The following is a 230,686-nucleotide window of genomic DNA, read 5'->3' as shown; positions in this document are numbered from 1 at the left end:
CAAACCGGATATTCGGACTAGCCGTTGATGTTGGCAAAGACAAGTCAGAGCCGATCAATCCGTTGTGATCAACACCGGATAATCGGCTCTATGACAGGTATTTATAACCCTTATGCAAATAGGGGTGGGTTTAGTCGGGCGAAGCCTTCCTGAATGTAATAGGGGTAATGCGGGTAGGGCGGCTGCCTTTTGCTGACGGCATCAAGGCGGGTGATTTGATCACTGGATAGGGACCAGCCAACCGCACCCAGATTGTCGCGCAATTGCTGCTCATTGCGGGCCCCGATAATCACCGACGCCACGGTGGGGCGCTGCAGCAGCCAGTTGATGGCAATCTGTGGGACGGTTTTGCCGGTTTCGGCACTCAGTTCATCAAGCAAATCGACAATGTCATATAGATGATCTTCTTCGACCGGCGGGCCGAATTGTGCGGTTTCATGCAGGCGGCTGCCATCCGGTATCGGTGTGCCGCGGCGGATTTTGCCAGTCAACCGGCCCCATCCCAAGGGGCTCCAGACCAGTGCGCCCAGTCCCTGATCCTGTGCCAGCGGCATCAGATCCCATTCGTAATCGCGCCCGACCAGTGAATAGTAAACCTGATGGGCGACATAGCGGCTGTAACCAAGGCGATCAGACACGGCGAGCGACTTCATGATCTGCCACCCGGCAAAGTTCGATGCGCCGATATAGCGCAGCTTCCCGGAACGTACGAGGTCATCAAGTGTTGATAAGACTTCCTCGATCGGGGTGAAGGCATCAAAGGCGTGAAGTTGCAGCAGGTCGATATAATCGGTTCCCAGCCGCTTCAGGGCGGCATCGGTTGCCGTGATCAGGCGGTGGCGCGAGGTGCCAAAGTCATTCGGGCCATCGCCAACAGGCAGGGCAAGCTTCGTCGACAGAATAATCCTGTCGCGGCGTCCCTTGATGGCTTCGCCCAGAACCTGTTCGGATGCACCATCGGAATAGACGTCGGCACTGTCGAACATGTTCAGGCCTGCTTCAAGGCTGATATCGATCATGCGGCTGGCTTCACGGGCGTCAATTGTACCCCACGCGCCGAACAGGGGACCCTGACCGCCAAAGGTGCCGGCGCCAAAGCTAAGTGCGGGAACGCGCAAACCGGAATTCCCCAATTGTCTGTATTCCATTGTCTTCTCCGTCGCTGGAAATGGTTCATGGACGGAATATGGACAAAGAGCGCATTTTCAACTACGGATATTCTAAGAAGAAGATTTGTGAGTTGAATTCACTATGGCGCGACTTGAAACCAATCGATCCGGCGAGATGGAAGTTTTTGTGCGTGTCGTTGAGCGCGGCGGTTTTTCGGCTGCGTCGGGCGATTTCAACATGACACCATCCGCCGTCAGCAAGCTTGTCGGCCGTTTGGAAGATCGGCTGGGCACGCGATTGTTCAATCGATCAACCCGTAAGTTGCACCTGACATCCGAAGGGCAGCGTTTTTATGAGCGGGCACTTGATATCATTGCCGATCTGAATGAGGCAGAACAGGAAGCCGCAACTGCAATGACACCGCGCGGACGGTTGCGCGTGACGGCCAACGTGCCGGTTGGTCTGCACCGTCTTTTGCCGCTGGTACCGCTATTTCGGGAACGGTATCCCGATATCACGCTGGATGTGACGGTCAGCGATAAGGTGATGGATCTGTATGAGGAACGCGCTGATGTCGCGATCCGAAGTGGTCCATTACAGTCATCCGGACTGATTGCCCGCAAGCTTGGCCAATGCCGGATGGTGATTGCCGCGTCCCCGGCATACCTTGAAAAACACGGGCGACCAACGATCGTAGATGCACTGCAAGGTCATACATTGATCGGGTACAACTTTCAGCGTGTAATTCCGGACTGGCCGTTTCGGGTAAACGGGCAGGAGGTGTCTGTAATGCCGGGCGGCGTATTTGATGTTGGGGATGCCGAAAGCGCGCGTCAATTGGCCGTTGCCGGCGGCGGCATCGTTCGGCTTGCCCGGTTTCACGTCGAAAACGATCTGGCAAATGGCGGGCTTGAGCCCTTGCTGGACGAATTTTATCCCGGTGGCGGTGTCGATATTAACGCCGTTTATATTGGCGGGCGCGGGCATTTACCGGCCCGTGTTCGGGCGTTTCTGGATTTCTGTGCCGAAAACATCCGCCTGAATTGAAAAAGGCCGGACAATCAACCTGTCCGGCCTTCGCAATCTCGATCACTGCCGTATCAGTAGGCGTCGACGACTTCTGCATGACGTGTACAATCAGCCGCAGCCAGATCGACAAACACGTCAGTGATGCTTTCAGCAGTCGGGAGCGTTTCGGGATTTTCACCCGGATAGGCTTCGGCGCGCATCTTGGTGCGGATGCGGCCCGGATTGATCAGATTAACGCGTACAGGCGTTTCTTCGAGTTCCTGGGCATAGGACAGCACCAGACTTTCAAGGGCTGCCTTGGTCGAAGCATAAAGGCCCCAGAAGGCACGCCCCTTGGACGATGCATTCGAGGTCACGAAAATTGCACGCCCGGCATCGGAAAGACGCAGGAGTTTATCAACACTGCGGATCAGACGGAAGTTCGCCGTGACGTTGGTCGCATACGTGTTTTCAAACACCTGTGTATCGATATGACCGACCGGGGCAAGTTCACCCAGAAGTCCGGCATTGCCAACGACGATATCAAGCTTGCCAAAGCGTTCATAAATCGATGCACCCATGGCATCGATCTTTTCATACATGGTCAAGTCCATCGGCAGCAGTACAAGTTTCCCGCCGTCAGCCCGGATTTCGTCATCAAGTTCTTCAAGCGCACCGACATTGCGACCCAGCGCAATGACAGTGGCACCTTCGGCGGCAAAACGTTTTGCAACCGCGCGACCGATCCCGTGCGAGGCCCCTGTGATCAGGGCGACGCGGCCTTCAAGGCGCTTTGCGTCACTCATGCGGACTGCCTTTCGACAAGCTGGCTGAGTTTACGGTCCTTGTTCTCGGCCTGATGATCGACCAGACGGATCGGGTAATCACCAGTGAAGCAGGCATCGCAGAAGGCCGGACTGTTATTGTCGCGTCCCGGAAGACCGGCTGCGCGATAAAGGCCATCAATGGTGACAAAGGCAAGGCTGTCGACACCAATGATCTTTGCCATGCTTTCAATGTCGTGATTGGCCGCCATCAGTTTTTCCTTCGACGGTGTATCAACACCATAGAAGCACGGATTGGTGGTCGGCGGGCTTGCGATGCGCATATGGACTTCCGCAGCACCGGCTTGACGGACCAGATCGACAATCTTGGTCGAGGTCGTGCCGCGAACAATGGAATCGTCGACCAGAATAACGCGTTTGCCCTTAAGCTTGCCGGGGTTGGCGTTGTGTTTCAGCTTCACGCCAAGGTGGCGGATCTGATCTGTCGGCTCGATAAAGGTCCGGCCAACATAATGGTTGCGGATAATGCCCAGTTCAAACGGAACACCGCTGGCCTCGGCATAGCCAAGGGCGGACGGAACGCCGGAATCGGGGATCGGCACGACCACATCGGCTTCAACACCGGATTCCAGTGCCAGTTCGCGACCGATATTTTTGCGCACGTCATAGACGCTTGTGCCTTCGACAATGCTGTCGGGGCGGGCGAAATAGACATGTTCGAAAATGCAGAAACGCGATTTCACCGGTTTGAACGGTTTGATCGATTTGAGGCCATCATCGGTGATTTCAACGATCTCGCCCGGTTCGACGTCGCGAATGAATTCCGCGCCAACGATATCAAGGCCAACCGTTTCTGAAGACAGGATGTAGCTGTCATTCAGCTTGCCCAGAACCAGCGGACGGACACCCAGGGGATCACGTACACCGATCAGTTTCTTCTGGGTCATGACCACAAGGCTGTATGCGCCTTCGACCTGACGGACAGCATCAATCAGACGATCAACGATCTTCTCGTACAGGCTGGTTGCGATCAGGTGAATGAAGGTTTCGGTATCGGAGGTCGACTGGAAAATCGAACCACGTTTGACCAGACGTTCACGCACGGCAAGCGCGTTGGTCAGGTTACCGTTATGCGCAATTGCAAGCCCGCCGAATTCGAAATCGGCAAATAGCGGCTGCACGTTGCGAAGGCCTTTACCCCCGGCTGTGGAATAGCGCACATGGCCGATCGCACGATGGCCCTGCAGGCTTTTGATTACGTCTTGAGAACCGAAGATGTCCCCGACCTGACCGGACGCCCGGTGTGCCGGAAAATCTTCGCCGTCATAGGAAACGATGCCAGCGGCTTCCTGTCCGCGATGCTGAAGCGCATGCAGGCCAAGGGCCGTCAGGGCCGCCGCATCGGGCGATCCGAAAACACCGAAAACACCGCATTCTTCACGCAGCTTGTCGTCGTCAAATGGATTGGTGGTCAGCATGAGTGGGTTCCGCTCTCTCGCCGGTGGCGCAGGATGCCGCACCCATGCGAAACCCTGTCGCCTCACTCGTTGGTGGTCGCCTCTATCAGACGATCCAAATCATCGCGCGAGGGCCTTGTATACCCGTTTAGGGGCTTGGGTCCAGCACCTTTTGGCTCGGGACCCAGAAGTTGACGGTATGTCTGATCGTTGATTTCTGCATCACGTTGCGCACGGGCCATTTCTTCGGCCGTTGTGTCAAAGATTTCATCGGGCATTGCACGCATCAGCAGGAACGCGCCTTCTTCCAGAACCGGGCGTGTGCGGGCATCGCGAACCCAGTCTGGCTGCGAGGTTGCTGGCAAAAGCCATGACAGGGCCAGAAAGCCGATACAGACGATAAGACCGCCACGCAAAAGACCAAAGACAAAGCCAAGGGTGCTGTCGAGGCTATCAAGTCCGGAATTCTGAACTGCACGGCCAATCCGGCCGCTGATGAAGGAAAAGATCAGGAAGGTGATCAGAAACAGACCAACCCCGGTTGCCAGATCGGCAATCAGTTCAGACGGGATCAGATCGCGGACATAGGGACGCGCAATAGGGTACCCGTACAAGGCACAGACACCAGCCCCGACCCAGCCCATCATCGACAGGGTTTCATGGATAAAGCCCCGGAAAAATGCAAACAGACCCGAGATCAGGACAATGCCCACAATCACCAGATCGAATACGTCCCGTGCACCAAGATCGGGCAGGCTGGAGAAATCCATAATTCAGTAAATCCTGTTGGTCAGTCTGTTCGCAAGCGCGCGCACATAAAGGCAGGCAATGATCAATACATGCCTTCGCGTGGACGCACCTTGTCGCGGACATCGTCGCCGAAGAGATTTACCAAATCCTGAAGATGGCCGATTTCGCGCTGGTTCAGGCCCTTTATCGTGATCTTCTTCTTGCCGTTTGCGCCGGTACGCGGCGAATAGGCATTGGCAAAGCCGAGTTTGGCGGCTTCTTTCAGGCGCGATTCGATTTGACCGACGGGGCGGACTTCGCCTGAAAGGCCGATTTCCCCAACAATAACGGTTTCGGCGGGAACAGGTGCATCTGCGACGGCAGATATCAGGGCGGCAGCCACCGCAAGGTCGGCCGCGGGCTCACCGACGCGCATGCCGCCCGCAACGTTCAGGTAAACGTCAAACTGGCTAAGCGGTAATCCGCAACGGGCATCAAGAACCGCAAGGATCATGTTCATACGGGCCGAATCCCAGCCAACAACCGCGCGACGCGGTGTGGCAAGTGCTGATTGCGCGACGAGTGCCTGTATCTCGACCAGCATCGGGCGGGTGCCTTCAAGCCCGGCAAACACGGCAGTACCCGATACCGGCGCTTCGCGGTCAGCAAGGAAAAGGGCCGACGGGTTCGGGACTTCAACAAGACCCGCATCACCCATTTCAAATACACCGATTTCATCGGTGGCACCGAAACGGTTTTTAACCGCGCGCAGAATACGGAACTGATGGCCGCGTTCGCCTTCGAAATAAAGGACCGTATCGACCATATGTTCCAGAACACGTGGGCCCGCAATCTGCCCTTCCTTGGTGACATGACCAACAAGGATCACGGCAAATCCCTTGCGCTTGGCAAGGCGGATCAGTTCAAGCGCACACGCGCGGACCTGTGAAACGGTACCCGGGGCGCTATCAAGGGTATCGGCATACATGGTCTGAATGGAATCGATGACCACGACTTCATGCGCGCTTTGATCCAGTGTGGCGATAATATCGCGCAGGCTGGTGGCGGCGGCGAAATCGACCTTGGATTTTTCAAGTCCAAGACGGGCGGCACGCATGCGCACCTGATCAACCGCTTCCTCGCCCGAGATATAGGCACATTTATGTCTGGCTGACAGGACGCCGACGGCCTGCAACAGGATCGTCGATTTACCAATCCCCGGATCACCGCCTACCAGAAGGGCGGAACCGGGTACCAGCCCACCACCAACAGCGCGATCAAGTTCGGCAATACCGGTAATGATACGCGGCGGGCTTGCGCTTTCACCCTCAAGGGCTACAAAATCAAGCTGCTTTCCCTTGGACCCTGTCGCGATGCCACCGGTTGCTTTTGGTCCGGCTTCGATGCGTTCTTCCTCGATCGAATTCCATTCACCGCACGCATCACAACGACCGGTCCATTTTCGGTATTCGGCACCGCAATTCTGGCAAATGAAACGACTTTGGGTCTTGGCCACTGGTGGCTCCGCGCATGAGGATGGAACGAAACGGGTGAGGGGCTTGATCGGTAATCAGAGATGCTTCAGATCAAGATCCAGTGGACCTTCGATATCACCCGAAACGAACTGTTGCAAATAGGGGTTATCGGCCTTGTCGATTTCAGAAACCGGACCATCCCAGATGATTTTTCCCTGATAGAGCATGGCAACGCGATCAGCTATCTTGCGGGCACTTGCCATGTCATGGGTGATGGTCATGGCGCAGGCACCAAGTTCACGGGTGCATTTGACAATCAGGTCATTGATCACATCACCCATGATGGGATCGATACCGGTGGTCGGTTCGTCAAAAAACAGGATTTCCGGCTCGGTCGCAATGGCACGTGCCAGACCGACACGTTTTTGCATACCCCCTGAAAGGGACGCGGGGGACATGTTGGCGACTTCGGAGCCAAGGCCGACATCGGCAAGGCGTGCAATCGCAATATCACGGGCCTGTTTGCGTTTCATACCGCGGCCTTCGATCAGCCCAAAGGCGACATTTTCCCAAACCGGCAGGGAGTCAAACAATGCTGCCCCCTGAAACAGCATGCCGGTATGGGAGAGCATGTCTTCGCGGGTTGAACGCGATGCGCCAACCATTTCCGTCCCATTGACCTTGATGGATCCCTGTTCGGGAAGAAGCAGGCCCAGAACGCATTTCAACGTGACAGATTTGCCGGTGCCCGAACCGCCGATAATGGCAACAGATTCGCCGGGCCCGACATCCAGATTGACACCCTGCAGCACCTTTTTCGGGCCAAAGGACTTGTGCACATCACGAAGCGAGATTTTGGCTGTGTCGCTCATATCCCGCCCTTAGCGTGTGAAGAAGAGTTCGGTGACGATATAGTTCGAAATCAGGATCAGGATGGAGCTTGAAACCACGGCATTGGTCGTTGCCTGGCCCACACCCTGTGCACCGCCACGTGAATGATAGCCGTGATAGCAGCCCATCAGCGTGATCAGGAACCCGAATACAGAGGCCTTCACCAGACCCGAAATCACGTCAAGCTGTTCAAGATACTGGAACGTATTGCGGATATAGGACCCGTCGTTGAAGCCAAGCTTGTTGACTCCGACAAGATACCCGCCCAGCACCCCGATGATATCACCGATCAGAACAAGCACCGGCAGGGTTACCAGCCCGGCAATGACGCGCGGCACAACCAGATATTTGAACGGATTGGTCGAGAGCGTCACCAGCGCATCGATCTGTTCGGTAACGCGCATCGTGCCGATTTCAGCAGCAATGGCCGCACCGACACGTCCGGCAACCATGAGCCCCGCCAAAACCGGGCCCAGTTCACGTGTCATCGAAATGACAACAACCGTGGCAACCGCACTTTCGGCAGAAAAGCGTGAGAATCCTGAATAGGATTGCAGGGCCAAAACCATCCCGGCAAACAGGGTCGTCATGGCGACGACCGGCAACGAGAAATAGCCGATCTCGCACATCTGTTTGAATATAAGGCGGAAATAGAATGGCGGTGTTACCATATGGCCAACGGTACGCCCGGCAAAGACCGTGACGCGACCGACAAGGGCCAAAAAGGCAAGGAACATACGGCCAACCGGCGCAAAGATCGGCATTGGAATTATTATTTCCCCTGTTGCAGGCCAGTTCGTGGCGTTGGCCGATTTATTCAAGTCAGCTTTCTGTATAGACCCGCCGGTAGCGATGTCCAAGAGAAGTCAGTACCTCATAACCGATTGTACCCGCAGCACTTGCGATGTCGTCAACTGTCATTTTGTCATCAATCAGCGGAATCATGTCGCCGGGTTGCAACGGCTTGCCCGGAAGATCGGTGATGTCGATGCTGATGGCATCCATCGAAACCCGCCCGACGTAAGGCACTTCATGCCCCTTGATGCGGACTTTACCCGCATTTGAAAGCGAACGTAGCCAGCCATCGGCATAGCCAACCGCAATCGTCGCGATGCGACTTGCACGTTCGGCGCGCCAGGTATTGCCATAACCAACCGCTTCGCCAGCGTCTATCTGACGAGTCTGAAGCACCTTGGCCGTCAGTTTGACTACTGGTCGCATCGGGTTGGTGGTTTCCGGGGTCGGATTTCCGCCCCAAAGCGCAAATCCCGGGCGGCAGAATTCAAGATGGTAATCGTTATTGCGGAAAATCGCCGAAGAATTACAGAAACCGCGCGGGGCTGGCGGCAGGCGGCGATACCATTTCATGAACAGTTCGTACTGCTCGGCCGTGACCGGATTTTCGGCCTCGTCGGCGGCCGCAGGATGGGTCATGTAACCCGCCTTTTCAAAGCCGTACAAAAGAGACGAATAGCGATCAACCAGCTCACCGATCTCACGCGGAGCAAGACCCAGACGGTTCATACCGGTATCAAGATGGATGAAGGCTGGTGCCGGGCGTTCATGTTCGCGGCACAGATTTGACCAGCGTTCGATCTGGCCAAGGTCATTGAGAACCGGAATGACGTCGTTCTCGATAAAGAATTCTTCGTCGCCGGGAAGAACACCGTTCAGGACCGCAATGCGACCGCCGCCTCGCAACAACGGAAACAGATCTGCTGCCTCGTTTGCCTGCGCGACAAAGAAAAGACGGCAACCCTGCTTTTTCAGAACCGGCACAATGGTCTGTGCGCCAAGGCCATAGGCATCTGCTTTGACAACCGCACCACAAGTCCGCCCTTTATAGCGTTTCTTGATGATCTGGTAGTTATCTGCAATCGCCCTCAGATTGATCTGAAGTTCGGCACACTCAGCAGCACGGCCGGCGGCGGGAAGAACGCTCATTCGCAATACCCCGTGGAGTCCGTTTCGGTTCAGGCCCAAGGCCTATTCATATTCTTCTTCGATATGGTCAAGGTCGCCAAACTTGGTGTAGTTCCCGTCAAAGAACAGGCGCACGTTGCCCACCGGGCCGTGACGCTGTTTGGCAACAATGACTTCTGCGGTGTTGTAGACGTGGTTCAGACGTTCCTGCCACTGGGAGTAGCGCTCGCCGAACTTGTCAGTTGCTTCTTCCGGGCGTTGTGCCGGTTCCGCACGTTCGAGGTAATATTGTTCACGATAAATGAACATGACGACGTCGGCGTCCTGCTCGATCGAGCCCGATTCACGCAAGTCGGAAAGCTGCGGACGTTTGTCTTCGCGCTGTTCGACGGCACGTGAGAGCTGCGACAGGGCAAGGACCGGAACTTCGAGTTCCTTGGCGATTGCCTTGAGCATACGGGTGATTTCGGAAACTTCCTGCACACGACCGTCACCGCGGAAGTTGGTTGGCGGTGCCAGAAGCTGAAGGTAATCGACGACGATCATCGCAAGGCCGTGCTGACGTTTCAGTCGACGGCAACGTGTCCGCAGGGTCGAAACCGGAAGAGCAGGTGTATCGTCGATGTAAAGCGGAACGGTGTTGAGTTCCTGGGTGGCAACGACAAGTCGCTGGAAATCGTCTTCGTTCAAATCACCGCGGCGCATATTGTCGCCGGAAACTTCGGCCGCCTGGGACAGAAGTCGCCCGGCAAGCTGTTCCGCCGCCATCTCGAGCGAGAAGACTGCAACTGCACCGGTTTTTAGTTCGTCACCCGTGTCTGTACCGGCACGGCGGTTCTGATGCGATGCAATCGCTGCATTAAACGCCACGTTCATTGCAAGGGCGGTTTTACCCATTGACGGGCGTCCGGCAAGGATCAAAAGGTCGGACGGATGCAGACCACCAAGCTTGCGGTCGATATCGCGCAGGCCGGTAGTAACCCCGACAACCTTGCCAGCGTTTTTATAGGCATGTTCGATATTCTCGTATGCCTTGGTCAGGGCAGGGCCGAACGCAACGAAACCGGATTCTGCCGCACCCGCTGTTGCCAGAGAGAAAAGCTTCTGTTCGGCTTTCTCGATCTGGTTGGCAGCGTCAGTTTCAATTTCGTAGCGATAGGCTTCGTTGACGGTGTCTTCACCGATTTCGATCAGTTCGCGGCGCAGATACAGGTCATAGACGAGTTTACCGTAGTCGCCGGCGTTAATCACCGAGACAAGGTTGTTGGACAATTCGGCCAGATACTGCGCACCACCGATTTCGGCGAGATGTTCGTCCTGACGGAAGAACGCCGAAAGGGTCACCGGGTTGGCAAGCTGTCCGCGTTCGATCAGTTTGCCGCACGCCTCAAAGATACGACCGTGGCGGGCGTCCGCGAAATGTTCGGGGCGCAGGATATCTGAAACGCGCTCGTAGGCAGCGTTATTATTGAGGATAGCCCCAAGCAAAGCAGCCTCGGCCTCGAAGTTATGAGGCGGAGTCCGTTCGAGCACCATTCCGGTGTTGCCACCGTGGTTTTCTTCGAGGGGTGCGAACAGGGCATCTAGCTGGGGATCAGTCATGACGTAAAAAGGTATCAGTCATCTTGTTGGGCCGAAAGGGCTAATCGGTATAACTCATAGCCGGTATACCGCAAGCGCAGAGGTGACTTTAGGGATAAAAAGCTGAAATATATTACAAAACCATAAGAAAACGGCGCATCCTTGCGGATACGCCGTTTCCAAAATGGCTTCGAATGAAAGGCAACGATTAAACGTTGGCTTCTTCTTCGCCTTCAACTTCATCAGCAATGTCAGCCGGAACGTCTTCTTCGAAGAGTTCTTCAGCAGCTTCCAGAGCTTCTTCAGCTTCCATTTCGTCGATGGTGCCCAGAACGGCGCCGCCCTTACGAAGCTGCTCGGCGGCATCTTCTTCGGAACGTGCGACGTTGGCGGTCACTTCAACGGAAACTTCCGGGTGAAGGTTGATTTTGACCTGGTGCAGACCAAGGGTCTTGATCGGCTGATCAAGAACGACCTGGGTACGGGCAACAGTGAAACCTGCTTCGGTAACCGCGTTCGAGATATCACGAGCGGTAACCGACCCGTAAAGCTGACCGACGTCAGATGCCTGACGAACGAGGGTAACAGCAAGTTCACCCATGTTCTCGGCAACCGCTTCGGCTTCTTTGCGGCGTTCCATGTTGTCAGCTTCCAGCTGTACTTTCTTTGCTTCGAAAGCAGCAAGGTTCGCTTTGTTTGCGCGAAGGGCCATGCCCTGCGGCAGCAAACGGTTGCGGGCGTGGCCCGGCTTGACAGTGACTACGTCACCCATCTGACCGAGTTTTTCTACCCGCTGGAGCAGAATAACTTCCATCACCGATCCTCCTCATTGCTACGGGTCATCGGTTGTTTCCCCCGCAGCCTGATTAAATGCTCTACAATTCCAAGTCCGGTGATCGCGACAAACGACCACGTGGACAGAACCACGACGATATAGAATACCGTCAGTATCATACGTTTTTGCGGCCAACGGGCTGCCTGCCCATGCACCAGCGCCAATCCCTGCAAAAGGAACGGCACTGCCAGCACCACCGCGACGTTTCGCGCCACATAGGCCAGAGAACCATCGGCAAAACCGACAAGAAACCCGGCCAGGGCAAACGCAAACAGTGACCAGCCAGGCAAGGCCATCGAGGCCAGATCGGGCGACGGGCGCAAATTGCGACCGGAGCGCACCAGAATTGCCTGTGCGATCGCAGCATTGGCAAACAGCATAAGAAGCCAGCTTACCGCTACAATCGCCGGGAAGTATGTCTGGAACATACCGATGACATTCTGGACTTCCGGCGTCATTGGGACGCCCATTTCCGAATACATCTGGCCCAGGAACTGCGAAATGAATTCCTGAATGTCCAAACCTTCCGCCGTTACGCTGCCGGTGATGATAATCATCACCATTGCAATCATCACGGCCATGGCACTGACCAGTATTCCGGTCGGAACAAAACCCGGTTTCCCGTTTTCGTCCTTGCGGATGACCAGCGCCATGCGGGTCAACAACATCGCCGGTCCGGCAAACACGACCATAAAGACCGTGAAAGGCAGCAGTCCCCCCAGCAGAACCAGGGCACTGCATGCGGCAATCGCCGCAACCAGCAGGCGTTTTGGACCTTGCCAAAATCCAATAAGGAAAAGTGGCAGATGCCCGAAATAGGAGAGCAGCAGCGCCAACGGATTCCCCGACAACACCAGCAGAAACAGGACAGAACTGCCCAGACCTGCACCGACCGCCATTAGGGTATTACGCGACATCAGCTACTCCTGGCCCGAGACCGCAAAAGGATCTCTTGCCGACTGCCTCAGATCTGGTCTGCGTAAGGCAGCAGCGCCAGGAAGCGTGCACGTTTGATGGCTTTCGCCAGCTCGCGCTGCTTCTTGGCCGAAACCGCAGTGATACGGCTCGGAACGATTTTGCCGCGTTCGGAAACGAAACGCTGCAGCAGTTTGACATCTTTGTAGTCAATCTTCGGCGCATCCGCACCCGAGAACGGGCAGGTTTTGCGGCGACGGAAAAACAGACGACGTCCAGCCATAATATATTCTCCTCGCTATCTGTTAGCCGTGCTGACGGGGACCGCCGCGACGATTACCGCCACGACCACCGCGCTCGTCGCGATTACGCAGAATGGCTGACTGTTCTTCTTCGAACTCTTCAACCTTGACAGTCATCTGACGCAGAACGTCTTCGTTCAGGCGCATCTGACGCTCGTATTCCGCAATCGTTGCGTTGTCGGCTTCGATCTGGAAGAGGGTATAGTGGCCTTTGCGGTTCTTCTTGACACGGTATGCCAGGGAACGCAGACCCCAATATTCGGTTTTGGCAACTTTACCACCGAGACCTTCGACGGTCTGGGTGAGTTTTTCATTCAGGGCTTCGACCTGTGCGGTCGAGAAGTCCTGACGTGCGATAAACACGCTCTCGTACTTGCTCATAATACTCCTATTACTCCTTGTGGCTTATCTCTTCCTTACATGACCTCGTGCCATGCAGGCATAGCCGGGCAATCCCGGCAAGGAGCCGTGAGACGGCGGAATATACACTTTTCCACAGGGCATGCAACCGTAAATGCCCGCCGGAACTTCTGGTGAAATCTGACTTAAATCGCCGGTGCCAAAACGGGTGCCGTTGTCATGGACGTATTTTTCTGAATCGACAGAAACCGGTGCTTTTTGCGGCCGGTTGCAGGATGCGACCGACATTATATATATGGTGACACATGCCAATCGCCAAAGCCGTTACATTGCACCGCGCAACAAGGTTTTGTTTTCGACGTTTGGCAAGTCTGTTACTTTGCGGGCAACAAAGCGACGGAAAGTCGCATGACATTGTCGTCTGTTCTTGACACAGGGCTTGCGGGCAGTATCAAGGGTAGCTCGAAAAGGGGGCCTGACAGAAGCGGGTCCTTACGAAAGCAGACAAGGGTAAATTATATATAATGACACGCGCATTTGTTTTCCCCGGTCAGGGGTCGCAAGCGGTAGGTATGGGCAAGGAACTGGCTGACGCATTTCCGGTCGCCCGCGAAGTTTTCCAGGAAGTTGATGATGCGCTGTCGCAGAAACTCAGCACCCTGATGTTCGAAGGCCCTGAAAACGAATTGACGCTGACTGAAAATGCGCAGCCAGCCCTAATGGCGGTCAGCCTTGCGGTTACACGCGTTCTGGAGGCCGAAGGCGGTTTCAAACTGACAGACAAATGCGATCTGGTTGCCGGGCATTCGCTAGGTGAATATTCCGCCCTTGCTGCTGCCGGTACCTTTGCGATTGCTGATGCGGCCCGCCTTCTTAAAATCCGCGGGCAGGCAATGCAGGCAGCCGTTCCGGTCGGGGTTGGCGCGATGGCAGCCCTTCTGGGGCTTAACTATGTCGACGCAGTTGCCGTTGCCGAAGAAGCCGCCCAAGGCGATGTTTGTACCGCTGCAAATGACAATGCCGACGGACAGGTCGTTGTGTCGGGTCATAAAGCGGCTGTTGAACGCGCGATCGAGATCGCCAAGGAAAAGGGTGCAAAGCGTGCCGTTTTGCTGCCGGTATCGGCGCCCTTCCATTGCCCGCTGATGCAACCGGCTGCGGATCGTATGGCCGAAGCACTGGCTTCGGTAACGATGAATGCTCCGGGTAAACCGGTTGTCGCAAACGTGATTGCGGAAAAAACTGCTGATCCGGAAACCATTCGTAAACTCCTTGTGGAGCAGGTTTGCGGAACCGTGCGTTGGCGTGAGTCTGTCCTTTATATGAAAGAGCAGGGTATCACCGATCTGGTGGAGCTGGGCGCAGGTAAAGTTTTGAGTGGTATGGTTCGCCGTATTGACCGTGACCTGACCGGTTCGGCTGTTAACGGTCCGGCCGATATTGAAAGCTTCCTCCGCACGCTTTAAGTGTTGCGCGAAACAGACGAACCCAAAGGGATGGATTGATGTTTGATCTTGCAGGCAAAACCGCACTCGTAACCGGTGCGACCGGTGGTATCGGCGGTGATATTGCCAAACTTCTGGCTTCGGCTGGTGCAAAGGTTGCTCTTTCAGGTACGCGTGCTGAACGTCTTCAGGCGGTTGCTGCGGAAATCGGCGAAAATGCTGTCGTTGTTCCGGGGAACCTGTCTGATCCGGAATCGGTCGCCGGTTTGATCAAGGAAGCAGAAGAGGCCCTTGGCGGGCAGCTTGATATTCTGGTCAATAATGCCGGGATCACCCGTGATCAGCTGGCGATGCGGTTGAAAGACGAAGACTGGCAGGCGGTCCTTGATGTCAACCTGACTGCGGCATTCAAACTTGCGCGCAACTCGTTGCGCGGCATGATGAAGCGCCGCCATGGCCGCATTATCAATATTACCTCGATCGTTGGTGTGACCGGGAATCCAGGGCAAACCAACTATTCTGCAGCGAAGGCTGGCATGATCGGCTGGTCAAAATCGCTTGCACAAGAAGTTGCATCTCGCGGAATTACTGTTAACTGTGTTGCACCGGGGTTCATTACCACGGCGATGACCGACGAGCTTGATGATGGGCAGAAAGAAAAGCTTCTGGCCAACATTCCGGCGGGGCGTATGGGGGAAAGCAAGGAGATCGCAGCAGCGGTTCTGTATCTGGCAAGCGACGAAGCCGCTTATGTTACCGGGCAGACCTTGCATGTGAATGGCGGAATGGCGATGATTTAACCCGTTGCGGGTTGCTTGCTTTTCTGTTTAAAAGAGGCCGCTATACAAAATCACGAAACCGGCAATTGCGGTTGTCGGATTCCGGTCCTCGCAAGTTCCTTCAATAGGGGGAAGGCGCGAAGAACCAACCAAAACCAACTGACAGAAAACCTATTGAAGGATTTGAGCTATGAGTGATGTCGCAGATCGCGTGAAGAAGATCGTTGTCGAGCACCTCGGTGTCGAGGAAGACAAGGTCACCGAAAACGCAAGCTTCATCGACGATCTGGGCGCCGACAGCCTGGACACTGTCGAACTGGTCATGGCGTTTGAAGAAGAATTCGGTTGCGAAATTCCTGATGACGCAGCAGAAAAAATTCTGACCGTTAAAGACGCGATCGACTTCATCGAAAAGGCGAACGGCTAATCTTGCCGTGAGACATGGGCGCCAGAGGGCATCCTCAGGCGCCCTTTTCGTCTTTGCTGTATTCATAAAATAAAGGCGTAGTGCGGGATGAGACGCGTAGTTGTTACCGGTATTGGTGCTGTTACTCCGCTTGCCAGCGGTGCACAGAACACCTGGCAGAAATTGCTGGACAGCCAATCCGGAATCAAAAGCATCGACACCTTCGATGTGTCCGATATCCCGGCCAAGATCGCAGGCCTTGTGCCGCGTGGTGTGGGTGACGGACTTTTCAACGCGGAAGATCATGTCTCGGTTAAAGACATGAAGAAAATGGACGATTTTATCGTCTATGGTGTTGCCGCTGCCGATCAGGCATTGGCCGATTCCGGATGGAAACCCGAAACCGACGAAGACCAGGAAAATACCGGTGTTCTGATTGGTTCGGGTATTGGTGGTCTGCCTAAGATCTCCGAAGCCACGGAACTGGTGAATAACGGCAAGACCCGCCGTGTCAGCCCATTCTTCATTCCGTCCTGCCTGATCAATCTGGTTTCTGGCCAGGTTTCGATCAAACATGGTCTTAAAGGTCCGAACCATGCCGTCGTGACCGCATGTTCAACCGGTGCACACGCCATTGGCGATGCATCGCGCATGATCATGCTTGGTGATGCCGACGTCATGGTTGCTGGTGGTGCCGAAGCCGCTGTTTGCCGTTTGGGTATGGCTGGCTTTGCCGCAGCACGTGCGCTGTCGACCGGTTACAATGATACCCCGACCGAGGCATCGCGCCCCTGGGATCAGGGCCGTGACGGTTTCGTCATGGGTGAGGGTGCCGGTTGCGTGGTGCTTGAAGAATATGAACATGCCAAAGCACGTGGTGCGAAAATCTATGCCGAAGTTGCCGGTTATGGCATGTCGGGCGACGCTTATCACATCACGGCTCCGGCCGAAGATGGCAACGGTGGTTTCCGTTCGATGCGCAATGCCCTTCGCAATGCCGGCATCAACCCGGAAGACGTCGATTATGTGAACGCACATGGCACGTCGACTCCGCTGGGTGATGAAATCGAACTGGGTGCGGTAAAACGTTTGTTCGGGGACGCGGTATCGAAACTTTCGATGTCCTCGACCAAATCGGCAACGGGTCATCTTCTTGGTGCCGCAGGTGCAATCGAGGCCGTGTTCTCGATCCTTGCTATCCATGAAGGTGTGGTTCCGCCAACCCTTAACCTTCGCAATCCGTCCGAAGCTTGCCTCGGGATTGATCTGGTTCCGCTCGAAGCAAAGAAACGCAAAGTCAATGTCGCATTGTCGAACTCGTTTGGCTTTGGCGGTACCAATGCTTCGCTGGTCTTCAAAGGCGTTTAAGACAGCAGATTCAACCTGACAGAGGGAAACCCCTTGAAGCGTTTTCTGCTTGTTCTTGGCTTTTTATGCATCACCGCCGCTCTCACCATTGGTGGGGCGGCGGTGTATGTTTATGTGCAATATACATCGCCCAGCAAACTGGTGCAGGGCAGTGATATTGTCATCCCGCAGGGTACAGGTGTTCGCGGGATTGCGGACATATTCCGTCGTGAAAACATCATTCAGGAACCTCTTGTATTTCTGCTTGGGGTACGTATTGCCGGACTGGATCGTTCGTTGCGTGCCGGTGAATATCATTTCCCCGCACGGGTCAGTCCAAAGCAGGCGGCTGAAATTCTTGCCGCCGGTGATACCGTCAAACGGTTTGTGACCATCCCCGAAGGACTGCGGTCTAGCGAAATCGTTGCTCGTATCAATCTTGTCGATGGTCTGACAGGTGAAATTTCCGACATCCCGCCCGACGGTATGCTGTTACCCGAAACCTATCAATTCTCGTTTGGTGGTACGAAACAGAGCATTATTGATCGTATGGCGGCGGCTCATGATGCGCTGGTGGCGCAATTATGGCCGGGGCGAGAGGCCAATCTACCGTTTGATACCATCGACGAAGCCATTGTTCTGGCGTCTATCGTAGAGCGGGAAACCGGTATTGCCGCCGAACGCCCGCGTGTTGCAGGTGTATTCGTCAATCGGCTCAGGATGAACATGCGTTTGCAGTCCGATCCGACGGTTGCCTATGCCATCAGCCCGAATGAACCGCTTGATCGAGCATTGACCCGGGCTGATCTGAAATTCGACAGCCCCTATAATACCTATGTTTCGGCGGGATTGCCTCCCGGACCAATAACCAATCCGGGCCGGGACGCGATATTTGCGGTTCTGCATCCTGCAGAAACTGACGAGATCTACTTTGTTGCTGATGGCACCGGTGGTCATGCGTTTGCCCGGACACTGGACGAACACAACCGCAATGTCGCACGCTGGCGTCGTATCCGGGACGGCCAATAGGTAACGGGTTATGCTCCCTGTTATTGACGGGGCTGTGCATGTTCGGGGGGGGACTCCAGTCTTTGACGGGCCTCATTTTTCGAAACCTTGCGCGGGATGCGTGATGCTGCCAGGTCGAGTAACGATTGCGGCACAATCTTCAAAACACCGATCAGGATATTCATCTGCCAGGGGAATGCGATCATCCCTCTATTCTTCGTGAGTCCTTTGTCGATCTTAATTGCGGCTTTGTCCGCCTGCATGAAGAATGGCATGGGGAAGTCGTTGGCATCGGTGATGCGACTTTTTACAAAGCCCGGGCAAATCACATTAACCTTGATCCCGAACGGGGCAAGGGCACCGCGCAGTCCTTCGCCATAGGTCCTTACCGCCGCCTTGCTGGCACAGTAGGCCGGTGCGGATGGTAGCCCTCGCCATGATGCCTGCGACGAAACCAGTGCGATCTGTCCGTGTCCGCGTGCAGACATGAAAGTGATCGCAGGATCAATTGTGTTCAGAACACCCGCGACATTTGTTGCAAAGATATCGCGTACCTGATCGGGGTCCTCGCCTTCGCTGCCGGTTCCTGCAGAAATACCTGCATTGGCGACAATCAGGCTCAGCGGTGTGATCTGATCACATTTGGTGACATATTCCGCCATTGTTTCGCGCTCAGTTACGTCAAGTACGTCGGCAAAAACGTTCGCGCCTGCCGCCCGGCATTCATTTTCGACCAGTTTCAGACGTGTTTGATCGCGGCCGCTGATGAAAAGAGTAACCCCGGTTCTGGCATAATGACGGGCAAGTGCGGCCCCGATGCCCGAGCTGGCACCGGTAATCAGGATGGCGTGGTATTGCAGTGACATGGTTGCTCGTGATCCCGTTGGACGATGTTCCGGATTGTTTGGGCGGACCATGGGACAGCATTAGGGCAGCATTATGAAATGCGGGCAATAACAGCTTGTCTTCATGATCTGCCATCAAACGACAATCCCTTGGCGCGTCGGGGCACAACCGTTATAAACGGGCAACCGACAATTCAGACTGGATCAAGAATATGACCGTATCAAGCATGACCGGGTTCGCACGTATCGATGGCGGCGCTGAAGGTTTTGGCTGGACCTGGGAGCTGCGCAGTGTCAATGGCAAGGGGCTGGATGTTCGCACACGCCTTAATGGCGGTTTTGAACGGCTGGAGCCAACGGTTCGAGAGGCAATCTCCAAGCGGTACAAACGGGGAAATATGGGCGTAACATTAAATGTTGTCCGTCCCGGGGAAAGCAGTGCCTATCGTATCAATCGGGACCTGCTTGCCGAACTGGTTGCTCTGGCCGAGGAATTTGACCGTGCCAGCAGTCTTTCGGCTGGCACCATAGCTGATCTTATGAATGTGCGCGGTGTGCTTGAAGCCGTTGAACAGCAGGAAGACGACGACAGTCGCGAAACACTTGATGCCGCAATCCTCAAAAGTTTCGGTGAGGCGCTTGATCAGATGGAAGCCCATCGCGCCGAAGAAGGTGCTAAGCTTGATGAAATGCTGCGCGGACATATCGATCGTATCGAGGAAACTGTTTTGCGGGCGGAAAGCTGTGCATCGGTTCGAAGCGACGCGATCAAGACAAAGCTCAAACGCCAGATCGACGAGTTGATGGAAGCCGGTAAATTCGACCCCGAACGGCTTCATCAGGAAGCGGCGCTGCTTGCGACCAAGGCTGATGTCCGCGAGGAAATTGATCGGTTGAAGGCTCATATCATTGCTGCACGTGACATGATCAAAAAGGGCGGAGCAATTGGCCGCAAGCTTGATTTCCAGTGTCAGGAGTTCAATCGCGAGGCCAATACATTGTGTTCCAAGGCGAACGATATCGAACTGACCAATTGCGGTATGGAATTAAAGGTGATTATCGATCAGCTGCGCGAGCAGGTTCAGAACGTTGAATAAGGATACTCCGATGACGGATCAGGTAAAACGTCGTGGTGTAATGCTGGTGTTCTGTGCACCCTCCGGGGCCGGGAAAACCACAATCACGCGTCAGCTTCTGGAAAAGGATAGCCAGATTTCACTTTCGGTTTCTGCAACAACACGTGCGGCACGTCCGGGCGAGGAGGAGGGCATCCATTACTTCTTCAAATCCGTTGACGCGTTCAAGCATATGATTGCCGATGACGAATTGCTGGAATGGGCCGAAGTGTTTGGCAATTATTACGGTACGCCAAGCGGCCCGGTCGAAAAGGCGCTTTCGGAAGGGCATGACGTTCTGTTTGATATCGATTGGCAGGGGGCACGGCAAATACGCGAGAAGGGCGGTGATGATGTTGTGTCTGTCTTCATTTTGCCGCCCTCATCGGCCGAACTGGAACGTCGTCTTCGAGACCGAGGGCAGGATGCTGACGATGTGATCATGAAGCGTATGGCGAAGGCCGGTGCCGAAATCAGCCATTGGGAAGAATTTGATTATGTGCTGATCAACGATGACCTAGATCGTTGTCTTGCCGATGTTCAGCATATTATCGGGGCAGAGCGCGTAAAGCGTGAACGCCAATCCCAATTGCCGGGGTTCGTTAAAAAGCTTTTGACAGATTGATGATCTGAAATGGCCGCCTGTTCAGGCGGCCATTTCATCATGAATACGTGTCAACCGGACGAAATCGGCCACGCTTAATTCTTCGGCACGTGCAGTCTCTGTAATTTGTGCACGTTCCAATAAAATCCCGACATCCATGTTCAATGTCTTCAGACTGGCGCGCAACATTTTGCGTCTTTGGCCGAAGGCTGCCTGTGTGACCTTGCCCAGACTGACAAGATTTACAGCTTCTCCGCGATCTGTTTTCGGTCGTAGTTGAACGACGGCAGAGGTTACCTTGGGCGGTGGAGTAAATGCACTGCGGTGGACATCGAACAGTATCTGACAGTCACATAGATACTGGCACAGGACTGAAAGACGGCCATAGGCTTTGCTTTTCGGGGCAGCAACAACACGTTCTGCAACTTCTTTCTGGAACATCAAAGTCAGACTGGCAAACTGGTCAATCTGCATCAGCCAGCCCAGCAACAGTTGGGTGCCCACATTGTAGGGAAGGTTGGCGACAATCTTTCGTGGGGCCGGACCAAGTGAGGTGACGTCAACTTCCAGTGCATCACCGTCAATCACATGAAGTGCGCCGGGGTAATGATTGCTGATTTGTTCAAGGACAGGCTGGCAGCGGGGATCACGCTCGATAACTGTTAGGCTTTTGGCTCCATTATAAAGCAAGGCACGTGTCAGGCCGCCCGGACCCGGACCAATTTCGATTACAGTGGCATCCTCAAGTGGTGCCGCCGCACGTGCGATCCGTCCCGTCAGGTTGAGATCAAAAAGAAAATTTTGGCCGAACTTCTTTTGAGCCGACAGACCATGTGTTGCAATTACTTCGCGCAAGGGCGGGAGCCCGTCATTGGCAAGGTTGGCGGTTTCATTTTTCTGGTCTGACACGATGTCAGGCTCCTTGTGAGGCGGCTTTACCGGCTGCTCGTTTTCGTGCCATGGCCGCCGCCATTTTGATCGCAGCGATCAGGCTGTCCGGTCGTGCGATGCCCTTACCTGCAATATCAAGAGCCGTTCCATGATCTGGGGACGTTCTGATGAAAGGCAATCCGAGCGTGACATTCACACCACCATGGAAATCAAGCGTTTTGACGGGGATCAGGGCCTGATCGTGATAGGGGCATAGAGCGACATCGTAGTTTGCACGTGCTTCGGCATGGAACATGGTATCGGCGGGCAGGGGACCAACAACATCGAAGCCCTCATCCCGCAATGCGATGATAGCGGGGCTCATGACCTTGATTTCTTCATCCCCCATCGATCCGTCTTCACCGGCATGCGGGTTTAATCCGGCAATGGCGAGCCTCGGTTTTTTTAACCCAAAATCACGTTGCAACGACTTTGCTGTGATGCGGACCAACTTTTTGATCATCTCACCTGTCAGTTGTTTGGGAACTTCGGACAGGGCGATGTGGATTGTCATCGGTACGACGCGCAACTTGCTGTTTGCCAGCATCATGACCGGAACTGCATCTGAACCGGAAAGTTCTGCCAGAAATTCGGTATGACCGGGATGTTTAAAGCCCGCCTGATAAAGTGCACTCTTCTGGATCGGGTTGGTCACTACAGCACTTGCGGTTCCTGATCGTGTCAGGTTAACGGCATGGGTAATGCTATCTATGACAACGGACGCGGTTTTACTGGATGCCGTCCCGGGCTTGATATCCTCAGCGTTACCGGGAATCTCCAAAACGGGAAGGGCATCCTCGAAGAACTGGCCTGTCTGGCTGGCTTCGTCTATCACCTTGGTTTTTACCCGTAGTCCCAGACTTTCGATGGTTTGATCCATGATTGTCTTGGGGCTCAGAATAAAAAACGGCGGCAGATTATGGTCGGCGCGCGCAAGCCATGCCTTGATAGCAAGCTCCGGGCCAATGCCGCCCGGTTCGCCCAGTGTCATTGCGATCGGCTTGATATCGCTCATAGGCTTGCGTCCTTTCCGGATCACATCCGGATATCGATAAACGCATTGCGGCGCAATTCGCGCAGTTTGCGGCGTGCAAGAATTTCAAGGCGTTCCATTTCAAGGCGTTCCCGAATGTTTTCCCTGTCCGGAAGCGTACTTTCTTCGGTTTTGTCACAGACCATAACAAGGAGCGCGCCACCATCTACCTTGATCAGGTCGGAAATGCCGCCTTTGTCCAGGTTTGCAACTGCATTTCTTACCGGACCGGCGAGGTCATTTGGAGAAATGCCTTCGGTCTTGCCACTCATTTCCGATCCGAGATCAACTGCAACATTGGCCAGTGATTGACAGCTATCGGCGTTCTCTTTGGCATTTTGCAGGATACCGAGTTTGGTATTTACCTCATCCTGCGGGGTGTTGGCCGCTATCGGGACAAACAACTGGTAAAGATCAAGTCGGACATCTGTCAGAGCATTAGCATCGCCTCGGCGACGATCAAGTAATTTCAGGATGTAATATCCGCGAATGGTTCTGATAGGATCGCTTACATCACCGGGCTGCATCTGATTGACGGCTTGCTGCAGTTCTCCGGCCATTTCGCCGGAATAAAGCCAGCCAAGATTGCCACCGTTTGCCGCACTGGAACTTGCCGAAAACTGCCGCGCAAGGCCACCAAAGTTGGCACCTTGTTCCAGAGCCCGGATCACCTCGCGGGCATTTTGATAAACTTTCGTCTCGTCCTGGGGATTGTCGACAGGCAGGAAAATTTCCTGAACATTGTTTCGCGGTTTTCCCTGATTGCTGCGAATACGTTCAAGATTGTCATCAATCTCGGTATCGGAAATCTGGATTTCGCGTCGCATTGATCCTAGAAGTTTCTGCCATGCAATTTGCGGACGGATTTGATTTCGGATAGTTTCTGTTGCGATGCCATTTTGAGCCAGAAACTGGTCCAATCCTCCGGGGGGTAATCCCGAATTTTGCTCAATCAGGTTTTTGGCCCGATCAATGTCCGCGTCGGTTACCTCAAAACCACGACGTTCTGCTTCCTGCAACTGCAGCTTCTCGTTGATCAGCTGCTGTAAGATTTGCGGTGCCATTTCCTGGCTGCGCTGCGGGCTCATTGGGATGTTTGAGGAGGCGGCTACAAGCTTGATACGTTCGACCAGATCCACCACCGAAACCGGAGCATCGTTGACGACGGCTGCGACGCCTATGGTGCTTTGAGCTCGCGCTGTCGAAATTGAAACAACGGTAAATAGTACAACAGCAATTGCTGCGACGAGATGGGAAAGTCTGGTGATATGCAAAGCTGTACTGCCTTATAATCCGGCTGCTGACGCAAATTCGCCAAGTGTTTTGAATACCAGTCGGAAAAGAATCTCATCCGACTGACCAAGATCCTGATCTTCGTAGAACGTTCTTCTGACCTGACCGTCAAACACGAAGCATTCGTCTTCGTAAACAAAGCCGAAACCGTATTCAAGAGGGTCGTTCTGATCAAGATCATAACGACTATAAGCCATTCCCGACCAGAATTCACCGAACTGGCGTTCAGCACGGAAGTAAACCTCTTCACGCTGCCCGAATTCATCCGTACCGGCGTCCTCGGAAAAATGAACATAGTCAAGATTGAGGCGTAAAGTTTCCTTTTCACCTAATCCCGCTGATACCTGGTTCCGACGTGTCGAGAAATCCTCGTTATCGAGACGGTAACGGTAGGTTAAATCGACATATTTGTTGGGGGCAACAGTTACCCTACCAACATAGTCCGATAGATGATCCTCAAGGCCGGATCCTTCGGCAAAGGTGTCACCTTTGTTAGCACGATAGCTTTGCCCGAACATTGCACTGGTATAACCACCTTCTTCCCCGTATATGCCCCATTCAAGGCCATAACTGGTCCTGAAGCCATCTTCGGCGCGGTCAAGGCCACTATACCTGTCATGCGAGAAAATATTGATGTCATCAAATTCAAATGACTGGGAATCCTCGTTTGGAATCTCGTCCGGATTACCACCATTGGGGGACCATGCGGCCATAACCATCGGCTTGACGATATGGTGATAGCTGCCTTGGTTGTTTACAAACGGCATGTTCCAGTCAACAGCCGCCAAAGGAAGAATACGACCCGCATATCCTTCATAATTTTGCTGACCATCCCGGGATACATCAGAAACCATGTAATTATCTGTGCGGATAGACATCGAGAGTTTCGTTACGTCTCCCAGTGTTCCTATATATGGCAGCGCCCAGCCGGCCTTGGCCGACAGGCGGTGGGAATCTGTTCCCTCTTCTCGTGTCAGCGAAAGAGCGTCTAGGTCAAGGGTTGTGTAGCTGCCATATTTTGCGGGGGCCGTTTGACCATGGAATTGTGCGTGAGGCAAAATAATGGGAGTCGTATCCCGGTCATCTTCGGCTTTTAGCCCCTGGAAATAATAACCATCGACACGGCTATAACTGGAGCCTCTGAAGCCTTCGGTAAACAGGTTGGACGTCAATACGGATGGCGATCCAAAACCGTAACGGTTCATGTAGGTCTTTTCAGAAGCCTGCTCAGCATCAAAGCCCCAGCGCCAGGTCTCGTCTATGTCGAAGCGCCCCTCTGCATCAATATGGCCTTGCCAGTCGTCATTACTGTCGCTGGTAACGCTGCTGACGACGTCCATTTCTCCGCTATCAAAGCGTTGCCGGTATTCGCTTGCAAGAACCGGACCCTCGTCAGTTGTGTAAATCGGACGAAGTGTCAGATCTTTGCTTGGATCAATTGCCCAGTAATAGGGTAACTCGAAGAACGAGCCGACATAACTCGTACTGCCAAAGGATGGTGCCAAAAGGCCTGATTGGCGTTTTACTGTCGGATCGGGATGCTGGAAATAGGGCGAATAAAGAACCGGAACTCCTGCAAATTCCAGTCGCGCATCTTTGTATTCGACCGTTTTGGCGTTGGCGTCATGAAGAACGCGTGCAGCTTTGATCCGCCATAGAGGAGGCGTTTCCGGATTGTCTTCGCAAACCTTGCAGGGAGAATAAACGGCTTTGGCTATTTCAGTGAAATTTCCCCCACTGCGCCGCGCACCGGTTCCGGCAATGCGCGTGTTTTCATCAAGAAGAACATAGATGTCTTCGACTATGCCTTCTTTGAAGTCACCCGTGAGTTCAACATAGCTTGCAAATGTAACTTCACCAGTGGGTTCCGTTATACTGACATTGCCAGATGCAGTGAGCACGTCCTGCGATCTGTCATAGCTGACGGTATCGGCAAGTAAAATCCGCCCATCCCGGGAAATTTCAACATTTCCGCGTGCAGTTACAGTTTGCAGTTCGCGGTTATAGTCAACCTCGTCTGCGCTGAACAGGATCTTGGATTGTTCTTCGTTTCCGGTTGTGATTTCATCTGATTGCTGGGCTTTGGCGGCAATCGAATAAGTCCCGGCCAGCGCAAATGCGCAGCCAAGTATCGTCCCCGTTGCCAGTCTTTTTATCATTCCCCCTGTACACGCCATTCAGCTAGCCATCCTCCAGATGCAGCAAGGTTGAAACTCCCAATAGCAACGATATACCTGCAGGTGCCCACGCAGACAGAACAGGCGGGATGCCGCCCGAAACGCCAAGCGCTGAAATGACATCGGTACAGAAGTAAAGAATGAAACCGGTCACGACACCACCACCGATAACAAGAGATGCACGGCGTCGTCGAGAAAATTTAAGACAGAATGCTGCGGCAATCAAAACCATCGCGCAAAGAAGCAAAGGACGCGACAGCAAGCTATGAAAATGTATTCGATGGCGAGTTGCGTTAAAACCTGCACGTTCAAGAAGATTGATGAACGGTTTCAAGTCCCAGAAAGACATCGTTTCGGGAGATGCAAAGCTGTCCTGTATTTTGCGGGCAGTAAGGTTCGTGGGTAACATTAACTCGGGCGAAAATTCACTGACCAGTCCGGGATGGAAAGTCCAGGCATCGAAGAAATGCCATGTGCCGGGTTCCAGGACGGCTCGTTCTGCATCAATTCGTGTGGTGAAATCATCTGCGTTCTGAAACCGAAAGACTGTCACATACCGCAAGTCTACACGATCTGTAGCCTGACCACGCACTTCTCGGGCATAGATTACGGCCTGTCCGTCCTGCGTGCCCTGGCGCAGCCACAGCCCACTGGAGGAAAGGTTCATGATACTGCTATTGCCTTGAAGATAACGGGCTTCAAGTGTTTCATAGCGTTGCAGCAAAATTGAAGATAGTGGATTAAGTGCCATTACCTGAATGGAGCCGAGCAAAATCGCGCACATGATAGGCGGTAGCAAAAACTGCCATGCGGAGACACCGGCCGCGCGTGTCACAACAAGTTCCTGATTGCCAGTCAGCTTCCAGAACGAAAACATTGATCCGAACAGGACTGCAAACGGCAGGACCTTTTCTGTCATGAACGGGATTCTGCTGGTAGCCATCTGAAAAACGATGCTCACCGTCGCATCAGGTTTGCCACCTGCGCGTCTTAGCAGCTCAATGGTATCACCAATCAGTATTAACCCGATGAGAAGGGCGAGAATCCCCAAAATCGAGATCAGGACATGTTTACCAAAATACCAAGTCAGGGTCGGGGAGATTCTCATACCGTAACCTCGTTACGGTTTGCGGCTTTTGCCTGAATTTGTGGTCCCCGGAATGTCCAGTATAGGCCACCGACGATTGGAATAAATGCGTTAAGATACATAAGAGGCAAAAGGTCGGGATTCTTTGCGGACAGGTTTTTCATTGCGATTCCGATTGCCTGAAAAACAATCATGGCGGCAATAGCAAGCAATAGCCGGCCTGTTTGTCCCCTGCGGGAGAAACTGCTGGAAACCAGGACAGCCAATGCAATGCTGGCGAAACCAATTGAATAAAGTGGTGAAATCAGACGATCATGCCCTTCTGCACGAAATGCGCCAACATCGTTAGGCAATACATCCGGGGGGATTGCGGTTAACAGATTGGAGACACTTCGTTCACGTGCTTCACGATAACGAAGGGCAGGGTCTTCTGTACTATGCGCAATATCAACGGCGTAACGGTCAAAATAAAGGATCGACATCGTGCCGTCCTTTGTATTGACTTCCTGCCGGTTTCCGTCAAGCAACACGATCCTCGGGCCGTTTTCGGTGCGGACAAGAGCCCCGTTTTTGGCCATCATTGTCGCTTGCGCAGCAGGATTTCTTGAATCGTGCACCAGAATTCCAAGCAACTCGTTATCCTGCCCGACTTCCCGAATGTAAACAGTCAAACCGTCCAGATCGGTAAAGCTGCCTTCCTGCAAAAGCACTGAGGAGAAATCATTCCGGATCGAGTATTGGAGTTCTTTGAACTGCTGATAGCTGTAAGGCAGATAAAACAGCGTGAGAAAATAACCGAATGCCGCAGTCAGGCATGCAAGGATGAGTGTTGGTTTTGCAAGAGCCCACTGACTGAGGCCCGCAGATCGCATGACGATAAGCTCTCGGTCCTGAATCAGCTTGTTGTATGTGAAAACAACAACAAAAAAGAGTGATATTGGCAAAATAATTGCCAGAAAGCTGGGAAGCAGCAGCGATGTCAGTTGTAAAAAGACCGAGACGGAAAGGCCCCGGTTTACAATCATTTCAATGAAACGCAGGCTCTGCGACAGCCATATGACACAAAGCAAGCCAAGTGTCACAAACACCATCATAATAAACTGCTGTTTCAGCATATATCGGGTTAAACGATTCATTGGCCGGATTATAGAGAAGCGTTCAGAAACCGAAACAGGAAATTAGGGGCGAAGCCCGGCAATTGTACTGTTGCGCGGTGAGGCAGGGTGGTCACGGTGGAGCAGGTGGCAACCGATTGTCGTTAAAGGCGAAAACTGATACCTCGCGATGCACTATGCCCAGCGAGGTATCAAGGGATTACAACGCCACAGCTGTGTCAGAATAATGGCGCTGTTTCATGTAGCAGGTCGTTTTCTGTATTGGCAATCTGACGTGCCAAAAAGTCGCTTTCCGGGAGCACTTGTCCGAAAAAGAAATCGCAACTCAAATGCTTTGCATCGGTGAAGCCCCGTTCGACATCGCCGTCAAACAACTTCTTCTGTGAGCGATACATTAGCCAGCCTGCGACACAAATCGACGCTTGTCGGAGATAAGGGGAGGCGACAGCTTGTGCCAAGGTCGGGGAAGCTTCGCATCTGGCAAGGATGTCTATCGTTGTTTTTTCAAGTTGATCAATTGCATTGCCCAGCATCTTTGCCGGTTTTTCCATTTCATCAGCATCGGCTGTTTGAACGAAGGTTTCACGCATTTCGGCCATAAGCCTCTGCATGGCTGATCCATTGTCGCGCAAGAGTTTTCGACCAATGAGATCCAGCGCCTGAATACCATTTGTTCCTTCGTAAATTGGCGCAATGCGCGCATCACGCAGATGTTGGGCTGCGCCGGTTTCTTCAATAAAGCCCATTCCGCCGTGAACCTGAATTCCAAGGGAAGCATTTTCTACCCCCAAATCTGTTGACCAGCCCTTGACCATCGGGATCAGGAGGTCGGCTCGTACCTGTGCTGCCGCGCGGGCATCCGGGTCTTCATGATGATGGGCGATATCAAGCTGAACGGCTGCATAAAGCGATAGCGCGCGTGCTGCCTCGGTTGTTGACCGCATTCGGATCAGCATGCGTTGAATATCACCGTGATGAATAATGGTATCATCCTGCCCCGTAGTCGGGGACTTACCCTGTTTGCGGTCACGTGCATAAGACACTGCCTGCTGATAGGCACGTTCAGAGATCGCAACACCCTGCTGACCAACCGAAAGACGCGCATTGTTCATCATGGTAAACATGCAGGCGAGGCCTTGTCCCTCCGCGCCGACCAGATATCCGGTGGCCCCCCCCTGATCCCCAAATGAAAGCACAGCAGTCGGGCTGCCATGAATACCAAGCTTGTGTTCGAGCGATACGCATTTCACGTCGTTGCGTTCACCTGTCGTGCCGTCCGCGTGAACAAGGAACTTGGGTACAATAAACAGTGAAATCCCTTTGACGCCCTCAGGTGCATTGGGAGTTCGGGCAAGAACAAGATGGACAATATTATCTGTCATCTCGTGATCGCCATAGGTGATGAAAATCTTTTGTCCCGTTAAGCGATAGCTACCGTCATCGGCTGGAATTGCCAAGCTGCGAACTTTTGAAAGATCCGAACCTGCCTGGGGTTCTGTCAGGTTCATGGTGCCGGTCCATTCCCCAGAGATCATTCGTGACAGATAAAGTTTGCGCTGCTGCTCAGACCCGTGTGCCGATAGAAGTTCGATGGCACCAGCAGTCAGCATCGGGCAAAGAGCAAATGCCATATTTGCCGAATGCCAAAGCTCGCCAACCGCGGCTCCGACAAGCAGGGGAAGGCCCATACCTCCATCAGCTTCAGAGGCGCTGATGCCTTGCCATCCACCGTCGCAGAATTTTCCATAGGCGTCGTTCCAGCCAGTCGGGGTGCGGACACTGCCATCGTCCTGAAGAACGGAACCTTCCTTATCCCCAACGCGGTTTAACGGTGCCAGCACACCTGCTGCCAGTTTACCTGCTTCCTCAAGGATCGCATCGACAAGGTCAGGAGTGGTTTCCGCAAAGGCCGGAATATCCGAAACGGTTTTCAAACCGATCACATCTTGGATCAGAAACCGCAGATCATGGATTGGTGGCGTGTAATCGCTCATGGAAAAGACGTCTCCCTGAATTGTGAGGCGCCCGCTCGGTATCGCCCTCATTACGGGACGTTGTTCTTGCCGCACAGCATAATCAGATGCGTGCGCAAGATCGAGTCCGTTTCCGTCATGATGTGACAAATTCTTCTCAGACATTCGTCGTGTATTATTGCTTTCAATCCGCAAACGTTGCACTGCAGTACTGGCAATAATACATACTGGTTCCGATATAAATCGGATCGAGAGGTGGTTGCGGGGTCGCCATTCATGGTTTGGCAGGCTAAACTGCCCTACCGGTAATCGGGACACGATATAAAAGAATGAGAAAACACAGGAGTATGGCCGTGCTGCGCAAAGGAATATTGCCAATCTTACTTGCAGTGGTGATTTCATTTGCCGGGACCAGGTTGGTGGCATGTGCCGGTCCGGTTTGGCCAAGCGATGATGAACAGCTATTTCTGGATGCCTATCGCGATTATGTCGCAGATAGTGCAACCAGTGATCAGTATGACCGTGCAGACAAGCTGTTTGTCGAAGCCGTACAGGTTCTCTCTGACACTTATGTCGAAAACATTGATCGCCCAGCTTTTGTCGAGCGGGCGATTGCAAGTTTGCCGGAACTCGAAGCAGAAGATACCACGCCATCCGCTATCGTCGGGGCGGCGCTCGATGAAAGTCTGCACGACCTTGATCCGCATAGTGCGTATATGACAGACGAGATGTTCCGCCGTTTACAGGAAAGCACCGAAGGAAGTTTTGCCGGTGTCGGGATCGTTATTTCTCAGGACGAAGACAAACTGATCCGTATCGTATCGCCGATTGACGATACGCCTGCCGCACGGGCCGGGTTGCAGCCCAACGACCGGATTACTCATATCGATGGTCATGATATGAAGGGCGAGCCGATTGCAGAGGCCGTTCGTCTGATGCGCGGGCGGATTGGTGACCCCGTGACACTGACAATCCAGCGCAAGCAGGAAAATTTTGATGTTACCGTCAAACGTGCCCGGATCGAGGTCCCGTCTGTGACAGCGTCAATCATTGATAATGATCTCGCCTATGTTCGAGTGTCGCGTTTTGATGCAAGCACACTTGATCAGACACGCGAATATCTTGAAATGCTGGAAGACCAGATCGGGAACCCGCGTGGGATCATTGTCGATTTGCGCCGCAACCCGGGCGGTTTACTTGACAGTGCCGCAGACATTGCCGATCAGTTCCTGAGTGACGGTCTGATTGTCGCGACCGAAGGACGGGGTGAGCGCAAGCTGCGCAGTTATGAAGCTGACAGCAGTGATTATTTCGATGGTGTGCCCATGGCGATCCTGCTGGATCGCGGGTCGGCATCCGGGGCTGAACTGATGGCAGCGGCTCTTCGTGAAAACGGACGGGGCGTTATCATTGGTGAACAGTCATTCGGCAAAGGGTCAATGCAGCGCATCATGCCGTTAACGTCGGGTGGTGGGCTTAAAATCACGACCGGGTATTACACAACGCCGGAAAACCATATCGTTCAGGGTAACGGCGTCATTCCGGATATCGAGGTCAAACTTCAGGATGCCGAGCCGTTCGAACGCGAAGTCGATCTGGAGCACGCATTGCCGCCGCGCCGTCGTGACCCGCGTAAAGTTTTGGCATCTATGGATGCGGCAAGTTGCGAACGCGATATCAATGTTGCGCGGATCGGGAAATCCGCGACCAGTGAGGCCCCGGTTGAGGCCGAAGGCGACGGAAAGGCCAAGGAACTGCAGCGCGACACGGTTCTGGAATGTGCTGTTGGCTATTTCAGTGATGGTCAGCTTGCCGTTTACCGTGATCAGGTGGAACCGCTTCTGCGGGCCGGTCTGTAAGGTTTCACCTAATTATTGAAAACAAAAACGCGGCCAGAGCAACTGGCCGCGTTTTTGTTTCTCGGAACCGGATAACAGGTTATCCGCGTGCCAGAAGATCAATCAGGCTGGAGGTATCCCAGCGATTGCCACCACGTTCCTGTACCTGGGCATAGAACTGGTCAACGAGTGCTGTCACCGGAAGGCGGGCACCATTACGCTTGGATTCTTCAAGACAGATGCCAAGATCCTTGCGCATCCAGTCAACCGCAAACCCGAAATCAAACTTGTTTTCGACCATGGTCTTGCCGCGGTTTTCCATTTGCCAGCTACCGGCGGCACCCTTGGAAATCACGTCAAGGACCTTTGCCATATCAAGTCCGGCCTTGCGCCCGAAATTGACACCTTCGGAAAGCCCCTGAACCAGACCGGCAATGCAAATCTGGTTCACCATCTTGGTCAGTTGACCGGATCCGCTTTCACCCATCAATTGGCAGGAGCGGGCAAAAGCATCAATTACCGGGGCCGCGCGATCAAACGCTGCCTGATCACCACCGCACATGACGGTAAGAACGCCGTTTTCGGCCCCTGCCTGCCCACCGGAAACCGGGGCGTCGATAAAGGAAACACCCGCCGCTTTGGCCGCAGTATAAAGTTCGCGCGCAACATCGGCCGAGGCGGTCGTATTGTCGATGACAACAACACCCTTTTCCGTGCCGGCCAGTGCCCCGGTATCGCCCAGGACAACACTGCGCAGGTCTTCGTCATTGCCAACGCAGATGAAAACAAACTCTGCCCCCTTTGCGGCGTCAGCCGGGGTAGGGGCGGATTTTCCGCCGTATTCACCCGCCCATTTGTCTGCCTTTGTGGCGGTGCGGTTGAAAACGGTAACGTCGTGACCTGCCTTTTGCAGGTGACCGGCCATGGGATATCCCATGACTCCCAGCCCGATAAATGCACATTTTGCCATTTCGTGCCTCCCGTGAATTGGTCGTACCAGTAAAGGAGGCAGCCTTCGGAATGTCAATGCAGGGGAATGTCACGGATACAATGTTTCCACGATCCGGAATACATCCAAAGCGGAACGGTCAGTCTTCAAGTGAGAGTTCTTCGCTGACGGTATGAATAACTCTGCGATCATAAGTCAGAAGTTCGGTGCGTTTTCCCGGATATTCGAACTGAGACAGATAATATCGGATCGCATTCACACGGGCACGTTTCTTGTCATCGGATTTGACAATGATCCACGGGCTGTCGGCCGTCGAGGTATGGAAGAACATCTCAGTCTTCGCTTCGGTATAGGCATCCCAAAGATTCTGGGATGCCAGATCAACCGGGCTCAGCTTCCATTGTTTGAGCGGATCCTGCTTGCGCTGGTCAAACCGGCGTGCCTGTTCTTTTTTGCTGACCGAAAAATAGAATTTGGTCATGTGGATTTCGGAACGGATCAGCATGCGTTCCAAAGCTGGAACCGATTGCAGGAACTCGCTGACTTCGAACATGTTGCAGAAGCCCATGACCCGTTCAACCATCGCCCTGTTATACCAGGACCGGTCAAACAGGACGATTTCCCCGCCGGACGGCAGATGTTCGACATAACGCTGGAAATACCATTGGGTCACTTCCCGGTCGTTCGGTTTGCCCAGTGCGACGACACGTGCACCGCGCGGATTAAGATGTTCGGTAAAGCGTTTGATCGTGCCGCCTTTGCCTGCTGCATCGCGGCCTTCGAAGATGACCAGGGATTTGATATTTTCGGATTTGATCCAGTTTTGCAGTTTGAGAAGTTCGATATGCAGGGGCGCAATCAGCTCAAGATACTGTTTGCCATGCATCTTTTTGGCATGTGAATTGGGATCAAGATCAACATCCGGAGGAAGATCGTCGCCGGAAGGTGTTCTTTCAGAAGCATTGTGTTTTCTTGAAGGAAGGTCATCAAGGCGATCCATCGTCATGTTTTCGGCATCCAGCAAAAAACGGTCGCGGGCTTCGCTATCAAGACTGGAAAGATCGGGATGCTGTTTTGAGGCCTTGCGGCTGCGTGCAGTATGTTTCACTGCATTGCGGATCGTATTGTCGCTGCTTCCTGTCTTCTTTGTCGGGGTGCCTTGCTTTTTCACGGCCATTCTGCTGATGCCTCTGCAACCTTGATGGGAAATTACAGTGGCATAAATGCGCCATGATCGAAAGGGGGCGCAAGGAGGTATGTCAAATCCGTGGGGGCGGATCGGGTTTTCGATCATGGCGCAGTCGACGGTCTCGTCTGATCAGATCGGATAGGATTTCCGATATTCGGCTTCGGCATCGGTGCGTGACAGGCCGATATCGGCAAGCTGGCTGTCGCTCAACCGCATAAGGGCACGGCGTTGCGACCTTTTGGCCATGGTGGCGGCAATAATGTTCAGTGCCGTGTTTAGTCCCTGCTGCAGGTTTCCGGAGAATTGCTGAAAGCCGCTGATATGGTTGTGGCGTGTCGTGTGCTGGCCAGAAGTCGTCTGGCAGATTGAATGTGCCATGTTCGTTCTCCTGAATTAAGTTCCTCTAATGAGAGGTTTCTATGGTTGAAACCCATATTCACGCCAAACGTCTTGCGTGACAAACGAGTATTTCTGGGGTTAAGTATTAGTTGACCTAATGACTGGCTGGCTTGAGGCAAAAAATGCGTTTACCCCCGTTACAGTCCCTGCGTGCGTTTGATGCGGCTGCCCGGCATCTTAATTTTACCCGTGCAGCCGAGGAACTTTTCGTGACCCAGGGGGCTATTAGCCAGCAGATCCGCCAGCTCGAGGAATATTTGGGTTTTCGGCTGTTCTTTCGGTTGCCGCGGCGATTGCAATTGACTGACGAAGGTGACCGTCTGGCGCGGGCAACGTATGAAGGCTTTTCACGCATTGCCGGGGAAATCGAGAGTCTCCGGGCGGTGGAGGAGGCCGGGGTCGTCACGGTCAGCGTATTGCAATCCTTTGCCGTTAAATGGCTGGTGCCGCGTCTGGGGCATTTTCGCGAGGCGCATCCTGATATCGATGTACGCATTCACGCTGATGACCGTTTGGTTGATTTCCGTAACGAAGGCATTGATCTGGCGGTACGCTTTGGGCGAGGGCGCTATCCCAATCTCTATACCGAACTGTTGATGCGTGACGAGGTTTTCCCGGTTTGCAGTCCGGATTATCTGGCATCAAGCCCTCCTTTGAATAAACCGGCCGACATAGCAGGGCACCAACTGTTGCATGATGCGACTTCACATATAGAACAGCCCCGTGCTGCGGATTGGCAGTTCTGGTTGGAAGGGGTTGGCGTCAAGGGTATTGATCTGCGTCGCGGGCTACGCTTCAATTCTGGCGACATGGTTATTCAGGCGGCCCTGATGGGGCATGGTGTTGGTATGGCACGCACCAGTCTGGCTGCGCAGGACCTGAAGGCCGGTTTGCTTGTCCGGCCGTTCCCGCAAACCGTCGCGTCAAGCTATGCCTATTATCTGACCTGTCCCGAGGAAAACCTGAACCGGCCGCGTGTGCAGGCCTTTATCCGCTGGTTAAAGGATGAAGTTGCCGCAACGCTTACGGATATCGAGGAAAGTCAGCCAGCATTGACAATCATTACGCCCAATCCCGATGCCTGAATTCAGATCAGGCCAAGTTCGCGCAATTCGTCTGCCAGGTCTTCGGGAAGTGCTTCTGCGCCACCGGCCTGCTTTTCATCCGGTGGGCATTTGTCTTCGGTAAGGTATCGCCAGCCCTGAAATGCGCGGTGGGGCCATGTGCGGGTTTCGACCAGTTCGGGATCAAGGACGATGCGGCAATGTTTGATGCCTTCCTCGTCAATAAATTCTTCCAGATCGACAACGCGTTGGCGGGCACGAATGGCCCCCTTAATCACCCAATAGATCGAACCACCCTCTAGAATCTCCGTCTTGCGTTTTGGAGTCATTCGTGTGGTGTGGTAAATCCGGCCATGAAGCCCGCCAAAATAGGCCTGCCATTGACGCAGGGTTTCAGGGCTTTCTGTGCCGACGCTGAGTTTGATCAGGTGAAGGGGCATGGTTTGTTCGTATTCTTTCGGGCGATATAGGATGTTATCTGACCTAGAAGTCATGCGTGGTTTGGTCAAGGGGGGATTAATAATTACAAATAAAAATTGTAATTATATGTATTTCACAAAAAAACTTGACCAATAGTGTATAATCATCCAAATTCTGATGCAGAAAATGTCCACAGACAGGGCATCACCCAGAGAGATTTACAGGCTGAGAGAACCGAATGTCCCTGCAAGTTGTCACGGCAAACCGTCTTGATGACGGGTTGGTCGTTTTCCTGACCGCAGATGGCGGTTGGAGTGAAAATATCGACCAGTCGCGTATTGCCGATGGAAAAGAGGCGGGTGACGCCTTGCTGGCCGAGGCCAGTGTGCCCGAGCTCGATACTGTCATCGTCGGCCCGTATCTGATCGAGGTCGAGCAACAGGACGGCGGACTGGTTCCGACGAAATACCGTGAAGTCTTGCGCACCAAGGGTCCCAGCGTGCGGCAGGATCTCGGCTATCAGGCCGGGTAAGGAGGATACACCATGTATCGCTATGATGATTTCGACCGCCAGCTGGTGCTGGAACGTACCGAGCAGTTCCGCGAGCAGGTCAAACGTCGCCTGTCCGGCGACATTACCGAGGATCAGTTCCGCCCGCTTCGTCTGATGAACGGTGTTTATCTTCAGCTTCACGCCTACATGCTGCGTGTCGCCGTTCCTTATGGTACGCTGCGCGCTGATCAGTTGCGCCAGCTTGGCTATATCGCGCGCCGCTATGACAAGGGTTATGGCCATTTCACGACCCGACAAAATATCCAGTATAACTGGCCGAAGCTTGCCGAAATCCCTGATGCGCTGCTTGACCTTGCCAAGGTTGAAATGCACGCGATTCAGACATCAGGCAACTGTATTCGCAACACGACCACCGATCAGTATGCCGGTGCCGCCGCCGACGAGATCGAAGACCCGCGTCCCTATTGCGAATTGATCCGCCAGTGGTCGACCTTCCATCCGGAATTCACCTATCTGCCGCGTAAGTTCAAGATCGCGGTGACCGGATCGCCAAACGACCGTGCTGCGGTCAAGGTGCATGATATCGGGCTTCGGATGCATCAGAACAATGCGGGCGAGGTCGGGTTTGAAGTCATCGTCGGTGGTGGACTTGGCCGCACGCCGTTCGTTGGCAAGACCGTGCGTGACTTTATCGGCAAGAACGATCTGTTCTCGTATCTTGAGGCGATCCTGCGCGTTTACAACCGCTTTGGCCGTCGCGACAACAAGTACAAGGCGCGCATCAAAATCCTCGTCCATGAAATCGGGGTCGAGGAAATGCAGCGTCTGGTCGAAGAAGAATGGGCGCAGATCAAGGACGGATCACTGCGCGTCGATGATGCCGAAATTGCGCATTACATTGAACAGTTCGCGCCGCCAGCATTTGAAACCCTTTCCGACGATGATTCCGAGTTTGAACGCCGCAAGGCCGAAAACCGGGAATTTTCCAACTGGGTGCGTTCGAACGTGATCGCACACAAGCAGCCGGGCTACGCGATTGCCAACGTATCGCTAAAACCGATTGGCGGTATTCCGGGTGACGCAACTGATACCCAGATGGAGCTGGTTGCTGATCTGTCCGAGCAATACAGCTTTGGCGATGTTCGTGTGACCCACGAACAGAATCTGGTTTTGCCGCACGTGAAAAAGGCTGATCTGTTCTCGCTTTGGGCGGAACTGAAGAATGCCAATCTGGCGACGGCAAACCTTGGCTATGTTACCGACATCATTTCCTGCCCTGGGCTGGATTACTGCGCACTGGCAACAGCGCGTTCGATCCCGCTTTCACAGCGCATTTCGGAACGTTTTTCCGATCTGGATCGTCAGCATGATATCGGCGAACTCAAGATAAAGATTTCCGGCTGCATCAATGCCTGCGGGCATCACCATGTCGGTCATATCGGCATTCTGGGCCTCGATAAACGTGGCAAGGAATTCTATCAGATTACCCTTGGCGGCGATGCCAGCGAGAATGCCGAAATCGGCAAAATCGCCGGTGCCGGTTTCTCCGAAGCCGAAGTTGTCGATGCCATTGAAAGTCTGGTGACCAAATATCTTGGCATTCGCGAAACTGGCGAACGCTTTATCGATACTTATCGCCGTGTCGGCATGGACCCGTTCAAGGAGGTGCTTTATGGCGATCGTTAAGAATGACAGTGTGATCGATCAGGAATGGGTCACGCTTGATGCCGAAGCGGACCTGCCGTCGGGCGAGGAAAACATCATTGTGCCACTTGCGCGTTTTAAGGAAGAACGCGAAACGCTGATCGGGCGTAATGGCGGACTTGGTGTCCAGCTCAATCCGGGCGACGCCCCCGAAGATCTGGCTAATGATCTTGATCGTCTTTCGATCATCACGGTCAATTTCCCGGCCTATACGGACGGGCGCGGATATTCCTACGCCCGTGTTTTGCGAGAACGTCTGGGTTTCAAGGGCGAACTTCGCGCAATCGGTGACGTGCTGCGTGACCAGATTCTGTATATGCATCGTTGCGGTTTTGATGCGTATGAGCTGAAAAATGATGATGATGTTTCACTGACAAAAGTTCGCGCAGCATTGAAGGAAATGACAGTTTACTACCAGCCGACAGGAGACGGGCGTGCCACGGCCGCATCGCTTCGTGAACGGCGTCGGGCAGCTCTTAAATCTGCGTCCTGATTTATCTTTTTCGTCAGATCGAGCTTTGAATAGCTCTGCCTTGGAGGCGCCCGTTTCGGGCGCCTTTTCTTTTGCCCTTATAATGCCGGCATTTTCTGTCAGGGATTGCGCTGCCCCGGTTTTCATTCTTGGCGGAGTATGGATATTAGTTGGGCAAAGATTATTCTTTTGTATATGGAAATCGGACCAGAATTCACCTTTAGGGTGGTGTTGTGACCGGTTTCAAGCTATACACTTATTAGCTGTTTAAATGGCGCTATGTGGCAACCTTTATAAAACAATGGGTTGTTACTTTGGCTCAAAAAGGAGAGCCTGAAAACATTAATCCCAACAGCAGGATGCATCCTGCCAAGCGGATTGGGGAATTCACGCATTGCCTGACAGTTGGCATCGGTAACGCTCCGATGCAAGGAAGCAGGTTCGCATTTCTGGGACTAGCAGGAAAAGGCAACCAATGTCGATTGAGCAAAGCCTTACAGGAATTGGAGACAGTTGTGTGATTACGCGGGATTTTACGCGTTACGATCACGGCTATCAGGACAAGGCGCTCAAATATATCGATTATCTGGGGGCTTTATCGCTCGCGCTGCGTAAATTTTCCGAATACAGCCGGACAATGCTGGCGTCCCAGCAATTGTATATCTATGCCAAATGGTTGGCGCGATACACGGCATACTGGCCGGAACTTGACCAACTTGTCGACAGACTGGAAAACAGCTTTGATGAAGTCGATCAAAGCTATGTCGCAAGTCAGTCTGCCGTCGATGGCTCGTGGGGCTGGCAATATAACGAATTCCACCACAAATTTGATGCGACCATCGTGCGTTTGCATGAATTGGCCAATGAGGGCCGCGCGCCGCGTTATCCGCTGCACTTTCTTGAGCCGATCGCAACCGCATCGGCGATGCGCGGTTATCTGGAAAAGCTACTGGTTTCCGATATCGCAGCGACCGGACGCAATCAGCGGGATGAATTTGGCAGTGTGATCTGCTGTCTGGCACAGCTTTGCTTCAAACCGTCCTTGCGGCGCTATGCGCAGGAACATGTGCGTGGCATCGATCTTGACCAAAGCTATGTCGATGCATTCCGTGAATTCCTTGATGAAATCCAGAACCCCGAAACCGGTTATTGGGGGCCATGGTATGTGTCGGATGGCAAGACGCATCGTTACGATGATCTTAGCTATACATTCCATATCGTATCCTATCGCAAGGGGCGGGTCGGGCATTGGTCCGATATCATCCGCACCACGCTTGAAAGCCGGCAATTGGAATATCCGCAAGGATGGCTCAGCCGAGGTGAATTCAACAATCATAACAACTATGACGTTGCGAAAATCTTTCGCTATGGGTGGCCGCATATGCAGTCGGCAGAACGTGCTTTAGCGCGCGAACAGATTGCCGAAATGCTGGACTGGTGTGTCGGTCATTCGCTCAGACGCGATGGCAGCTTTGTTCCGGACAGTCATTTCTATAACTCGCTGGAGTCATGCTACTATTTCGGTGTCTCGTTCCTGGACGAAGTTGGATATTTTCAACCTTCGAAACGTTTCTGGACCCAGCAGAAATTCCCCTATGCGCCGGTTCTGCAGTCTCGTATCTGGCGCAAACTTGACGAATTTGATGCCGAGAACCCCAGTGTCATCGCTGCGAAATGGAAAATCGGCCCGGATGCCGCCCGGATATCGGCATCGCCAGTCAACCGGGAGGGGCTTTCGCGCATGCCGCTGCTTTCCGGGGATGATTGTGCAACAACCGAAGAACGCGAATTCGAATTTATCCTGCGACCAAATAACGATGGTTGATCCTGCCGTCCCGTTCTCTTCTGTGTGAAATCCGATGGCCATGCAGTCGCAATATTTTGTGTCAGGTTCAATCCTGCGTCACATATTTTCAATGGCGCATACCAGCATGCTTGCGCTTGTGGCGATGGTGCTGGTTGATGCGCTTGATCTGTTTTTCCTGAGCCTTCTGGGCGATGTTGAAATCATCGCCGGTCTTGGCTTTGCGTGGCCGATTATCTTTTTTACCCTTGCGGTTTCGTTGGGTATCTCGACCGCGATGACGGCACTTGTTTCCCGTGCCGAGGGGCTTGGTGATCGGAACCGGGCAAAAATTTATGCCACGCATATTCTGGTATTCGGTCTTGTGCTATCTGGTGTGATGACAGTTGTTTTGTGGCTGTCGGCACCTTGGATGCTTGATATGTTCGGGGCGGTCGGCAAGGCGCGTGACGTTGGTGTCACATATGTGCAGATCGTGATCCTGTGTTTGCCGGTTTTGGTTCTGAGCATGTCATCAGGGGCATTATTGCGTGCGATCGGGGCGAAGCAACGTGCCATGTGGTCGAAAATGACCGGTGCCGCAGTCAATGCAGTCCTCGATCCGATTTTCATCTTTGGTTTTGATTGGGGTGTCGAAGGGGCGGCATGGGCAACGGTCGTGTCACGGATCGCGATCATGGCGGTGGCCTTTTATGGTGTTCGTAACGTTCATCACATGCTTGGCCGGTTTGATGCGACGCTGTTTCGGAAGGACATCCGTGATATTGCGCGTGTAACCGTACCGGTCGGATTGGCAAAGATCGGCCCGCCAATCGCCAGCGCCTTTATCATGTCCAGCATGGCAAAGTTTGGGCCCGATGCGGTGGCGGCTATGGCGATCATTGAACGTATCGGGCCGTTCGTATTTGTTGGTTACATGGCGTTGCCCCAGGCAATCGGCCCGATCATTGGCCAGAACTTTGCCGCAGCAAAGGTCAGGCGGGTCCGCAGAATCTGGCACAATGTATGGGGGCTGGTGGTGGTTTACGGGGCGATAGTCTGCACTGCCCTGTTCCTGTTTCAGGGGCAGATTGCATCGCTTTTCAGCGCAACCTATCAAACCGCAGCGTATCTTTCGATCTTTTGCAGTTTTACGGCACCCTTTTATGTGTTCCTTGGTCTGCAGTTTTCATCGCATACGTTCTTTAACGTCACCGGGCGCCCCAATCTTGCAATGACATTTGATCTTGCGAAGGAACTTTTGGGGGTAATCCCCCTAGTCTGGCTGGGGAGCTACTATATGGGCGCCCCCGGGGTTCTGGTGGGGCAGGCTGCGGGCATTGTCTTGTTCGGTACGATCACAGCTGTTGTCAGTTATCGTCTCGCGTGCGGGAGGTGGTCGGCTGAGGCGTGTAATCTTTCCGGATCAACTTAAGGTAAGTGAAGTTTAAAGCGGATTTCTGGTGAGATGTCCGGATTTGTTTGGTGTGAATAAGGTCACATTATTCACAATGAAATCATTTTTCTGTATCCCATATAACGCGAAGGGTGGCGAAACATTATGGGGTACGGAAAATGACAAATATTCTAAAACGATTTAAAATTGCACCGAAGGTCTTTGGTGGATTTGGTATTGTTCTCCTTTTACTTGTATTGATGTCGGTGTTGGCGGTCGCATCCTTAAGCAGTGCAGATGACGATTTTACGCGTTATCGGGCGACAGCGCTGCAATCCAATCAAGCCGGGCGGGTTCAGGCCAATTTGCTGGAAGCACGTGTGGCGGTGAAAGATTTTCTGCTTAGCGGAAAGCAAGCGTCAAAAGACACGGTATCGAGCCGGTTGCAGTCGGCAATTGATTTGAATAACGAACTTGCAACCATGATTGACGAACCTGCCCGCCGCGAAGTTGCGGTTTAAGCAGATGCTGCTTTAAAAGAATATCTTGAAACCTTTAACAAAGTCGCCGCCATGGACGCATCGGATGCTGGGCGTGATGCTCTTGTGTCTGGTGCGCTTGACCGTATCGGGCCTGTCATTGCCCAAAATCTGGAAAAGCTCAAGCTCGAGATCAAGGCGGAACAGGACCAGCTTGGTCCTAATGCTGCCAAGGCTCTTGAGGATGCTGTTATTACAGCCGAAGTTCTCGCGGCAATTGCTGTCTTGATCGGGATACTCGCAGCGTGGCTCATTGGTGCTGGCATTTCAAGGCCTGTGCGTGCCATCACGGATGCAATGAATAAGTTGGCAAGTGGTGACAAAACAATAGGCATTCCCGGTCAGGATCACCGTGACGAGATTGGTGATATGGCAAAAGCAGTTCTGGTCTTTAAAGAAAACATGATCCGGGCAGAACAGCTTGCAGGGCAGGAAGCAGAAGCTCAGAGACAGCGGGAAGCCCGTGCAAAAACAATTGAGAAGCTGACCAACGATTTTGATGCGGATGTTTCTGCTGTACTGAATAGTGTTTCTTCGGCCGCGACAGAAATGCAGGCGACAGCAACGTCAATGACGGCGACGGCTGAGGAAACCAGCCGACAGGCGACGGTAGTTTCGGCTGCAGCCGAGCAGGCGTCAAACAACGTTCAAACCGTTGCCAGTGCGTCCGAGGAGCTCAGCGCCTCGATTTCCGAAATCAGTCATCAGGTCAATCAGTCTGCACAAGTGGCAAGCAAGGCTGTGTCCGAGGCGGAGAATACCAACGCGCAGGTACGCGGGCTTGCAGAAGCTGCCCAGAAGATCGGTGATGTGGTTGGATTGATCAGCGACATTGCCGCACAAACCAACCTTCTGGCGTTGAATGCGACGATTGAAGCCGCGCGGGCAGGCGAGGCGGGCAAAGGTTTTGCTGTGGTTGCGGCCGAGGTCAAGAATCTTGCCAATGCGACATCAAAGGCAACTGAGCAAATTACCGCCCAGATTACCGGAATTCAGACAGAAACAGAAGGGGCGGTGGTTGCGATTGATTCCATCGGCAGTACGATCGCTGAAATCAGCGAGATTGCAGCGACGATTGCAAGCGCGGTCGAGCAGCAGGGTGCTGCGACCGAGGAGATCACTCGAAATGTTCAGCAGGCATCAGCCGGAACAAGCGAGGTAACTGAAAATATTCACGGTGTTAATGAAGCTGCAACATCAACCGGTGCCGCTGCTGAGCAAGTTTTGAATGCGTCGGGTGAGCTGTCCGAACAGGCTGAAACCCTGCGGCTAAAGGTTGAAACTTTCCTGACTGCAGTCAAGGCGGCCTAGTCTGTCTATGGCTTGAACTGCATTAAAACACAGGGGCCATCGCCGGTTTCGTATTCGGTGTCACCAATGAAACCGGCGGCCTCATAGCTTTTGCGGGCTCGTACATTTTCCGGGTCGGGATCAATCGCAACCAACGGTGCACCGCGATCAATCAGCATTTGCGCCAACAATCGCAGGAACATCTTCCCATGCCCACATCCCATCATGTCGGGGGCGCCAATGAACGCGTCGATGCAGCGCGTGCCTTTTGGCAAATGGGATAAATGGGGTTGGGGCCATTGATGCGCGTCATAATGCTGCGCAAAGGCAAAGGGGCGGTTGCGGTAGGATACAATCAGGGTTGCCATTTCCGGCAGTTCGATGTCTTCGGTGATCAGTTCGATTTGCTCAGCAGGGGCCCCCCACCAACGCGCGACTTCCGGCACACGCAGCCAGCGCCGTATCATGGGTAAATCACTGGGGAGGGCCCGCCGGAAACGATATGTCTCGGCGCTGGCCATGTCGATCAGGCCCCGACAGTGTCGCGTTTGGCGGCTAGCGCCAGATTGGCCTTTGATCCGGATGCCCTACCGATCTTTGCCGTGATCCAGCTACCGGTTTCGGCAAGCTTTTCCAAATCGACACCGGTTTCAATACCAAGACCGTTAAGCATATAGACGACATCCTCGGTCGCGACATTGCCGCTTGCGCCCTTGGCATAAGGGCATCCGCCAAGCCCGGCGACCGAGCTGTCAATCGTTGCAATCCCCATCTGCAGAACGGCAAGAAGGTTTGCCAATGCCTGACCATAAGTGTCGTGGAAATGAGCGGCGAGGTTTTCGATGGCGACATGGGGTGCGACGGCTTCGATCATCGCCTGCGCCTTGCCCGGTGTGCCGGTGCCGATGGTATCGCCAAGACTGATTTCATATGCCCCCATGTCAAACAGGGCCTTTGCGACATCGGCGACCTTCTGCGGGGCAATCTCGCCCTCGTACGGGCAGCCAAGAACGCAGGAAACATACCCGCGCACGGCGATGTTGGCATCGCGTGCGGCGCTCACAACCGGACGGAACCGATCAAGGCTTTCGGCAATGGAGCAATTGATGTTCTTCTGCGAAAAGCTTTCCGATGCCGCACCAAAAACCGCAACTTCGGTCGCGCCCGCCTCTATGGCGGATTCTAGGCCTTTCAGGTTGGGGACCAGAACCGGATAGGTGACGCCCGGTTTGCGCGAAATGCGGGCCATGACGTCCGATGCGTCGGCCATTTGCGGGACCCATTTCGGGCTGACGAAGGCGGTGGCTTCGATGACCGAAAGACCTGCATCGCAAAGGCGATGGATCAGTTCGACCTTGACGTCGGTCGATACCATGGTCTTTTCGTTCTGCAATCCGTCACGCGGACCGACTTCGACGATCTTGACCTGTTCTGGCAGACCGGAAAGGCGAGGCATACTACTCTGCCTCCTCGATGGCGATCAACTCGGCGCCGTCATCAACCTGATCGCCAACAGCAAAGAATATCTCGCGAACCTTGCCCGAAACCGGTGCTGAAATGGTGTGTTCCATTTTCATTGCTTCCATCACAACAAGCTTGTCGCCTGCCACAACAGATTGCCCCGGTTCGGCCAGCACGGCAATGATTTTACCGGGCATCGGTGCGGTTAATCCGCCGCCGGTGCCTTCATGGCCGCCCGCGGCGGAAACCGGATCAAAAATCTCCAGCCGGTCAGAACGCCCGTCGCGGAAAATCGTCAGGCGGTTACCATCACGAAGGACGCTGGCGCGTTTTCGGACCTTGTCAAAGGTAGCTTGAATGGTGCCATCAACGGCAATCTCGGCGTGGGCTGTGATCGAACTGCCGTCGGGCATATCAATCACATAACCGGCTGCGCGATAATGCACCTTGATCTTCAGGTCCGCCCCGTCATGACGCAGGATCAAATCATGGTGATTATCATCGTTCAGACGCCATCCCGATGTGCTGTGCCATGGGGAAAAAGGGTCGCTGCTTTGTGCGGCATGGCTTTTGGCCTCGGCATCACGAAGCATCAGGATATCAAGTGCGGCAAAGGCAAGCGCATCATTGTCAGGCGCCGCCGGGGCGGGGATCAGATCGTCGAGATACTGACCGATGAAACCGGTTTCGACCTCACCGCGCACGAAGGCCGGGTGGCGGGCAATATTGGCAAGGAAGCCGGTATTGGTCGTTACGCCGACAATCTGCACATCATTAAGGGCCGTTGCCATCCGGCGCAGTGCCGATGTGCGATCCGTATCCCAGGTGATCAGCTTTGCGATCATCGGGTCATAATGAATGGATACCTCGCCACCTTCGTAAACGCCCGTATCGATCCGCATGTGATCATTGGCCGCAGGCATACGCATGTGCACAAGCCTGCCCGTAGCGGGCAGGAAATCATTATGCGGGTCTTCGGCATACAGGCGGACTTCGAAGGCATGCCCGTTAATGGTCAGTTCTTCCTGTGCCTTGGGCAGCTTTTCACCGTCAGCAACACGCAATTGCCATTCGACAAGATCCTCGCCGGTGATCTTCTCGGTCACCGGATGTTCGACCTGCAGGCGCGTGTTCATTTCCATGAAATAAAACGCACCCGACGCATCAAGCAGGAATTCAACCGTGCCAGCCCCCTGATAGCCAATCGCCTTGGCGGCATCGACGGCGGCCTTGCCCATCTGTGCGCGAAGATCTTCGGGCATATTCGGGGCAGGGGCTTCCTCAATAACTTTCTGATGGCGGCGTTGCAGGGAACAGTCGCGTTCAAACAGATAAACCGCATTGCCATGGCTATCGGCAAAGACCTGAATTTCAACATGGCGCGGTTTGACGATCAGCTTTTCAATCAGGCAATGATCATCTCCAAAGCTGCTTGCAGCCTCGCGCTTGCAACTGATCAGCGCGTCCCTGAAATCGGCGGGTTTTTCAACTGCACGCATGCCTTTGCCGCCGCCACCTGCCGACGCCTTGATCAGAACCGGATAACCGATCTTGTCCGCCTCGGCCGCCAAAAGGTCAGGGTCCTGATCTTCGCCGTGATACCCGGGCACCAGCGGAACACCGGCCTTGCCCATGATTTTCTTGGCTTCGGATTTTGAACCCATCGCACGGATCGCACTTGCCGGCGGGCCGACAAATACGCAGCCGGCTTTTTCCAACGCATCGGCAAAAACGGCATTTTCCGACAGGAAGCCATAACCAGGATGAACCGCATCGGCACCCGATTGCGCAATGACTTCAAGTAAACGATCAACGCGCAGATAGCTGTCTTTCGGGGCCGGACCGCCGATGTGATAGGCTTCGTCGGCACGTTTGACATGCAGGGCATTGGCATCCGCGTCGGAATAAACTGCGACGGTCTGGATGCCCATGCGGCGTGCGGTTTCAATCACGCGGCAGGCAATTTCACCACGGTTGGCGATCAGTATTTTGCGCGGCATGATTAATTCTCACTCCACTTCGCGGGGCGTTTTTCAAGAAATGCACTGACACCTTCACGGCCTTCGGCACTTGCCCGCTGATCGGCAATGCGTCGTGCGGTATCGTCAATGACATCATCGTCAATCGGTTTGTTGGCAACCGCATAAATCAGTGATTTCGCCGCATCCATGGCACCCGGCCCATTGGCCAGCAACAGCTTTGCTATGGCATCACCCCGTGCGGTCAGATCGTCACCTGAAACAATTTCATGTACCAATCCGATGGCATGGGCGGTCGCTGCATCAAAGCGTTCCGCCGTCAGAAAATAGCGACGGGCCTGCGACACGCCGATCGCCTCGACCACATAGGGCGAAATAACCGCCGGAATCAGGCCGAGCTTGACCTCTGACAGGCAGAAACTGGCCCGATCAGATGCAATCACGATGTCACAGCACGCGGCCAACCCAACCCCGCCGCCAAATGCGGCCCCGTTGATCAGCCCGATGGTCGGTTTGCTGCAGAAATTAAGCGTCTTCATCAAGCGCGCCAATGCACGAGAATCGGCAAGGTTTTCCGCATGGCTGTAACCGGCCATGCGTTTCATCCAGTTAAGGTCGGCACCAGCAGAAAAGCTTTTGCCGGCACCTGTCAGGATCATCACGCGCACCGCCGGATCGGCATCCAGCGCATCCAGCTTGGCTGTCAGATCGCCGATCAGGACATCGTCAAACGCGTTGTGGATTTCCGGACGGTTCAGCGTGATGCGGGCAACACCTGATGCGCTGATCTGGCATATCACGGCATCGGCTGATGGATTGGTGTTATCGGTGTTTACATTGTTCATGCCAGCCTCACATCCGGAACACGCCAAAGCGTGTTTCCTCGACCGGTTTGTTGAGTGCCGCCGAAAGGCCAAGCCCAAGAACCATGCGGGTATCGGCCGGGTCAATTACCCCGTCATCCCAAAGTCGCGCAGACGCGTAATAGGGGTGCCCCTGTTCTTCATACTGGTCGCGGATCGGGCCTTTGAAGGCTTCCTGTTCTTCTATGGGCCATGTTTCACCGCGCTTTTCCTGTGCATCGGCGCGGATTTGGGTCAAAACATTTGCCGCCTGTTCCCCGCCCATGACTGAAATGCGGGCATTGGGCCACATCCACAGGAAGCGGGGGCTATAGGCGCGACCACACATGCCATAGTTGCCTGCGCCAAATGATCCGCCTATCAGGACCGTGAATTTGGGAACCTTGGCTGTTGCAACGGCGGTAACCAGCTTCGCGCCATCCTTGGCAATTCCGCCGCTTTCATATTTGCGGCCAATCATGAAGCCGGTGATGTTTTGCAGAAACACCAATGGAATACCGCGCTGGCAGCAAAGTTCGATGAAATGCGCGCCTTTAAGCGCACTTTCGGAAAACAGGATGCCGTTATTGGCAATGATCCCGACCGGATAGCCGAAAATGCGGGCAAAGCCGGTAACCAGTGTCGTGCCATACTGAGCCTTGAACTCGTCAAAGTCCGATCCGTCAACGATGCGGGCAATGACTTCACGCACGTCATAGGGTTTTTTGGAATCGCTTGGAATGACGCCATAAATCTCGCGTGGGTCATATGCCGGGTCGCGCGGAGCAGTCAGGGTCAGGCCGGGATTTTTCGTCCAGTTAAGGTTCTTGACGATATCACGTGCAATGGACAATGCATGCGCGTCATCCTGTGCATAATGATCGGTGACGCCGGATGTTTTACAGTGAACATCCGCACCGCCAAGGTCTTCGGCCGAGACAACTTCGCCGGTTGCGGCCTTCACCAAGGGCGGTCCCCCCAGAAAGATCGTGCCCTGTTTGCGGACGATAATGCTCTCATCCGACATGGCGGGGACATAGGCACCGCCCGCCGTACAGGACCCCATGACAACCGCGATCTGCGGAATGCCTTTGGATGACATGGTTGCCTGATTGAAAAAGATGCGGCCAAAATGGTCACGATCCGGGAAAACATCGTCCTGACGGGGCAGGTTCGCCCCGCCACTATCCACCAGATAAATGCAGGGCAGATTGTTTTCGAGTGCGATTTCCTGTGCGCGCAGATGCTTTTTGACCGTCATCGGGTAATAGGAACCACCCTTGACCGTCGCATCATTGGCAACGATGACGCATTCAACGCCGGAAACCCTACCAATGCCGGTGATGATGCCCGCCGCAGGAACGTCTTCATCGTCATACATGCCATAGGCGGCAAGCTGGGAAAGCTCAAGGAACGGGGATCCGATATCGAGCAATTGACGGATACGTTCGCGGGGCAAAAGTTTGCCGCGGCCAGTGTGGCGATCACGTGCGCGCTCGCCGCCACCAAGCTTGATCTGCGTGATCTGATTACGAAGATCGGCAACCAGTTGTTCCATCTGTTGGGCATTGTTGCGGAAATCTTCCGAGCGGGAATTTACCGCAGATTTCAGAACCGTCATCGTCAATCGACACCGTCTGTTGCAGGGATCGATTTCATAAGGAATCGATCCCGAAGTGAATGGCGTTTATGACTGCTGTTATGGTGGAAGTTTACGTAAACGTCAAGATTAAATAGGTAATCCAGTACCGAATTTACTTATATCAAAAAAACAGCGTGAATTCGGGGCGGCAGACGGTATTCCGAATATGTGATTTTATCGAAAAAGTCGTAGATGTTTCAATTGACTAGGTGGCCGTGATTGCGATGGTTTTCTGGCGCAATCAGTCGCTGATCTGTTTGCGCAGCTTGATCCAGCGTTCAAGATGTTCAAGCCGGTCATTCCCGAAAAAGGCTTCTTCTTCATAGAAGAAGAACGGTGACCCGAACGCGCCTCGCGCAATGGCTTCGTCGGTAACTTCGCGGACGTGCTGCTTCCATTTCGGGTTTTCGACAGCCGCGCGGATTTCCCCGGCATCAATGGAATGTCGGGTGGCTGTGGCAAAGACAACTTCCGGGTCGGACATATCCAGTCCGTCTGCGAAATATCCGCGATAGACGTCCTTGGCAAACTTGATCGCCAATGCCGGTTTTGTTGACGCAATCCAGTAATAGGCACGGGTCGGTACCAGTGCGGAATAGGGGAATTTTTCCGGGACCTGGAACGGCGTATTTTGCATTTTTGCGCAGCGTTCCATGTCGCGTTTGAAATAATCGCCGCGAATGGGTTGGCTCAATAACGGGCTTTGTCCGGTCTGTTTGAAGGCCGCACCGATCATGAACGGGTACCAGTTGACCGTAACGCCGGTTCTGGCCTCAAAGGCATCAATGCGTTCAGCCGCGAGATAACCGTAAGGTGACGAGAAATCGAAATAGAAAGAGACTTCCGACATGCTGTGGGGCCCGTAATTAATGACGCAAAGCAGAGTGCCATGTGGCGATACCGGCAAAGCCATCAGAACGATGGCTTGGTGATAGTGCGCTACTAAGCAATTGTATTGCAACAAAATTGATCGAATTTACGGGATCGTGATACCGGGGCGTACTTTTACTTCTTCCATCACGACATATGTATGAGTCTGGCTGACACCCTGAACAGAGGACAGGCGTTCAAGGAATTCGCGATAGGCATACATATCGGCAACCCGAAGTTTCATCAGGTAATCAAAGCCGCCTGCGACCATGTGACATTCTTCGATTTCCGGCAGTTTGCGGATCGCTGTGGCAAACACGTCAAATACGTCCGGGGTCGTCCGATCCAGCGTTATTTCGACAAAAACCACCAGCGACTGATTGAGTTTGCGGGGGTCAAGTAGCGCCATATAACCGGTGATGAAGCCGTGTTGTTCAAGGCGGCGAACACGTTCGAGGCACGGTGTCGGGCTAAGATTGACGCGACGTGATAGTTCAACGTTCGACATGCGTCCGTCGTTTTGAAGTTCGCGCAGGATCTGTTTGTCAATCTTGTCTAGGCTTTTATGATTCTTCTGCATTTTAATCTAATAACCAGTGTTTATAACTGCACTAAAAGTTTTTCAATGGATGATATATCGTATTTTTGGGGAAAATGGCAGCACATTTTTTGAGTGCATATATATTGTCTGTGGCCACATGAGGAGAAAACTCTGCGTTCCCCATAAGGAACCGGAGAATTGCATTTGCAGGGAGAAGCCATCGCCATGTTCCGCATCGATATGCCCCAAGCCAACGAAATCCGCGCAAAAATCCGCGAAACATATCGGACTGACGAAGAAGTTGTTGTTGAACGCATGATTGAGGCTGCCCGACTGGCTCCCGAACAATCGGCGCGCGTTCAGGATCGGGCTTATCAGCTTGTAGCGCGGGTTCGCAAAGCCGATAATGGCAAAAGCGGCATCGATGCGCTGCTTCATGAGTATGAGCTTTCAAGCAAGGAAGGCGTCATCCTGATGTGCCTTGCTGAAGCACTTTTGCGCGTTCCTGATGCGGTCACCGCCGACAAGCTGATCCAGGACAAGCTGTTTGATGCCAACTGGCAAAGCCACCTTGGCCATTCCGACAGCTTCTTTGTCAATGCATCGACCTGGGGACTGATGCTAACGGGGAAGGTGATCAAGTTCGGCAAGGCGGAAAAGGCCGATCCGGGCGCGTTGCTTAAACGCATGATTGCACGCTCGGGCGAGCCGGTTATCCGTAAGGCATTCAACCATGCCATGCGCATTATGGGGCGTCAGTTCGTTATGGGCCGCACGATTGCGGAGGCCGCCGAACGGGCGAAGGCGAACGAGGAAAAAGGCTATCGCTATTCCTATGACATGCTGGGCGAGGCCGCGCGTACCATGGAAGACGCGGATCGCTATTTCAAATCCTATGTCGATGCGATCAACGATATCGGCAAGGTCGCGAATAATCGCGGCCCGATCAACAGCCCTGGCATCTCGGTAAAGCTCTCGGCGATCCATCCGCGTTATGATTTCGCCAATTATGATCGCGTCATGAATGAACTTGTGCCGCGCCTCAAACAGCTTGCGCTGCTGGCCAAGAAATATGACATCGGTTTTACCGTTGATGCCGAAGAAGCCAATCGTCTGGACCTGTCGCTTGATGTGATCGGGGCAGTGTTTGCCGATCCCGATCTTGATGGATGGGAAGGATACGGTCTTGCGGTGCAGGCCTATCAGAAACGTGCCTATCACGTGCTGGAATGGCTTGCCGACCTGTCGGTCAAGGTCGGGCGCAAAATGATGGTGCGCCTCGTAAAAGGTGCCTACTGGGATACCGAGGTCAAGAACAGTCAGGAAAACGGGTTTGAAGGGTATCCGGTCTTCACCCGCAAGGCCGCAACCGATGTTTCCTATCTGGCGTGTGCACGTTTCATGCTGTCGCGTCGCGACGCATTCTATTGCCAGTTCGCCAGCCACAATGCCCACACCGTGGCATCGGTTCTGGAAATGGCTGGCAATGACCGGACGTTTGAATTCCAGCGTCTTCATGGCATGGGCGAAGCCCTGTATGAACAGATTGTCGATAAAAATGGTGAAAACGTGCCGTGCCGTGTTTACGCACCTGTTGGCACCCACGAGGATTTGCTGGCCTATCTCGTCCGACGTCTGCTTGAAAACGGGGCGAATACCAGCTTTGTGAACCGTATTCAGGACGAACAGCTACCGATCGAGGAAATGATCGCCGATCCGGTGGAAAAGATGGCTGCCCTGCCACGCAAGGCCCATCCGAAAATTCCGGCACCGGTTGATCTTTATGGTGCTGGTCGCGTCAATTCCAAGGGCATTGATCTGACCGATACGACCAAGCTTCTGCCATTGGCCGAAAAGCTGGCATCGATACAGGGGAAAATCTGGCATGCTGCGCCGCTGATTGATGGCCAGCCTGTTTCGGGCGAAGCGATTGATGTTTTAAACCCGTCAAACCGCAATGAGAAAGTCGGCGAACTGGTTCAGGCCGGTGAAGCGGATGTCGAGGCCGCGATTGTTGCCGCCGCCAAAGGCTATGAAATCTGGAACAAGACCCCGGCTGCGGAACGTGCGGCGTGCCTGCGTCGTCTTGGCGATCTTCTTGAAGACAACATGGACGAGTTCATTGCTCTTTGCCAACGCGAAGCAGGCAAACTGTATTCCGATGGTGTTGCCGAAGTGCGCGAAGCTGTCGATTTCTGCCGTTATTACGCGAACCGGGCAGAAGAAAGCTTCCGCGCGGGTAGTATCCTTGAAGGGCGCGGCATTTTCGTCTGCATCAGCCCGTGGAACTTCCCGCTTGCGATTTTCCTGGGCCAGGTCAGCGCGGCACTGGCGGCTGGTAACGCCGTTATCGCCAAACCGGCCGAACAGACGTCGCTTGTCGCGGCCAAGGCGGCCGAACTTATCCTTGCTGCAGGCGTGCCGGGGGCTGCATTTACGCTGCTGCCGGGGCCGGGCCGTGTGATCGGCAATATCCTGATCAATGATCCGCGTATTGCAGGGGTGGCGTTTACCGGTTCAACAGAAACCGCACAGGTCATCAATCAGGCGCTGGCAAAACGCCCGGGTGTTCCGCTGCCGCTGATTGCCGAAACCGGTGGCCAGAACGCGATGATTGTCGATTCAACTGCACTGCCCGAACAGGTGGTACAGGATGCAATCATTTCCGGCTTCCAGTCCGCCGGGCAGCGTTGTTCGGCCCTGCGTGTTCTGTTCGTTCAGGAAGATATCGCAGACAAGCTGTGCCACATGCTCGTCGGCGCGATGAAGGAACTGCGTGTCGGTGATCCGAAATTCCTTGATATCGATGTCGGACCGGTGATTGACGAAAAATCTCGCAAAACCCTTGTCGCCCATGCAGAACGCATGACCAAAGAAGCAAAGCTGCTTCATGCCTGTGATATCCTGCCAGAATGCGAAAACGGGACGTTCTTTGCGCCGCATTGCTTCGAAATTCCGTCGCTGGATGTTCTGGAACGCGAAGTATTTGGGCCGGTTGTCCATGTGGTGCGTTACAAGGCACGTGATCTGGACAAGGTTCTCGATCAGATCAATGCGTCGGGCTATGGCCTGACGATGGGCATCCATTCGCGTATCGACAGCACCGTGCGCCAGATTTCGCAAAAGCTGCGTGTCGGCAACTGCTATGTGAACCGGAACATGATTGGGGCCGTTGTCGGCGTGCAGCCATTCGGTGGGCAGGGCAAATCTGGCACCGGCCCGAAAGCAGGCGGCCCGCACTATGTCGAACGTTTTGCCAAACCCGCGACCGAGGCCGGAAAAAAGGCAGCAGGCAGTGCCGCGATTGCCGATGATCGTTCGCCAATCGTGATCAAGGCGTCGCTGGCGGATGATGAATATCGTACCCTGCAGGCCGCACAGGTCAAATGGCAGGCGACAGACGGCAATGAACGCGTCCGTGTTCTGGAAAATCTTGCGGCCAAGCTGGCTGGATCGTCGAAAGGTGATCTTTCGGCAAACGCCGAACTGATCGCAAACTTTGCCGCGATTTCGGAAAACGGCTTTGTGGCTCCGACCCGGATGCCCGGGCCGACCGGTGAAACCAACGACCTTTATATGCTCGGCCGTGGTGTTTATCTGGTTCAGGCAGAAAAGGATGCCGAAGCAGCACGTGTCATCCGCCACATCGCTGCGGCACTTGCTGCGGGCAATGCGGTGATCGTTGCTGGGGATCAAAAATGGCTGGTTGAATTTGCAAGCCTAGCGACCGATGCCGGACTGTCGGCAGGGCTGATCCGTGTTGTGGCATCCAAGATCGGTATTGCCGTGATGTATGACGGCGATGTGGCTGGTGTTTCCTGTGTCGCACCGCTTGATCGCGTTACTGCCTTCAAACAGCTTCTGGCGAAGCGTGACGGTGCGATCCTGTCGCTGATTTCCGATAGCGGGGCAGACGATGACGGGGCGCTGCCTGATGAAGCTTTCCTGCATCGTTTTGCGACCGAGAAAACCGTCACAATCAATACGACGGCTGCGGGCGGTAACGCATCGCTGATGTCTATGGAAGAAAATTGATCCGGTTTATGGAAACCGGATTATCAGGCGTCCGGCAAGCCGGATGATGAGCCAGCGGATAGCTATATCCGCCACTTGCGACCGGGGTGAATAACCCCGGTCTTTTTCTTTTCTGGCCGGGGTGTGAATTGCTTCTTGCGTGAAGCAGGCTGATGCAATCGTGTTCGGGCTTTTTTTTGTCATAATCGCCTGCGACAAGATGTGCCGGAACCACTGGCGGTTCAGGGCGTTAAAGCTTTATTGCGATCTGCTGTATTAGTGGTTCAGAAGAATTGGAATATGCCGATCCACCGGCATGAGAAGGAGCACAAAGATGATCACGATTTCCCGAGGCTGGCGCAACGCGATGAAGGCTGTTTCGGTATGTGCCTTGCTGGCCACACCGCTTGCGGCCTGTGGACCGTTACAGATGCCGCTGGAAGACCGGACGGGGAATGACCAGTGGCTTGATACCCAGATCAAGTCCGGCATCCTTGGCGAATTCTCCAAGGTCGACCATACCTACCTTATCGATGTGAATGTCGATATCTGGAAGCAGCAGGTGATGGTCACCGGCATGGTCGATTCCAAAGGCAAATATTATGATGTGATGTCGCTGGTCAAACAGGACAGCCGCATCAAGACTGTCTATGACCATCTTGAAGTTGCCGATGCCGCAACCATCGAGGCATATCACAAGGCTGAAGACGAATATGGCAAAAATGCCGTACCCGCGGATTCGGCGACCCAGACCGGCTCAGACGTGTGGATCGAAAGTCAGATCAAGGCCTTGTTATTGGCTGAAAAAGGGGTGAGTTCGGTGAACTACCGCTGGCAGTCTGTAAACAGCATCGTCTACATCATGGGGGACGCCCAAAGCACTGAGGAACTCGACAAGGTGTTGTCGATCGTTCGCCGCATCAAGGGTGTCAAACGCGTAGTGAGTCACATCGCGACGGTCTGATCAGCTTGTGATTAAATGACTTTTTCAAAATCCCGCACCAATCTGCCGGTTTGTGCGGGATTTTTTTTCAAGCTCTGTTGCAAAAGTGTTTGAAAACTATTCGCATGTAGATTACAGGTGAGGTGCCGTAATTAATAACTGATTGCAATTACGCTGATGTATGTTTGCATTTGTAACGCGATAAAAGAACGTGACGTACGCCGTGCCGCCGAAGAAGGTGGTGCCACCCGTCCCGCAGATGTTTTCCGTTTTCATGGTTGTGCCCCGCAATGCGGGAAATGCGCCTGCCATATGCGTGCTGAATTGCTTCAGGCGAAAACCTGCGGCAATTGCGATTGCGATGATGCAGCCGCTGTCACCGCAAATGCCGCACCGATTGCTGCCGAATAGGCAGGCACAGCAATTTCATCAGTCTGATAAAAGCCTCCGTAAACGGGGGCTTTTTTGTTTTGCGGTGATGGAACTATTCGCGGTGCCGTGATGTTGTTTTTTACGAAGTAGCGCTCACAGCCCTCACCCGAATGTTACTTCGGTTGGCTTGTTGTTTTAGTGGCGTGATCAGGATGCAGGCCAACTTGTTCAAATAGTCGTCAAGCGGTCATGATCTGCGCTTGCACCGACTGTTTATACTGCCCCTTTGGACATCTGCATGTGATGGCCAATGCAAAATTCTTCGGGTTGCGAACAGACTGATCCGTCTGATCCCACGCACCGGCGCAACATTACATGTCCTACCTTTGCCCCGATGTTGCACCGGATACCTGAAAAGCCGAACCTTGTTTCGGCTTTTCTTTTTCTTTGAGGAAGAGCGCAAAAAAGAACCCTCGCCCAAAAGGGAGAGGGTCAAGAGCTTCGGTTCAGGGAGGAAACTCTGAGGGAGGCTCCGAAGCTATTCGACAAAGCTGTTGATGCGTTCGCTTAGTTCCGGGTTCTGAAGGGCAGCCTGGGTGATTTCGTTATATTCCTTGATCGACAATCCTTCATCCCGAATGGCTTGAACCATTTCGGCACTGGCCTGCTGACGGATTTTCTGGACCTCGGCGGGGTTGGCGCTTTTCTGGGCGCGCTTTTGCCATTTGACGTTCAGATCGCGTACCTCGACAGCCGCCGCGGCATACTCTTCCAGTTGTGTATCGCTGTAACTTGTTGCCGGTGCCGTTTGTTCGCTCTGCTGTGGCTGCGTACTTTGGGCTTGGACTGCCGAAATTCCGATCACGGGGCTGGCTGTCCACAAGGCAAATGCGACAGAGGCCAGTAATTTGCGCTTCATGGGAATACCTCTTTGCCGGTTCATGCATGTCGATGCCGGGCTTGATGCCGACCTTCATCTGACGGACATCGCCTGAAGGCAAATGGTTCCATAAAAAATGCATTTTTCCGGAACTTAATGCCGCAACAGGCTGTTGTTGAGGCGTCATGACAAAAGCAAACGACGCAACCGATATCAAATGGCGTATTTCGCGTGAAATACCTCATTTACGCAGGTTTGCGCGTTCTCTGGTCTCTGACCGGGATCGTGCGGATGATCTTGTGCAGGACTGTCTGGAACGGGCAATTCGCAAACACCATCTTTGGCGCCGAACGGGTTCCGTTCGAAGCTGGCTGTTTAAAATTCTCTATAATGTGTTCGTAAATCAGTACCGCAAAAAGATGGTCGAGGTACCGATGGATGACGCGGTGCCGGAACTCTCCGTACCTGCGCGTCAGGAAAAGCGAATGGTCTGCATGGATATCGGACAGGCCCTGGAGAAACTGCCGCCCAATCAGAAAGCCGTCATCCTTTTGATCGCTCTTGAAGGCGTCACCTATGACGAAGCAGCCGAGGTGCTCGATATATCGGTTGGCACGGTCCGATCCAGACTATCCCGGGGGCGCGACAGTTTACGCAGCCTTTACTCCGGGAAAACAAACGTGAAGCTCAGGAGGGTGAAATGATCAAGCCACATGAGCCGGTAAATGAAATAGACCTTCTTGCCTACGCCGATGGGACTCTTGATGGCGATCCCGCGCGCCGTGCAGAGGTCGAAGAATATCTGAAACAACATCCGGAACAGGCCGAACGCATCATCGCCTTCATGCATCAGGATGACGACATTCATCGTTTGTACGACCCTGTACTTGATGAACCGGTTCCCGACAGGTTGCGTGCCGTCCTTGAACAGCCGCAACCAGGCCGTTATGCACAGATGCTTATGCGAACCGGGTTCGCAGCCAGCATTCTGCTTGCGGCCTCCGGGGGCTGGTATCTTGGCCGGACGGTCCCGTCAGACGACTTGCCGCAACGCGATAGTATCGCCGCAAGCGCACTTGACGGTTATCGCAACGGCATTGCTTTGTCGGATACCAAAATTTCGTCATCGCAGGCACCTGTTGCGACCGCTCACGCATCGGGGCCGGAATGGTCAAAAACCATATCGTCAATGGCAGGCCACATCATGTTGCAAATGCGGGTGCCGGATCTTTCAGCGCAAGGATATCACTTGCAGGAAAACCGTGAAATCGACACAGACGGCGGAAATGCTGTGCAAATCGGTTATGTCAACGACACGGGGGATAAACTTGTCCTGCTGCTTCAGCCACGCTGGAACACGGGCGTTTACGATCTTCGGGTCGATGAACGTGATGGCTTTTCCGTTGCGACCTGGGCTGATGGGCCGATCACGTTCGGACTGGCTTCGGGCATCAAGGCGGGGCAGGCTTATGAGCTGGCCACGTTTATCCGAAAATCAACGCAGTCTGTCGAATTTTCGGATCCTGCACGCTTGCCCGATATACAGGCCCCCAGACAGGCATCAGAACCCGAGGTCGCCCAAAGCGATCCGGTTATCGGTTCCGAAATATCAGGCGGCGTGATTGAGGCACCTGTATTCCGTCAAAACTGACTTGCATGGGGTGTATCGTTCCTGCCCGCCTGTCGTAACAGGCGGGCAGGGTGACAATCAGGACTTCCCGAACCGTTCTTCGGCCAGCCGATCCGCGACAAAGCCGGTCGACAGGTTTTGACTGTCTGCACGTTCAAAGATTTCCCGCACGGTGTCGGCGATGCCTTCGATATGCTTGTTGGTTTCGGCTACCGGCTTGCCTTCGCGGCAATAGTAAACTTCAACCACGCCCCCGGCATTGATCACATAATCCGGTGCATAAAGAATGCCTGCCTCGCGCAGCATCTCGCCGTGGCGATCTGCTTCAAGCTGATTGTTGGCTGCTCCGGCGATGATACGGGCGCGGATTTTATCAATGCTGCGATCATTGACGACCCCGCCCAGCGCGCAAGGGGCCAGAACATCCGCATCGGTATAAAGGATTTCGTCAACGGAAACGGTGGTGGCACCGAATTCGTCAACCGCCCTGTTAACGCTGTCCGTATTCAGGTCTGAAACGACCAGACACGCTCCCGCCGCATGCAGCATCCGGCAAAGGTGATATCCGACATTGCCAAGTCCCTGAACCGCAACGCGCAGACCCGCCAGATCTTCATGACCGTTTTTGAACCGGACTGCTTCCTTCAGGCCGATGAACACGCCATAGGCGGTAAAGGGTGACGGATCGCCAGTTCGCGCCGGGTCTTTGCCGTCATTGATCCCGCCGACATGCTGGGTCTGGCTTGCAATCTGTTCCATGTCTGCGGGGCTGGTGCCGACATCTTCGGCGACGATGTATCGCCCACCGACCCGTTCCACGGCACGGCCCATGGCACGAAACAGTTCCGGGGTTTTTTGGCTGCGCGGGTCACCTATGATGACCGACTTCCCGCCGCCAAGCGGCAGATTGGCAAGGGCTGACTTATAGGTCATGCCGCGTGACAGTCGCAGCACATCGTGAATGGCTTCCTGTTCCGATGCATAAGGCCACATGCGACATCCGCCCAGCGACGGGCCAAGATTGGTATTGTGCACGGCAATAATGGTTTTTAGACCGGTGTCGGGATCACTGGCAAAAACAACCTGTTCATGGCCGTCAAATGCAGTGTCGGAAAAAACGTTCATCCTGGTGTCGCCTCCTGGCGCAAGCTCGTTATTCTGCAAGGGTGGGTCCCTTGTTATCCCTTTATGTTTGACGCCGCGGCCATTTGATCAATTTCAAAATCGCGTCTGGGTTAAAAAAGACCGTTTCCATAAAACGGGGGACAAAAGATGGAATTTTGTGATCGTGGGGGCGGTGCTTTGAAATAATCTTTCGCGTACGGAAATGCGAATTTAAGGGGTAATCGCCATTTCATCTATCGACTGTTTCGCGTCGGGTGCCCTTTTATCGATATGAACGGCACCCGAAAAACCTGCATTTCTGATAAGAAATGCCGCGAAATCGGTAAAATTGCACTGCCGCAAAAATCCATGCTGCATCGCAGAATTGCGCGGTTTTGGCCTCTGCCATGCAAAACCGGCACACTTCAATCCGGATCAATTCAATTAAATATGGAATCCAGCCGGACGATTTACGGCTCGTTAAGCCACTTGTTCCACACTCGTGGTTGGGCGTTTCATTTTTATGAAATTCCCGGTTCAGGACAAAGCGACGTCTGGGCGGACGTCGCAGGCAAAAGTAAGGAGACCGGGCGGACATGTCTGCTTTTACAGACCCACGCCAGACCGTTTATCAGGTTGAATTGCACAACCAGGCCGTTCGTGAATGCGTCAAAGAAAATCGTTCCCACGAGGTTTTTGACGATCGCTGGGCGGATGTGCAGACCCACGAAGTTGCTGCCAAGGACGAATACAAGGCACTTGCCATGATCGAAAACACCTATCCGTCGTGTGACGGTTTTGTTGTCGATCACGTCAAACGCCGTGACTAACCGGCACAACGGGATTTCCGGCCAGCAGCCAGAACAACAAGGGCGGGTTTTTACCCGCCCTTGTTGTTTGATACGATGAAGTCAGGTCTTATCTGGCAAGTGCCCGATCAAGGAAATCAAGCCGGTCCTGTCCCCAGAACATCTCGCCATTGGCAAAATATGTCGGAACGCCAAAGATATTGTCGGCCTTTGCCGCCTCGCAATTGGCGTCATAGATTTTGGCGACGGACGGATAATCGGCATGTTCAAGATATTCGCCGGATAGACCATTCTTGATCAGGGCCTCGCGAACGACTTGTGGCTCTGCAATATTGCGATCTCTAAGCCAGATATCCCCCATCAGCGTTTCAATCAGTCCCGTTGGGTCCTTGCCTTCGTCCTGAACTGCGATAATGGTGCGGGCCGCCAATGTTTCATCCACCGGGAACGAGGCGGGCTGCAAATTGATCGGAATATTCAGAAAGTCTGCCCAGCGCTTCATCTCGACCATGCGATATTCCTGACGCGGTTTTGGACGCTGTGCCAGCGGAACACCGCCGCCATGCTGCCATACATCCGCAGCCCGACAGGGTTTGTGGATTATCGGGGTGTTATGTTTGCGCGCGATTTCGACAACGCGACCAAAACCGAAAAACGACCAGGGCGACTGAACAAAGAAATAATGGATGATCGGGGTCGACATTCAAAGCCTCCGGAGGCTGCGTGTCAGCAGCACATTGTTTTTACAATAATGCCAGAGTGCCCGATCTGCTCTGTCACCGTCAAATGATCAGACGGCACATCCCGGATTTGTGATGAAGCCGCGGATTAATAATCCAGCCACCAGCTGTATTCACCCAATCCACCCAGAACAACCCCGTCAAATCCAAGTTTCATGATACCGCCAAGATAACTGTTCTCGCTGCCGAACAGAATGTTCTGCCACGCCTGTGACCAGTAATAGACATGGTGTTCCTGACCCCAGCGCGCATCAAGGTTGCCCTCGCTAATAAATTCGGGGCTACCTGCACGCCAGTTGTTCTGCCAGTAATAGCGATAGGTTTCTGCCGTTCCGATATTCAGATAGGCCAGAATGGTGCGCGGCGTGCCAACCTTTTTGTAGCGCAGCCGTTTCATGTCCTCGTAAGTCAGCGGGATCGTACCGCGATGGAACGGGTCAATGATCAAGACATCGTAATTGGTGTCGATCATCGCGTTGATAAATGCTTCCTTGGTTCCGTACGGCGAACTGTCGAGCACAATCCCGTAATTCTTCGCATCACGAATATTGTCAATGACATGCGGATTGGCGCCGATTGGCGTGCGCGGCACCTTTGCCAATGTTGAAAGCTGCTTATCAGGCGGTGGGGCTGCGTAATAAAGGGCATCCAGACCGCTTAACTTTTGGCGCGCCGCCTGTTGTGCATCGCTCTTATCGGTATAGTCGAGCGCAAAATATTCAAGCCCTGCCGTCTTCAGACGTTCCAGATAGCCTAGGATATATTTGGTTTCCTCGCTATCGGTGGGTTCACCATATGTGTCGTAACCATAAAATGGTGCTTCGATCATGATACCGTCAAGTGCACGCAAATAGTTGCGCGCCGGTTCTGCAGTACCGCGCGATGCAAACAATGTGGTTTCAAGATATTCGGTCAGCTCCAGTCCGTTTAACGCAATGATTGAAAAGTCACTGCGATAGGACTTTGCCCATCGGCTGAGCTGGATGACAAGATTGCGCATTTCATCGGCGAACTGAACATCCGGCTTTTCGGTTCCGGTTGCCTCATTCCGGTTGCCCGGTGCACTCAGGCTATTCGGGGGCGGTACAAAGGGCTCAAGCTGCTGGGCACTGGCGCTGTTTGCAATCGGCATGGCGCTGGCAAACAGGACGGAGCAGGTCGCAAGGACGAATTTCCAACGAGAGCCGAACAGTAATCTCTTGGGCTCTCTGGAACGATCATCCCTGATCGAATTCCACTCTTTTCGCCAGCCTGCTTCTGCCATTATGACCTTGCCTTTACCTGCTGTCGTGACAGGATGCCCTCGACATGGTCTGCTATTGCAAGGCATGCCGTCAATCCCGGTGATTCAATGCCATAGAGTATTACCAAGCCATCAATGCCGTGTTTATCGCGATCAGAAATCAGAAAATCGCGTGCGGCTTCGCCCGGTGCCTGAATTTTCGGTCGGACACCGGCATAGCCGGTTTGAAGGGCATTTTCGTCTAGTGCCGGATAATATTTACGAATGGCTGTCGCAAACCCGGCGCGTTTTTCTTCGGGCACGTCATAGTTCGGTTCTTCAACCCAGGTAACGTCCGGGCCAAAACGTGCCTGTCCGCTCAGATCAAGGGTCAGATGAATTCCAAGCCCGGCCTGTTCTGGTGCTGGATAAATCAGGGTGGAGAAGGGTGCCTTGCCCGAAAGCGTGAAATAGCATCCGCGTGCGTAATGCTGTGGCGGAATACTTGGTTCTGGCAGGCCGGAAAAATTATGTGCCAGCGTCTGGCTGTGCAGGCCCCCCGCGATCAGAAGTTCTGCACAGGTCAGGCTCATTTCCTGACCGTCGCGATCACGCGTGTCGATGGTGAAAATGCCATTTTCAAATTTCGCGGCCACGACATCGGTATTAAGCGCCAATGTCGCCCCGCCTGCTTCGGCTTCCCCCAGCAGGGTGACCATCAGCTGATGGGAATCGACAATTCCAGTCGACGGGCTTTCAAGTGCGGCCACACAATGGAGTGCCGGTTCGCGCCTTGTTGCTTCATCCCCGTCCAGCCACACAAGGTCATTCACCCCGTTTTCGCGTGCCCGTTTCTCGATATCACGCAAGGCGGGGATTTGATCCTTGTGGGTGGCAACAATCAGTTTGCCGGTGCGTTTGTGATCAATGCCGTTTTCTGCGCAATAACGATACAGCATATCCCGCCCGGCAACGCAGAATTTCGCCTTCAGACTGTCTTTCGGATAGTAGATGCCCGCATGAATGACTTCGCTGTTACGTGCACTGGTTTCGGTTCCGATTGCATCGTGGCGTTCAATGATCAGAACTTCCCGGCCGGTTTTGGCCAAGGCACGCGCACAGGCAAGGCCAACAACGCCAGCGCCGATGATGACGGTTTGAATATCGGTGGTCATATTGGAAAAACTGTCCGGGACTTATGAGTTGAGTTGACGGAAATAAACGGCCTGGCCCTGATTGTCCTGACCTTCGCCGGTAACGCTACCTGGATCTTCGCTGGTATAATGGCCACGCGCGGATGCCCCGTCATCGCAGAACACATACCAACTGCCAAATGGCAACGTGCCGCTTTGATAGGCCCCGCCATCATGACGCCAGATGCCTTCACAATGGCGAAGGTCGCTGTCAATAATCATCGTGCCTTCGCCCGAAGGCTGATCAAATTTAAGCATCCCCTGACCGCGCGACCCTTGCCAGTTGCTGCTGATCGGCAGACCTTCGGGCGGGGTGTTTACGGCATTGCTGTCGGGAAGAGGCGTTGCGGATGGGGTTTCCACAATTTCTGGGACAGCCTGCACGGGAGGGCGCGCAACCCCCTCTGGAAGCTGTATATCAAACCGGACAAAGAAGTTGGCACCATAAAGCTGGGCGTCTACCGCATCAAGTTTCTGGGGCGGTGGTGTAAAGTCTGTCATGGTCTGGCGCGACAATGGGTCACAATAATATCCAAGCAGGCGACTGCCGCGTGTTGTCGGCGTATCGGGATTCCATTGCCCAACAAACGATACACACTGTGATCCTTCGCGAATAAACGGCGTCATTGCAATTGGGCCGTATCGGGTATCCTGTGTGAAATTGTCACCGTTAGCAGTGCTGCGACCACGTAACCCGTCGAACATTTCCAAAAGCTGCTCGGACGGCATTTCATTGTTGAATGCAAAACCCGGGGCAGATGTCGAAAAAACGCTTTCGAGAAACAGATCGCCAGCAGCACCTTTCAGGCTGCCTTCTGCCGCCGGGGACAGCCAGCGACCAACGAATACGGTACTATTTTCACGATATTGTCTCAGAAAGACGGCGTTAACCGGCATGTCCGATTTAAATGAAAGTGGACTTTGATCGGCTGGGATTTGTTCGAATCCGCCGGTATCCTGCGCATTTGCAGGCACCATACCAATCATCATCAAAGTGCCGGCCACTACGCCGCCCAACAGGGCCCCCCGATTGGTCACTTTGCGTCCTTCCTTCATGTTATTGCTGGGGAAATCACTTTTCCCTACTCCTATCTTTACCTGTACGGTGATAGATTGGCTAGGGTCCAGTAGACAACTCGCTGTCGATGAAATTCTTTGTTCTTGATTTTTACGGGCAAAGACGGTCATTGGGGTGAGGGTTTTTTTGACCCTGGGGACAGAAAATTGCCTGAATAACGGAGCAAACTGCAATGACGGTGCAAGAGACCGGCGCAACCGGGGAAAGCGCAGGCCAACAAACCGCTACCGCCAAACAACCAGGTGCGAAGCGCGCCCATGTGATCGTGATTGGCAACGAAAAGGGCGGATCAGGAAAGTCGACCACGGCGATGCACTTGATTGTATCGCTGATGAAAATGGGTTTTTCCGTTGGATCGCTTGATATCGATGCCCGTCAGGGAACGCTGACCCGCTATGTTGAAAACCGCATCTCATTTAATGCGCAGAAAAAGCTGAAGCTGCCCGTTCCGGATCATCGTCCGATTTACCGTAGCGAACTTGAAGACGGCAATGCCGCCAAGCTTGACGAGCGTGACCGCTTTACCAGGGCGCTGGGCGAATTGGTCATGAGCTGCAATTTCGTGGTCATGGATTGCCCTGGCAGTGACAACTACCTGTCGCGTCTTGCGCATTCCTGTGCCGATACGCTGGTCACCCCGATCAATGACAGTTACATTGATCTTGATATGCTGGCGCGTATTGATCCCGATACCCTTGATATCAAGGGACCCAGCATCTATGCCGAAATGGTTTGGGATGCCCGTAAACGTCGTGCCGCGGTCGATGGCGGCACAATTGACTGGATCGTTATGCGCAATCGTCTGTCGCATCTTGATGCGCGTAACAAACGTGATATCGCCGAAATCGTCGACAAGCTGGCGGCCCGCATACGCTTCCGTGTTGCGCCGGGCTTTGGCGAACGCGTGATCTACAGGGAATTGTTCCTGAAAGGTCTGACGTTGCTGGACCTTCGCGAGAAGGGGGTTGGCATTCCGCTTAGCATGTCGCATATGGCAGCCCGGCAGGAAGTCCGTGCCCTGCTGGAAATAATCGGCTTCACACCGGCGGACGGTGAAGAGTTGCCGATCTGATATAAGCGCCCCTATATCAGGATGATCGTACACTTGCGTACCCTGAAAACTGGTTGGTGCCCGTGCCTGAAAACAAAGCAACACCCGAAACACAAGCCAAGCAGCAAAGCCGTGTTGCGTCTGATACGTCAAGCCCTACGGACGTAACCGCCTTTGTGAGGCAGGCCCGTACATTGGCGACGGTTGCCCCGGCTTCCGGTCCGGCGCAGGGACGGTTGATCTTTGCTATGGATGCAACGGCCAGCCGTCAACCAAGCTGGGATAGTGCTGCGGTTCTGCAGGCTGAAATGTTCGATGCTGTTGCCGGAATTGGCAGCACACTGGACATTCAGCTTGTTTTTTTTCGCGGTATTTCGGAATGCAAGGCCAGTGCCTGGTATCGGGATGCGGCACGGTTGCGTGACTCCATGACAAAAGTTACCTGTCGGGCCGGGCATACGCAGCTTGCGCGTGTTCTTGGTCATGTCGAAGGGCAGGCGCGCGATAAAAAGATCAATGCCTTGATTTATGTCGGTGATTGTCTTGAGGAAGATATCGATAATCTTGCTGGTTTGGCAGGGCAACTGGCGTTGAAAGGCATCAAGGCATTCATGTTTCAGGAAGGCTATGACCCCACGGCCGAGAGAGCCTTCCGCGAGATTGCCAGGATCACCGGTGGTGCGTTTGCCCGTTTTGATGCCAGTGCGGCGGATCGTTTACGAGATCTGCTTGGCGCCGTAGCGAGTTACGCGGTTGGCGGCATTAACGCGCTTGAAGAATACGGCAATAAAACATCATCGCAGGACGTCAAACTGCTGGGCTCTCAGTTACGGAAATCCCGATAATGCAATGGTTCTTGTTGGGGATAGGGCTTTTCGTCGCTGCCGGATTTATCATCAGATGGTTATCGTCAGCCGAGCCAAAGGACGTCAGAAAGATCGGGTTGTGGGTCGTTGTCCTGCTGCTGGGCGGGCTGGCAGCATGGTTGCTTCTGACCGGAAAGCTCGCCGCCATGGTTGCCGCCCTTGTTGCTGCCATACCCTTCCTCGCTAGAATCCTCAAAATCGGCTTAATGTGGCCATTATTGCGCAGGATGTTCGGTTTTGCCCGGTCATGGGGCGGCAGTGGAGGTCGATCAGGACCCTCGTCTGCCGGTTCGGGCCGGGTATCTGAAATAAAAACGGGTTATCTGCATATGTATCTTGATCATGATAGTGGCCAGTTGGGCGGCACGGTGGTGCAGGGCACAATGGCCGGGCGTGATCTGGATACACTCGGGCTTGACGAGCTGCAGGCACTTTATGGTGACTGTTGCGGTGCACAAGATCAAAGCCAGACAGTTCTGGAAACCTATCTGGAACGTCGTCCGGATTGTTCGGGATGGCAGAACTGGCAGGCATCCCGGGATGCGAACGATAATGGAAACGGCAGGGCCGGAAACGATAGCGAGCAAGCTGGCAGCGGATTTCGCAGCGGAGAAATGAATGCAGGCGAGGCCCGAAAAATCCTGGGTGTTTCGGAAGAAGCAACCCGCGAGGATATCAATCGGGCTTATCAGGTCTTGATCAAGGCGGTCCACCCGGATCATGGCGGATCAGATTATCTTGCATCAAAAATCAATGCAGCCCGAAGCCTCCTGTTACAGCTTTGTAAAGATTGAACTGAACAAACAGCGCGTTCGCTTGATCCGCGTTCTTGAAATGTGGCAGAAGCATAAGATTGACCGAATGCGGATGAGGCGGATATGACGCGGTCAAAACAGAGGAAAAAAGGCATGTCGAAGCGAATCAAGAAGGCTGTATTCCCCGTGGCGGGTATGGGGACCCGTTTTTTGCCAGCAACCAAGGCAATGCCCAAGGAAATGTTGCCGGTGGTGGACAAGCCGCTGATTCAGTATGCCGTTGAAGAGGCGATCGCGGCGGGCATTGAAGAATTCATTTTCGTAACCGGTCGCGGCAAAACCGCGATTGAAGACCATTTTGACCGTTCCGCAGAACTTGAAGCAATCCTGATGGAGCGCGGCAAGCATGATGCGCTGGAAACCGCGCTTGCGATGATCCCGGAAAACGGTCGTGTGACCTATACCCGTCAGGGCAATCCGCTGGGGCTTGGTCACGCCGTTCTGTGTGCGAAATCTCTTGTCGGTGACGAGCCTTTCGTCGTCTTGCTGGCAGATGACCTGATCCAGTCAAACGTGCCCTGCATGAAGCAAATGGTCGAAAGCTATGGCCGCACGGGTGGCAACATGGTTGCTGTTATGGACGTCCCGCGCGAGGAAACCCAGCGTTACGGTGTGCTTGAAGTCGAAGGTACCAACGGTCGTCTGGTCAGCGCATGTGGCATGGTCGAAAAACCGAAACCCGAAGACGCACCATCAACCCTGTCGGCCATTGGCCGCTATATTCTTGATCCGGGCATCTTTGACACCCTTGAAAATATTCCGCGCGGGGCTGGTAACGAAATCCAGTTGACCGACGCACTGGCCGCCATGATCGGAAAAGTACCGTTCTATGGCTATCGCTTCGAAGGCCGTCGTTTTGACTGCGGTAACAAAATCGGCTTCCTCAAGGCGACCATGTCCTTTGCGCTCGCACGCGAAGACATGCGCGACGACGTTCGCAATCTCATTCACGAGTTCGCCGAAGGCGAAGCCGCAGAATAACAGATATCAATTTCAAATATGCTGGCAGGAGCCGGGACAGACTCCTGCCAGCTATCATCACTACCAGGGTAAAAATTAATGCGCGTAGCAATGATCGGTACCGGATATGTGGGGCTCGTTTCCGGTGCCTGTTTCTCGGAGTTCGGCACAGAAGTCATTTGTGTGGACAAGGACGAAAACAAGATAGCCCGTCTCGAAGACGGCATCATGCCGATCTACGAACCGGGGCTGGATGTTCTTGTCGAAAACAACGTGAAAGCCGGGCGCCTGAAATTCACTACCGATCTTAAGGAAGGGGTGAAAGGTGCGGAGGCAATCTTCATTGCAGTGGGAACACCGACCCGCCGTGGTGATGGTCACGCCGATCTCAGCTACGTTTATGCTGCTGCCGAAGAAATTGCCGACGCTATCGAAGGCTTCACCGTCATCGTGACCAAATCGACAGTACCTGTGGGCACGGGTCGTGAAGTCGAACGTATTATTCGTGAACGCCGTCCGGATGCAGAGTTCGCCGTGGTTTCCAACCCTGAATTCCTGCGCGAAGGATCGGCAATCGGTGATTTTATGCGCCCGGACCGCGTGGTCATCGGGACAAGTGATGAACGCGCACGCGACGTCATGCGTGACTTGTATCGCCCGCTTTATCTGATCGAAACACCGATTGTTTTCACCACGCGTGAAACGTCGGAAATGATCAAATACGCAGCCAACACTTTCTTGGCCGCCAAAATCACGTTCATCAATGAAATTGCCGACCTTTGCGAGAAAGTTGGTGCCGATGTCCATGATGTGGCGCGCGGGATTGGCCTTGATGGCCGCATCGGAAAGAAATTCCTGCATCCTGGGCCGGGTTACGGCGGGTCATGCTTCCCGAAAGATACCCTGGCATTGGTTCGCACCGCGCAGGAACATAATAGCCCGTTGCGCATTATTGAAACTGTGGTCGATGTGAATGCGCGGCGCAAAAAAGCCATGGCCGATCGCGTCATTTCGGCTTGCGGCGGCTCGGTTGCGGGTAAAACCATCGGCATCCTTGGTCTGGCCTTCAAGCCAAACACCGATGATATGCGTGATGCGCCAAGCCTTGATATTGTTCCTGCCCTGATTGCTGCCGGTGCAACGGTTCGGGCATTCGACCCGGAAGCCATGGAGGAATCCAGAAAGCTTCTTGAAGACATTGTTTACTGTGAAAGCGCCTATGAAGCACTTGAAGGTGCCGACGCGATGGTGGTCCTGACCGAGTGGAACGAGTTCCGCGGCATGGATCTGGATCGCATCAAATCAACCTTGAAACACCCGATCGTGGTGGATTTGCGAAATGTATATGACCCAGCTGAAATGGCAGAACAGGGTTTCAGCTATTCCTGCATCGGGCGAGCATCAATCGGAGGCTAAGTTAGAATATGACCATCTCTGCCGGACACAATTTTGATCCTTCCGTATTGCGCGAATATGATGTGCGCGGTGTCGTGGGCGAAACCCTGCACGCGGCCGATGCGCTTGCTCTTGGCAAGGCATTCGGTACCAAGGTGCGCCAGTCTGGCGGGAAACGTGTTGCCGTTGGCCGGGATGGACGTCTGAGTTCGCCCGAACTGGCAAGCGCCCTTGTCGAGGGGATTGCGTCGACGGGCTGCGATGTGGTCCGGATCGGGCGTGGACCAACCCCGATGCTGTATTTCACGGTTTACGATCAGAAAACCGACGCCGGCATCATGGTGACCGGTTCGCATAATCCGTCAAATTACAACGGTTTCAAGATGCTCAATGCCGGGAAATCGGTGTTTGGCGAAGCCATTCAGGAACTGGGCCGGATTGCCGCCTCGGGTGATTTCGAAACCGGAAATGGCGCAATCAGTGACATCGACATCGAAGATCGTTATGTCGAACGTTTGCTGGCCGAACTGGATTGCGATGTTGCCAGACCGATGACAATTGTCTGGGACTGTGGCAATGGTGCTGCGGGCGATGTGGTTCGCAAACTGACCGCAAAGCTTCCGGGCAACCACCATCTGCTGTTTGACGAGATCGATGGCACTTTCCCCAATCACCATCCGGACCCGACGGTTGAAGCCAACCTCGTTGATCTGAAGGCCAAGGTGGCGTCACTGAATGCGGACTGGGGCGTTGCCTTTGACGGTGACGGTGACCGTATCGGTGTTGTTGACGGGCAGGGCCGTGTTTTGTGGGGCGATCAGCTGCTGCAGATTTATGCCGCCGACGTTCTCGGGCGCCTGCCGGGCGCATCGATTATTGCCGATGTCAAAGCCAGCCAGACACTGTTTGACGAGGTTACCCGTCTTGGCGGCAACGCCATCATGTGGAAGACCGGCCATTCACTAATCAAAACCAAAATGGTTGAATCAAAAGCGCCGATCGCTGGTGAAATGAGCGGTCATATCTTCTTTGCCGAGCGTTACTATGGCTATGATGATGCGATGTATGCCGCTGTGCGGCTGTATCGCATTCTGGTCCAGAGCGGCAAAAGCCTCGATGATTGGCGCGATGCCATGCCCGTGGCGGTCAATACCCCGGAAACCCGTATCGACTGCCCGGATGATCGCAAGTTCGCCCTGATCGAGGAGGTGCGTGGGCGCTTGTCCGAAGCCGGTGCCGAAGTCAGCGGCATTGACGGCGTTCGCGTCAGCACCGATGACGGCTGGTGGCTGCTGCGCGCATCCAACACCCAGCCTGCAATTGTCGCCCGTTGCGAGGCTGCCGATGAAAACGGTCTGAAGCGGTTGAAAACGCAAGTCACCGCTCAGCTTCAAAAAAGCGGTCTGTCCTCGGATGATTTCTTTGCACCGGGCAGCGGCCACTAGGCTGTTCTGATCAGGACGATAATAAAAGCCCGCTGAAGCAATTCAGCGGGCTTTTTTGTTGTGTATGTCCGGAATATTATCCCGCATCACCGGCGTTAACCGGGATGCATGCGACCTTTTCCTTGCGAAGGGCAGCACAGGCACTACGCGCTTCCTGTTCGCCACCAAATCCAAGCAGACGGGCGCGGTAAACAATGCCAGATCCGTTGCTTTGCTGTTCAACCGCTGCGCGGGTCAGGCGCAGAACATCGGGTGCTGTGCGTGCCGCGGCAAGGACGGCTTCCTGTGCGCGTCGCTGATCGCTAAATGCACCAACCTGAATGCCCCAGCCGCCAGTTTCAGGCGAAAGGCGGGCAACAACCGTTTCAGTGTCGATGCGGCCGGGCTGTTCAACCTCGTTCGCATTGTTCTGTTTGGCCATCAAAAGCTGTGTATCAGCCGGAAGAATTTTGCCATCGGGGCTGATGCGAGGACGCGGCGCGATAATCTCGCCATCTTTCTTGAGGTCAAGATACGCCTGATCAAGAAGCTTCTTCATCTGGTCATCGCGCGACCGGGCCGTCCGTCCACCAAAGACAACACCAATCAACCGGCGGCCATTGCGATTGACCGAGGCTACAAGGTTAAAGCCCGACGCATTAATATAGCCGGTCTTGATCCCGTCGGTTCCGTAATAGGACGCCAGAAGGTTGTTATGGTTGCCATAAGTACGCTTGCCATAGCTGAACTTCTGGGTACTAAAATAATGGTAATAGTTGCCGTAATCCTTCCGCAGCGACACGGCAAGGCGGATCATATCGCGCGCCGTGGTCAACTGGCCGCGGTTCGGAAGACCCGATGCATTGCGGAAGGTGGTGTTTTTCATGCCGATCTGACGCGCCTTGGCTGTCATCATCTGGGCAAACTTTATCTCGGTCCCGCCAAGATGTTCGGCGACGACAACGGCAATGTCATTTGCCGATTTCGTCACGAGCGCCAGAATGGCATCTTCGACCGAAATTTTTTCACCGGGCTGAAGACCAAGTTTCGAAGGCGCCTGGCCCCATGCACGTTTGGAAACTTCCATGCGGGTCGAAAGCGATACCTTGCCGGAATCAAGTGCATCAAACAGCATGTAAAGCGTCATGATCTTGGTCAGTGACGCCGGATAAACTTTATGATCGGCGCGATATTCATGCAGAACATCGCCGGTTTCGGCATCGATAACCATCGCGGTATAGGTACGCGCCATCGCAGCCGACGTTGTAAACACAACAGCAGCAATGATCAGCATCATCACGGACAGGGCACAATAAATCCTGCGACCTTGCAATTGCCACATCGATTGACTTTCATCATTTCTAACGGTGGCCATCGCTTTTGGCCCAAGACGGGTCTTAAAACGCATTTGACGGGCTCGGCTTTACGGTGATCCCCAAGACGAAATATGATCAGTATCTCATCGCGGCATTAAAAAAATGCTTAACACGTGTCCCGATAAACTGATTTGCCGCCTTGTTGCGGTCTCATTTTTTCGTCAGTCTCAATTTATATCCGGCAAAAGGTTAAAAATCGAGGATCGAATGCGTAAAAAAATAATGTCTGTTGTCAGTAAGATAAGAACAAAATCATCAATTTTAAGAGGAAGTGCCCTTTCTGCAGCCGGACTGATTGCTCTTTCAGCATGCAGTTTTACCGGTACAAGCGATATCGAAAATCCCCTGGTGCGCAAAGGAACCTGGTTCTCGTTTATCAATGCGGATGACATTCGAACCGCCTGTTCTGCCGGGGACGCAGAAGGACGGATTCGCCTTGTCTACAATGCTGATTATTATAAGGAAACGCGCAGCTACGATCTTATTCCCAAGAACGGCGCAGAGCAGTTTGAAATGGTGTCACGGATATTTGGTCCGCTTGATGTCAGCGAGGTGAATGTCGAGGTAACAGCACCTCTTGGTGCTTTCGGTGGTACAGAATCGCGGGAAAACCTGTCGCGCGGGCAATATCTTGCCCTAACCGACGCGCTTCAGTCCGACGGTTTCGGATATCAAAGCCGTGACGGATTGCGCCTGCATTCCGACGACTATTACTGGGTTGCGATCGGATGTTCGTCACAAAGCATCACGCTGGCAGCCTGGACGTCTGCCAAGGACGATTTGCGCGCTTTAACTTTCCCGAATGTACTGGAAAATCTTTCGGGGTTGGAAAAACCATTGCCCCAGCCGCCAGCATTCGGTACGCCAAAGCAGCCTGATCCGTTTTACAGCAAGAATGACAAGCAGGCCGAGTCTCGCTATTTCTATCGCACGGTTCGCGGAAATCAGCTGCGATAAGAATTTTCAGGGCAAAGAACACCAACAAAAATGGCACGTAATATCACGTGCCATTTTTTGTTTTCATGACTGCTGAATATAAGGATTAGCGTAACTTTCCATCTAAGCAATTGAACGAAATCCGGTTTTTGAAAATCGATTTTCGTGATTACAGATCGTCAGGTTCATCGGCCCAGATTAACGTAATCCTTCAAATAAAAATGTCACCAAAGCCACCTTGACGGGGTGTGGTTATTCCATCTAGGGTTATGTTGCGATGCAGCATTAATTTGAATGCCAAGCCCAGTCCTAGGAGGTCGACATATGGTGACTCCTCGCAAAAAAACTGCGCCCGGTTCAGCTAAAACAACCCGAACCAAAACCTCACCTCGTGCAAAGACAGCACAGAAAACGCCTTCCGGTGTCAGCAAAAAGTCGGCTGCAGCCCCGGCAAAGGCTGCGGCAGTCGAAATTACCGAAAGCCCGGCGGCGCGGCCAAAGCGTGTGGTCACAACTTCTAGTGCGCTGGAAGCAGAAGCCTTGCGTCAGACCCCCATGGAAGAACCGCCAAAGGCTGTTGCCAAGACATCAAAACCCGATGATGTGAAGCCGGAGACAAAGAAAGCATCCTCTGCCGTATCACAGAATACCGCGGTCCCGGCGAAGGCCGAGGAGGCGGTAAAACCCGCTGAGACAGAAAACAAGGCTGAGGCGAAATCGCAGGCAAAACCTGAACCGGCAAACGATTCGCAGACAAAGGCAGCCGTGACCGACATTGACGCCAAAAGTTCCCCGTCAAAGGGGCGCACATCCACCGGGGCCACGTCGGCAAAGGCCAAGGGAGAAGTTTCGACAAGTCCCAAGCCTGCCAGCCGCCCCAAGGTCATTGCCACGTCGAAAAAGCCCGCTGTTTCGACTTCAAAAACAGCAGGCACATCCAAATCGTCCGTTTCTGGCAATAAGGCGCCTGCTGCCGCTGCCCAAACGGCTCAACCTGTAAAGAAGGCTACGATCGTGACAGAGGAACAGAAACCGGCTGCCACTGTTAAATCGGCTACGGTGGCTAAGGCCGCGCCGAAGGATAACCCAACCGAGAAAGCCACTGCCGAGGTCAAGGTCACGGCAAAGCCGGCAACTGCCGCTGCCAAGGTCGATGCCCCTGATGTGACAGCATTTGGCATGATGACGCTTGAGCCGTTCGCGGAGCTCTGGAAGGCACCCGAAGTCGATGCCATGGTGGCCGCGACCCAGGATGCTTTCGAAGGCAGCATGACCGCTGCCAATGATGTTATCGCCCAGATGGCCGAAAAGTTCACCGAACAGGCAGATGTGTTTTCCGATGCCGGTACGCATATGATGGCCAGATACGAAGAACTGATCGAAACGCAGCAGAAAAGTCTCGATGGCGTTTGGCAGATGTCGACCGACCTGATGGAAAAAAGCGGTTCATTCGGGGCTGAACTGGTTTCTTGGGCGCAACGCGAAATGGATGCTTCGCAGGCTGACCTCGAAGCGCTTGCAAAGGTTGAAAGCCTCTCTGAACTGCAGGAACTGAACGAGCGTATCTTTAAACGCTATGTCGAATCCGGCATGTCGGAGGGCGAGAAAATTCAGAAAATGATGTTTTCAGCCTTTTCCGACGGGTTTGCCGCAATGAGCAAAGCCGCAGGAGTGCCGCTTAAATAAGCGCACCTGACGCAGGGCAAGGTTTGCTGCATTAACGTACCGGAACGGACATGGTCGGCGGATCATGTCCGTTTTTTTGTTTTTGCACTGATATTTACGGCAAAACCGATGAAGTTTTGCTGATGATCTTGCACCGCGTCAATCTCGGCCTACATGAATTTGGGATGAGGTTAATAAGCGTTTTGTCGCTGCGGACTTTGAAACAGATGTTCAATGACCTATCATGGAGACAATGCAGAACAAAAGGGTTCCGGTAAGCAGATTATGAGTGAACAGGACAATGACGGTGGTGGTCTCCCGAACACGGGGATCGTAACGAAGACACGGCCAAAGACGAAGAAGCCGTCCATGTACAAGGTGCTGTTGCTGAATGACGACTACACCCCCATGGAATTCGTTGTCCATGTGCTTGAACGGTTCTTTGAAAAAGGCCGGGAAGAGGCGACCGCGATTATGCTTCAGGTTCACCGCAAGGGGGTCGGGGTATGTGGTGTCTTTACCTATGAAATTGCGGAAACCAAGGTCAACCAGGTCATGGATCTGGCGCGGCAAAACCAGCACCCGCTGCAGTGCACGTTAGAGAAGGAGTGAAACATGCTCTCACGTAACCTTGAAGAAAGCTTACATCGTGCGCTGGCTTATGCGTCTGAACGGCGTCATGAATATGCAACGCTGGAACATCTTCTGTTGTCACTGACCGAAGATCAGGATGCGTTGTCGGTGCTGAAGGCCTGCAGGGTCGACGTTGACCGTCTGCGTTCGGATTTGCTGGAATTCGCCGATAGCGAACTTTCCGGGCTGATCAGTGCGCGTCTGGTCGATCCCAAGCCAACGGCCGGGTTCCAGCGCGTGATACAGCGCGCAGCCATTCATGTTCAATCCTCCGGACGCGAAGAGGTCACCGGGGCGAATGTGCTGGTCGCGCTGTTTTCGGAACGTGAATCCCACGCGGTCTATTATCTACAATTGCAGGACATGACCCGTCTGGATGCGGTCAACTACATTTCGCATGGTATTGCGAAGGCGCCGGAACTGAATGAACGCCGCATTCCGCGCGGCGCCGAGGAAGAAGTTGCGCCCGGGGCTGCTGCCGATACTGAGGAAGGGGCCGCGGCCGGTGAAGGTGAGGCCCTCAAGGCCTATTGCGTGAACCTCAATGTCAAGGCGCAGAAGGGCAAGATCGATCCGTTGATCGGTCGCCAGAGCGAGATCGAGCGCACCATTCAGGTCCTGTGCCGCCGCACCAAAAACAATCCGCTTTATGTCGGTGATCCCGGGGTTGGCAAAACTGCCATCGCCGAAGGTCTGGCGCGCCGGATTGTTGATGGCGATGTCCCCGAAGTTCTGGCCGATGCCACGATCTTTGCCCTTGATATGGGCGCCCTTTTGGCAGGTACCCGCTATCGTGGTGATTTCGAGGAACGCCTCAAGGCTGTCGTCAAAGAGCTTGAAGAGTTCGACGGCGCGGTTCTGTTCATTGATGAAATTCACACCGTCATCGGCGCAGGTGCGACTTCGGGTGGGGCAATGGATGCCTCGAACCTGTTGAAGCCGGCCCTTGCCAGCGGTTCGCTTCGCTGCATCGGTTCAACGACTTACAAGGAGTTCCGCGGCCATTTTGAAAAGGACCGTGCCCTTGTGCGTCGTTTCCAGAAAATCGATGTCGAGGAACCTTCACCCGAAGACACGATCAAAATCCTCAAGGGGCTCAAGCCCTATTACGAGGAACATCACCACGTCAAATACACCAACGAAGCCATTCGGTCCGCAGTTGAACTTGCATCACGCTATATCAACGACCGCAAGCGTCCCGATAGCGCGATTGATGTGATCGACGAGGTCGGGGCATCCCGGATGCTGGTGGCACCAAGCAAGCGCAAACGCACGATTTCCAAACGCGATGTCGAGGAAATCGTCGCCAAGATCGCCCGCATACCACCAAAATCGGTATCGACCGATGATCGCAAGGCATTGGCCAATCTAGAACGTGATCTTAAGACTGTTGTCTTTGGTCAGGACAAGGCGATTGAGGCCGTCGCCAGTGCAATCAAGCTGGCACGTGCCGGTCTGCGCGAACCGGAAAAGCCGATTGGCAGCTATCTGTTTTCCGGCCCGACAGGCGTTGGCAAAACCGAGGTCACCAAACAGCTGGCGCATGTCATGGGGATCGAGTTCATCCGCTTCGACATGTCGGAATATATGGAACGCCACAGCGTTTCACGACTGATTGGTGCGCCGCCCGGTTATGTCGGGTTTGATCAGGGTGGCCTTCTGACCGATTCCGTTGATCAGCATCCGCATGCGGTTGTCCTGCTTGACGAGATCGAAAAAGCCCATCCGGACCTGTTCAATATCCTTTTGCAGGTCATGGACCATGGCAAGCTGACGGATAATAACGGCAAGACCGTTGATTTCCGCAATGTTGTGCTGGTGATGACCACCAACGCGGGCGCATCGGATATGGCAAAGCCACCAATCGGTTTCAAACGCGAAATGCGTACCGGAGAGGACGAAGAAGCGATCAAGCGGACCTTCTCTCCGGAATTCCGGAACCGTTTGGATGCGGTTATCCCGTTTGCCAACCTGCAGCCTGACGTCGTCAAGATGGTGGTCGATAAGTTCATCCTGCAGCTTGAAGTCCAGCTTGCGGATCGGAATGTCTCGATTGAACTGACCGAAGCTGCGCGTGCCTGGCTTGCCGAGCGGGGTTACGATGTTGCATTTGGGGCGCGTCCGTTGGGGCGTGTCATTCAGGAGCACGTCAAAAAGCCGCTGGCCGAAGAATTGCTGTTTGGCAAGCTCGAAAAGGGCGGGGCGGTTCTGGTCGATATCGAAGACGATGCCGTTATCTTCCGCTATCCGGAAGAAAACGGTGGCGGATCGAAAAAGGAAAAAGATCCCGAGATGGCAAACTGATTGTCTCGTGATCGATTACCTTGTCATTAAGTTTTGGCAGGTTATTGTAATTGCCCGGAACAGTTGTTTCGGGCAATTGCTTTTGGTGGCGCATAAAAAATAATGAACCAGGTGACACAGCGGAAATACCGGGATGAGGTCGAGACGTTTTTGTCGAGGCTTGAGACGCAGGCGCGTAAGCTTGTCGCGCTGGCGGATGTGATTGAAAAGACGGTAGATACAACCGAGGTGACCGGTTACCGACCGTTTCGCGAAGAAGTCGATAACTTCAAAGCGCTTTCACTGGTGATTACGGACCGTCTTGCCAAACTTGAAAAGCATCCCAAAAAAGACGAGCTCGAAGAGCAGTTCCACAAGCTTCAGATCCTGATGCTTCGGATTGTGATTAAAACAAGCCTCAAGTTTTTCTTTGTGATGAGTGCCAAACCGGTTTTGCCGCTCGGTGCGCGCGAAATGTTCCAAAGCGAGCTTCGGACTCTTTATGAAGCCGAACGCATGATCTCTCATCCGCGATATGTCAGTCATCTTGACGAGTCTGCCAAGGATGACCTTGAGGTCGCCAAGGAAATTCTCCAGGAAATTATTGAAAATGCTCCGGCTTTGCTGAATTTCAGCAAGCGCAAAAAACGGAAAGCGCCAAGTCGTAACGCTGGGTAATCGGCAATGATCAGGTCGGGATCACGGCCTTGAATCGCATTTTGCAAAATGCAAAGATTTGTGTTCGCATTTTGCAATTTTATTTGTCGCAATATGCGAATAAATTTTGAAGTAATTGTCTTTTCAATATTTTCTTGCCCGACAATTGGCACAATTCAGGGATTTTTACGCGCTTCCAAAAACTGGCACACCCTATGCATAGGTGGTGTCGGACAGTTGTTCTTTGCAGGGGCGCATCTTGCGCCTGGAACAACGTAATCTTCTGCAGTTTGCTCGTGTCCCAACCAAACTCAGCGGCGGTTTTCCCGCCGCTTTTTTCTTGTCTTCTCCGAATTCCCCATGTTTTTCATGTAGATGATTTTACATCCTCTACTTGAAAGCATGCGAGTGAGGATTCACATAGGAATTAGGGCTTCTGCCCTTTTGGATAGGTCTGTTTGGTGGCGTAGCGTCATACCGAAACAAACAAATAATCTGCGCTACGCCGGAGAGGAAACTATGAGAACCTTTTTGCGCGCTTGCACTGCCTTGGGGGTTGCCGGAATGATCGGCTTCATACCGTTAGCAGCAGATGCAAAATCCGAACTTCCGGGCGAACCCGGTACCATGATCTCGGACGACATGATCCGCGACGTTCGTGAATGGTTGGCCAATCCCGTCGTCGAGCTTTCCATCACTTCGCAAAACCGTTTGCGCGTTGGAATGACGCAGGATCAGATTGATTCTGCCGACAAACAGTGGGTGGCAGAGCGTGAGGCGGAAGATCAGCCGCTTGTTGCCGCCATTCTGACAAATCCTCTTTCGAGTTACCTGACTCAGATACAGGCCCGGTCCGGTGGTTTGCTGGCAGAGATATTTGTGATGGACCAGATGGGGCTCAATGTCGGGCAAAGCTCGATCACCTCAGATTTCTGGCAGGGGGATGAGGCAAAATTCAAGAATACCTTCCCCAAAGGTGCCAATGCGGTCTTCATTGATGAGGCTGAATATAATGAAGAAACCGATACCTGGCGCTCGCAGCTCAATATGACGATGTCGGATGCGCAGGGGACGCCGATCGGCGCTGTTACGATCGAGGTCAACCTTAATGAACTCGCTCGCCGTCAACAGCTCTAGGGGAGATGGAAAATGAACTTTTTCAAAAACCTTTCCATACCGGCCAAGCTGACAACCTGCTTTGCTGTGATGATTGTGGTCATTCTGATGGTTGCCGGCGCCGGGATGTTCGCAACATTCCAGGTCAAGTCCGCCAATGAGCAACGTGACTATCTCGCCGATTTCGAACGCGATTATCGCAATCTTGACCGTGCCTATCTGATGGCACGCCAGGAACTCGTCTATTTCCTGACAACCGGGGACCGGATCGGGCTTGAAAGCTATGAGAAATCGCTGACCGAGATCGACACTCGCACGGATGTTCTGAAAACCTATGCCACGATCAACCCGACTGTTGCCAGTCTGATCGAGGAAATGGACAGTGCCATCGACCGCTGGGAAGAAATTGCAAGTCAGCAGGCCAAGCTGATGCGTCACTATCTGACGGTCAACCACGCTCGTGCCATCGAGGCATCCGGCGAACCGCGCGAATTGTCTGACAGCGTGTCACGGATTGCCCTGGAACTTGCAAACAACATTGACCAGATGAGCCTTGAAGTCGAAAACCGTGTTGAACGGGCCATGATGCTCTTCCAGACGACGTTGGGTATCGGTGTTGCATTGCTGATCGCAATGGCGGCATTGTTTGGCGGCACCCTGTCGCGGATGATCGCAACCCCGATCCGCAAGATGACGGATGCCATGGGAAGTCTGGCATCAGGCAACCTTGATATCGAAATCCTTGATATGAAGCGTGCCGATGAAGTCGGCGCGATGGCCAAGTCGCTTGAGGTGTTCCGCGAAAACGCCCGGGAACGTGCCCGTATGGCCGAACAGGAACGGATCGAGGCCGAACGCCAGATCGAACGCAGCAAGCGCATGGGTACGTTGACTGCCGGGTTCGATCATAAAATCCAGGAAGTTCTTTCGGCAGTGAATGTCGCACTTGATGAAGTGCGCAGTGCGTCGGAAACCCTTTCATCACATTCGGTTCGCGCCAATCAGGATGCGAAAAATGTGGCAGAGCAGGCACAGGAATCGTCAAGCAACATCGAAACGGTTGCATCGGCAACAGCACAGCTTTCGGCATCAATCGCCGAAATCGCCTCGCAGATTGCACGGGTTACCGAAATCACCCAGCTTGCGGTGGAAGAAACCGAACGGACCAATCAGCGTGTTGCGCTGCTTGATGATGCCGCACAAAGTGTCGGGGAAGTTGTCAGCCTGATCAGTGATATCGCTGATCAGACCAACATGCTGGCACTAAACGCGACGATTGAATCGGCGCGTGCCGGTGATGCCGGCAAGGGCTTCGCGGTTGTGGCGGGCGAGGTCAAAAACCTTGCCGCCCAGACGGTGAAGGCAACCGAACAGATCACGGCGAAAATTACCGAAATGCAGGGTGAAACCGGTGCTGCCGCCGATGCCGTTCGCGGTTTTGCCGAAACGATCCATAAAATCGACGAACTGATGTCGGTTGTTGCCAGTGCCGTCGAAGAGCAGGGGGCTGCAACCGAGGAAATTTCACGCAGTGTCGAAGGGGCTGCCAATGGTAACGTCGCCATTTCGAACGCGGTGAAAAACGTGGCCGAGGCAACAACCGAAAGCGGTGACCTTTCGCATGGTCAGCTTGACTGCGTTGGCCGTCTCGCAGCCGCCAATGACGAGCTCAGATCCCATGTGAACGGCTTCCTGAACGACGTCAGGGCTGTCTAGAATCCCCGCTTAGTCGGGGGAACCGGAAGGGGCGCGGTGGTCATGCATCGCGCCCTTTTTGCTTGACCGTTCTGCCGGTTCATTCCTGCCTGAACGGGCTGTGCTCGGCCATGATGAATTCGCGGTCCTGCGCGATGTGGCTGCGTTCCTGATCCAGAAACCGGGCGACAGCATTGCGAAGGCCTTCATCTGCGATCAGATGGGCCGAATGGGTCAGGACAGGTTCATAGCCGCGCTGGATCTTGTGTTCACCCTGTGCCCCGGCTTCGACAGTTTTAAGACCGCGTTCAATCGCGATATCAATCGCCTGATAATAACAGGTCTCGAAATGCAAAAGTGGTGTCCGGTCGATGGTGCCCCAGTTGCGCCCGTACAACGTATCCGATCCGATCAGGTTAAGCGCCCCGGCAACCATGTCGCCATCCCGAAAGGCCGCAACCAGAACGGTCCGGTCACGTAATCTTTCATGCAAAAGTTCGAAAAATTCCCGCGTCAGATAGGCCTGACCCCATTTGCGGTCCGATGTGTCATGGTAAAAGGCATAAAACCGGTCCCAATGCGTTGCTTTAAGGTCATCACCCGATAGCACTTCGAAACTGTATCCCGCATCGCGCACCTGTTTACGTTCCTTGCGCAGGTTTTTGCGCTTGCGCGAATTAAGCGCGCCAAGGAAGTCGTCAAAGCCGGCGTAACCACGATTGTACCAATGATATTGAATGCCGGTTCGGGGCAGAAACCCGGCATCTTCCATCGCCCGGCTTTCATCACCGCTGCAAAATGTTACATGCAGGCTGGCAATGCCAAGCCGTTCGGGCAGGGCGCAAAGCCCGCTGATCAGGAGCTTGCGGATGCGTTCCGGTGCCGGATGATCGGACCGGATCAAAAGCCGCGGGCCGGGTACGGGCGAAAACGGCACGGCGGCCTGCAATTTCGGATAATAACGCCCGCCCGCGCGCTCATATGCCTCTGCCCAGCTCCAGTCGAAAACATATTCGCCGTATGAGTGGGATTTGACATAAAGCGGCACAATACCGGCAACCGTATCGTCGTCATCTGTCACCAGCAGATGAAAGGGTTGCCAACCGGTATCCGCACTGGCAGACCCGCTATCTTCCATCGCCGAAAGAAAGGCAAAGCTGACAAACGGGTTGTCTGCGCCAGCGCATCTGTCCCAGTCGGTTTGGCCAATTTTATGGATATCGGTAACGGTTCTTATCTCGGCAGGCAAGATGGGGTCCCCTGTATTCAATCCTTGGTCGCCGTCCGGACCTGCATTCTATACGCAATAGCCGGTATATGCGTTCAGAAGATAGGCGTATTGCGTGTTTGCGCAAGGGAAAGCCTTTGACGCAAGCCGCCTTAAGCCCTATTTCATTGGGCCAAGGGCGCGTAACGTTACGGCCCTACGGCTCGGGAAATGCCCGTGTCGCCCTCGCAAAGAAAAGGATGGTGCGCCGTGAACAGCAAGCTTTCGTTGGAGAAGGACAAGATCAAGATCGTCCTACTCGAAGGTATCCATGAAAACGCTGTAAAGATGTTCAAAGAGGCCGGCTACTCTAATGTCGACCACTACCCTGCTGCTCTTGATGCGGATGAACTGAAATCCGTCGTCTCCGAAGCGCATTTTCTGGGCATCCGTTCCCGCACCAAACTGACCGAAGACGTTATCGATGCCGGCTCCAAGCTGACCTCTATCGGCTGTTTCTGTATCGGCACCAATCAGGTTGACCTGAAAGCTGCCGCGATGCGCGGTATTCCGGTCTTTAACGCACCCTATTCCAATACCCGTTCGGTCGCCGAACTGGTTCTGGGCCAGATCATCATGCTGATGCGCGGTATCCCGCAGCGTGACAAGGCGGCCCACGCCGGTGGCTGGCTTAAAAATGCCAAGGGCTCCTACGAGGCACGCGGCAAGACCCTGGGCATCATCGGCTACGGCCATATCGGGTCGCAATTGTCGGTTCTGGCTGAATCGCTTGGCATGAATGTCATTTATTATGACGTGATCAACAAGCTTGCCATGGGCAATGCCACCTCGTGCAGCTCGATGGATGAATTGTTGGCACGGTCGGATGTTGTTTCGCTGCATGTTCCGGCCAACGAACAGACCAAAAACATGATCACTGCGGCCGAAATCGCCAAGATGAAGCCGGGTGCGCATCTGATCAACGCGGCACGCGGCAATGTTATCGTGATTGACGATCTGGCGGCTGCACTTGAACGCGGCCATCTGGCCGGTGCAGCACTGGACGTTTTCCCGGTCGAGCCTGCCGGCAAGGATGAAGTGTTCGAAAGCCCGCTTCGCGGTATGCCGAACGTGATCCTGACCCCGCATATCGGCGGTTCCACCCAGGAAGCACAGGAAAATATCGGTGTAGAGGTCGCTGACAAGCTGATCACCTATTCCGATAACGGATCGACGCTTGGCGCGGTCAACTTCCCGGAAGTTTCGCTGCCGGTCAAAGATCGCAAACACACCCGTTTCATGCATATTCACCGCAACGTTCCGGGCGTTCTGTCGAAAATCAACGACGTGTTTGCCACCCGCGGCATGAATATCAGCGGCCAGTATCTGCGTTCCGAAGGCGGCGTGGGTTACGTGGTTGTCGAGGTCGACGAGGAAATCCAGCCGGGCCTTGGTATCCGCAAGGAACTCGAAGCCATCGACGGTACGCTTCGGGTCCGCTTCCTGTTCTGATAGGATCGGAAATCGAGTCACAAAGGCGGCGGTGCAATTTGCATCGCCGCTTTTTTATTGGCCGTGGCGAAAGACTGGTATTGAAAATGTAATACCAATAAATACCAATTTTACGGAATTATGATCATTCCCGGTTGCCCTGAACATTGTGGTACTCAAAAGGTATCGTTCATGATTGGATTATCCTGCTGAGTTTGGTTGACTTCACAGTAGGACAAGAACAATGACAATAAAGAAATTGGCTGTTGGTTGTGGTGTTTCGCTGATGCTGGCGGGTGCGGTTTTTGGCACGGCAATGGCGGCGGATGCCACGGACGGGGCGCGTATTCGCGAACTGGTCGACACGGGAATGCATTATTACTGGTCGGGTGGCGACATCAAAAAGGCCGAGGCCGAAGTATTCAAGGGCATCACCCTGCATGGTCGATACGATGTCGTTGAACAGGCCTTTGCCGAGGCGTCAAAACTGGCACCGGAACGGATTGATCTGCGATACGGGATCGCATCGGCCCGTATTCTGCAAAAGAAACTCGACGAGGCGGCCGAAACCTATATCGGTATCACGCGCGTCGATCCGCATGCCTTTGATGCCTATACCTGGCTGGCGGCACTGGCCCATATTCGCGGTGATGACGATCAGTATCGCAATTATATGGATGCGATGGCCGGCATTGACCGCGACAGTGCGGATGCCTATCGCAAACGCTTCCTGCGCGCGGATGCCAACATGGCCGAGGCCCCCAATCAGGACGTCCCGGTACTGGGCGAAAAATCCACCATCGTCATTCTGGGTTATGCGCTTGCCGAAGATGGCACCATGCGCGAACCGCTGATGCAGCGCCTTGAAATCGGCCTGAAAGCGGCAAAAGAAAATCCGACCGCGCGTGTCATGGTAACCGGGGGGCAGCCGCAATCGGGCGTGACCGAAGGCGACATGATGATGCGCTGGCTGGTGGAGCAGGGCATTGATCGCGACCGGATCATGGTCGAGGACAAGTCAAAAGACACCGTTGGCAACATGCTGAATATCGCAAACCTTCTGAACCGACACACCACCGATGATGTCATTCTGGTCACCAGTGCCAGCCATATGCGTCGCGCCAAAACCGTGCTTCAGGATGCGCTGGATCAATATGGTCTGGATGCACCGGTTCATCCCCTGATCGCGCTGGATTTCGACCGCATCGAAGAAGCATCTAAAGTCAGCGACAGCGAAAAGCTTGTCGTCTATCGCGATATGCTGCGCGTATCAGGCATCTGGGCATTCCCCGGCCTGCAGCAATAGTCAGGCAATTCGAAATCGCCGATCAAACAGTGAACTGACGCCCATGTGGCGTCAGTTTTCGTTTAGGGGCGCAGCAGAAGGATTAAAGTTTGCGATACATGATCAGCGCGTCGGTTTCACCATGTACCGGGTGCATATAGGCACCGGGCAACCGTCCGACAATTTCAAAGCCAAGCTGCGGCCAAAGATGGACGGCGGCCTTGTTGCTGGCGATGACGAAATTGAACTGCATGGCCTTGAAACCGCGATCTTTTGCCCGGATCAGCGAGTCTTCGCACATCCGCCGCGCAATTCCGCGTCCGCCTGCATCCGGGGCGGTCATATAGCCGCAATTGGCGACATGCGCGCCATTGCCGGGCTGATTGGCCTTCAGGTAATAGGTGCCGACAATCTGCCCGTCTTCCTCGGCAACAAGGGTTTCCTTGTCCGGCCCCATCCAATAGGAACGCACTTCGTCATCGGTCATGTCGGTCGGCATGACATAGGTTTCACCAGCACGCAGGACCGGGGCAACAATTTCAAGGATTTTCGGGATATCATTGTGTGTGGCAGGCCGTATCTGCATCGGGATGTTCAGTCTTTTCTGGAAGAGGTGCGGGGTGGGGCAGGGGCGGTGGCGTCAATGATCACCTTGCTGCAATACCTGTTCGATAAATTCGGGATCGGCTTCAAACGGAAGGCTTGCCCGTCCGGCAAGCGCACGGGCAAGATCGGAACGATAGCGTTCTCGCGGGATTTCGACCACCCCGAACTGTTTTAAGTGATCATTGACGAATTGGGTATCAAGCAGTGTGTAACCGCCCTGCCGCAAAAGGGCGACAAGATGCACCAGCGCCACCTTTGAGGCATTGGTCGCGCGCGAAAACATGCTTTCGCCAAAAAACGCCTGACCAAGGCTGACGCCATAGAGCCCGCCTACCAGCCTGCCATCAAGCCATGCCTCGATCGAATGCGCACAGCCCATCTTGTGAAGTGCGCAATAGGCATCAAGAATATTGTCATTGATCCAGGTATCGTCCCGGCTGGCGGTGGGTTCCGCACAGGCACGAATGACATCGGGAAAGGCTTTGTTTACATGGACCTTGAATGTCCCTTTGCGCACGGTTTTGCGCAGGCTTCTGGGTACATGAAAGCCGTCCAGTGGCAATACGCCACGCCATTCCGGGTCAATCCAGTAAAGGGTCGGGTCATCATGGCTTTCGGCCATGGGAAACAGGCCGACCGAATAGGCACGGATCAACAGATCAGGGGTCAGTTGGTTCGACATGATCGCGGTGATAATGGTTTCGGTCCTGTTTGCAAGTCGTCTGTTTACATATGTGAACGCGCACTGGTCTGACAAGATAGCAGCTTTCGGTCCGTCAGCTATCTTTGGCATGATAATCGAAATGGATGATTAATTCTTCGTACCGGGATCGGTAAAATGCTCGAAATTTCTTCGCTGGTTGTTTTGCCGGGGCCGCCATCGCCTCGCGCCTGATGCATCGTGCTGGGTTAACGGAAATTCCCAAACAAAAGCGGGGCTCCCGAAAGGAAGCCCCGCTTTTTCGCGTCGGGATAAAGAAAATTACTTCTTCATGCCCATGAATTTCTCCAGCCAGTGAATATCGTAATCACCTTTCTGGATATCGGGCTGCGCCAGAAGCTTCTGATGCAGCGGAATGGTGGTTTTGATCCCGCCAATCGCATATTCGGCCAATGCACGGCGCAGGCGCATCATGCATTCTTCGCGGTCACGCCCATGCACGATCAGCTTTGCAATCATGCTGTCGTAATAGGGCGGGATCGAATAGCCGGTATAGATACCGCTATCGACACGAACGCCCAAACCGCCCGGTGCATGATATTCCTTGATCTTGCCCGGTGACGGCACGAAGGTTTCCGGATCTTCGGCATTGATACGGCATTCAATCGCATGGCCGTGAATTTCCAGATCTTGCTGCGTAAAGGACAGTTCAAGACCAGCCGCAACGCGGATCTGTTCACGCACAAGGTCAACGCCTGAAATGGCTTCGGTTACCGGATGTTCGACCTGCAGACGGGTGTTCATTTCGATGAAATAGAACTCGCCATTTTCATACAGGAATTCGATCGTCCCGGCATTGCGATAGCCCATGCCACGCATGGCGTTGGCAACGGTGGAACCGATGCGTTCGCGTTCTTCCGGTGTCAGTGTCGGCGAAGGCGCTTCTTCAAGCACTTTCTGGTGACGACGCTGCAGGGAGCAGTCGCGTTCGAACAGGTGGACGGCATTGCCGTGGGAGTCGCCAATAACCTGAAGTTCGATATGGCGCGGCTTGCCAAGGTACTTTTCCATATAAACCGCGGCATTGCCAAAGTTCTGCAATGCTTCCTTGCGGGTCATGGAAAAGGCTTCGGCAAGGTCTTCGTCGCGCTCGACCACTTTCATGCCGCGGCCGCCGCCGCCGCCCGATGCCTTGATCAGGACCGGATAGCCGATTTCCTTGGCGCATTTCTGGGCTTCGGCAACGGTGGTGATTTCCCCGTCCGACCCCGGAACAACCGGAATGCCCAGTTTGGCTGCGGTCAGTTTGGCGGTGATCTTGTCACCCATCATGCGGATATGTTCCGCCGACGGACCGACAAAGGCAAAGCCGTGTTCTTCGACCATGGCGGCAAAGTCGGCATTCTCCGACAGGAAGCCGTAACCCGGATGGATGGCTTCCGCCCCGGTGATTTCGGCAGCCGACAGGATCGCCGGAATATTCAGATAGCTGTCTTTCGATGCGGCCGGGCCGATGCAGACGGCTTCGTCTGCCAGGCGGACATGCATGGCATCGGCATCGGCGGTGGAATGCACCGCGACAGTTTTGATGCCCATTTCGCGGCAGGCGCGCTGAATACGAAGCGCGATTTCGCCACGGTTGGCAATCAGGAGTTTGTCGAACATGCGGTGTTACCCCGGCTTATTCAATAATGACCAGCGGCTCGTCATACTCGACCGGATGGCCGTCGGTTGCGATGATCTGGGTAACCTTGCCGGACTTCGGTGCACGGATCGGGTTAAAGGTTTTCATCGCTTCGATCAGCATCAGGGTCTGGCCTTCGGAAACGCTGGAACCGACCGAAATGAACGGTGCGGCACCGGGTTCCGGCGCGAAATAGACGACACCAACCATCGGCGACTTAACAGCACCCGGATGCGAACCCGCATCGGCAGGAGCCGCCGGAGCAGGGGCCGCAGCAGGAGCAGCGGCAACCGGTGCAGCTGCCGGAGCGGCTGCAACCATGGTGCCCTGACGGGCGACGCGGATGCGATTGTCGCCTGCGGCAACTTCGATCTCGGTCAGGTTGGTCTCGTCCAGCAGCTCTGCGAGCTGGCGAATGGTATCGTTGTCGATGTTGAACTTGCTCATTTCGATATCTTTTATGATGGTGTGTGGATCAGTGATCTGATGGCATCAAGGCCAAGAATGTAACCCTGCGCGCCAAAACCACAGATCATGCCTTTTGCAGCTTTCGAGACGTATGAATGATGTCTGAATGCGTCCCGCTGATGAATATTTGACAGATGCACCTCGACGACCGGCAAATCGGATGCCAGCAATGCGTCAAGGATCGCAACCGATGTGTGCGTATATGCCCCAGCATTGATAATAATGCCAGCAGCTTCTTGCTGGGCTTCCTGAATCCAGTCAACTAGCTCGCCTTCGTGATTGCTTTGGCGAAAGACGACGGACAGGCCAATCTTCGACGCATGTGCAGAACACATGTTGTCGATATCCTGCAAGGTGGTCGCACCGTAAATTTCCGGCTGACGCTGTCCCAGCAGGTTCAAATTCGGCCCATTCAGAATGTAGACGGGTTTTGTCATCCGTTCCCACATGCCCAACATATAGTGATGCGTTTATAACACGACCAAAGTCTGACGCAACGTTGCATTCGGACGAGGCATGTGACTGTAACCACACGATCATGTTGACATCATCGCCATTGCTGCAGCTTTGTGTGCCCCGCATGGCAGAATCCGCCGATCACAGCTTGCCTCTCGCCCGGCAGCTGCGCATACTGCGCGCCAATAGGTGAATATTTTGATACCACAAGGACAAGACGAACAGATGCGCCTGACCATCAACGGTGAAGACCGCACCATCGAAACCGCAGCAACCGTTGCCGATCTTCTCGGTGAACTCGGGATTACCGCGACCAAGGTCGCGGTGGAACGCAATCTCGAAATCGTGCCGAAAACGGCTTATGGCGATACTGCACTTGCCGATGGCGACAAGCTTGAAATCGTGCATTTTATTGGTGGCGGTTCCTCGGATTCCGATCTTGCGTCCGCCAATGACGAGGGTTTCGTTGTCGCGGGCCACAAATTCAAATCGCGTCTGATCGTCGGTACCGGCAAATACAAGGATTTCGAAGAAACCCGCATCGCGATTGATGCATCGGGCGCGGAAATGGTCACGGTTGCCGTGCGTCGTGTTAACCTGACCGACCCGTCCCAGCCGATGCTGGTCGATTATGTCGATCCGAAAAAATACGTTTATCTGCCCAATACGGCGGGTTGCTTTACGGCTGATGACTCGGTCCGGACCCTGCGTCTGGCCCGCGAGGCAGGTGGCTGGAATCTGGTGAAGCTTGAAGTTCTGGGCGATCAGAAGACGCTTTATCCCAACATGCCCGAAACCCTCAAGGCCGCCGAGGCCCTGATCAAGGATGGTTTCGACGTGATGGTTTACTGCAGCGACGATCCCATTCAGGCCAAGATGCTTGAAGATATGGGCTGTGTCGCGATCATGCCGCTGGGATCGCTGATCGGTTCGGGCATGGGGATTCTCAACCCGGTCAATATCGCGCTGATCAAGGAAAACGCCAATGTGCCGGTGATCGTCGATGCCGGTGTCGGCACCGCATCCGATGCGGCATTTGCCATGGAACTGGGCTGTGACGGCGTTCTGATGAATACCGCGATTGCCGGTGCCAGGGACCCGATCCGCATGGCGCGCGCAATGAAACACGCGATCATCGCCGGTCGTGAATCCTTCCTTGCCGGTCGCATGCCCAAGAAAAAATATGCCGATCCGTCCTCGCCGTTGGCCGGTTTGATCTGATCGCATAGATGCCCGATAAAAAGCCCCCGTTTCGGTATCGAAACGGGGGCTTTTGTTTTATTCAGACTGCGTAACGGATTGACTGCATCCGTAGTAGCGGTTTGGCGTAAAATCAGGACGCCTGTTCAAGTCCGGCTTTGACCAGCGCATTGACGCGTTCCATATCCGCACCCGACACCATCTGACCATTGATCAGGAAGGCCGGGGTGCCATTGACCCCGATGCTGCGCGCCATGGCGGCATATTGCTGTAACATGCCATTGATTTCCGGTGACTGCATGTCCTTGCGCATCTGATCAACGTCGACACCTGCGTCTTTGGCCAATGTGTTGATCTGTGCCTCGTCAAGGATACCGCGGTTTTCCATGAAGGCCGCGTGGATTTCCATGTATTTGCCCTGCTTGGCCGCGGCCAGTGCCGCACGTGCCGCATCGGCACTTTCTTCGCGCAGGATCGGGAATTCAACAAACATGGTGCGGATTTTACCGTCGGAATTTTCTGCAAGTTCCTTCACGCCGTCAAAGGCGCGTTTGCAATAACCGCAGTGATAATCAAAAAATTCGATCACGGTCACCGGCGCATCAAGCGGGCCAACCGATGGCACCGAACTGTCGGCTACCAGCGCATCCCAAACCGGCTCGATGGCTTCGGCCTGCTGGCGGGCCTGTTCGGTTGTCTGCCAGACCTGAACATTCTGGATCGCACGCAGCAGAACATCCGGGTTTTCCAGAAGATACTGTTCGATCACGCCTTCGATCTCGGCCTTCTGCGCATCGCTTAGTTCTTCCGCCTGTGCCGGTGCGCCCATGGCAAAACCCAGCGAAAGCATGATGGCGGCACCGCCAAGAAGGCGTTTGATCATGTGCGAATTCATCGAAAATCCCTTGTTGTCTTTGTCCCGGATGTTTCTCGCATCGCGCGGGACCTGATTTCTTTGGCTAATTGATACGGGACGGGTACCTAACGGGAAAGTAAAATATGCGAGAGATATGTGACACCGGCCACATCAGCCCCTTGATCACCAGATGCGGCAATCCCGATCCATACCAGACGGACATCGATGGTATCTGTGTCGGGCCAGTATCGGCGATGCAGTGCCGAAAGATCGAAATAATCGCGTTGCCATTCCTTGATACCGGTCATGTCGCCCCCAATCGGAAGCCGGATCACATGATCGACGGGCGGTTTCCCTGCCCCCAGATCGCTTTCGCCCCAATCGCCATGCGATTGCGCCCGGAAACCAAGGACAAGCTCGGTATCGCCGGGCTGTGCCGATGCGTTCATCAACCAATCGAATGACAGATAGGGGGATGCCAGAACTGCAATATTGGTACGACGGCCAAGTTCAAATGTGCCGATTGCCGGGCGCATGGCAAGCGCGATGCGCCCGTCGATATCTTCCCAGTAAAGGCTGTTGGCCTTTGACTGTTCACCCGTATCAAGCTTTGCCGGACGTTCTGCATAATGCCAGTACCGGGGCGGGTTATTCAGCGGGAAGGGGGCATAAAGAAGCTTCAGATCCCCCTCGACGCTCACCCCGGCATCGGGCAGGCTGCATCCGGTCAACAGATAAAACACCGCAAAGGCAAGGCCGATACGGCGAGGGGCCGGTAACCGCATCGCCGCCCATTTTGGGGCGATTGCGGTCAATTCCGGTTGTCCTTGCCTTCCGGATCGGTCGCGCGAATGATGTCTTGCGCGCGCTGCCAGGTCGCGGTGCCTTTTTCAAGTTTCCGGTCGGCCTGAACCGCGTGATATTTCGCGGCTTCCCGATCCCCGGTCAAAAGGCTGTATTCCGCTTGCGAAAGCGACGCTTCGCCTTCGTTGCCCAGACGGTTTTCGATGATCGCCCGGAACCGCCATGCCGAGGCATTGCTGCGTTCAACCGAAAGAACCCCCAAAAGGTTTTCCTTGGCTTCCGGCAGGACACTGCTGTCGCCGCTTTCAATCAGCGCATGCGCCAGAAGCAGTCGGATCAAAGGTGCACCGTTGGACAGTTCGACGGCTTTGCGAAGCGGGTCGGTGGCTTCCTTGGCTTTGCCGAATTCCAGCAGGACCTGACCTTTAAGTTCTTCGAAATACGGATTTTCCGGTTCTTCGGCGATCAGCTCGTCAATAAGCTTCATCGCCGGATCGAGTTGCGAGTCCCGGTAATAGGCAATCGCGCGTGCATAACGCCCCGAAATGCTGGTGTCGGTTTCGGGATAGGTGCGCAACGTATGCTGGATATGGTTGGTAAAGGCATACAGTTTTGCACGCATACGGGCATGGCGTTCATACAGAACCGGATCGACCTTGGCGTCCCTTAACGGTGAATTCGCAGTATAGTTTTCAAGGAACTCGACACGTTCGGTCGTCAGCGGGTGACTGCGCAGATACGGGTCCTGACGTGCAGTACTCAGCAATTCCTGACCTTCAAGCGTTTCCATGAATTCCATCAGACCGCGCGATGAAATCCCCGCATCGGTCAGGAAGTTGACACCGGCCTGATCGGCACTGCTTTCCTGTGTCCGCGAATAAGCCAGGAAATTGCGTTCTGCCACGTTCTGGCCGCCAAGAACGGCGGCCGTACCGACATCTGCACGACCGGCGGCAACACCGGCGGCAACACCGACGATGGTTGACAGAATCGATATCGCCGAGGCATTTCGAAGCTGGTCATGAATACGCGAAAGGTGCCCGCCCGCAATGTGGCCGGTTTCGTGGGCCATCACGCCCATAACCTGTTCGGGAGTCTGGGCTTTCAACAAGAGGCCAGTATTGATAAAAAGCTTTTGGCCACCTGCAACGAATGCGTTCAGGCTGGGATCTGAGACGATATAGACAGTAACGCCGCGCGGATCGAGCCCGGCAGCCTTGAATATCGGGGTCGCATAGAGATGAAGGGTTTCCTCAATCTCGGTATCCCGGATAAAAGAACGACCCTGCGCAAAAACTGTGCTGGGCAGGGCAACAAGGAAAATGGCAGTGAGAGTAATAATGCGTCTGAGCAAATTGTGCGTTCCGTGTTCTCGTTCATCCGATGTCGACCCGACCAGTGCGGACAGGTTGCCGACGCGCAAGCCATCATGGCGGATCATGACGGCAATCGCAATGACTGCCGGTCTCGCTGCCTGCAGTAGCGATAATACTGAAAATCTTGGCCAAATAGGGGCCGTCAGTGGTTTCCTTGGTGGCGTGGTCGCCGACGAACCCCGCGCGGTTCGCATCGCACGCGACGTTCTTTCGGCGGGCGGTACGGCGGCGGATGCGGCTGTTGCGCTTTACGCGACCATGACGGTGACCAAATCCTCGGTCGCCGGTATTGGCGGCGGCGGGGTGTGCGTTGTTCATGATCGCCAGTCGAAAAAGGTCGAAGTGCTTGATTTCTGGCCGCGTCCGGGGACTCGCACTGCCGACAGCCAGACTGCAACCACCATTCCGGGCGTCCCGCGCGGGCTTTATGCGCTTAGTGCGCGTTACGGTCGCCTGCAATGGCCGCAGCTCCTGTCGGCGGCTGAACAATATGCCCGCCTGGGTGTGCCGGTATCGCGTTCGATGGTGGATGACATCGAAGCCAATCGCGACCGGATCGAGGCAAGCCCGATTCTGCGTGATGTTTTCATGCCTGATGGCAATACATTGCAGGTCGGCGACCGGATTCGCTCGGTCAATCTCGGTGCGCTTCTGACATCCCTTCGGGTCAAGGGACCAGGTGAATTTTATAACGGTGCCCTTGGTGCCCAGATTGCAACCGCCGTGCAGAATGCCGGTGGGACACTGACCGCCGAAGACATGCGCGATTACAAACCGCAATGGAAATCCGCGACCGAGGTCAAGGTGGGTAACGAGACACTGTATCTGGCCTATCCGCCGCGTGCGGAGTCCGGACGTGCGGTCATTGATGCCAGCACCGAACTTGGTGCGGTCCTGAACCGCTATCTGGCCGATATCGATGCTGCCGACAGCAACGTTCAGTCCAATACAGGTCGCAGCGGCTTTGTCGTGCTGGACCGTGCGGCCAATGCGGTTGCCTGCATGACCACGATGAACAAGCCGTTTGGCGCGGGGCTCGGTGCCGATGCGTTCGGTCTTAACCTTGCCGCCGGGGATGCGGGCTATGCCCAGACCCCGCTGATGGGCCCGGCCCTTATGGTGAACCCGTTCGTCTTTGAATATTATTATGGCATCGCCGGTACCGGCACCCCGGCCGGGGCAACCAAACAGATTGCGACCATGGCCGAGGACCTGATCGAAAAGGGGGCTGCTGCCAATGTTCCGATGAATTCGGATGGCAAACCGGCGGTCAATATCGTGCGCTGCCTTGAAGGGATCCCGCCACATCCCGAAAGCTGCCAGTTCATCGCCGACCCTGCGGGCGGCGGCATGGCCGGCACGCAGTAAGCCACTCTTTACGGACATTTCATCGGGGCAGGTTTTCCTGCCCCGATTTTCTCGATACAAAGCAGGACCCCACACATGGCTTTGAAACAATCGCGTCGCGGTGCCATTTCGCCCTTTATTGTCATGGATGTCATGCGTGCCGCCAATGCGCGCGAAACCGATGGCAAGGCTGTCTTTCACCTTGAAGTCGGGCAGCCCGGTACACCAGCCCCGCGCAAGGTCCGCGAGGCCGCGGCACGTGCCCTTGATAACGATCTGATCGGCTATACCAATGCGATGGGAATTGATCCCCTGCGCGAAGCCATTGCCGGTCATTATCAGCGCAAATTCAACACGCCGGTCGATCCGTCACGCATCTGTGTCGCCAGTGGTTCGTCCTCGATCTTCGTGCTGGCGTTCCTGGCGGCCTTTGATGCCGGTGATCGTGTCGCAATGGCGGCACCGGGCTATCCGGCCTATCACAACATCCTGACCGCACTTGGCATTGAAACCGTCAATCTGCCGGCTGGCCCCGAAAGCCATTATCAGCCGACCGTTGCCATGCTGCGCGATCTTGATGATCCGATTGACGGCCTGATCGTTGCAAGCCCGTCCAACCCGGCGGGCAGCATGATCGATGTCGAAACCTACCGTGAACTGGCGACCTACTGCCGGGAAAACGGTATTCGCCTGATCAGTGACGAGATTTATCAGGGCATTTCATTTGGCGATGTGCGGGAATGCACCGCCCTTGAATTCGGTGATGAGGCGATCATCATCAACAGCTTCTCGAAATATTTCTCGATGACGGGCTGGCGTCTGGGCTGGGCGGTGGTGCCGCCTGATCTGATGCGCGCGGTGGAATGCCTGCAACAAAACCTGTTTATTTCGGCCCCGGCATTGTCGCAGATCGCCGCCGTCGCGGCGTTTGATTGCGAGGACGAATTGCAGGCGAATGTCGCGGCCTATGCGCGCAATCGCGAAATTCTGCTAAATGAACTGCCCGCTGCGGGCTTCACCAAATTCGCCCCGGCGGATGGGGCGTTTTATCTGTATGCCGACGTTCGCGATCTGACATCCGATAGCGAGGCTTTCTGCCGTCGCATGCTGGATGAAACCGGTGTTGCCACCACGCCGGGCACCGATTTTGATCGCCTGCGCGGCAAACATTATGTCCGCTTCTCGTTCGCGCACAGCGAGGCCACCATGCTGGGCGCGGTTGCGGCATTAAAGAACTGGAAGCGATAAGCGCCTTTGCATTTCTGATCACGTCGCAAAGAAAAAGGGCTGCCGAATATTCGGCAGCCCTTTTTGATTTTGTCGGATACTGATCTTAACGACCAAGGCTCCACCAGCCGCGTTTCTTCGGCTTCGGTTTTTCGTCTTTTGCCGGCTCAGTTGCAACCGGTTCACTTGCCACCGGCTCGGCGGCCTTTTCGGCTTTCGGTGCCGGTTTCTTCGGCTCTGCCTTCGGTTCGGATTTTTCCGCTGCCGGTGCTGCCGCGGGGGCAGGGGCCGGGCTTGCCGGTTTTTCCACCACGGTTTCCGCCGGGCTTTGTGCCGGTGCCGAAACCGCTTCCTTGGCGATTTCTTCCGCGGTTTCCGGGGCAGGGCCGCTCTGGATCGGGATGTTTTTCACATCAGCCCGGTCGTTACGGTCATTGCGATCCCGACGATTGCGGCGATTGTCATTGCGATCACGACGTTCGCGGCGCGGCCGTGCCGGTGCCGGGGCGGTCGTACTGCGCTGGCGACCGGCGCGGACACCTTCCTGATCAAAGCTGTCTGCGTCCTGACCTTCGCTGTTGGCATCAACAACCTGGTCTTCAGCATGGCCTTCCGGTGCGCTGTGATCACGATCCCGGCGAAGGGCGGTTGCCTGTGCATCATCGGCAGGCGATTTGACACGCGGTGCGTTTTCAAATTCCTGACGGCGCGAACGACGGCGACCACCACGTTTGCCGCGACGACGGCGTTTACGCTGTGCCTCGTCATCGTCATCATCTTCGTTATCGTCCTGATCGGAACGATCCGATGCACCGGCGGCATCATCGGATGCATCGGCGTCATTCTGATCATTGCGATCATCACGGTCATCATTGCGGCCACGACGGCGACGGCGACGACGGCGGCGTTTGTTGCCCTGATCATCGTCATCGCGCTGATCGCGGGTGTCACGGGCTTCGGCGACGTCATCTTCTTCGTCGTCTTCGTCTGCTTCAACCGGGCTTTCAATCGCCGTCAGCGAAACGCTGTCGGTGTTCAGAACCGGCAGGGCTTCTTCTTCATCACCTTTTTTCGCGCGTGTGCGTTCGATGCGGTGATCTGGCGAAATCAGGCTGTCATCGCCAAAGATCATGACGGTGAAGCCGTAACGCTGTTCGATTTCAGCCAGCGTATCGCGTTTGCGGTTCAGGATATAAAGCGCGACTTCGCTTGCGACATGCACGGTAAGAGCACCGGAACGACGACGCATGCCTTCTTCTTCAAGCACGCGCAGAAGGTGAAGGGCCGCACTTTCGATCGAACGGACAAGGCCGACACCACGGCAATGGGCGCAAACCTCGAACGCGCTTTCAACAAGCGACGGACGCAGGCGCTGACGCGACATTTCCAAAAGACCGAACGGGCTGATACGGCCGATCTGCAGGCGGGCGCGGTCATTGCGCATCGCTTCCTTAAGCTTGCGTTCAACCGATGCCTGGTTGCGGTGATCTTCCATATCGATGAAGTCGACGACGATCAGACCGGCAAGGTCGCGCAGGCGCAACTGGCGGGCCAGTTCTTCGGCGGCTTCAAGGTTGGTCTTGTATGCGGTTTCTTCGATGTTGCGTTCACGGGTCGAACGGCCCGAGTTCACGTCAATCGCGACCAGTGCCTCGGTCGGGTTGATAACGATATAACCACCCGATTTAAGCTGAACGACCGGATTGAGCATCGCGTCAAGCTGGCTTTCCACCTGGAAACGGTGGAACAGCGGCACGCCCTGATCCTTGTAGGGCTGCACACGCTTCGCATGTGACGGCATCAACATCTTCATGAAGTCTTTGGCGATCCGGTAACCTTCGTCACCTTCGACCAGAACTTCATCAACATCGCGTGCATAAAGGTCACGGATGGAACGTTTGATCAGATCGGCTTCTTCATAAATCAGGCACGGTGCCTGGCTCTGAAGGGTGGTTTCGCGGATACGATCCCACAAACGCATCAGATAATCGAAGTCGCGTTTAATCTCGGCCTTGGTGCGCTCCGAACCGGCGGTACGCACGATAACGGCCATGCCGTCCGGAATTTCCAGCTCGGCCAGAATGGATTTCAGGCGCTTGCGGTCCTGTGCATTGGTGATCTTGCGCGAAATGCCGCCACCACGCGGGGTGTTTGGCATCAGTACGCAATAACGGCCCGCCAGCGACAGGAAGGTCGAAAGGGCGGCACCCTTGTTGCCACGTTCTTCCTTGACGACCTGCACCAGCAGAATCTGGCGGCGCTTGATCACTTCCTGAATTTTATAGCGTTTCTGCATCTGCGGACGATGACTGTCGGAGAATTCGTCCCCGTCGTCGCCACCCAGATCATCGATTTCTTCTTCGCCTTCGGCCGCACCGGCCGGTTCGGTTTCGATATCGACGGTCAGTTCGGCAATTTCGGCCGACATGGCAGCATTACCGCCGCCCGATCCATCGGTATCATCGCCGTCATTCGACGATGCATCCGCGCTGTCATCACCTGATGCCTCGACATCATCGGATTTCTTGCGACGGTTGCGTGTGCGACGACGGCGTGGCTTTGCGTCCTCATCGCCTGCATCGTCACTTGCCGGGGCGTCTGCCGCAACAGTTGCCGCACTATCGGCATTTTCGTCGGTTGCCGGTGCTTCTGCATCGGTTTCAACCGCGGTTTCGTCCGATGCCTTCGCACGTGGTTTGCGGCGATTGCGGGTACGGGCCGGTTTCTTTTCTTTTTTCGGGGTATCGTTGCCCTCGGATGCGTCGCCGATATTGTCTTCGACGATGTCGGCATCCTTGACGTCGCTATGGCTACGCGAAAGTGCTTCGCGATCTGCGACCGGGATCTGGTAATAGTCGGAATGGATTTCGCTGAAGGCGAGGAAACCATGGCGGTTTCCGCCGTAATCGACGAAGGCCGCCTGCAAGGACGGTTCTACACGCGTCACTTTCGCGAGATAGATATTTCCTTTTATCTGCTTCTTGGTCGAAGTTTCGACGTCGTATTCCTCTAGGCGATTTCCATTAATAACAACGACACGGCTTTCTTCCGAGTGCGTTGCATCGATAAGCATGCGTTTGACCATTCGGAACCTGTTCCTGAAGGTCCCGCCAGTTTCCTGCGTAAAGCGATGTTGCGCTGGTATGCAAACAAACCGGCGTATCCGGAGGCGCCGTCCATCAAGGTCGCGATATGTCCTGTATATATCTGGTTCATCGCGTTTCGGCTGCTCTTCCGGTTCGGACCTGGTTTTGGTGTTGAAACAAAAATTGGTTGCGTAATCTCGAGCGCGCCAAGACAGCCTTGAATGGGAGGGCTCTATCGGGAGCGGGAATTGCCGCGTCACCGAGACACCGACCCGAGAACTGGCCTCGTCGCGTCCTCAGTCTGGCGGATTAATAAGGTTCACACCGCAAGACATAGGAATCTCGGGTGCAACATATCCCTTTTGAAGTCGCGCGACAAACAGTTTTGTTACGTTGTCCGATGACTTTATTGCGGTTGAATTGAAAATGGCAAAGTTTTTCGCCCGAATGCGCCAATCACGGATGCCTTCTGCCAAATCCATGATCCTGCAATGTTTTTACCGTTTACATTGATGTCGGGAATACCAGAACCGGGAATGTTGTTCGCGTCGTGTGTTTCATGGACGGTCAATTGCCCGTTAACCAACGCGTTGCTATAAGCGCAAACGGGTAATCCGCATCACCACGATTAACGCAGCAGGGCGATGGTATCAGTTAAAACGGGTTCGCAGGCAAATGCGACGACAGAAAAGCTGTCCTTGGTCGGACAAAAATCCGTCCGGATGATCGCCGCACTATGTCTGTCGCTGGTGATCTGCATTGGCTTTTTTGCCACCGCAAATGCGCAGGAAACCAAGGTTCTTGGCGCGCGCCTTGGCGTTTATCCCGACTATACCCGTTTTGTCATCGATCTCGACCATGATGTCGAATTCAGCTATTTTCTGCTGCCCGATCCATATCGCGTTATCATCGACATGCCCGAAATCGAATGGAGCGCCCCCCCGGGCAAGGTGACATCCGGCGGTGGTCTGATTTCCGGGTTGCGTTACGGCCTGTTTAAACCGGGTACCTTCCGCGTGGTTCTCGATGTTGCCGAACCGGCACTGGTGTCAAAAATATTCACGCTACCGGCGTCAGAAGGCAAACCGCATCGTCTTGTCGTCGATTTGTCCCCGGCCAAGCGGGACGCCTTTATGACGGCGTCGCGTGAAAGTATGGAAGCCTATTCCGCCCGCAGCCGCAACGACACCAGTGCCACGGAACAAAGTGCCGATGTGGCCGTGGAATCCGGTCGTGGCGGTTCGGAAAAGCCGCTGATTGCAATTGATGCCGGCCATGGTGGCGTTGATCCCGGGGCGATCGGGGTGGGCGGGGTTTATGAAAAGGACCTGACGCTTGCCGCGGCGCGCGAAGTTGAAAAGGTTCTGACTGATTCCGGTCGATATCGCGTGCTTCTGACCCGTGACAAGGACGTGTTCCTGAAATTGCGCCAGCGAACCGAAATCGCGCGTAAAAACGGTGCCGACCTGTTCATTTCCCTGCATGCGGACTCGATTGGCAATTCCAAGCATCGTGGTGCGTCGGTCTATACCCTGTCTGAAAACGCATCGGACAAGGAAGCCGCCGCACTGGCATCAAAGGAAAACAAGGCCGACGTGATCGCCGGTATTGACCTGTCAGAGGAAAATTCGCTGGTGCAGAGCATCCTGATCGATCTGGCACAGCGTGAAACCATGAACCTGTCGGCGACCCTTGCGGCCAACATGGTCTCCGAACTCGGCAAAAGCATTGAACTGCAACGCCGTACACATCGTTTCGCGGGCTTTGCCGTGCTTAAGGCACCGGATATTCCATCGGCCCTGTTTGAAATGGGCTATTTGTCCAACCCGACGGATGCCAAGCTTCTGCAAAGCCCGGCACATCGGCGCAAGGTTGCCGAAGCCGTGCTACGCGCGATTGATATCTATTTCGAGAAGCACAAATTCTAGAATCCTGAATTCCGGAATCGGAAAATTCGCATGGGTGGTTTGCGCGATTTTCCGCAAGGTGGAAAAGCCAGTCCTCGCTTTGACGGGGTGGCGGGAGTATAGTTATTCCCCGGTCTGTAAGGAAATTTGCGGTAATCGTGCGCGCTATCACAACGCTGTCACTTTTTTGCCGCTATGATAGGGCTGATTGCAATTCTCCGGAATATGCGCTTTGGTGCGCGCCAGCCGGATCAGGCCAAAACAGCAAAATGATAAAGACCTGTTTATGCGTATTTTACTAAGTATTTTCGGTGTGCTCTTCCTCATGGCGGTTGCCGGGGGGATTGGCGTTCTGGCGATCTTCTGGCATTTCGGTCAGGACCTGCCCGACTACACCCAGCTTGAAACCTACGAACCCGAAGTCATGACGCGCGTTCACGCCGGTGACGGGGCGTTGATCGCCGAATATGCACGTGAAAAACGTGTTTTCGTGCCGATCACCTCGATCCCGCATGTTGTTGTTGATGCGTTTGTCGCGGCCGAGGATAAAAACTTTTTCAGCCATCCGGGCATTGATTTCGCATCCGTGCTGCGCGCTGCCGTGACCAACGTTGCCAATATGGGCTCGGGCAAACGTCCGGTCGGGGCGTCGACCATTACCCAGCAGGTCGCCAAAAACTTCCTTCTGACCAGCGAAGTTTCCTATGAACGCAAGGTCAAGGAAGCGATCCTTTCATTCCGTATCGAACGTGCCTTTACCAAGGAACACATCCTCGAACTTTATCTGAACGAGATTTATCTCGGCAATGGCAGCTATGGCGTTGCCGCCGCAGCCCTGCGCTATTTCGATAAATCTCTTGATGAAATCAATATCGAGGAAGCGGCTTATCTTGCCGCCCTGCCAAAGGCACCGTCGAACTATCATCCGGTCCGCAACCATGACGAGGCCAAGGCGCGCCGCAACTGGGTGATCGGCCGGATGCTTGAAGAAAAATTCATCACCGAAACCGAAGCCCAGACCGCATGGGCAAGCCCGCTGATCGCCAAGGAACGCCAGTCGGTCGATACATATCGTGCCGATTATTTCGCCGAGGAGGTCCGCCGTCAGCTTGTCGACCGTTACGGCGAAAACATGCTGTATGATGGGGGGCTTTCGGTGCGTGCGACGGTCGATCCGCGCCTGCAGACCATTGCCGATCAGGCGCTGGTCGAAGGGCTGGTCGAATATGATCGTCGTCATGGCTGGCGCGGCCCGATCACCAATATTGATTTGGCCGATGACTGGCAGCAGAAACTGCGCGAAGTCGAAACGCCAAACGATGTGCCGTGGGACAAGGCCGTTGTCATGCGCGTTGGCAGCGATGAAGTCACGCTGGGCCTTCTGTCGGGCAAGCAGGGGCGCATTCCGCTGCGTTTCCTGACATGGGCGCGCGCATGGAAAGAAGGCCAGACGCTTGGTCCCGCCGTCAACAGCCCGTCCGATGTGCTGTCAGCCGGCGACGTGATCTATGTAAAGCATTTCACCGAACTCGATGGCGAGGAACTGCCGCCAAACACCTATGGTCTGCGCCAGATTCCCGAGGTCAATGGTGCTCTTGTCGCCATGGACCCGCATACCGGTCGCGTTCTGGCGATGTCGGGTGGTTTTTCGCATGATATGTCGAAATTCAACCGCGCGACACAGGCCCGCCGTCAACCGGGCTCTGCCTTCAAGCCGTTTGTGTATCTCGCGGCCCTTGATCAGGGCTTTACCCCCTCGACCATGGTTCTTGATGCGCCGTTCGTGATCGATCAGGGGCCGGGACTTGGCAAATGGAAGCCGGGCAACTATAGCGGCAAGTTCTATGGTCCTTCGACCATGCGTCTGGGTATCGAACTTTCGCGTAACCTGATGACGGTGCGTCTGGCGCAGACCATCGGTATGGACAAGGTTGCCGATTATGCCGAACGTTTCGGGATCGTCGATGACCTGCCACAGGTTCTGTCGATGTCGCTGGGTGCTGCTGAAACTACGGCGATGCGTCTGACGGCGGCCTATGCCGAACTGGTCAATGGTGGCAAGAAAATCACTCCGACCCTGATCGACCGTATTCAGAACCGCCGCGGCGAAGTGATTTACCGTCGTGACGAACGCCAGTGTGCGGAATGTCAGGATGTTGAATTCCGCAATCAGATGCCGCCCGAACTTCCGGACAATCGCGAACAGCTTGCCGATCCGGCAAGTGCGTTCCAGATGGTATCGATGCTTGAAGGCGTGGTTGAACGCGGTACCGGGCGTCGCATTCGTGAACTCGGCTATCCGCTGGCCGGCAAAACCGGCACCACGAACGACAGCCGAGATGCATGGTTTGTTGGCTTCTCGCCCGACCTTGCGGTTGGGGTGTATGTCGGCTTTGACGATAACCGCTCGCTTGGCGATCAGGAACAGGGGGCCAGTGCGGCCGCCCCGATCTTCAAGCAGTTCATGGGCGATGCACTTAAAGGTACGAAAGCCGTGCCGTTCAGAACGCCGCCCGGCATCCGCATGGTTCGCGTCGAGGCCCGTTCCGGCCTTCCGGCCCGTCCCGGTGATCAGAACGTTATCTGGGAAGCCTTCAAAGCCGGTACCATTCCGTCGTCGAATGACAATGTTATTGATGGTGGCGATGCCGGCTATAGCGGTGTCGGTGCCGAAGGCAATACCGGCGGGGTTTCAAGCCCGGGTGGTATCTACTGATCTTTGGTGCGATCTTGCGCCGATAGTTACGGGCCGGGTGCAAATTGCATCCGGCCTTTTTCATTTGAAAAGCGGGCAGGGACGCGTGTGTCGTATTGCGCGCGACTTTGTCATCAAATGTTGATAAAACCATCAACGGGCCGCAACCGTCCTGTCATTTGAATTTGTCATACTCTTCAAGGTGTTACTTCAAATTTTGAAGGGGTTCTTTCAATGTCTTTTCGTGTTTCCCGCCGAAAATTCCTGACCACGACCGCCACTGTAACGGCCACGGCCGGTGCGGCATCTGCCATGGGTGGCTTTTTCATGCCGTCAATTTCACGCGCGGCTGATCGTCCGCTGATCACCCATGGCGTGCAAAGTGGCGATGTCACCGCCAATTCCGCCTGCATCTGGGGGCGTGCGGATCGTGCGTCGCGCATGATCACGGAGATTGCCACAACGGAAAATTTCGCACGTTCAGTCAAAATTCCGCATGTCGATGTCCTGCCGGAACGTGATTTCGCGGGCAAGCTTGCGCTGAATGATCTGCCGGCCGGGCAGGACGTGTTTTACAAAATCCATTTCGAAAATCTCGATGATGGCCGGGCATCGTCGGAACCGGTGATCGGGCATTTCCGTACGGCACCGGCGGCAAAGCGCAATATCCGTTTTGGCTGGTCAGGCGATACCGCCGGGCAGGGCTGGGGCATTGACGAGGATCGCGGCGGCATGAAAACCTATGCCACGATCACCAGGCATAACCCGGACTTCTTCATCCATTCCGGCGATACCATCTATGCCGATGGCCCGTTCGCCGCAGAGGCAAAAATGCCCGATGGCGATATCTGGAAAAACATCACGACCGAGGATACCGGCAAGGTCGCCGAAACCATTGCCGAGTTTCGCGGCAATTATAAATACAACATGCTTGATAAAAACGTTCGCGAATTCAACCGCCTGATCCCGGTCTATTACCAGTGGGACGACCACGAAGTGACCAACAACTGGTATCCGGGTGAAATGCTGACCGGGGATGATCGCTACACCGAAAAATCGGTATCCCTTCTGGCCGCACGTGCCAACCGGGCGTTTCGCGAAATGCTGCCGATCACCGAACATGCGTCCGAACCGGGGCGGGTTTATCGCAAGGTGTCCTACGGCCCGTCACTTGATATCTTTTTCCTTGATATGCGCACCTATCGTGGTGCGAACGATGCCAATAACAGCCCGGAACCAAATGACAAGACCGTCTTCCTTGGCCGGGAACAGATCGAATGGCTTAAACGCAGCCTTCTGAATTCCAACGCCACCTGGAAGGTCATCGCGTCCGATATGCCGATTGGCATGGTGGTTGGCGATGGCGACAATTTCGAAAACCTTGCCAATGGGGATGGTGCCCCGGCCGGACGCGAATTTGACATTGTCGAATTGCTGCGTTTCATCAAATCGGCCCGTATTCTCAATACCGTCTGGCTGACGGCCGATGTGCATTACACTGCGGCCCATTACTATGACCCGAACAAGGCCCAGTTCCAGGATTTCGAACCGTTCTGGGAATTTGTTTCAGGTCCGCTTCATGCCGGAACATTCGGGCCAAATGCCATGGACAATACCTTTGGCCCGCAGGTGATGTTTACCAAACACCCGACCAAGGAACAGGGCATAAACCTGCCGCCGTCCTTTGGTCTGCAGTTCTTTGGCCTTGTCGATATCGATGCTGAAAACGAACAGTTCCGCGTGTCGCTTCGCGATGTTGCCGACGAAGAACTTTATACCGTGACGCTCGATCCGGTTTACAGCTAGGCCGCGCGATACCACCTTTAAACCCGGCGCATTTGATGTGCCGGGTTTTTCCATGCCTGTTGTATGTCCCCGCGGGGGTTTCAATCGGGGCAAAAACTGCTATAAGCGCCGCCGAAGTTGCTGCGATCCTTCGCGGCCTTACAGAATTTCATATGAATAACGGAGACATCAATGCGCGCCGAAGCACAGGCATTGGTCGATGAAATCAAGCAGTCGATGGCACTGCTGAGGAGGCATCTTTGACTGGGATAACGCTCTTAGACGCCTCGACGAACTGAACGCGCTGGCCGAAGATCCCACCTTGTGGGACAAGCCGGAAAACGCGCAGAAAGTCATGCAGGAACGTACCCGGCTTGATGATGCCATCAATGGCTACAAGGCGCTTGCCCAGGAACTCGAAGACAATATCGGTCTGATCGAACTTGGCGAAGCCGAAGGCGATGACGAAACCGTTGCCGAGGCCGAGCAGGGCCTGCGCAATATTCGCGAAATCGCCGCCAAGCGCGAACTTGAAAGCCTGCTTTCGGGCGAGGCCGATGCCAATGACGCCTATCTTGAAATCCACGCCGGTGCCGGCGGGACCGAGGCACAGGACTGGGCCAGCATGCTGGCCCGCATGTATGTGCGCTGGGCGGAGTCCAAGGGCTACAAGCTTGAAATGCTCGAAGAAAGCGATGGCGAGGAAGCCGGCATCAAATCGGTGACCTATAAAGTCACCGGTCACAATGCCTATGGCTGGCTTAAAAACGAGGTCGGCGTGCATCGTCTGGTGCGTATTTCGCCCTATGACAGTGCCGCGCGCCGCCATACCAGCTTCTCGTCCTGCTGGGTCTATCCGGTGATTGATGATGACATCAATATCGAAGTGCTCGACAAGGACCTTCGTATTGATACCTACCGCGCATCAGGTGCCGGTGGTCAGCACGTTAACAGAACGGACTCGGCCGTGCGTATCACGCATATTCCGACCGGTATCGTCGCGCAGTGCCAGAACGACCGTTCACAGCACAAAAACCGCGATACCGCGATGAAGATGCTTAAAGCCCGCCTGTACGAGGCCGAACTTCAGAAACGCGAAGCCGAAGCCCAGGCGCTTGAAGATACCAAGTCCGATATCGGCTGGGGCCATCAGATCCGTTCCTACGTGCTGCAGCCCTATCAGATGATCAAGGACCTGCGCACCGGTGTTGAAACATCCGACACCCAGGGCGTTCTGAACGGCGATCTTGATGACTTCATGGCGGCAGCCCTCGCTGCCAAGGTCACCGGTTCCGCCGGTGAGGTCGAAGACATCGATTGATCCGAACCGGATTACCAAACAAAATACCCCGCACAGGAAACTGGCGGGGTGTTTTGTTTAGGGCGGGCTGGTGCCCTAATCGACATCACCATCGCGAAGCGTGACATAGATCAGGACTGCAAGGATGGTGATGAAAAAGCGAAAGGCCGATTCAATACCGTTCCATGTATCGGACATCCACATGCCGAACCATTCGCCGCCAATCGACATGAACCCCACCTGCCACAGCAGAAAGCCAACGGTCAGGCCACCGATGGCATATCCCTTGCTGTTATTGAAAAGTGCGGCGGTGGCATAGCGGACCGACCATAATTTCCACGCCCCGATCCAGCACAGGATCGCGGTCAGCACCTCGGTCGCGATAATCGCGATATAGGCGGCATGATGCAGGGCAGGGCTTTCAATCGCGCGATATTTGATGGTGCTGTCGGGAAAGATCGTGTCCATCATCAAAACATGGCGGACGAATTCGAAATTGCTACCGTAATCGGTGATGTTGCCAAAGGCGACCAGTGTTGCAAACAGGGCAATCGCCGCCACGGTCAGGATTTTGGATAAACGGATCGCAAGCATGCTGATGCCCCCGGCATGAAAGTGCAATATCGATCAGACGCAGTCTAATCTATTGTAAACCGGCAGAAAAGTTTGGTCAGGGATAATGCCCGTGCCCGAACGCCCGACAGGGCCGGAATACCGCGATTTCGATTGCTGCATTTTTATGTCTTCTGCCCGTAAAAATCCCGCTTCTGTCATAGTCTCGCCTGATATGTCTGGCAGTATATTGCCCATACGCAAAATCCGTTGAAAAACGAAAGGGCCAAGTCGTTGAAAAATAGGGCCTCGACGGGTTTTGCATCTTGAGCAAACGTCTATCAGTCAGGTGAAGTCCAAAAATGCCGCGTCAGTCCCATGGCCAGGTCGCTGTTGGCGACCAGTTCAAACTTGCCACCCCGAATGGCCCTGTTTTCGAAGTTGTCAAAATCCGCGAGATGAGACCGGTCGATCATGCCCTGATCACCAAGGTTCGGGATCGAAAATCGCCGACGCTTATCGCGGTAACGACGCTGCTGGACCCGGAATTCTATCGCCCGGTGCCCGCCGATCAGCGTTACGAAGATTACAATGACGGTATCCTGCGCGGCTAGGAAACCCTTCGTTTCCCGCCGTTATCAAGATGCCGTACATAGTGTTTTTCCCGTCCGCTCACAAAACCTGCGATAAATTCTGTTGGCAGGGCGGTTCATTGACGATGAAATGGACGCCATCAAAAAGCATCATACATTTCATCGGGGACCGCCTATATGCCACGCGAAGACAAAAACGCCCTTTTTGCCACTCTGTTTGCCACACTTGAAAATGATATCCTGCCCAAAACCCGTGTGGGCGTCGCGGCTGGAAACAAGATTTTCGGGGCGGCCCTGTTGCGCAAATCCGATCATTCGCTGGTGCTGGCCGAAACCAACAACGAAACCGAAAACCCGCTTTGGCATGGCGAAGTCCATTGCCTGAAACGGTTTTACGAAATGCCTTCTGATGCGCGCCCCGCAACGTCGGATCTGATCTTTCTGTCAACGCATGAACCCTGTTCGATGTGCCTTTCGGCGATCACCTGGGCCGGGTTTGATAATTTCTATTATTTCTTCAGCTATGAGGATTCCCGCGATGCGTTTGAAATCCCCCATGACCTTAAAATCCTCAAAGAGGTCTTCACCCTTGATGCCGGGGAATACAACAAATCCAACGCATTCTGGCAAAGCCATTCCATGATGGCCATGATCGCCGACCTGCCCGAAGCTGACCGCGCGCCATGGCTTGAAAAGGCAAAATCGATTGCCGCGCAATATGATGCACTTTCCGATCAGTATCAGGATGGCAAGGGCACAAACGATATTCCGCTGAACTAGGATTGCGGGCGCGATCTGGCACTTTCACGTTTGAGTCCGAATCTGGCGAGTTTTATCTGCGTGATCTGCTAGACTGCCGGGCATGGAACAGCTCAATGATGATATCTGCTATCACGCATTAAAGGCCCGGGATCGTCGGTTTGACGGTCGGTTTTATACCGCTGTTCTGACCACCGGGATTTTCTGCCGTCCGATATGCCCCGCCGTCACGCCAAAGCGCGTGAATGTGCAATTCTATCCCAGTGCCGAGGCGGCAATTGCCCACGGGTTCCGCCCGTGCCTGCGCTGCCGCCCCGAAGCCGCCCCCGGCTCCCCCGCCAGTGCCGGGGTTCACGCCACCGTTGCCCGTGCGGTAAGGCTGATCGAGGAAGGCGCCCTTGAAACCGGATCGGTCGAACAGCTTGCCGGGCGGCTTGGCGTCGGGGATCGGCATCTGCGCCGTATTTTCAAGGAACATACCGGCGTCACCCCGCAGGACCATGCCAAGGCACGGCGACTGCTGCGTGCCCGCCAGCTTATTGTCGACAGCAACCTGTCAATGACCGAAATCGCCGATATTGCCGGGTTCGGCAGTCTGCGCCGCTTTAATGATGCGATGAAAACCGCCTATGGCCACGCACCGACCGCGTTCCGGCGCGGCATAAAGGCCGAACCTGTATCGGATAAAAACGATAATGATCCCTTCGCGCCCAAAAGCGACGATCTGATCCTGCGCCTGCGCGCGCGCCAACCCTTTGATGCCGAATACCTTCTGACATTCTTCCGGGCGCGCGCCATTCCGGGGCTGGAGGCGGTGGGCGACCGTACCTATGCGCGCGGTTTTCGCATCCGTGATGCCGTCGGTCTGATGATATGCCGGTTTGCAAGCGATCAGGGCGGTGTGGAAGTCATCCTGCGCGGTCCGGCCCGTGATGCCGTTCTTGAAATCGGGGGCCGGGTGCGGCGGTTGTTTGATCTTGATGCCGATGTGCCCTCGATCACGGCCCTGTTTGCCGATGATGAATTGCTGCGTCCCTTGGTCGATAAACGCCCCGGCCTGCGTGTGCCGGGATGCTGGGACCGGTTTGAACTGGCGATCCGGGCGGTATTGGGCCAGCAGGTATCGGTTGCCGCCGCCCGTACCTTGGCCGGGCGACTGGTGGCACGCTTTGCCGAGGTTCTGCCTGAAAACCTGATTGCCGGAACGGGCATCACCCATCTGTTCCCGAAACCCGACGCCCTGCAACAACAGGATCTGATCTCAATCGGGCTTACGAGCCGCCGCGCCCAGACACTTGCCGATATCATCGATCTGTTTGCCGATCCCGACAGTGACCGCAAATCGGGCGATGACATCTTGGCCGAAATGGCCGCGACCAAGGGGATTGGCCCGTGGACGTTGAATTATTTCGGCCTGCGCGGGCTTGGCGACCCGGACGCCTTCCCGGCGGCGGACCTTGGCATCCTGAAGGCATCTGAAATTGGTGGGGGCCCGGCAAAACCCAAACCATTGGAACTGCATGCCGAACGCTGGCGTCCGTGGCGGGCTTATGCCGCGCAATATCTGTGGTCGGCACTTGAGGCGGAACATGCGCCGAAGCCCCAGCCGAAACCAAAGAAAGGGAAATGATCATGACAACCCGCATCGACATTGCCCGCTATCACAGCCCGATTGGCAAACTCAGCCTTGCGATGGTGGATGGCAAACTTGTGCATCTGGATTTCGAAAACAATGATGACCGCCTGCACACGATCCAGACGCGACGTTTTAAAAATGTCGATTGGCACGAAGGCGGCGTTGCCCCCAAATCGGTCACGGACTGGCTGGATGGTTATTTTGCCGGTCGTCTCATGCCCTTGCCGATGGCGTATATCCGGATGATCGGCACCGATTTTCAGAAATCAGCTTGGAATGCCCTGATTGCCATACCCAGCGGCGAAAGCCGCTCCTATGCCGGGCAGGCCGATATCCTTGGCAATCCCAAAGCGGTGCGGGCGGTGGCACGTGCCAATGCGCTGAATCCGGTATCGATCATCGTGCCGTGCCATCGGGTGATCGGATCGGACGGCACCCTGACCGGCTATGCCGGTGGTCTTGATCGCAAACGCTGGCTGCTCGATCACGAGGCGGCGATGGCCACGAAAGCCGCCTGATCCTTTAGGTTCTGATTCCCGATAATCCCGAATTTTAGCGAATGCCAACCGGCGGATCATGTGCCGGAACGCTATTTCCTTGTCTGAAAGGTATCATCTGATGAAGCTTCATGATTACGCCGGATCACAAAACGCGTGGAAGATACGACAGCTTTGCGCCCATCTTGGCCGTGAATATCAGACACAGTGGGTTTCGATTTTTACCGGCGAAAGCCATACCGATGCGTTCTATGAAATGAACCCGGCGGGGGCGGTTCCGGTACTGGAACTTGATGATGGGCGCTGTATTGCTGAATCCAACGCCATTCTGCTTTATCTGGCGGACGGAACGGATTATTTGCCCTCTGACGCCTATGAACGCGCCAAGGTCTGCCAGTGGCTGTTTTTTGAAACCGATTATATACAGGCAACCATAGCCTGCCTTCGTTACTGGAACCTGACGGGGAAGAATGACCGGAATGCCGGGCAACTGCCGTTGCGCCGGGCCAAGGCTACACAGGTTTTAGGCATGCTTGACCGGCATTTGCGCGATCATGATTTTCTTGCAAATGCCCGCTATTCGGTCGCGGACATCGCAATCTATGCCTACACCCATCTGGCACATGAGGCCGATCTGGATATGACCCCCTATGACGGGATCAATCGCTGGATCAAACGGATTGGCGCGATTGTCGGGGGCACGGTGCCGGTCCGCTATTACAGCGAAGACCCGCTCAGCGGTCTGGACTTGTAATCATCGCCATAAAACAAAAAGGGTCGCCTGATGGGGCGACCCTTTTGCTTTTTCCGTTTCGCTATGGGCCCGTGATCGTGATCGATCAGATCGACATCACGATACGGCCATCAATGGTACCGGCCCGCATGCGGTCAAAGATCGAATTGATGTTTTCCATCGGTTCGGTGGTGAAATGCGAATGCACTTTGCCGTCGCCCGCAAATTCCAATGCTTCCTGAAGATCGGCACGCGTGCCGACGATGGAGCCGCGAATGGTTTTGCGCGACAGAACGGTGTCAAAGATATCAAGCTCGAACTTGCCGGGCGGCAGGCCGCACAATGCCATCGTGCCATGACGGCCCAGCATACCAACACCCTGTGCAAAGGCGGATTTCGAAACCGCAGTCACAAGAACCCCGTTCGCCCCGCCCATCTGTTTTTGCACTTCGGCAACCACATCGGTTTCCTTGGCATTCAGAACCCAATCAGCACCAAGGTCCTTGGCAAGTTTCAGTTTTTCCGGGCTGATATCAACCGCAATCACCTTCATGCCCATGGCCTTGGCATATTGCACGGCCATGTGGCCAAGCCCGCCGACGCCGGAAATGACAACGGTTTCACCTGGCTTGCATTCGGTTTCCTTAAGCCCCTTGTAAACGGTAACCCCGGCGCAAAGCACCGGTGCGGCATTACCGAATTCAAGCGGGTCGGGCAGGTGGCCGACATAGTTCGGGTCGGCAAGAACATATTCGGCAAAGCCGCCATTGACCGAATAGCCGGTATTAAGTTGTTCATCGCAAAGCGTTTCCCAACCGGTAATGCAATGGTGGCAATGCCCGCAGGCCGAATGCAGCCACGGCACGCCAACCCGGTCGCCTTCCTTGACCGAGGTAACGCCTTCGCCGACTTCGGCAACAATGCCGACACCTTCATGGCCGGGGATAAAGGGCGGGTTTGGTTTGACCGGCCAATCGCCTTCGGCAGCGTGCAGGTCGGTATGGCAAACACCGGATGCCTCGATCTTTACAAGGATTTTGCCGGGCGTGACTTTGGGAACGGTGACTTCCTCGATCGACAATGGCTTGCCGAATTCCCGCACAACGGCGGCCTTCATGGTAGCAGGCATGCTCGTATCCTCCTTGCGGAATGACTTTGTGCCCGAAAATGCGGGCATGCATTAAGCGCGCAGGAAGGGTATAGGCTGTTGGGGTTCTAAACTTTGCGCTGCATCAAGGAACGCGATAAAAGCCGACTATTCATCCTCGCCCGGAAGCTCCAGAACATAGTCCTGATAATAGTCGGGTGGCATTCCGGCTTCATATCGGGCTTCGTCGTTAAAGGGTGGTTTCAGCGGCCCGCGGAAATGTTTGCGCAGCATGTCATGCCATGTCGTGTAATAGGGCAGGCCGCGCTGATCGCAGACATATTCATAATATTTACGCCCCGCCGCGACATGGGCGATTTCATCATGGGCGATGATTTTAAGGATGCGCGCACTTTCGGTATCGCCATGCGACAGCAGCCGTTCAATGGTCGGCGGGGTGGCATCAAGGCCGCGCGCCTCAAACACCATCGGCACCACGGCAAGACGCGGCAGAATGTCATAGGCCGTATCCATCGATGTCTGCCACAGGCCATCATGGGCCGGCAAATCGCCATAGGCCGCATCCATTTCACCCAGACGTTTGTTGATCATCTTGAAATGACGCGCCTCGTCATCGGCGACCTGAACCCAGGCATCATGAAAATGCTTGGGCATGTCGGCTTCGGGAAAGCGCACGCAAAGGTCCCACGCCAGATCGATGGCATTAAGTTCGATATGCGCCAGCGCATGCAAAAGCCCGATGCGCCCCTGAACGCTGCCCTTTTTACGCTTGGGCATTTTGTTGGGCGGCAGCAGTTCGGGCTTTGCCGGGCGGCCCGGGCGGTCTGGAAGATCGGTTGATCCAACCTCGGTAATCTCGCCATTACGCCACATCGCCGCCATTTCGGCGGTGACATCGGCTTTTTCTGTGGCGTCCGCCGTCATAAGGGCACGTTTGGCGGCTTCGGCAAGGGTAAGGCGGGACATGGGCTGTTTCCGGAACATGAAGGATTACCGGCTTTCTGTGCCATGTGCGCCAAGGCGGGTCAATCCCGGCATACTGATGACACGAAAAAGGGCGACCGGAAAATCACGGTCGCCCTGTCAAAACGGTATGGTCTGTCGATCAGGTAATGTTAAAGCGCGCCAGTGCCTCGGCCAGATCCTCGCCAAAGGCCGGGCCTTTGCGGATGATGGCGGTCCTGCATGGCAGGTCCTGAAGGGACGGGTGGTTCGGCGCATCCGATGTCAGAACGGCGGTCGGGATGTTGCGGGTTTTCGGCATGGCCTGCAACGCATTGGCAACATCGACACCGCCAAGTTCATCGATGGTTTTGGCAACAATGATGAAATCCGGGCGGGTGCGCACGGCAAGTTCAATCGCCTCGAACGAGCTTTGCGTGACCGAACTGCGATAGCCGCAGGCCGCCAGTTCGCGTTCGACAATGGCCGACATGGAACGCTGCGGAATAACCAGAAGGGCTTCGACATTGGTTTTTTTTAGCCAGTTCGGGTCAATGTCAGGCGCACGTTTTGACGGCAGTTCACGCACGAATTCGGCTGAATCAGCACCGCCACCGGACATGTCACCATCCAGCAGCCCTTCGATCTTGTCGACAAAGGCCTGAATATCGGCAATCGCCTCTTCGGTCAGTTCGCGGCATGTCGTGGCATAATCCGCAAGACGGTGGCTTGTCAGATTGACCAGCGGCGCATTGACCGACTTGCCCTTGTAACGAAGATTGAAAATCTCGCGCTGGATCGCGGTCAGGATCGCCGGATCGGCCTTGCTGCGCGCATTCTGAAGATGCACGCCAATGCTGTTGACGATGTCGTTCGCTTCATCACGGAAATCGGCGAGCATCTGATCGTCGAGATCGATAACATTCTTGCTCATTATTATATCCTGCCTTGCCGGTTGCCCGGTCATTCGCCATACGCCAGGAAGTGCAAAATCGCTACACCCATAACTCCCATATCCGGATTCTTAGCCCGATAAACAAGGCAAGGCAATATATTGAATAAGCCTGTGGTTTATTAGGTGTTTGAAAACTATCTTCTTTTAACCGTTACAAAAAATGCAAAACCGGCCGGATTTTGGTCCGACCGGTCCTGTTCGTAAGGGCAGGGCTGGAAATTACAACGCCTTGACGGCGGCAAGAACCTCGGCGACGTGGTTCTTGACCTTTACCTTGCGCCACACATTGCGGATCACGCCTTCACCATCAATGACAAAGGTGCTGCGTTCGATTCCCATGAATTTTTTGCCATACATGCTTTTTTCCGTCCAGGTGCCGTAATCCTCGCAGGTCGTGCTGTTTTCATCTGATGCGAGGATAAAGTTCAGATCATGCTTGGCCTTGAACTTGTCATGGCGATCCGCACTGTCCTTTGAAATGCCGATGATCTGGGCATTGACCGCACTGAAATCGGGTTCGGCATCGCGAAACTCGCAGGATTCCGTGGTGCAGCCCGGCGTCATGTCCTTGGGATAAAAATAGATCACCACCGGTTTGCCTTTAAGGTCCGATAATTTGACCGAACCACCACCATCGGTCGGCAGGTCGAAATCGGGGGCCTTGTCACCAACATCAAGCGTCATTTCTTTATCCTTGTTCAAAGTGTCGCGTTCCTGACCGGCTTCGGAAAGCCATGTCAGGAAGTTTCGCCAAAATCTGCGTACCAAATTACAAAGCCTTATAAGCATTGCCAATTCATCCGGATCACTCTGGTCATTCCGAACGTGGCGGAAGTTTTTCTGCCGGTTCGGTGATCAGTCGGTCATAGACGGCCTTGATCCGTGTTGCCGTTTCATCAAGCTTGACCTGAAGCGCATCAAAATCATCGCACTGCCCGGCCCGTGCGAGCATGCGGCGCAAATCGGTGCTGGCATTTTTCGGCTCAAACGGCCCCTCGGTCGTCAGGCGCAGGATCGCCTGCAGTGCCAGCCAGAACGACCCGGCATTGGCAAGGAATGTGGCTTCCTCGGCTTCCAGAATGCCCGCAGCACCAAGGTTTTTGAACACCTCGCGCGTGGTCGGGGACAGGATTTCGGGATGGGTGTGCGCATGTGCCAGTTGCAGATATTGTGCAATGAATTCCAGATCAACCAGCCCGCCGCGCCGCATCTTGATCGCCCAGGGATGACTGTCGCCTTTGCCCGCATCCATGCGGTTGCGCATGTCATAAACATCGCGCAGCAGATCATCGGGATTGCGCTTTTTCTGCAGGACCGCATTGGTGGTTTCCATAACCCTGTCACACAGGGCTTGCGGGCCATAAACCGCACGAAGGCGCGTTAGCGCCATATGCTCCCACGTCCAGGCTTCGTTAAGCTGATAGGCCTCGAAACTTTTGAAATGGGTGGCAAGCGGCCCCTTGTTGCCGCTGGGGCGCAGGCGAAGGTCGGTTTCAAACAGCACACCTTCTGCTGTCGGTGCCGAAAGGGCGTTGATGTAACGCTGGCTTAACCGGATGTAATAATGGCCGGGACTAAGCGGCTTTTCGCCATTTGATTCCTCGGCATCCTCTGGCACCTCATAGACAAAGATCATATCAAGGTCGGAACCGGGCGAAAGTTCCTGCCCGCCATGTTTGCCAAGCGCAAAGACGGCAAGCCCGCCGTCATCAAATTTGCCATGCTTTTGCGCAAAATCATCGGCAATCCGCGGGAAAAGTGCCCGAATGGCCACATCGGCCACATCGGCAAGGGCCCGGCCTGCCTGATGCGGAGTATGGCGGTTCTGGATGGTCTGGACATCAATGCGGAATTTCTGATCATTCGCCCAGCGCCGTGCGGTATCAAGCCAGTCTTCGACCATATTCTCGCGCGCAAGCCGGGTGTTAAGCTCATCCAGCATCGTGTCGGCATCGGGCAGTTCGTCGTGGAAACCCGACATCAGGACATAATCAAGCACCCCGGCATTGCGCCCAAGATATTTGGCCATGCGCGGGGCTGTGCCCGCGATCTGTGCCAGAAGTTCCAGCAATTCCGGGTTCGCCGTCACCAGCGAGAAAAGCTGAACCCCCGCAGGCAGACCTTTGAGGAATTCGTCAAACGCCCGAAACGCCATGTCCGGATTGGTGGTTTGCGACAATGCCTTCAAAAGGGTCGGCATCAGTTCGGTCAGGATTTCACGCGCGCGTCGTGACCGGGTGGCGCGATACCGCCCGTGATGCCATCCCCGCACCGTGACCGAAACATTTGTCGGGTTCTCGAACCCCATCTGGCGCAAATTTTCAAGTGTTTCAGGATCATCTTCCGTGCCGGTAAAGACAAGGTTTCCATCCGCTGCTGCAAGCGGAATATCATCTTCGAACAATTCGGCATAATTGCTTTCGACCTTGCGCAGGTGATGCAAAAGATCGGCCTTGAAAACATCAAGCGTGTCATAGCCAAGGAAGGTCGAAAGCGCATGCAACCCTTCCTCGGTTTCAGGCAGGGTCTGGGTCTGATGGTCGTTTGTCATCTGCAAACGATGTTCGACCGTGCGCAGAAACTCATAGGCCGCCAGCATTTCATCGCGCACCTGTTCGGACACCTGCCCGAATTTGGTCAGTTCGCGAAGCGCATCACAGGTCGCCTTGCAACGCAACGCAACGGCCCGCCCGCCCCAGATCAGTTGCTGGGTCTGGGCGAAAAATTCAATCTCGCGAATGCCGCCCCGGCCAAGCTTGATGTTATGGCCGGGAATAACGACCTTGCTGCCGCCTTTATGGGCGTTGATCTGGCGCTTGATCGAATGAATATCCTGGATCGCAAGGAAATCAAGATGCTTGCGCCAGACATATGGGCGCAATATTTCAAGGAATATATCCCCTGATTTCTTGTCACCTGCAACGATCCGTGATTTGATCATTGCCGCACGTTCCCAGTTCTGCCCGACCGTTTCGTAATAGGTTTCAGCCGCCAGCATCGACAGGATCGGCGGGGTGGATGCCGGATCGGGGCGCAGGCGCAGATCGGTGCGGAAAACATAGCCGTCGCCGGTGCGTTCTTCCATGATGCGCGTGACATCGCGCACCATCCGCACCAGATCCTGCTGCAAACGGTCCGGGTCGATATAGGTGACAACCTCTTGATCATAAAGGAAGATCAGGTCGATATCGGATGAATAGTTAAGCTCTTTGGCGCCAAGCTTTCCCATGCCAATCGCAAAGATCCCGCAATCGCGCAACGGATCGTCGGGATGGGGCAGGTCGAATTTGCGCTGCTTTGCCGTCGCCGAAAGGCAATGGGCCAGTGCAAATTCAAGGGTCACTTCGGCGGTGGTGCTAATCGCGCCCGTGATTTTATCAAGCGACCACGCCCTGCAGATATCGGCCATCGCAATCACAAGGGCCGCCCGGCGTTTTGCCTTGCGCACCATCATCATGGTTGTCGCCTGATCGGTCTGGGCTGCGTCCGCACTTTTGCGCACCGGATCAAGGGCCGCGTCAAAGGCCACGTCAAGTCCCTGATCAAACACCAGACAGATGATATCGGGATCGCGCAGACACAGATTGCCAAGATAAGGGCTGTTGCCAAACATCGCCGCCAAAACGTCGCGTTTCGGTTTGTTGGCCGCAATATCGCCAATCTGTTGTGCGAGATTCTCGAAAGCGGGGCGATCGGCAAGCGCAGACCATCTTTCGAAACCGTTATTGCAACGATCGGTATCGAAGGGTTTCGGCAGATCTGGCGTAATCCAGGAAAGAGACACTTTTTGCTTTCCTTGTGTTGCTCTTGTTATTGCTCTTGGACGTAAAACCGGGCTATCCCTTGGCTTCGTGACGCAACGCAGGATATATCCGGCATCCGGCCACGCACGCGACATGACACGGAAAGGTTTCCTTATGCCCCCGACGATACCAAAAAGGGGACAGGGAAACAGTATCAGTTTACATTTATTGGGTTTTTCGCAGGCCGGGAAACATCATTGGCTTGACGGCGTTGTTACATTGATTGGAAATGTCATTCATGGCATCGCAAATTCGGGATCTTTAGGCAGGTGCGTCGCATCAAAATCTTTACTGGCTGGTGTGGGCTGTTTCTTGCAGCCGTGATCCTGTTTGTCGGCGTTTTCGCCGGTGTTCTGGTCTGGCGCATCGCGCAGGGCCCGGTTTCCCTGCATCGTCTCGTGCCTTATGTCGTTGCCGAACTGAATGAAAGCAGCGGTGACACCAAATTCGAAGTCGGCGACATGGTCCTGTTCTGGCGCGGATGGGAAGAACGGTTTGATATCCGTCTTCAGGATGTTTCGGTGCGCGACGGGGTAGGAAGTGAGATGCTTCATGTGCCAGAGGCCGACGTGGTGTTTTCCAGCAAGGCGCTGTTTGACGGGGTTCTGGCCCTGCGGGAACTGAACCTGATCGCACCGAAATTGCGTCTGGTCCGGCACGCCAACGGCCAGATCGATATCGGGTATAATCCCGAAGGGCAGGCCGAAGCCGAAACCACGCCGCAATCCCTGCCAGTCCCTGATCCCACCGAACCCGAAACAGCGCCACAACCGGCACAAAGCAATCCGGGCGCCCCGGCATCCGGTGATGCCAGCGGCAACAATGCCGAACAGCCGGGCGTGAATATGCCCCTGCCGTCGCCATCGGAAGGCACCGGGACCGAACCCGATCAATCGCTTAGCGATGCGCAACGCGGTATTCGCGATGGCAGTGCGGCCATGCGCGAAATTGTCGCGATCCTGTCGGGCGAGATGGCCGATTTTCCCGCCGCCGCCTATTTCGAAAGCTTCGGCGTATCTGGCGCGGATCTTCAAGTATGGGACGAGGCCCTTGATCTTGTCTGGGCGGCACCGTCTGCCGATATCCGTCTGTCACGCAAACCGATGGGCATTCACGCCGAAGCAACGATGAAGGTCAATGCCGGGCTGGTATCAACCGATGTCAATGTTACGGCCGAATATGACAGCCGGGTCGAGGAAATCGACATGGTGGCCGATATTGGCGAAGTCATCCCGTCAAACCTGACCAGCATATCGGATACGTTTATTGATCTGGCCGGGGTGGATGTCCCGGTATCCGGCAGGCTTACGGCAAAGCTTGGCGCGGATGGCAGTGTGATCGAGCTTGGCACCGATCTTGACCTTGGTGTGGGCCGGGTCGATCTGCCCGCCCCAATGGTTGCGGCCTATCACGTCACCGGCGGCAAGGTGGGCTTAAGCTTCGTACCCGGTCGGCTAAGCTTTGACGATGTCCGGATCGAAGCTGGCGAAACCGCGGCTGTCCTGAAAGGGCAGGCAATAAATCCGCTTGGCCAGTGGGCCATCGATATCACCGCCACGGCAACCGACGTCCGGACCAACGACCTGCCGCAATTGTGGCCCGAAACCGTTGGCGACAATGCGCGGACATGGGTGGTTGAAAACCTGACCGAGGGCATCGTTCATCAGGCCGAACTGCGCACCAGACTGCATCAGGATGAAACCGGCAATATCGTTGTCGATCATCTGGACGGCGAAATGAACATGACCGGCGTTACCGTTCATTACCTTGGCGATATGCCATCGGTTCTGGGCGCAGGCGGCCGGGCGGAGTTTGATCAGTCAAGCTTCAGCATCTTCGTTAATGAAGGCGAAGCCGACGGCATCGTCGTTGACGAGGCAACGCTTGTTTTCTCGCAGCTCGATACCGACAGCGAAATGGCCGATTTCGAAATCGTCGCCCATGGTGGTGCGCGCAATGCGCTTGAAATGATCGATGAAGAACCGCTTGGTTTTGCCACACAGCTCGGTATCGATCCGGCACAGATCGAAGGTGAACAGGCAACCCGTGTGAAGCTGCATTTCCCGTTGTTAAAGGATCTGTCGTTTGATGATGTCGAGGTCGCAGCCGCTTCACGCATCGAAAATGCCGCAATTACCGATGCGTTCCGCGATCTTGATATTTCCGATGGCACCTTTGAATTGCAGGTCAATACCAAGGGGCTCGAACTGTCGGGAGAGGCCGCAATTGGCAAGGGACGAACCAACATCAAATGGGTCGAAAGCTTTGCCGATGATACCCCCGTCATCAGCCACTATGACCTTGAAGGCGATCTTGATCTCGCCGCGCTGGAGCAGGTCGGTTTTGCCGCTGATCCCTATCTGAGCGGTGTCGCGACCGGCAAGGTCACCATCGAACATCTGCGCAGCAACGAGGTCGCCATCAAGGCGCAGACCAGCCTGTCTGCGGCTGATATTGCGCTTGATATGGTCGATTATCATAAAACGCCGGGGCAGGATGCCAGCCTTGCGTTCGATCTGACCGTCAAGGCCAATGGCGCGGGCGAAGTCCGGTCCTTTGATCTGATGGCACCCGAACTGGTCGCCAAGGCCAAGGGGCGCTGGCGCGGAGATAGCCCGATTGCGGATAAATTCACGGTTAATCTGGCCGATACGCGCTTCCGAGAAAACCTTGCGATTGCAGGCGCCATTACGGTTGATCAGGGCGGCAAACTTCTGGTCGATCTGAAGGGCAAGCAGTTTGATCTGCGTCCGTTTGTCGAAGATAAGCCAACGGACGGTTCGGAAAAAACGGCAAACCCGGCGGGGGATTTCGATGCGATGGACATCCGTCTCGAAGCAGCCGACTTCCTGATCAAGGGCGAACGTCCGGTTCTGCGCGATGGATCGATCCTTTTGCATCAGACGGGCGAAAACCGCGAAATTGAAATCAACGCCCGGCAGGCCGATGCCCAGCCATGGCTTGTCGGTGATGACGATGCCCCGCGCGACCCCGGCCCCGCCGAAAGCCCCAATAGCGGTGGCATCGGCCAAAACGCATCCCGGACCGGCGGGCGGACCGATATCTTCCTGTCCATCGATCAGCTGATCATGGCCAATGGTGAATTGATCGATGAAATTGACGGGTCAATTCACGTTGTTGGTGACGAATGGGATGGTCTGGTCCTGAACGGAACGATGGGGGATCGGACCAATGTCTTTGCCCAGGTCGAACGCAAGGACCCGAAAACGCGCAACGTTCGCCTGACCAGCGACGATGCAGGCAAATTCCTGCGTGCGGTCGATCTTTATGAAAACCTGCTGGGCGGGGCACTGACCATCGAGGGGACGGTCGATGACAGCACATGGTCGCAACCCTTCACCGGCAAGGTCAATATTACCGCCTTCCGTGCGGTGAACGCACCGCTTGCCGCCCGCGTGCTCGGCGCGGCATCCCTGACCGGGCTTGCCGATGTGCTGGGCGGGAATGGGATTGCGTTTTCCGAACTGAACGGCGATTTCACCTATGCCAATGATGTGCTCTCGCTTAGCAAATTCGCCGCCAACGGATCGGCGGTTGGCGTCACCAGCAATGGGTCGATTGATCTGGCCAAATCCGAAATCCGTCTGGCCGGCTCAATCGTGCCGATCTATTCGCTGAACTCTGCCCTTGGCGCGATCCCGCTTCTGGGCGATTTGCTGGTGGGCGAGGAAGGCGGGGGTATTTTCGCCCCGACCTATACCATCGAAGGTGCGCTTGAAGACCCGGAAGTCACGGTCAATCCGCTATCGACCTTTGTGCCCGGCGTGTTCCGCAACCTGATCACCGGGGCCGAACCCGGTTAAGGACGGCAGGGTACAGACAACATCAAAAAGGCCCCGGAAATGTCCGGGGCCTTTTGTATTCTAGCACGTGTTTGAACGCGACCTGCTTAGACCGGCTTGATCAGAACGTGGCGCTTCTTGCCCGCCGAAAGCTTGATGACGCCATCTGCATTGATCGCATCACCGCCAATGGTGATGTTTTCATCATCGACTTTCTCGTCATTGATCTTGGCCCCGCCACCCTTGATCAGGCGACGTGCTTCACCGCCCGATTTGGCAAGGTCGGCACGACGGAACAGATCAAATGCCGGAATACCGGCCTCGATTTCCGATTTCGGAACTTCGACAGTCGGCAGATCATCGGCCAGAACGCCTTCCTCAAACGTTTTGCGTGCGGTTTCCGCTGCCGCAAGGGCGGCTTCTTCACCGCGGCACAGTTTGACGGCTTCGAATGCCAGAATCTTCTTGGCTTCGTTGATATCCGAACCTTCAAGCTTTGCGTATTCTTCGATCTGTTCAAGCGACAGCTCGGTAAACAGGCGCATGAACTTGATGACGTCCGCATCTTCGCTGTTGCGCCAGAACTGGTAATAATCATAGGCCGACAGGCGTTCCTCGTTCAGCCAGACAGCACCCGATGCCGTCTTGCCCATCTTCGCACCCGATGCGGTGGTCATAAGCGGCGTGGTCAGGCCAAACAGCGCGCTGTCATCCACGCGACGGCCAAGCTCGACGCCATTGACGATATTGCCCCACTGGTCCGAACCGCCCATCTGCAGAACGCAGCCATATTTGCGCTGCAGTTCGACAAAGTCATAGGCCTGCAGGATCATATAGTTGAATTCAAGGAAGCTCAGCGACTGTTCACGTTCCAGACGCAGCTTGACGGAATCAAAGCTCAGCATCCGGTTGACCGAGAAATGGCGACCGAAATCACGCAGGAATTCGATGTAATTGATCTTGTCCAGCCAGTCGGCATTGTTGACCATGACCGCATCGGTCGGGCCATCGCCAAAGGTCAGGAACTGCTGAAAGACCTTTTTGATCCCGGCCATGTTGGCGGCAATGATTTCATCGGTCAGAACCGGGCGGGCATCATCACGGCCGGTCGGATCGCCAACGCGGGTCGTACCGCCGCCCATCAGGACAATCGGCTTATGGCCGGTTTTCTGCAACCAGCGCAGCATCATGATCGAAACAAGCGACCCGACATGCAGGCTGTCTGCGGTGCAATCATAGCCCACATAGCACACCACCTTTTTTTCTGACGCATAGGCATCAAGCCCTTCAAGATCAGTACATTGGTGGATGTAACCGCGGTCATTCATGACGCGGAGAAAATCAGACTTCAGTTCAGTCATGGTTTTTGCGCTATGTTGGTTGTGAGTGTAAAAATACGAGCACCCCAAAGGGCGGACGCGATGATCTAGCACAGAAAATATCCCCACGGCAACGCATCGACGCCCTGTTTGCTATGCATGGTAACGATTTCGCGATAAATCGGGCTTAATCTGCGCTCTTGCGGCACCGACAGACGCAAAAACGCATACGGGAATGGAGTACAAAATGACAACCGGCTGGATCAAGGCCATCGGCATGATGAGCGGCACATCCCTTGACGGGGTGGATGCGGCATTGATTGAAACCGATGGCGTCGAAGTCCGGCGCACCGGTCATGCTGTTTTCGTGCCTTATAGCCCCGAATTGCGCGAACGCATGCGCGCCTGCTTTGGCAATCGCAGTGCCACCAATACCGAACATGTCGTGGCCGACGATCTGACGCTTGTGCATGTTGATGCCGTTAACATGCTGCTGGATCGTGCATCGATTTCACCATCTGAAATCGGTGTGATCGGGTTTCATGGACAGACCGTGTTTCATGAACCGGCATCGGGGATCACGCGCCAGATCGGCACACCCGATATGCTGGCCGAAAAAACCGGCATTCCGGTTGTCGCCGATTTCAGGCTGGCCGATGTTGCCGCCGGGGGCGAGGGGGCACCGCTGGCACCGGTTTATCATGCGGCACTGATGAAAAGTGCCGGTGTTGATATGCCGGTTGCGGTGCTGAATATCGGTGGTGTTTCCAATGTGACATGGATCGGCCCGGACGAGGAACTGCTGGCCTTTGATTGCGGCCCCGGCAATGCGCGGATTGATGACTGGATGCTGCGCCATACCGGCACACCGGTTGACCTGAATGGTGCAACCGCCGCATCCGGCCTGCCGGACCCGATGATCGAAGTCAGATTTCTCGAAGACCCGTATTTCGACCGCATCCCGCCCAAATCACTTGATCGCGAGGATATGGCGCTCCGCATTGATGGGCTGGTGGCCGAGGCAAAACTTGGCGTTGCCGACGGGGCGGCAACACTGGCGCAATGCACGGTGGCGGCAATCGTCGCAGGCGTTAATCATCTGCCCGAAGCCCCCTTGCAATGGTTTGTCTGCGGGGGCGGGCGGCATAATAACTATCTGATGGCGCAATTAAACAATCGGCTCGGCGTGCCGGTGCGATCTGTCGATGAACTTGACTGGGATGGCGATGCGCTAGAAGCCGAATGTTTTGGCTATCTTGCCGTGCGCCACCTGTGCGATCTGCCGCTAAGCTTTCCGGGGACAACCGGTGTGCCGGAACCGTGCCGGGGTGGAAAGCTCTATCACAGCAAAAAGGCCGCCTGATCAGGCGGCCTTTGGTCTTTTTGGCTGGCGTTGCGCGATTACGCGTTGCGCTTGTCCAGATAGGCGACCGTTTTCTTGATCACTTCGTCCTGCTGCTTGGCAAAGTAATGATCGGCACCTTCGAGGGTGCACATATCAATTTCGATGCCTTTCTGGGCGTTCAGCTTGTCGGCAAGCTTGTTGACCGAGGACAGCGGAATGTTGGTGTCGTGCGACCCGTGGATCATGATCCCGGATGACGGGCAGGGGGCCAGGAAGGTGAAGTCATATTCACTGGCCGGGGCCGCGACCGAAATAAAGCCGTCGATTTCCGGGCGGCGCATCAAAAGCTGCATGCCGATCCACGAACCGAACGAATAACCGGCAACCCAGGTTGCGCGGGCATTGGCGTTATAGGTCTGCATCCAGTCAAGTGCGGATGCCGCATCCGACAATTCGCCGATCCCCTGGTCATAAACGCCCTGCGAGCGTCCGACACCGCGGAAATTGAAACGCATGACCGAATAGCCGCGATCCTTGAACATGTTGAACATGTTAAAGCACAGCTTGTTGTTCATCGTGCCGCCCTGCTGGGGGTGCGGATGAAGAATAAGCGCAATGGGCGAATCGTCTGCGCCATTGTGGTGATAGCGACCTTCAAGGCGGCCTTCGGGGCCGTTAAAAATGACCTCAGGCATGGATCAGACTGCTCCTGTCCACGAATGGAATGGGGTGAGTGAAGAATATATCCGAGTATTTTTGTAGGTTTTTTCGTTTTTGTGCATAAATTGCTTTGGGCAAATACTTGACCAGGTTACTCGGTTATCCTATATTCCGGCTAACCCGATGGCATCATTGCTGTCCGTTTTGCGCGGTTCGCGCAAGCGGGCAACGATGTCGGCTGCCGGGAATCGAAGCTACTAATTACACAGTGGATAGCCCGATGTTCAAGCTAATTCGTCAGGAAATAGACGCGATGATCGCCCGTGATCCTGCGGCGCGTTCCCGCTGGGAAGTCGTGATCAGCTATCCGGCGTTTCATGCAATCATGGGATATCGTGGCACAAACTGGCTGTGGAAGCGCGGTTTTCGTTTAACCGCACGCTTCCTGTCACAGATTTTGCGCTGGCTGACCGGGATCGAAATTCACCCCGGTGCGACTATCGGCAAACGCTTCTTCATCGACCACGGCATGGGGGTCGTGATTGGTGAAACCGCCGAGATCGGCGATGATGTGACGCTTTATCAGGGGGTAACCCTTGGCGGGACATCGCCAAGTGTGAACAGTGACGGCCAGCGCGGGCTGAAACGTCACCCGACCCTTGAAGATGGTGTGATTGTCGGCTCTGGCGCGCAGATCCTTGGTCCGTTCATTGTCCGCAAGAATGCGCGTGTTGGTGGCAACGCCGTCGTGCTGTCCGAAGTCCCCGAAGGTGCGACCGTGGTCGGTATCCCCGCCCGCATCGTGCGTCGGGAAAAAGATGATCGTTTCTGTGCCTATGGCACGCCGCTGGGCGATCTGCCCGATCCGGTTGCCCGCGCTCTTGAAGAACTGGGCCGCGAAGTCCAGACGCTGCGCAATCAGGTTGCCGCCCTCGAAGCCGACAAGGCAGGCGCTGCTGCCGGTGCGGATAAACCGGCAAAGCCGCGGATTGTCGCGGCATCCGAGTAATTTTGGCCCGCCTGAAATCGGGCGGGTAAAGACAGGGGCATCAAATCGACATGTTGATCGCCCATAAAGGAAATACAGAGCTTGTGATCATTTCCCGACAGTTCGGGTCTTGATCGACAGGTAGGAGGACGAACCGTGAAGCTGAGTACAAAAGGCCGCTATGCCGTGATGGCGATGGTCGATCTCGCTGATAGCAGCAGGGACCGGCCGGTCGCGCTTGCCGATATTGCGGACCGTCAGGAAATATCCCTGTCCTATCTGGAACAGCTTTTTGGCAAATTGCGCAAAGGCGGGCTTGTCCGTTCCGTGCGTGGTCCGGGTGGCGGTTATCTGCTGGCCCGCACCGCCGAGGATACCCGGATTGCCGATGTGATCCTCGCCGTGGACGAGCCGATCCGCGCAACCCGGTGCAAATCGGGATCGCCAAAGGGCTGCAAATCCAATCAGGGCCGGTGTCTGACCCATGAATTGTGGGAAGAACTTGGCAACCAGATTTATCTTTATCTGGCCTCTGTCAGCCTGGCCGACGTTGTGGATCGCCGTGTTTCCGGATCGACCCGGATGTTTGAACCGCGGACCACGAAAATCAAAGAGCCGAGCCAGGTTGCAGCCCAGTAACTTGTCCTCTATATCGAGGGCAGAATAAGAGAATGCGAATAAGGATGATTTTAAACTGATGACCAACCCGGTTTACCTTGATTACAACGCAAGCGCGCCGCTGTGCCACGAAGCACGGCAGGCAATGCATGCGGCGATGGAAGTCGCGGGTAACCCGTCATCGGTTCATGCATCCGGCCGTGCGGCACGCAAGATTGTCGATCATGCCCGTCGCCGGATCGCCGATCTGGTTGGTGGTGACGCCGAACGCGTGATTTTCACAAGCGGCGGTACCGAGGCCAACAATCTGGCCCTGAACGGGCTTGAGGATGTCACCGTATTTACCAGTGCGGTCGAACATCCCTCGGTGATCGAGGCACGGTCTGATGCGAAACGCATTCCGGTTGATGCCAATGGCGTCATTGATCTGGCCGTCCTTGAAACCATGCTGCGTGCGGCATCGGATGCCGGGCAAAAGGTTCTGGTTTCGGTGATGCTGGCCAACAATGAAACCGGCGTCATTCAGCCGGTGGCCAAAGTCGGCCTGCTGGCGCGTGAATATGGTGCAAAGGTCCATTGCGATGCCGTTCAGGCATTGGGCCGCATGCCGGTCGATATGGGCCAGCTTCTGGTCGATATGATATCGATTTCGGCCCACAAGATCGGCGGCCCCAAAGGGGTTGGTGCGCTGGCAATCGCGCCCGGTGTGATGCTGGTGCCGCAAATCCGCGGCGGCGGGCAGGAAAAATACCGACGGGGTGGCACGGAAAATACCATCGGGATCGCGGGCTTTGGTGCCGCGGCCGAACGGTGCGAAACCACCCGGTCGAAAATGGACGATATCCGCGATCTGCGTGATCGTCTGGAAACGGTTTTGGCATCAGAAGCCCCCGAACTTCTGATCGCCGGAAAAGGAACGGATCGACTGGTCAATACCAGTTGCCTGATCCTGCCGGGCATGCCGGGGGAAACCCAGGTGATGGCCATGGATCTTGCAGGGATTGCGATCAGTTCGGGATCAGCCTGTTCATCAGGCAAGGTACGTGAAAGCCACGTATTGAAGGAAATGGGGGTTACCGATGCCGGATCGGCCATAAGGGTCAGTCTGGGACTGGAAACCACCAATGACGAGATTGATACATTTATCCGCGTTTGGAGCCGGATGCGGGGCAATGCAGTGCGTAAGAAAAGTGCGCGCCACGCTGCCTGACAAAGAGTGAGTGAGGAAGCCTTAACTATGAACGAGCTTAAAGCAAAGCCGATCTATCTGGATTACCAGGCAACGACGCCGACCGATCCGCGCGTGGTGGAAACCATGCTGCCGTACTTCACCGAGAAGTTCGGTAACCCGCATTCGCGCAACCACAGCTTTGGCTGGGAAGCGGAAGATGCGGTCGAGGTCGCACGTGACCAGGTCGCCAAGATCATTGGCGCCTCGTCCAAAGAGATCATTTTCACCTCGGGTGCGACTGAATCGAACAACCTTGCGCTCAAAGGCGTGATGAAGTTCTACGGCAAGAAAAAGCCGCACCTGATCACGGTCGTGACCGAGCATAAATGCGTGCTCGACAGTGCCCGTCACCTTGAACAGGAAGGTTTCAAAGTTACCTATCTTGGCGTCAAGGATAACGGCCTGATCGACCTTGAACAGCTTAAAACCGCGATCACCGACGAAACCGCGATTGTGTCCGTCATGGCGGTGAACAACGAAATCGGCGTGATCCAGCCGCTGAAGGAAATCGGCGAAATCTGCCGCGAGCGTGGTGTGTTCTTCCACACCGATTGCGCGCAGGCGGTTGGCAAGATTCCGCTCGACGTTGACGAGATGAAAATCGACCTGATGTCGATTTCCGGCCACAAGATTTATGGCCCGAAAGGCATTGGTGCGCTTTATGTCCGCCGTCGTCCGCGTGTTCGCGTCATCGCACAGATCACTGGTGGTGGTCAGGAACGCGGCATGCGTTCCGGTACGCTGCCGACCCCGCTGATCGTTGGTCTGGGCAAGGCCTGCGACATCGCCATGAACGAAATGGCCGAAGAAAATGCCCGCATCATGGAACTGCGTGACTACACCATGAAGCGTTTCCGTGACCGCCTTGCCGACATCTACCTGAACGGTGATGAAACGCAGCGCGTTGCCGGCAACCTCAATGTTTCCTTTGCCTATGTCGAAGGCGAAAGCCTTCTGATGGACATCAAGAACATTGCGGTCTCGTCGGGTTCGGCATGTACCTCGGCGTCGCTTGAGCCGTCATACGTTCTGCGTGCGCTGGGTGTTGACGAAGAACTCGCCCATACCTCGCTTCGTATCGGCATCGGTCGCTATACCACCCGCGAAGAGCTTGATCAGGCGATTGACTCGATCTGTGTCGCTGTCGAACGTCTGCGTGAAATGAGCCCGCTTTGGGAAATGGCCCAGGAAGGCATCGACATCAAGTCGATCGAGTGGGCTGAACACTAAGCGTAACGAACTATTCCTTCTCGTGAGAGAGAAACAGGACTTTTAGGAGGACTTTTACCATGGCTTATAGTGAAAAGCTGATCGACCATTACGAAAACCCGCGCAATGTCGGTTCGATGGACAAGAACGAAACGTCTGTCGGGACCGGTCTGGTCGGCGCACCGGCCTGTGGCGACGTCATGAAATTGCAGATCAAGGTGACCGCAGACGGGATCATCGAAGATGCAAAGTTCAAGACGTTCGGTTGCGGTTCGGCCATTGCGTCAAGCTCGCTGATCACCGAATGGGTCAAGGGCAAGTCGCTTGACGAAGCCGGTTCGATCAAGAACTCGCAGATCGCCGAAGAACTGGCTTTGCCGCCGGTGAAGATTCACTGCTCGATCCTGGCAGAAGATGCCATCAAGGCAGCGATCGCCGACTACAAAACCAAAAACGGTCAGGGCGAAGTCGAAGCTGCTGAATAAGCAGCTTCACGACCCCGTCGTTTTCGGGAATTCAGGAGAAGACTATGGCATTACCGTCCCCGATCAGTGTCACCCCGGAGGCGCTTGTTCATATCAAGGCGTTACTTGATAGCCGCGGCAAACCGTCCGAAGGCATCCGCCTTGGCGTGCGCAGCAAAGGGTGCTCGGGTCTGTCCTACACGCTTGAATATGCAGATGATGCATCGGGCTTCGAAGAAGTCGTCGAGCTGGAGGATGGCGTGAAGCTTCTGATTGACCCAAAAGCCATCATGTTCGTGCTTGGCACCGAGATGGATTACGAGGTCAACAAGATGGAAGAAGGTTTCGTGTTCCGTAACCCCAATGAAAAGGGGCGTTGCGGCTGCGGGGAATCCTTCCACGTCTGACGGCCCGCCGGGTTTTCCCTGCTTTCTGACTGTCATGGCCCCGGTGATATCAACCGATATCGTCGGGGCCATCGACTGACAAAAGGGCGGTCGCTGTTATTTTTGGCCTTATTTTCCGGCATCTGACGTCCGTCTTTATTCGTTTTGTCGTTTGTTTTTAAATCTCGAAAGTGCATAGCGTGAGCAATACCGGTACCTCAGAAACGCGCACCGCAGAACAGCCGCAGCATAAAGTCTGCTGGTCCTGCAAGGGCCCGGTCGAGGCATCAGCCCTGTTTTGCGATACCTGCAATGCCATCCAGCCCCCCGGCCAGCTTGACCATTTCACGCGCTTTGGCCTGGAACGCACCTTCATCATCGATGTCGATGCGATAGAGGCGACCTATCTCAAGCAGCAGCAGTTGCTCCATCCCGACCGCTTCGCATCAAAATCTGCCCGCGAGCAGGCCCTGTCGTCACAGCAGGCGGCAACCCTTAATGGTGCGTTCGAAACCCTTAAAAACCCGGTCGCACGTGCGGAATATCTTATGCGTCTGGCGGGTCACGAACCCGAAGGTGGCGAGGGGCACACGGTCAACGATCCGGAGCTTCTGATGGAAGCCATGGAAATGCGCGAAGCTCTGCATGATGCCGATGATCGCAATGCGGTCGACGCCATGATCAAGGATACCCGCAAGGCCGCCCGCGCGTGTGAAAAGGACGTTGCCGAGGCGCTCGACCAGAACGCATATGACCGGGCCAAAAAACTGACAACCCGGCTTAGATACCTGATGAAAATGACCGAGGAAGCGCGCGCGAAGAAATCGCGTCTTGCCGCCGCCTGATCATTTAAAAAGAACGGATAGAATTCATGGCTTTGCTAAAGATCCACGAACCGGGCCAGACGCCGCTGCCCCACGAAGATGAACGCCAGCTTGCCGTTGGCATCGATCTGGGCACGACAAACTCCGTCGTCGCGATCTCGAACGATGAAAAACCCGAAGTGCTCCGCGATACATCCGGTGGCAATGCCATCGTGCCATCCGTGGTCTATTATGGCGCGGGTGCCGATCCGGTGGTGGGCGAGGCCGCCCGTGATCAGATCAACGATAATGCGGATCGCGTCGTCTCGTCGGTCAAACGCCTGATGGGGCGCGGCATTGCCGATGTCAAATCCATCGCCGGTACGCTGCCCTATCATGTCGAAGTCCCGGCCGAGGACGCCTCAAAATCGGGTGAACCGATGATGGTGCGACTTAATGTCGGTGACCGCGTCCTGACCCCGGTGGAGGTTTCCGCCGATATCCTGCGTGCATTGCGCGCACGGGCCGAGGAAAGCCTTGGCAAGCCGGTTGAAAAGGCGGTCATCACCGTTCCGGCCTATTTCGATGATGGTGCGCGCACCGCGACCAAGGACGCCGCCCGTCTGGCCGGGATCGAAGTCCTGCGTCTGGTGAACGAGCCAACCGCGGCCGCCCTTGCCTATGGCCTCGATAACGGCGCAGAAGGTCTTTATGCCGTTTACGACCTTGGCGGCGGCACGTTCGATATTTCCCTGCTTAAAATGCAAAAGGGCGTCTTCCAGGTGAAGGCTACCGGCGGCGATGCGGCCCTTGGCGGTGATGATTTCGATCACGCCATTGCCGAACATCTTCTGGCCGAACGTAAAAGTGGCGGCACCACCGATGATCTCGATGCGTCGGATGCCAAACGCCTGCTTAAAACCGCGCGCAAGGTCAAAGAGGCGCTTACCGATGCCGATGAAACCAGCGTCACCGTCTCGCTCGGCGGTTCTGACACGACCCATACGGTCACCCGTGCCGCGTTTGATGCGATGATTGCCAAACTGGTATCGCGCACGATTGCGATCACCGAACAGGTCCTTGATGACGCCGATGTCATGGCTGATGACGTCAAGGGCGTGGTGCTGGTCGGCGGCTCGACCCGTGTGCCTGCCGTCCGCCGTGCCGTGGCCGATCTGTTTGAGCAGGACCCGCTTTCCGATATCGATCCGGACGAAGTCGTTGCCCTTGGCGCTGCCCTTCAGGCAGAGGCTCTGACGGGCGGCTCTGACAACCTTCTGCTGGATGTCACGCCCTTGTCGCTCGGTCTTGAAACCATGGGCGGGATTGTCGAAAAGGTCATTGACCGCAATACCCCGATCCCGGTCGCCAAGGCACAGGAATTCACCACCTATCAGGATGGCCAGTCGGCCATGATGATCCATGTGGTGCAGGGCGAACGCGAAATGGTCGATCAATGCCGCTCGCTTGCGCGCTTTGCCCTGACCGGCATTCCGTCAATGGCGGCTGGCGCTGCACGCATCAAGGTAACCTTCAATGTCGATGCCGACGGCCTTCTGACCGTATCGGCGCGCGAGGAAACCACCGGCACCGAACAGGAAGTCGCCGTCAAGCCGACCTATGGGATTAACGAGCTTGATATGGCCAACATGCTGCGCGAAAGCATGGTCCATGCCCGCGAGGATATGGAAATGCGCCTCCTGACCGAAGCCCGGGTCGAGGCACGCCGCAATGTGCTTGCCGTGCAGGCCGCAATGAATGCTGACCGTGCCCTTCTGACGCCAGAGGACGAAGACAATATCGCAGGCGCGATTGCCAAACTCGAAGCCGCCATGTCGGGCGAGGATCGCGACCTTATCAACGAACAGGCCGAGGCGCTTGAAGACGCATCGCGGCCCTTTGCCGAGGCCCGTATGGACGCCCGTATCCGTCAGGCCCTTGCCGGTCGCAATGTCGATCAGGTTAATTAGGGGCCAGACATAATTGACAAACCGGCCAACTGCGGCGATTGTCCCGTGCAACCGCCAAGGTCAGGTCGGACCAGAGATCGAACGAAAAAAGTATTACCGAGGAGAAAGGCACAGATGCCTAAGATCGTTTTTGTTGAACCCGATGGCACCGAAAAGGAATTTGACGTTGCCGACGGTCTGTCCGTTCTGGAAGCTGCCCACAAGAATGGCATCGACCTTGAAGGTGCCTGCGAAGGATCGCTGGCGTGTTCGACCTGCCATGTCGTTGTTGACGATAGCTGGTTTGACAAACTTGACGAGCCAAGCGAAGACGAGGAAGACATGCTTGACCTCGCATTCGGCCTGACCGAAACCTCGCGCCTTGGCTGCCAGATCATCATGAGCGACGAGCTCGACGGGCTTCGCGTCATGCTGCCGTCTGCCACGCGCAACATGATGGTCGACAAGTAACATCGAAATTTCCGCCCAAGCCCAAAGGGGGACACCCATGCGCTGGACAGATATTCAGGATATCGCGATCGAGCTTGAAGAAGCCCATCCCGACAAGGATAACGTCAATCTGCGTTACACCGATCTGCATAAATGGATCTGTGAGCTTGACGGCTTCGACGACGATCCCGCGAAATCAAACGAGAAGATCCTCGAAGCCATCCAGATGGCATGGATCGATGAACGCGACGATTAGGACCTGCTAACACGTCATTCCCGCGAAGGCGGGAATCCAGACAGCAGAACCCGCATCGATACAAGCCAGCCCGGACCCTTCCGCAGGCTGGCTTTGTTCTATCCATACCTTATCTGCACACCATCACGGGCAGGGGCTTTGACAACCATGACCGACACCTTCACCGACATCATCCCGGCCCAAAGCCTGTTTGGCCGTCTTCGCACCAATGCCCCCGATGCATGGCAAAGCTATGTCTGCCACGACTTCGTCAAGCAGCTTGGCAATGGAACCCTGCCCGAAGCCGCCTTTAAGCACTACCTCATTCAGGATTACCTGTTCCTGATCCAGTTCGCGCGTGCCTATGCACTCGCAACCTACAAGGCCGATGATCTGCGTGCCATGCGCCAGTTTTCCGGCACCGTGCATGCGATCCTTGATATGGAAATGAGCCTGCATCTCGATTTCTGCAAAGGCTGGGGCCTGTCAGAGGCCGACATCGTGGCGGAGTCAGAGGCACGCGCCTGCATCACCTATACCCGCTATGTGCTCGATTGCGGTGCGCGGGGCGATGTGGTTGATCTTCAGGTCGCCCTGATGCCCTGTATGGTTGGCTATGCCGAAATCGCAAACCGCCTGATGGCAAGTTCTGATACAAGGCTCGACGGAAATCCGTACCGCCCCTGGATCGAGATGTATGCCTCGACCGAATTCCAGGACGTGGCAAAGGCCGAAATCGATCTTCTGGAACATACCGCGCAAACCCGCGGGGGGGATGCACGGATTGCGGGCCTCACGGAAATCTTCGCCAGGGCAAGCCGCCTTGAAGCCGATTTCTGGCAGATGGGGCTTGATCTGGCAAAATAGGCGCAGATGCCTTATATGAGTGCGAACATGCTTTCTGGGCTGGTTAAAACCGCCCGGTTTGTTGATCTCTACCCGCTTTGCTCTTCCCGTCATTCCGGGCGAAGCGAAGCGCAGACCCGGAATCCATCTTGCCGCACGTCGCGGCATACCGGGTAAGGCTGGATTCCCGCCTTCGCGGGAATGACGCGGGGCAGGGATCATGGATCGGATGCCGATACTGGTCTCGGTCTGCCGCTATTTTACATCAACTTCTTGTCGCCGCGGCCTTGACCCGCGGATGGGTGGGAAAAATGAACTCTCTTGGCTTTGACAAAGCCCCAAAAGATACCCGCGTGGTTGTTGCCATGTCGGGCGGGGTCGATAGCTCCGCCGTTGCGGCCCTTCTGAAGTCCGAAGGCTATGACGTGGTCGGCATTACCCTTCAGCTTTACGATATGGGGGCGAATGCGCCGTCACGCGCCAAATCCTGCTGTGCCGGGCGCGATATCTATGATGCGCGCAAGGTGGCCGAGGATATCGACATTCCCTATTACGTGCTCGATTACGAATCACGCTTCCGCGAAGAAGTGATCGATGATTTTGCCGACAGCTATATGCGCGGCGAAACCCCGATCCCGTGCGTGAAATGCAATCAGACGGTCAAATTCCGCGATCTGCTGGAAACCGCACATGACCTTGGCGCCGATTGCATGGCGACGGGTCATTACGTGCAGCGTAAACTGGGTGCCAACGGCCATGCCGAACTGCACCGTGCGGCCGATCCCAATCGCGATCAAAGCTATTTCCTGTTCACCACCACCCAGGAACAGCTCGATTTCCTGCGCTTCCCGCTTGGCCATCTGATGAGCAAGGCTGAAACCCGTGCGCTTGCCGCCAAATTCGGCCTTGAAGTCGCCGACAAGCCCGACAGTCAGGATATCTGCTTTGTCCCGGATGGCAAATATGCCCGTCTGGTCGAAAAGCTCCGCCCCGAAGCCGGTGAACCGGGCCAGATCGTTGATCTTGATGGCAATGTGCTGGGCGATCATCGCGGTCTGATCCATTACACCATCGGCCAGCGGCGCGGTCTGAACATCGGTGGCACGGCCGAACCGCTTTATGTCGTCAAACTCCTGCCCGAAACCCGGCAGGTCGTGGTCGGCCCGAAATCGGCGCTTGCGATCCAGATGGTCTATGTCAAGGAACTGAACTGGCTTGATGGTGACGCGATTGACCCGAACGGGGTCGAGGTCGAGGTCAAACTGCGCTCCGCCATGGCACCGGCCCCGGCCACCATCTACCCCGAAGGCGCGGGTGCTGCCCGCATCGAACTGCACGACCCGCAGTTTGGCATCGCACCGGGGCAGGCGGGTGTTTTCTATGCCGGTGACCGGGTGATGGGCGGCGGCTGGATCACCCGTCAGGAACTTCTGGCGGCTCATGCCCCGACGGCGGCCTGATCATCAGGCTGCTGACGACGCATTTCCAATCAGATCGTCATTCCCGCGAAAGCGGGAATCCATTCTGTTCCAATGGGATATGGATTCCGGGCCTGCGCGCCGCGTCGCCCGGAATGACGGCTCTGATCCATCCCGGCCTTTTCTTTTGCGTTGCGGTAATTAAGATTCTTTCGCGTTCCCGACTGTGCTATGATGTGCGCAACAATATTCGGGTAACCCCGATCATAAAAATATGCGACGTGCTTTGCGCATGCAGGTGGGCCACGGAATGTCTGACGGGGGTGGACATGATCCGGTGGTGTTATATTTCATTTATGGCCTTGCTGACCGGCCTGTACGGTTTTCGGGTTGCGGGACAGTATGTGCAACGCACCGACCCTGTGCCCTGGTTGCCAGCGGCACATCTCTGGCAGGACGGTGGGCTCGATTATGCCTATGCCTCGCTTCTGCAGATTGCCGTTCTGCTGTTTATGGTGACAAGCATCTTTCGCGCCGCCCGGCACGCGATTGTGCCGCGCCGCTGGAAACGCCGTCTGTCTCATCTGATCGGCTGGGGATATCTTGCGGTGACGGTTGTGCGAATGGTGCCGGGCATTTCCGTACCCCCGACCTATGCTTGGCTTGAAACCTCCTTTGCCCTGTTCTTCCATCTGGTGGTGGCGATCTATATGATCGCGCTTGCGGTTTATCTTGATTACGACGCGACCCGCCGGAAAGAGCATTATTATCAGGCCTATGGCACCCCTGACTGACAATCGTTTCCTGCTGCGGGTGGGGATAGGGACGGGAAGGGTTCGCCCCCAAGTTTATGGATGGGTTTATGAAAGGGTTACCGAACGGTTTTGTGGATATCTTTTTTCCGCCAAACGTCAAAAAGGCGCTTGACGGGGGCGGTTCCCTGACGTAAAAACCGCCCCGTTCCGGCGCTTACGGAACCCGCAGAATAGATACCCTATACATACTCTGCGGCCGAGTAGCTCAGCTGGTTAGAGCAGCGGAATCATAATCCGCGTGTCGGGGGTTCAAGTCCCTCCTCGGCTACCAATTAAAAAACCCGTCAGGCAAAGCCTGGCGGGTTTTTTAATTGGCACCCTCGGAGAGGGCTTTAACCCCCTGGTTCGCGAGAAAGCGAGGCACGCAGCTTTCGAGAGACGTTGCGCGAAACGCGCAACGGTCCGCAGGGCAAAGCCCAAGGATAAAAAGCAGCCCAAAGGCTGGTTTTTACAATTCCCTCCTCGGCTACCAATTAAAAACCCATACTAAAGGCTCTGCCTGAAGGGGATTGGTTGCCGATAGGTGGAATAACACCCAAATATCCACCGGTAGTGGATCTTTCGTTTAATTGTCCAAATTTTCCACAAATTTATCCACAGGAAACGCTTGACGGTCTTTGCTTGCAGTATTAAATAATACGACAAGTCGAGTGCGCTGACCAATATGCAGTGCTTCAAGGAGTTCCTTGCTCGGCTTACCTTCTTAGGCTGCCTTAGGGCAGCCTTTTTAGTTTTAACGCCTAGTATTTTTGAGGGTTGTTATGCATCTCTTTTATGTTGATGAATCTGGTTCGGTCGCCGATCCATCTCAAAAATATTTCGTTTTGGCTGGCGTGGCCGTTTTTGAGAGAAAAGCTCATTGGATTGAGCAGAGTTTAAATTCGATTGCTGTTAGGTTTAACTCTATAGCTCCGCATGAGGTGGAACTACATGGTTCGCCTATGCGTTCAGGACGAGAAGGTTGGAAGGCACACCCGCTTCCCGATAGATTGCAGGCCATTAAAGATGCTTTGCATGAAGGAGTCGAGAAGGAATATGGCAGAGGTGTTCGCTTGTTTGGCGCAGTAGTGAAAAAGGCCGAATTAATTAATGAAGACCCTGTGATACATGCATTCGAGCAGGTTGCTAGCCGCTTCGATATGTTTTTGCAGCGTTTATACACGAAACATAATGACCCGCAGCGCGGGATTATGGTCTTCGATAAATCTTCCACTGAGCAAAGAATTCAGACTTTAGCCAGAGATTTTAAGTACTCTGGGCACACTTGGGGAATAACACGGAACTATGCTGAAGTTCCGCTATTTTTAGATTCAAAGGCTTCTAGGCTAATTCAACTGGCAGATTTGATCGCATATGCTCTTTTTCGTCGATACGAGCACAACGACAATCAGTTTTTTGATGTGATTAAAGATTGCTTTGACTCTGAAGGTGGGGTTCAGCACGGGTTATATGTGAGAGAGTAGTGAAAATTGCATGAGTATTTAAGAAGGCTGTCTTTGTAGGAAAGTGAAATAATTTATAACTCTTGACGCGATTTCATACTATTTAATGTGCAGTCTAGCAATTTTCTCACAGCTTCCGCAAACGGATCAAATAGCCACAGCAATAACATTATGGAATCAGGCTGCAAACGCCGGGCGGGACCTGCCCGCATGGCGTTTTTGGGAGGGGCATCCTTGGACCGGTGTTGCCCAAAAAAACAACCGGTTCATTAGGAAGCGAAGTACCTATCTTGTCAGAGACGTTGCTACTATTGGGTTTATTTATAAGTTGGTGGAATTTTCTTCTAAGAAGAATCATGAAGTTCATTCCTCAAGTCTCTTCAAAAGGAGAAAATTAGGCGCTTTTTGATTTTAAAAGGTCTAATCTTCTATTCTTAGTCTGCCCTGTGCTCTGAATTTATGAATTCCATTCACCCGTCGAAAAACTGAAAGAGAGAGTTTTGTATAAACAAGAGCGTCTCCTTTGCACGCGACGTAAAGCTCTTGAGTGTTCTTAAACCCTATCGCCTTTAAGAGTTCTGTTGCTTTGCCAAACATATCATCTTCAATTTGTTTGGATGGGAATGATGAACTTCTAGATTGCCGTTTCAGTCTTAATTTAGAAAGAGCAGAGTCAATTTTTCCGTATAGATCTCGGCATGTAGAAAAATTATCTTCAAATTCAGCTATGATTTCCTTCATTAGATCGAAAATATCGCTGTTCCCTCGGATATTAATAACGCCGGGCGATGCGTATTGGATTTTGTTAACCGTCAATTGACTTTGTCCAGAGACACGTTTGGATAGATCTCCATAAAAACCTATGTAGCTACCGCCGCCCTTGAACATACGGTCAGCCACAGCGTCCTCAATAGACGATTTTATCGATTGATTGGTGTTTGGCGATAAAAGCTGGGACTGCACGAAGCTTAATGCATACACATCGGCAAGTTTTGCATACAAGCTTGAAAACTCGTTTGGTTCCCATTTCCCATCTATATAGAAATCTTGCTCTGTTTCATTTTGGATATTAGATATTTTCACTTCGACAGTATGATACGACGCGAAAAAACCATGATCTGGCCATAGGGATTCGTCTTCTACGTCGTCCAGCGAAGCTTTTTTTAGATTCGCTTCACCATCGTTGCATTTATTCCAATCAAATAAATAATAACTTCTGCCCTTTGCGGCTTCGTATAAAAAGCGAAGGTCAGCTTTATTTTCAATATAATTTATCCAATCTGCTTGGTGAACCGAGCAGCAAAAAAATGGGTATTCCATGTTTGGATAATCGACAGCAACCCCGATAAAACGCCTATTGGCGCTCCCAGAAAGAAGAACGATCTGAGGGCCATCAATATTTAGAAGCTCTTTGGTGATCCGGGCTTTCATTTCAGTAGATCCTCAATTGGATCATTAGTATTTGCGATAGGGTTGAAGTGCTCATACATCCATAAGTCGCAATGTGCACTGCCGTTAGGGCTGCGTTCGTAAACACCGCTATCATTGTTGAGCTCAAGATAGGCGGCATAACGTAAATTTCGTTTTCTAAATTTGGGTAGTCGAGCGACTGCTCTAGCAGCATGAATTTTCTCGGGTCCGCTGAATACAGAACAAGAGGCCCATCTGCAAGGGCAAAGATTGTTTGGTTTTCCTTGCTCGTTGATCGCAGCGTAAGAAGCAAAGTCTTTCTCTGTTAAAGAGCCTTGATGGCTGACTAGCCTAATAACCTTTTCAGGTTCTGGTGGCGTAGCGGTAGCTGGAGGACATGACTCTGGAAGGAATTCTTTGAAACGAATATTTGAGTTCATGAAGGAATGATCTCCATAGACGCAGCATGAGTTTTTGTTAATTCACGTTTATATTGCATTATTTTAATCTTGTTGCAATCTCTGGTGTCTTTTTTGTCGGGCCGGTTGTGACGGGGGAGCCATTGGATCGAAAAAGGAGTGCACAAGGTACGAATTTACTTTCACGAACCTTTCGTGCCGCACCTAACAAAAAGCCAGAAACCATGCCTTTCTCGTGCGCTATCGATGTGCAGGATCCGGGCTTTGAAGCCCATCTCATAAGTTCTGTCATGCTTGATGTTGCACTGATGCAGTTTGGAAAATCCGGGAAGAAAATTCCGCAATCGCGTCATCGTCTTTGTGACCAAACCTCAAACACCCTACCGCCCAAACCTCCTCGGCGCACACCCCATCACCCGCTTGAAAGCCGTACTGAACGCACTTTCAGACTCATACCCCACCGACAGTGCAATTTCCGAAATCGGCAATCCCGAATGGGTCAGGCGATCCCCCGCCAGCAGCATCCGCCAGCGGGTCAGATAGGCCATCGGCGGGACGGCAACAACATCGCGGAACCGGGCGGCAAAAGCCGAGCGTGACATGCCCGCATGGCGGGCCAGTTCCTTGAGCGTCCAGGGATGGGCAGGGTCCCCATGGATGCAGGCAATTGCGGTTGCGATCTGCTTATCCGATAGCGCCGCGAACCAGTCGGGGATGTCAGGGCCATTGGGGATATTTGGGCTGGTTGGGGCAGCCCGGTCACTTTGACCGCTGACTTGCGCATTGCTCAGATGCAGCCGAAGGGCCTGCACCAGCACCGTATGGGCCAGATGTTGCAGCACCAGAAAACCGCCCGGCTGGGGGTTGCTTAGTTCCTGCATCATCCGTTCGACCGACCAGCGCAGGCTCGCCTCATCCTGATCATTTTCAATCCGCACAACCGGCGGCAGGGAAGCCAGCAGCATGTCGGCATGCGGCCCCGAAAGGGCAAAGCGGCTGCTGACGATAAAGCATTCGCCGCCGCCATTATGCTGAACGATCCCGCCGCTTTGGGCCTTGGCAAAGATCAGCGGCGCATCAACCGGCGGGCATTCAGGATCGCTTGCCAGAAAGAAGGTCCGCCCGCGCGGCAGGACAAAGGAATTTCCCGCCGTCAACAGCACGGGACCCGCAAGGTCTTCGACGCTGACATAGCATTGCCCGGAAACGATGGTGCCGCATTTGATGGTATTGGCCTGATCGGCAAAGCGGATCGCCCAGGGACCGGCGGCATCAAACCCGGCCGACATGTAATTGCGTGGCTTGAGCAGCGACAGGATATCGGAAAGCGGATCCATGGGGTGGGGGCCTTTTCTGGACGATTGCAAAAGTAATATGGATCATAGCGCATGGATCGTCCAATCGCCATCGCATATCGTTCCGGCCATTGATCATGTGCAATGTGAAGTGGAGAACGGAATTGCGTATTTTTGTAACCGGGGCGAGTGGCTTTGTCGGATCGGCGGTCGTGCGCGAACTGATCGCGGCCGGGTATGAGGTTTTGGGGCTGGCGCGGTCCGATGTGTCGGCAAATGCGCTTTTGGCGGCCGGGGCGGCGGTGCATCGCGGTGATCTTGATGATCGCCAAAGCCTGCGCGCCGGGGCGCGTGAGGCTGACGGGATCATTCACACGGCGTTCAATCACGATTTTTCGCGCTACGCCCAAAGCTGTGCCGAGGATGCGGAGGTCATCGCCGCCCTTGGCGATGCGATTGCGGGCACGCAAAAGCCGCTTGTCGTGACCTCTGGCCTCGGGCTTCTGGCCGGTGGGATGCAGGTGACGGAGCAGGACGTGCCCGATTTCGGACCAAACGCCATGCCGCGTGTCGCGACCGAACGCGCCGTTGCCGAGCTTGTCGGGCAGGGGCTTAACGTTTCGCTCATGCGCCTGCCGCCATCGGTGCATGGAAAGGGCGATCATGGCTTTGTGCCGATCCTGATTGCCAAGGCCCGCGAAACCGGCGTTTCGGCCTATATCGGCGATGGCGGTAATGTCTGGCCCGCCGTGCATCGCTTTGACGCCGCACACGCCTATGTCCGCGCGGTAGAGGTCGCGATGCCGGGTGCCGTCTATCACCCGGTCGCCGAAACCGGCATCGCCTTTCGCGAGATCGCCGGGGTGATTGGCAAACGGCTGGGTGTGCCGACCGTATCCAAAACCCCCGACGCCGCCGCCGATCATTTCGGCTGGTTCACCCATTTCGCCAAACTCGATTGCCCGGCGGCAAGCGACATCACGCGTCGGCAGTTGGATTGGTCCCCGACAGAAGCCGGATTGCTCGCCGATATCGATCAGGAGTGTTATTTCGACCAGTAAGGATGATGTCGCCCCGGTCAGCTTGAGCTGCCCGGGGCTGAAATATCTGGGATTGGTCGATTAAAGCGTGTCGTCCGTGATCACCCAGCCCTTTGCCTTCCAGCCTGCTGTGGATTTTTCCAGCATGCTGGCGACCGGGATCGCATAACCGCCAAAGATTTCAGTCTTGCCGTCCTGCATGGTGACGGAAAGGTCGTATTTTGCACCACCCAGTGCGGCAATAACGGCCTGTCCGCCGCCGTCCACACTGCCGGAAGACACAAACACATTTTCGATACCGCCTTGCGCGGCCATGGTCGCGCCGGCAAATGACATCATATAACCAAGTCCCTGTTGTTTGGGGTTGGTTGTCATATAGCCGTCCTGTGCAATCCATCCGCTGGGAACTTTGCTGAATTCACCGTCGCTTGTTGGCAGGGTATTGGTGAATTCAAGCGATGATTTCTGCGTGCTGTCGCCATCATATATTCCTTCCAGACCTGCACCTTCTGGTGAGATGTCAAAACTATGTGCATCGTCATCTGTTTTGAATTTCATTTGTCGCCTCTTTGTCGGTAACATTTATTTTCATCGGCAAAGACGGTGTTGAAACTGGCTTGTGATGAGGGTCGGGTGGCAGGAGGGTGCCGCACAGCACCAGAAAGCCGCCCGGCCGGGATTGTCTGCTTCTGGCATCATCGGTTCGATGGCCCGCACAGGCTGGCTTCGTGCTGATCATTTTCGATGCGCCCATTCGGCGGCAGGGTCACCAAAGGCAGATCGGCAAACGACCCCGAAGGGGCAGGGCGCACCACGCCGCCCAAAACCGGCCCCCAACCCGCCTTGCCGCAATCCCCGACGCCCGAACAGACCAAGGGCCATTGCCAACCTCGCCGACGGACGGCTATCGGGTTCTCGGCTACGTCGCTCACTTTCGGGCGGTGGCGGCAACCTGCCTCTCCGGTGCTCAGGCAAACCTCAGGCCTTCACCAACCTCTCCAATGGAGCACCATCGGCCTCCCGGCCCACGTTGCTCACCTTCCGGCCACGACAACAACCTGCCACTCCGGCGTTCAGACAAACCTCGGGCTTGCGCCAAACTCACCAACAAACGGTTTTCGGGCGCAAGGTCCTCACACTTGTCAGCCCTGTCCATCTTCGACGGGCCATGGCTTGCTGCTGCCATGGCCATCCTTCCGGCCTTGGTGACATTTCCGGTAACCGGTGAAGCCCGGACACATCTCGGGCCTTCGCCAGTTTGGCCCGCAGACGGACTTCGGGCATACGGCCCCGACTGGTCCACCGTCGGCGGGCCGCAACTCACTGTTGCTCGCCGCTGCCCATGCTGCCATTGCCGCCGCTCCCGGCGAATTTAACGCTCCCTTGCCAAAAAGACGCACCTCTCCCGTCATGACAAATGACCGGGTTAGCCCCCTTAATCCTAGGGCAGAACGCCGCCGTAATGGTTCCGCCATCCGCCAATCAACATCCTGCGGGTCGCCCCGCCACCCGCTCTGCGTCTTTGTCCCTGCATCCTGATCACCTCTTTCATCCAGCCCCAAACGCAAAAACCCGCGAGGCACAAGGCCTCGCGGGTTTCGGTCCGGGTGGATTTCTCCCGTTGACTTTTCTCTTATGACATAAATAAAAGAACAAATCAAGAACTTTTTCGGGAAACTTTATAGGCGGCTTGGCTAAGCCGAAACCTTTCGCGGGTTCCCTTTGCGCCCGATCAACCGCCCATCAATCACCGCAAGCCCCAATCCGATCACCACCATCCCGCCTATCTGGCGTAGCGCCAGCGTTTCGCCAAGAAACAGTACGCCCAGCAAAATCGCGCTGACCGGGATCAGGAAGGTGACGAGCAGAAGGTTGCTGGCCCCCGCACGTTTCAGAAGCTGGAAATACAGGATATAGGCCAGCGCCGTGCTAAATGCCGCGATGCCCAGCACGGCAAGGATGGTTTCGGTTTTGGGAAACGGCAGGTTCCAGGGGGTATCGATAAGGATACAAAGCGGGATCAGCATCAGGCTCGATGCGCTGGTTTGGCCTGCGGCCGTGAGGATCGGCGGGCTGTTTTTGAAGCGTCGGCCAAACACGCCCGCACACCCATAAGAGACCGCGGCCAGAAGCACCGCAAATGGCGCGAGTGCGGCGATGTTTGTCATATTGCTTATGCGGGCTTCCACGGCATCGGGCAGGCCGATGACGATAATAACGCCAACAAAACCGGTCAGAACGCCAATCACCTTGCGCCGGGACAGCCTTTCATTATCGGTCGTCAGATGGGCGATGATCAGGGTGAAAAGCGGTGTCGTCGCATTCAGGATTGCCGCCAGACTGCTTGCAATATGGGTCTGTCCCCAGACGATAAGGCAAAAGGGGATCAGATTGTTAAGCGCCCCCATGACAAGAAATCCCAGCCATATTTTCGGGTCATGCGGGATCACGATATGGCGCAACAGGACCACCCACCACAGGATCATCGCGGCAATTGCCACCCGCCCCAGAACAAGGGTAAAGGGCGGCAAATCGACAAGCGCGATTTCGGTAAAGAAAAACGACCCGCCCCACAGCACCGAAAGCACAATCAGCATCAACCAGCTCCGCCCATCCATGCGCGGGGATGGGTCATGGCTCTGGCTGATTTTTCCCGGTTCTGGTCGGGGTGCTTTCGGGCCTGCCGGAATGCGCCTTGCAAGTGTGCGGTTGCGTTCCTGTTCCGAGTAAAGGGCAATCCAGGTATCCGTGCTCATATCCATGATCCGTCTGAAATGTGGTGGTGACGGAATGGATCTTAAAGCGTGTTGGCGTGGCTGGCTCGCCAGATTCGGACATCAACACCGGCTATCAAAATGCTCAGGCAAAAAGACGCATGCCGCGCTCTGCCGCCATTTTAAAACTGCTCACGACATGCTCCGCCAGGGCATCCTCTGCCGGGCCGGTACCGGGACGCTTGGCCAGGGTTATTCGGTATTCGCCAAGCTCGGGCAGTCCATGGCGGGCATCAAGATGGATCAGGCGATCGGAAATCACGCTGATCGGGACTGGACAGATCGCAAGGTCAGCCTCGGTTGCGGCAATCTGGGCCTGACAAAATTCGCTGGTATAGGCAACGCGGTAATTGATCCCGGCCTCGTCAAGCGCCCGCAATGCCATCGCCCGCCAATAACATCCCGGTTCGGCCAGTGCGACCGGAAGCGGGCGTTTTTCAATCGCCATTCCGTTGCGTGCACCAAGCCAGACAAGCGGTTCACTATGGATTGGCGGTTGCGGATCAAGTTCGGGGTCATAGCTGAAAACGGCGATATCGGTGGTGCCGTCGGCAATGCGCTGGCGCAGCCTTGCGGTCGGGCCGAGAAAGACATCGACCTCGACATGCGGGTGGCTGATGGCAAAACGGCGCATGATTTCGGGAATTGCGATGATCCCATTGTCATTGGGCACGCCAAGCTGCACTTTCCCTGCAAAATCCGGGGTGCGGAAGCGTGACATGACCTCATCATTGAGCTGCAGAAGACGTCGTGCAAAACCCAATAAAACCTCGCCATCCGGGGTCAGTCGCACCCGGCGGGTTTCGCGTTCAAACAGGCTGCATCCGATAATTTCCTCAAGCTTCTTGACCTGAAGACTGATGGCCGAGGCACTGCGATTGACCCGTTCTGCCGCGCGCGAAAAGTTGCCGGTTTCACAAATCGCGACAAAGGTCCGCGCCAGATCAAGATCAAGATTTGGCAGGTTTCCGGGCAAAGAGGACATATGTGATTGCCAATTTATGAGTTTTTTCAATCAAAGATGTTAAATCTTCTCGTTTGTCTCATCAATAAGAAATCCTCATCATCTCGCTATCAGTGATTGGGAAAACTTGAAAAGGATGATGGCCATGGCAGCGCAAATTTCATGCGAGCCGACGGTAGCCGCCAAAACCGACGTGACCAGCAGGTCCGATGGGGTGTGGGCCAGAATGACGGGTTTTGGGGCCAAATGGCGCGTGCGTCGCGAAGCGTATCGGCGGAACCTGCGCGAGGTTGACGCTATGCTGGCGATGGAAGACTGGATGCTGCAAGACATCTATGGGGTAGGGCATGGTGATGTGATCGCAGCCAAGCGCAGCCTTATGGCCAGTCGGCACAATCCCGGTTGGCGGCTTTCACTGTTTTTACAGGATCGCATAGAGGCAAACCGGAAGGAAAAGCAAAGGTGGAAAGGGCGATAGAGCTGGATATGGACGATCTGTATTGCACCACCATTCTCTCGGTGCGAGTATCGCCCAAAGTGCCGTGATCACGGCGAATAAACACCGTTACATACGGTAAACATAGCGGGATTTGGAATGAAGATCGCAATTCTTGACGACTATCTCGACAGCATTTTTCATTTGCCCTGTTATGAAAAACTGGCCGGGCATGACGTGACGATCCTTCGGCAGAAATATGACGATCCGGCAGAGCTGGCGCGCGCGATTGGCGATGCGGAGGCGGTCGTGCTTTTTCGCGAACGCACCAAAATCACCGATGAATTGCTGGCACATTTGCCGGGGGTCAAACTGATCAGCCAGCGCAGTGCCTATCCGCATATTGATGTCGATGCCTGCACGAAACGCGGTGTGTTGCTGTGTTCGAAACAGGGGGCGGGCAAGGCACCATCCTATGCGGCGGCGGAAATGACCTGGGCGCTGATCACGGCATCGGCCCGCCAGATCGTCGAACAGAACGCGTCGCTCAAAGCCGGACAGTGGCAGATGGGGATAGGCAAGACATTGCGTGGGCGAACAATCGGTATCCTCGGATATGGCAAGATTTCGCGCGTGGTCGCGGGCTATGCCAAGGCGTTCGGGATGAATGTGCTGGTCTGGGCGTCCGAGGCATCGCGCAAGGCTGCTATTGATGATGGCCTTGATGTTGCCGCGTCACGCGAGGCGTTCTTTGCAGCACCCGATATCATCACGGTGCATATGCGCCTGACCCCGGAAACCCGTGGCACGATTACGGCCGATGATCTCGCACGGATGCGACCCGGAAGCCTGTTTGTCAACACATCTCGGGCCGGGCTGGTGGTGCCGGGGGCGCTTCTGGCGGCCCTTGATGCCGGGCGTCCGGGGAAGGCGGCGGTGGATGTGCTCGATACCGAACCCTTAACCGACCCGGATGACCGGTTTGCCAATCATCCCAATGTACTGGCAACCCCGCATGTCGGTTTCGTCACCGAGGACGAACTGGACATGCAGTTTGGCGATATTTTCGATCAGGTGGTCGCCTATGCCAATGGCGATCCGATCCATATGATCAACCCCGAAGTCTGGCAGGGACGCAAAGCCAAACCGGCATAGGGGCGGCAACAGCAAGCCCGCAATGGCAAACGGCCGTCGGAAGGTCCCCGGCGGCCGTTTTCATTTATGCCTTTGCTGATTTGGCTGCTGCCGATTTGGCCGCTCTGGCTTTTGCGCCGGGCAGGCGGGCAAATATCGTGATGTTGCCAAGGAAGATCATCACAAGGCCGGTGGCACCAATCGGGGTCCAGACATAGCCTTCAAGGAAGGTGGAAACCGTAAGGGCCACCACCGGGAAGAGCACGGTGACATAGGCCGCACGTCCTGCACCGACCCGATGCACCAGCGCCAGATAGGCAATGAAGGCAACGACCGAACCCGGTATGGCCAGATACAGAAGACCGCCGATATAGACCGGATCGGTCGGCATGACCGGGGTCTGACCGCGCAGCAGTGCAAAGATGAACAGCAATACAGCGCCATAGGCCATGCCACGCGCCACCGCATCGCGGTTGGGAATACCCATGGCGTTCAGTTTGACCGACACCATGTTACCCATGCTAAACACCGCCGTTCCGCCAAGGGCGAACAAAAGGCCGGTGATGGCATGCGGATTATGCGACAGGGCATAAATCTGATTGGCAAACAGACAGGCAATACCGCCAAGGCCAAATGCCGCCCCAAAGACAAAGCGCAGACCCGGCCGCTGTCCATAAAAGGCCCAATTGCCAAGCGCATTGAAAATGGTCGAGGTGGTAAAGATCACCGCAACAATCCCCGATGCGATATAGCCGGTGGCCGAATACATCAGGATAAAGTTGATGCCAAACAGCCCGCAGCCGAGAAGCACGATCCAAGGATGAGCCCGCCACGGAACCGGTCGCCATTTGCGCGACAGGATCAGAAAACCGCACAACACCACGGCGGCTAGCAGGAAGCGGTAGAATATCGACATTTCAATCGGGATCGGCCCGATCTGGAGCTTGATCGCATACCAGGTAAATCCCCAGCAGGCCGTGACGATCAGAAAAAGCAGGGCGGTCATGATAACGGGGCAACTCCGGTGACGAGAGGGGCAGGGCGAAAAACAGGACAAGGTCGATATGTGGGGCATATCCCAAGCCCGTTTATAGACTGTTTGGGCGATGTACGGCTTTCACGAACTTGCGGTGTTTTTCACAATCTTGCGCAAATCAATGCAGCCATTCGCACGACGGGCTTTGCAATATGGTGCCGCAATGCGATGATCAGGCCTCAGAAACAGGACGTGCAGATGTTTGTGCCCAATGGTCGATACCAGAATTTTGAAGTCTACAATCAGCTGATCGGTGATGCCGAACTGCTGAATGCGGGCGATTTTGGCGACAGCATTTCGGCCGCACACTGGCGGCGCAATGCGGATGTCATGACCCGCTATACCGATCCCGACCATCACACCATCAGCCTCTATGTCAACGGAGGCACCGGCATTAAACGCCAGATCGGACCCGATCCGCTAACTGGTGGCGGGCCGGGGCGCTGTTGTCTGATGCCGGCACATCTGACATCGGACTGGGTGGTCAATGGCGAGGTCGAGCTGTTCCACCTTTATATCCCGCATTCTGCATGGGAACGCGCGGTGGTCGAGGCGTTCGACATCGAACCCAACGCCGTCGAAGTCCCTGAAAAGACCTTTTTCCTTGATCCCCTGATCGAGCAGACAATCCGCCATGCCATGTTGCCGCTGGACTGGGATGCTCCGGCTGATCGTATGGCAATGTCGAGTGCGGGGCAGATGCTGATGGGACATATGCTGCGCAGCTATTCCTCGAAACGGGATCTGGAATTTCGGGTACGGGGCGGCTTGTCACCGCAAATCAGACGCCGGGTCTTTGATTTTATCGAAGCCAATCTGGATCAGCCGCTTTCACTTGAACAAATTTCGGCCGAGGCGGGGCTTTCGCCATATCATTTCGCGCGTATGTTCCGCCAGTCCGTGGGCGAGGCACCGCATAAATATGTTCTGCGTCGCCGGATCGAGGCCGCAAAACAGATGTTGCGTGATCCGGCACTGTCGGTTGCCGATATCGCGCATGCCACCGGCTTTTCAAGCCAGGCCCATCTGACCACAAGGTTTAGCGGTTTCACCGGTCTGACCCCGGCAAAATTCCGAAGCGTCGCCCGGTAACTGCGGGGCGTACATGTCTCGTCCCTGTAGGCAAGAGATGGCGTCACAGAATAATTGGATAGGGCTTATGCGCCATCGGCAAAAGGCACGGCATTTGGCCTTCCAAGCAGATACCCTTGCACATAATCCACGCCGTAATCGGTCAGGAAATCAAGTTCGCCCTGGCGTTCAATTCCTTCTGCGACGACATCGATGTCGAGCTGTTTGGCCAGGTCGATCAGCTTGCTGACGATGGCCTGTTTGTATTTATCCTGATCAACATGATCGATCAGATCCCGGTCGATTTTAATGATGTCGGGTTGCAATTGCGGCAGCATGTTCAGGGTCGAATAGCCCGATCCGACATCGTCCAGTGCAACCCGAAATCCTGAATCGCGATAGGATTTCAAAATCGCGCCAAGATGCTCGATACTCCGCACTTTTTCGGTTTCGATAACTTCAAAGACAACCTTATTGCGATCCAACCCGCATTCCGAAACGACGTCAATCGTTGTACGCAGGCAGGAATCCGGATCGTAGATCGAACTTGGCGTAAAGTTGATAAACAGATTGCCCGAAATGCCAGCTTCGTGCGCGTTGCGAACATTTGCCGCACGGGCCGCCCGGTCAAGCTGGAACAGCAAATCGGCTGATTGAGCCGCGCCAAACAACTTATCCGGAGTGATGACATTGCCGGTTTTATCGGTCCCGCGGATCAGGCATTCGTGCGCATAGGGCTTGGTGATGTTTTCAGCCGCAAAAATCGGTTGAAAAACGGATTTCAGGCGATTGTCCCGCAGCATGTCGCCCAGCCATTCGGCACCGATCTGTGCGCGAATGGCACCAAGCGAGGTGACGCGCGTAATGTCGTCAAGTTGCGGTTCCATGCTGCCAGCCATAATCAACGCCTTGGTATCGGCGATTTCCTCGGGCAGCAGGTTTTCGGAAATTGCATCAATCAGCGGGCGCAGACCCGGACGAACATAATCAAGATAAAGCGTTGCAACCGATGCGCTTTTTTCTGCCGAATGCCCCAACTTTTTGATATTTGCGAGAATTTTACCGGTTGTATGTGCAACGGGTGGCCAAAGGTAAAGGCGGCCTTCGCTCGGCGCAATTTCCGGTATCTGATCGCACTTTTCGCAGAAGGTCAAAATCGTCTCCGCTTTTAGGTATGCCTGCTCACCCGAAGGCCCGTCATCTTGCAAGATGATGAATTATTTCATTAAAACATATGGGATTGGGGTTCGGCAAAAAAGGCTAAATTTCGAGCGGCGCATTTAGGTGCGGACTGGCATATCGGAAAAGCCAATTTACTCATCTGAAATGGTGAACAGGTCAACCGGTTGCTGGCGACCACGAATGGTAAAGAAACCCAGGGCTTTAAAGGCAATTGTCCCGCCCGTGGAGGCATTGACCAGTTCTCGGGTTGCGGCGCTGATCAGAATCTCGGTGCCGGTTTCCTTGTTCATGGCTTCAAGGCGCGATGCAAGATTGGCCGTGTCGCCCTGAATGGTGAAATCAATCCGGTCCCCCGATCCGACAGGGCCGGCAACCACCGGCCCGGAATGAATACCGATCCGTGTTTGGACATTCATGGTGCCTGCGAATTTATGATGGCGGGTAATGTTTTGCATGGTAATGGCCGCCCGTACGGCGTTGGCAGCGTGATCAGGATCTTCGTGCAGGACATTGAACACGGCATGAAGTGCATCGCCGACATAGTTCAGAACCACACCGCGGTGATTGCGTATCGGTGCATTGACCAGATCGAAATATTCGTTCAGCAGGGCAATGACATCAGCCGGTTCCATATCCTCCGACAGGCGCGTAAAGCCGCTGATATCGGTAAACATTACCGTGGCAAAGCGAAGCTCCCCGGCCGCGCGGGGATCGCCGCTTTGTTCACGTTTCATGGCCAGTTCGACAACATCCTGACTGACATAGCGTTCGAACGCACGGCGCATTCGGTCTTTTTCCTCCAGCCCCGCAGCCATTCGATTAAATTCGAATGCCAGTCGGCTGACTTCATCGTCGCTGGTGACGGCGATACGGGTTGTGGTTTGTCCTGCGCCGATTTCACGCACGGCTTCGGTCAATTGTCCGATCGGACGGGTAAGGGTGCGGCTGATGAAAAACAGACACAAAACGGCAGCAGTTTCCGTTGCAATTACGTCAAGGATCACGGCTTGCTCAACGCTTAGCCCCTGTGCTGCACGGATATCGCGAAACAGCGTAATATCAAGCAGAATGGCTACCGATGAAATCATGGTCAAGGCCAGGATCACAATAGCCAAGCGTAATCCGATGCGCCCGCGTCCGGGATGATATTCAATTCCCCAAAGATCATGTGTCTGTTTGCGAATGATTTCAGCACAGTCGGCCGAGGCGAAAAACGCATAGATCGCAAAATGTGCGGCATAAGCAAAGCTGAACCATGACGCGGCGTAGATTTTGGTTGCCAGATCAACCTCTGGCAGGTCGGCCTGATTGACGTTGAAGGTGCCAAGACCGAATGCGGCGAGGCAATAGGCAAGCCCGACCATGAAGGCCCAGATTGCGGAAAGAACATGAAGCTTGCGCAGGCGCCGTAGGCCGGTACTGCGTTTGATGGGCTGCTGGTGCGCTAGTGCATTGATCATCCGCAAAATCGGTTGGAAAATCAAAATTGCCCCGGCGGTATTGAGGGCAACCAGAATAACGGCATTAATGATGGCCGCCCGCCAGATGACCGAAAAGTTGCCCGAGATCAGAACATAAGCGCCGGAAAAACACACATCGATGAAGGCCATGCCCGCCATCGACAGAATGTAGCGGACAAGCATGGCGTGACCGGGCGCAATGGTGCTGTCCGATACGGGTTGCCCGACAATGGGCGAGGAGGTGTGCGCGTGCCCGGTATCCGTTGTCACGGTGTGATCCTGTTGTTTTGCACGTTTTACGCGTCGCGTTGCCGCAGGGTTCAGTCACGGTTCCGTGTGATGCGGATTATTTCGTGTCTGTCGAAGATGACCGGTAAATGTGATGGGGCTTTGTACAGAATATGGCAGCTCCGGATCGCCGTTTTCGTTTTTGGAGCGGGGGGCTAATCATTTCCAAGTTTATTACAAGTCTCGGCCTGAAGAATTGATAAATCTATTTAAGTTGTTGATTTTGATGAATTTTAACAAGTTGAGAAATCAGTTGACAAGATTGATCTCGCATATCTAAAATTTCAAACAAACTAAAATATCAATTAATGGCAAAAACGCCAATCCAACGGGAGGACTTCCATAATGAACTTTACTGTGAAAACACTTGGAATCTGTGCCGTGCTTGCCGGGGCGCTTGCCGCAGGCATGCCTGCGACGGCTGCAACGACGCTTCGCATCGGGACTGTTCTCGCACCGAATGACCCGATGGGGCAGGGGCTTGAGAAGTTCAAGCTTGATGTGGAAAAAGCCACCAATGGTGAAGTGGTTATCGAGGTTTTCCACAATTCGCAGCTTGGCGACACCACCGAGATGATCGATCAGGCCCGTGCCGGTGCCGCGATTGGAACGGTCACCGATGTTGCCCGTCTTTCAAGTTTCGTTCCTTCGCTGGCGATCATGTCGGCACCGTTCCTGTTTGATAATTACGAGCAGGCCGACAAATTTGCCCTTTCGGATGAATATATCGCCTGGGGTGACGAGCTTCGCGAGAAGTCCGGCCTCGTGATGATTGCATCGAACTGGTATCAGGGCGCGCGCCATGCCCTGACGCAGCACCCGGTTTCAAGCCCTGCTGATCTTGCCGGTGTCCGAATGCGGACAATCGGTGCGCCAGTCTGGATCGAAACCATCCGCGCGATGGGTGCCGAGCCAACCCCGATTGCCTGGGGCGAAGTTTACACTGCCTTGCAGCTTGGCACGATTGATGGTGCCGAAGCCCAGCCGACCGCAATCTGGAATGCCAAACTGTATGAAGTGATCAAGAATGTGACCAAGACCGGCCATATTCAGCTTGTTACCGCATTGGTCGTCGGTGCCGATGCATGGGATGACATTTCCTCCGAGAACCAGAAAATCGTTCGTGATCTTGCGGTCGAGGATGGCCGCTATGCATCGCAACTGACCATCGAACTTGGCGAAAAAGCTCTTGAAGATGTTGCCGCAAGCGGTGTTGAAGTCAGCGAAGTCGATCTTGCACCGTTCAAGGAAGCTGTAAAGCCGGTTTACAAGCAGCTTGATCTCGAAGCGGAAGCCGCCATCGTTAATAAAGTTCTTGGCCGCTGATTTCCCGGTGACAATTAACGTGCCTTTCGAATGTGCGTTGTTCCGGATGCGGGGCAACGCACTTCAAACTTCAAGATGGAATGGAATACATGCTCAAGCAAATTGAGTTTGCCTGCGCCGGGATTCTGCTGGTTGCGGTCGTCATTCTTGTCGGTGTTGCGTCAATTGCCAGGGCCATGGGATCACCGATTATCTGGTCGATTGAAATGGCCCAGCTGATTTTTGTCTGGCTTTGCATGCTGGCTGCAGACATTGGCATGCAGGAAAACCGGCATTTCGGTCTCCAGATTCTGCAAGACAACATATCCCCGAAAGCACGCGATCTGGTCGAGCTGTTCAACATCGTCGTGATCATCAGCTTCCTTGCGTTTCTGCTGTATTACGCGTGGGGCAACATGATTTTGATGCATCCCCGTCTTGTCGGCGCAACGCAAATTCATGCCTCTTACATCCATGCTTCGATGGTTGTCGGTCTGCTCCTGTTGATGCGGACCATGGTGTTTAAACTTGTCGAACGAATTCGAAGCAGGGGGCTGTTCTGATGCTGATACTGATTGCGGTACTATTTACGGTTTTTCTGATCATCGGAATGCCTGTCGCCTTTGCCCTGGCACTTGCTTCGGTGCCGGTCTTCATTCTGACCGGGGCCATGCCGCCAACCGTTGTGATCCAGAAAATGGTAACGGCAACACAAAGCTTCCCACTTTTGGCCGTGCCGTTCTTTATCCTTGCCGGAAACCTGATGAATGTGACGGGGATTACGTTCCGCCTGGTCAAATTTGCCCGTCTACTGACCGGCTGGATGGCCGGGGGCCTGGCGCAGGTTTCCATCGTTTTAAGCTTCATGATGGGCGGGATTTCGGGCTCGGCTGTTGCCGATGCCTCGATGGAGGCGCGCCTTCTGGGGCCCAGTATGATCAAGCAGGGTTATTCCAAGGCATCAACGGCTGCGGTTCTTGCCTTCGGGTCGGTTATCACCGCGACCATTCCGCCAAGCATCGGTTTGATCCTGTTCGGGTTTGTGAATGAGGTTTCGATCGGTCGTCTGTTCCTAGCGGGGATTTTGCCCGGCATTTTCCTGACGATTGTTCTGATGATCACATCCTGGTTTGTGGCGCATAAAAACGGCTACAAACCCGATCTGCCAACGGTGCCGAGTGCAAAAGAACTTTGGTCGAGCTTTTCGGAAAGTATCTGGGCACTGGCATTTCCGGTTATTCTGATCGTCGGTTTCCGGTTCGGCCTGTTTACTGCGACCGAGGCAGGGGCTTTCCTTGTTTTTTATGCGCTTTGTGTCGGGTTTTTCGTTTATCGGGAACTGGACTGGAAAAAGCTTTACGAGGCAGTGACCGGTTCTGTTTCCGATCTTGGAATGGTGATGTTGCTGATCATTATGGCTGCCGTTCTTGGCTATGCCATGACCATCGAACGTGCACCCCAGCAGATCACCGAATTTGTCACAACGCTTACCGAAAACCCGGTTCTGATCCTGACCCTTGTTGTTGCGGTTCTTGTCATCAGTGGCATGTTCCTTGAAGGGGCGGCAAATATCCTTCTGGTCACACCGATTGTCATGCCGGTTCTGGTCAATGCCGGATATGACCCGGTCCATATGGGGATTTTGATCGTGACGCTGATCAACTTTGGCGGACTCACGCCGCCGGTCGGGGTCATCATGTTTACGGTTTGCGGCATTCTTGATGTCAAAACCGGTGCTTATACCCGGGCATCTATCCCGTTCTTCATTGCGATGGCGGTATTTTTCATTCTGATGGCGGCAGTGCCAAGCTTGACGTTGTTATTGCCCAACGCCTTGATGTAATTAGGGACCCAAAGGATGCAGGCATTGCGCAATTGCCGGGGAGTTGAGTGAAGATGAACACATTTATGGGCGGTTTCATGCCTGTTCAGGATGGCGGGATAAAAGCCAATGCGCATGTTCCGGCCTCGGCACTTGTGTATGAGGAAATCAGAAGCCGGATCATTTCGCTGTCACTTCCGCCTGAAACAACACTGGTTCGGGCGGAACTGGCCGAAAGCTTCAAAGTCAGTCAATCCCCGGTGCGTGAAGCCATCATGCGTCTGGAACAGGACGGGCTCGTTGTATCCTATCCCCAGTCGCGCACCATTGTGACCAAGATAGATGTTGCCCGCATTCGCGAAGAACATTTTCTGCGCGTTGCTGCGGAATGCGAAGTTGTTCGGCAATTGGCGGAAATGGGCGAAACCGGCGCGGTTGTCAAAGCCAAGGGCATTATCAAAATGCAGGAAGCGCTTGCTGGCGATATCGAACAGATCGATCTGTTCAAGCAGCTTGACGAGACGTTTCATGCCGCCCTGTTTACCGGTGTGAACCAGTCCAACCTGCATGTGCAGGTAACGGCGCGAAGCGGCCACCTGGCACGCGTTCGCATGCTTGATCTGCCGCGTGCAGGCAAAATGCTTTCGGTGCTTGAGGGGCACAAGGCGGTTATTGCAGCGATCCAGTCTGGTAACGGAAATCTGGCCAGTTCTGAAATGCGCAAGCACCTTTCAGGGACGATGGAACGTTTACCGCAGATCGTCGAAGAAAACAGGGAACTGTTTTCATAAGGTTTTGGCCTTCCTCCCGGGCGACCGGTGCAATCCGGCGAGGCGTTCGTGGTAAACGCCTCGCCGGATTTTTGTTTGTCCGGATTTCGGGTGCCGAGGGGCTTTGCGGAACTGCTGCAATCGCATATCGTGTGGCTCCTGAAAAGGAACAGAAATGCAAACAAGTTTTCGCCAGTACCGGTCTGAAGCCGCCAGTCACAGCCATGATGATTTTCACCAGATCATCATTGCCGATCTTGGCATGCTTGAGCTTGAGATAGAAGGGCGCGGCGGATGTGTTTCCGGTCGCAAACTGGCCTTTGTTCCGGCGGGCGACACCCATGCCTATCGGGCGGTGGGGATGAACCGGTTTCTTGTGCTTGATGTCGATACCGAAGTCGCGGCGCAGACTGGTCTTGAAAGGCTTTGGCATCAGGCGGGGGCATCGCCCTATCTTGAAGTCGTGGCGGGATATGCGGGACATTTAAACGGCCTTTTGCAGGGGCTTGAGCAAGAGCGGGCGATATCGCGGATACGGCGCATCGCCCCTGACGGGCAGGGAAACCTTCAGCCGGAAAATCTCTCATTGCTGCATATGGCGGGGAATGCGACCTGCGAAAGTGCCTTTGCCGATGATGCCTTCATTTGCCAAGCCTTGCGTGAGGTGCTTGGCCATTCGGCAGCCGCGCAGGGCCGCGATGCTGATTCCGGTCAGGGTATTCCGATGCGGTTGCAACGGTTGCTTGCCTGGATTGAGCTGCGCCTGTCCGAACCGATTGGGATTTCTGAAATGGCAATGATTACAGCGCAATCGGAAAGCGCGCTATTTGCCACCTTCCAGCGCCATCTGGGGACAACGCCGATGCGATGGCTTGGTGAACAAAGATTGCAGCGCGCCCATGCGATGCTTGGCGATCGGAAAAATACCATGACACTTGGCAATATCGCACGAGAGGTCGGCTTCACCGATCAAAGCGCGTTTTCACGCGCCTTTTCCCGGCGGTTCGGACATGCACCGATTGCGCTTCGGCGCGGGTCGGCCACGGCAAGTGACGGTTCATCCTACCAGTCATAATCATCGGGAATATGCGATTTCAGGTCGCTTCGCCGCACCAGCTCAAGGAAGGCCATCGCCGCCGGGGAAAGGGTGCGCCCGGATCGCCAGATTAGTCCAATATGTCGCAGTAGTTCCGGCTTTTCCAATGGCCGGAATATCAACGGTTCCCGCCCCAAAACCGGAAGGGTCAGCGCGGGCAGGGCTGTCACGCCCAAACCTTGTGAAACGAAGGCTCCGGCTGTGGCAAGATGGGACACCTCGAACCGGGGGCGGAAGGGAATGTTGTTTTGTGCGCAGGCTGCATCAATCAATGTGCGGACACTTGTGCCCGATGCCATGGCGACAATCGGCTCGGCAATCAGTTCTTCCCATGTGTAGGGACGTTTTTCATCAAGGATGCCGCCGGGCGCACCAACCGCAATGAATCGGTCCGTCAGCAGTTTTTGAAAGGACAGGTTATCGGTCGCCTGAACCACACCTGCGGTAAAACCAAGATCGGCCTGACCCATTTCGACTTCGCGGATCACACCGTCCGAAAGAACATCGTTGATCTGCACATCAATATCGGGATGAGCGTCCATGAAACTGGAAATCAGTGGCGGCAGCAAGCCGGCCGTAACGGATGGAAGACCGGCAATTGTCAGGCGTCCGCGTCGTGCGGCAAGATAGGAATCAAATTCAGACAGCGCATTTTCGGCCGTACCAAGCATCCGTTCGGCGAGATGACGAAAAACGCTGCCCTGTTGGGTCAGGGCGACATTGCGCGTATCGCGGTCAAACAGGCGCGTGCCGGTGCGTTGTTCAAGTCGGCTGATTTGCCGGCTTAGTGCTGATCCCGAAAGGCCAAGTTTGTCTGCCGTTGCCCGAAAACTTCCGCTTTCGGACAAAAGAATGAAGGCCCGGATTTCATTCATGTCAATATTGATGCGTTTCATGCATTAATTATGTCATTTTAATCACTTCAGGCAACAAAAGTTATAGGGCAAGCTTTGGTATGGCTGACGGAAAACAAACTGAAAAATATCCGCAGTACAAAATGCCCCACGGGGCTTAGGGAGGAATATCCTATGAAAATGATGAAGATCGCTCTTGCCGGAGCGATGGCTATTGGTCTTTCGTTTCCGGCTTTCGCCCAGCAAAAGCTGCTGATTGGTTCGACCTCGGCATCGTCAAGCCACTATGGCTACTTCGTCGCTGTGGCAAAACTGATCAATGACAATGTTGCCGATATCGAGGCATCGGTTGTTGAGACCGGTGCCACAATGGATAATTTGCGTCGCATAGAACGCAAACAGATTGACCTTGGGCTTGTGACGACAAACGTTGCCCAGCATGCCGTTGCCGGAACCAACAAGTTTGAAGGTCATGCAATGGATCTGGGGCTTTTGTGGGTTTATACCGGTGCACCACAAAACGTGATCGTGCGCGATGATGCCGGTGTCGAAAGTCTTGCGGGTCTTGCCGATGTCCGCTTCAATCCGGGGATCAAGGGATCGGCAACCGAAAGCACAACCGAGGCGGTTTTCAATGCTCTTGGTCTGAGCGCGGATTACGTGCGCGGGTCGACAACGGATGTTGTCGACATGATCAAGGACAACCGTGTGGCGGGTTACGTAAAATCCGGTGCCGGTGAAAAGCTTGACAGTTCAACGATTGATATCGCGACCTTTACCCCCATTCGCGTGCTTGGCCTGACGGATGATCAGAAGGCAACCCTGATTGAAAAGATGCCGGATGTTTCCGTGGTTGATGTTCCGGCTGGTGCGGCGGATGGTGTTCCTGCCTACACGACCTGGAGCTTTGGCGTAGGTGTCGGTGCCGGTCCCGATCTGTCCGAAGAAACCGCTTATCAGATCGTTAAGGCGGCGATGGAAGACAAGGAAGTACAGGGGGCCGCGATGGCCAGTGTCAAGGGCGTTGATCTTGCGAAACTGACCTTACAATACGCGACAATTCCGTTGCATCCGGGGGCTGCGAAATGGTTCCGTGAACAGGGGATCGAAATCCCGGCACGGCTTGATCCGGCGAAGCAATAAGTCAGCCATATAATCATATAAAAAGAATATCAGGGAAAATCGTCATGTTGGATCGCGTTCAAAGCGGGCTTGCACTGCTGGTTGGTGCCTTTGTTTTCTATACGGCAGCGACAGGACCATTTGAAAGTCTTATCCAGCGGGCGATTTTTCTTGCGCTGGTGGTTTGTCTGGGACTTGCCATCTATCCGTTGGGGCACGAACGGCCCTGGCGCAAACTGGGTTTTTGCATCGATGTGCTGATTGCCGCGATTGCCCTTTGCGCATGCAGCTATATCGTTGTGAATTACGATGAAATCATGACTTCTTTGCCGTGGGCGACGACGCTGGACATGGTTTTGACAGCAGGACTTGTTCTCGCGGTTCTGGAAGTCGGTCGCCGTGCCGTGGGTATCATTTTCCCGGCACTGGTCGTGATCGGCCTGGCTTATGCACTATTGGGCGATAATCTTCCGGGCAGTCTTGGTCATCGCGGCTTTGACGCTGCCTTTGTCACCGAAACCATTTTCCTTGGCGATCTTGGTGTTTGGGGCATGCTGACCGGGGTTGCTGCAACTGTTATTGCTGCCTTTGTGCTGTTCGGGGCGCTTTTGCTGCATACCGGCGGCGGGCAAAGCTTTATGGACCTTGCCATGCGGTTGGGCGGTCGACAGGCGGGTGGTGCTGCGAAAATCGCAACCATTGCCAGCGGCCTGTTCGGGATGATTTCCGGATCGGCCGTTGCGAATGTTGCCACGACTGGCAACTTTACCATTCCGATGATGCGTCGACTTGGCTATCCGGCGCCGTTTGCCGCAGCTGTCGAAGCCGTGGCGTCGACGGGCGGACAGATTGCACCGCCGATCATGGGGGCAGCTGCCTTTGTGATGGCGGAAATTCTTGGCATTTCGTATGTCGATGTGATGGTTGCTGCGGTCATTCCGGCCTTACTGTTTTATCTTTCTGTTTTTGTCACCGTGCATATTGTTTCGGTTCGGCGCAACCTGCGCCTCGTGCCGGAAGATGAATTACCGTCATGGTCCGAAATTCTGCAATTGCGCCGTGTTTTGCCGATTTTTGCCGCCCTTTTGGGCCTTGGGATCGGGATATTCATGGGGCGGTCGGTTGCGACGTCTGCCTTTTACGGAATTGGCGGATTGCTTGTGGCGTTTGTTGCCACATCCTATGGAGCCCTTTCGGTGAAAACCATGGCTCATCGCGTTCTGGCCGGGATTGCTGACGCCGGAAAAGGGATGGTGATCATTGGTGTGTTGCTTGCCGGGGCGCAAATTCTTGTTTCCATGATCAATCTGACCGGGATCGGGGTGACGCTAAGCTCGCTGATTGTCTCTTTTGCCGGTGATTCGACCGTTCTGGTCGCGATTGTGGTCGGTCTTGTCTGCATGGTGATGGGGATGGGATTGCCGACGACAGCCGCATATGTGTTGGTTGCTGCGGTTCTTGCACCTGCGATGACGGCTGTCGGGGTTGACCCGCTGACCGCACATTTGTTTGTGTTCTATTTTGCGACGATTTCCGTAATTACGCCGCCGGTTTGCGTTGCAGTATTTGTCGGGGCGGGAATTGCCGGGACCAACTGGCTGCCCGCGGCGATGGAGGCCGTGCGACTTGGCGCGATGACCTATATCGTGCCCTTCATGTTACTGATGTATCCGGGCATGACCGGCGGTGGCGGTGCATTATCGGTGCTTAATGCCCTTTTGTCCGGACTGGTTCTTGTGTTTGCGATCCCGGCTTTGTTGGGTGGGCAGCGTTTTTGGGGGCAGCTATGGCTTGATCGTGGCATGCTGGTTGTGGTGATCGTTCTGGCTCTTTGGCCTTTTGCCCTTGCCCCATTTATTGCTGCAGGTGTGCTTGCCACCGGGTTTTATTTTGGCAAAAAACAGCCTTCTGTTCCGGGGGCAACGCAATGAAAACCTTGCGGATCGGAACAGGTGCGGGTTTTGCCGGGGACAGAATAGAGCCTGCTGTCGAACTGGTCAGGGACGGGGATCTCGATTACCTCGTATTTGAATGCCTGGCAGAACGCACCATTGCCCTTGCGCAGCAAGCAAGAATGGGTAATCCGGATGCCGGATATGACCCGTTGCTGGAACGGCGCATGAGGGCGGTATTGCCAATTTGCCGGGAAAAGGGTGTTCGCATTATTTCCAATATGGGGGCGGCAAACCCGCATGCCGCGGCACAAAAGACCTTGGCGGTGGCCCGCGAACTCGGTCTTTCCGGCTTGCGTGTCGCGGCTGTGACCGGGGATGATGTTTTGTCCGTACTTGATCCGGAAACATTCCATATCGGCGATGCAGGCTGCTTGTTGGGGGCGTTTGATCGGAAACTGGTTTCTGCCAATGCCTATCTTGGTGCCGGACCTATTGTGGAGGCACTGGCAAGCGGGGCGGATGTTATCCTGACCGGGCGTGCGGCCGATCCTGCGATGTTTCTGGCACCCCAGATTTTCGAGTTCGGCTGGGAAATGGATGACTGGACGCGGTTGGGACGCGGGACGCTGGTTGGGCATTTACTGGAATGCGGGGGGCAGATCACCGGCGGATACTTTGCCGATCCGGGCTTCAAGGATGTTCCGGATCTGGCCCGGCTTGGTTTTCCGTTAGCGGAAATTGACGAAAACGGTCAGGCGGTCATTACCAAGGTTAAAGGAACCGGTGGATGCGTTACTGCTGCAACCTGTAAGGAGCAACTGCTTTACGAGGTTCACGATCCCGCTGCCTATCTTCAGCCTGATGTCATTGCCGACTTTTCCGGTGTGACAGTTTCGGAAATAGGTCCGGATCGTGTCGCGATTTCGGGCGGTGACGGCAAGCCAAGAACCGGCAAGCTTAAGGTTTCAATCGGGTATGTCGATTCCTGTATCGGTGAAGGGCAGATTTCATATGCTGGACCAGGTGCGCATGAACGCGGACATTTGGCGCTTGATATCCTGAAAGAACGCATTGGTCTTGCGGGTATCGACTGCCAGGAATTGCGAGGGGAACTTATTGGCGTTGATGCGGTGCTGGGCAGTGGTGCTGTGGACCAGCCTGATTGTGTGCCCGAAGTGCGCGTACGTTTTGTCGGGCGTACCAACAATATTTCCGACGCCGCGCGTATTGGTGAAGAAGTCGAAAGTCTTTACCTCAATGGCCCGGCGGCTGGTGGTGGAGTGACTAAATCGGCGCGTGAAATCATTGCAATCGTTTCCGGTCTTCTGCCCGAAAAAGCGGTCAAAACCACTATCGAGATATTGGAGGCCTGATGATGTTGTTACGCGATATCGCCCATTCCCGAACAGGTGACAAAGGCAATATTTCCAACATTTCCGTTATTGCCTACGACCCGGCACATTGGGACCGGATATTGGAAAAAGTCACCGTAGATCGCGTCAAACAGCATTTTGCCGGGCTGGTTGCGGGCGAGGTGATCCGCTATGAGTTGCCCGCTATTCAGGCGCTGAACTTTGTCATGCATGATGCCCTTGGTGGTGGCGTTACAAGGTCCCTGTCACTTGATCCGCATGGCAAATGCCTTAGTTCCCTGATGCTGACCTTGTCCGTTGAATAAGGGCGACATTCCCGCGCTGTGACCAATAAATCCGGAGTTTGAGCAAAGACGTGGCCGTCGTGGGATGCTTTCATTTCCCCCGCGATTAGTTGAACTCCGGGATGGCGTCCATGACTTTGCTTGATCATCGAACGAAGGCCTCCATGATTGGAGGCATTGCGATTGTGCTTTGGGCATTGCTGGCTTTGTTCACAACTGAAGCCGGCTCCATCCCGCCTTTTCAACTGGTCAGTCTTTGTTTTTCCGTGGCGGCAATTTTCAGTTTCGTCTGGATTGCGCGCGGTGGTTTTTCGGCCTTTCGGGCGTTAAGGCAGCCGATTGGTGCCTGGGTGCTAGGTGTCGGCGGGCTGTTTGGCTATCATTTTTTCTATTTCGTTGCCCTAGCCAATGCGCCTGCGGTTGATGCCAGTCTGATTGCCTATCTCTGGCCGCTTTTCATTGTGTTGTTTTCGGCCCTTTTGCCGGGCGAAAGATTGCATTGGTATCACATTGCCGGGGCGGTTCTTGGACTTTGCGGGGCTGCGGTTCTGGTGACCAAAGGGCAGGGCTTTGATTTTGATCCGGCCTATCGCGTTGGCTATGGGGCGGCAATGATTTGCTCCATCCTGTGGTCGGGCTATTCGGTGCTTAACCGGCGTTATCGCAATGTTCCGGTCGAAGCCGTTAGCGGTTTTTGCGTCGGGGCGGCGGTGCTGGGGTTCATAACGCATGGCGTGACTGAAATCTGGGTTATGCCTGATACCGGGCAGTGGCTTGCGATTGTCGGACTTGGGCTTGGCCCGGTGGGGGCTGCGTTTTTTGTCTGGGATTACGGGACCAAGCTCGGTGACATACAGGCGCTTGGCGTTGCGTCCTATGGTGCTCCTTTGCTCAGCACGATTTTATTGATTTCCTTTGGCAAGGCCGATGCCAGTCCGGCGGTGATTACTGGTTGCCTTTTGATCGTCGGCGGTGCGCTTTTGGCATCGATCAGTATGTTGCGCCGCACAGTTACGACGCCGTCCCGAAGCTGACATTGTTGACTGAATGTTCTGTTTCCAAATTGTCTCTATGTTGTGCAATATAAGTGACTTCAACTCATTTATATCGCGCTTTTAGTTTGGGGACGTCCTGATGGCTCAGGTACAAAAAGATATTGCGGCCGAAATGAAAAAAGCCATGTCGGCAGGTCAATTCGACAAGGCTGCATTTATTGGCGCAAAGCTTGTACGTACCCACCCCAAACGGACCGAAATCCATATTATGACGGCGGTTGCAGAAATGCAGGGATCGCATTTTGCGCGGGGAGGTCAAAGGTTGCGACACCTGTTTCGTAGTCTGGAACCCGGTGATCGCTATTTCGGGCCGGTAGCGCAGAATTTGTTGCATTTCTCTGATCGTTCTGGTGACTTTAAGGCGTCAATCGAGATTGTCGAACAGAAGCATCGGAATGCACCCAAGGACCCGGCCTATAGGGAAATTCTGGCTGATCTTCTTTTCCGTCAGGAAATAATGCGGTTCGGTTCAGGACGTAGTGTTTCTGCCAGTATTGACCGTGCAATCGGGCTTCTGGAAGGGATTGCGCACGGGTATCCGAGATTGCCCGAGGTTCAAAGGCTGCTGCTTCGTGTTTACATGCATTGCGAGATGACCCAAAAGGCGCTTGGTCTGCTTGACAAGCTGATTGCAGATGCGCCAGGTGACAAAGGGTTACGGATATTTCAGGCATCTGTTCTTGCCCTTTCGGGGATGGTGGATCGTGCAATAACTGCATGCATCAGGCTTATCGATGATTATGACGATATTGGTGCGCAACCCTATCTGCATATTGCTTTTTTGCGTCCGGAAGCCATGCCGGTCGGGGCGACCGATACATTGTCAAAGATCGCATTTTCGGATGACGCCCCCGCGCGTGAGGTTTATCAGGCATGCTTTGCGTTGGCACGTATGGCCGAGGCCGAAAACAATATGGAAACCGCCTTTGACTGGTATCGTCGCGGGCATGTGGCAAACCGCCAGGTATCTCCGATTGATATGCCATTGGAACTGGCTGAAATGGAGCGCATCGGTGAATTGGTGAAGGCCGAAGCCAAGTGGGAGGATGGAGAGGGGGCAATATCCGCAGTCACAATGGCGGAAACTGGTCCTAGGCCGATCTTTATCGTTGGTTTACCACGTTCGGGAACGACACTTAGCGAGCGTATATTGGGAGCCCATCCCGATGTTTTCGCAGCAGGAGAGATTGCCGATTTTTCCAAGATCGTTGTCGATGTCACGGGAACGGGTAAAATCTCGGAGCAGATGGAACGCCTTGATGGCAAAATGATTGGCGAGATTCGCAAACGGTATCTTGCGGCACTGAATGCCTATGATCCGAACGTGAAATTTGTAACCAACAAGACACCAGCCAATTTCCTGCGGGTCGGTTTGATCCGTCGTGTATTCCCTGATGCGCCAATATTACATACCCATCGCCATCCGTTGGCGACCTGCCTGTCGCTTTATACCACACCCTTTGCCATCCCGATGCGCTACGCCGATGATCTTGGTGATCTGGCGGATTATTATCGTGCTTATGAAAAACTGATGTCTGTTCTGTTTGAAACTGACAGGAACGGAACATTGTTTGATCTGTCTTACGAAGACCTCGTGGCAGAGCCGGAGCAGGTGGCGCGTGACTATCTAGCGCATTGCGGACTGGATTGGCGGCCGGAATGTCTTGAATTCTATCGCGAGGAAAAGGCAGCCCGCACTGCCAGCATGACCCAAGTGCGCCGTCCAATCAATCGGGATGCAGTCGGTAAATGGCAGCGATTTTCTCGCTATATCGGGCCGCTTGCGGACTTGGCAGTGGATGATAAATCGGTCGGGAAAAAATCACAGGGAAGAACGGTTGTGGCGTGACCGGCTAACCTGTTCAGGTTAGAACTGGATTAGCAAAGAAAATAAAAAGATCCGGAGCGCCCATAAATGACACAGCATATCCCCAAAGCCGAATTGCATCTGCATATGGAAGGCGCGTTGACGCCGGCACTGGTGCGGAAATTTGCCACCCGGAATGCAATCTCCCTCCCGGACGGGATTTATGATGATCAGGATCGGTATCTCTGGTCGAATTTTCCTGAATTCCTGATGAGTTTTGATAAGGCGAGTGCGGCCATTCGCACTGGCAAGGATTATGCCGATCTGACCCACTGGTACCTTACAGAACAGGCCAAAGCCGGTGCGCTCTATGTCGAGATTTTCTGTTCGCCGTCGCATGCGCTGGAATGCGGGATTTCATTTGATGATCATTTGAACGGCGTTGCCGAGGGCATCGACAGAGCCAAGAAGGAAACCGGGATTGTTGGTCGGATCATCATGACCTGCGTACGCCATATCGGACCGGAGAAGGCCGTTGGTGTGGCGACTGAGAGCGTTGCCTGCGGTCATCCCTATATTGTCGGGTTTGGCATGGGCGGGAATGAAAGCATGTTTTCGCAGGAAGTGTTTTATCCAGCCTTTAAAATTGCCGCCGACGCCGGGCTTGGCTGCACGACCCACGCAGGCGAGGTCGAGGGTCCGCAGAGTGTCTGGGATGCGATCGACAAATTGCCGGTCACCCGTATAGGACATGGTGTGCGATCCATTGAAGATCCAAAACTGGTCGAGCAACTGGTAAAGCGCGGCATCGTTTTGGAAGTGTGCCCGGGTTCGAACATTTCCCTGTCGGTTTATCCCGATTACGCGTCCCATCCGTTGCGCAGGCTTTACGATGCCGGGGTCAAGGTGACGTTGGGTTCCGACGATCCGCCATTTTTCGATACAACACTGGCGGAAGAATATCAGCGGGCCAAAGACGTGTTCGGCTTCAGCGCGGAAGAGCTTCGCGGGCTGACACGGACGGCTCTTGAAGCGGCGTTTGTAGATGCGGAAACAAAAGCCGCACTGATCGCGAAACTTGACGCCAACTGATGCAAAAACGCCCCGGATATCCGGGGCGTTTTTTGTTCTGTTACCAAGGCGTTTTGCCAAGAAGCGTTTCCCCAAGCGGGGTCAGTTTTGCGCGATCATAGCGTGTCTGTTCCCAATTGCGCGGGTCGCCGGGGAAGGCGTGGCCGCGGGCTGGCAGGCGTTCGGACCAGCTTTTGGTCCGCCAATCGACAAGTTCCTGTTCTTCCGGTGTTGCCGGAGCCATCGAAATATACTGCGCAATGCGTGTCTGGTTAGACCGGTTGGCACGGATGCCATGTGCCAGCAGACTGTTGAAAATCAGAAGGTCACCGGCCAGCATCGGGATGCGTTTGGGTTCATAGGGAATATTGGCAATGTCCGGACGGAACGGATCGCGATCCTTTGGTGCGGTGGCAAGCCAATCGGCAAAATTGGAAAACAGGTCGGGCACGCACTGGAAACCACCCATATCATCATTGGTATCGACCAGCGATAAAACCCCCTGCACATTGATTGGCAACGGATACTGACTGGTATCGGCGTCCCAGTGAATGAAGCCGTCAAAGGCACGCGCGCCGACATTGGGGGTATTAAGATTGGCGCGATCGATCGATACCCAAAGATCAGTGCGATCCCAGATATCGACAAAGGCATCATAAACCCGTGGTGTCTGGCGGTTATCCCACATTGATTGATGATGATAGGCTTCAACCATGCCGGAATTGTTCAGTTCAGTCATCGCGTGATCGCGCATTTGCGGGCGGGACCAGCTTTTCGGATCGTTCGGGTCTTTTTCCTCGAACTCCCAAAGGAAATCGACGGTGGCCTTGACCTGTTCCTGCGGGACGGCATTTTTCACGACAACATAGCCATAGGTCTGCCAGTGTTTGAAATCCGCATCCGACAGCACGCGCAGCGGCAGCGTTTTTTCAAGGTCACGCAATTGCGTACCGGTGACTTCCTTGACCGAGGTATTGCCAGGTCTGTTTGCATTCGGGCCCATTGGGGCCATTGTCACCATGGTCGCGTTTGCCAGCATGCTCATGATTGTTTCCTCCCGCATGGTTCATGATGTTGGAACCATTCTAGGGTCCTGCAATGATTGCGCCCACTGACAGGGCGGACATAATATGATACTATTCGGCCAAGTTAATCGATTGCGATAGCCGTATAAGCGGGCATTTGAATGAAGCTTCTGTTCGAACATGTGAAAATTGCACCGGACCGGTCATGGCGTGGCTTGCATCGGAACCTGCGTGCGATCCCGTTCGAGTGGCATTTTCATCCGGAATATGAACTGACCCTGACGCTTGGAAGTGAGGGGCAACGCTATGTCGGGGATCATATCGGTTCTTACGGTGACGATGACCTGGTGTTGTTGGGCCCGAACCTGCCCCATACATGGCATTCGGACAATGCCGCCCCGCCCGTAGCCGGGAAAATCGACATGGGGGCCTATGATCTTGATTTGCAGGCAAAGTCGGGCGAACGGCCACATCAGGCCTTTGTGTTCTGGTTTACGGCCGATTGGATCAATAATGTTTGTGCAACGATGCCGGAATTTGCGCGTTTGCGACCTGCCCTGACAGATGCGAGGCGGGGGGTGAAGTTCGATGCCCTGACCGCGCGAAAGGTTGCAGCCTTTACGCCCCGGTTTGATGCCGGCGATCCGGCCGACCGCTTATTGTTGCTGATAGAGGTATTACGGGTTTTGCTGGATGCGCGGGAACGGATACCGCTGGCGTCTGAGCGGTTTGATGCAACGGTGCCCGATTATCACGAGGCAACCCGGCTTGGCCGGGTTCTGGATATTTTGCATTCGCACTATGTCGAGCAGATTGGCAGCGCCGAAATAGCCCATCAGACCGGCATGAGCGAACGGACACTGCGCCGGTTTTTTAAACGCCATACAGGATCAAGCGTTCAGGATTATCTGATGGGGTTGCGGCTCGGGCGGGCGGTATCGCTGCTGCTGTCTTCGGACCTTCCGATCTATCGGGTGGCGGAGGAAGCCGGTTTCCAGAACCTGTCGCATTTTAATCGGCAGTTTTCCCGTCATCGTGGCATGCCACCGAGCCGGTTTCGGCGGGACCGGTTTGAAAAGGGGATATTGCAGGCGGTATGAGGGCGAACATCGCCTATCAGAAACCGGGCAGGGTCCAGTTGTGGTGGTGATTTGCCAGATGCTGGTCGAACGCCTGCCAGAAAAGGGCGCGGAAATGATCGCTTTCCTGAAGGATTTCGTGGCGGGATTCAGGGATTTCGACCATGGTGACGGATGGATGATCACCAAACAGTTCCTGTGTGGCGCGGTTGCTGACCACCTGATCGTTTCCTGATAGGACCATTGTAATCGGGGGCAGGGGGGCAGCCGCAAAATCATTGTCAGGCACCACGCGACGTGACAATTCCGCCTGAGCCCGGAAGCAGGCATCAAGCCAACCTGCTGATACCCCGCCAACCACCAGATCGGGATTGTCCTGCAAACAGGTGACGTTGCGTTCATAGCGCGCACGATCCGATGTCAGCAGATTGTCATCGGCAAAGGGTTGTAATGGCGAAAGCAGCTTTTGCCCCGGCAGGAACTGTTTATTGAACCCGTATCGGCAAAGGCCGGCTGACAGAAACTGTGCAGCAAGCGCAATCCAGTCCGGACCGCCAAGCCCGAAGAACGGGGCAATCATGACGGCACTGCCAAACAGGTCCGGGTTTTCAAGCAAAATATGCATACCGACCAACCCACCGGTCGAATGAGTTAGTAGCAGATCACAGCGGGTATTATGCTGATTGGCCAGATGCCGGAGCACATCATGGGTGTCTTCGACATAATGTCCGACATCACCAACATAACCCATATGGCTTTCCGTCACTTCGCGGGTCGATCCGCCCTGACCGCGAAAATCAAATGTGACGCATCCAAGCCCGCGTTCCGAAAGTTCGCGTGCAGTTTCATCATATCGTTCGATAAATTCACCACGACCCTGAAGGATCAGGACATGACCAAGGGCATTTTCGGGCGAGTAAAGGGCATAACGCAATGTCAGGCCGCTTTGTCCGGTAAAACGATCAATGGCAAATGTCATGTCTTCGCGAGCTTCTTATCCGGTGGTCGGAGGGCGATCAGCACTATTCATCAATTTGCGGTCTTTCCGGGGACTTCCAGTGACACTTCAATGAAATGGGTCATCTTATCAAGCATGCTGACGAAGTCCGGGTTGAAGGTGCCGCGTCGCAGGCTGCCCGGTGATGCGGATTCCGCCAGATTGAGTTCGCCGTAAACGGCATCGCTGCTGGTCTGGCATTTGCTGTTGGGGCTTTGCTCGTCGTAATGATCGCAACGACGGATGACGCCATCCATGCCGTAATGTGGATTTTCAGGGCGCATGGTAATCGCGGTATGGGCGTGGTTCAGGGTACGCCAGTCCGGATCGGCAGATTTGACAATGTCGACACCGTCGCACAACGGATGTTCGTCAATCAGGTGTTCTTCGCCCTGATACCAGATCAGGCGTTTGTTGTTGTTTGTCACCTTGCTGCAGAAGAAATTTGCGGCCAGTAAGGGATCAACTGTTCGGTCATCTGAACTGACGACCATGAAGACGGGAATATCGAACGCATCCATGGTGCCATTGCGATAGGGTTCTGTCAGGAGGTGGAATTCGGCGGCCGCATTCATTGCCATCGAGCCGTATTTGGCGGCATCGCTATTTTCACCCTGTCCAACCCAGCTTTGGACATAACGGGCATAGGGTGTCAGCCAGGCCTGATCGCTTTTGGCCGAAAAACCGGGGGATAGCAAAACCATTGCCGTCATGCGCGGATCGCGGCGGCGAGCATCAAATTCCCGTCCGACCAAGGCTGCCCCCATCGAATAGCCGATGGTGATGATGTGATCGGTACCATCGGTGAAGCCATCCATGCCGTAGCGAACCGTTTCGATCCATTCCTCGTAGGTTACGTCCAAAAGATCACCTGGCACGGTGCCATGCCCCGGAAGCAGGACGCCATGGAAGGTTGCGCATGGGAGTTTGGATGTTAGCGTATCGCGGATATCGGTCATTAGAAACGGACTGTCTGTCAGGCCGTGCACCATCAGGAACCCAACATCCCTGCCGTGTGCCGTATCGTTTCCGGCGGCATCGCAGGCAGCCTTGTCCGGACCTGTGGCAAAGGGGGCTCGCATTGCGACCACCTGATCGAGGTTGTATTGACCAAATGGGGCGGCTTCCTGATCAAAGCGTTTGGATTTCAGGGCCGAGCGAAGCTGTTTGCTGGTTTTTTTGACGTAATCGTCAAACGGTTCGTTCGTCGCTGGTGCGGCGATGGCAAGACCGGATGGATCATGTTGCGGATCTTCAAAAAAGCATCCCGAAAGTGCGAGGGTCGCCGGAAGGGTAACCGCGACAAGTGTCGAACGCACAAAGCCGTTTACGGACATGGGATGCTTCCTTCCATCATTTCTGTTTGCAGGCTTGTCCGATAAACTCTAACTCAGGCTGGATTATGACGCGACTAACAAAAAAGCGGCCCGAAACGGACCGCTTTAAAGCAGGCTGGCAAATCAGGCACTTATTCCATGATTTCCCAGCTATGTGTGATTTCGGCAGCCTTCGACAGCATGATCGAGGCTGAACAATATTTTTCGGCTGACAGTTCAACCGCACGGGCCAGTTTGGCTTCGTTCAGGTTTTCACCCTTTGCCTTGAAATGCAGATGGATTTTCGTGAACACCTTGGGATCGGTTTCAGCACGTTCGGCTTTCACATCTGCCTGAACGTCAACGACCTTCTCGCGGCCTTTCTGCAGGATATGCACGACGTCAATCGATGAACATCCTGCCAGTCCCAGAAGCAGCATTTCCATCGGGCTCGGGCCAAAGCCGGTGTCCCTGTTGCCATCCATGATCACTCCGTGGCCAGATCCACTGGTGCCGGTGAATGTCAGATTTTCAAGCCACTTTACGCGTGCTTCCATGATCGGGTTCCTTGTCTCGAGAATTCCATGCTTCATCGTCTAGCCTGCCTGACCGGATCGTGCAAGCCGTGATCGCACCAGGCAGTTACAGGTTGAAAAACATCAAATGCAGGGGTGTAAAACTGTTATAGGAGTTTTTACCTTAACAGGAGATAATGTATGTCATTCCAGACCGTTATCGCCAAGGAGGGTAAGTCATGACGCAGGATGCCGGACGCAGCAAAAGCCGTTTCATGATGGCCATGGAACATGTTTTGCGTGAAGTGAACCATGAAGTCATCAGTCCTGCGATCCCCGATATGAGCGTCGATACGGCCTTGCCGCTGATTATCAACGTCGCCAAGCTTCGTGCCGATTATCTCAAATATGCTTTCAAGCTCAGTGCGGACCGCAAGGATAATCACCCGACGGCCGAAGAACTGGCGAAGCTTAAGCATCTTCGCGAAAGCTATCAGGAGATGCTGGCAGCAGCCCGGGAACTCGAACATTGCATTGATCGGGGATATATTGATCTGCCGGTTGGAGATAAAAAATCCTGACGGATTGGCACTGGCCGCAAGAGCAGTCTTGCCATATACTTACGTATGCAATAAGAGCCTTGTAAAAGGCCTTCTAATGGGTCTGGATTTACAAAAGATCCAATGGTTTTGGGGCATTATAGATAACACGGGAAAGGGAGTGCGTCGCAAAGCGGCGCGTACGTGTATTGTCAATTGCTCCGGACGTCGTCGCCACAGCAGCACTGGCGCGTGACGGCATTATATTTATCGGTTCGTCCGATCTTAAAATCGTTCATGCCAACCCGGTTGCGGTTAATCTTTTTAACGCATCGAAATCGGCTTTGCGTGACGGCAGCGAAATCAAACAGTTTCTTGCATTTCTGGCGAAAAATGCTGAATTCGCCTCGGGTGATGGTGTTGGAGCCGTGCGCGAGACGCTTGGCCTGATTTCCGGTAAAACAGCCAAGGCGGACTTGCCCGCGTTTCAGACGGGCGGTAAAAAAGTCACCTGGCGCAAGGCCGAAGGTCCCGAAGGTCTGACTGCGCTGGTCTTTCGCGAAGCGGGCAAGGCCGAGGAGCTTGCCAAGGCTTTGTCCGATCACAAGATTTTCATCCAGCATTTAATCGATGTTCTGCCGATCCCGGTTTACCTTAAAAATCTGGATGGTGTGATTAACCGTTGCAATGACGCGTTTGCAGAGTTGATCGGCCATGAACCCAAAAAGGTGATCGGTAGCAAACTTGCCGATGTCGCCTCTAAGCCATTGGTCGCGCAGATTACCGATTACGAAGCACCACTACTGATATCCGAAGGGCATGTGCGGCACGAAATCGATTTCGAAATGGGTGGTGTTGAAAAATCAGCATTGTTTGCTGTTGCAAGTCTGAAAGGTCCAAGTGGTTCGATTGCCGGGACCATCGGGTCGCTGATTGATGTCACATCGTTGAAACGTGCGCAGGCCGAAGTTGCTGCGGCGGCGCAACGTTTGACGGGATTGCTTGAAAAAGCCCCTATTGGTGTTGGCATATCCAGCCGGGACGGTGGTGAATTCCGGTTCTTCAATAAAATGTTCGGCAATCTTCTGGCACTGAACAGTGACGAGACGATGCCAACCGATACGGTCCTTCTTTCGGAACGCTACCGCGAAAAAAGCCTGCAGGATATGGATATGCTCGGCGAATTGCAGGATGTCGAGCTTCGTATTCGTCGCCCGGCGGATTCCGACGCAAGATGGCTTAAAACATCCATGGAGCCGCTCACATTCGAAGGACAGGAATCCGTTCTTTGGTGGCTAAGCGACATCACCAAGCAGAAACTCGCCGCGCGTGAATTACAGAACAAGGCGAATAACGACGAACTGACAGGTCTGGCCAACCGTGCGCGCTATATGCAGAAACTTTCGCAGTGCGAGACGGTTCTGCGAGGTACAAATACTGCGGCGTCGATCTTTCTGCTTGATCTGGATGGCTTTAAGGCGGTCAACGATACTTTGGGGCATGCGGCAGGTGACTGGGTTCTTGTCGAGACAGCGAAGCGTCTTAAACGGGTTGCACGTCGCGCCGAAGAAGTGGCCCGCTTGGGCGGGGACGAGTTCACCCTGTTCTTTATTAACAAGGGTGATGAAAATGAAATGGCCACTCTGGCTGATGAGATCATTACCGAGATTTCCAAGCCCTATGTATGGGAAGGAAATGCGTGCGATATCGGTGCATCTATCGGTTTTACCGTTTTTGATGCCGGTTATTGTGACATGAGCGAACAATTGCGCCGTGCGGACAAGGCCATGTACGAGGCCAAGGCCGCGGGCAAGGGACAGGCATGTTTTTATCGACCGGAACTTGAACCTGACCTGCATAGGGATGAGACCACCTGACGCCGATGTAGGTGATAAGCTTCTGTTTGGGGTGGGGTGACTTATTCATCCCGCCTCTTTCCTTTGTTGCCCGGTCGCCGGATCAATGCCCAGCGTATCCATCAGCGGACCAAGATATCGGGCGTAGGGGTGCCAAGCACCGATGCTGCTGCGATAGATCGGTTGCCGAACCTGTAAGGTGCTGTGTGTACGAACTTGGCGTCTGTTTTCATAGAATGTCAGGCAGGCTTCATCCCACGGTAATCCCATGAAAGAGATAAGGCGGCGGGCTTGTCCTTCAAGGTTATTGACGATGTCTTCGTAATCGACCTCGATAAAGCGATGAGCAGGTAAAATGTTTCGCCAGTGGTCCATGAATTTCAGGTAGTTGTTGTAAAATGCGCCGAGTTCCATTTGGTCGTAGCTGAAATTCTGGGCACTTCCGAAGCGTCGACTGTAACAGGAAAAACAGGTGTCCATCGCATCACGGCGGCAATGGATAATCCGGGTGTCCGGATGCATCAGCGCAATCAGACCCGCCCGAGTGAAATTGGCAGGCATCTTGTCGATAATGCGTTTGACGGGCATGCTTTTCATGCTGCCAGAATCAGCTTTGACCCTTGCCCGCGCTTCTTTGCAATAGATGGTGCCGAGTGTCTGAATAAACGCGTCGCTGAATTTAAGAACCTCGTCACGAGGCTGACCTTGTTTAACCTGATGCTCGATCAGGGCATCCTGATGATAACCAAGTGTGTCAAGTTCACCTGCTCCGTACATTTCCGGGTGAGATGCCAGAATTTGTTCGACCAGTGTCGTTCCGGATCGCGGCATGCCGACGATGAAAACATGTTGTGGCTGATCACCCTTTTCATCTGGGGTTTGCAGATCGGAAAATCGTTCTGCCGGAAAGGCCGCCTTGGTAATGCCAAGGACGTTTTCGATGGTTTGCGGGGAATATTGAATGTTGCGACGCTTGATGCGATTGCCGTCATTCAATGCTTTCATTGCGGCATCAATTTCGCCGTGTTCCATATGATTTTTGGCCAGACCAAACAGCAATAGTTCCTTTTGACCGTCGGGAATGCTTTCAAAGGATCGTGATCTGTTCTTGTTGATCATTACCTGCCGGGACGGGTGGTCTGCCGAAACTCTGTCGATCAGGGTCAGGCAATGCCATGCGCGGATATGGCCGGAATGCCGTGCAAGGACACCTTTGAATATAGCGCGGGCCGCATCGATCTGCCCCAGTTCTTTAAGGCATTCACCTTCGCTAATGAGGGTGTCGATATAACCGTCCATATGACCGGATCCCCGGGCATATTTCCCTGCGGTGCGGAAATGACCGATAGCGGCATCAAGATCATCATGGGCGAGGCTGACCGCCCCCATTGCATTCCATGCAAGCCATTCGGATGGTGCAAGTGCAATCGCACGTTTCAGAAATGGTACTGCCTGTCGTGCCTCGTTATTCCCGGTCAGGAAAATGCCCATTTGCAGCAACAGCTTCGGATCAAGCGGTTTGCGTTTTAGAGCCTGGGTCAGAACGGTTTTTGCCTGCGCCGGATAGCCAGATGCGCTTAGAATGGCGGATAGATCGGTAAAGTAAACCGTTTGTGGATCAGAACTGTTGCATGCCCTTTCAAGATCATGAATCGCATCAAGGGCATTGCCATCCTGATGATGCATCAGGGCACTGATATGCAGGGCGTCGGGCAGGTCAGGCTTCTCTTTTAGCAAACGATAACACAGTTTGCGGGCCTTCCGGCGATGTCCATTGGCCCACTGGTTTCGGATTTCGGCGATGGCCTTGATCGTTGTTTTCGTTTGGTGACGTTCTGCTATCTGATTTGACATCAGTTCTTCCGGGCTTTTGGGCTGGTGCTGTGTGTAAACACGCTTGCTGGCAGAAAAACTGGCGGCCGGGATAAAAGAAAAACGCCCGGCACATGGCCGGGCGTTTCGTGTTCGATGGTCCTTTCTTGTGAAAGGATCAGCCGCTGTAGTACATGTCGAATTCGACCGGGTGCGGCGACTGTTCGAAGCGGATAACTTCTTCCATTTTCAGAGCGATGTATGCGTCGATCAGGTCGTCGCTCATCACATCGCCTTTTTTCAGGAAGTCGCGATCTGCGTCGAGGCTATCAAGTGCTTCATGCAGAGAACGGCAAACAGTCGGGACTTCTTTGAGCTCTTCCGGCGGAAGGTCATAGAGGTTTTTGTCCATTGCATCGCCCGGGTGGATCTTGTTCTCGATACCGTCAAGGCCAGCCATGAGCATTGCGGTGAATGCGAGATACGGGTTGGCAAGCGGATCAGGGAAGCGGATCTCGACGCGCTTGCCCTTCGGCGAAGCGGTATACGGGATACGGCAGGAAGCCGAACGGTTACGAGCCGAGTAAGCCAGAAGAACCGGTGCTTCGAAGCCCGGGACCAGACGCTTGTAGGAGTTGGTCGTCGGGTTGGTGAAAGCATTCAGTGCTTTGGCGTGCTTGATGATGCCGCCGATATAGTACAGGGCGGTGTCAGACAGGTCAGCATAACCGTTACCTGCGAACAGCGGCTTGCCTTCGTGCCAGATCGACTGGTGAGTATGCATGCCCGAACCGTTGTCACCGAAGACCGGCTTCGGCATGAAGGTTGCGGTTTTGCCATACTGGTGTGCAACCATGTGGATGCAGTATTTGTAGATCTGAACGGCGTCGGCATGCTCGATCAGGGTGCCGAATGCGATACCCAGTTCGTGCTGCGACGGTGCAACTTCGTGGTGGTGCTTTTCGCAACGCACGCCCATTTCGTTGATATAGTTGACCATTTCGGCACGGATGTCGTTGGCCGAGTCAACAGGCTGTACCGGGAAGTAGCCGCCCTTCGGACCCGGACGGTGGCCGCGGTTGCCGCCTTCGAATTCGGTGCCGGTGTTGTAGGGGCCTTCTTCGGAGTCCAGCTGATAGCCCATGCCTTCGCCTGCGGTGGTCCAGCGAACGTCGTCAAACATGAAGAATTCCGGCTCTGCGCCGAAATATGCAGTGTCGCCGATACCAGCGGATTTCATGTATGCGAGTGCGCGTTTCGCGGTCGAACGCGGGCAACGCTCGTAACCCTGGCCAGTGGCCGGTTCGATAACGTCACAAACGATGATCAGGGTCGGCTGTGCGGTGAACGGATCAACAACTGCGGTTGACGGATCCGGCATCAGGATCATGTCGGATTCGTTGATTTCTTTCCAGCCGGCGATCGACGAACCGTCGAACATGATGCCGTCAACAAAAACGTCTTCGTCGATCGTGCAGATGTCCTGCGCGGTGTGCTGCCATTTACCTTTGGTATCGGTAAAGCGCAGATCGACAAACTGGATGCCTTTTTCTTTGATAAGCTTAAGTACAGAAGCAGCGTCAGACATGATGCAACCCTTTAAAACTCAAAATTAGTGACCGTACGATGTTCAATGTCAGGTAACAGACCGATTAGATCGCGTCGTTGCCCCGTTCACCGGTACGAATGCGGATCGCGTCCTCAAGCGAGGAAACGAAGATTTTACCGTCACCGATACGACCGGTATGAGCGGCTTGCTGGATTGCCTCAATCGCACGCTCGACAAGCGTGTCCTCAACGACGATTTCCAACTTTACCTTCGGCAGGAAGTCCACAACATATTCGGCGCCGCGATACAGCTCCGTATGGCCTTTCTGTCGGCCGAAGCCTTTGGCTTCGGTAACGGTAATCCCTTTGAGGCCAATCTCCTGAAGGGCCTCTTTGACCTCGTCAAGCTTGAATGGCTTGATGATGGCTTCAATCTTTTTCATTAAGCGCCCTCTGCTTTTTGCGAGAGTTGCGTAGAACTCGGAAAGCTCAATTGCTTTGCCGCGTCAATTGCACGGGCCGTGCCAGTTTTGGCCCGCACGATCATTCTAAGGAGTCTCTGCGCGAAAACCCAGCAAAACCCATGAAATTTTTAAGATTTTCTTGAATGCATCTGGTCGACTTTTAGGCATAATGTTCAAAATTTATGCAAATGGTCTGTGCGCGCCGTGTTCAATGTGGTTTCCATCTATCCGTGCTTGCCTGATCAGCCCGCATCATGCGACACAAAATACAGAAAACACGGACTATGACGGTTGGGGAAGGATCATATAATCTGTCTGCCAGAAATATGATCTCTGCCATCAGACATCTTAAATAAAAGGCCGGTTGCCACCGACCGGTATCGATACACAGATAAGGACGCCTCATGACCGAATTTGTCGGCAATCCTCTTTTTGCTTCGGGCGGCATCACGATTTTTGAAGTGATGAATGAACTGGCCCAGAAACATAATGCCATCAATCTGGGGCAGGGCGCACCAGATACCGACGGCCCGGCAGATATCCGCCAAGCTGCCGCGCATGCGACGATGGAAATGTCAAACCAGTATCCGCCACTTGCCGGGGTTCCAGAACTGCTTCAGGCGGTTGCCGACCATAACAAGCGTTTTTATGGCATAGAGGTAGATCCGAAAAAAGAAGTCCTTGTTGCTGTGGGCGCGACCGAGGGGCTGGCAGATGTGATCCTTGGTCTGGTCGCTCCTGGCGATGAGGTGATCCTGATCGAACCGCTTTATGACAGCTACCTTCCTATGGTGAAGCTGGCAGGGGGTATTCCCAAGCTGGTGCGTGTTACCCCGCCGCATTGGGAATTGCCGCGCGAAGAGCTTGCCGCAGCATTTTCCGAGAAAACCAAGCTGATCCTGATCAACTCGCCACAGAACCCGTGTTCAAAGGTCTATGGCGATGATGAATTGCAGTTCATTGCCGATCTTTGCATCAAGCATGACGTCATCGCGCTCTGTGACGAGGTGTATGAACATCTGGTTTTTGACGGGCGCAAACACAAACCGCTGATGACTTTCCCCGGTATGCGCGACCGCACTGTGCGGATCGGGTCGGCAGGAAAGACATTCTCGCTGACAGGATGGAAGATCGGGTACATCACGGCATGTGCCAAACTGATGGAGCCGATCAAAAAGGCACATCAGTTCCTTGTTTTCACTGTCCCGCCGGGGCTGCAGCACGGTGTTGCCTACGGGCTTAACAAGGGTGATGATTATTTTGAGGGCTTTACGGCCGAAATGCAGGCAAAGCGCGATTTCCTGATGAAAGGTTTGAAGGAAGTCGGTTTTGGTGTTCTGGACTCTCAGGGTACTTATTTCATTACCTGCGATTTCCGTCCGCTCGGATATGATTGCGACGATGTCGAGTTTTGCCAGATAATGATCAAGGAAGCCGGTGTTGTCGCGATCCCGGTTTCAGCCTTCTATCAGGGTAAAGATGGCGGGGTGCGGAACTTTGTGCGGTTCTGCTTCTGCAAGCACGAAGAAAAAATGACCGAAGCCATCGAACGGATGAAAAAGGCTTTTGCGAAGTAGAGAAATGCCTTGGCGCATTATGAAACAGGCCGACAATTGTCGGCCTGTTTGCGTTTTAGGAGGGGGTGATCCCGCCGTCTGCTACAGCGTTCCCTGACCTTGCAGAGGAAGACCTGCATCCCGCCAATCCTGTTTGCCTTCGTGGTAATCGCGGACATTGCTGTAACCAAGCTCGGACAGGGTATCGGCTGCAAGCCCGGAATTGCGGCACGGCCCATTCGCGCAATAAACCACGATGGGGGCTGTTTTGTCGGGCAGGACCTGCGTGACTTTTTCGGCGATCAGGTCATGGGGGATGTTGATCGCACCCGGTAAATGGGCATCGACATAATATTTTGCCGGAAGTGCTTCGATCAGGGTCGGGGCGTTTGGCCCGGCAAGGGCGGTTTTCAGTTCTTCGCGGGTGATTTTAACAGCCATCTGCCGTCTCCTTTATGTGACGTAGTGTTTGATGACTTGAGTATTGATGCGCTGTTTTGCGAAGTAAATTTGTGATAAATCAAATATTGTGTGCACAAAAGCGAACGGTGATTTGGATGCTGGAATGGGATGATCTGCGACTGGTTCTGTCTGTGGCGCGGGCACGCAGTGTGACGCAGGCTGCGCGTCAAACCGGACTTCATCATTCAACCCTGTTTCGGCGTCTTGCAGATATCGAAGGGCGATTGGGCAATAAACTGTTCGAGCGTAATCAGGGCGACTATCAGCCAACCAATGCCGGGCAGGTGGCGATCGAGGCCGCCGAAAAGCTGGAAGGTGAATTGTCAATTTTGTCGCGCAAGCTGGCCGGGACGGATATCCGCCCGAGCGGTACAGTCAGGCTGACCACAACCGATACACTGCTTCATGCGGTTCTGGCCTCCGATCTTGCGGCGTTTGGGGTGGCTTTTCCTGAAATCACGTTGCAGGTTGTCACCGATAACCGTTTTTATGATTTGAACCGGCATGACGCCGATATTGCCATCCGCCCGGCGAACGCACCGGACGGCAGCCTTGTCGGACGCAGGATCGGTGCGATCACATCGGTGGTTTGTGGATCGGATGTTTTTGATGATTGCGAAAACGCACCCTGGATCACCTGCGATGAAAGCCTCGCGCATATCGCTGCCGCCCGATGGCGTGATAAAAACTTCGCTGATGGCCGGGTGGCTTTGCGCAGCAATTCACTTTTGAACGTTGCGCGTCTTGTTGATAGCGGCGCGGGCGTGGCCGTTTTACCGTATTTTCTGGCGCAGGCTTTCGCCAATATCCGGGTACTGGGTAAACCGATCAACGGACTGGATAATGATCTGTGGGTTTTGATCCATCATGATTTGCAGGCTGTGCCGCGTATTCGGGTATTCAATGAATTCATGTTTGCAAGATTAAAGGCCAAATCAGCACTGTTTGCCGGTGGGGCATGAACAAACAGCTCGTTATCTTCTGGCGCAAATAGCATTCCTGCGGCTGAATTCTGCCTTCAGGCGGGGAACCACATAATCGACAAAGGTGCGCACACGCGGCGTGGATAGCCGTCCTTCGGGGATGACAAGATGAACCGGGATGGGCGGTTCTTCGTCATCTGGCAGTAATATTCGCAATTCGCCCCGTTCGACATGTTCGGCAATCTGATAGGAATATGCCCGCGTAACCCCTTTGCCTTCCACGGCAGAGGGCAGGGTGCCAGCAATGCCGTTGGCGATCAGGCGGGGTGTAAAACGCACAACCCGAGGCGCGCGGTCGGCAGTTCTGGAGGGGAAGGACCATCCGGTTTCGCCTAACTGGGAATTGGCAATGCATTGATGGCCAGCCAAATCCACGATCTCGCGGATCGGTGGATTGTTATCCAGATAGAACGGCGAAGCACACAGCAGGCGCCGGACTTCGCCCACGCGGATGGCTATCATGCTGGAGTCAGTCAGATAGGCGATACGCAATGCCACATCAATGCCTTCGTCAACAAGACTGACAATCCGGTCAAGCAACAGAAGCTTCGCCCGTACTGTTGGGTGCAGGTCAAGATAATCATCAAGTATCGGGCGCAGGATACCGGCCCCGCTGGTGATAGGGGCGGTTACGGTCAACAGACCGCGTGGTGCCTTTGTCTCGCTTTCTGCCAGAAGGTCGGCTTCTTCGATATCAATGAGGATGCGACGGCATGCAGAGGCATAGCGTTCACCCGCCTCGCTAAGACGAAGTGCACGTGTGGAACGGTGCAGTAATTGCACACCGATATGATTTTCCAGAAATGTCAAAGCCCGCGTGACTGCAGCCGGGGACCGGCCAAGCTTTCGTGCCGCCCCGGCAAGACTGCCTTCATCCAGGGCGGTGATGAAAACCTTCATTGCATCAATGCGGTCCATTGTTCGTTCCTTAAATCGAAAGGCTGAATTGCATTTTTCACTAATTCTATCGAATGGCGCAATTAATTAAACCATTGGTAACGCTGTTGCCCAACGGGCGAATTCAAATTGCCTGAACGAAAAGTATGGCCGTGATGCCTGCATCGTTCAGTTTTGTAAGGAATGAAGTCATGAGTAACGAACGGAAAGTTGCCATCATAACCGGTGCTTCCCAGGGCATTGGTGCCGGTGTTGTCAAAACCTATCGCGAACTGGGATATGCGGTGGTTGCCAACTCTCGCAATATCGCGGCTAGTGAAGATAACGAAGTCGTGACTGTTGCCGGTGATATCAGCGACCCGGTGATTGCGACAAAGATTGTTGAAACTGCGGAAGACCGTTTTGGGCGGATTGATACCCTGATCAATAACGCGGGCATTTTTATCAGCAAGCCGTTTCATGAATATTCTGCCGAAGATTTCGAGAATGTTCTGCGGGTGAATGTTGCCGGGTTCTTCCATATCACGCAGCGTGTCATTCCCCTGATGCTGCGGCAGGGGCGCGGTCATATCGTCCAGATTACAACTGGTTTGGTTCATCAGGCTCTGGCCGGTGTTCCATCCGGTTTGGCAACCCTTACAAAGGGCGGGTTGGACTCGGTAACCCGTGGGCTTGCGATTGAGTATGCCAAGCAGGGTATTCGTGTGAACGCCATTGCGCCGGGCATCATCAAAACACCGATGCATGCACACGAACATTTCGAATTCTTCGACGGCCTTCATCCGATGGGACGAATGGGCGAGGTTGAAAACATTGCTGATGCTGTTCGTTATCTTGAACTGGCCAACTTCGTTACCGGTGAAACCCTGAATGTCGATGGTGGTCAGCACGCCGGTCGCTGGTAATTCCGATGTTAATCCTAATTGTCAAGCCGGGCCAATGCCCAAGGAGAACAAGATGCCTTATGTAAATATCAAGATCACCCGTGAGGGAACCACCAAGGGAGAAACCAGCACCACGGTCAAGGAAAAGCAGGCCCTGATAAAGGGGGTTAGCGACCTTTTGTTCGAGGTTCTGGGCAAACCGCATAACAGCACCTTCGTTGTCATCGACGAAGTCGAGACAGATAACTGGGGCGTCGGCGGTATTCCGGTTACCGAGCATCGAAAACAGGCTGCGGCAAAGGCCGGTTGAAATCGGTTTCAAGCCAAATACAAGTACAAAGGGCGCAGCCGAATAGCTGCGCCCTTTTCTTCGTCTTCTTTTCGGTAGGTATCAGGAACTGACCATTTCCCAGCTTCCAGTACGTGCAGAGCGGCTCAGAGCATCGAGGATCTGCATATTGGCGATGGCGTCCTCGATCGGATAATCGATCGGGCTTTCGCCATTAAAGATCGCCGTCGCATTCTCTCCCTGCAGGGTATAGTGGTTGCAGATCGGGAATTTGATTTCGCGTGCTTCGTCAAAACCGGGCTGTTTTTGCGTGCCGATACGTATCAGTGCCGGATTTTCAGGGATCGGGTTGAACGGCATAATGATTTCTACGCGGCCTTCGGTGCCAAGGATATGAACGCGTTGCACGGCAGCCGACTGTGTGCCGCAAACAAAGCTTGCCTGAATGCCGCTTCCGAAATCGAGCATGCCCGAAACAAGCCGGTCGGTGCCGAATTTCGGATCCTTGTCCATCAGGGAAACCACACGCACCGGTTCCTTGCCGGTGATGTAGCGCGGGCCGACGATGCAGTAACAGCCGATATCAAGCAAACCGCCGCCGCCGATATCCTTTTTGTTACGCACATTGTTCGGATCGGCATTGAAATAGGTAAAGATGCTTTGCACCGTGGTGATTGTGCCGATCTGACCGCTTTCGACGAGCCGACGTGCTTCCTGCCATTGCGGATGATGACGGACCATGAAGGCCTCAAGTACATGCTTGCCGCTTTTGCCGCGCGCTGCGATCAGGCGCTTGGCATCTTCGGTGTCCAGTCCGATCGGTTTTTCGCACAGTACGTGTTTTCCTGCTTCCAGCGCCTTGATCGTCCATTCCACATGAAGATGGTTGGGCAGGGGATTATAGATTGCCTCGATTGACGGATCGGCCAACAGTTCTTCGTAGGAGCCATAGGCGCGCGGAATGCGCAGGCTTTGGGCGGTTTCGCGCGTTTTTTCAAGATCACGTCCGGCAATGGCAAGAATTTCAAGTTTGTCGCTTTCCTGCATGGCCGGAATGACCTTTTCCGTACCGATCTTTGCCGTGCTGATGACGCCCCACTTCATTCCGATACTCCGTATTGTTTTCTCTTTGTGGCGCACATGACGGTTTAGGCCGGTGCGCCGTGTTAATTTCGCCCGGAATGGCGGGCGTGTACAAGATATTGAATTGATTTAATTAGGCCACTTGCGCGATCACGCAAGATGTTCAAACGGATGGGATGCCTGTTCGGTTGGATTGGATGCAATGATATACCCGATGTTAAAACCCGCAGTCCCCCGGATTGTGCGACTTTGCGAAGTTCCGGGGAAAACAGGGCAAAAAAGTAAAAATATGCGCTTGACGTCCGGGGCTCCTGGCGATAAAAACCGCGCCACACGACGGCGGGTGTAGCTCAGGTGGTTAGAGCACCAGATTGTGGCTCTGGGGGCCGTGGGTTCAAGTCCCATCACTCGCCCCATGTGAAAAGGTCAGGCAGAAATGCCTGGCCTTTTGTCTTTCGGGCCGCTTTCCAATTCCAAAACCGGGACTGATCTGCTAGTTAGCCTTTGCGCTCGCGCCCATTCGTTTGTTCCGGTTCCGAGGAGGTCGCCCCCATGTCCGCAAATTCAGTAAATCGCATTACCCTTCGCCGTCCGGATGACTGGCATTTGCATCTGCGCGATGGCGCGATGCTTGAAGGGGTCATTGGTGAAACCAGCGAACATTTCGCGCGTGCGATCATCATGCCAAACCTTGTGCCGCCGGTGATCAAGACCGAGGATGCGATAGCCTATCGTGACCGGATTAACGCGGTCATCCCGCAGGGTCACGACTTTACGCCGCTGATGACGCTTTACTTGACCGAAGGCACCAATCCCGACGATGTCGAAGAAGGATATCGAAATGGCGTGATTACGGCGTTGAAGCTGTATCCGGCCGGGGCGACGACGAATTCGGCAAGTGGAGTGCGCGATTTCGACAAGGCGATGCCTGTGCTGGAACGCATGGCAAGTCTTGGCATTCCACTTTGCGTGCACGGCGAAGTTACCGACCCCGAGATTGATATTTTCGACCGCGAGGCCGTGTTCATCGATCGCGTTCTTGATCCGCTGCGCAAGCGTTTGCCTGAACTTCGCGTGATCATGGAACATATCACCACCGAAGACGGCGTTGAATACGTCAAGGCCACTGACAAGAATCTTGGCGCGACGATCACGACGCACCACCTGATCATCAACCGTAACGCCATTCTGGTTGGCGGCATTCATCCGCATTTCTATTGCCTGCCGGTGGCCAAGCGTGAAAAGCATCGCCTCGCATTGCGCAAGGCCGCGACCAGCGGTGATGTGCGCTTCTTTCTGGGGACTGACTCAGCGCCGCATACCGATGATCGCAAGGAAAGCGCATGCGGTTGTGCCGGTATCTTTACCGCCAATAACACGGTCCAGCTTCTGGCCCATGTGTTCGAGGAAGAAGGGGCGCTAGACAAGCTTGAAGGCTTTGCCTCGGTCAACGGGCCGCAATTCTATGGTCTGCCGTTGAATGGCGACAAGATCACGCTGGAAAAGCGCGATGAGGCGGCAACATTCCCGGCCAGAATTGAAACCGGTGAGGGTCCCGTCACAGTGTTTGATCCGGGTTTCCCGATTTACTGGCACTATGCCGATTAGGCTTGCGCAAATCATGTTCAAAAGGGGCCTGCTTGGCAAGCCCCTTTTCTTTGGCTTCTACGATGAAGGTCAGCCCGTGATGTCAATATTGGCCGGGGCCGCGTGCAGCCCCAGGGTCATGCGATAGCTTTCTGCGGCCGCAATCGCCTGTGTTGCGATCATCGCACTGATATTACGTGAGGCACCCTGCGCAACATTGAAGTCGGCCGATGATGTTCCGGGCATAGAGGCGGCGCGCGATATGGCGGCCTGATTGGCAATCGCCGCAATCCCGTCAAGGCCCTGAAGCGGGTGAATGCTAACCTTGCCGCCCGTGGCATAAAGCCGCCCGTCGGGACCGGCGGTGTAGCTGTAACTGATCATTCCGGCATTCGCACCGGCAAGGGTCTGATGGCTTTCTTCTTCGGTCCGGACATTGGCGTCCCGTGCCTGCAATTCACGTACAATCTCGCGTTCGCGGTCGGTCAGAAGGGCCGGGTTGCTTGTTGGTGGGCGCGCACTTTCAGGTGTTTCCTCGCGCGCTTCGCGTTGTTGCTTGGCAGGACTTTGGGTGTCGGGTGCTGCTGCCCCCGGCAGGGTGCGAGGATCAAGCTGCTGAATGATGGTTACAATTGATGCTGTGCTGTTGACCGGCGCGGAAGGCGCGTTTGCCGTTATATCGGGTGGCGGTGTGACAGAGATGGCTTCGTTGATTGGACGGATCGAAACGGCGGCAGACCTTAATTGTGGCCCAGCAGAACCATTACCGGCAGAACCAGAATCTGCCGATTGGTGTTCGGCACCGAGGAGGGCTCGGGTTGCAATGACTTGTCCCAATTGCCCGCCACTGCCGGGGATAAGCTGAATTGCACCGGCCTGTGTCATGGGATCATTATATATCAACTTGTGGTTAGGTGTATATAATTGGCGGTGCTGCCATCACGGCAGTTTGATGTGACCTTGAACGGCCCGTCGACCATAGAATGCAGGATCGCGGATGGATGGTGCCGGGGAAATGACATTTTGAAACGTTTATGGATGTCGGTCGTGACCGTGCTTTGGGCAATGTTGCCGGTGGTTGCATTCGCCGCACCGGATGCTGATCTTTGGCCGGACTGGCAGACCCATGACGATTCAAACGAAGCAGAAATTGATCATTCTCCCTGGCAAACGATTCTTGATCATCACCTGATTGTGGTTTCGTCGGGTGTCACCAAGTTCGATTATGCCGGGGCCAAATCGTCAAGCCGTACACAAATTTCAGGCTACCTTGCTGCAATGCAATCCGTTGAAATCGATGGATACAGCCGCGAACAGCAAATGGCATTCTGGATCAATCTTTATAATGCGCAAACAGTTGCGGTGGTCCTGGATCATTATCCGGTCGACAGTATTCGCGACATCAATATTTCGCCTGGCTGGTTCTCGGTGGGGCCGTGGGACAAAAAACTTCTGCTGGTCGAGGGACGGTCACTGAGTCTGAATGATGTTGAACATCGCATCCTGCGTCCGATCTGGCAGGATCCCCGCATTCATTATGCGCTTAACTGTGCGTCGATTGGCTGTCCGGCACTGATGGCAACGGCCTATGACGGCAGCCGTATAGAAGAGCAACTTGATAAGGCTGCTTTGGCGTTCATCCGGGATGAACGTGCGGTCCGTTTGGCAGAAGACGGATCAGGGGTAGAGCTTTCATCGCTTTTTGACTGGTATCGATCCGATTTTGGCAAAAGCGATGCCGCATTTTCCGATCATCTGGCGCGCTATGCCGGATTGGAATTCGCAACGTGGCTGAGCGTCCACGGCGTTGATTTACCAATCAGCGGCTATCATTATGACTGGTCATTGAACGATAGCGGTCCGTGAGTCGCGGTCATTCAGGCATCATGCCGCATCCGGACGCAGGCCGGTCATACGCCAGTCATGGGGGGCTACACCGCTGCTGCGAACCCGGACAGGGCGCAATGGTAGGCGATTTTGCAGAACCTGATCAATCGTGTGACGAACGTCACTGGCAGAAATACCATCGTAGCGCATTAATGTCTGGACGATCGGATCGGCCAGCATTTCCTCAATGGTCAGTTCCTGATCCACATATTTCATTGCTCGCATCCCATTCATATTATTGCGCTTACAATAAAGCGATTGAAAATCATTCTCAACAATTAAGTTGTGTCCATTGTCTTTTTTCATCTTTTCGCTGCAAAAGCGTTGTGCTGCGTCAAAGTCCGACAGGCGATTTCACGCTAGACAAGATGGGGCTTTATTTTTAGGTGGTGCCGATTGCAGGCCGCATTATGGGGCGGCTGATTTTCAGCTATTCGCTTGATTCTCGTGTTTTCTGGCTCTAACGCTGTCAGTTGGCTTTCGATGTTCGATAAAGCCCAAAAACTGTGGCAAGAATAGGCTGGGAAGATGACACGTCCGGGAATTCGTGAATTTGCGTTGCTGTTTTTGCTGGCGCTGATGTGGGGCAGCTCGTTCACCTTCATCAAGATCGGTGTGCATGCCTATTCGCCGTTGGTGGTCGCAGCCGGGCGGCTGAGCGTTGCCGCACTCGTGCTTTGGGCCTTTGCTTTTATCCGGAAAAGTGACCTCCCAAAGGGTCGGCGCGCGTGGTGGTCTACCTTCTTTGTCGCGTTGCTGGGAAATGCTATCCCTTTTTTCCTGATCAGTTATGGCGAAACGGAAATCGATGCAGGGCTGGCGGCAATCCTGATGTCTGTCGTGCCGCTGACAACGGTGGCGCTGGCGCATTTCGTGACACATGATGAAAAACTTTCGACGGGCAAGGCGCTTGGCGTGGTTCTTGGCACCATCGGTGTGATTGTTCTGGTCGGACCGGAAACCCTGACCGGGCTTGGCGGACAGCTTGTTTTTCAGCTGGCTGTTTTGATCGCGGCGGTGTGCTACGCGATTTCATCGCTGGTTGCGCGCAATCTGCGCGATCAGCCCCGCGTCGGATCTGCGGCGGTGATTCTGATTTTTGCCGCATTGATGCTCGCACCCTTTGCGCTGTTTGTTGATCAGCCCTGGAATATGGGATGGGACGTTGATGGGGCGCTGTCGATCCTGTATCTGGGGATTTTCCCGACTGGCATTGCCATGTTCCTGATTCTGTATCTGATTGCGCGTGCCGGGGCGAGCTTTGTGGTGTTTAACAATTACCTTGTGCCAGCCGTCGGTGTGATGGTCGGTTTTCTTGTGCTTCAGGAAGTGCCTCAGCCCACCAGCGTGATCGCGCTTGGCGTTATTCTGGCCGGGATTGCCGTTTCGCAGATACGTTTCGGGCGAAAGACTGTCAGGGATAAGGATGTTGCCGAGATTGAATGTGACCCGGTAGCACCGATCATGACCGCACCCGATGGCAAAAAGTAGCCTTCAGGCCGGGCATTTTTGCTTAAAATACGATTATTTTGGTCGTTTGTGCCTAATGCCGGGACAGGCAGATTTGTCAATATTGTTTGTGCCGGACAAACCTGATACTTTCCGGCTCACTGGTCAGGCATATGTCCATATGTCACGCCGATTGAAGCATTTCTGATCAAGCGTTTAAGAGGTCACGGCTTTTGTCCACCAAAGAGACCAACCCAGATAGCCGCGATATTTTCCCGGTATCCATCGAACAAGAAATGCGCCGCAGCTACCTCGATTACGCGATGAGCGTGATCGTCAGCCGTGCGCTTCCAGACGTCCGTGACGGTTTGAAACCGGTTCACCGCCGCATTCTGTATGCGATGCATGAAAACGGCTTTGAATGGAACAAACCGTTCCGCAAGTCGGCCCGTGTGGTCGGGGACGTTATGGGTAAATATCACCCGCACGGCGATAGCGCGATTTACGACGCAATGGTTCGTATGGCGCAGGGGTTCTCCATGCGCTTGCCGCTGATTGACGGGCAGGGGAACTTCGGTTCGATGGACGGCGACAAGGCCGCCGCCATGCGTTACACCGAAGCCCGCATGGCCAAATCAGCCCACTTTCTGCTCGACGATATCGATAAGGAAACCATCGATTTCCGCGATAACTACGACGAAACCACCAAGGAACCATCGGTTCTGCCGGCACGTTTTCCGAACATGCTGGTCAATGGTGCGGGCGGTATCGCAGTCGGTATGGCCACCAATATTCCGCCGCACAACCTTGGCGAAGTTATTGATGGTTGCATGGCCTATGTCGATAATCCGGCCATTACCGTCGAAGGCCTGATGGAATTCGTGCATGGTCCGGATTTTCCGACCGGTGCGCTGATCCTTGGCCGTTCGGGTATTCATTCGGCCTTTAAGACCGGTCGTGGTTCTGTCGTTATGCGGGCACGTACCCATGTCGAGGAAATCCGCGCCAATCGCGAGGCCATTATCGTCACCGAAGTTCCCTATCAGGTGAACAAGGCGACGCTGATGGAAAAAATCGCGGAACTGGTCCGCGACAAAAAGATCGAAGGCATTTCCGATCTGCGTGACGAGTCTGACCGTTCGGGCGTTCGCATGGTTATCGAGATCAAGCGCGATGCGGTTGCCGATGTGGTTCTGAATCAGCTGTTCCGCTTTACCGCGCTTCAGACCTCGTTTGGTGTCAATATGCTGGCGCTGAACCGTGGCAAGCCGGAATTGATGAACCTGAAAGACATCATTCAGGCATTCGTCGAGTTCCGCGAAGAGGTCATTACACGCCGGACCATTCACCTGCTGAAAAAGGCGCGTGAACGTGCCCACTTGGTGGTGGGGCTTGGCATTGCTGTTGCCAATATCGACGAAGTCATTCGTTTGATTCGTGCCGCGGCTGACCCGCAGATTGCACGTGAACAGCTGATGGAACGCAGTTGGCCGGCGGGCGATATTGTTCCGTTGATCGAGCTGATCGCCGATCCGAACCAGGTTGGTTCGGACGATGGCAATTATCGCCTGTCCGAAGCGCAGGCGCGCGCAATCCTTGAGCTGCGTCTGCATCGCCTGACCGGTCTGGAGCGTGATAAAATCGCGTCCGAATTGACCGAATTGGGTGAGAAGATCAAAGACTTCCTTGATATTCTTGGTTCGCGCGAACGCAAGATGATCATCCTGAAGGATGAACTGACGGAAATGCGCAACGAGTTTGCCAATGAACGTCGCAGTGAAATTCAGGAAGCCGAATTCGAACACGACATCGAAGACCTGATTGCCCGCGAAGAAATGGTCGTGACCGTTTCGCACAGCGGTTATATCCAGCGTGTTCCGCTGTCGACCTATCGCGCACAGCGTCGCGGTGGCAAAGGCCGTTCGGGTATGGCAACGCGCGAAGAGGATTTTGTATCCAAACTGTTCGTGGCTAACACCCACACCCCGGTTCTGTTCTTCAGTTCCGAGGGGATGGTTTACAAGATGAAAGTCTGGCGTCTGCCGCTGGGCACGCCGCAATCGCGCGGCAAGGCGCTTGTGAACCTGCTGCCGCTGTCCGAAGGCGAATATGTCACAACGGTTCTGCCGCTTCCCGACGAGGAAGAATGGCCAAACCTGCATGTGATGTTTGCGACTTCGACCGGTAACGTCCGCCGTAACAGCCTTGCCGATTTCGTGAATGTGAAATCAAACGGCAAGATCGCCATGAAACTTGAAGAAGATCGTGGTGACAAACTGATTGCGGTTCAGACCTGTACCGATGATGACGATATTCTGCTGACGACCCGTCTGGGTAAATGCATTCGTTTCCGTGTCGGGGACGTTCGTGTCTTTACTGGCCGTAACTCGGTCGGTGTACGCGGTATTCGTCTGGCCGACGAGGACGCGGTCATCGCGATGTCCGTCCTGTTTGGTAACCATGCCTCCATGGAAGAACGTGACGAGTATCTTTCGATTGCAAGCAAGCTGCGTCGCGAGGAAATCTCGGCTGATGATGCTTTGCCTTTGGAAATCCTCTCGCAGGAACGTTACGACGAACTTCTGGCGGGCGATCAGCTGATCCTTTCGGTTACTGAAAACGGTTATGGCAAACGTACGTCTGCCTATGAATACCGTGTTACGGGCCGTGGTGGTCAGGGCTTTGCCAATATCGAGATGTCGGAACGTAACGGAAATGTCGCGGCGTCCTTCGTAATTGAAGAAGGCGACGAGCTGATGATGGTCACCAATGGTGGCAAGGTCATTCGTATGCCGACACACGATATCCGCATTGCCGGGCGCAAGACACAGGGTGTTACCCTGTTCCGTACGGCCGAAGATGAACAGGTTGTTGCTGTCGAACGTCTGTCAAATCTGGGCGATAATGGTGATGAGGAGCTTGAAGGCGAAGAAGGTGCAGAAGGCATCGAAATCGCAGCAGGCGAATATGCACCGATCGTTGCTGATGATAGCAGCGAGGCAGTGGAAACCGGTTCTGACGACATCGACGAATAAAACGGAAGATCAATGAACGAACAGTCTTCAAACGCCTCACGTATCGGGATTTATCCGGGCACGTTTGACCCGGTAACCCAGGGGCATATGGACATTATTCGTCGCGCGACCCGCATCGTTGACAAGCTTATTGTCGGCGTTGCGGTTAATGCGGGAAAGGGCCCTATGTTTGGGGTCGAAGAACGTTGCGCACTGGTCGAAGAGGCTCTTAAGGCTGCGGGTGGCGAAGTTGCTGCCCGTACCATCGTGAAGCCGTTCGGATCGCTTCTCATGCAGTTTGCCCAGGAAAATGAGTCAAGCATCATCATTCGTGGTCTGAGAGCCGTTTCGGATTTCGAATATGAATTCCAGATGGCCGGAATGAATGCCCGTCTTGCCCCCAAGGTCGAGACGGTCTTTTTGATGGCGTCGGATAAACAGCAATTCGTGTCCTCACGCTTTGTGAAGGAAATCGCCCGTTTAGGCGGTAATGTTACCGAATTTGTGCCGGCAAACGTGCTGAAGCGACTGCACGAAAAGCTGGCCGAAGAAAAGGAATAGCGCACCCATGCGTCTTATTCGTCTCGCATCTCTTTTTATACTCGTATTAGGAATAGTGACCATGTCGAACGGTGGAATCGGCGGCGGTGCTCAGGCCCAGTCGGCCGATGCATCGCAGGATCTGGAAAATACCCTGTATCTGGATCTTGAAGCAGGTCGCGTTGTGATCAAGCTGCGCCCGGATCTGGCGCCCAAGCATGTCGAGCGTATCAAGGAACTGACCCGAGAAGGTTTCTATGATGGCCTGACCTTCCATCGTGTGATCGAAGGTTTCATGGCGCAGGGCGGTGATCCCAAAGGGGACGGCACCGGCGGATCTGGCCAGAAGCTTCCGGCGGAGTTTTCAAACGAACATCACGTGCGCGGCACTGTTTCGATGGCGCGTTCTGCCAATCCGAACAGTGCTGATTCGCAGTTCTTCATCGTCTTTGCCGACGCGCCGCATCTTGATGGACAATATACCATCTGGGGGCAGGTCGTATCGGGCATGGAATATGTTGATGGTCTGAAGCGCGGGGCTCCGTGGGCCAATGGCCGGGTTGCTGATCCGGACCATATTGTAAAAATGCAGGTCGCGGCTGACGCGCAATAAGCGTTTTGGTCCTTATAATGCAACCGAAAGCCGTCCTTGATCAGGGCGGCTTTCGCGTTTTGGGGCCGGAAAGCATAAAAACCCGGAAAATATGGAAAACAGGTGTTGACCGCAGCCGCCAGTCCCATTAAAACGCGCTTCACCAACGTTGAGGGCCCGTAGCTCAGTTGGTAGAGCAACTGACTTTTAATCAGTTGGCCACAGGTTCGAATCCTGTCGGGCTCACCAATAAGCCCCTGAAACCCAATCGGTTTCGGGGGCTTTTTCTTTTTCATGATTTTTATTGCGATCACTGTCAGACCGCTTTCCAGCGGATGCGAATGTCAATTTGGGACGGATTGGAAACAGGCCGGTTTTTGATGTTTTTTACCATTTGAATGGCTGTCATGCAGTTTGATCGAAAAAGGGGGGTTGACCCTTCGCGATCAGCGCATTAAAAGGCCGCTCACCAACGTTGAGGGCCCGTAGCTCAGTTGGTAGAGCAACTGACTTTTAATCAGTTGGCCACAGGTTCGAATCCTGTCGGGCTCACCATTCCAAAACCCCTGGAACCCAGATGTTCCGGGGGTTTTGCTTTTCCGTGGTCTTTTCTGCCTTCAAAAAACGATTCCGCCCAGTTTCAAGGCGTGCGATGGGTACCGTTTTTCGGGCGATGCAATGCGGCCATGCGCGAAAAAATCGCATCTTTTCGCAGTTGCGATTGCATCGCAATGTGATTTCTTGTAAGTAATGCAAATCAGTTTCAAACGCGCTGGAGCAGGACGTCCGGCGTTGATCGTATTTTGGATCGGAAGAGTTACATGCCTGAACCCGTAAACCAGCTGTCCGCATCGCCAGATGCGCAGACCCCGCTCGGCCTTGATGGTGCCACCACGGATGCCGCTAACGGTGTGCTTACGCAAACAGCAGATGGGGCGGTAACCTTGGATCCCGAAACCGGTCTGCCGGTAGATGGTGCGTTGGTCACCACCGAAAGCACCATCGTGCCGGATGCCATCAGCAGCCTGCCGGTTTATGACCTTGTCGATCGTGCCGGGGTTGTTGGTTGGGTTCTGGCCGCACTTGCATTAATCGGAATGCTGATTTTCTTCTACAAGCTGGTCGGCTTTATCCGGCGTGGAATTTTTGCCGACGGTTTTGCCAAGGATGTCGAACGTCATCTTTCCAATGGTGACGATAAGCAGGTCGCGCAGATTCTGTCGCGCCGCCGTCATCCTGCTGCTCGCATCGGTCTGTTTGGCATGACATTATCCGTTGCCAATTCCGAAAACCGCGAAGCGGCATCCGATATTATTGCTTCGCACGCGCGCAAGGAAATTGATGGTCTGAACAGCGGTTTGCGAATTATGTCGGCGATTGCGGTGCTTAGCCCGCTTCTGGGCCTGCTGGGTACCGTTATGGGCATGATTGAAGCCTTCCAGAAGATGGAAGGTGCCGGAAGCCGCATTGACCCATCCGTGCTTTCGGGCGGTATCTGGCTTGCACTTCTGACCACGGCAATCGGCCTTGTTGTCGCCATCCCGGCGACCGCGTTTCACATGTGGATGCAGGGCGTTATCGCCCGTGCCGCTGCGGTCATGGAAGATGTCTGCACCATGGTGATCAATCGTGGTGAACTGGCTCAGAAGGGGGCGCTTCGCGCGTCGAATATCGCCGAGCTGCGCCAAGCGGCGGAATAAGCCCGAACAAGGTCGGAATACGCCCTATGCAATTGCGCGATCGAAATCGTGGTGCTTCGCCGATGATCGGCCTGACACCGCTGATTGATGTTGTCTTTATCCTGCTGATCTTTTTCATGCTGGCCTCCAGTTTCCTTGACTGGAAGGGTTTCGAGATGTCGGTGACTGTCACAGACGGTCAGGCGCGCAGCAGCAGCGACGTCCGTCCGGTAACAGTCAATGTTGATGCAAATGGTGGTTTATCGCTGAATGGCGAAGCCGTGCCGATTTCCAATCTTGCCGCGGCCATTTTACGCAAACATGCTGGTGCCAGTGTTCATCTGCGCCCGATCAACGGTGCCGATTTGCAGCATCTGATTGTTGTCATGGATGCGCTGGGACGCGGCGGTGTGACTGATGTGGATCTGATCGAATGAAGCGTCGTATCCAGATCCCCGATGACAGCCCGGCACAGGAACCGATGTTGCCTTTGATCAACATCGTCTTTCTTTTGCTGATTTTCTTCATGATTGCCGGAAGCTTGCAAAAGCTGGGACCATTTGATGTGGACCCGCCGGCAAGTTCCACGGCCGAAAGCCAGCCCGAAGATACGATTGTGCTGTGGTTTGGCAAGAATGCCGAAATTGGCATTGATGATCGTCAGGGCAAGATTGCCGATCTGGCGGCTTTGCTACCAGCCGATTATGCCGGGCGGCCAGTCGAAATCCGGGCAGATCGTACCACCGAAGGCGCACGTGTCGTTGCCCTTTTGAAACGGTTGCAAGAGCTTGGCATTGAAAAGGTCCAGTTGATGACCGCCATGGAAGCAGATCAGGGCCAAGACGGATAGAAAATGTCGAAACGCATTGATTTCCTGATCGCGACCGGGTTGACCGGCATTGTTCTTGCCGGGGGTATTGTTCTTGCCATGCCTGAACCACAGCCTGCCGGTTGGGGCGGGGCGGGGGCCGTGCAAAGCATTAGCATCTCGCTAGGCAGCGGACAGGCGACCGAGGGTGAAGCTGAAACACCGGAAGAAAGTGCCGATTCCGAAGACAGCAAACAGGGTGAAAAACCGGTCGAGGAAGTAGAACCTCAACCGGAACCTGTTCCCGAGCCGGTTGTTGAGCCGGAGCCCGAACCAGAGCCGGAACCGGTTGTCGAAACCGTGCCTGAGCCCGAGCCCGAACCGGTCGTTGAACCGGAACCTGTTCCCGAACCTGTTGTCGAGGAAGTGGTCGAGCCCGAACCTGAACCTGAACCGGTCCCCGAAGTCAGTCCTCTTTTGGCAGACGTTATGCCGGTCCGCAGAAAGCCCGAGCTACCCAAACCGACACCGGAACCGGCAAAAGCGCCCAAGCCTGTTGAAAAGGCCGCGGCCGAACCGGTCGAGCAGCCATCCGGCGGCCCGGTGGATTCAGTCAAATCCCAGGGGACGGTTGGCGAAGCAACCCAAAGCCAGGCCGCAAGTTCCGCGTCGGGCAGTGGCGGTGGTGCTGCAATGAGCAGCGCAGCCTTTGTCGATTACCAGACAGCTGTTGTGCAGATGCTGATGCGTTATCGCGAATATCCTGATCGCGCCAAACGGCGCGGTATCGAAGGGCAGAATATGGTCCGCTTGATTATCGAGCGCGATGGCACGGTTTCCCTTTTTGAAATGATCAGCCCGAGTGGCTCATCCATTCTGGATCGCGCGACGCAGGATATGATCGAACGGGTCAAACGTTTTCCACCATTCCCCGAGGATATGGCGCGCACAGAAATGACATTGACGATCCCGGTGATCTACGACCTCCGCTAAACAGAAAAATGCCAGTCCGGAAGACTGGCATTTTTTAGGACTAGCATTTTTTGTGTCAGAATGGCGGGCTTAGTCCGAACTGTCTTCCCAGACATATTCAATCTGTTCGCGCCATGCGAATTTATCCAGATGTGAAATGATGACGCCTTTCATCGCCTTGATCCCGTCGGCTTTCTCTGACTGTCCCTCAAAGCGCAGGGTGGTGTTATCGGCCTGAATGATGCATCGGCCCATCGGAAAGCTCACATGCCCCTTATCGGGGGTAAAATCGACTTCTACCTTATGGGCAAAGTGCTTGCACAGTTGTTGCAGATATTTGCTGGCATGTTCGGTCTGAACCGATCCTTTGGTTTTGAACATGGATTTACCGATCTCTGATGGTTTCTTATGAGGAAATTGATTGCAGGGGTTTAAGGTTGATCAAGGCCGATCCAGTAAACCCCATCCAGTGCCACCGGCTGGAACCGGTCAAAGAACTCGGCAAGGGTCGCGTCTGGATCAAGGTCGGAAAACTGATCGGGATGGAACCACTTCGCCATCGCCTGTAACAGTGTCACATTCATCGGCGTGTTATAGAAATGATGCCACGCGGCATAGACTTTGCCGTTTTTAACAGCGTCGAGCTGTGGCAAGCCGGTGCGTTCCATGTTCTTGGCCAAGGACGCGCGTGATGTTTCGGCATCGGCGTAGGTTCCAAGTATGATACGGCCCACATTCTGCTCGTCGGTCATTGTTGCCCCGCCAATTGCAGTTGCCACATATATATCCGGTTGATCGACCAGTAGCTGTTCGACTGAAATCTGGCTGATGACCCCGGGAATCCGGTCGGCGAAGATGTTTTGCCCACCCGCCATTTCAACAAATTTGCCGATCATCTGGTTGCCCATCGCCTCGCAGCAGGAACCATGCAGGCCAACCCGGCTCTCAAGGAAAACTTTGGGTTTGTCAGAGATGGCTTGCAGGCCGGATGTGACCTTGGCCAGATTGTCTTCGTAGAATTTGATGAATGCCTCGGCCTGATCTTCCTTGCCCATCAGTTTGCCAAGAATGCGAATACTTTTGGGGGTGTTTTCAAACGGTTCGCTGCGGAAGTCGATCATGACAACCGGGATATGGGCCGCCCCGAATTGTCTTAGGACCTCGTGGCTATCCGATCCGGGGCCATGACCACCGTTTATACCGAAAATTGCAACATCGGGTTCAACTGTAATCGCCTTTTCAACGCTGAATGTTGCTTCGCCACTGCGTCCCACCAACGGGATATCGTCAATTTCGGGAAATTTTGCCTGATATTGGGCAAAGGTTGCGGGATCAAGGTTTTTAAATTCGCCCATCATTCCGGCAACCCAGCGGACCGGATTTTCGGGGTCAAGGATGCCAAGGCTTGGCAAAAAGCGGCCTTCGCCAAGGATCATATGTTTAACGGGGACCTCAATGGTGACCTCGCGACCCGAGACATCGGTCAGCGTGATGGTTTCTTTGGCCTGGGCCAATCCGCCGATCATCGACGTGAGGGTTGCCAGAGCAAGAAGGCATTTGAATTTCATGGCAAAAGTCCTGCTGGAGTATTTATGGGGTGGCATACGTTCTGAAACGCCGAAATGGGCGGCACGAATGCCACCCATCACGGATTTCAAACCGGCTGGAAAATTGTCTGATCAGAACGTCACCTTTGCAGAAACAAGGAAGGTGCGTCCCGGTTCGTGATATGGTTCTCCGACTTGAGCACTGTCATAGCCCGGGGTTGCACGGTCGATATAGTCGCGATCAAAAATGTTCAGGGCATCAACGCGCAGGGTCACCGCGTTATTCAAAGCTTCCGGCGTCCATTCCCCGTAAAGATTGGCCACGAAATAGGTATCGAGTTTCGGGAAACCGTTTTCCTCGGGATCATCGTTTGCCAGAGCAAGTTCGGACGTTGTACCGACCCGCACACCAAGGTCATCCCATCCGTGTGCAACTTCAAAGGTGAAGATATCGCCCTGCAGAACGCCCTGATAGGATGCATTGGTGCTGAGAGGCGCATCACCATCTGTTTCGACATCCGTGTGGGAATAGGTCACACGGGCAAAACCCGGACCGTAGTTGTAAGCCGCTGACAGGTTGTAGCCCTGCGTGACGAGATCGATGGTTGTGTTGCGGTAAACCGTACTGCCAACCACGGATCCGGTCAGATCGTGGGAATCATCAATCTTGTTGTAGAATACGTTACCGTCAAGCGACCAGCCACCTTCGGAATAACGTGTGCCGACCTTGAAGTTTTTGGAGCGGGAAGGCGAAAATCCGTCATAATTCCAGACGCCACTGAAATTGTAGATCGCGGATTCACCAAGTGGAAGTCCGCCAAACTGTGTGCCAGCTCCGCCATAAACAGTAACCGTTTCAACGACATCGTACTCGGTATTCACGTTGCCGCTTAGTCCGAATTCCTCGAAATCGGTTCCGTCAACGCCTTCGAACCACTGACGGTCTGCACGGCCACCAAATGATACGCGCCAGGCATCGGTCAGCGACAGTCGGGCTTGCGAAAACGCACCGATGTTGGTTGTGGTTTCGCTATAGCTTCCGTCGCGGGGCGTGCGGTCATGGGTGCCGGTAGCTTCATCGTGATAGAAATCCATACCGGCCGTCACATCGCCCATGCCGACATCAAATGTATTGGCAGCCTTGCCGTTGATGGTCTCGATCTCGGACTGTACATGATAGAAATTCGGACCGCCCTGAAGGCGGGGAACATCAAGATTGGTTTTACTGTAATTCAGGCTAAATTCCGGTGCCAGCAGGTCTCCCGGCATTTCATCGACATAGCTGACACCCAGCGATGTATCCTTGTAGGAAATCCATTGTGGCAGTTGCCCGCCAGCAAGCGATCCGAAGTTCGGCCGGGCAGGGCGCACGCCCTCGTCTTCGAAATGGCTGGCAAAGGCTTCGATCCGCGATCCCTCGTTCCCGGTGAACGCAAATTTGCCAAGCCCATTCTTGCTGCCATCTGCGGTACCGACAACTTCATCGCCGTCGCCATCCTTGTAGTTGCCCTGATTGCTGTTCTGGACATAGCCAAGTGCTTCAAACCCATCATGCTGACCGGCAATCGTCAGCCATTCGCTAAAGCCTTTTGTATTGCTGTTATACTGGATTTTGGCCGATCCACCGAAAGGATCGTCCGGTGACAGAACGTCACGTGCATCCTTGGTTTCGTATGCCATCGATCCGCCAAGCGCGTTCGGTCCCGCGTCAGCAGGCGCGACACCGGACTCAACGCGCACGGTTTTGAGCATGCCTGGATCAATCAGTGCCGTGCCGATATGGTGATAGGTTGAGTCAACCTGTCGTGTGCCATCAATCTGGACATTGAGCTTGGTATTCTCGATACCCTGCACATAGACCTTCTGGGAGATCTTGGTTGGTCCGCCAACAGTTACTGCGGCTTCTCCCGCGAAGACATCCTTGATGTCCTGGGGGTTGGTGCGATCCAGTTGTTCCTGGGTGATCGTTACACCACCGGCTGCCGTTTGGGCGGTATCCCGGCTAGCGGTAACTTCGATCGGCGTTAGGATGGTTTCGTTTTCGGCTTTGGTTTCTTGTGCGATGGCTGCGACCGGCAATACCGTCAGGGCAACGCCGGCAAGCAGGGTTGCGCGGCACAGGCCATAAACCGGTTGACGGCATTTGCCCGGCAATACCGGTCTGGATGACTGCGACATGCTGATTTCCTTATCAAATAAATTTGCCAAATGCGAATGATTTTGAATATTATTAGCTGGGTGGTTCGGGCAATCGTAATACCGTTTGCGAGATCGCCATTGATGTTTGCGAAAACACAAATATCGCTCGTGGCAGGAAATCAGGACTTGGAAAGGCTTCGATATGGCGTTTGATCAGCAGCATGCGCCGCAACGGGTGCGGCGTAATGTGACACGGCGCGAAACCATCACCGGTCAGCAGCTTGAGGATTTCGGAACAGCGTTGCCTGGAAACGCCGCTGACGGTATTCGTCGTCGCCCGATGATGAGCGGACGGCTATCCAACGACAATCTTCAGTCATTCCTGAACATTCACACCACCGATACCGTTAGCATGCAGGATGCTGCGGTGAAATTTCCGGTCAATCCGGCGGTAACTGTGGCGATCGTCTTGCGGGGGCGGGTACGCGGTGCGTTCGATAATGTCCCGTTTGACCTTGATGCCCGTATACAGCCGGTCGGGTTTATCTGGGCGTTATCCCAACCGGTCATGCTGCATCGAGAATTGCAAAAGGGTGACGATGTCAGCAAGGTGATGATTTCCGCAAAGTATGACTGGGTCGTCAAGCGGGTTTGCAACGGTGACAGTCGACATGCAGCCATCAACGATTTCATTCATGCCGGGATTTCCGTGCGCCAATGGCAACCATCGCGTCGCGCAATCGCGCTTGCCGATCAATTGCTGTACCCGCCAACCGATGATCCGCTGTTTCGAGATTTGTATGCCGAAAGCCGTGGATTGGAAATTCTCGCCGAGGCACTCGGTTCGCTGCGCCCGGACGCTGAATTTATCGCGGAGGGAAGTGCCGAACCCGACGCACTTGAACATCACCAGAAGGCCCAGGAAATTCGCGATTATATCAAAGACCATATTCTTGATGATCTGACATTGTCAGGGCTGTCTGAAAAGCTCGGCATGAGCATTGCCAGCCTGCAACGCATTTTCAAGAATGCCTATGGCACCACTGTCAAGGATTTCATCCGCGAGAGCCGCCTGATCGCAGCGCGCGATGCCATGGAAAAAGACGGCCTGACGATTGGTCAGGCCGCCTGGATGGCTGGATATTCAAGTCCGGCAAATTTTGCAACCGCGTTCAAGCGGGTCTTTGGCATATCACCTTCCGATGCAAGGGATCGGTAAAACCGCTGCGCTCAACTGGTTTCTGTCAATCGAGACACAAAGTTGTTCACATCGGTCTTAAGCTGGCGGGAATGCTGTTTAAGAACCTGCGAAACCTTGTAAACTTCTTCTGCGACCGTTCCGGTGCGATGCGCGGTGCCGCTGACCGATTCCAGGCTGGTGTTGACATTGCCGTTTGCCGACGAAACGGATGTGATGTTCGTGCTGATTTCCGTGGTTGCAGCGGCTTGCTGTTCGACGGCCGCCGAAATGGCGGTGATGGAATCAACAATTGAACTGATCTGGCCTGCAACCTCGCGGATTGCTGTAACTGCGGCCGATGTATTCTGCTGCACATTGTTGATCTGGGTAGTAATATCGCCGGTTGCCTTTGCCGTCTGGTTAGCAAGGTTTTTGACCTCGCTTGCGACCACGGCAAAGCCTTTGCCCGCATCACCGGCGCGTGCCGCCTCGATGGTGGCGTTCAGCGCCAGAAGGTTGGTCTGATTTGCAATTTTATCGATCAGATCGACAACCGTTCCGATTTGCTCTGCCGAGACATTCAGCGATTCAATGACATCCGACGTCGCCTGCACGGAACTTTCAACTTCGTTTGATACAGTCGAGGCACGCGAAATCTGGCTTGAAATCTCGCGAATGGAACTGTCAAGTTCTTCGGCTGATCCTGCCACTGTCGATGCATTTGAAGCCGATATCTCGGCGGCGGATTTTGCGTTTTCCACCTGTTCGGTGGTTTGCCCCATGCTGCTGATCAGGGTTTCCGAGGCGCTTGACATGTCTTCTGCCGAACTTGCCAGTGCTTCGACGACCTTGGAGACGGTTGCCTCGAACTCGCCCGACATTTTCGCCAAACGGTTGCTGTATGTTTTCTGGGTTTCCTCGTAATAGACGGTGATTGCCATTTCCATATCGACAAGAATGGCGTTGGTTGAGGCCGTCACGATTTGGGAAACTGCTGAATCTTTGCGGAAATATGCATAAAGAATATCGCAAAGCCGGGCGAGCAGAAAGTTGTATGCCGAAACATAGGATTCAGGTGTCAAGCCGATGATTTCATGGGCTTTCCCGATCCGGCGTACATCGTCATAATAGACTTGGTCAAATGTACCGTCGAACAGCTTTGCCCAGTGTTTGCGCTGTGCATTTTTCAAGCGTTCGATATTTGATGGATCACCGATAATTTTTGCCAGATCACGGCGGGCCATCACCTTGCGGTAAAATTCGTCCAGTATCGGGGCCAGATTTTTTTCGATTATTGGCCATGCCTTTTTCAGATGAGCCGCTTTCCTGTCATCAAAATCGATGAATTCAAGACGGCGTTTAAGTTCCTGATGCATTCTTGTCCCTCGTCGCTCGCTATCACAAATTTCCGGGGTGCGTGGCAGTACCTTAGGTTGGATATGAAGATTATAATGTTAACTATCCAAAAGGGTGGGAAAGGTTCGGTTTTGAAGTGAACTTTCAAAATATAACGTTTTCTGCCAATTGTTTGCAGCATTATCTAATAATATATGGCGCAACAAATGCAACTATGGCGGGTGTTTTGTGTGGCCAAGATCACGAATGTGTTTCTGGTACGTCGTCAGGCAGATCAATTCTGTCCCTGATGAACGCGAAGGAAACATCATGCCGATCAATGCCAACCAGTTGCGTCAATCCATTGTTCGTCCAGTTTTGCAAAATCTTGGTCTGTGGTCGCAGGCCGCGGAAAATCTGATCATGGGAACCGCCGCCCAGGAAAGTGGCCTTGGCACCTATGTTGAACAGGTCGGCGGTGGTCCGGCCCGCGGGATTTTCCAGATGGAACCAGCAACCCTGAATGATTGCTATGTCAATTTTCTGGATTACCGAGCCGATCTGAAGGCAAAGATTGATGCCTATCTGGCGCCGCAACCTGACAAGGCAACGCAGTTGGCAACCAACAATGCCTATGCTGCTGCCATGTGCCGGGTTCGTTATATGCGGGTCAGTGCCGCCTTGCCCGATGCAAATGATATCCCCGGTCTCGCGGCCTATTGGAAGCAATATTACAACACTGCCGGGGGCAAGGGGACGACGGACGAGTTTATCGCCAATTACAATCGTTACCTTGGCAGCAGCTAAGCTGCCGTAACGTCGGCGAAAAAATCCGCATTGTTCTACGCAAAAATAGTGGCATATGCGCGATCTTTTCGCCAAAATCCCCCAACGCTTAGCGGTGATTGCGCAAAAAATCACCAAAGTAAAAGAGTTTAGGGGGTTACAATGAAACGTCGTCAGTTCCTTAAAGGGGCCGGTATTGGTGCCGGTGCCGCGGTTGCGGCCAGTGTTGCCGCACCGGCCATCGTATCCGCACAGGAAAGCCTGAATTGGCGGATGGTCATGCCGTGGCCCAAAGGGACGCCGGGCCTTGGCACCAATGCCGAAAAATTTGCCGCCATGGTCAAGGAAATGTCCAATGGCCGTCTGAGCATTTCGGTTTTTGGTGCGGGCGAAATCGTCCCGCCGTTCGAATGCATGGATGCAGTCGAACAGGGCGTGGTCGAAATGGCGCACGGTACCCCTTATTACTGGCAGGGCAAGAATCCGGCGCTGAACTTCTTTTCGACCATTCCGTTTGGTCTGACGGCGTGGGAACTTTCCGCCTGGCTGCGTTTCGGTGGCGGGCAGGAGCTTTGGGAAGAAGCCTATGCCGAGTTTAATGTTGTGCCGTTCTATGCCGGTAACTCGGGCATGCAGGCAGGTGGCTGGTTCAACAAGGAAATTAATTCGGTTGAGGACCTTAAGGGCCTGAAAGCCCGTTATGCCGGTCTGGGTGGCGAAGCGATGCGCCGTTTGGGTGCAAACATCACCATGCTGCCGCCGGGGGAAATTCTGCCTGCGATGCAGTCCGGTGCAATTGATGCCGCCGAATGGGTTGGCCCTTGGAATGACCTTGCATTTGGCCTCTATCAGGTTGCCAAATTCTATTATACCCCGGCCTTCCATGAGCCCGGACCGGGCCTTGAAATCTTTATTTCCAAGGAAAAGTTCGACGCGCTTGGCGCCGATCTGCAGGCGATCATCCGTTATGCAGCACAGGCGATTGCCGAAAATACGCTAGCCGACTTTACCTACAATAACCTGCAATCCTATCAGCCGTTGATCGACAAAGGGGTTGAAGTGCGCCAGTTCTCGGACGATGTCATTCTCGCACTGGCCGAACAGTCGAATGCCGCCGTCGAAGAGATTGCCGCCAAGAATGATCTGAGCGGCAGGATCGCTGAGAGCTATCTTGCGCTGGTCAAGAAAGCCGCCCGTTACGGCAAGGAATTCGAGGCGACCGGTCTTTTGCAGCGTGCAAAGGTCTGGGGCTACTAAGTTCGGATGCGGAAATATAATCATCGGAAAACGGGGTTGCCTTCGGGCGGCCCCGTTTTTGTTTGCCACACTTAGGGGTGAAAATTGACCGGCCTTATATACAAGCCATGCGTGTGGCGGGATGCTGCATCCCGCAAAGATGAATTGTTGGGGGCGGCAAAAACGCTAACTTCGAACGCTTGCAAAGTTACGAATGTAATATTCGAAGCTGTTTTGCGCAAAAAATTGCCAATATGAATTGGGGAGCCCCACAATGAAACGTCGTCAGTTCCTGACGGGTGCCAGCATGGCCGCCGGTGCCTTTGCCGCCAGCAGTGTCGCACCTTCAATTGCCAAAGCCGATGAACAGATCCACTGGCGCATGGTGATGCCCTGGCCGAAAGGCACGCCGGGCCTTGGTGCCAATGGCGAAAAATTCGCCGAGCGCGTGACCAAAATGTCAGGCGGCCGCCTTAAGATCACCGTTTACGGTGCAGGCGAACTTGTTCCGGCATTCGAATGCATGGATGCGGTCGAGCAGGGCGTGGCCGAGCTGGCACATGGTACCCCCTATTACTGGGCGGGCAAGGATGCCGGTGTAAACTTCTTTTCGACGATCCCGTTCGGCCTGATGGGCTGGGAGCTTTCGGGCTGGCTGCGTTTTGGCGGCGGGCAGGAACTTTGGGATGAGCTTTATGCCCAGTTTAACGTCAAACCGTTCGCTGCCGGGAATACCGGTTTGCAGGCTGGTGGCTGGTTCAACAAGGAAATCAACACCGTCGACGACATCAAGGGCATCAAGATGCGCTATGCCGGGATCGGTGGTGAAGCCATGCGTCGTCTGGGCGCCAATGTGACGATGTTACCCGCAGCCGAAATTCTGCCGGCCATGCAGTCCGGCGCGATTGATGCCGCCGAATGGGTTGGCCCATGGAACGATTATGCGTTTGGTCTGACGCAGGTTGGCAAATATTATTACACGCCGGCCTTTGCCGAGCCGGGCACGGGTATTGAAGTGTTTGTCAACAAGGACAAATTCGCGGAATTGCCCGAAGACCTTCAGGAAATCTTTGCCGTCGCAGCACAGGCCAATCTTGAACAGACGCTGGCAGATTTCACCTTCCACAACATCCAGTCCTATCAGGCGGTGTTGGCCAAGGGAGCGGAAATCCGTCATTTCAGCGATGATGTGATTGCAGCCCTTGCGACCGAGGTCAAGGCAGCGGTCAAGGAAATCGCCGATCAGAACGAACTGAACGGCCGTATTCATGCGTCCTACATGGATTTCGTGAAAAAGGCTGCACCGTATGGAAAAGAGTTCGAAGCCACCGGCCTTTTGCAGCGTGCCAATGTCTGGGCCGATGCGTAACAGGCTTTCGGTCTGATCGTAGACGAAAAACAAAAGCGGCATCTTCGGATGCCGCTTTTTTCATGCCAATGGAACCGGCTCACAGAACCGGGGCAGATGCCTAATGCACGGTTGGCGAACCGGGGGGCAGGGGTAGGTCGAAGGTGAATTTGTCCTGACCTTCATATTCTTCAAGCGCGATCCGCTTGACCAGTTCCGAACCAAGCGCCAGCGAGGTTTCAATCGCCCATTTAAGCTGATTTACCGCCCCTTCGTTGCCCGCGGCGAGGGCTTCGGGGAGGATGCGTTCCTGCAGGAATTTGGCAACCCCGGCAAAGGCACGGGCGGCACTTTCGCAATTGGCACGTTCAACAACAAAGCGTCCGGAATGTTCGATGGCGGTCGCGATGCCGGAAAGATGGCCCATCATGACCTTTATCTCGCGGTCGTCGCTTTCGGTTTTCTTTGCGACAAAGCGCAGAATTCCGGCGTAAAATCCATAATCGGAAGGCATGTCGATCCTGATCGTTCTTGGTCTTTGGTCGGGTTTGGATTTGCGTCGTTTTAGTCCATAAGCGCGCCGTGGTATAGTCTAAACGCCAACCGCCTGATCTGGCGGCATTATCGATACGCGGAGCCATAAGCCGGATGCTTCAGGGCGGACTTATTTTCATTGTTGCCATGGCCTATATCGGGCTTCTGTTTGCGATTGCGCATTATGGTGACAAATATGCCGAAAAATGGCGGGCATCGCGCCTGAAGCCCAGCATCTATGCGCTTTCGATGGCGGTCTATTGCACGAGCTGGACGTTTTTCGGATCGGTCGGGACTGCATCCACACGCGGCTGGGCGTTCCTGCCGATCTATATCGGTCCGATCATCATGATGGTTGTCGGCTTTGGTGTGATGACCAAGATCGCCACCGTGTGTCGCGAACAGAACATTACCTCCATCGCCGATTTTCTGGGCTCGCGATATGGCAAAAGCCAGAGCCTGGCAGCCCTTGTGGCGATCATTGCCGTGATCGGGGTTCTGGCCTATATCGCGCTTCAGCTTAAAGCGGTGTCGCTGTCATTCGATGTTCTGATCGGCGAGGTCGGCGAACAGATCGTGCGCCACAGTGCCGCAGATTTTTCCAAGGATACGGCGTTTTACGTCACCATTCTGATGGCGGTTTTCGCGATCCTGTTCGGGGTGCGTTATATCCATGCGTCCGAACATCATGACGGGCTGATCCTTGCGGTGGCGTTCGAAAGCCTGGTCAAGCTGGTGGCGCTTTTATTCGTTGGCCTGTTTGTGGTTTACGGCCTGTTTGACGGTTTTGGCGACATGCAAATTCGGGCAGCAGCCAATCCCGACATTACCGAAATGTTCAAGCCCGATGCCTGGCTGACATCGCATTTCTTCATTTCGACCCTGCTGGCGCTGTTTGCGATTTTCTGTCTGCCGCGCCAGTTCCATGTGACATTTGTTGAAAATGACGACAGCCGGAATTTGAAATCGGCGCGCTGGCTTTTTCCGGGTTATCTGATTGCGATCAATATTTTCGTCGTGCCGATTGCGATTGCCGGGATTCTGCTGTTTGGCGGTGATCCGGCGGTCAATCCCGATACGTTTGTTCTGACCCTGCCGTTGCTTGGCGGGGAAAACTGGCTGGCGGTGTTTGCCTTTGTCGGGGGGCTTTCGGCCAGTACCGGTATGGTGATCGTATCCTGTGTCGCGGTGTCCACGATGGTCTGTAACGATCTGGTCATGCCGCTTTTGCTGCGGTCGCAGAAATTGCAGGGACGGTTCGCCGGGGATGTCAGCCAGGTTCTGCTTAAAGTTCGCCGGGCCGCGATCATTGCCATCCTGTTTCTGGCCTATGGCTTTTACCGGTTCCTGTCGGAAAAATACGCGCTGGCCGATATCGGGCTTTTGTCCTTTGCCGCAGTGGCGCAATTCGGCCCGGCGGTTCTGGCGGCGATTTACCTTAAATCGATCAACCGCACCGGGGTTCGCATCGGTCTGATTTCCGGTTTTGTGCTGTGGACCTATACCCTGCTTCTGCCAAGCTTTATCCAAAGCGGTCTGTTGCCGATGTCGATCCTGACGGACGGGCCGCTTGGCATTGGTATCCTGCGCCCGCAGGCACTGCTCGGCGTCGGGATCGAGGACCATCTGACCCATGGGGTTGTCTGGTCGCTTGGGGTTAATTTCGTCCTGATGTTTGTCGGATCGGCGATTGGTGTGCAGGGTGTCACCCAGCGCCGTCAGGCCCAGCTTTTTGTAGATATCTATCGCAAGGATACCAAGGCGCGCAATGACACTTGGCCCGGCCGTGTGACCCTTGGCGATCTTGAAGACCTTGCCGCGCGCTTCCTTGGCAAACACTGGGCGCAACGTGCGTTTCGCACTTACCTCAAGCAGCGCGGGGATGACAGCAAACGATCCGACATTGCCGATTTTGATGCGGCGAATTTCACCGAACATCTGTTATCGGGCGCGGTCGGGGCGGCGTCATCGCGCGTGGTGATGGCGCTTCTGCTGCCCGATAAGGCCGTATCGCGCCGCGATGCGATGGAGCTTCTCGACGAGGCGTCCGAGGCGATCAAATTCAACCGGGACCTTTTGCTCAATACGCTGGAAAACATTTCGCAAGGGGTCGGGGTGTTTGACCAGAATTTGCGTCTGGCGACATGGAACCATCGCTTTATTGATCTGCTGGGCATCACCGCAAGCGACATTCAGGTCACGTTGCCATTATCGGAACTTGTGGATATCTGCCGCGACAATGGTGCACGGGCGGTCGATATCGATATCCTTCTGGGCCGCAATGCCGCCCCGCAAATGCGACGATTGCCCCATACCTATGAGCGCAAGCGGGCGGATGGCATGGTGCTTGAAATGCGGACCAACCCGATGCCCGATGGCGGGTTTGTCGCGACCATTGCCGACATCACGGCCCGTGTCCGGACCGAAGAGGCATTGCGAGAGAGCGAGCGCAATATTCGCATCTATACCGATAACATCCCGGTCATGATCGCCTATGCCGACAAAAACCAGCGGCTTCGTTTTACCAACCGCCCGTATGAGCGGATGTTTGGCATCCGCCGGATCGAGGCGCATGGCATGGCGGTGCGCGAAGCGGTGGGCGAAGAACGCTATGTCCGGCTGGAGCCGATGATCCGCGCGGTGCTTGAAGGCTATCGCCAAAGCTTCGAGATCGATTTTCCCGCCCCCAAGGAAGGCTGGGGGGCGAGTGACGGTAGCGAACGCGAAGCCCGTTATGCCGAGGGGACATATATCCCGCACTTTGACGAAACCGGCGAAGTGCTTGGTTATTTCTGTATCTATCACGACATCACCGAACGCCGGAATGCCGAACGCGCGCTTAAGGATGCCAACGAAGGGCTTGAGGCGCGTGTGACGGAACGTACCCACGCGCTTGAGGAACTGAACTCGGAGCTTTCGGTTGCCAAGGAACAGGCCGAAACGGCGAACGATACCAAAACCCGGTTCTTTGCCGCGGCCAGCCATGACCTTTTGCAGCCGCTTAATGCCGCGCGGCTGTTTACCGTGGCGCTGGGCGGCAAGGAGCTTCGCGACGATATCCATGATCTGGTCAACAAAGTTGATCTGTCGCTTAAGGGGGTTGAGGAACTGCTCAACGAGCTTCTGGATATCTGCAAACTTGATGCCGGGGCCATGCAACCCACCATCCGTGATTTCCGGGTTTCGGATGTGCTTAATGCGCTCAAGACCGAATTTACACCCGTCGCGGAAAAGGCCGGGCTTCGGTTTGCTGTGCACCCGCGCGATGTGTGGGTGAAAAGCGACAGCAGGCTTTTGCGCCGCATCCTGCAAAACTTTATCTCCAACGCGCTGCGCTATACCCGCCATGGCGGGGCGGTGGTCGGCTGCCGGATGCGCGGTGACAAGATCAGGATCGAGGTCTGGGATAGCGGGCCGGGCATACCCGAGGACAAGCTTAAAATCATCTTCCGCGAATTCCATCGCCTTGAGGGGCCGGAAACCACCGATGTGAAGGGGCTTGGCCTTGGCCTTGCGATTGTCGATCGTCTTGGCCGGTCGCTGGATCATACGGTTTCGGTGCGATCGCGCCCGGGGCGGGGGACGGTTTTCTCGGTCGATGTGCCGATTGGCATTGTGGACGAGGCCGCAATGCCCAAACCACGCCGCCGGATGGCAGGCGAACTGGGCGGTTTGCGCGTCCTTTGCATTGATAACGAACCCGATATCCTTGATGGCATGCGCGCCATGCTGGAAAACTGGAATTGCGTGGTGGCGACTGCGCGGTCAGGGATTGATGCCGAGAAGCTTCTGGTTCCGCAGAAAGTAGTGGTGGACAAGGAGGGATTCGAACCTGTCTTTGCCCCCGATATCATCCTTGCCGACTATCACCTGAGTTCCGGCGAAACCGGGCTTGATGTCCTGATCAGGCTGCGGGACCAGCACGGCTTTGACATTCCCGGCGTGGTGATTACGGCGGATCGTAGCACCGATACGGCAGAACTGATCCGCGCCCAGCGATTCGCACTGCTGAACAAGCCGCTCCGCCCGGCAAAACTGCGCGCATTGATGACACGGGCATTGAACCGGCAAAGCTCGGACGCGGCGGAGTAGGGTGCCAAGTATCCTGTAAAGCATTGAAAAACTCTACTTTTTTCCTGTCGGAGAATTTTCTTTGATTTTCCGGAAAATTGTTCTTGATTTGTTCTTTTGTTTATGGCATAAAGACAAAGTCAACGGGAGAAATGCACCCGGACCCAAAACCCGCAAAGCGTGATTCGCTTTCGCGGGTTTTTGCGTATTCGGGCCAAAGACAGGAAAACGACGATGACGGTGCAACGATCTGGCAGGTCGAAAGGGCGGCGGCGACATCGCCAAAGGGGTATCAATAGCGCGTGGAAAAGTCACTACGGCGGTATTGCGTCCGGGTGATGAGCCCTTGGAGAATTTGTGGAAAATTGGTGTGAATCATGACGGGAGAGATGTGCCCTTTGGGTGAGGGCGAGCCGTTCGGAGCGAGGTGATCCGGGGTGAGGCGATGCCGGGGATCATCTGGCTTGGCGACGGGACCGATGATTGCGTTCGGAAATGCGGGAAGGTCAGTCACCGACGGCGACAATTGCGCTTGCCTTGCATTCATCGACCGTTACTGGTACGGCGACCTGAGTTGCAGGCAGGTGGAGCGACCGTCCAACTCGATGCCATCGTCGGAAGGTGCTGTTTTGGTGTCAGACCGTCGAAGGTAGCTTTGCCGAGGGAAAACATGTGCCGAACTCACGTTGGGTATGCTGCGACGTTAGGGGGGATCGAATGCATCGATTTTGCTGCTGGGTTGTAGGGAGGTTAAAGTGGTTGATGTGCTAATTAAGTCAATCTAAAGTAGTTGATGTTCATGTTTGATGAGGCATCAGCTAAATGAATTCGATTGGAATCCGTCTTTATAAGATTACCCTTCAAACTGGGGCCAGAAGGGAAGAAGCTGACCTCTCTAATGCGGGTATCGATACATACAGTTTGATAAATAGGTTCTTGGTGCAGCGCGCCAATGCAATGGACATAAACGATCGACAGCGTACTTGGCATGTAGAACGCCGAGAGGCAGATGGGCGTTTCATTCGCGGTGTATTTAAATACGGCCACTATGGTTACCAGGCCGACCTCATTGACGGAGCAACTAGCGAAAACAGATACCGTCGGCAGTCGACAGATGTTGAAGTAATTCCCCTGTATTACTCTTTCTGGATTCCAAATCGAGGTAACATTGGAATTGCAGCATTCCAGTCGTTTCAGGGGAAGTCGTGTATCGATATCGTTGCTAGCGATCTAATGCACTATTTCTCCAACCTCCACCATGAGAGTAAGCTTTTAATTCGTAAGACAATGCCGTCTTCAGGTGACGCTGCACTTTTAAATCAGCAGGTAAAACGGCTTGTGTGGACCAAAAAGAATCAAAGTGCGGACACTGCTGATGAACTTAGGAATCTTCCGATCACAGAGTTCGACGTTGAAATGACATTCAAGGCAAAGCGACGTGGCAGATTTGGGTCTTTGCGCGATGTGCTGCGTGAACTTCAGGATGTGACGGAGAGGTCAACCTTTGTTTACCAAGGCGTGGAGTTCGAGCAGGGATGCGCCGAAGTTCTGATTGGTAATAAGTTGCAAAAAGTTGGTGTGTTCGGTTTCCATTCTAACGCCGGTGTTATCGACATTACAGATCAGGTTCAAATCGTTGACGGACATCCGCTGTTTGAGAGCATTGTGCCAGTCGTTGACGGATTGACTGCTGATATGTTCACCGAGTTAACGACCTGAGAAGATGACCAAATTTAATGTACTTTACATAATCTCAGATCACATTGGGACATTAAGGACAACTGATGGAAAGTTGTCCTGCATTGATGTGTTTTTGATGTATGTCGTGCCGGGATTGATCGGGGGAATCGCATTCTTTGACATTCTTCCTATTGAAAAATCGGTCTTTGGAGTTTCCATTTCCGTTTTTGCTATATTCTCTGCATTACTTCTCAATGTTCAGATTGCGATATTTGGCATTTTTCAGCGTAAGTGGATTCTAACAGGGGATACGGTTGTTGATCAAAAAGCACAAAAAAAATATGATTTGAGGAAAAATCTTCTTTCTGAGCTTAATACCAATATATCATACTTAATATTGATATCTTGTTTCTCGGTTACTTTTTTCCTTGTTTTCTATGTCGCAAATTTACCGTATTTTTTAGAGGCATTTGCGGGTGTTTATTTGTATATTCATTTTCTTATTACTTTGATGATGGTGATAAAGAGAACTCATGTCTTATTCCAGCATGAATACTCAATGGATACTGATTTAACTGATTAGATTGGTTTTCAAGGTTATTCCCTATTTTGCGGACAATGCCAGTTTAGCCCCCAGCAGCACAAACACCCCGGCAAAGCTTTTCCCCAACCAGTTCATGATCCTTGGCCGTTCGATGACGTGGCTTCGAAGTGCACTGGCAAACAAACCATAGACGATGAAAACCGCGAAGGTGAGTGCCATGAAGGTCAGGCCGAGCAGGGTCATCTGGGTGGTGGTTCCGCCGGCATCCGGGGTGATGAATTGCGGTAGGAAGGCCAGGAAGAACAGGGACAGTTTCGGGTTGAGCGCGTTGATCAGGATGGCATCGCGGATGATTTTGGCAGCATGGACCGGATCGGATTTGGCGGTGACTTTCATCGCACCCGTGCCACGCCACATGCCCCACGCCATGTATAGCAGCCACGCCACGCCGAGATAGCGCAGGGTTTCAAAGGCAAGCGCACTGGTGTGCAGCAGGGCCGCAACGCCAACGATGCTTGCCCCCATGGCGGGCAGGATGCCGAGCGTACAGCCAAAGGCTGCCCAGATGCTCGCCCTCATGCCGCGCCCAAGACCAATGGCAAGGGTATAGATCACACCCGTGCCGGGTAGCAGGACGACAACAAGTGAGGTCAGGAGATATTCGGGGCTGATCATGATGGCATGGTTCCGTTTTTGGTTTAACCTGATCAGCCCAGTTAAGCGCGTTTTGATCCGGTATTCTTGAACGGAATTGCAGGCCGGAGAACGATCAGTTTGCCCTTACGGCTTTTGCATAACGCCCCGGTGACAGGCCATAGGCGCGGGTGAAATGCCGGTTCAGGTGGCTTTGATCGGCAAAGCCCGCAGTGGCGGCGACCTCGGCCAGGGGGGTGCCGGTTGCGATCAGGCGGCGGGCGAAGTCAAGGCGGCGCTGGATGATATAGGCATGCGGGGTGAGCCCCGTTGCGCGCGTGAAATGGCGGACGGTCTGAAAGCGGCTTAGCCCCGCCGTGCTGGCAAGATCGGCCAGCGACAGGTTTTCGTCCGGGGCATCGTCAATCATGGATATGGCGCGCGCGATACTGGCATCGGCACCGCTTCGTGACCGGTGGTGATAATGATCGGGTTCGCCCGGCACAATGATCGCGTGATGGAGCAGAAGAAACAGCATTTCCTCGCGCCGCAGGCCTGCATTTTCATGGTCGCCTTTGGTGATGGCGGCAAAAAGATCAGCAAAGCAGTGCGCGACGGCGGGCGATGTTATGACCGGGCTTGTGAATTCGTAGTGGTCTGATTTGCCATCTGTCATGTCACGCGCCGCATCACGGATCAGGTCCGGGTCCAGATACAGCATGTTCCAGCCACGCGGGGTATCTCCAAGCGGGGTGCCGTCATGGACTTCGCGGGGATTGACCGTGAGGATATTGCCCGCCCCGGCTTCGACCATGCCGCGCCCCGAAAGCGATTTTTGTGCGCCCTCAAACATGAAGCCGATGCCGAACTGTTCATGACTGTGTTTGGCAAAGCTGTGGCATGTCCTGGCCTTGAGGGCCAAAACGCCGGTGCAGTCATGAGACAGGATGCGAAACGGTTCGTCTGATGCGTCTGACATGCCAAAAGATTGGCAGTTTCCGATCCGTTTCGCAATCAATTCGGCACAAGTGCGGGATGGCTTAGAACCGTTTGATCAGGCCAAAACGGATCGTGTGCGACTGAAAATCGGCTTCGTGCTTGAACGAGCCGGTAAAGGAGGCAGCCGCCAACGGAACAAATCTGTCAAAGGACTGACTCTTGTCGACGATTTCGGGATAGTAGTTGAAAACGTAATCCCCGCGCAGCGACCAGCCATCTCCGAGATTATAGGCTGCCCCCACATTCGACGAGAGGCCAAGTGCCCAGCTTGTTTCATCAAAGTCAACGGGCTGGCCGCTGCCATTGTCGTCAACATAACGGAACTTGTATTTGAACTGGCTGAGCGACGGACCCGCGGCGGCATGGATCATCCAGTTATCGAACGCATAGCCGATTTTCGGCCGGATGCTGAAGGCGAAGTTGGTTTTGACGGTGGTTTGCGTCGAAAAGTCTATCGTGGGAGAGGACGTGAAAGTCACCGGCCCGGCGTTTGAGGTTTCGGAATAATCCATAACCGTCAGGTCGGCTTCGATGCCATAGATCATGTTGCCCTGCCGGTAGTCATATCCGAACAGGCCGGAGCCGGAGGCAGAATAGCCGTCTATTTTTTCCTGCAAGCCCGGGCGCAGCTGATCAAGGTCGCTTTGTTCGCTGAAATAGCCGCTGCTTTGGGCTTCGCTATCGGGATTGGATACGCCATACATGCCGCCAAGCGCAAACCCGCCGTAAAAGCCCTGCCAATCAAGATTTTCCGATGCTTTCGCATTAAATGTTGTGATGGAGAACGCCATCACTGCGGCGCAGGCAAAGGTGCCTGAAAATCCGGCTTTACAAAGCATGCCTGTCCCCTAATTTCTTGTTTCATAAGCTGAAATTGAGGGAACAGTATTTTATATTAGCCGGGGCTTCAATGGCTTTGATCGCAATGGTTGCACAAATAAACCTTAGGGTTGTTTTGTGAGGTCAAAAATCAATTCAGATTGTTATTGGGGCCGAGCATTTCGCGAAGCCCCCCCAGACCTTCGACATGTTTGGCAAAGACGCTGGTGACGATGAGCAACGGGACGGCGACCAGCACACCAATAAAGCCCCAGATCCAGCCCCAGAAGGCAATGGCAAGGATCACCGCCACCGAATTGATGCGAAGCCGGTTGCCAACAAGGGCCGGGGTGAGGAACTGGCCCTCGATCGCGGTGCAGGCGAGATAGATCGCAGGCGGCAGGATGGCGGCCGTCGTGGTTGGCATGGAAACCAGTGCCACCATGCCGACAATCCCGACACCGACAACAGCACCGAGCAACGGCACAAAATTGAGCACGCCTGCGACAATGCCCCACAAAACCGGATTGGGCATGCCGACAATGGCAAGCAGGGTGCCGATCAGGATGCCAAGGCAGATATTGATCGCCGATATGGTCAGAAGGTAGCGCGAAACTTCGCGTTCGATATCATGTGCGATGCGCAGGCCCTTGCGCCGGTCGCCAAAGGTCGGCAGGGCGCGGACCATTTTTTCATAGACCATGTCGCCTGATGACAGGATGAACAGCAGCAGCACAAGCATGAGCGCAATTCCGGCGACGATTTCCGGTGCGCCCTGGGCGGCCTGACTGATCATGTTGGGTTCCTGAACCACGACCTTTTGCGTATCGGCTTCGTTATTCTGATTGGTTGCTTGTTCGACCTGTTTTTGCACGTCGCGCAGTTTTTCAAGCGGCCCGCCAAGATCGGCAAGGCGCAGGCGCAACTGGCGTTCGATCTGCGGCGCGTCGTCGATCCATTTCGATACCGGGTCGCTTAGTCCGTAAACGCCGGCAATCACCGATGTCGTCAGGGTCAGGACAATCGCAAGTGCGGTCAGGCTTTGCGGGACGCGATAGCGTGCGAGTGTGCGCACCACCGGCGAGAAAACCAGTGCCAGCAAAAAGGCCAGTATCACGGGCAAAAGCAGGCTTTGGGCGACATAAAAACACCCGAAGGCCAGAATGACGAAGGTGCCGATGACCGATACCGTGCGCGCCCGGCGATAGGCGCGTGCACGCGCGCTCAGCATTCTTTGTTGGGCTTCGTCGGCTTCGTCGATTTCGGTAGGGGCATCCGCAGCACCGTTTTCAATGGCGGGGGTGTCGGATGCCTTGATGGGATCGGTCATGCAATATGCTCCGGGCGGAATTCTGCCGGGCATGATGCAGTCGGCAGGAGAATATCGTCAGTGTAACGTATTGCCGCCGTGGGATGTTCCGCAATCGTCTGAAACGGAACGGGTACGCGGTTAATTGCCGCGCACCCGCCCGGTTTTGATTCTATATTTAAAATCAGCGATAGAATGGCGATGCCATGTCGCGGCTGGCGGCCTCGGTCATTGTGGCGTCAAAAATCCGGGTATAGAAGGCGGCGTCAAGGGCCCTGGTTTCCGTCGGGAAGTAATCAAGGGCAAAGCGTTTGGCGTTTTCGATGCTGTCAAAGGCATAGAAACCACCGACCGTGCCGGTGTGAAGACCGCTTAGCCAGGTTTTTGACAGAAGGCCCGGCTGCTGTTTCAGGACCGGGTTGAAGGTCCGCCAAGGGCCATTGTCAAACGGTAGTACGTGAAGCTGGACTTCGGTATACACGAAGGCCGCCGGTTTGACATCGATCCTGGCACCGTAATGCACCGAATTCATATCAATGCTGGCTTCGCTGGTGGCAAGCGCATCAAACACACGGGTGGTTTGCGCCACGCCGAAATTCCGTGCTTCGGCCGGGAAATAGCTGGTGACAAACTTTTTGGCATTTTCGATGGTGTCAAAGGCGTAAATGCCGCCCGCCGAATTGTTACCAAGCCCCGATAGCCAGGTTTTGTTGAGGAATCCCGGCTGGGTCTTGATGGTGTCATTGATGTTTTGCCATGGCACCTGATCAAAGGGGGCAGAGATTTGCAGTTCGGTATAAACAAAGGCGTTCTGTGACATCTGAGTATTTCCCGGATTTGAAGTGATGGCCGCCGCACGTGAGCGTGACGGCAGAAGGAGGCCCGTGCCCGCCATCGCGGCGGTGCTGCTGGCAAGCTTTAGAAAGTCGCGTCGCCCGAGCCGGTTTAGGCTGGTTTGGAGGTGGGTTTGGTTGTGGCGTTCTGGATCTGCTGTCATGGTTCTGATCCGTTTGAGGTTAAGAAATATAACGATCGTTATTTAAATAACTGATCGACAAATCCGGGTCTGTCAATTAAAAATATAACGATCAATATATTTTTGAGGATCCGATGGTCAAAAACCAGACACGCAAAGAGGAAACCCGGCGCAATATCCTTGACGCGGCAAGCCGAGGATTTCGCGAAAGGGGCTTTGCCGGGGTCGGTGTTGACGGGATTTCCAAGGCGGCACAGGCGACATCGGGCGCGTTTTACGCCCATTTCGGATCAAAGGACGGGGCGTTTCTGGCAGCGCTTGAACTTGGCCTTGACGAGGTGATTGACGGCGTGCCGCGGTTTCAGCGCGACTTTGGCGAAGGCTGGACCGATGCCTTTATCGATTATTATCTGGGGTGCGATCACAGGGCCGATCTGGCATGCGGGTGCGCGATGACCAGCCTGTCGCCGGAAATGTCACGCGCCGATGCCAAAAGCCGCGCCTTGTATGACCGGAAAATGCAGACCATTGCCGGACTGGTGGCGAAAGGATTGCCGCAATTCCCCGCCGATCAGCGATTGGCAAAGGCGTGGGCGTTTCTGGGGATATTGATCGGCGGGCTTACGGTGACGCGCGCACTAAGCGACGATGCCGCGATTGAAGCGGTATCGGGAGCGGTAAAGAATGCGGCCACCGATTTGTTGCGGGCCTAGGCGCAGGTGCGCATCAGCCCTGAAGGACGGCGTCGCGTTTTTCATCGAAGCGGGCATTTTCCGCGGCGATGTTTCTGGTGAACGTCTCATAGGCGGTGTCGGCCCTGGTCTGAAGGCTGTCGCGCCTGTCACGTACTTCGTTGGCATTATCTGCGCGTTCGGCAAAGTTCTGAAATTCCAGTTCGGCCTTTTCCAGTTCACCGTGCAGTTCTTCAAGGTGGGTGGTGATCGCCTGATCATGGGCGGCATTCAGGGTTGCCAGTTCACGGCGAAGGTCATCGGACGGATTGGCGGGGACAGGTGCAGATGCCGCGTTTCCATCATCGCCATAACCACGCGTCAGCGGGTCAATGCCGGTATTGGCGCGCACATCTTCGGCGGCCTTTCGGATGGTGTTGCCGATGACGTCACCGAGAATTTTGGCCATGGCGGCGGTGGTTTGCGGGTCCTGCTGGGCGAAGGCCGGGGCGGGGGCCGCGACGACAAGCGAGGCGGCAACCGCCATGGCAGATAGCGAAAGGGATTTCTTCATCGGGTGATCTCCTGTGCGGGGCAGAGAGGTGTTGCACAGGAAGCATCACGCGCAATTACGGTGATAAATTGGTGCCGGTCTGGCAGGGGCGTGACAGTTCGGGCTTGGCAGGGCGACGGGTGTGAACCGCTATGCCTCGATCGCGGGTTCCTGCAATTGCAGTTCGCGGGCCATGATGACAGCCTGTGTGCGGCTATGAACCGAAAGTTTGCGCAGGATGGCGGAAACATGGGCCTTTACGGTGGCCTCGGTCACGTCAAGTTCGTAGGCGATCTGTTTGTTCAGTTTACCTTCGGTCAGCATGTTGAGCACGCGCAATTGCTGTGGCGTCAATTGACCGATTTTTTCGGCAAGGCCGGTGGCCTCGTCATCGGCCGGGCCGTTTTCGATGGCATCGCGCGCCCAGTCGGGCATCCACATATCGCCATTCAGAACGGTGCGGATGGCCGTCCCGATCTGATCAACCGGGGCGGATTTTGGCACGAAGGCCGATGCGCCATATTCAATCGAACGGCGGACGACAGGCAGTTCCTGACTGGCCGAGACGATGGAAACGGGAATGTCGGGATAGGAGGCACGCAGGGTGAACAGGCCAGTAAAGCCGTTCATGCCGGGCATGTGCAGGTCAAGCAGGACAAGATCGATATCGCCGCTATGGGCTTCGATCTGTTCGATGGCCTCAGCCAGGCTTCCGGCCTCGTACAGTGTGACATTTTCCAATTCTGATGACAGGGCCTGTTTGAGTGCACCGCGCACAAGCGGATGATCGTCTGCGATCAGAATCTGGAAGCTGTCAGCCATTGGCGATTTCCCCGGAAGTTATTTCCCCGAAAGGTCGCGATTATTCCATCCCGTTATCTTTTAACGGCGTCTCACGATAATATTAAGGTGAGGGGACGATAAACCGGGATGACATTGTTTGTCTGGTGTGGTGCGACCCTGATGCGTCCTTGCTGCCTTGGCAGAAAGGAGTGAGGGAAACCAAAGATCACTCTCGCCCCACGAAATGTGAAACTTCGGCCCCCCTCGCGCCACCACTGATGATTATGACGACTAAAATCGGGCTCGTAAACTCTGCATTTGTCCGAAAGTGAAATTTACCTTATCTGTTGGGTTAATGAACGAAATTCAGTTTTGAAGAACTGCGCCGCATTGCAGCATTCGCGATTTTATACAATCACTGGCAACGCCGCGCAGACCAAGGGAAAAAGGACCATCTGATGTCTGATCAACCGCAAGTCATCCGCCGCGAAGATTACACCGCACCGGCCTTTCTGATCGAGAAGGTCGAACTGGTATTCGAGCTTGATCGGGATGTCACAAATGTGAAATCGCGGCTGTTTGTTCACGCGAATCCTGTTCGCGGGACCGGCGGCGGGGACATGGTCCATCTTGACGGCGAAGACATGAAACTGGTTTCGATTGCGGTTGATGATCGCAAGCTTGGCGTTGATGAATATAATGTCGATAAATCGGGGCTTAGCTTTACCGCGCCGGGCGATACCTTTGTTGTTGATATCGAAACCCAGATCTCGCCCGTCGCCAATACGCGGCTTGAAGGGCTTTATGTATCGCAAAGCGCGTTTTGCACGCAGTGCGAGGCGGAAGGGTTCCGTCGCATTACCTATTTCCCGGATCGCCCGGATGTGATGGCGACCTATAAGGTCACGATCCGTGCCGACAAGGCGAACTGCCCGGTTCTGCTCTCAAACGGCAATCTGATTGATAGTGGTGATCTTGACGGCAACCGGCACTTTGCGGTGTGGGAAGATCCGTTCCCGAAGCCGAGTTACCTTTTTGCGCTGGTGGCGGGGGACTTGGCCTGTGTTGAGGACAGCTTCAAAACCATGTCGGGCCGTGATGTGGCGCTGCGCATTTTTGTCGAACATGGCAATGAAGACCGTTGCGATTACGCGATGGACAGCCTGAAACGGTCGATGAAGTGGGATGAGGAGGTTTATGGCCTCGAATACGATCTGGACCTTTTCAATATCGTCGCGGTTTCCGACTTCAATATGGGGGCGATGGAAAACAAGAGCCTGAATGTGTTTAACGCCAAATACATTCTGGCCAAGCCCGATACCGCGACCGATACGGATTATGAATTGATCGAATCGATTGTTGCGCATGAATATTTCCACAACTGGTCGGGCAACCGGGTGACGTGCCGGGACTGGTTCCAGCTATCGCTTAAAGAGGGGCTTACGGTTTTCCGGGATCAGGAATTTTCCGCCGATCAGCGATCCCGCCCGGTGCAGCGCATCAAGGACGTCGCACAGCTTCGTGCGCGCCAGTTCCCCGAGGATGGCGGGCCGTTGGCGCATCCCGTCCGCCCGGACAGCTATATGGAAATCAACAATTTCTATACCGCGACGGTCTATGAAAAGGGGGCGGAGCTTATCCGCATGATGCATACCCTTTTAGGCGCAGATGGCTATCGCAAGGGGATTGACCTTTATTTCGATCGCCATGACGGGCAGGCCGTGACCTGCGATGATTTTGCCAAGGCGATGGAAGATGCCAATGATGTTGACCTGAGCCAGCTTAAAATCTGGTATTCGCAGGCCGGCACGCCGAGCCTTAGCTGGCACGGCGAACATGATGCGGATACCAAGCAGTTCCACCTGACAGTTGCGCAGAAAACCGAACCGACACCGGGGCAGCCCGACAAGGTTGCACTTCATATGCCGATCGCGATCGGGCTTCTGGGCCGGGATGGCAGGGAGCTTGTTTCGCGCACCGTGCAACTGACCGAGGCCGAACAGGAATTCGTGTTCGACAATATCGATCAGGTGCCGGTGGTTTCGTTCAACCGTGGTTTTTCGGCCCCTGTGAATGTCGCGACCGAGCAGCCGCATGAGGAGCTTGTGTTCCTGATGGGGCATGACAGCGATGCGTTCAATCGTTGGGAAGCAGGGCAGAAATACGCAACCGCGCTGATGCTCTCGGCCATTGCCGAATTTGAAAAGAATGGCGGCGATGCGGACGCGGCATTGGGCGATGTGACCGAATTTGTGGCGGCGATGCGTGCGACCCTGATCAATGACGATCTCGATAAGGCGTTTCGCGCCGATGCGCTTGTCCTGCCGGGGGAAGAATTCCTTTCCGAGCAGCGCAAACCCGCCAACCCGGACGCGATCCATCAGGTGCGCAACGCGCTGCGCAAGCGCATCGGATCGGATTTGCGGGCCGAATTTGGCAATGCCTATCACCAGAATGCGTCGAACGCGGCCTTTACCCCGGATGCGGAATCGGCCGGGCAGCGGGCGTTACGCGCAACCGCACTTTCCTATCTGGTGGCAAGCGGCGAGGGCGAGTTTGCCGATCTGGCAGCCGAGCAATATCGCACGGCGGATAACATGACGGATCGGATGGCAGCACTTTCGGTGCTGAACCATCTGGATCATCCGGGCCGGGCCGAGGCGCTTGCCGATTTCGAGGCGCGCTTTGGCAAGGATACCGTGGTGATGGATAAATGGTTCGGGCTTCAGGCGATGTCATCGCGGGATGATACGCTGTCGCGTGTGAAGGACCTTATGAGCCATCCGCTCTTCACCATGCGTAATCCGAACAAGGTCAGATCGCTTATCGGGGCGTTCGCCATGGCCAACCCGCGCCATTTCCATGCAGCGGATGGCAGCGGATATGCGTTTTATACCGACCGCCTGATCGAACTTGACGATATCAACCCGCAGGTCGCAGCACGTCTTTGTGCGCCGCTTGGCAAATGGGCGAAATATGATGAGGCGCGGGCCGACCTGATGAAGGAAGCGCTTGATCGTATCCTCGCCAAGCCGGATATTTCGCGTGATCTGTATGAAATCGCATCGAAATCGCGGGCGAGCTAAGACGCGGTTCGATATGTAATGAAAAAGGCGGCACGTAAAGTGCCGCCTTTTTGTGTCGTCGCCTGTCTGAATGAGGCTTTGATCAGGTCAGTTTCATACGTTCGCTGAATTCCTTCATGCGTTCGGAAAGATTGCGCGCCATGTCGGAGAGTTCGCGGCTGGCGGTGTTGAGGTCATGGGCCGAGCGACCCGTGCTTTGCGCACCGTCATTCACAAACCGGATCATCTGGTCCATCGATCCGGCCCCCGATGCAATACGCTGCACGTTTTCCGAAATCTCGCTGGTCGCACGGCGCTGTTCATCCACCGAATGGGTGATGGTCGACTGGATGTCGTTGACCTGATGAATAACGTCGCCCACCGTGCTGATGGAATGGGCGGCTTTCTGGACTTCCTGCTGGATCGCGGTGGTCAGATCGCCGATCTGGCCGGTCGCACTCGCGGTCTGATCGGCAAGCGATTTGACCTCGTTTGCGACAACGGCAAAGCCGCGCCCCAGTTCGCCTGCACGTTCGGCTTCGATGGTTGCATTGAGCGACAGAAGCTTGGTGCGATGCGCGATATCGTTGATCAGATCAATGATCGATCCGATTTCCGAGCTCGCCTTTTCAAGCGAGACGATATTGCGCTGGCTTTCCTCTGCCTCGGAGCGTGCCCGGTTGGTCACGTCTGCGGCCTCTGTTGCCTGACGGTTGATTTCCGCGATGGAGGATGACAGTTCCTCGACCGCGGTGGCGACGTTCTGGGTGTTGCTTGCCGCCTCGCGCGAGACGTCAAGCGCGCTGCCCGACTGATCGACCGTGTTTTCCGACTGGCTGGTCAGATCACGGGCAAGGCCAAGAAGCCCTTCGGACTGTTCAGTGACCGATTGCGCAACGCGGGCGACCTCGGCCATCATTTCGGTAACCGCGATGCGGCTTTCTTCGCGTTCGGTCACCACGTTCCAGGCCAGCATGGTGCCCAGAAGGACATTGTCCTTATCCCGCACCGGGGCTGCCAGAAGTTCAAGATGATCGCGTTCGGTCTGGACCACCTCGGTAAAGGGCAGGTTGGCCGGATTGGAAAGCCGTTTCTGGAATTCCGCACCGACCTTGAGGAAATCGCCCGAAACCGATCTGGCATCACCACCGACATAGGTTTGCGCACTGGCATTAAGATATGTCAGTTCGCCTTCAGGCGTGATCAGGGCGGTCATGGTCGGGGTATTTTCGACCATGTTTTGCAGGATCATCGCCTGACGCACGGCTTCACGCAGGCCGACAAGGGCCTTGCGCATTTCACCGATTTCATCGGACCCGACACGGGGCAGACGGACATTGGTGTCCCCGTTCGAGATTGATGTCATCGCACCGGCAAAGGCGCGCAGATTGCGAAATACCGTGGTCCGAAGCAATATCCAGCCAGCGATCCAGCCGACCAGAAGAACGGCCACCAGAATTTCGATCGACAGGGTTCTAAGATCGTCGGTCTGGGAATAGAAGTCGGTAATGTCGCGGTCAAATGTGGCGGTCGCCCAGACACCGCCCCGGCCGTTTCCAACCGAAATATCGACGGTGGCACGGTGCGTGCCGCCCGCTGCTTCGGCCGGTTTTGCTTCTGCCTCTGCCGGGGCATCGCTATCGGCCGTTGGGGCCAGGGCTTCGCCGCCTTCGCTGGCATCCCCGTCTTCAAGGCTTTCAAACAGCACATTGCCGTCGCTGCCAAGAATGCGGAAATTGCCGCCCAGAACCTTGCCGATCCCGGCCAGGGTCGGCAGCGGATCGGTGATCACTTCCATAAAGCCGACGGCGCGAAAACCGCCGACCGGAACAATGGTGCTGAAAACCGGTTTGCCGGCTGGTGTTGCCCACATATAGGTCACCGGTTTGCGGGCATCGGCCTTGTCGCGTGTTTTAAGGTAATCCATGACCGCCGGATCATCGGTCACACTGGCACCCAGATTGGCATCCGAGGTCGCAAGCTGGTTGAAATCGGTGTCATAGGCGATGGTTTCGACCAGAACCAGTTCGCCCTGAACGACCTGGCTGGCATTGGAAAGGATGTTAAGTTCGGCCTTCATGCGGGCCTGATCGTTATCCTGATAGCTTTTGACCAGACTGCCAAGGCGCGACCATTCATTGACGATGGGGGTGACCCGGTCGCCGTAATCCTGTGCGACGCGTGAGCGGACAAAGAAATTGACCGTGCCGCCGACCGAATTGTTCAGCGTCTCGACGGCAAAGTTTCGATAGGTATCCCCGGTCCACAGCAACATCCATGTAACTGCACCCGATAAAAGCAAACCTGTTACGAGCAGAATACGCCGTAACGTCAGGAGGCCCGTGGCACCCCCTGCAATAGCCGTCTTCGCGGCTTTATCTCCCGTCATTCATTACACTCCAGAGCCAGTTTTTTATGGTTCTTTTGGTGCTTCGTCCCCCGGTTAGCCTCTTGAAGGGCAATTGCCCTGATCCAAACAGAGCTTGGCGGCAAACACAATAGCGCTGTTGCCGCCAAGCCCATGTTTTTCGCGGTATACAGTATTTTATATATGAGGATTGAACCGCCATGAGGGCGTGAAAATCCCCATGATTTTCAGGGGCTATTGAAAAAACACAAAAAAATTTGCGAATGTGTGTGATAATCGTTTGCAATTAGTTTTTTGATGCTCTATGACTGTGTTTGTCAAATGCAGACGGCAACGTCGTTTGCGACGGGTCATCAGGCTCACATGGCGTACCTGATGATCACTGTTCTTCGGGACTCTCTCTCCCCGAAGGTCGATCTCTCTCACTCGAGGGGGCTGGTATCCGGAAATTGTGCGGGACAATTCCGGGCTATATGCCAGCCTCCCTTTTTTTGTCCTGCATGCCGGGTTTGTGACATCCGTGCTTTGAAATCGCCAAAGTTTCATGACATCCGCAATCTGCATATCGAGACACGACAGACACGCATGTTTTTAGCGTTTTATAAACGGCCTGTGCCCTAAAAGAAGCAGGGTAGCCCGTGACGGTGTGACATCACCATGACGGATGCCCACGATATTTACAGGTAATCAGTCGTAAAGGACCGGCAAAAAATGGCTGGCGAAGACGAAAACAACCGCACCGATTTGCATGCGGACCCGAAACCGGAACCGCAGAAAGACGCGCCCTTACCGGCGTTTATTTATGGCCGCAATGGCCATGGCGAGGACGGCGGGCGTCATCGACAGTCACAAAATGGGCGGATAGCAGAAATGGATCGCAAAACCTTACTGGGTCTCGCAACCGGTGCCGGCATGCTCGGTCTGGTCTTGTTCTTTGTCGGCATGCTGGTCGGCGCAGGGCTGTTCATGGACCCTGACGAACAGATGGCAGCCAATGAAAAACCGGCCGGACAGGCGGAAATTCTTGCAACCCTGCCGGAAGAACCGGCGGGATCAACAGCCTTGCCCGAGGCCGGAACGACCGGCAATATTCCGGGCGGTGCATCGGGGATGGCAACGCCATCTGCAACACCGTCTGCCCCGGCAGCCCCGGCAACAGATGATCCGGTCGGTGATCTGATCGCCGAACGCAGTGCGGCCCTTGAGGGTGATGGTTCTTCTGATGCCACGGAAAATGGTGATGCATCGGCCGCCGAGGATACGGGGGATACTGCCAGCGACACCACGACGCCGGAAGCCCCGGCTGCCCCGGAAATGAGCGACGCCGAAAAGGCCGCGGCCCGTGCCGAGCAGACGGCAAATGCCCCGCGCAAATTGCAGGCGCCGGAAATCAAGTCATCGGACGCGGCCGAAACTGCACCGCCCGCGCCAGAGGCCCCGGCAGCCCCGGCTGAAACCGCGGCCGTTCCGGAAAAGCCCGAACCAGCTGCGACATCCACTCCGAAAGCAGCCTCTTCGGGGGCGGCCGCACCATTTTCGGTTCAGGTCGGTGCCTTCAAGGTGCATGAAAATGCCAGCCAGCGCGCCGAGGAACTGCGCAAGCTTGGCCTTGAAGTTGCGGTTGTTGCCCGTGGTCCGGAAGGTGATGCCACCTGGTATTATGTCCGGGTTGGCAGATACACGACCATGAAAGAAGCACGTGACAAGGCGGTTGCGGTCAAAAAGGACCAGAATCTTGAAGGTTTCCCGGTCCGGGCCGAACCCAATGACCGCGAAGTCAACTGACACATATATATAGTGTCGCAAGATACGATACCGGGGCCGGTGCAGATGCTGCACCGGCCCTTTCCGTTTTCTGATGAACGGGTTTGTTTTTGCGCCGTCTTTGCGGCATTCTACTTGCCATCTCAGGGCAAAGGCTTTAGGCGGTACGCCAGAGTTTTTCGGAAAGCAAAGCCGTGACGTGCCACGCGGGCCGCTTTGCACATCAGGATGGTTGGCAGAAACATGACCACACAGAACGATTTTCCCAATCTTCATATTCTCGATCACCCGCTGATCCAGCACAAACTGACGCATATGCGCAAGGTCGATACCTCGACCAAGACCTTCCGCCAGCTGCTGAAGGAAATTGCGCTGCTGATGGGCTACGAGATCACCCGCGAATTGCCGGTCAGCTATGAAGACATCGTCACCCCGATCTGCCCGATGAAGGCGCCAATGATCCAGGGCCGCAAACTGGCCGTTGTGCCGATCCTGCGGGCCGGTCTTGGCATGGCCGATGGCCTGATCGAACTGATGCCGTCCGCGCGCATCGGTCATATCGGCCTGTATCGCGATCCCGAAACCCATATGCCGGTCGAATATCTGGTGAAGCTGCCCGAAGTCGAAGGCCGTACCTTCATTCTGGTTGACCCCATGCTGGCAACCGGCAACTCGGCAGTGGCGGCGATTGATACGCTGAACAAATATGGCGTTAAGGACGAAGACATTCGTTTCATGGCGCTGGTCGCGGCCCCGGAAGGGGTGAAAGTCTTCCATGATGCGCATCCGAACGTGCCGGTCTATACCGCGGGCCTTGACGAGAAGCTCAATGAAAAGGCCTATATCGTGCCGGGCCTTGGCGACGCCGGGGACCGTCTGTTTGGCACCCGCTGATTAATATTGCGATATCAAAATACGAAAGGGCGCCATCGGGCGCCCTTTTTGTTTGGTCTTTTTCAGGTCAGGTCAGGCTGCAATCAGCCTTTGGGCGATACCGTGATATCCACCGTCGATCCGGCAAAGGATCCGCCCTGCAGCTTGATGGTGGCAACACGGCTTTCGCGGTCATAGACCATGACCGAAATATCGGCACGCACGACGGTGACCTTGCTCCAGCCGAAATTGGGCATTTCGCGTTCATAGAAGTCATACATCTGGGCGGGTGTGCCACCGGAATTCATCACGAGGCGGCCATGCCAGGCATCGGATGCCCCGAAAATGATGCTGCGATCCATATCCAGGGATGAATTGGATGGCATCGGAATATCGGTGAACTGGGTAAAGGACGGGATCGGCTGACCGCCGCCCTTGCTGTCGGAGCCGCCACCTGATGCGGTATTCGGAACAAGGTTCGAACCGGAGCACCCGGCAAGCGCAAGGCTTGCAAGTGCGGCTGCACAAATAAATGAATGTCGCAGTCTCATCATCTTCCTTCGGTCCCCTAATGCCGTTCAGGCACTGTTATCTCGCCCCATAATCAGGTCATTATGTAAAAGAAAGGTTCACATATTGCCTTTTGTCCATCTTTTCAAAGGCCAATTGGCAATATTGCGTATCCCGTCCGGTTTTATGGCAATTTCATTGTCCGGGCATTGATACCGGTTCTGTCCCGACACGCGATCATTGCACCGCACACACCATATATAAAGCATCAAAATTGCCATCGATCATCTGATCCTGATCAATGAAGCGGATCGGGGCAGGGGGTAATCTGGTCGAACCCGGATAAAAAACGGCCTTAATGGCGAATCATCATTCGGGGTTCGGATTTTTCATTCGGTTGGAATGGCGGGATTGCGCCGGATTTTGTCGGGCCGATTTGCGATTATTCAACTTAAAGTCCGAAACATCCCCCGGACTTGGTGCCGGGGTTGGCTGGGTGCGAAATGTCAAGTAATTGAATTTAAAAGATTTTGAGAAAAAAGACGTCGAAATGCATTTTTTCTCGAAAAAGGTGTTTACAGGTCCGGCGAGGGGCCCTATAACCCGCCTCCACCGACGGGGTGCGGCGCTGGTTAGACGGCGACGCGGACTGGAGGTAGAGGGCTACGGCTCTAGAGTTCTTTGACATTGTTGATCAGTAGGAAGGGATGCGCGGGCAGCGTTATGGCGCAAAAGTCTGTGCATCCTGGAGACGACGGACTGATTTGGTTTAGGCCAGATTGGTTTGTGGTAACCACCAAAATGTGCAGACGTCGGTTTTTAAGAGTTTGTCTATGAGACAAGCTTGGATTGAACATGAGAGTTTGATCCTGGCTCAGAACGAACGCTGG

General features: G+C 54.5%; 204 protein-coding genes, 4 tRNA genes and 1 pseudogene. 114 read left to right on the top strand and 95 right to left on the bottom strand.

The features are described 5' to 3' along the window. Positions 1-110 precede the first annotated feature (110 nt). A complete protein-coding gene (locus J7395_RS19135; RefSeq protein WP_209223205.1) occupies positions 111-1,148 on the bottom strand; it encodes an aldo/keto reductase in 1,038 nt (345 codons plus the stop codon). Positions 1,149-1,251: 103 nt separating this feature from the next. Here J7395_RS19135 and J7395_RS19130 point away from each other — a divergent pair, with 103 nt between their 5' ends. Continuing rightward, positions 1,252-2,157, top strand: a complete 906-nt coding sequence (locus J7395_RS19130) for a LysR substrate-binding domain-containing protein (protein ID WP_209223203.1) — start codon at positions 1,252-1,254, stop codon at positions 2,155-2,157. Positions 2,158-2,210: 53 nt separating this feature from the next. Here the strand turns inward: J7395_RS19130 and J7395_RS19125 are convergent, their stop codons facing one another. The 12 genes from J7395_RS19125 to rpsF all read right to left on the bottom strand — a co-directional run bounded on the left by J7395_RS19125 (position 2,211) and on the right by rpsF (position 13,392). Further along, the gene (locus tag J7395_RS19125) at positions 2,211-2,924 is read right to left on the bottom strand and encodes an SDR family NAD(P)-dependent oxidoreductase (protein ID WP_062951934.1); all 714 of its coding nucleotides are present in this window, start codon (positions 2,922-2,924) and stop codon (positions 2,211-2,213) included. Further along, positions 2,921-4,381 carry an amidophosphoribosyltransferase gene (gene purF / locus J7395_RS19120; protein ID WP_209223201.1) on the bottom strand — a complete coding sequence of 487 codons (1,461 nt, stop codon included), beginning with the start codon at positions 4,379-4,381 and terminating at the stop codon, positions 2,921-2,923. Before purF ends, J7395_RS19125 begins: the two co-directional genes overlap by 4 nt. Before the next feature lie 62 nt (positions 4,382-4,443). Beyond that, positions 4,444-5,130 carry a CvpA family protein gene (locus J7395_RS19115; RefSeq protein ID WP_062951936.1) on the bottom strand — a complete coding sequence of 229 codons (687 nt, stop codon included), beginning with the start codon at positions 5,128-5,130 and terminating at the stop codon, positions 4,444-4,446. Between the two features lie 62 nt (positions 5,131-5,192). Further along, complete coding sequence (radA, locus tag J7395_RS19110; protein ID WP_097052483.1) at positions 5,193-6,605, bottom strand: DNA repair protein RadA; 1,413 nt, start codon at positions 6,603-6,605, stop codon at positions 5,193-5,195. A 54-nt stretch (positions 6,606-6,659) separates the two neighbouring features. Continuing rightward, on the bottom strand, positions 6,660-7,436 hold the full coding sequence (locus tag J7395_RS19105; RefSeq protein WP_209223199.1) for an ATP-binding cassette domain-containing protein: 777 nt from the start codon (positions 7,434-7,436) through the stop codon (positions 6,660-6,662). A gap of 9 nt (positions 7,437-7,445) precedes the next feature. Beyond that, positions 7,446-8,219 carry an ABC transporter permease gene (locus tag J7395_RS19100; protein WP_097052481.1) on the bottom strand — a complete coding sequence of 258 codons (774 nt, stop codon included), beginning with the start codon at positions 8,217-8,219 and terminating at the stop codon, positions 7,446-7,448. A gap of 58 nt (positions 8,220-8,277) precedes the next feature. Next, entirely contained in the window at positions 8,278-9,399 is a 1,122-nt protein-coding gene (alr, locus tag J7395_RS19095) for an alanine racemase (protein WP_062951940.1), read from the bottom strand. Between the two features lie 42 nt (positions 9,400-9,441). Continuing rightward, positions 9,442-10,980 (bottom strand): replicative DNA helicase, encoded by a 1,539-nt coding sequence (locus J7395_RS19090; protein ID WP_062959519.1) that lies wholly within the window; start codon positions 10,978-10,980, stop codon positions 9,442-9,444. A gap of 187 nt (positions 10,981-11,167) precedes the next feature. Further along, positions 11,168-11,773 carry a 50S ribosomal protein L9 gene (gene rplI / locus J7395_RS19085; RefSeq protein WP_209223197.1) on the bottom strand — a complete coding sequence of 202 codons (606 nt, stop codon included), beginning with the start codon at positions 11,771-11,773 and terminating at the stop codon, positions 11,168-11,170. Continuing rightward, complete coding sequence (locus J7395_RS19080) at positions 11,773-12,711, bottom strand: DUF2232 domain-containing protein (protein ID WP_209223195.1); 939 nt, start codon at positions 12,709-12,711, stop codon at positions 11,773-11,775. Before J7395_RS19080 ends, rplI begins: the two co-directional genes overlap by 1 nt. A 47-nt stretch (positions 12,712-12,758) precedes the next feature. After that, complete coding sequence (gene rpsR, locus J7395_RS19075; protein WP_062951944.1) at positions 12,759-12,992, bottom strand: 30S ribosomal protein S18; 234 nt, start codon at positions 12,990-12,992, stop codon at positions 12,759-12,761. Positions 12,993-13,014: 22 nt separating this feature from the next. Next, a complete protein-coding gene (gene rpsF / locus J7395_RS19070) occupies positions 13,015-13,392 on the bottom strand; it encodes a 30S ribosomal protein S6 (RefSeq protein WP_062951945.1) in 378 nt (125 codons plus the stop codon). A gap of 503 nt (positions 13,393-13,895) precedes the next feature. On the opposite strand from rpsF, the gene fabD reads away from it, so the two are divergent. The 5 genes from fabD (at position 13,896) to mltG (ending at position 18,377) form a co-directional block, all read left to right on the top strand. Continuing rightward, positions 13,896-14,837 carry an ACP S-malonyltransferase gene (gene fabD / locus J7395_RS19065; protein ID WP_209223192.1) on the top strand — a complete coding sequence of 314 codons (942 nt, stop codon included), beginning with the start codon at positions 13,896-13,898 and terminating at the stop codon, positions 14,835-14,837. A 38-nt stretch (positions 14,838-14,875) separates the two neighbouring features. Then, complete coding sequence (gene fabG / locus J7395_RS19060; RefSeq protein WP_062951947.1) at positions 14,876-15,616, top strand: 3-oxoacyl-[acyl-carrier-protein] reductase; 741 nt, start codon at positions 14,876-14,878, stop codon at positions 15,614-15,616. Positions 15,617-15,785: 169 nt separating this feature from the next. After that, entirely contained in the window at positions 15,786-16,022 is a 237-nt protein-coding gene (locus tag J7395_RS19055; RefSeq protein ID WP_007090351.1) for an acyl carrier protein, read from the top strand. Between the two features lie 87 nt (positions 16,023-16,109). After that, positions 16,110-17,369 carry a beta-ketoacyl-ACP synthase II gene (fabF, locus tag J7395_RS19050; protein WP_114121118.1) on the top strand — a complete coding sequence of 420 codons (1,260 nt, stop codon included), beginning with the start codon at positions 16,110-16,112 and terminating at the stop codon, positions 17,367-17,369. Between the two features lie 33 nt (positions 17,370-17,402). Then, the gene (mltG, locus tag J7395_RS19045; RefSeq protein ID WP_209223190.1) at positions 17,403-18,377 is read left to right on the top strand and encodes an endolytic transglycosylase MltG; all 975 of its coding nucleotides are present in this window, start codon (positions 17,403-17,405) and stop codon (positions 18,375-18,377) included. 20 nt (positions 18,378-18,397) lie between these two features. On the opposite strand, the gene J7395_RS19040 is transcribed toward mltG, so the two are convergent. After that, entirely contained in the window at positions 18,398-19,222 is an 825-nt protein-coding gene (locus J7395_RS19040) for an SDR family NAD(P)-dependent oxidoreductase (RefSeq protein ID WP_209223188.1), read from the bottom strand. 191 nt (positions 19,223-19,413) lie between these two features. Here J7395_RS19040 and J7395_RS19035 point away from each other — a divergent pair, with 191 nt between their 5' ends. Together J7395_RS19035 and gmk are read left to right on the top strand one after the other, a co-directional pair. Next, complete coding sequence (locus tag J7395_RS19035) at positions 19,414-20,298, top strand: YicC/YloC family endoribonuclease (protein ID WP_209223186.1); 885 nt, start codon at positions 19,414-19,416, stop codon at positions 20,296-20,298. A 10-nt stretch (positions 20,299-20,308) separates the two neighbouring features. After that, positions 20,309-20,941: a guanylate kinase gene (gene gmk / locus J7395_RS19030; protein ID WP_062951951.1), complete on the top strand. Its 633-nt coding sequence runs from the start codon at positions 20,309-20,311 to the stop codon at positions 20,939-20,941. Positions 20,942-20,962: 21 nt separating this feature from the next. On the opposite strand, the gene rsmA is transcribed toward gmk, so the two are convergent. The 7 genes from rsmA to J7395_RS18995 form a co-directional block, all read right to left on the bottom strand. Then, positions 20,963-21,829 (bottom strand): 16S rRNA (adenine(1518)-N(6)/adenine(1519)-N(6))-dimethyltransferase RsmA, encoded by an 867-nt coding sequence (gene rsmA, locus J7395_RS19025; RefSeq protein ID WP_062951952.1) that lies wholly within the window; start codon positions 21,827-21,829, stop codon positions 20,963-20,965. A 4-nt stretch (positions 21,830-21,833) separates the two neighbouring features. Further along, on the bottom strand, positions 21,834-22,865 hold the full coding sequence (pdxA, locus tag J7395_RS19020; protein ID WP_209223184.1) for a 4-hydroxythreonine-4-phosphate dehydrogenase PdxA: 1,032 nt from the start codon (positions 22,863-22,865) through the stop codon (positions 21,834-21,836). 20 nt (positions 22,866-22,885) lie between these two features. Then, positions 22,886-24,157 (bottom strand): peptidylprolyl isomerase, encoded by a 1,272-nt coding sequence (locus J7395_RS19015; RefSeq protein WP_247742293.1) that lies wholly within the window; start codon positions 24,155-24,157, stop codon positions 22,886-22,888. A 12-nt stretch (positions 24,158-24,169) separates the two neighbouring features. Then, complete coding sequence (gene lptD, locus J7395_RS19010; protein ID WP_247742292.1) at positions 24,170-26,353, bottom strand: LPS assembly protein LptD; 2,184 nt, start codon at positions 26,351-26,353, stop codon at positions 24,170-24,172. Between the two features lie 4 nt (positions 26,354-26,357). Beyond that, on the bottom strand, positions 26,358-27,461 hold the full coding sequence (lptG, locus tag J7395_RS19005) for an LPS export ABC transporter permease LptG (RefSeq protein ID WP_209223182.1): 1,104 nt from the start codon (positions 27,459-27,461) through the stop codon (positions 26,358-26,360). Next, positions 27,458-28,576 (bottom strand): LPS export ABC transporter permease LptF, encoded by a 1,119-nt coding sequence (gene lptF, locus J7395_RS19000; RefSeq protein WP_247742291.1) that lies wholly within the window; start codon positions 28,574-28,576, stop codon positions 27,458-27,460. The genes lptG and lptF overlap by 4 nt, the downstream gene beginning before the upstream one ends. Positions 28,577-28,773: 197 nt before the next feature. Further along, positions 28,774-30,732, bottom strand: coding sequence for an acyl-CoA dehydrogenase (locus J7395_RS18995; protein ID WP_348541248.1), 1,959 nt, complete (start codon positions 30,730-30,732; stop codon positions 28,774-28,776). Between the two features lie 143 nt (positions 30,733-30,875). On the opposite strand from J7395_RS18995, the gene J7395_RS18990 reads away from it, so the two are divergent. Next, positions 30,876-32,387, top strand: a complete 1,512-nt coding sequence (locus tag J7395_RS18990) for a S41 family peptidase (RefSeq protein ID WP_209223240.1) — start codon at positions 30,876-30,878, stop codon at positions 32,385-32,387. A gap of 79 nt (positions 32,388-32,466) precedes the next feature. On the opposite strand, the gene J7395_RS18985 is transcribed toward J7395_RS18990, so the two are convergent. From J7395_RS18985 to J7395_RS18975, 3 genes are all read right to left on the bottom strand, one after another. Next, positions 32,467-33,393 (bottom strand): NAD(P)-dependent oxidoreductase, encoded by a 927-nt coding sequence (locus J7395_RS18985; protein ID WP_258547269.1) that lies wholly within the window; start codon positions 33,391-33,393, stop codon positions 32,467-32,469. Between the two features lie 61 nt (positions 33,394-33,454). Next, on the bottom strand, positions 33,455-34,492 hold the full coding sequence (gene ppk2 / locus J7395_RS18980) for a polyphosphate kinase 2 (protein WP_209223180.1): 1,038 nt from the start codon (positions 34,490-34,492) through the stop codon (positions 33,455-33,457). Positions 34,493-34,633: 141 nt separating this feature from the next. After that, the gene (locus tag J7395_RS18975; RefSeq protein ID WP_062952049.1) at positions 34,634-34,882 is read right to left on the bottom strand and encodes a DUF1127 domain-containing protein; all 249 of its coding nucleotides are present in this window, start codon (positions 34,880-34,882) and stop codon (positions 34,634-34,636) included. Between the two features lie 143 nt (positions 34,883-35,025). Here J7395_RS18975 and J7395_RS18970 point away from each other — a divergent pair, with 143 nt between their 5' ends. Further along, positions 35,026-35,988, top strand: a complete 963-nt coding sequence (locus tag J7395_RS18970) for a transcriptional regulator GcvA (RefSeq protein WP_062952050.1) — start codon at positions 35,026-35,028, stop codon at positions 35,986-35,988. Positions 35,989-35,990: 2 nt separating this feature from the next. Here J7395_RS18970 and J7395_RS18965 read toward each other — a convergent pair whose 3' ends face one another. After that, positions 35,991-36,407, bottom strand: a complete 417-nt coding sequence (locus J7395_RS18965) for a DUF1489 domain-containing protein (RefSeq protein ID WP_062959502.1) — start codon at positions 36,405-36,407, stop codon at positions 35,991-35,993. Positions 36,408-36,625: 218 nt separating this feature from the next. Here J7395_RS18965 and J7395_RS20965 point away from each other — a divergent pair, with 218 nt between their 5' ends. The 7 genes from J7395_RS20965 to J7395_RS18940 all read left to right on the top strand — a co-directional run bounded on the left by J7395_RS20965 (position 36,626) and on the right by J7395_RS18940 (position 44,106). After that, the gene (locus tag J7395_RS20965; RefSeq protein ID WP_097052394.1) at positions 36,626-36,919 is read left to right on the top strand and encodes a DUF2849 domain-containing protein; all 294 of its coding nucleotides are present in this window, start codon (positions 36,626-36,628) and stop codon (positions 36,917-36,919) included. A 12-nt stretch (positions 36,920-36,931) separates the two neighbouring features. Continuing rightward, a complete protein-coding gene (locus J7395_RS18960) occupies positions 36,932-38,587 on the top strand; it encodes a nitrite/sulfite reductase (protein ID WP_247742290.1) in 1,656 nt (551 codons plus the stop codon). Then, positions 38,574-39,098: a DUF934 domain-containing protein gene (locus tag J7395_RS18955; RefSeq protein ID WP_114110697.1), complete on the top strand. Its 525-nt coding sequence runs from the start codon at positions 38,574-38,576 to the stop codon at positions 39,096-39,098. The genes J7395_RS18960 and J7395_RS18955 overlap by 14 nt, the downstream gene beginning before the upstream one ends. 454 nt (positions 39,099-39,552) lie before the next feature. Next, positions 39,553-40,902 carry a hypothetical protein gene (locus J7395_RS18950; RefSeq protein WP_062959498.1) on the top strand — a complete coding sequence of 450 codons (1,350 nt, stop codon included), beginning with the start codon at positions 39,553-39,555 and terminating at the stop codon, positions 40,900-40,902. Between the two features lie 91 nt (positions 40,903-40,993). Further along, positions 40,994-42,295, top strand: coding sequence for an MATE family efflux transporter (locus J7395_RS18945; RefSeq protein WP_247742289.1), 1,302 nt, complete (start codon positions 40,994-40,996; stop codon positions 42,293-42,295). A 140-nt stretch (positions 42,296-42,435) separates the two neighbouring features. Beyond that, the gene (locus J7395_RS20960; RefSeq protein WP_247742288.1) at positions 42,436-42,777 is read left to right on the top strand and encodes an MCP four helix bundle domain-containing protein; all 342 of its coding nucleotides are present in this window, start codon (positions 42,436-42,438) and stop codon (positions 42,775-42,777) included. A gap of 51 nt (positions 42,778-42,828) precedes the next feature. After that, a complete protein-coding gene (locus J7395_RS18940; protein ID WP_247742287.1) occupies positions 42,829-44,106 on the top strand; it encodes a methyl-accepting chemotaxis protein in 1,278 nt (425 codons plus the stop codon). 5 nt (positions 44,107-44,111) lie between these two features. Here the strand turns inward: J7395_RS18940 and J7395_RS18935 are convergent, their stop codons facing one another. From J7395_RS18935 to J7395_RS18905, 7 genes are all read right to left on the bottom strand, one after another. Continuing rightward, positions 44,112-44,606: a GNAT family N-acetyltransferase gene (locus J7395_RS18935; protein WP_209223176.1), complete on the bottom strand. Its 495-nt coding sequence runs from the start codon at positions 44,604-44,606 to the stop codon at positions 44,112-44,114. Between the two features lie 5 nt (positions 44,607-44,611). Next, a complete protein-coding gene (locus tag J7395_RS18930) occupies positions 44,612-45,541 on the bottom strand; it encodes a hydroxymethylglutaryl-CoA lyase (protein ID WP_209223174.1) in 930 nt (309 codons plus the stop codon). Position 45,542: 1 nt separating this feature from the next. Next, positions 45,543-47,546, bottom strand: coding sequence for an acetyl/propionyl/methylcrotonyl-CoA carboxylase subunit alpha (locus tag J7395_RS18925; protein WP_209223172.1), 2,004 nt, complete (start codon positions 47,544-47,546; stop codon positions 45,543-45,545). Between the two features lie 2 nt (positions 47,547-47,548). Next, positions 47,549-48,370, bottom strand: coding sequence for an enoyl-CoA hydratase/isomerase family protein (locus tag J7395_RS18920; protein WP_209223170.1), 822 nt, complete (start codon positions 48,368-48,370; stop codon positions 47,549-47,551). 7 nt (positions 48,371-48,377) lie between these two features. Then, complete coding sequence (locus tag J7395_RS18915) at positions 48,378-49,988, bottom strand: carboxyl transferase domain-containing protein (RefSeq protein ID WP_062952062.1); 1,611 nt, start codon at positions 49,986-49,988, stop codon at positions 48,378-48,380. Between the two features lie 262 nt (positions 49,989-50,250). Further along, positions 50,251-50,859 carry a 2-hydroxychromene-2-carboxylate isomerase gene (locus J7395_RS18910; protein WP_097052384.1) on the bottom strand — a complete coding sequence of 203 codons (609 nt, stop codon included), beginning with the start codon at positions 50,857-50,859 and terminating at the stop codon, positions 50,251-50,253. Positions 50,860-50,985: 126 nt separating this feature from the next. After that, positions 50,986-51,459 carry an Lrp/AsnC ligand binding domain-containing protein gene (locus J7395_RS18905; RefSeq protein ID WP_007090318.1) on the bottom strand — a complete coding sequence of 158 codons (474 nt, stop codon included), beginning with the start codon at positions 51,457-51,459 and terminating at the stop codon, positions 50,986-50,988. Between the two features lie 159 nt (positions 51,460-51,618). On the opposite strand from J7395_RS18905, the gene putA reads away from it, so the two are divergent. The 3 genes from putA to J7395_RS18890 all read left to right on the top strand — a co-directional run bounded on the left by putA (position 51,619) and on the right by J7395_RS18890 (position 56,788). Then, positions 51,619-55,455 (top strand): bifunctional proline dehydrogenase/L-glutamate gamma-semialdehyde dehydrogenase PutA, encoded by a 3,837-nt coding sequence (gene putA / locus J7395_RS18900; protein ID WP_247742285.1) that lies wholly within the window; start codon positions 51,619-51,621, stop codon positions 55,453-55,455. 313 nt (positions 55,456-55,768) lie between these two features. Then, positions 55,769-56,398 carry a BON domain-containing protein gene (locus J7395_RS18895; RefSeq protein ID WP_097052382.1) on the top strand — a complete coding sequence of 210 codons (630 nt, stop codon included), beginning with the start codon at positions 55,769-55,771 and terminating at the stop codon, positions 56,396-56,398. 156 nt (positions 56,399-56,554) lie between these two features. After that, complete coding sequence (locus tag J7395_RS18890) at positions 56,555-56,788, top strand: (2Fe-2S)-binding protein (RefSeq protein WP_062952065.1); 234 nt, start codon at positions 56,555-56,557, stop codon at positions 56,786-56,788. 499 nt (positions 56,789-57,287) lie between these two features. On the opposite strand, the gene J7395_RS18885 is transcribed toward J7395_RS18890, so the two are convergent. Continuing rightward, positions 57,288-57,668, bottom strand: a complete 381-nt coding sequence (locus J7395_RS18885; protein ID WP_209223168.1) for a DUF4168 domain-containing protein — start codon at positions 57,666-57,668, stop codon at positions 57,288-57,290. Positions 57,669-57,814: 146 nt separating this feature from the next. Between J7395_RS18885 and J7395_RS18880 the strand changes: the two genes are divergently transcribed. Together J7395_RS18880 and J7395_RS18875 are read left to right on the top strand one after the other, a co-directional pair. Beyond that, a complete protein-coding gene (locus tag J7395_RS18880; protein WP_247742284.1) occupies positions 57,815-58,333 on the top strand; it encodes an RNA polymerase sigma factor in 519 nt (172 codons plus the stop codon). Beyond that, entirely contained in the window at positions 58,330-59,280 is a 951-nt protein-coding gene (locus J7395_RS18875) for a hypothetical protein (RefSeq protein ID WP_209223166.1), read from the top strand. The genes J7395_RS18880 and J7395_RS18875 overlap by 4 nt, the downstream gene beginning before the upstream one ends. A 57-nt stretch (positions 59,281-59,337) precedes the next feature. Here the strand turns inward: J7395_RS18875 and J7395_RS18870 are convergent, their stop codons facing one another. Beyond that, positions 59,338-60,384: a Glu/Leu/Phe/Val dehydrogenase dimerization domain-containing protein gene (locus tag J7395_RS18870; protein WP_062959488.1), complete on the bottom strand. Its 1,047-nt coding sequence runs from the start codon at positions 60,382-60,384 to the stop codon at positions 59,338-59,340. A gap of 575 nt (positions 60,385-60,959) precedes the next feature. On the opposite strand from J7395_RS18870, the gene J7395_RS18865 reads away from it, so the two are divergent. Beyond that, on the top strand, positions 60,960-61,193 hold the full coding sequence (locus tag J7395_RS18865; protein WP_007090314.1) for a hypothetical protein: 234 nt from the start codon (positions 60,960-60,962) through the stop codon (positions 61,191-61,193). 88 nt (positions 61,194-61,281) lie between these two features. Here J7395_RS18865 and J7395_RS18860 read toward each other — a convergent pair whose 3' ends face one another. From J7395_RS18860 to J7395_RS18845, 4 genes are all read right to left on the bottom strand, one after another. Beyond that, on the bottom strand, positions 61,282-61,875 hold the full coding sequence (locus tag J7395_RS18860; protein WP_062952071.1) for a 2-hydroxychromene-2-carboxylate isomerase: 594 nt from the start codon (positions 61,873-61,875) through the stop codon (positions 61,282-61,284). 125 nt (positions 61,876-62,000) lie between these two features. After that, positions 62,001-63,176 carry a hypothetical protein gene (locus J7395_RS18855; protein WP_247742283.1) on the bottom strand — a complete coding sequence of 392 codons (1,176 nt, stop codon included), beginning with the start codon at positions 63,174-63,176 and terminating at the stop codon, positions 62,001-62,003. Then, complete coding sequence (locus J7395_RS18850; protein WP_209223164.1) at positions 63,176-64,309, bottom strand: NAD(P)/FAD-dependent oxidoreductase; 1,134 nt, start codon at positions 64,307-64,309, stop codon at positions 63,176-63,178. Before J7395_RS18850 ends, J7395_RS18855 begins: the two co-directional genes overlap by 1 nt. A 21-nt stretch (positions 64,310-64,330) precedes the next feature. Continuing rightward, a complete protein-coding gene (locus J7395_RS18845) occupies positions 64,331-65,515 on the bottom strand; it encodes a hypothetical protein (protein ID WP_231886936.1) in 1,185 nt (394 codons plus the stop codon). Positions 65,516-65,577: 62 nt separating this feature from the next. Here J7395_RS18845 and J7395_RS18840 point away from each other — a divergent pair, with 62 nt between their 5' ends. The 6 genes from J7395_RS18840 (at position 65,578) to J7395_RS18815 (ending at position 71,937) form a co-directional block, all read left to right on the top strand. Next, entirely contained in the window at positions 65,578-66,477 is a 900-nt protein-coding gene (locus tag J7395_RS18840) for a division plane positioning ATPase MipZ (protein ID WP_062952075.1), read from the top strand. Between the two features lie 62 nt (positions 66,478-66,539). After that, positions 66,540-67,301, top strand: coding sequence for a VWA domain-containing protein (locus J7395_RS18835; protein ID WP_348541247.1), 762 nt, complete (start codon positions 66,540-66,542; stop codon positions 67,299-67,301). After that, the gene (locus J7395_RS18830; protein ID WP_247742282.1) at positions 67,301-68,116 is read left to right on the top strand and encodes a molecular chaperone DnaJ; all 816 of its coding nucleotides are present in this window, start codon (positions 67,301-67,303) and stop codon (positions 68,114-68,116) included. The genes J7395_RS18835 and J7395_RS18830 overlap by 1 nt, the downstream gene beginning before the upstream one ends. Positions 68,117-68,230: 114 nt before the next feature. Further along, on the top strand, positions 68,231-69,118 hold the full coding sequence (gene galU / locus J7395_RS18825; RefSeq protein WP_209223160.1) for a UTP--glucose-1-phosphate uridylyltransferase GalU: 888 nt from the start codon (positions 68,231-68,233) through the stop codon (positions 69,116-69,118). Between the two features lie 78 nt (positions 69,119-69,196). After that, positions 69,197-70,513: a UDP-glucose/GDP-mannose dehydrogenase family protein gene (locus J7395_RS18820; RefSeq protein WP_097052374.1), complete on the top strand. Its 1,317-nt coding sequence runs from the start codon at positions 69,197-69,199 to the stop codon at positions 70,511-70,513. An 8-nt stretch (positions 70,514-70,521) separates the two neighbouring features. Then, positions 70,522-71,937 carry a phosphomannomutase/phosphoglucomutase gene (locus tag J7395_RS18815; RefSeq protein ID WP_209223158.1) on the top strand — a complete coding sequence of 472 codons (1,416 nt, stop codon included), beginning with the start codon at positions 70,522-70,524 and terminating at the stop codon, positions 71,935-71,937. Positions 71,938-72,013: 76 nt separating this feature from the next. On the opposite strand, the gene J7395_RS18810 is transcribed toward J7395_RS18815, so the two are convergent. Then, positions 72,014-73,324 carry a D-alanyl-D-alanine carboxypeptidase gene (locus J7395_RS18810; protein WP_247742281.1) on the bottom strand — a complete coding sequence of 437 codons (1,311 nt, stop codon included), beginning with the start codon at positions 73,322-73,324 and terminating at the stop codon, positions 72,014-72,016. A 316-nt stretch (positions 73,325-73,640) separates the two neighbouring features. Here J7395_RS18810 and J7395_RS18805 point away from each other — a divergent pair, with 316 nt between their 5' ends. Then, positions 73,641-74,249, top strand: coding sequence for a hypothetical protein (locus J7395_RS18805; protein ID WP_244204826.1), 609 nt, complete (start codon positions 73,641-73,643; stop codon positions 74,247-74,249). 524 nt (positions 74,250-74,773) lie between these two features. Here J7395_RS18805 and J7395_RS18800 read toward each other — a convergent pair. Then, the gene (locus tag J7395_RS18800) at positions 74,774-75,163 is read right to left on the bottom strand and encodes a hypothetical protein (RefSeq protein WP_209223156.1); all 390 of its coding nucleotides are present in this window, start codon (positions 75,161-75,163) and stop codon (positions 74,774-74,776) included. A gap of 79 nt (positions 75,164-75,242) precedes the next feature. On the opposite strand from J7395_RS18800, the gene J7395_RS21110 reads away from it, so the two are divergent. The 6 genes from J7395_RS21110 (at position 75,243) to J7395_RS18770 (ending at position 82,298) form a co-directional block, all read left to right on the top strand. Next, a complete protein-coding gene (locus tag J7395_RS21110; protein WP_209223154.1) occupies positions 75,243-75,914 on the top strand; it encodes a phasin family protein in 672 nt (223 codons plus the stop codon). Positions 75,915-76,178: 264 nt separating this feature from the next. Continuing rightward, positions 76,179-76,505, top strand: coding sequence for an ATP-dependent Clp protease adapter ClpS (gene clpS, locus J7395_RS18790; RefSeq protein ID WP_062952188.1), 327 nt, complete (start codon positions 76,179-76,181; stop codon positions 76,503-76,505). A 3-nt stretch (positions 76,506-76,508) separates the two neighbouring features. Continuing rightward, positions 76,509-78,830, top strand: coding sequence for an ATP-dependent Clp protease ATP-binding subunit ClpA (clpA, locus tag J7395_RS18785; RefSeq protein ID WP_209223152.1), 2,322 nt, complete (start codon positions 76,509-76,511; stop codon positions 78,828-78,830). Between the two features lie 102 nt (positions 78,831-78,932). Beyond that, positions 78,933-79,487 (top strand): hypothetical protein, encoded by a 555-nt coding sequence (locus J7395_RS18780; RefSeq protein WP_097052371.1) that lies wholly within the window; start codon positions 78,933-78,935, stop codon positions 79,485-79,487. A gap of 498 nt (positions 79,488-79,985) precedes the next feature. Then, entirely contained in the window at positions 79,986-80,603 is a 618-nt protein-coding gene (locus J7395_RS18775; RefSeq protein ID WP_097052370.1) for a hypothetical protein, read from the top strand. Between the two features lie 12 nt (positions 80,604-80,615). Next, entirely contained in the window at positions 80,616-82,298 is a 1,683-nt protein-coding gene (locus tag J7395_RS18770) for a methyl-accepting chemotaxis protein (protein ID WP_209223150.1), read from the top strand. Between the two features lie 79 nt (positions 82,299-82,377). On the opposite strand, the gene J7395_RS18765 is transcribed toward J7395_RS18770, so the two are convergent. Continuing rightward, a complete protein-coding gene (locus J7395_RS18765) occupies positions 82,378-83,526 on the bottom strand; it encodes a GNAT family N-acetyltransferase (protein WP_209223148.1) in 1,149 nt (382 codons plus the stop codon). Between the two features lie 228 nt (positions 83,527-83,754). On the opposite strand from J7395_RS18765, the gene serA reads away from it, so the two are divergent. After that, positions 83,755-84,996, top strand: a complete 1,242-nt coding sequence (serA, locus tag J7395_RS18760; RefSeq protein WP_114110680.1) for a phosphoglycerate dehydrogenase — start codon at positions 83,755-83,757, stop codon at positions 84,994-84,996. Positions 84,997-85,219: 223 nt separating this feature from the next. After that, entirely contained in the window at positions 85,220-86,281 is a 1,062-nt protein-coding gene (locus J7395_RS18755) for an ElyC/SanA/YdcF family protein (RefSeq protein ID WP_209223146.1), read from the top strand. Between the two features lie 82 nt (positions 86,282-86,363). On the opposite strand, the gene J7395_RS18750 is transcribed toward J7395_RS18755, so the two are convergent. The 5 genes from J7395_RS18750 to aroQ form a co-directional block, all read right to left on the bottom strand. Next, entirely contained in the window at positions 86,364-86,846 is a 483-nt protein-coding gene (locus J7395_RS18750) for an N-acetyltransferase (RefSeq protein ID WP_209223144.1), read from the bottom strand. A gap of 54 nt (positions 86,847-86,900) precedes the next feature. Further along, a complete protein-coding gene (aat, locus tag J7395_RS18745) occupies positions 86,901-87,548 on the bottom strand; it encodes a leucyl/phenylalanyl-tRNA--protein transferase (RefSeq protein WP_247742278.1) in 648 nt (215 codons plus the stop codon). Between the two features lie 300 nt (positions 87,549-87,848). Continuing rightward, positions 87,849-89,192 carry an acetyl-CoA carboxylase biotin carboxylase subunit gene (accC, locus tag J7395_RS18740; protein WP_062952087.1) on the bottom strand — a complete coding sequence of 448 codons (1,344 nt, stop codon included), beginning with the start codon at positions 89,190-89,192 and terminating at the stop codon, positions 87,849-87,851. Positions 89,193-89,208: 16 nt separating this feature from the next. Beyond that, positions 89,209-89,658 (bottom strand): acetyl-CoA carboxylase biotin carboxyl carrier protein, encoded by a 450-nt coding sequence (gene accB / locus J7395_RS18735; protein WP_114110677.1) that lies wholly within the window; start codon positions 89,656-89,658, stop codon positions 89,209-89,211. 11 nt (positions 89,659-89,669) lie between these two features. Beyond that, positions 89,670-90,116, bottom strand: coding sequence for a type II 3-dehydroquinate dehydratase (gene aroQ, locus J7395_RS18730; protein ID WP_209223140.1), 447 nt, complete (start codon positions 90,114-90,116; stop codon positions 89,670-89,672). 244 nt (positions 90,117-90,360) lie between these two features. Between aroQ and thiS the strand changes: the two genes are divergently transcribed. Beyond that, complete coding sequence (thiS, locus tag J7395_RS18725) at positions 90,361-91,356, top strand: sulfur carrier protein ThiS (protein ID WP_209223138.1); 996 nt, start codon at positions 90,361-90,363, stop codon at positions 91,354-91,356. Positions 91,357-91,468: 112 nt separating this feature from the next. Here the strand turns inward: thiS and J7395_RS18720 are convergent, their stop codons facing one another. The 3 genes from J7395_RS18720 to J7395_RS18710 all read right to left on the bottom strand — a co-directional run bounded on the left by J7395_RS18720 (position 91,469) and on the right by J7395_RS18710 (position 94,436). Further along, a complete protein-coding gene (locus J7395_RS18720; RefSeq protein WP_231858283.1) occupies positions 91,469-92,218 on the bottom strand; it encodes a DsbA family protein in 750 nt (249 codons plus the stop codon). A gap of 98 nt (positions 92,219-92,316) precedes the next feature. Further along, a complete protein-coding gene (locus J7395_RS18715; RefSeq protein ID WP_231858284.1) occupies positions 92,317-93,006 on the bottom strand; it encodes a hypothetical protein in 690 nt (229 codons plus the stop codon). Beyond that, on the bottom strand, positions 93,003-94,436 hold the full coding sequence (locus tag J7395_RS18710) for a M48 family metalloprotease (RefSeq protein WP_231858285.1): 1,434 nt from the start codon (positions 94,434-94,436) through the stop codon (positions 93,003-93,005). The genes J7395_RS18715 and J7395_RS18710 overlap by 4 nt, the downstream gene beginning before the upstream one ends. Positions 94,437-94,449: 13 nt before the next feature. On the opposite strand from J7395_RS18710, the gene J7395_RS18705 reads away from it, so the two are divergent. Beyond that, positions 94,450-95,739, top strand: a complete 1,290-nt coding sequence (locus J7395_RS18705) for a gamma-glutamyltransferase (RefSeq protein ID WP_231858286.1) — start codon at positions 94,450-94,452, stop codon at positions 95,737-95,739. 75 nt (positions 95,740-95,814) lie between these two features. Then, positions 95,815-96,966, top strand: a complete 1,152-nt coding sequence (locus J7395_RS18700; protein ID WP_209223136.1) for an aminotransferase class I/II-fold pyridoxal phosphate-dependent enzyme — start codon at positions 95,815-95,817, stop codon at positions 96,964-96,966. Between the two features lie 85 nt (positions 96,967-97,051). Here J7395_RS18700 and J7395_RS18695 read toward each other — a convergent pair whose 3' ends face one another. Continuing rightward, positions 97,052-100,030, bottom strand: a complete 2,979-nt coding sequence (locus J7395_RS18695) for an Rne/Rng family ribonuclease (RefSeq protein ID WP_209223134.1) — start codon at positions 100,028-100,030, stop codon at positions 97,052-97,054. A 645-nt stretch (positions 100,031-100,675) separates the two neighbouring features. Between J7395_RS18695 and J7395_RS18690 the strand changes: the two genes are divergently transcribed. From J7395_RS18690 to prfB, 4 genes are all read left to right on the top strand, one after another. Next, on the top strand, positions 100,676-101,959 hold the full coding sequence (locus J7395_RS18690; protein WP_114110671.1) for an N-acetylmuramoyl-L-alanine amidase: 1,284 nt from the start codon (positions 100,676-100,678) through the stop codon (positions 101,957-101,959). Between the two features lie 265 nt (positions 101,960-102,224). Beyond that, positions 102,225-104,654 (top strand): penicillin-binding protein 1A, encoded by a 2,430-nt coding sequence (locus tag J7395_RS18685; RefSeq protein WP_062952193.1) that lies wholly within the window; start codon positions 102,225-102,227, stop codon positions 104,652-104,654. A 213-nt stretch (positions 104,655-104,867) separates the two neighbouring features. Continuing rightward, positions 104,868-106,439, top strand: coding sequence for an alkaline phosphatase D family protein (locus J7395_RS18680; protein WP_209223132.1), 1,572 nt, complete (start codon positions 104,868-104,870; stop codon positions 106,437-106,439). A gap of 171 nt (positions 106,440-106,610) precedes the next feature. Continuing rightward, positions 106,611-107,739, top strand: a protein-coding gene (prfB, locus tag J7395_RS18675) for a peptide chain release factor 2 (protein WP_114110669.1) whose coding sequence is annotated in 2 segments (ribosomal slippage) — positions 106,611-106,679 and positions 106,681-107,739 — 1,128 coding nt in all. Because the reading frame shifts where the segments join, the coding sequence is not laid out codon by codon here. Between the two features lie 75 nt (positions 107,740-107,814). Here the strand turns inward: prfB and J7395_RS18670 are convergent. Continuing rightward, positions 107,815-108,312, bottom strand: a complete 498-nt coding sequence (locus J7395_RS18670) for a DUF2165 domain-containing protein (RefSeq protein ID WP_209223130.1) — start codon at positions 108,310-108,312, stop codon at positions 107,815-107,817. Between the two features lie 320 nt (positions 108,313-108,632). Between J7395_RS18670 and J7395_RS18665 the strand changes: the two genes are divergently transcribed. The 5 genes from J7395_RS18665 to J7395_RS18645 all read left to right on the top strand — a co-directional run bounded on the left by J7395_RS18665 (position 108,633) and on the right by J7395_RS18645 (position 112,509). Continuing rightward, the gene (locus J7395_RS18665; RefSeq protein WP_114110667.1) at positions 108,633-108,884 is read left to right on the top strand and encodes a hypothetical protein; all 252 of its coding nucleotides are present in this window, start codon (positions 108,633-108,635) and stop codon (positions 108,882-108,884) included. A gap of 156 nt (positions 108,885-109,040) precedes the next feature. Then, complete coding sequence (locus tag J7395_RS18660; RefSeq protein ID WP_209223129.1) at positions 109,041-109,643, top strand: nucleoside deaminase; 603 nt, start codon at positions 109,041-109,043, stop codon at positions 109,641-109,643. 82 nt (positions 109,644-109,725) lie between these two features. Further along, positions 109,726-111,252, top strand: a complete 1,527-nt coding sequence (locus J7395_RS18655; protein WP_209223127.1) for a DNA-3-methyladenine glycosylase 2 family protein — start codon at positions 109,726-109,728, stop codon at positions 111,250-111,252. Positions 111,253-111,254: 2 nt separating this feature from the next. Beyond that, positions 111,255-111,776 (top strand): methylated-DNA--[protein]-cysteine S-methyltransferase, encoded by a 522-nt coding sequence (locus tag J7395_RS18650; RefSeq protein ID WP_247742277.1) that lies wholly within the window; start codon positions 111,255-111,257, stop codon positions 111,774-111,776. A 100-nt stretch (positions 111,777-111,876) separates the two neighbouring features. Further along, positions 111,877-112,509 (top strand): glutathione S-transferase family protein, encoded by a 633-nt coding sequence (locus J7395_RS18645; protein WP_209223123.1) that lies wholly within the window; start codon positions 111,877-111,879, stop codon positions 112,507-112,509. 85 nt (positions 112,510-112,594) lie between these two features. Here J7395_RS18645 and adhP read toward each other — a convergent pair whose 3' ends face one another. The 5 genes from adhP to J7395_RS18620 form a co-directional block, all read right to left on the bottom strand. Then, positions 112,595-113,617, bottom strand: a complete 1,023-nt coding sequence (adhP, locus tag J7395_RS18640; protein ID WP_209223121.1) for an alcohol dehydrogenase AdhP — start codon at positions 113,615-113,617, stop codon at positions 112,595-112,597. Positions 113,618-113,743: 126 nt separating this feature from the next. Then, a complete protein-coding gene (locus J7395_RS18635) occupies positions 113,744-114,562 on the bottom strand; it encodes a ferritin-like domain-containing protein (RefSeq protein ID WP_097052354.1) in 819 nt (272 codons plus the stop codon). 139 nt (positions 114,563-114,701) lie between these two features. Continuing rightward, complete coding sequence (locus J7395_RS18630) at positions 114,702-115,472, bottom strand: hypothetical protein (RefSeq protein ID WP_062952107.1); 771 nt, start codon at positions 115,470-115,472, stop codon at positions 114,702-114,704. 240 nt (positions 115,473-115,712) lie between these two features. Continuing rightward, entirely contained in the window at positions 115,713-116,177 is a 465-nt protein-coding gene (bcp, locus tag J7395_RS18625) for a thioredoxin-dependent thiol peroxidase (protein WP_209223231.1), read from the bottom strand. 130 nt (positions 116,178-116,307) lie between these two features. Then, on the bottom strand, positions 116,308-119,277 hold the full coding sequence (locus tag J7395_RS18620) for a bifunctional [glutamine synthetase] adenylyltransferase/[glutamine synthetase]-adenylyl-L-tyrosine phosphorylase (protein ID WP_209223119.1): 2,970 nt from the start codon (positions 119,275-119,277) through the stop codon (positions 116,308-116,310). A gap of 288 nt (positions 119,278-119,565) precedes the next feature. On the opposite strand from J7395_RS18620, the gene J7395_RS18615 reads away from it, so the two are divergent. Next, positions 119,566-123,120 carry an AsmA-like C-terminal domain-containing protein gene (locus J7395_RS18615; RefSeq protein WP_209223117.1) on the top strand — a complete coding sequence of 1,185 codons (3,555 nt, stop codon included), beginning with the start codon at positions 119,566-119,568 and terminating at the stop codon, positions 123,118-123,120. 86 nt (positions 123,121-123,206) lie between these two features. On the opposite strand, the gene tyrS is transcribed toward J7395_RS18615, so the two are convergent. Then, on the bottom strand, positions 123,207-124,460 hold the full coding sequence (gene tyrS / locus J7395_RS18610; protein ID WP_062959457.1) for a tyrosine--tRNA ligase: 1,254 nt from the start codon (positions 124,458-124,460) through the stop codon (positions 123,207-123,209). A 205-nt stretch (positions 124,461-124,665) separates the two neighbouring features. Here tyrS and J7395_RS18605 point away from each other — a divergent pair, with 205 nt between their 5' ends. Beyond that, a complete protein-coding gene (locus tag J7395_RS18605; RefSeq protein ID WP_209223115.1) occupies positions 124,666-125,781 on the top strand; it encodes an anhydro-N-acetylmuramic acid kinase in 1,116 nt (371 codons plus the stop codon). A gap of 38 nt (positions 125,782-125,819) precedes the next feature. On the opposite strand, the gene J7395_RS18600 is transcribed toward J7395_RS18605, so the two are convergent. Continuing rightward, the gene (locus tag J7395_RS18600) at positions 125,820-126,458 is read right to left on the bottom strand and encodes an alpha/beta hydrolase (protein ID WP_209223113.1); all 639 of its coding nucleotides are present in this window, start codon (positions 126,456-126,458) and stop codon (positions 125,820-125,822) included. A gap of 245 nt (positions 126,459-126,703) precedes the next feature. Here J7395_RS18600 and cysE point away from each other — a divergent pair, with 245 nt between their 5' ends. The 15 genes from cysE (at position 126,704) to J7395_RS18525 (ending at position 139,298) form a co-directional block, all read left to right on the top strand. Further along, on the top strand, positions 126,704-127,432 hold the full coding sequence (gene cysE, locus J7395_RS18595) for a serine O-acetyltransferase (RefSeq protein WP_082832728.1): 729 nt from the start codon (positions 126,704-126,706) through the stop codon (positions 127,430-127,432). 135 nt (positions 127,433-127,567) lie between these two features. Next, a complete protein-coding gene (locus J7395_RS18590; RefSeq protein ID WP_062952116.1) occupies positions 127,568-128,050 on the top strand; it encodes an Rrf2 family transcriptional regulator in 483 nt (160 codons plus the stop codon). A gap of 58 nt (positions 128,051-128,108) precedes the next feature. Continuing rightward, positions 128,109-129,239 carry a cysteine desulfurase family protein gene (locus J7395_RS18585; RefSeq protein WP_209223111.1) on the top strand — a complete coding sequence of 377 codons (1,131 nt, stop codon included), beginning with the start codon at positions 128,109-128,111 and terminating at the stop codon, positions 129,237-129,239. A gap of 27 nt (positions 129,240-129,266) precedes the next feature. Then, positions 129,267-130,490 (top strand): IscS subfamily cysteine desulfurase, encoded by a 1,224-nt coding sequence (locus J7395_RS18580; RefSeq protein ID WP_209223109.1) that lies wholly within the window; start codon positions 129,267-129,269, stop codon positions 130,488-130,490. A 59-nt stretch (positions 130,491-130,549) separates the two neighbouring features. Beyond that, on the top strand, positions 130,550-130,954 hold the full coding sequence (gene iscU, locus J7395_RS18575) for a Fe-S cluster assembly scaffold IscU (protein ID WP_007091926.1): 405 nt from the start codon (positions 130,550-130,552) through the stop codon (positions 130,952-130,954). A 44-nt stretch (positions 130,955-130,998) separates the two neighbouring features. Further along, the gene (locus tag J7395_RS18570; RefSeq protein WP_062952119.1) at positions 130,999-131,340 is read left to right on the top strand and encodes an iron-sulfur cluster assembly accessory protein; all 342 of its coding nucleotides are present in this window, start codon (positions 130,999-131,001) and stop codon (positions 131,338-131,340) included. Between the two features lie 179 nt (positions 131,341-131,519). Then, positions 131,520-132,164: a Fe-S protein assembly co-chaperone HscB gene (gene hscB, locus J7395_RS18565; RefSeq protein ID WP_209223107.1), complete on the top strand. Its 645-nt coding sequence runs from the start codon at positions 131,520-131,522 to the stop codon at positions 132,162-132,164. Between the two features lie 26 nt (positions 132,165-132,190). Continuing rightward, positions 132,191-134,092 (top strand): Fe-S protein assembly chaperone HscA, encoded by a 1,902-nt coding sequence (gene hscA, locus J7395_RS18560; RefSeq protein ID WP_209223105.1) that lies wholly within the window; start codon positions 132,191-132,193, stop codon positions 134,090-134,092. Between the two features lie 114 nt (positions 134,093-134,206). Next, on the top strand, positions 134,207-134,542 hold the full coding sequence (locus J7395_RS18555) for a ferredoxin family 2Fe-2S iron-sulfur cluster binding protein (protein ID WP_062952122.1): 336 nt from the start codon (positions 134,207-134,209) through the stop codon (positions 134,540-134,542). Between the two features lie 37 nt (positions 134,543-134,579). Next, complete coding sequence (gene iscX, locus J7395_RS18550; protein WP_007091921.1) at positions 134,580-134,777, top strand: Fe-S cluster assembly protein IscX; 198 nt, start codon at positions 134,580-134,582, stop codon at positions 134,775-134,777. 147 nt (positions 134,778-134,924) lie between these two features. Then, positions 134,925-135,623, top strand: a complete 699-nt coding sequence (gene tenA, locus J7395_RS18545; RefSeq protein WP_209223103.1) for a thiaminase II — start codon at positions 134,925-134,927, stop codon at positions 135,621-135,623. 290 nt (positions 135,624-135,913) lie between these two features. Continuing rightward, the gene (mnmA, locus tag J7395_RS18540) at positions 135,914-137,062 is read left to right on the top strand and encodes a tRNA 2-thiouridine(34) synthase MnmA (protein WP_209223101.1); all 1,149 of its coding nucleotides are present in this window, start codon (positions 135,914-135,916) and stop codon (positions 137,060-137,062) included. Between the two features lie 362 nt (positions 137,063-137,424). Further along, positions 137,425-137,814 (top strand): hypothetical protein, encoded by a 390-nt coding sequence (locus J7395_RS18535; protein ID WP_209223099.1) that lies wholly within the window; start codon positions 137,425-137,427, stop codon positions 137,812-137,814. 215 nt (positions 137,815-138,029) lie between these two features. Further along, a tRNA-Met gene (locus J7395_RS18530) sits at positions 138,030-138,106 on the top strand. 490 nt (positions 138,107-138,596) lie between these two features. Continuing rightward, positions 138,597-139,298: a DUF3800 domain-containing protein gene (locus J7395_RS18525; protein WP_209223097.1), complete on the top strand. Its 702-nt coding sequence runs from the start codon at positions 138,597-138,599 to the stop codon at positions 139,296-139,298. A gap of 399 nt (positions 139,299-139,697) precedes the next feature. Here J7395_RS18525 and J7395_RS18520 read toward each other — a convergent pair whose 3' ends face one another. The 3 genes from J7395_RS18520 to J7395_RS18510 all read right to left on the bottom strand — a co-directional run bounded on the left by J7395_RS18520 (position 139,698) and on the right by J7395_RS18510 (position 142,443). Further along, complete coding sequence (locus J7395_RS18520; protein ID WP_209223095.1) at positions 139,698-140,708, bottom strand: hypothetical protein; 1,011 nt, start codon at positions 140,706-140,708, stop codon at positions 139,698-139,700. After that, positions 140,705-141,127: a hypothetical protein gene (locus J7395_RS18515; RefSeq protein ID WP_209223093.1), complete on the bottom strand. Its 423-nt coding sequence runs from the start codon at positions 141,125-141,127 to the stop codon at positions 140,705-140,707. The genes J7395_RS18520 and J7395_RS18515 overlap by 4 nt, the downstream gene beginning before the upstream one ends. Before the next feature lie 359 nt (positions 141,128-141,486). After that, positions 141,487-142,443 carry an AraC family transcriptional regulator gene (locus J7395_RS18510; RefSeq protein WP_209223091.1) on the bottom strand — a complete coding sequence of 319 codons (957 nt, stop codon included), beginning with the start codon at positions 142,441-142,443 and terminating at the stop codon, positions 141,487-141,489. Between the two features lie 122 nt (positions 142,444-142,565). Between J7395_RS18510 and J7395_RS18505 the strand changes: the two genes are divergently transcribed. Next, positions 142,566-143,462, top strand: coding sequence for an SDR family oxidoreductase (locus tag J7395_RS18505; RefSeq protein WP_209223089.1), 897 nt, complete (start codon positions 142,566-142,568; stop codon positions 143,460-143,462). Positions 143,463-143,522: 60 nt separating this feature from the next. Here J7395_RS18505 and J7395_RS18500 read toward each other — a convergent pair whose 3' ends face one another. From J7395_RS18500 to J7395_RS18490, 3 genes are all read right to left on the bottom strand, one after another. Beyond that, entirely contained in the window at positions 143,523-143,999 is a 477-nt protein-coding gene (locus tag J7395_RS18500) for a hypothetical protein (protein WP_209223087.1), read from the bottom strand. Between the two features lie 1,136 nt (positions 144,000-145,135). Next, positions 145,136-146,197 (bottom strand): DMT family transporter, encoded by a 1,062-nt coding sequence (locus J7395_RS18495; protein ID WP_209223085.1) that lies wholly within the window; start codon positions 146,195-146,197, stop codon positions 145,136-145,138. Positions 146,198-146,300: 103 nt separating this feature from the next. After that, positions 146,301-147,200: a LysR family transcriptional regulator gene (locus J7395_RS18490; RefSeq protein ID WP_209223083.1), complete on the bottom strand. Its 900-nt coding sequence runs from the start codon at positions 147,198-147,200 to the stop codon at positions 146,301-146,303. 124 nt (positions 147,201-147,324) lie between these two features. Here J7395_RS18490 and J7395_RS18485 point away from each other — a divergent pair, with 124 nt between their 5' ends. Then, positions 147,325-147,657 carry a hypothetical protein gene (locus J7395_RS18485; protein WP_209223081.1) on the top strand — a complete coding sequence of 111 codons (333 nt, stop codon included), beginning with the start codon at positions 147,325-147,327 and terminating at the stop codon, positions 147,655-147,657. Positions 147,658-147,774: 117 nt separating this feature from the next. Next, the gene (locus J7395_RS18480) at positions 147,775-148,770 is read left to right on the top strand and encodes a D-2-hydroxyacid dehydrogenase family protein (RefSeq protein ID WP_209223079.1); all 996 of its coding nucleotides are present in this window, start codon (positions 147,775-147,777) and stop codon (positions 148,768-148,770) included. Between the two features lie 64 nt (positions 148,771-148,834). Here J7395_RS18480 and J7395_RS18475 read toward each other — a convergent pair whose 3' ends face one another. Continuing rightward, positions 148,835-149,755, bottom strand: coding sequence for an EamA family transporter (locus tag J7395_RS18475; RefSeq protein WP_062952133.1), 921 nt, complete (start codon positions 149,753-149,755; stop codon positions 148,835-148,837). Positions 149,756-149,983: 228 nt separating this feature from the next. Here J7395_RS18475 and J7395_RS18470 point away from each other — a divergent pair, with 228 nt between their 5' ends. Next, positions 149,984-150,877 carry an AraC family transcriptional regulator gene (locus J7395_RS18470; RefSeq protein ID WP_247742276.1) on the top strand — a complete coding sequence of 298 codons (894 nt, stop codon included), beginning with the start codon at positions 149,984-149,986 and terminating at the stop codon, positions 150,875-150,877. A 65-nt stretch (positions 150,878-150,942) separates the two neighbouring features. Here the strand turns inward: J7395_RS18470 and J7395_RS18465 are convergent, their stop codons facing one another. After that, positions 150,943-152,010 carry an EAL domain-containing protein gene (locus tag J7395_RS18465; RefSeq protein ID WP_209223076.1) on the bottom strand — a complete coding sequence of 356 codons (1,068 nt, stop codon included), beginning with the start codon at positions 152,008-152,010 and terminating at the stop codon, positions 150,943-150,945. Positions 152,011-152,169: 159 nt separating this feature from the next. Continuing rightward, positions 152,170-153,768, bottom strand: a complete 1,599-nt coding sequence (locus J7395_RS21105) for an adenylate/guanylate cyclase domain-containing protein (protein ID WP_209223074.1) — start codon at positions 153,766-153,768, stop codon at positions 152,170-152,172. A 363-nt stretch (positions 153,769-154,131) separates the two neighbouring features. Between J7395_RS21105 and J7395_RS18455 the strand changes: the two genes are divergently transcribed. The 5 genes from J7395_RS18455 to J7395_RS18435 all read left to right on the top strand — a co-directional run bounded on the left by J7395_RS18455 (position 154,132) and on the right by J7395_RS18435 (position 158,758). Further along, entirely contained in the window at positions 154,132-155,112 is a 981-nt protein-coding gene (locus tag J7395_RS18455) for a C4-dicarboxylate TRAP transporter substrate-binding protein (RefSeq protein ID WP_209223072.1), read from the top strand. An 89-nt stretch (positions 155,113-155,201) separates the two neighbouring features. Next, positions 155,202-155,654: a TRAP transporter small permease subunit gene (locus J7395_RS18450; RefSeq protein WP_209223070.1), complete on the top strand. Its 453-nt coding sequence runs from the start codon at positions 155,202-155,204 to the stop codon at positions 155,652-155,654. Next, positions 155,654-156,934 (top strand): TRAP transporter large permease, encoded by a 1,281-nt coding sequence (locus J7395_RS18445; protein WP_209223068.1) that lies wholly within the window; start codon positions 155,654-155,656, stop codon positions 156,932-156,934. The genes J7395_RS18450 and J7395_RS18445 overlap by 1 nt, the downstream gene beginning before the upstream one ends. A 53-nt stretch (positions 156,935-156,987) precedes the next feature. Next, positions 156,988-157,704 (top strand): GntR family transcriptional regulator, encoded by a 717-nt coding sequence (locus J7395_RS18440; RefSeq protein ID WP_209223066.1) that lies wholly within the window; start codon positions 156,988-156,990, stop codon positions 157,702-157,704. Positions 157,705-157,858: 154 nt separating this feature from the next. Continuing rightward, entirely contained in the window at positions 157,859-158,758 is a 900-nt protein-coding gene (locus tag J7395_RS18435) for an AraC family transcriptional regulator (protein ID WP_209223064.1), read from the top strand. On the opposite strand, the gene J7395_RS18430 is transcribed toward J7395_RS18435, so the two are convergent. After that, complete coding sequence (locus tag J7395_RS18430) at positions 158,746-159,675, bottom strand: LysR family transcriptional regulator (protein ID WP_209223062.1); 930 nt, start codon at positions 159,673-159,675, stop codon at positions 158,746-158,748. The two genes, J7395_RS18435 and J7395_RS18430, sit on opposite strands and share 13 nt — an antisense overlap. 132 nt (positions 159,676-159,807) lie before the next feature. Here J7395_RS18430 and J7395_RS18425 point away from each other — a divergent pair, with 132 nt between their 5' ends. The 7 genes from J7395_RS18425 to J7395_RS18395 all read left to right on the top strand — a co-directional run bounded on the left by J7395_RS18425 (position 159,808) and on the right by J7395_RS18395 (position 168,261). Continuing rightward, the gene (locus J7395_RS18425; protein WP_209223060.1) at positions 159,808-160,776 is read left to right on the top strand and encodes a TAXI family TRAP transporter solute-binding subunit; all 969 of its coding nucleotides are present in this window, start codon (positions 159,808-159,810) and stop codon (positions 160,774-160,776) included. A 44-nt stretch (positions 160,777-160,820) separates the two neighbouring features. After that, positions 160,821-162,686: a TRAP transporter fused permease subunit gene (locus J7395_RS18420; protein WP_209223059.1), complete on the top strand. Its 1,866-nt coding sequence runs from the start codon at positions 160,821-160,823 to the stop codon at positions 162,684-162,686. Beyond that, complete coding sequence (locus tag J7395_RS18415) at positions 162,683-164,023, top strand: acyclic terpene utilization AtuA family protein (protein WP_209223057.1); 1,341 nt, start codon at positions 162,683-162,685, stop codon at positions 164,021-164,023. Before J7395_RS18420 ends, J7395_RS18415 begins: the two co-directional genes overlap by 4 nt. After that, the gene (locus J7395_RS18410) at positions 164,023-164,328 is read left to right on the top strand and encodes a hypothetical protein (RefSeq protein ID WP_348541246.1); all 306 of its coding nucleotides are present in this window, start codon (positions 164,023-164,025) and stop codon (positions 164,326-164,328) included. The genes J7395_RS18415 and J7395_RS18410 overlap by 1 nt, the downstream gene beginning before the upstream one ends. Before the next feature lie 110 nt (positions 164,329-164,438). Then, entirely contained in the window at positions 164,439-165,341 is a 903-nt protein-coding gene (locus J7395_RS18405) for an EamA family transporter (protein WP_209223055.1), read from the top strand. A 100-nt stretch (positions 165,342-165,441) separates the two neighbouring features. Continuing rightward, positions 165,442-167,211, top strand: a complete 1,770-nt coding sequence (locus tag J7395_RS18400) for a sulfotransferase (RefSeq protein ID WP_209223052.1) — start codon at positions 165,442-165,444, stop codon at positions 167,209-167,211. 66 nt (positions 167,212-167,277) lie between these two features. Then, complete coding sequence (locus J7395_RS18395) at positions 167,278-168,261, top strand: adenosine deaminase (RefSeq protein ID WP_209223050.1); 984 nt, start codon at positions 167,278-167,280, stop codon at positions 168,259-168,261. Between the two features lie 40 nt (positions 168,262-168,301). Here J7395_RS18395 and J7395_RS18390 read toward each other — a convergent pair whose 3' ends face one another. Then, positions 168,302-169,285, bottom strand: a complete 984-nt coding sequence (locus J7395_RS18390; RefSeq protein ID WP_209223048.1) for a phytanoyl-CoA dioxygenase family protein — start codon at positions 169,283-169,285, stop codon at positions 168,302-168,304. A 141-nt stretch (positions 169,286-169,426) separates the two neighbouring features. Here J7395_RS18390 and J7395_RS18385 point away from each other — a divergent pair, with 141 nt between their 5' ends. After that, on the top strand, positions 169,427-170,365 hold the full coding sequence (locus J7395_RS18385; RefSeq protein WP_209223046.1) for an AraC family transcriptional regulator: 939 nt from the start codon (positions 169,427-169,429) through the stop codon (positions 170,363-170,365). 16 nt (positions 170,366-170,381) lie between these two features. Here the strand turns inward: J7395_RS18385 and J7395_RS18380 are convergent, their stop codons facing one another. The 3 genes from J7395_RS18380 to J7395_RS18370 form a co-directional block, all read right to left on the bottom strand. Beyond that, positions 170,382-171,323 (bottom strand): alpha/beta hydrolase, encoded by a 942-nt coding sequence (locus J7395_RS18380; RefSeq protein ID WP_209223044.1) that lies wholly within the window; start codon positions 171,321-171,323, stop codon positions 170,382-170,384. Positions 171,324-171,373: 50 nt separating this feature from the next. Beyond that, positions 171,374-172,678 carry an alpha/beta fold hydrolase gene (locus J7395_RS18375; RefSeq protein WP_209223042.1) on the bottom strand — a complete coding sequence of 435 codons (1,305 nt, stop codon included), beginning with the start codon at positions 172,676-172,678 and terminating at the stop codon, positions 171,374-171,376. A gap of 131 nt (positions 172,679-172,809) precedes the next feature. Continuing rightward, the gene (locus J7395_RS18370) at positions 172,810-173,214 is read right to left on the bottom strand and encodes an OsmC family protein (RefSeq protein ID WP_209223040.1); all 405 of its coding nucleotides are present in this window, start codon (positions 173,212-173,214) and stop codon (positions 172,810-172,812) included. Between the two features lie 197 nt (positions 173,215-173,411). Between J7395_RS18370 and J7395_RS18365 the strand changes: the two genes are divergently transcribed. Together J7395_RS18365 and J7395_RS18360 are read left to right on the top strand one after the other, a co-directional pair. After that, positions 173,412-173,753: a hypothetical protein gene (locus J7395_RS18365; RefSeq protein ID WP_062952150.1), complete on the top strand. Its 342-nt coding sequence runs from the start codon at positions 173,412-173,414 to the stop codon at positions 173,751-173,753. 167 nt (positions 173,754-173,920) lie between these two features. Next, the gene (locus J7395_RS18360) at positions 173,921-175,588 is read left to right on the top strand and encodes a diguanylate cyclase (RefSeq protein ID WP_247742275.1); all 1,668 of its coding nucleotides are present in this window, start codon (positions 173,921-173,923) and stop codon (positions 175,586-175,588) included. Positions 175,589-175,633: 45 nt separating this feature from the next. On the opposite strand, the gene J7395_RS18355 is transcribed toward J7395_RS18360, so the two are convergent. The 3 genes from J7395_RS18355 to J7395_RS18345 all read right to left on the bottom strand — a co-directional run bounded on the left by J7395_RS18355 (position 175,634) and on the right by J7395_RS18345 (position 179,370). After that, positions 175,634-177,421, bottom strand: coding sequence for a tetratricopeptide repeat-containing sulfotransferase family protein (locus J7395_RS18355; RefSeq protein ID WP_209223038.1), 1,788 nt, complete (start codon positions 177,419-177,421; stop codon positions 175,634-175,636). 136 nt (positions 177,422-177,557) lie between these two features. Further along, complete coding sequence (gene glnA / locus J7395_RS18350) at positions 177,558-178,967, bottom strand: type I glutamate--ammonia ligase (RefSeq protein ID WP_062952153.1); 1,410 nt, start codon at positions 178,965-178,967, stop codon at positions 177,558-177,560. Positions 178,968-179,031: 64 nt separating this feature from the next. Further along, the gene (locus tag J7395_RS18345; protein WP_007091888.1) at positions 179,032-179,370 is read right to left on the bottom strand and encodes a P-II family nitrogen regulator; all 339 of its coding nucleotides are present in this window, start codon (positions 179,368-179,370) and stop codon (positions 179,032-179,034) included. 425 nt (positions 179,371-179,795) lie between these two features. On the opposite strand from J7395_RS18345, the gene J7395_RS18340 reads away from it, so the two are divergent. Continuing rightward, positions 179,796-180,968 carry an aminotransferase gene (locus tag J7395_RS18340; protein ID WP_209223036.1) on the top strand — a complete coding sequence of 391 codons (1,173 nt, stop codon included), beginning with the start codon at positions 179,796-179,798 and terminating at the stop codon, positions 180,966-180,968. Positions 180,969-181,049: 81 nt separating this feature from the next. On the opposite strand, the gene J7395_RS18335 is transcribed toward J7395_RS18340, so the two are convergent. Then, positions 181,050-181,388 carry a rhodanese-like domain-containing protein gene (locus J7395_RS18335; protein ID WP_062959420.1) on the bottom strand — a complete coding sequence of 113 codons (339 nt, stop codon included), beginning with the start codon at positions 181,386-181,388 and terminating at the stop codon, positions 181,050-181,052. 116 nt (positions 181,389-181,504) lie between these two features. Here J7395_RS18335 and J7395_RS18330 point away from each other — a divergent pair, with 116 nt between their 5' ends. Next, complete coding sequence (locus J7395_RS18330; protein ID WP_209223034.1) at positions 181,505-182,371, top strand: LysR family transcriptional regulator; 867 nt, start codon at positions 181,505-181,507, stop codon at positions 182,369-182,371. A 12-nt stretch (positions 182,372-182,383) separates the two neighbouring features. Here the strand turns inward: J7395_RS18330 and J7395_RS18325 are convergent, their stop codons facing one another. Next, complete coding sequence (locus tag J7395_RS18325; protein ID WP_209223032.1) at positions 182,384-183,310, bottom strand: LysR family transcriptional regulator; 927 nt, start codon at positions 183,308-183,310, stop codon at positions 182,384-182,386. Positions 183,311-183,480: 170 nt separating this feature from the next. Here J7395_RS18325 and J7395_RS18320 point away from each other — a divergent pair, with 170 nt between their 5' ends. Both J7395_RS18320 and J7395_RS18315 read left to right on the top strand, forming a co-directional pair. Further along, positions 183,481-184,194, top strand: a complete 714-nt coding sequence (locus J7395_RS18320; RefSeq protein ID WP_209223030.1) for an SDR family oxidoreductase — start codon at positions 183,481-183,483, stop codon at positions 184,192-184,194. A gap of 52 nt (positions 184,195-184,246) precedes the next feature. Next, a complete protein-coding gene (locus tag J7395_RS18315; RefSeq protein WP_062952159.1) occupies positions 184,247-184,483 on the top strand; it encodes a 4-oxalocrotonate tautomerase family protein in 237 nt (78 codons plus the stop codon). Between the two features lie 81 nt (positions 184,484-184,564). Here the strand turns inward: J7395_RS18315 and J7395_RS18310 are convergent, their stop codons facing one another. Next, on the bottom strand, positions 184,565-185,566 hold the full coding sequence (locus J7395_RS18310; protein ID WP_209223028.1) for a Gfo/Idh/MocA family oxidoreductase: 1,002 nt from the start codon (positions 185,564-185,566) through the stop codon (positions 184,565-184,567). Positions 185,567-185,884: 318 nt separating this feature from the next. Here J7395_RS18310 and J7395_RS18305 point away from each other — a divergent pair. Then, positions 185,885-185,961, top strand: a tRNA-His gene (locus J7395_RS18305). Between the two features lie 136 nt (positions 185,962-186,097). After that, on the top strand, positions 186,098-187,153 hold the full coding sequence (pyrC, locus tag J7395_RS18300; RefSeq protein WP_209223026.1) for a dihydroorotase: 1,056 nt from the start codon (positions 186,098-186,100) through the stop codon (positions 187,151-187,153). A 69-nt stretch (positions 187,154-187,222) separates the two neighbouring features. On the opposite strand, the gene J7395_RS18295 is transcribed toward pyrC, so the two are convergent. Then, on the bottom strand, positions 187,223-188,017 hold the full coding sequence (locus J7395_RS18295; RefSeq protein ID WP_209223024.1) for a putative metalloprotease CJM1_0395 family protein: 795 nt from the start codon (positions 188,015-188,017) through the stop codon (positions 187,223-187,225). A 138-nt stretch (positions 188,018-188,155) separates the two neighbouring features. Between J7395_RS18295 and J7395_RS18290 the strand changes: the two genes are divergently transcribed. After that, positions 188,156-188,998, top strand: coding sequence for a DUF547 domain-containing protein (locus J7395_RS18290; protein WP_209223022.1), 843 nt, complete (start codon positions 188,156-188,158; stop codon positions 188,996-188,998). Between the two features lie 18 nt (positions 188,999-189,016). On the opposite strand, the gene J7395_RS18285 is transcribed toward J7395_RS18290, so the two are convergent. Further along, positions 189,017-189,235: a hypothetical protein gene (locus J7395_RS18285; RefSeq protein WP_147253489.1), complete on the bottom strand. Its 219-nt coding sequence runs from the start codon at positions 189,233-189,235 to the stop codon at positions 189,017-189,019. Positions 189,236-189,547: 312 nt separating this feature from the next. Between J7395_RS18285 and J7395_RS18280 the strand changes: the two genes are divergently transcribed. The 10 genes from J7395_RS18280 (at position 189,548) to J7395_RS18235 (ending at position 198,094) form a co-directional block, all read left to right on the top strand. Next, a complete protein-coding gene (locus J7395_RS18280) occupies positions 189,548-190,510 on the top strand; it encodes a DMT family transporter (RefSeq protein ID WP_209223020.1) in 963 nt (320 codons plus the stop codon). Positions 190,511-190,701: 191 nt separating this feature from the next. Continuing rightward, positions 190,702-193,503 carry a DNA gyrase subunit A gene (gene gyrA, locus J7395_RS18275; RefSeq protein ID WP_209223018.1) on the top strand — a complete coding sequence of 934 codons (2,802 nt, stop codon included), beginning with the start codon at positions 190,702-190,704 and terminating at the stop codon, positions 193,501-193,503. A gap of 12 nt (positions 193,504-193,515) precedes the next feature. After that, positions 193,516-194,043: a pantetheine-phosphate adenylyltransferase gene (coaD, locus tag J7395_RS18270; protein WP_209223016.1), complete on the top strand. Its 528-nt coding sequence runs from the start codon at positions 193,516-193,518 to the stop codon at positions 194,041-194,043. A 61-nt stretch (positions 194,044-194,104) separates the two neighbouring features. Then, positions 194,105-194,635, top strand: coding sequence for a peptidylprolyl isomerase (locus tag J7395_RS18265; protein ID WP_062959412.1), 531 nt, complete (start codon positions 194,105-194,107; stop codon positions 194,633-194,635). 152 nt (positions 194,636-194,787) lie between these two features. After that, positions 194,788-194,863: transfer RNA gene (locus tag J7395_RS18260), tRNA-Lys, on the top strand. Between the two features lie 230 nt (positions 194,864-195,093). After that, a tRNA-Lys gene (locus J7395_RS18255) sits at positions 195,094-195,169 on the top strand. Between the two features lie 266 nt (positions 195,170-195,435). Then, on the top strand, positions 195,436-196,314 hold the full coding sequence (locus tag J7395_RS18250; RefSeq protein ID WP_062951409.1) for a MotA/TolQ/ExbB proton channel family protein: 879 nt from the start codon (positions 195,436-195,438) through the stop codon (positions 196,312-196,314). Between the two features lie 26 nt (positions 196,315-196,340). Next, positions 196,341-196,730 (top strand): biopolymer transporter ExbD, encoded by a 390-nt coding sequence (locus tag J7395_RS18245; RefSeq protein WP_209223014.1) that lies wholly within the window; start codon positions 196,341-196,343, stop codon positions 196,728-196,730. Further along, positions 196,727-197,143: a biopolymer transporter ExbD gene (locus J7395_RS18240; RefSeq protein ID WP_209223012.1), complete on the top strand. Its 417-nt coding sequence runs from the start codon at positions 196,727-196,729 to the stop codon at positions 197,141-197,143. Before J7395_RS18245 ends, J7395_RS18240 begins: the two co-directional genes overlap by 4 nt. A gap of 3 nt (positions 197,144-197,146) precedes the next feature. Further along, complete coding sequence (locus tag J7395_RS18235) at positions 197,147-198,094, top strand: energy transducer TonB (protein WP_209223010.1); 948 nt, start codon at positions 197,147-197,149, stop codon at positions 198,092-198,094. Between the two features lie 69 nt (positions 198,095-198,163). On the opposite strand, the gene J7395_RS18230 is transcribed toward J7395_RS18235, so the two are convergent. From J7395_RS18230 to J7395_RS18220, 3 genes are all read right to left on the bottom strand, one after another. Beyond that, positions 198,164-198,454, bottom strand: coding sequence for a DUF2218 domain-containing protein (locus tag J7395_RS18230; protein ID WP_114111859.1), 291 nt, complete (start codon positions 198,452-198,454; stop codon positions 198,164-198,166). Between the two features lie 50 nt (positions 198,455-198,504). Further along, positions 198,505-199,641: an ABC transporter substrate-binding protein gene (locus J7395_RS18225; RefSeq protein ID WP_209223008.1), complete on the bottom strand. Its 1,137-nt coding sequence runs from the start codon at positions 199,639-199,641 to the stop codon at positions 198,505-198,507. A 111-nt stretch (positions 199,642-199,752) separates the two neighbouring features. Continuing rightward, positions 199,753-201,798 (bottom strand): TonB-dependent receptor, encoded by a 2,046-nt coding sequence (locus J7395_RS18220; protein ID WP_209223006.1) that lies wholly within the window; start codon positions 201,796-201,798, stop codon positions 199,753-199,755. Between the two features lie 163 nt (positions 201,799-201,961). Here J7395_RS18220 and J7395_RS18215 point away from each other — a divergent pair, with 163 nt between their 5' ends. Then, on the top strand, positions 201,962-202,978 hold the full coding sequence (locus tag J7395_RS18215; RefSeq protein WP_231858226.1) for an AraC family transcriptional regulator: 1,017 nt from the start codon (positions 201,962-201,964) through the stop codon (positions 202,976-202,978). Positions 202,979-202,989: 11 nt separating this feature from the next. Here J7395_RS18215 and J7395_RS18210 read toward each other — a convergent pair whose 3' ends face one another. Then, complete coding sequence (locus J7395_RS18210; RefSeq protein WP_209223004.1) at positions 202,990-204,315, bottom strand: globin-coupled sensor protein; 1,326 nt, start codon at positions 204,313-204,315, stop codon at positions 202,990-202,992. A 289-nt stretch (positions 204,316-204,604) separates the two neighbouring features. Between J7395_RS18210 and J7395_RS18205 the strand changes: the two genes are divergently transcribed. From J7395_RS18205 to J7395_RS18195, 3 genes are all read left to right on the top strand, one after another. Then, the gene (locus tag J7395_RS18205) at positions 204,605-205,081 is read left to right on the top strand and encodes a hypothetical protein (protein WP_209223002.1); all 477 of its coding nucleotides are present in this window, start codon (positions 204,605-204,607) and stop codon (positions 205,079-205,081) included. A 141-nt stretch (positions 205,082-205,222) separates the two neighbouring features. Further along, positions 205,223-206,317, top strand: a complete 1,095-nt coding sequence (locus J7395_RS18200; RefSeq protein ID WP_062951429.1) for a TRAP transporter substrate-binding protein — start codon at positions 205,223-205,225, stop codon at positions 206,315-206,317. Between the two features lie 253 nt (positions 206,318-206,570). Continuing rightward, positions 206,571-207,665: a TRAP transporter substrate-binding protein gene (locus J7395_RS18195; RefSeq protein ID WP_209222999.1), complete on the top strand. Its 1,095-nt coding sequence runs from the start codon at positions 206,571-206,573 to the stop codon at positions 207,663-207,665. A 100-nt stretch (positions 207,666-207,765) separates the two neighbouring features. Here the strand turns inward: J7395_RS18195 and J7395_RS18190 are convergent, their stop codons facing one another. Beyond that, positions 207,766-208,158, bottom strand: coding sequence for a hypothetical protein (locus tag J7395_RS18190; RefSeq protein ID WP_114123763.1), 393 nt, complete (start codon positions 208,156-208,158; stop codon positions 207,766-207,768). Between the two features lie 134 nt (positions 208,159-208,292). Here J7395_RS18190 and J7395_RS18185 point away from each other — a divergent pair, with 134 nt between their 5' ends. From J7395_RS18185 to J7395_RS18175, 3 genes are all read left to right on the top strand, one after another. Then, the gene (locus J7395_RS18185) at positions 208,293-212,270 is read left to right on the top strand and encodes a NahK/ErcS family hybrid sensor histidine kinase/response regulator (RefSeq protein WP_209222997.1); all 3,978 of its coding nucleotides are present in this window, start codon (positions 208,293-208,295) and stop codon (positions 212,268-212,270) included. Positions 212,271-213,071: 801 nt separating this feature from the next. Further along, positions 213,072-213,968, top strand: a complete 897-nt coding sequence (locus tag J7395_RS18180) for a hypothetical protein (RefSeq protein WP_209222995.1) — start codon at positions 213,072-213,074, stop codon at positions 213,966-213,968. A 4-nt stretch (positions 213,969-213,972) separates the two neighbouring features. Further along, a complete protein-coding gene (locus J7395_RS18175) occupies positions 213,973-214,512 on the top strand; it encodes a hypothetical protein (RefSeq protein WP_209222993.1) in 540 nt (179 codons plus the stop codon). 21 nt (positions 214,513-214,533) lie between these two features. Here J7395_RS18175 and J7395_RS18170 read toward each other — a convergent pair whose 3' ends face one another. The 6 genes and pseudogenes from J7395_RS18170 to J7395_RS20940 all read right to left on the bottom strand — a co-directional run. After that, entirely contained in the window at positions 214,534-215,148 is a 615-nt protein-coding gene (locus tag J7395_RS18170; RefSeq protein WP_209222991.1) for a LysE family translocator, read from the bottom strand. 94 nt (positions 215,149-215,242) lie between these two features. Beyond that, on the bottom strand, positions 215,243-216,085 hold the full coding sequence (locus J7395_RS18165; RefSeq protein WP_209222989.1) for an AraC family transcriptional regulator: 843 nt from the start codon (positions 216,083-216,085) through the stop codon (positions 215,243-215,245). A 61-nt stretch (positions 216,086-216,146) separates the two neighbouring features. After that, entirely contained in the window at positions 216,147-216,944 is a 798-nt protein-coding gene (locus J7395_RS18160) for an outer membrane beta-barrel protein (protein ID WP_209222987.1), read from the bottom strand. Positions 216,945-217,075: 131 nt separating this feature from the next. Next, on the bottom strand, positions 217,076-218,254 hold the full coding sequence (locus J7395_RS18155) for an AI-2E family transporter (RefSeq protein WP_209222985.1): 1,179 nt from the start codon (positions 218,252-218,254) through the stop codon (positions 217,076-217,078). Between the two features lie 163 nt (positions 218,255-218,417). Continuing rightward, the gene (locus J7395_RS18150) at positions 218,418-219,053 is read right to left on the bottom strand and encodes a YdhR family protein (RefSeq protein WP_247742297.1); all 636 of its coding nucleotides are present in this window, start codon (positions 219,051-219,053) and stop codon (positions 218,418-218,420) included. A 45-nt stretch (positions 219,054-219,098) separates the two neighbouring features. Next, positions 219,099-219,230, bottom strand: a pseudogene (locus tag J7395_RS20940) (twin-arginine translocation signal domain-containing protein); the annotation flags it as partial. A 113-nt stretch (positions 219,231-219,343) separates the two neighbouring features. Between J7395_RS20940 and J7395_RS18145 the strand changes: the two are divergent. Next, positions 219,344-219,922, top strand: coding sequence for a TetR/AcrR family transcriptional regulator (locus J7395_RS18145; protein WP_209222981.1), 579 nt, complete (start codon positions 219,344-219,346; stop codon positions 219,920-219,922). A gap of 13 nt (positions 219,923-219,935) precedes the next feature. On the opposite strand, the gene J7395_RS18140 is transcribed toward J7395_RS18145, so the two are convergent. Continuing rightward, a complete protein-coding gene (locus J7395_RS18140) occupies positions 219,936-220,454 on the bottom strand; it encodes a hypothetical protein (protein WP_209222979.1) in 519 nt (172 codons plus the stop codon). 129 nt (positions 220,455-220,583) lie between these two features. After that, complete coding sequence (locus tag J7395_RS18135) at positions 220,584-221,255, bottom strand: response regulator transcription factor (protein ID WP_062951444.1); 672 nt, start codon at positions 221,253-221,255, stop codon at positions 220,584-220,586. A gap of 419 nt (positions 221,256-221,674) precedes the next feature. On the opposite strand from J7395_RS18135, the gene pepN reads away from it, so the two are divergent. Then, on the top strand, positions 221,675-224,302 hold the full coding sequence (gene pepN / locus J7395_RS18130) for an aminopeptidase N (RefSeq protein ID WP_209222977.1): 2,628 nt from the start codon (positions 221,675-221,677) through the stop codon (positions 224,300-224,302). An 82-nt stretch (positions 224,303-224,384) separates the two neighbouring features. Here the strand turns inward: pepN and J7395_RS18125 are convergent, their stop codons facing one another. Beyond that, on the bottom strand, positions 224,385-226,670 hold the full coding sequence (locus tag J7395_RS18125) for a methyl-accepting chemotaxis protein (RefSeq protein WP_247742274.1): 2,286 nt from the start codon (positions 226,668-226,670) through the stop codon (positions 224,385-224,387). A 690-nt stretch (positions 226,671-227,360) separates the two neighbouring features. Here J7395_RS18125 and J7395_RS18120 point away from each other — a divergent pair. Together J7395_RS18120 and upp are read left to right on the top strand one after the other, a co-directional pair. After that, positions 227,361-228,434 (top strand): SPOR domain-containing protein, encoded by a 1,074-nt coding sequence (locus J7395_RS18120; RefSeq protein ID WP_209222975.1) that lies wholly within the window; start codon positions 227,361-227,363, stop codon positions 228,432-228,434. Between the two features lie 222 nt (positions 228,435-228,656). Continuing rightward, positions 228,657-229,307: a uracil phosphoribosyltransferase gene (gene upp, locus J7395_RS18115; protein ID WP_062951457.1), complete on the top strand. Its 651-nt coding sequence runs from the start codon at positions 228,657-228,659 to the stop codon at positions 229,305-229,307. Positions 229,308-229,390: 83 nt separating this feature from the next. Here the strand turns inward: upp and J7395_RS18110 are convergent, their stop codons facing one another. Further along, the gene (locus J7395_RS18110; protein WP_231858228.1) at positions 229,391-229,840 is read right to left on the bottom strand and encodes a hypothetical protein; all 450 of its coding nucleotides are present in this window, start codon (positions 229,838-229,840) and stop codon (positions 229,391-229,393) included. Between the last annotated feature and the right edge of the window lie 846 nt (positions 229,841-230,686).

It is taken from the genome of Thalassospira sp. A3_1 (genome assembly GCF_017744215.1).
GTDB classification, from domain to species: domain Bacteria; phylum Pseudomonadota; class Alphaproteobacteria; order Rhodospirillales; family Thalassospiraceae; genus Thalassospira; species Thalassospira lucentensis_A.
This window is presented reverse-complemented; position numbering and strand designations above follow the sequence as displayed.

Excerpts from the sequence above, each read along its gene's own strand:
- J7395_RS19105 (WP_209223199.1), bottom strand. The coding sequence starts at position 7,436 with ATGAGCGACACAGCCAAAATCTCGCTTCGTGATGTGCACAAGTCCTTT.
- J7395_RS18755 (WP_209223146.1), top strand. The coding sequence starts at position 85,220 with ATGACAATAAAGAAATTGGCTGTTGGTTGTGGTGTTTCGCTGATGCTG.
- J7395_RS18430 (WP_209223062.1), bottom strand. The coding sequence starts at position 159,675 with ATGAAACGCATCAATATTGACATGAATGAAATCCGGGCCTTCATTCTT.
- J7395_RS18630 (WP_062952107.1), bottom strand. The coding sequence starts at position 115,472 with ATGAGCAAGAATGTTATCGATCTCGACGATCAGATGCTCGCCGATTTC.
- J7395_RS18850 (WP_209223164.1), bottom strand. The coding sequence starts at position 64,309 with ATGACCACCGATATTCAAACCGTCATCATCGGCGCTGGCGTTGTTGGC.
- J7395_RS18710 (WP_231858285.1), bottom strand. The coding sequence starts at position 94,436 with ATGATCCGCCATGATGGCTTGCGCGTCGGCAACCTGTCCGCACTGGTC.
- J7395_RS18665 (WP_114110667.1), top strand. The coding sequence starts at position 108,633 with ATGCCGCGTCAGTCCCATGGCCAGGTCGCTGTTGGCGACCAGTTCAAA.
- J7395_RS18380 (WP_209223044.1), bottom strand. The coding sequence starts at position 171,323 with ATGACATTTGCCATTGATCGTTTTACCGGACAAAGCGGCCTGACATTG.
- J7395_RS18875 (WP_209223166.1), top strand. The coding sequence starts at position 58,330 with ATGATCAAGCCACATGAGCCGGTAAATGAAATAGACCTTCTTGCCTAC.
- J7395_RS18525 (WP_209223097.1), top strand. The coding sequence starts at position 138,597 with ATGCATCTCTTTTATGTTGATGAATCTGGTTCGGTCGCCGATCCATCT.
- accC (WP_062952087.1), bottom strand. The coding sequence starts at position 89,192 with ATGTTCGACAAACTCCTGATTGCCAACCGTGGCGAAATCGCGCTTCGT.
- J7395_RS18955 (WP_114110697.1), top strand. The coding sequence starts at position 38,574 with ATGGCGATCGTTAAGAATGACAGTGTGATCGATCAGGAATGGGTCACG.
- J7395_RS18500 (WP_209223087.1), bottom strand. The coding sequence starts at position 143,999 with ATGAAATTCAAAACAGATGACGATGCACATAGTTTTGACATCTCACCA.
- pyrC (WP_209223026.1), top strand. The coding sequence starts at position 186,098 with ATGTCCGCAAATTCAGTAAATCGCATTACCCTTCGCCGTCCGGATGAC.
- J7395_RS18495 (WP_209223085.1), bottom strand. The coding sequence starts at position 146,197 with ATGAGCACGGATACCTGGATTGCCCTTTACTCGGAACAGGAACGCAAC.
- J7395_RS20960 (WP_247742288.1), top strand. The coding sequence starts at position 42,436 with ATGACAAATATTCTAAAACGATTTAAAATTGCACCGAAGGTCTTTGGT.
- J7395_RS18905 (WP_007090318.1), bottom strand. The coding sequence starts at position 51,459 with ATGCAGAAGAATCATAAAAGCCTAGACAAGATTGACAAACAGATCCTG.
- J7395_RS18650 (WP_247742277.1), top strand. The coding sequence starts at position 111,255 with ATGACAACCCGCATCGACATTGCCCGCTATCACAGCCCGATTGGCAAA.
- J7395_RS18280 (WP_209223020.1), top strand. The coding sequence starts at position 189,548 with ATGACACGTCCGGGAATTCGTGAATTTGCGTTGCTGTTTTTGCTGGCG.
- J7395_RS18890 (WP_062952065.1), top strand. The coding sequence starts at position 56,555 with ATGTATGTTTGCATTTGTAACGCGATAAAAGAACGTGACGTACGCCGT.
- J7395_RS19100 (WP_097052481.1), bottom strand. The coding sequence starts at position 8,219 with ATGCCGATCTTTGCGCCGGTTGGCCGTATGTTCCTTGCCTTTTTGGCC.
- fabG (WP_062951947.1), top strand. The coding sequence starts at position 14,876 with ATGTTTGATCTTGCAGGCAAAACCGCACTCGTAACCGGTGCGACCGGT.
- J7395_RS18170 (WP_209222991.1), bottom strand. The coding sequence starts at position 215,148 with ATGATCAGCCCCGAATATCTCCTGACCTCACTTGTTGTCGTCCTGCTA.
- J7395_RS18370 (WP_209223040.1), bottom strand. The coding sequence starts at position 173,214 with ATGGAAGCACGCGTAAAGTGGCTTGAAAATCTGACATTCACCGGCACC.
- J7395_RS18450 (WP_209223070.1), top strand. The coding sequence starts at position 155,202 with ATGCTCAAGCAAATTGAGTTTGCCTGCGCCGGGATTCTGCTGGTTGCG.
- J7395_RS18880 (WP_247742284.1), top strand. The coding sequence starts at position 57,815 with ATGACAAAAGCAAACGACGCAACCGATATCAAATGGCGTATTTCGCGT.
- J7395_RS18220 (WP_209223006.1), bottom strand. The coding sequence starts at position 201,798 with ATGTCGCAGTCATCCAGACCGGTATTGCCGGGCAAATGCCGTCAACCG.
- J7395_RS18510 (WP_209223091.1), bottom strand. The coding sequence starts at position 142,443 with ATGGATCCGCTTTCCGATATCCTGTCGCTGCTCAAGCCACGCAATTAC.
- J7395_RS18245 (WP_209223014.1), top strand. The coding sequence starts at position 196,341 with ATGCAATTGCGCGATCGAAATCGTGGTGCTTCGCCGATGATCGGCCTG.
- J7395_RS18585 (WP_209223111.1), top strand. The coding sequence starts at position 128,109 with ATGACCAACCCGGTTTACCTTGATTACAACGCAAGCGCGCCGCTGTGC.
- fabD (WP_209223192.1), top strand. The coding sequence starts at position 13,896 with ATGACACGCGCATTTGTTTTCCCCGGTCAGGGGTCGCAAGCGGTAGGT.
- J7395_RS19040 (WP_209223188.1), bottom strand. The coding sequence starts at position 19,222 with ATGTCACTGCAATACCACGCCATCCTGATTACCGGTGCCAGCTCGGGC.
- J7395_RS18780 (WP_097052371.1), top strand. The coding sequence starts at position 78,933 with ATGAACCAGGTGACACAGCGGAAATACCGGGATGAGGTCGAGACGTTT.
- J7395_RS18235 (WP_209223010.1), top strand. The coding sequence starts at position 197,147 with ATGTCGAAACGCATTGATTTCCTGATCGCGACCGGGTTGACCGGCATT.
- J7395_RS18635 (WP_097052354.1), bottom strand. The coding sequence starts at position 114,562 with ATGTCCCGCCTTACCCTTGCCGAAGCCGCCAAACGTGCCCTTATGACG.
- J7395_RS18720 (WP_231858283.1), bottom strand. The coding sequence starts at position 92,218 with ATGATCAAACGCCTTCTTGGCGGTGCCGCCATCATGCTTTCGCTGGGT.
- J7395_RS18820 (WP_097052374.1), top strand. The coding sequence starts at position 69,197 with ATGCGCGTAGCAATGATCGGTACCGGATATGTGGGGCTCGTTTCCGGT.
- lptF (WP_247742291.1), bottom strand. The coding sequence starts at position 28,576 with ATGAATCGTTTAACCCGATATATGCTGAAACAGCAGTTTATTATGATG.
- J7395_RS18770 (WP_209223150.1), top strand. The coding sequence starts at position 80,616 with ATGAACTTTTTCAAAAACCTTTCCATACCGGCCAAGCTGACAACCTGC.
- J7395_RS18555 (WP_062952122.1), top strand. The coding sequence starts at position 134,207 with ATGCCTAAGATCGTTTTTGTTGAACCCGATGGCACCGAAAAGGAATTT.
- cysE (WP_082832728.1), top strand. The coding sequence starts at position 126,704 with ATGTTCAAGCTAATTCGTCAGGAAATAGACGCGATGATCGCCCGTGAT.
- J7395_RS18670 (WP_209223130.1), bottom strand. The coding sequence starts at position 108,312 with ATGCTTGCGATCCGTTTATCCAAAATCCTGACCGTGGCGGCGATTGCC.
- mnmA (WP_209223101.1), top strand. The coding sequence starts at position 135,914 with ATGAACTCTCTTGGCTTTGACAAAGCCCCAAAAGATACCCGCGTGGTT.
- J7395_RS18935 (WP_209223176.1), bottom strand. The coding sequence starts at position 44,606 with ATGGCCAGCGCCGAGACATATCGTTTCCGGCGGGCCCTCCCCAGTGAT.
- J7395_RS18400 (WP_209223052.1), top strand. The coding sequence starts at position 165,442 with ATGGCTCAGGTACAAAAAGATATTGCGGCCGAAATGAAAAAAGCCATG.
- J7395_RS18925 (WP_209223172.1), bottom strand. The coding sequence starts at position 47,546 with ATGCCGCGCAAAATACTGATCGCCAACCGTGGTGAAATTGCCTGCCGC.
- J7395_RS18940 (WP_247742287.1), top strand. The coding sequence starts at position 42,829 with ATGGACGCATCGGATGCTGGGCGTGATGCTCTTGTGTCTGGTGCGCTT.
- J7395_RS18485 (WP_209223081.1), top strand. The coding sequence starts at position 147,325 with ATGGCAGCGCAAATTTCATGCGAGCCGACGGTAGCCGCCAAAACCGAC.
- J7395_RS19035 (WP_209223186.1), top strand. The coding sequence starts at position 19,414 with ATGACCGTATCAAGCATGACCGGGTTCGCACGTATCGATGGCGGCGCT.
- coaD (WP_209223016.1), top strand. The coding sequence starts at position 193,516 with ATGAACGAACAGTCTTCAAACGCCTCACGTATCGGGATTTATCCGGGC.
- J7395_RS18965 (WP_062959502.1), bottom strand. The coding sequence starts at position 36,407 with ATGCCCCTTCACCTGATCAAACTCAGCGTCGGCACAGAAAGCCCTGAA.
- J7395_RS18975 (WP_062952049.1), bottom strand. The coding sequence starts at position 34,882 with ATGGCACATTCAATCTGCCAGACGACTTCTGGCCAGCACACGACACGC.
- J7395_RS18705 (WP_231858286.1), top strand. The coding sequence starts at position 94,450 with ATGACTGCCGGTCTCGCTGCCTGCAGTAGCGATAATACTGAAAATCTT.
- thiS (WP_209223138.1), top strand. The coding sequence starts at position 90,361 with ATGCGCCTGACCATCAACGGTGAAGACCGCACCATCGAAACCGCAGCA.
- J7395_RS18515 (WP_209223093.1), bottom strand. The coding sequence starts at position 141,127 with ATGAACTCAAATATTCGTTTCAAAGAATTCCTTCCAGAGTCATGTCCT.
- J7395_RS18480 (WP_209223079.1), top strand. The coding sequence starts at position 147,775 with ATGAAGATCGCAATTCTTGACGACTATCTCGACAGCATTTTTCATTTG.
- J7395_RS18475 (WP_062952133.1), bottom strand. The coding sequence starts at position 149,755 with ATGACCGCCCTGCTTTTTCTGATCGTCACGGCCTGCTGGGGATTTACC.
- clpS (WP_062952188.1), top strand. The coding sequence starts at position 76,179 with ATGAGTGAACAGGACAATGACGGTGGTGGTCTCCCGAACACGGGGATC.
- tenA (WP_209223103.1), top strand. The coding sequence starts at position 134,925 with ATGACCGACACCTTCACCGACATCATCCCGGCCCAAAGCCTGTTTGGC.
- J7395_RS18775 (WP_097052370.1), top strand. The coding sequence starts at position 79,986 with ATGAGAACCTTTTTGCGCGCTTGCACTGCCTTGGGGGTTGCCGGAATG.
- glnA (WP_062952153.1), bottom strand. The coding sequence starts at position 178,967 with ATGTCTGACGCTGCTTCTGTACTTAAGCTTATCAAAGAAAAAGGCATC.
- J7395_RS18990 (WP_209223240.1), top strand. The coding sequence starts at position 30,876 with ATGGCCGTGCTGCGCAAAGGAATATTGCCAATCTTACTTGCAGTGGTG.
- J7395_RS18815 (WP_209223158.1), top strand. The coding sequence starts at position 70,522 with ATGACCATCTCTGCCGGACACAATTTTGATCCTTCCGTATTGCGCGAA.
- bcp (WP_209223231.1), bottom strand. The coding sequence starts at position 116,177 with ATGACGCTTGATGTTGGTGACAAGGCCCCCGATTTCGACCTGCCGACC.
- hscA (WP_209223105.1), top strand. The coding sequence starts at position 132,191 with ATGGCTTTGCTAAAGATCCACGAACCGGGCCAGACGCCGCTGCCCCAC.
- J7395_RS18155 (WP_209222985.1), bottom strand. The coding sequence starts at position 218,254 with ATGACCGATCCCATCAAGGCATCCGACACCCCCGCCATTGAAAACGGT.
- J7395_RS18700 (WP_209223136.1), top strand. The coding sequence starts at position 95,815 with ATGGCTTTGAAACAATCGCGTCGCGGTGCCATTTCGCCCTTTATTGTC.
- J7395_RS18410 (WP_348541246.1), top strand. The coding sequence starts at position 164,023 with ATGATGTTGTTACGCGATATCGCCCATTCCCGAACAGGTGACAAAGGC.
- J7395_RS18870 (WP_062959488.1), bottom strand. The coding sequence starts at position 60,384 with ATGAACGTTTTTTCCGACACTGCATTTGACGGCCATGAACAGGTTGTT.
- J7395_RS18185 (WP_209222997.1), top strand. The coding sequence starts at position 208,293 with ATGCTTCAGGGCGGACTTATTTTCATTGTTGCCATGGCCTATATCGGG.
- J7395_RS18810 (WP_247742281.1), bottom strand. The coding sequence starts at position 73,324 with ATGCGTTTTAAGACCCGTCTTGGGCCAAAAGCGATGGCCACCGTTAGA.
- lptD (WP_247742292.1), bottom strand. The coding sequence starts at position 26,353 with ATGGCGTGTACAGGGGGAATGATAAAAAGACTGGCAACGGGGACGATA.
- J7395_RS18830 (WP_247742282.1), top strand. The coding sequence starts at position 67,301 with ATGCAATGGTTCTTGTTGGGGATAGGGCTTTTCGTCGCTGCCGGATTT.
- tyrS (WP_062959457.1), bottom strand. The coding sequence starts at position 124,460 with ATGACTGAACTGAAGTCTGATTTTCTCCGCGTCATGAATGACCGCGGT.
- J7395_RS19115 (WP_062951936.1), bottom strand. The coding sequence starts at position 5,130 with ATGGATTTCTCCAGCCTGCCCGATCTTGGTGCACGGGACGTATTCGAT.
- J7395_RS18390 (WP_209223048.1), bottom strand. The coding sequence starts at position 169,285 with ATGAGCATGCTGGCAAACGCGACCATGGTGACAATGGCCCCAATGGGC.
- J7395_RS18845 (WP_231886936.1), bottom strand. The coding sequence starts at position 65,515 with ATGACCGTCTTTGCCCGTAAAAATCAAGAACAAAGAATTTCATCGACA.
- J7395_RS18570 (WP_062952119.1), top strand. The coding sequence starts at position 130,999 with ATGGCATTACCGTCCCCGATCAGTGTCACCCCGGAGGCGCTTGTTCAT.
- J7395_RS18210 (WP_209223004.1), bottom strand. The coding sequence starts at position 204,315 with ATGCATCAGGAACTTAAACGCCGTCTTGAATTCATCGATTTTGATGAC.
- J7395_RS18520 (WP_209223095.1), bottom strand. The coding sequence starts at position 140,708 with ATGAAAGCCCGGATCACCAAAGAGCTTCTAAATATTGATGGCCCTCAG.
- purF (WP_209223201.1), bottom strand. The coding sequence starts at position 4,381 with ATGCTGACCACCAATCCATTTGACGACGACAAGCTGCGTGAAGAATGC.
- J7395_RS18885 (WP_209223168.1), bottom strand. The coding sequence starts at position 57,668 with ATGAAGCGCAAATTACTGGCCTCTGTCGCATTTGCCTTGTGGACAGCC.
- J7395_RS19135 (WP_209223205.1), bottom strand. The coding sequence starts at position 1,148 with ATGGAATACAGACAATTGGGGAATTCCGGTTTGCGCGTTCCCGCACTT.
- J7395_RS18920 (WP_209223170.1), bottom strand. The coding sequence starts at position 48,370 with ATGAACAATGTAAACACCGATAACACCAATCCATCAGCCGATGCCGTG.
- J7395_RS18435 (WP_209223064.1), top strand. The coding sequence starts at position 157,859 with ATGCAAACAAGTTTTCGCCAGTACCGGTCTGAAGCCGCCAGTCACAGC.
- J7395_RS18365 (WP_062952150.1), top strand. The coding sequence starts at position 173,412 with ATGACGCAGGATGCCGGACGCAGCAAAAGCCGTTTCATGATGGCCATG.
- J7395_RS18910 (WP_097052384.1), bottom strand. The coding sequence starts at position 50,859 with ATGTCGGAAGTCTCTTTCTATTTCGATTTCTCGTCACCTTACGGTTAT.
- J7395_RS18195 (WP_209222999.1), top strand. The coding sequence starts at position 206,571 with ATGAAACGTCGTCAGTTCCTGACGGGTGCCAGCATGGCCGCCGGTGCC.
- J7395_RS18930 (WP_209223174.1), bottom strand. The coding sequence starts at position 45,541 with ATGCCTCGCCTTTCCGGTCTGCCAGAACAGGTCAAGATCGTCGAAGTC.
- J7395_RS18310 (WP_209223028.1), bottom strand. The coding sequence starts at position 185,566 with ATGAAGTGGGGCGTCATCAGCACGGCAAAGATCGGTACGGAAAAGGTC.
- J7395_RS18215 (WP_231858226.1), top strand. The coding sequence starts at position 201,962 with ATGGCGTTTGATCAGCAGCATGCGCCGCAACGGGTGCGGCGTAATGTG.
- J7395_RS18865 (WP_007090314.1), top strand. The coding sequence starts at position 60,960 with ATGTCTGCTTTTACAGACCCACGCCAGACCGTTTATCAGGTTGAATTG.
- J7395_RS18355 (WP_209223038.1), bottom strand. The coding sequence starts at position 177,421 with ATGTCAAATCAGATAGCAGAACGTCACCAAACGAAAACAACGATCAAG.
- J7395_RS18425 (WP_209223060.1), top strand. The coding sequence starts at position 159,808 with ATGAAAATGATGAAGATCGCTCTTGCCGGAGCGATGGCTATTGGTCTT.
- J7395_RS20965 (WP_097052394.1), top strand. The coding sequence starts at position 36,626 with ATGTCCCTGCAAGTTGTCACGGCAAACCGTCTTGATGACGGGTTGGTC.
- ppk2 (WP_209223180.1), bottom strand. The coding sequence starts at position 34,492 with ATGGCCGTGAAAAAGCAAGGCACCCCGACAAAGAAGACAGGAAGCAGC.
- J7395_RS18660 (WP_209223129.1), top strand. The coding sequence starts at position 109,041 with ATGCCACGCGAAGACAAAAACGCCCTTTTTGCCACTCTGTTTGCCACA.
- J7395_RS18120 (WP_209222975.1), top strand. The coding sequence starts at position 227,361 with ATGGCTGGCGAAGACGAAAACAACCGCACCGATTTGCATGCGGACCCG.
- J7395_RS18840 (WP_062952075.1), top strand. The coding sequence starts at position 65,578 with ATGACGGTGCAAGAGACCGGCGCAACCGGGGAAAGCGCAGGCCAACAA.
- J7395_RS19080 (WP_209223195.1), bottom strand. The coding sequence starts at position 12,711 with ATGTCGCGTAATACCCTAATGGCGGTCGGTGCAGGTCTGGGCAGTTCT.
- J7395_RS18150 (WP_247742297.1), bottom strand. The coding sequence starts at position 219,053 with ATGTCACAGAACGCCTTTGTTTATACCGAACTGCAAATCTCTGCCCCC.
- iscU (WP_007091926.1), top strand. The coding sequence starts at position 130,550 with ATGGCTTATAGTGAAAAGCTGATCGACCATTACGAAAACCCGCGCAAT.
- J7395_RS18855 (WP_247742283.1), bottom strand. The coding sequence starts at position 63,176 with ATGGCAGAAGCAGGCTGGCGAAAAGAGTGGAATTCGATCAGGGATGAT.
- J7395_RS18225 (WP_209223008.1), bottom strand. The coding sequence starts at position 199,641 with ATGAAATTCAAATGCCTTCTTGCTCTGGCAACCCTCACGTCGATGATC.
- galU (WP_209223160.1), top strand. The coding sequence starts at position 68,231 with ATGTCGAAGCGAATCAAGAAGGCTGTATTCCCCGTGGCGGGTATGGGG.
- J7395_RS18160 (WP_209222987.1), bottom strand. The coding sequence starts at position 216,944 with ATGCTTTGTAAAGCCGGATTTTCAGGCACCTTTGCCTGCGCCGCAGTG.
- rplI (WP_209223197.1), bottom strand. The coding sequence starts at position 11,773 with ATGGAAGTTATTCTGCTCCAGCGGGTAGAAAAACTCGGTCAGATGGGT.
- J7395_RS18490 (WP_209223083.1), bottom strand. The coding sequence starts at position 147,200 with ATGTCCTCTTTGCCCGGAAACCTGCCAAATCTTGATCTTGATCTGGCG.
- aat (WP_247742278.1), bottom strand. The coding sequence starts at position 87,548 with ATGTCGAACCAACTGACCCCTGATCTGTTGATCCGTGCCTATTCGGTC.
- rpsR (WP_062951944.1), bottom strand. The coding sequence starts at position 12,992 with ATGGCTGGACGTCGTCTGTTTTTCCGTCGCCGCAAAACCTGCCCGTTC.
- J7395_RS18680 (WP_209223132.1), top strand. The coding sequence starts at position 104,868 with ATGTCTTTTCGTGTTTCCCGCCGAAAATTCCTGACCACGACCGCCACT.
- J7395_RS18110 (WP_231858228.1), bottom strand. The coding sequence starts at position 229,840 with ATGATGAGACTGCGACATTCATTTATTTGTGCAGCCGCACTTGCAAGC.
- J7395_RS18375 (WP_209223042.1), bottom strand. The coding sequence starts at position 172,678 with ATGTCCGTAAACGGCTTTGTGCGTTCGACACTTGTCGCGGTTACCCTT.
- J7395_RS18655 (WP_209223127.1), top strand. The coding sequence starts at position 109,726 with ATGGAACAGCTCAATGATGATATCTGCTATCACGCATTAAAGGCCCGG.
- J7395_RS18240 (WP_209223012.1), top strand. The coding sequence starts at position 196,727 with ATGAAGCGTCGTATCCAGATCCCCGATGACAGCCCGGCACAGGAACCG.
- J7395_RS18895 (WP_097052382.1), top strand. The coding sequence starts at position 55,769 with ATGATCACGATTTCCCGAGGCTGGCGCAACGCGATGAAGGCTGTTTCG.
- J7395_RS18325 (WP_209223032.1), bottom strand. The coding sequence starts at position 183,310 with ATGGACCGCATTGATGCAATGAAGGTTTTCATCACCGCCCTGGATGAA.
- J7395_RS18440 (WP_209223066.1), top strand. The coding sequence starts at position 156,988 with ATGAACACATTTATGGGCGGTTTCATGCCTGTTCAGGATGGCGGGATA.
- J7395_RS18950 (WP_062959498.1), top strand. The coding sequence starts at position 39,553 with ATGTCGATTGAGCAAAGCCTTACAGGAATTGGAGACAGTTGTGTGATT.
- J7395_RS18135 (WP_062951444.1), bottom strand. The coding sequence starts at position 221,255 with ATGGCTGACAGCTTCCAGATTCTGATCGCAGACGATCATCCGCTTGTG.
- J7395_RS18960 (WP_247742290.1), top strand. The coding sequence starts at position 36,932 with ATGTATCGCTATGATGATTTCGACCGCCAGCTGGTGCTGGAACGTACC.
- J7395_RS18750 (WP_209223144.1), bottom strand. The coding sequence starts at position 86,846 with ATGCAGATACGGCCTGCCACACACAATGATATCCCGAAAATCCTTGAA.
- J7395_RS18190 (WP_114123763.1), bottom strand. The coding sequence starts at position 208,158 with ATGCCTTCCGATTATGGATTTTACGCCGGAATTCTGCGCTTTGTCGCA.
- J7395_RS18230 (WP_114111859.1), bottom strand. The coding sequence starts at position 198,454 with ATGTTCAAAACCAAAGGATCGGTTCAGACCGAACATGCCAGCAAATAT.
- J7395_RS18140 (WP_209222979.1), bottom strand. The coding sequence starts at position 220,454 with ATGAAGAAATCCCTTTCGCTATCTGCCATGGCGGTTGCCGCCTCGCTT.
- J7395_RS18445 (WP_209223068.1), top strand. The coding sequence starts at position 155,654 with ATGCTGATACTGATTGCGGTACTATTTACGGTTTTTCTGATCATCGGA.
- J7395_RS18175 (WP_209222993.1), top strand. The coding sequence starts at position 213,973 with ATGACCAAATTTAATGTACTTTACATAATCTCAGATCACATTGGGACA.
- J7395_RS18385 (WP_209223046.1), top strand. The coding sequence starts at position 169,427 with ATGAAGCTTCTGTTCGAACATGTGAAAATTGCACCGGACCGGTCATGG.
- J7395_RS18200 (WP_062951429.1), top strand. The coding sequence starts at position 205,223 with ATGAAACGTCGTCAGTTCCTTAAAGGGGCCGGTATTGGTGCCGGTGCC.
- gmk (WP_062951951.1), top strand. The coding sequence starts at position 20,309 with ATGACGGATCAGGTAAAACGTCGTGGTGTAATGCTGGTGTTCTGTGCA.
- clpA (WP_209223152.1), top strand. The coding sequence starts at position 76,509 with ATGCTCTCACGTAACCTTGAAGAAAGCTTACATCGTGCGCTGGCTTAT.
- J7395_RS18470 (WP_247742276.1), top strand. The coding sequence starts at position 149,984 with ATGTTTGTGCCCAATGGTCGATACCAGAATTTTGAAGTCTACAATCAG.
- upp (WP_062951457.1), top strand. The coding sequence starts at position 228,657 with ATGACCACACAGAACGATTTTCCCAATCTTCATATTCTCGATCACCCG.
- fabF (WP_114121118.1), top strand. The coding sequence starts at position 16,110 with ATGAGACGCGTAGTTGTTACCGGTATTGGTGCTGTTACTCCGCTTGCC.
- accB (WP_114110677.1), bottom strand. The coding sequence starts at position 89,658 with ATGAGCAAGTTCAACATCGACAACGATACCATTCGCCAGCTCGCAGAG.
- aroQ (WP_209223140.1), bottom strand. The coding sequence starts at position 90,116 with ATGACAAAACCCGTCTACATTCTGAATGGGCCGAATTTGAACCTGCTG.
- J7395_RS18125 (WP_247742274.1), bottom strand. The coding sequence starts at position 226,670 with ATGACGGGAGATAAAGCCGCGAAGACGGCTATTGCAGGGGGTGCCACG.
- J7395_RS19125 (WP_062951934.1), bottom strand. The coding sequence starts at position 2,924 with ATGAGTGACGCAAAGCGCCTTGAAGGCCGCGTCGCCCTGATCACAGGG.
- J7395_RS18580 (WP_209223109.1), top strand. The coding sequence starts at position 129,267 with ATGAACGAGCTTAAAGCAAAGCCGATCTATCTGGATTACCAGGCAACG.
- lptG (WP_209223182.1), bottom strand. The coding sequence starts at position 27,461 with ATGAGAATCTCCCCGACCCTGACTTGGTATTTTGGTAAACATGTCCTG.
- J7395_RS18395 (WP_209223050.1), top strand. The coding sequence starts at position 167,278 with ATGACACAGCATATCCCCAAAGCCGAATTGCATCTGCATATGGAAGGC.
- J7395_RS18860 (WP_062952071.1), bottom strand. The coding sequence starts at position 61,875 with ATGTCGACCCCGATCATCCATTATTTCTTTGTTCAGTCGCCCTGGTCG.
- J7395_RS19055 (WP_007090351.1), top strand. The coding sequence starts at position 15,786 with ATGAGTGATGTCGCAGATCGCGTGAAGAAGATCGTTGTCGAGCACCTC.
- J7395_RS18180 (WP_209222995.1), top strand. The coding sequence starts at position 213,072 with ATGAATTCGATTGGAATCCGTCTTTATAAGATTACCCTTCAAACTGGG.
- J7395_RS18915 (WP_062952062.1), bottom strand. The coding sequence starts at position 49,988 with ATGACGGTTCTGAAATCTGCGGTAAATTCCCGCTCGGAAGATTTCCGC.
- J7395_RS18330 (WP_209223034.1), top strand. The coding sequence starts at position 181,505 with ATGCTGGAATGGGATGATCTGCGACTGGTTCTGTCTGTGGCGCGGGCA.
- pdxA (WP_209223184.1), bottom strand. The coding sequence starts at position 22,865 with ATGAGCGATATCAAGCCGATCGCAATGACACTGGGCGAACCGGGCGGC.
- J7395_RS18250 (WP_062951409.1), top strand. The coding sequence starts at position 195,436 with ATGCCTGAACCCGTAAACCAGCTGTCCGCATCGCCAGATGCGCAGACC.
- J7395_RS18690 (WP_114110671.1), top strand. The coding sequence starts at position 100,676 with ATGGTATCAGTTAAAACGGGTTCGCAGGCAAATGCGACGACAGAAAAG.
- iscX (WP_007091921.1), top strand. The coding sequence starts at position 134,580 with ATGCGCTGGACAGATATTCAGGATATCGCGATCGAGCTTGAAGAAGCC.
- J7395_RS19090 (WP_062959519.1), bottom strand. The coding sequence starts at position 10,980 with ATGACTGATCCCCAGCTAGATGCCCTGTTCGCACCCCTCGAAGAAAAC.
- J7395_RS18945 (WP_247742289.1), top strand. The coding sequence starts at position 40,994 with ATGGCGCATACCAGCATGCTTGCGCTTGTGGCGATGGTGCTGGTTGAT.
- J7395_RS18970 (WP_062952050.1), top strand. The coding sequence starts at position 35,026 with ATGCGTTTACCCCCGTTACAGTCCCTGCGTGCGTTTGATGCGGCTGCC.
- pepN (WP_209222977.1), top strand. The coding sequence starts at position 221,675 with ATGTCTGATCAACCGCAAGTCATCCGCCGCGAAGATTACACCGCACCG.
- J7395_RS18415 (WP_209223057.1), top strand. The coding sequence starts at position 162,683 with ATGAAAACCTTGCGGATCGGAACAGGTGCGGGTTTTGCCGGGGACAGA.
- J7395_RS18265 (WP_062959412.1), top strand. The coding sequence starts at position 194,105 with ATGTCGAACGGTGGAATCGGCGGCGGTGCTCAGGCCCAGTCGGCCGAT.
- J7395_RS18320 (WP_209223030.1), top strand. The coding sequence starts at position 183,481 with ATGAGTAACGAACGGAAAGTTGCCATCATAACCGGTGCTTCCCAGGGC.
- rpsF (WP_062951945.1), bottom strand. The coding sequence starts at position 13,392 with ATGAGCAAGTACGAGAGCGTGTTTATCGCACGTCAGGACTTCTCGACC.
- alr (WP_062951940.1), bottom strand. The coding sequence starts at position 9,399 with ATGAGCGTTCTTCCCGCCGCCGGCCGTGCTGCTGAGTGTGCCGAACTT.
- J7395_RS18345 (WP_007091888.1), bottom strand. The coding sequence starts at position 179,370 with ATGAAAAAGATTGAAGCCATCATCAAGCCATTCAAGCTTGACGAGGTC.
- J7395_RS18605 (WP_209223115.1), top strand. The coding sequence starts at position 124,666 with ATGACAACCGGCTGGATCAAGGCCATCGGCATGATGAGCGGCACATCC.
- J7395_RS18205 (WP_209223002.1), top strand. The coding sequence starts at position 204,605 with ATGCCGATCAATGCCAACCAGTTGCGTCAATCCATTGTTCGTCCAGTT.
- J7395_RS18295 (WP_209223024.1), bottom strand. The coding sequence starts at position 188,017 with ATGACACAGGCCGGTGCAATTCAGCTTATCCCCGGCAGTGGCGGGCAA.
- J7395_RS18455 (WP_209223072.1), top strand. The coding sequence starts at position 154,132 with ATGAACTTTACTGTGAAAACACTTGGAATCTGTGCCGTGCTTGCCGGG.
- J7395_RS18600 (WP_209223113.1), bottom strand. The coding sequence starts at position 126,458 with ATGCCTGAGGTCATTTTTAACGGCCCCGAAGGCCGCCTTGAAGGTCGC.
- J7395_RS19130 (WP_209223203.1), top strand. The coding sequence starts at position 1,252 with ATGGCGCGACTTGAAACCAATCGATCCGGCGAGATGGAAGTTTTTGTG.
- J7395_RS18335 (WP_062959420.1), bottom strand. The coding sequence starts at position 181,388 with ATGGCTGTTAAAATCACCCGCGAAGAACTGAAAACCGCCCTTGCCGGG.
- J7395_RS18695 (WP_209223134.1), bottom strand. The coding sequence starts at position 100,030 with ATGGTCAAACGCATGCTTATCGATGCAACGCACTCGGAAGAAAGCCGT.
- adhP (WP_209223121.1), bottom strand. The coding sequence starts at position 113,617 with ATGCCTGCTACCATGAAGGCCGCCGTTGTGCGGGAATTCGGCAAGCCA.
- J7395_RS18340 (WP_209223036.1), top strand. The coding sequence starts at position 179,796 with ATGACCGAATTTGTCGGCAATCCTCTTTTTGCTTCGGGCGGCATCACG.
- J7395_RS18405 (WP_209223055.1), top strand. The coding sequence starts at position 164,439 with ATGACTTTGCTTGATCATCGAACGAAGGCCTCCATGATTGGAGGCATT.
- J7395_RS18645 (WP_209223123.1), top strand. The coding sequence starts at position 111,877 with ATGAAGCTTCATGATTACGCCGGATCACAAAACGCGTGGAAGATACGA.
- J7395_RS18165 (WP_209222989.1), bottom strand. The coding sequence starts at position 216,085 with ATGTCAGACGCATCAGACGAACCGTTTCGCATCCTGTCTCATGACTGC.
- J7395_RS18145 (WP_209222981.1), top strand. The coding sequence starts at position 219,344 with ATGGTCAAAAACCAGACACGCAAAGAGGAAACCCGGCGCAATATCCTT.
- J7395_RS18685 (WP_062952193.1), top strand. The coding sequence starts at position 102,225 with ATGCGTATTTTACTAAGTATTTTCGGTGTGCTCTTCCTCATGGCGGTT.
- J7395_RS18285 (WP_147253489.1), bottom strand. The coding sequence starts at position 189,235 with ATGAAATATGTGGATCAGGAACTGACCATTGAGGAAATGCTGGCCGAT.
- J7395_RS18420 (WP_209223059.1), top strand. The coding sequence starts at position 160,821 with ATGTTGGATCGCGTTCAAAGCGGGCTTGCACTGCTGGTTGGTGCCTTT.
- J7395_RS18315 (WP_062952159.1), top strand. The coding sequence starts at position 184,247 with ATGCCTTATGTAAATATCAAGATCACCCGTGAGGGAACCACCAAGGGA.